Here is a 227,809-nt window from a genome sequence, read left to right as displayed (position 1 = left end):
GCGGCGGTGTCGGTGGGGTTAGCGGGGGCCGAATTGGCGGTCACCGGCGTCGCCTAGGCCGGGGACGATGTAGGCGTCGGAGTTGAGGCCCGAGTCGACGACTGCGGTGATCAGGCGCACGGGGAGTCCCGAATCACCAAGGGCGGCAATGCCTTCGGGTGCCGCTACCACACAGACCGCGGTGATGTCGGTGGCGCCGCGAGCGGCGAGCAGTTGCAGGGTGTGGCGCATCGAACCGCCCGTGGCCAGCATCGGGTCGAGCACGAAGACCGGCATCTCGGACAAGTCGGCGGGCAGCGATTCCATGTACGGCACTGGCTGATGGGTGGTTTCGTCGCGGGCGATACCGACGAAGCCGACCCTGGCGTCCGGAATGAGTTCGGCGGCCGCTTCGACCATGCCGAGCCCGGCGCGCAGCACCGGAACCAACAGCGGCGGCTGCGCCAATCGCGTTCCCTCGGTGTCGGATACCGGTGTGGTGAGCGGGAAGTGGACCACCGGCGCGTCGCGCAGCGCCTCGTAGATCAGGATTCCGGTGAGATCGCGCAATGCCGCGCGGAAGGCCGGATTGGCCGTTCCCACATCGCGCATCGTGGTCAGCAGGGCGGCGGCGAGCGGATGGTCCACGGTGTGCGTGCGCATGAGGGAACGATAAGGTCGAAAACGAGTTCGGCGGCGAACCTCCACCCGAATTTTTTTCGAACGGCTGGAACCGATCGGCAAGGCAGCGCGTCGAACTAGGTGGATGACGTACTCTGCCTGGGAACGAACAGATGGGGGAAGCACTATGCGAAAGATGTCGGCCGACACCGAGGGCATCACCGCCTACGGCGCGACCGCCGCGGCCATGTCCGGCGATCTCGCCACCGCGGGAGTGAGCGCCGCGGCCGCCGATCCCACTCTCCTCGGCCCGATCATGGGCTTGATCGGCGGCGATTTCATGGCCGCCTACGCCGCGGCACATGCCGGGCACGTTGCTTCGATCGGTCAGTTGTCGGCAGTGCTCGCGAGTATGGGCGGTACGGCAACATCTTCGGCCGTCGTCCTCGAGGAGACCGACCTGAACAATGCCGCCGGGCTGAATGCCACCGGCCTGGACGGATGACGCCGTGATCGATGTCAGCGCCCTGGTTCAGCCACTGCTCGATCTGCTCTCCAGCTTCGGCACCGGCGTCCTGCCCACCGGCGGACCCGCCGACGCACTGACCTCTACCTCGACCGCCGTCGACCAGGTGCACGCGGTCGGCCGCAACAGCATCAACCAGGTGAATAACGCATGGGACGGTGCGGCGGCTGATGCCGTCACCGCGAAGGCGCTGCGGGTGCAGACCTCGGCCGCCACCATTTCCGACCGCGGCAACGATATGGCCACTGTCGTGAATCAGGCTGCCGCCCAGGTCGAAACGGGCCAGAAGGAACTGAACGGGATCGTCCAGTCCTTCGTGAGCCAGGCCACCAGTCTCGGTCCTGCGCTGGCCACACCGGAGGGGCTGACGGTGCTCGTCGGCTCCGCGATCGACCACATCGGTCAGGGGCTGAATGTGGTCGGCCGGGTACGCAACGAACTCGATACCCAGACCGCGTCGATGAACGAGCTGACTCCCGCGCCGTCGACGCCGTCGCTGTCCAATGTCGCCAGCACGGTCGGCACCGCCACCCAGGGCGCCTCGCAATTGTCATCGACCGTGAGCAGTGTCGCGAGCGGCGCGGGCGGCATGCTCAGTAGCCTGATGAGCACCGCGAGCAAAGCCAGCACCACGACTGCGAGCACGGCGTCGAGTTCCAAACCGAGTACGAGCACCGCGACCGGGACCGGGCAGTCGTCGGCCTCCGGCAAAGGCGTAAAGATCACCCTGCCCGACGGCAGTGTCGTGGAAGCCCCGAACGAGAAGGCGGCCACGGCGGTCAAGGCGGCCATCGGCGCGGTCGGCACGCCCTATGTGTGGGGTGGCAATACACCCGGCTCCGGACTGGACTGCAGCGGTCTCACCAAGTACGCCTACGGCGAGGCCGGTGTCGATCTGCCCCGACTGGCCCAGGAACAGGGCAATGGCCATATGCAGGTGTCGCCGGGCGATCTGATGCCGGGCGATCTGGCAGTGTGGGATGGCCACGTCGCGATGGTGATCGGCAACGGGCAGTTCGTCGAGGCCGGTAATCCGGTCCAGATCAGCTCGGTTCGAACCGACAACATGGGCATGAACTTTCATGGCTTCTACCGGCCGACCTCATAAATGAGCGGAGCGAACGAATAATGTCCCAGCCCCAGACCCCACCGATACCCAACGTCACGGTGGCGGCGAGCACCAACCGATCGGGCACCATCTCGGTCCGTGCCACCGATCAGGGCATGCCGATCGAGATCAAGTTCGAGCGCAGCGAATACCGTTACGGCGCACAGACTCTGGCCGACGAGATCCTGCGACTGACCAAACGTTCCACCGTTGCCGCCCGAGCCCGCCGCCGCGAACTGCTCGCCGAGGCGGGTATGCCCGCCGACATCCTGGACAAGCTCGGCCTGCCGACACGCCAGGCCGCGGTGGACGAACTGGACCGGATCGATGACGCGGACACGGGACCGACGAGCTGGATGAGGCAGGTTTGAGCGAGCGAATCATGGACACAGCTGCCACAGCAGTCATGCCGGAGGCGAGCGCCAGCGAGGCGCAGGCCATGAGTGAGCGAAGCGAGCGAATCATGGACACAGCTGCCACAGCAGTCATGCCGGAGGCGAGCGCCAGCGAGGCGCAGGCATGAGTGCTGAGATGGACGCGTTGGTTGCCAACGCGACGGCGAAACTGGAAGCCCTCGAGGCCGCACTGTACGGCCTCAAGCAGGTGCATGGCCGGTTCCGGACCGAGGACGGGACGGTCAGCGTCGAGGTGAACAGCGACGGCGCGCTGGTCGCCCTGAGCCTGTCGGAGTCGGTCACTTCGCTGCCGCCCGCCGAGGTCGGTCAGCTGATCGTATGGGCCTGTCGGCAGGCCGCTGAGGACGCCGGCACGCAGCGATCGAAGGTCGTTGCGACACTGAACGAGTCGTTCGCGGTCGCGCCGGAGGGTGATTCGGGAAGAGTTGGGGGCGGGCCGGATAGTCACTGACTCGGAAGGTCGATAGGCTTCCGCACATGGCTTCTGGAGACATCGTCCCGATCGAGCTCGGCCTGACCGACGGCGATCTCGTCACCCTGTGGGCACCGCGCTGGCGCGACGGTGATGACGAGTGGGAGGCGTTCCTCGGACATGAGGACTCCCTCTACGGTTTCGAGACCGTCGCGGAGCTGGCCGCGTTCATCCGGACCAACTCCGATAACGATCTCGTGGACCATCCGGCGTGGAAGGTCGTGGCCGGGCTGTCGGCGGCCGAACTGGAGCCGGAGGAGAACTTCACCTTCGATCTGGTCGGGGTGCCGGAGCTGGTCGCGGGCGATCCCGACGTGGACACCATCGCCGAGCTCGACGACACGCTCAGCATGGTGCGCAATATCGGTGAGGTGTGCGAGCTGGAGACGGTGACCAAGTTCTTCGGCTCCCATCCGGTGGTCGGCGCGCTGGCCAGCGGCGTGAGCGCCTTCGTCGGGCGCGACGGCGAGGAGCTGTGGGATCAGATCGGCGCTGCCATCGCCAAGGGCTGGGACGACGTCCTCGACGCCATCGACTCTGTGGTGCAGACCCCCGAGGTCGATGCCGAGGCGGTCGCGGTCGCGGAGGCCGAGTTGCTCGCCGCGGAGGAGAACGTCGTCGACGCCGATGACGCGGCCGACAGCGAGGAGGACGAGGAGTTCGAATCCGTCGACCTCGATGCGGAGGACGAGGAGGAGGACGAAGAGGGGGAGGACGAGGAAGACGAGTCGTTCTGGCATGAGGTCGGCATCGACCCGGTCAAGATCGTCACCTCCGACGGCACCTACTTCACGCTGCGCTGCTACCTCGACGACGAGCCGATCTTCCTCGGCAAGGACGGCTCCATCACCGTTTTCGGCTCCGAGCGCGCGCTGGCCCGCTACCTGGCCGATGACCATGAGCACGAGCTGGCGCGGGTGAGCACCTACACCGATGTGCAGACCGCCGCCGTCGACGGTTCGCTCGAGGTCGAGGTGACCGACGAGAACGTCTACGTGCTGCCCGGCCTCGCCGACGACCTGGCCGAGGGCCCGGAGGCGGTCGATATCGAACAGCTCGATCTTGCGGTCGAATTGTTCACCGACGCAGCCGATTACGCCGACGACGACACGGTGGAGCAGGCGCTGGCGCAGTCCACCCCGCTCGGTTGGTATGTCTCCTACCTGCTGAACCCGGACCCGACCCGCCTGGCCCCCAACCCGCCGTTCGCCGCGGAGGCCCAGAGCTGGCGGGACCTGGAGCGCAACTTCGAGTCCCGGCTCACGCAGGAGAAGTAACTAGCCGAGCAGTACGGCATAACCCGGTTTGATGATGTCGTCGATGATGCGCAGGCGTTCGGGGAACGGGATGAACGCGGACTTCATCGCGTTGATGGTGAAGCGTTCGAGGTCGCTCCAGCCATAGCCGAAGGTGTCGACCAGCTTGAGCATCTCCTGGCTCATGCTGGTGTCGCTCATCAGGCGGTTGTCGGTATTGACGGTGACGCGGAAGCGCAGCCGCGCCAGCAGATCGAACGGATGCTTGTCGAGTGAGGGAACCGCGCCGGTCTGCACATTCGAGGATGGACAGAGCTCGAGCGGAATTCGCGCATCCCGCACATAGTTCGCGACCAGGCCGAGCTGCGCGTCTTCGATCGCGCCGGAAACGGTGATGTCATCGGTGATCCGCACACCGTGGCCGAGCCGGTCACATCCACAGAATGCCAGCGCCTCGTGGATGGACGGCAGCCCGAACGCTTCACCCGCGTGAATGGTGAAGTGCGCGCTATTGGCACGCATGTATTCGAAGGCGTCCAGGTGGCGGCTGGGCGGGAAGCCCGCTTCCGCGCCCGCGATATCGAAACCGCCGACGCCACGATCGCGCCACCGCACCGCGAGTTCGGCGATCTCGCGGGAACGTGCCGCATGCCGCATGGCGGTGAGCAGGCAGATCACCACGATCGGGTGACCGTCTCGGGCCGCGGCTGCCGCGCCCTCGCGGAATCCGGCGAGAGTGTGCTGGACCACCTCGTCCAGGGTGAGGCCGTCCTCGAGATGCTGTTCGGGAGCGAAGCGCACTTCGGCATAGACCACACCGTCGGCGGCGAGGTCTTCCGCACATTCCCGAGCCACGCGGCGCAGGCCCTCGGGGGTCTGCATTACCGCGACGGTATGCGCGAAGGTCTCCAGATAAAGTTCGAGCGAGCCGCTGTCGGCCGCATCGCGGAACCACGCCGCCAGCTCGGTCTCATTGTCGGCGGGTAGGTCGTCATAACCGCAATCGGCGGCGAGCTCCAAAACCGTCGCGGGCCGCAGACCACCGTCGAGATGATCATGCAACAACGCCTTGGGAGCTTGGCGGATCGAGGCAAGGGTCAAAGGCATCGGTCCTGTCATGACCACACGTTAGCCGCACCAACCCATTCATGCGGCTGTGATTGCGCTCTCCGCCATCCCCACTCGAGACATAATCGGCAACTTCCCTGCTCGAGTAGCCGATTGCCACACCTCGAGTACCGGAAAGCCCCTTTGACCAGCCAAGAATTAACGTAGCGGTCGGTTTCCTGCCTGCTTGCCGCAAACCTTTGCCCACCACCTCGGTGCGTTCGAACCCCCCGGGCAAGTCCGTCCGCAGCAGCCGAGTCCGAGTCCGCCGAGCAAAAGTTCGTGTGTGCCGGACGGGTTCACGCGCGCCGGGGATTCGGGCGTGCCATGCGAATTCGCGCGCCGACGAAATTGCGCGCCGAGCGAACTCGGGTGCGGTGGTGTCAGGGGGCGATGCGGTCCAAGATCAAGGGGGCTTGCGGTGGGGGCGCGGTCCCGATGGTGAAGGAGTTCTCGAGGGCGGCGAGGGCGCCGGGGAAGGCTTGCGTGGTGTCGGTGTGCAGGGTGAGAAGGCGTTGGCCTGTGGTCACGAAATCGCCTGGCTTGGCGTGCATTTCGATGCCTGCGCCGAATTGGACGGGATCGCCCTGGCGGGCTCGGCCCGCGCCGAGTCGCCAGGCGGCCATGCCGACGGCCATCGCATCGAGGCGGGTGAGCACACCGTCGTGTGCGGCCCACACGGTCTCGGTGTGCTTCGCACGCGGCAGGGGCGCGTCCGGATCGCCGCCTTGGGCTTGAACCATGGCGCGCCAATGGTCCATTGCGCGACCATCGGCGAGGGCGTCGGCCGGGTCGATATCGAGTCCGGCCTGAGCGACCATCTCGCGGGCGAGGGTGAGTGTCAGCTCGACGATATCGGCGGGGCCACCGCCGGCGAGCACCTCCACCGATTCGGCGACCTCTAGTGCATTGCCCGCGGTGCGTCCGAGCGGAGTGTCCATCGCGGTCAGCAATGCCACCGTCCGCACCCCGGCATCGGTGCCGAGTTCGACCATGGCCGTTGCCAATTCGCGCGCACCGTCCAGGGTTTTCAGGAAAGCGCCGGAGCCGACCTTCACATCGAGTACGAGCGCGGCGGTCCCTTCGGCGATCTTCTTGCTCATGATCGAGCTGGCGATCAGCGGTATGGATTCGACGGTCCCGGTGACATCGCGCAACGCGTACAGCCGCTTATCGGCGGGGGCGAGATCGGCACCCGCCGCGCACACCACCGCGCCGATGCCGGGATCGGACAGGATCTCCCGCATCCGCGCCACCGGCACATCGGCCCGCCACCCCGGGATCGCCTCCAACTTGTCCAATGTCCCGCCGGTATGTCCCAACCCGCGCCCGGAAAGCTGCGGCACGGCAGCCCCACACGCCGCGACCAAGGGCGCCAGCGGCAACGTGATCTTGTCGCCCACCCCACCGGTCGAATGCTTGTCCACCGTCGGCCGCGGCAGATCCGTGAAGTCCATCCGCCGCCCCGACGCGATCATCGCATTCGTCCACCGCGCTGTCTCTCGACGCGTCATCCCCCGCCACACGATCGCCATCGCCAACGCCGCCATCTGCTCGTCGGCCACCACCCCCTTGGTGAATCCATCCACCACCCAATCGATCTGCGCTTCCGACAGCTCTCCGCCGTCCCGCTTGGCCGTAATGATCGAAACCGCGTCCACTGCCGTCACACCGGCAAGTCTGGCACGTGGCACGCTCGCCGCCTGGAACTTGTCGGTGCTCTCCGATAGCCTCTGCGCATCATCGAGTCGACGTTTGGGGGAGCGACGTTTGGGGGAGCAATGACGCATGCACACCTGAACCGCCGCGCGACGGATCTCGAGGCCCGCATCCGCCATGCCGACGAGCGCTTCGGCGAATCCCAGTTGAAGCTGACGCGACGAGTCACAGGACTGGATGGGGCTACCACCGACTCAGCTCGCGGACGTCGAGATGTCGACGGAAGCCGAAATCGTCGAAGAGAATTGCCGAGGACAACCTAGGTCTGTCCGGCATCCAGATCGTCAGGTCCGAAGGCGTCGGGGAGCAGGGTTCGAAGCGGAACCGGTCCGGTCTTGTGGTCCACCAGAAGATCGGCCCCGCCGTGTTCGTAGAGCAACTGTCGGCAACGCCCACAGGGCATCAGGATTTCGCCCCGGGAATCGGTGACCGAGAGCGCGAGCAACCGGCCACCGCCGCCCGCGAACAGGTTCCCGATCAGTACGCATTCGGCGCACAGCCCTAATCCATAGGAGACATTTTCCACATTGCACCCGACGACCACTCGCCCGTCGACCAGCCCGGCCGCCCCGACCGGGAATCGAGAATACGGCGCGTACGCCCGCTGCATGACCTCATATGCGCTGGTCCGCAATAGTTTCCAGTCGATATCCACGTGTTCGCTACCTTCCATGGTCTTGGGGCGGTTTCGGTATGGCGGGCGACTCGGCTGGTCGAATTCTCCCGGCCATGCTCGATGTCGCCCGGTTCGCCCCACACCTGATCGTCGGCCTGACCAGATCTCGATGCGCGGCAACAGATTTCGGATATCATCGAATTCCCTTCGGCCCCTCCGGAAGGTGGCATCGGTGTCCAGCCCGATCAGCGACGGCCTGTGGAATTCGCACGTCACGCCAGAAAGCTATGCGGGCCGGTACCAGGACGCGGTGCTCGAACAGTACAAGCTGTATGTCGAGATGGCCGACCGGATCAGCGCCCGCCGCAGCCTGACCAACAGCTTCTTCCTCACTCTCAACACCAGCGCCTTCACGATCATCGGCGTGATGCTGCAACTCCATCCGAGCCGCGCGGTGTGGACGCTGGTGTGCCCGACAGTGGCGCTGGTCGTGCAGTGCGGGGCCTGGTACTACCTGCTGCGGTCCTACCGTCAGCTCAATGCGGCCAAATATCAGGTCGTCGGCGCGCTGGAGGAGCGATTGCCCGCGTCACCGTATTGGCGGGCGGAGTGGACCGCACTCGGTCAGGGCCGAAACCGGCGTCTCTACCGGCCGCTCACCCACCTCGAGCAGTGGGTGCCGGTGATATTCGCGCTCACCTACGTGATCACCTACGTCGTCGCCGTCCTGAAGTGATGCCGGCATGACCGCGGAGGACCTTCGACAACGTGTGCGCGCGACGGAATCGAAGGCACTGTGGTCCGGGCTCGGCAACACCGCACTTGCGCTGCCGTGGGCGGCGGCACTCATCGGACTGATCTTCTTCGCACCGGATTTTCTGTACAGCGGTATGCCGCAGGTGCCCTTGTCGGGATGGCGTCAGTTCGTGCTGTTTCTGGCGCCCCTGTGTGGGTTCGGGTTGTGGGAGCGCGGCTCCGAAGGGGCGCGCAACTGGCATGCCTGGTACAGCGCGCATCGGGTGCGCCGGAAGGTCGAACGTCATCCCGATCGCGCCGCACTTTTGGTGCCGCCGCTCGAGGCGCATTTGAACGAGTTGCGGGTAATCCGGGGGCACCGTCAGGTGGCGCTGCGGCGGGTGCGGTGGGTCGTGATTCCGATCGGGCTGATCATTGCGGTGCTGCTGTTCGGCGTGCAGACCGAGGACCCCGATGGCACGCTGCGCGATGCTCCGGAGGCGGTGGTGCCGATGGTCGCGATACTCGCGGCCATATCGGTGGTCATCATCGCGTTCGCACTACCACGCTGGCGACGCTGGTACGCGGCGTATATCGCCGAAAAGTGGTCCGGTGACCCGGCATACGCCGCGGCGCTAAGTCACCTCGGGCCCGATCCCCGCTACGTTCGCGCCTCCGAGATCCCCCCGTTGCGAGTGCAGTTCGTCAAACCGAAGTCGGTCGACTACCGGTTGACGGTGGTGTCGGCCGCGCGCAACGTGTTCAAATCACCGCCGCTGGAGATCGCCTATCTGCGACTGTTCGAGAATCAGGCCAGAGTTCGCAATTTCCTGCACGGCGCGTGGCGTGAATTCGGCTACGTCTACATTCTGCGTAGCTCGGGTTCGGTCAGCCCGGCGGAGGTTGCCCGAGCGCGGGCCGACAACGCGATACGCACCATGTTCGCCGCATCGCCGCGCACCTTCCGCACCGCGCTGGCCGGATTCGGATCCGAGCCGCTGCCGCCGGGTAAGCACCGGCTGACCGGGATCACCAATATGCCCGAACGCGTGCACGATCCGGCCGGTAGCTACCCCGTCCGCGCGCTGCTGTGCCACGGCAGTTTCTGGAAGAGCGCGGTCGACCTGCTGTTGGCCAGAGTCGACCTGGTGGCGGTCGATCTGTCGGGATATGTCCCGGCCAACACCGGAACACAGTTCGAACTGCAGCGGGTGATCGACCGCTTTCCGATCAATCGCGCGGTGCTGCTCTGCGATGCGGGCAGCGACCACACTTTCATCGAGGCTCAGGTGCGCTACCACTGGTCGCAGATGGCTTCGGGTTCACCCAACGCCGGGGCCGCCGAACGCTCGATCCTGGTCGCCGTCACGGGCGCGGGGCGTCCCGCGGACCGCGAACTCATGACGCGGTTGCTGGAACGACGCCGATGGATGTCGTCGTAGCGAATTTCGGCTGTCGCCGATCGGAATCTGCGATAGTTTTCTGTTACCGATGAGTAGGTTATCGTTCGTCGAATGAGACATTTTCCACATTGCCGACGCTCACAATTCGGCCCGTCGAACTGAGAGCCCCGGCGCCGACCGGAAACCGCGAGTTCGACACATAGGCATTGCACATAACTTGAATTGCCTTGTCGCACAAGATTTTTCGGTCTCAGTCTGATATCGGCGGCCCCTCGGGGACCGAGCCGCACTTGCCCGCGCAGGGGCCACGGCACAACCCATTACGCATCAAGAAAGGTAAACCTAACTCGCTCGACTGTAGCGCAACGCACGGCCTGCCGAATTAGTTCCGCGATTGCGAGGGGATTAGAGTCCAGATCAGATCGGTTCAGGTTCCCGGCGGCGGGCCCCGCGCGAGCTATTTGGAGCAGCAAAGCGCAGCCACCTGGGCATTTACATCCACGTCGCCTGCCTCGGACTTGCAACCGGGTCCATCAACGACGTTGGAGGCACCGCACTCTATGACCACGACAGAAGCTCCGGCACAGCCGAAGCGGAAGACGCTGTACCGAGGCGACCCCGGAATGTGGTCCTGGGCGCTACACCGGATCACCGGTGTCACCATCTTCTTCTTCCTCTTCGCGCACGTCTTGGACACCGCACTGGTACGGGTCAGCCCCGACACCTACGACCACGCCATCGAGACCTACAAGAACCCCATCGTCGCCCTGATGGAGATGGGTCTCGTCGTCTGCGTGCTGTTCCACGCGCTCAACGGCGTACGCGTGATTCTGGTCGACTTCTGGGGCAAGGGCCCGAAGTACCAGAAGACGATGCTCTGGGTGATTCTGGCCGTCTGGTTCCTGCTGGTGGTTCCGGCCGTCGGCCGCCAGTTCTTCTACCTGTTCACGGAGCACTGATCCCATGAGTGAGCGAAGCGAACGAATCATGAACACAGCCGCCAGTGCGGTCATGCCGGAGCCGAGCGCCAGCGAGGTGCAGGCATGAGCGCACCTATTCTCGGTAAGTCCTACGACCGGCCCGCGAGCCTGGATCTGCCCCGCTCGCCGCGTGCCCGCTCCAACAACAACTTCGAGAAGTACGCGTGGCTGTTCATGCGCTTGTCCGGCCTGCTGCTGATCGTGCTGGTCCTGGGCCACATGACGATCATGCTGCTGCTCGACGGCGGCGTGAAGCGCCTGAACTTCGCCTTCGTGGCGGGCCGCTGGTCCAGCCCGTTCTGGCAGTTCTGGGATCTGACCATGCTCTGGCTCGCCCAACTGCATGGCGGCAACGGTTTGCGCACCGTCATCGCGGACTACTCGCGCAAGGACTCGACCCGGTTCTGGCTGAACACCCTGCTGGCCATCTCGATGATCCTGATCGTGGGCGTTGGCACCTACGTCATCTTCACCTTCGACCCCAACATCAGTTAGGAACAGGCGAACTCCGATGAGTGAGCGCAGCGAACGAATCATCGACACAGCGTGTTTCACACATGCCGGAGCCGAGCGCAGCGAGGTGCAGGCATGAGTGAATCCCGGATTCAGGAGCACCGCTACGACGTCGTCATCGTCGGTGCCGGTGGCGCCGGTATGCGCGCGGCGATCGAGGCCGGTCCCCGAGCCCGCACCGCCGTCCTGACCAAGCTCTACCCGACCCGCAGTCACACCGGCGCGGCCCAGGGCGGCATGTGCGCCGCACTGGCCAATGTCGAAGAAGACAACTGGGAATGGCACACCTTCGACACCGTCAAGGGTGGTGACTACCTGGTCGACCAGGACGCCGCGGAGATCATGGCCAAGGAGGCCATCGACGCGGTGATGGACCTGGAGAAGATGGGTCTGCCGTTCAACCGCACGCCCGAGGGCAAGATCGACCAGCGCCGCTTCGGTGGTCACACCCGCGATCACGGTAAGGCCCCGGTTCGCCGCGCGTGCTACGCCGCCGACCGCACCGGCCACATGATCCTGCAGACGCTCTACCAGAACTGCGTCAAGCACGACGTGGAGTTCTTCAACGAGTTCTATGTGCTCGACCTGGTCATGTCCGAGACCGATCGGGGTCCGGTCGCGACCGGTGTGGTCGCCTACGAGCTGGCCACCGGCGAACTGCACGTGTTCCACGCGAAGTCGATCATCTTCGCCACCGGCGGTTCCGGCCGGATGTACAAGACCACCTCGAACGCGCACACGCTGACCGGTGACGGTATGGCGATCGTGTTCCGCAAGGGTCTGCCGCTGGAGGACATGGAGTTCCACCAGTTCCACCCGACAGGCCTTGCCGGTCTGGGCATTCTGATCTCCGAGGCCGTCCGCGGTGAGGGCGGCATCCTGCGCAACGCCAGCGGTGAGCGCTTCATGGAGCGCTACGCCCCCACCATCAAGGACCTCGCGCCGCGCGATATCGTCGCCCGCTCCATGGTGCTCGAGGTGCTCGAGGGTCGCGGCGCCGGACCGAACAAGGACTACGTCTACATCGACGTGACCCACCTCGGCGAGGACGTGCTCGAGGAAAAGCTGCCCGACATCACCGAATTCGCGCGCACCTACCTGGGTGTGGACCCGGTGAAGGAACTGGTGCCGGTCATGCCGACCTGTCACTACGTGATGGGTGGCATCCCGACCCGGATCCGCGGCGAGGTGCTGCGCAACAACACCGATGTGGTGCCCGGCCTGTACGCCGCCGGTGAGTGCGCGTGCGTCTCGGTGCACGGCTCCAACCGCCTCGGCACCAACTCGCTGCTCGACATCAATGTCTTCGGCCGCCGCTCCGGCATCGCCGCCGCCGAGTACGCCCAGCGTACCGAGTTCGTCGAGATGCCGGAGAGCCCGGCGCAGATGGTGCAGGACTGGCTGGCCATGCTGCTGTCGGATCACGGCAACGAGCGGGTCGCGGATATCCGCACCGAACTGCAGTACACGATGGATATGAACGCCGCGGTGTTCCGCACCGAGGACACCCTCAAGCAGGCGCTCACCGATATCCACGCGCTCAAGGACCGCTACACCCGAATCACGGTGCAGGACAAGGGCAAGCGTTACAACAGCGACCTGCTCGAGGCCGTCGAGCTGGGCTTCCTGCTGGAGTTGGCCGAGGTCACCGTGGTGGGCGCGCTCAACCGCAAGGAATCGCGCGGCGGCCACGCCCGCGAGGACTACCCGGACCGCGACGACGTCAACTTCATGCGGCACACGATGGCCTACAAGGAGGGTGCGGAGCTCATCTCCGATATCCGCCTCGACTTCAAGCCGGTGGTGCAGACCCGCTACGAGCCGATGGAGCGTAAGTACTGATGACTGCCGTACTCGAAACACCCCCGCAGAAGGCCGCACCGGTGCCCGAGGGCTCGGTCATGGTCGACGTCAAGGTCGCCCGGTTCAACCCGGAGGACGACAAGGGCGCGCACTGGGAGACCTTCCAGGTGCCGGTACTGCCGACCGACCGCTTCCTGAACGTGCTCATCTACATCAAGTCCTACCTGGATGGCACGCTCACCTTCCGGCGCTCGTGCGCGCACGGTGTCTGTGGTTCGGATGCCATGCGGATCAACGGCGTGAACCGGCTGGCCTGCAAGGTGCTGATGAAGGACATGCTGCCCAAGAGCGGCAAGTCCCTCACCATCACCGTCGAGCCGATCCGCGGCCTGCCCGTGGAGAAGGACCTCGTGGTCAATATGGAGCCGTTCTTCGACGCGTTCCGTGCCGTGAAGCCTTACCTGATCACCTCGGGTAACGAGCCCACCCGCGAGCGCATCCAGAGTCAGGCCGACCGCGCCCGGTTCGACGACACCACCAAGTGCATCCTGTGCGCCTGCTGCACCACCTCCTGCCCCGTGTACTGGAGCGACGGCAGCTACTTCGGCCCGGCCGCGATCGTGAACGCACACCGCTTCATCTTCGACAGCCGTGACGAAGGCGCCCGCGAACGCCTCGACATCCTCAACGACGTCGAAGGCGTCTGGCGCTGCCGCACCACCTTCAACTGCACCGATGCCTGCCCCCGCGGCATCGAGGTCACCAAGGCCATCCAGGAAGTCAAACGCGCACTGCTGTTCGCACGCTGACCCGAGGCACCCGAAGGCCGCCCGCATCGAAAGACGCGGGCGGCCTTCGTCGTCTGCGCAATAAACGGCGGTACGGATGCGTTCCACGGGGCATGAGCGAGCGAACAGTAAACAGAGCCGAACCGAAAGTAGAGGTAGTCGGCGTTCCGGCGCGCAATGCGTACGAGATCCGACTCGATGGCGCGACCGTCGGCGAGGAGTTGTATTTCGATGCCGGTGTGCACCGTGTCTTCTATGCGACCGAGGTCGATCCGGCGTTCGGCGGCCGGGGATTGGGCAGCGTTCTGATCCACGACGCGCTGGCGGACACCGTGGCGAGCGGCCGCCGGATCGTGCCGGTGTGCCCGTTCGTGGTGCGGTGGGTCACCAGGCACGACGACTTCGCGGCGAGTGTCGACGAGCCGACGCCCGCACTGCTGCAACGCATTCCGGTACTGCCCCGCTGACCGCAACACACCGGATCAGCAGGCTGCAGCTGTTCTCACATAGGATGCATGCGGTCTTATGCCATTCCTATTGCGCCGCAGCATCATTGCGTTGACCGGTGCAGCGGTGCGGCGCTGGCCCACCTCTCCCCCGCGATCACCACGTGGTCCAGGAAGCGCAGGCCGACGGTATGGGCGGATTCGATGAGCAGGCTGGTCGCTCGACGGTCGTCGAAGCTGGGGACCGGATCGCCGGAGGGGTGATTGTGCACGACCGCGAAGGCGCGACCGTCGTGGCGCAGCACGGTATTCAGGATTTCGCGGACCGGGACGGCGACCTGATCGATCGCACCCTCGGCGACGAATACCTTGTGCCGCAATCGATTCTGCGCATCGCACACCAGCACCAGCAGCCGTTCGACGCGGGCACCGGCGAACAGCGGCAGCGCCACCCGGACGATATCGGCGGCGCCATCCAGACGCGGGGCGGTTTCCGGACTGTTGCGGGCCCTGGTGGCGAGGTGGAAGGCGGCGATGATGGCCGCGGCCTTGGCCTCCCCGACGCCCGCGCGCCGCGATAATTCCTCTGGCCGCGCGGCAGCCAAACCGGCGATGCCGCCGTGCTCGGCGATCATTTCGGCGGCCATATCCAGTGCGCTTTCGCCCTTGCGTCCCTGGCGCAGCAGCACGGCGAGCAATTCGCTGTCGCTGAGCGCGTGCGGGCCGAGCGTGAGCAGCCGTTCCCGTGGACGTTGGCCGGATGGCAGTTTGGTGATGGGTACCGACATCATTCCCCCTCGAATGCGGTGCGATCTTGCGCATCATGCCAGCCTCCACCGACAGGTCGAACGCGGTGGCGACCATGGTCTGCGCACCTGTGACGAGGCAGCTGATTTGTCACCGGGCACGTGGTCGGCGACTGAGAGGAGGAGGTGTTGCGGCCGCACGCTGTTCGCGGTCCACGCGCTCGAGCTTCGTCCACCCGGTCCAGCCTCGCTTCGTCAGTAGCTCGATCAGTCGACGCGCCGGCGGCGCGGTATCGAGTGCCAGTGTGTCCAGCAGCATGGCGAGCGGCGGCTCGATGTCGACATCGCCGATGTGTTCCTCGCCCTGCTTGTCGGCCAGCTGCGTGAGGTAGGCGGCCGTATTGTCGGCCAGCTCGATCAACCGTGGGTCGTGGTCGGACCAGTCGAGTGCCTGGCCCAGGGTGAGATAGAAGTCGATGAGCTGCGGGGCGGCGAGCTGCTCCCGCTTGCGTGCCACCCATTCCGGGACTCGCTCGGGTGAGTGCGCGGCCAGCGGAATCCACCCGTCCCGTTCGACCCGGACGATCCGCTCGTCGACCCCGAGCGCCCGCAGCCGGTCGAGAAACTCGACTACCTCCCGCGGCAGCACCAGGTTGTCCCCGGCGGCGAGGCGAGCGATCCGCTCGCGGTGCTGCTGCCGCTCCCGGATCTCCGCCCGTAGCCGCTTGTCGATGTCAGCGACGGCCGCGACGAACTCCTCCTGGTCGGCCTGCAGCAGTTCACGCACGCGTGCCAGCGGAACCCCCGCCTCGGCGAGGGTTCGGACCTTGATCAACTCGACCAAGTCGCCAGCGCCGTACCTCCGATAGCCGGAGTGGTCCCGCTCCGGCTCCGGCAACAGCCCCTTGGCGTGATAGTGCCGCACCGCCCGCACCGTCACTCCGGCGTACGACGCCAGCTCGCCGATGGTCAGCATCGAGCCCGTCTCCTGAACCTGGGAGCTATTCACGAAGTCGCCTGACCGGCTGAGCCTGCGTATTCCCGATAATCTGGGCGATCTGCGGGGCGTGAGTGATGACCAGCCCGTGACCGGCGTCGAGCCAGGATGTGCAGATGTGCGGCCGCTCGCGGACGAGCCGCTCGACGCCGGCACGCCAGTTCTGGTTGCGCCACAATGTCCGCCCGTCACTACTGTCGCCCGCCATCGAGGTCGACATGACCATGCTGATCGGACACTCGATCTTTCGATACTGGTCAAGGATTCCGGACCGAATCACATCCAGCTCGAGATTGAGGTCAAGAATGTCCTGCGCGGTGAGCGAGACCTGACGTGAGGAGCCCTTGGTGGCCTCCTGGCGCGTTGCAAAGTCCTCCCACATTGCACGGAACTCCGGTAGGTCGGCCTCGCTGATGAACGGTTCGGGCACCGGGTTCGCTCCGTCTATGAGAACGAGCTCGGCCACGGCGCTGGGATACGCGCAGGCGTAGCGCACGATCAGGTCCGCGCCCAGCGAGTGGCCAACGAGCACGGGCGGCGAGGGTAGGTCGAGGCGCTGCAGCTTCGCCATGACGGCGACGAAATCACTCAGGAACGAATCGAAGGTGTACCGGTCGGCGGCCGAAGTGAGGCCATGGCCCCGCAGATCGAAGGTCACTACGTCGTGGTCGCGTCGCAACAGCTCGGTCAACTCATGCAGATCGGCCTGTGCCGTGAGCAGCCCGGGCAACAGGATCAGCGGTCGTCCCCCGCCGCCGCGACACACCGGGATTACGACCCCGTCGTGGTGAACCGCGAAATGCTGCATCGCAGTGGTTTTCGTAATCATGCCGACCATACTGAGGGGTTTCCCCTGCGTCAGGGTCAATCGCCGGGACGACAGAGTTCCGCTCAGCCGTCGGCAACCGCGATCTCGGGACCGGGCAGGGCACACAGCACACCGGCAGCCAATCGCTCCAGATGGTGAAGTTGCCGCTCGTGCACAACGATTCGGCGCAGCGCCTCGTTGATGGTGGCGCTGCTCGTCGACGTGCCCATGATGGCGGCCGCGGCGGCGAGCAGTTTCTGGTCGAGATCGATCCGCACGGATTTCATGCGCCCTCCTTCGTACATTCGCCATATTGCTTTATCCGGCTCGCCCACGTCTGGCAAATCGGGCACAACAGCCGGAATCCGTGTTGACTAATTACCCTACCGGGGTATAGTTCCCGACATGGAGCACGAGCACGGAACGCCCATCGGACACCACGAACATGCTGGGCATGCAGCACATTCCGCGCATGCGGCAGCCGCCGAGCACACTCGGCACGCAAACCCCGAGCAGCACGCTCCAGCGTCCTGGCAAGTGGCCGCTCAGGCCACGCTGCACTGCCTCACCGGTTGCGCGATCGGTGAAATCCTCGGCATGGTGATCGGCACCGCGCTCGGCTGGAACAACACCGCGACAATGGTGCTGGCGATCGCGCTGGCCTTCTTCTTCGGCTATGCACTGACCATGCGCGGCGTCCTGAAAGCGGGTCTGCCGCTGGCTGCCGCGATCACCACCGCGCTGGCCGCGGATACGGTCTCGATCACGGTCATGGAAATCGTCGACAATGCCATCATCCTGGCTGTGCCCGGTGCGATGGATGCGCACCTGGATACGGTCATGTTCTGGGCGACACTCGCCTTGTCCCTGGCGGTCGCCTTCATCCTCACCACACCGGTCAACAAGTGGATGATCGGCCGCGGCAAGGGCCATGCGGTGGTGCACGAAATGCACGGCCACCACTGATCAGCTCGCCGCAGCCCCAGCCGGTCTACTGCCGGTAATAACGCGAATAAGTCCGCCCAGCTAGGCAGTTTGTCCAGCTGGACGGGCTTTTGTTGTCGCAACCGACCGGCGGTGCTTGCATCGAGGTATGTTCACCGAAGCTCAGCTGTACTCGCCGGTAACCCGATCCGGCGACGGCGATGTCATGGTGCACCTGAGCGACGAGCACCCAGGCGTGCACGATCCGGATTACCGCGCCCGCCGCAATGCGATCGCCGCGCTGGCGCTGGATTACGCACCGGATAAAGCGTTGCCGCATATCGACTACACCGATGAGGAACAACAGGTGTGGCGCATCGTGTCGGCCGAACTCGCACGCAAACACCAGAAGTACGCCGCCACCGAAGTGCTCGCGGCCGCGGCCCGGCTCGATTTGCCGAGCGACCACATTCCGCAGCTCGACGAGGTTTCCGCGGCACTGACCCCGCTGACCGGATTCCGGTATGTGCCTGCCGCCGGCCTGGTGCCGCTGCGCGAGTTCTTCGGTTCCTTCGCCGATCGAACCTTCCACTCCACCCAGTACATCCGGCACCATTCGGCCCCGCTGTACACCCCGGAACCCGATGCCATCCACGAGATCATCGGACACGCCAATCAGATCGCCAGCCCGCGCTTCGCCGCTATCTACGAGGCGGTCGGCGCGGCCGTCGCCCGGCTGACCACCGAGACTGCGCTGAAGTTCCTCGCCGATGTCTTCTGGTTCTCCATGGAGTTCGGTGTGGTCCGCGAGCACGGCGAAATCCGTTGCTACGGAGCCGGATTGTTGTCCTCCTACGGCGAGATCGAGGAGTTCCAGCACGCCGAGCTGCGACCGCTGGACGTGGCGACGATGGGCACCGCCGTCTACGACATCACCCACTACCAACCGATTCTGTATTGCGCACAGTCGATTTCGGAGATCGAGGATGTGATCGGCGGCTTCTTCGCCACCATGGACGACGATTCGCCGCACCGCGCACTGCACACATCCGGTAGAATGTGACACATCATCATTTAAAACTCGAAAGTTGCTGGGAGACATTAGAGTTCGGCAAATTCCCGTCCTCGACACTCCTGCCGCGACAACAGACCAACCGGCTGTTAGCCTGCCTCGCGTCCGATCTCTTCGAAGGGGCGAGAGCCGAGATGACAGTTGATACACCGGATTCCACAACCGAGACGCCGCTGTGGCTGCAGGGCCGGGACGCGGTGGTCGCCGCGACGCGGGCCGAGGATTGGCGCAACGGCGCGCCCGACTACCACCTGACCAACGAAACCGTGCCGCGCGAGCGCACCACCGACCACGCGGCGGGCTCGCTCGAGGCCATCGTCGAGGATCTGGTGCGGGTCTTCGAGATGGAGGTCTCACACAAGAAGGACCCTGCGACCTGGGTGTCGCTGGTGGCCGAGCACTACCGGGGCCGGGTCAACGGCGGACCATGGCAGGACGCCGAGGAATTCGCCCGGATCGGCAGCTACAACATCCTGATCGGCGATAACCCGTACTACGAGGTCGAGCGGGAGACCTTCGAGTCCTCGCACGCGACCTTCCACACCGCCTTCCCGAACGGCTTCTTCTGGGAGGTGCTCGAGGTGCTGGCCGGACCACCCGCTGTCACCTTCCGCTGGCGGCACTGGGGTCGCTACGACGGCGAATACAAGGGCCACCAGCCCACCGGCGCATTGATCGAGATGTTCGGCGTGACGATCGCCAGGGTCAGCGACGACCTGCGTATTCTCGAACTCGAGCATTTCTACGACAACAACAAGCTGCTCGGCCCATTGGCACATGGGTGCCCGGTTACCAAGTCCGCCTAGGATTTTCGGCCGCTCGGCAGCACTATTACTTGCCGAGCGGTAACCCCGCCTCTAGGAAATCCAGTGCGCGATTGAGGTTCTCGGCATTCAACGGGTTGAACCTCGCGATGCCGAGCGCGACCCCCGCGATAGCACCGGCGGTCACGCGAATCTCGAAATCGTCCGCATCCCGACCCATCTGCTCGGCGAGGAGGCCCGCCATCAGGTCGATGCCGCGTTGGAGTTCCAGTCCGATGGCGGCGCGCAGCTCGGGCACGTGATACAGCAGCGCCTGACGCTCCTGTTCGAATGCCAGCTCGGCCACGGGCAGATTCGCGAATACCTCCCCGACCGCATTGCGGAACGCCGTCATCGGCGGGATGTCGTGCGGTTGGGCTCGTATCGCGTCGATCATCAGCGGATCGAGATCGTCGGCGAGCACCAGCTGTTCCTTGGTCGGAAAATAGCGGAAGAAAGTGCTGGGTGATACCTCGGCCGCCGCGGCAATCTGCTCGATGGTGGTCTCGGTGTAGCCCTGCTCACGGAACAGCCGGAACGCTTCTTCGCGAATCGTCCGGCGGGTCCGTTCCTTCTTCCGCTCGCGCAGGCTCTGCGCGGCCGTCCCGTCCGCGGGCAGCTCAACCGACATATGTCGATTCTGGCCCATCAACCGGCACCAGCGCGTCCGGTATCGCCTCCGGGCTTTGCGGCGCGGCCGTCGACCGCCGTGGCAACACCCGCAGCGCGAGCGGCACCGCCACCGCACAGATCGCCGCACACACCCACAGCATCGCGCTCATCCCGCCGACGAACGCCGACTGCACCTGCTCCAGCATGGCGGCATTGCCGGTCGACTTCGCGACTGCCACACCGGAATTCACGCTGTCGCGGATCGGATCGACATTCAGCACCCCGAGATCGTCGCGGTACACGGTAGCCAGCACGGTGCCGAGCAGCGCCACCGCGATGGTGCCCGCCGCCTGACGCAGCGCCTGCACCAGCGCCGAGCCGACGCCCGCGCGGGCCACCTCGAGATTGTCCAACGCGACCGCCATACCGACCGGCAGTCCGAGGCCCATGCCCGCGCCGGTCAACCCGACCCACAGGGCCACGAACCAGTACGAGGTCCCCAGCTCGGTCAGCCCGCCCAAGCCCATGCCGACTGCCAGCACCGTCAGGCCGAGCGCCACCATGAGCGCCGGTCCCAGTTTCGGCAGCAACCGATCACCCAGCCGTGATCCGACCAGCAGTCCGGCGATCATCGGCAGCAGCCGCACTCCGCTGCCGAGCGCGTCGACGCCGAGGACCGCCTGGAAGTACTGCGGCACGGTGAAGAACAGGCCGAACAGGCCGAAGGTAATGATCACGGTGAACGCCGCGCCCCAGCGGAAACCGGGGCTGCCGAACAGGCCCAGATCGACCAGCGGGAAGCTCGCACGCCGCTGCCACGCGATGAACGCCGCGACGATCACGACACCGCCGAGCAGCGCACCCCAACCGAGGCCGTTGCCCCACCCCTTATCACCGAGCCGGATGAATCCGTAAGTGACGCCGACCATGCCGAGGATCGACAGCACAATGCCCGGCAAATCCATCGGCCGCTGATCCGGGTTCCGCGATTCCGGCACCAGGGCCGCGACGGCCGCCGCGCCGAGCACCACCATCGGGACGTTGATCAGGAATACCGAACCCCACCAGAAGTTATCGATCAGCCAGCCGCCGAGGATCGGACCGAGCGGCAGTCCCAGTGCGGTCGAGGTGACCCAAATGTTCATGGCCTTGGCCCGCTGCGCCGAATCCGGGAACAGCACCGGCAGCACCGCCATCGATAGCGGCATCATGACCGCCGCCGCGACGCCGAGTACCACGCGGGCCGCGATGAGTTGACCGGCGGTGGTGGCGAAGGCACAGGCCAGCGAGGCCGCACCGAACAGCACCAGCGCGCCGAGCAGCAGCTTCTTGCGGCCGTAGCGGTCGCCGAGCGCGCCCGCGGGCAGCATCACGGCCGCGAGCGCCAATGTGTATGCGGAACTGAACCACTGCAGCGCGCCGGTATTCGCATTCAGGTCGACGGCGAGCGTGGGCAGCGCGACGGTCAGCACGGTCATATCCAGGCCGATGGTCAGCATTGCCAAGGCCAGCGCCCCCAGCGCCAACCAGCGGCGAGTCGAGTCTGTCTTCATAACCCCTCCATAAAATGATAGTTACAACTTTTTGATAGTAACTCTCATTTAGTAGTTCCTGTCAATACTGGATCCATCCGTGCCTCTTCCCCGCCCACAACGCGGCCGGTCAGTAGGCTCGCAGCCGATGAGCACCCGGGACCTTCGCCTCCTCGTCGCACTCTGCCTCGGTTCTGCACTGGCCGTAACAGCCGTGACCTGGGGCCCTGCCGCGACCGTTTCGCAGGCAACGCCGACTACCGCGACGACGACGCCGTTCAGCACCCCGAATACCGACAGCTGCCCGCAGAAAACGAAGCCGCCCAATCCGATCGACGAATCCGAGGTCCCCGAACCCGGACAGCCGACGCCGACCGCGCTGGCCGTACCGATTCCGCCGGTCGGCGGCTCACGGCTGGGTGAATGCGGCGTCGTCATCCCGCGCGGCGCACCACCAGTGCCGCAGGACATTTCGGCCACGGCCTGGCAGGTATCGGATCTCGATACCGGTGAGGTGCTCGCCGCCAAGGACCCGCACGGGCGCTACCGGCCCGCCAGCACGATCAAGGTACTGCTCGCGACCGTCGCACTGCGCAACCTCGACCTGAACAAGACCGTCACCGGGACACAAGAGGACGCGAACGCCGATGGCACCCGTGTCGGCATCGGTCCCGGTGGCCGCTACACCAACCGACAGCTCATGCAGGCGCTGATCATGGCGTCGGGCAACGATGCCGCGCATGCCATCGCCGCCCAACTCGGCGGCGACGCCGGTGCCGCGCAGAAGATGAACGAGCTGGCAAAGTCGTTGTACGCCTTGGATACTCGCACCGCCAGCCCGTCCGGTCTGGACGGTCCCGGCATGAGCACCTCGGCCTACGACCTGTCGGTGTTGTTCCGCGAGGCCATGACGATTCCCTTGTTCGCCGAACTCATCCACACCGAACAAGTCGACTTTCCCGGCTACCCCAAGGACCCGAAAAACCCTGACGACAAAGACCATCCGGGTTTCCCCGTCGCAAACGACAACCACCTGCTCTACGACTACGACGGTGCGCTCGGCGGCAAGACCGGCTACACCGACGATGCCAGACAGACCTTCGTCGCCGCGGCCCAGCGCGATGGCCGCCGACTCGTCGTGACGCTGTTGAAGGCCGATGTGCTGCCGCTGCGTCCGTGGGAACAGGCCGCGCGCCTGCTCGACTACGGTTTCGCCCTGCCGAAGAGCGCCACCGTCGGCAAGCTCCCCGAAACCAAGTCCGCATCCACGAAAGTCGCTGCGGGACTCGCCTCCCCACCACCGAAAGACACCGACCACGAGGCACAGCCCGCCGATGAACCCGACAACCACACGGGTACCCGCACGCTACTTTTGGCGGGTGGCGCCATCCTGGCCCTCGCACTGCTGCTCTGCGCCCGCCGCCAGCGACAACAGCGCTGAGGCCGGACGCCCTCGTCCTGCACATCGCCACGCGAGGTGCAGCGCCCGGACGTGCGCGAGCGCACCGGCCACGTTGTCAGCCGCGACAGTACCGATGGAGAAGTCAGGGTCACTTATGCGAGACATGATCCGCCAGTCGAGACGGAGTATTCGAGAGAAACGCTAGGAGCGGTTGCGGTCCCTGAGTCCGTCGAGGACGATCTGCAGGTTGCGGCGCCACTGACCGCTGTCGGCCTGAAGCCCGATGGTGTGTGAGTCGGTCGAGACTCCCGCGAGCAGAAAAGCTACGTCCTGCCAGGCGATATCCCGTCGCATCTCGCCCGTGCTCTGCGCGGCTTCGACCAAACGCCTGATCCGTGCACGTATTTCGGCCAGCAATCGATCCAAACCCGGGAAACCGGCGCCGCCCAGCGCCTCGTTGGCGCCGCAGCTTTCGGTGCGCAGTTGCACATACACGGAGGCGAAGTCGGTGAACCCGCGCCATGGATCAGGGTCGGCGATCGCGCGATCGGCGCTGAAGATCATCTCGTCCAGCACTTCCTCCAGGACGACCTGCAGCAGCGTCTCCCGCGAGGGAATCCGCCGATAGAAGGTGCCCTTGCCGACTCCGGCACGCTGAGCGATCTCCTGAGCGGTGACCTCAACCCCGATCTCGGCCAGTGCCGACCGCGCCGCTGCGACCAAGCGCTCGAGGTTGCGCCGAGCATCCGCACGGGGTGCCTGGCCAGACTCGTCGGCGAGTAGTCGGTCCACGGCACTGATCACGTCCACCAGCTTAACAACTGGACTCAGCGAGTCCGGTTAGCTATAAACGGACTCGACAGGTCCGCTTATCTCAGGAGTGATCATGGACCCTATTCGGGTGGGTATCGTCGGCGCCAGTCCCGACCGCGGCTGGGCCGTGCGCGCACATGTTCCCGCACTTCAGGCGCTCGAGGACTTCCGTATCACCGCTGTCGGCACGAGCCGTGCGGAGAGTGCGCAGCGGGCGTTGCGGATATTCGGCGCGAGGCACGCCTTCACCGATCCACGCCAACTTGCGGAGGATCCCGAGGTCGACCTGGTGGCGATCACGGTGAAGGTGCCCGCGCATGCGGAGCTGATCCGCATGGCGCTGGCGGCGGGCAAACATGTCTATTGCGAGTGGCCGCTCGCACTGAACACCGCTGAGGCCGAATCGTTGGCCGAGCTCGCCTCGGACGCGGGCATCCACCACGTGGTCGGCCTGCAGACCCGATACTCGCCGGCGATCGCCCGTGCCCGCCAGTTGCTCGCGGAAGGTTATGTGGGCAACGTTGTTTCGGCAACCGTGTACTCCGCACGTCACCTGGGTGCGGGCACGCAGGTACCGGCTTGGGCGGCCTACACTCTCGACCAGCGCAATGGTGCGGGAATCGTGGAGATTGTCGGCGGCCACACGCTCGACGCGGTCGAGTACCTGATCGGCGATTTCACCGACCTGTCGGCACGGCTCGCCATCCGCCACCCGCATGCCCTGATCCAGGAAACCGGCACGGCAATCGCTGTCACCACGCCGAACCATCTGCTGTTCGACGCCGTCACCGCAGACGGAGTCGTGGTGTCGGCTCACATCCACGATTCCAAGGTGACCAACGGTCACACTCGGATAGAGATCTCGGGCACCGCAGGGGATCTGGCGATCGTCTCCGGCGCCAACGGGGCGGGCGGCATTTCGTTAAGCGAACTGCGCCTGCAAGGTTCCCGCGGTGCGGGCTCCTGGCAGCCGCTGCAGGGCGAGGACCCGCTGGCGGGAATGACGCTCGGCACCGAAGTCGGCAATGTCGCGAGACTGTATGCGGCATTGGCACAGGACATCCGAACCGGCGCTACTACGGTCCCGACATTCGATGACGGGGTCCACATGCACCGGCTACTCGACGCCATTCGTAGTTCGGCAGACATCGCGACACGGGTGCCAACTGCCTGAGAAACCCGAGCCACATCTGTGGCCGGAACGCTGGACCCGCGATTCGGAAGACACCGCCTAGGCACCTGGGGGTGCACTCGACACCGTCCGTGTGGATGCTGCCGGATCCAAAACTCTGTGATGTGAGCCCCTTTCGAACACGTCATCGCCAGCACCTTCCGCGTCACACTCCACTGTTCCCGCGCACCCATTCACGCGCCGCGCACGTTTTCGCCCGCGAATTCATGCGCGCCGCGAGAATCCGTGCGCGCCGCGAGAAGGTCACCGCCGAGCGCGAGACTTCGCAGCACTGGATATGTCGAGATCGTCGATATGGGGATCGTCGGCCGAGGGTCGCAGTGGGTCGACGACCATCTGGATTGCCCGCCCTGCATCCGACCATCCGGCAGTCGAAACGCGGGGCTCCTCGAGCGGCGGATCAGGGGATCGGCTGCGCCATGCGGGTGATTTCGCGGCGGATCGTGGACTGGTCGTAGGGGGCGATGTGGAATTCGTTGTACTGGTGGCGGTAGCGGTAGCGGCCGTCCCCGTCGATGTCGAACCAGTTCAGGTATTCGGGTGGGGCGGGATGTGAGTCGCGGAGGCCGCGAAGGATTTCCACGGTTCCGGAACCGGAGCGTGGGGCGCGTAGCAGGCGGTATATCTGGTCGGACGGCGTCTCTTTCAGGCCGGTCCAGGACTCGAGATTATCGACCAGGCATTGGACATCCTCGACGACGGCCGGATTGCGTCCGGGCGGCACATCGCCGAGCACCGCCGTGAACACGGCGGGCACGATCGCGGCGGTGCCGACCTCGAGCACGACGTTGCCGCCGAATTCGGGGGTTGGGCCCGGCCGTTGCACCAGGGTGACGCCGACATCGGCGTCGATCGCGCCGAACGCACGAAGCGGGCGGCGCCGAGTTCCGATGAGCGTCAATGCGATTCGCGGATCGGCTGCCACTCGCAAGGCGGCGGAAAGATCCGGGTTGGCATGCAGCGGCAGGCGGCGGTCCAATTCGCGGGTGAGCTGCTCGAATTCGTCCTCCCAACGCACTGAGGCGATCAGCCGCAAGGGAAAGGGGTAGCGATCCGACCGCGTCTCGCGCCAGATGTGCATGAACTCATCGGGCGTGAACTCGAACTTCACCCGCGCCCGTCCCCCCTGCTCGGGTGGGCCGGTTGCGCCGAGGGCGCATCGGCGCCGATCGACGGAGGCGCCGCGGGATCGTCCGGGCCGATCAGTTCTTCGTACTGGCCGATCAGGTAGTGGGGGACCTTGCGGCTCGACTCGTCTTCACCCGATTTGCGCCCCGCGCCGGGTGACGACATGCCCGACATGCCGTTGCGTCCGGTGCTTGTCGCGCTTTTCGCGGCAGTGGAAACCGTTGCCGCGCTGGCATTTCCGGTCGTCGGCATGCCGGCGACGCTGCGGCCTGGGCTAGGTGTGGTGCTGCTGCCGAGTCCGGATGCGCCGCCCGGCCCAGAGGTGCCGAAATGGCCGGACTGTCCCGGTGTCACCGCTTGGGTGCCAGGGATGCCGGTAGTCGCTGCGGGCGAGGTGGCGGTGGTGCTCGCGGCCGTCGTCGGGGACTGCGTCTGTTGTCCGGTAGTGGAATTCGAGTCGAGGCCCGTGGGGCTCACCGTGCCCTGATCGCTCCCCGATTTCCCCGATCCGTTCGACTCGCCGTTGCTACCGCCGGTGTTTCCGGTGCCCGATCCGGTGGTGGCGCCATTGCCGCCGCTACTTCCGCCCGGCCCGCTAACGCCCTCGTTGCCCCCACCCGGCGACGTGACCGGCACGAATGTCGGAACTCCGGACCCGGCAGGACCATAGGACGGTTTGTAGTTGTTGTTCATGGTGTCGATCGCCGTGCGATACAGCGCCTCGGTACCACGCTGATAAGCGACTTCCTGGCTGTCACCGTCTCCGACCAGGCCCGCGCCGACCGCGGAAATAATGACCTGCGCGGGGTCCAGCGAGGTCGCCGAACCCCTACTCCCCTGCGCCGCGGACGGTGGCGGCACCGTCATCTTCACCACTTCGGCGGCCGACGCCACACCCTTTACCCGATGCCCGCAGGCATTGATCACCTGCTCGACATCACTGGCCTGCCGATAAAACGTCTGCGCCGCAGCAAGCGCCGCATCGGCCATGGCGCCCTCGATACCCGACGCCAACGCCTTCTGAATCGCAAGATTCGCGCCGAACAGTCCACCGCTCAGCGCGGTGGCGATACTGATCCAGGTATCGGCCTGATGATGCATGATGCCCGGACTCATCTGCTGCGCATGGGTATAGATCTCCTCATGCGTGATGCCCTCGAACTGCTCCATCCGAGTGATGTACGCCGGATCCTGGCCATCAGCGGAAAGTTTCGTACCGTACTGCTCCGCACCCTGCTGCTGACCGCGCGCAAGCGTGCTCGGCTGAGTGGTGTCGGGCTTGCGGCTCGAATCGAATGCACCGAGGGCTGAGGGGACACTGTTGATGTCGAGGCCGGTCATCGTCAGTTGTCCTTACCGATTTCCGGTTCGATGGTGGAGGCGATGTCGGTGATGCCGTCGCAGGGGTTGAGGGTTTGGGGGGCGCGGTCGGTCAGATGTACCGCCATTTGAACGAATCCCACCTTGGTTCGAACGTCGATCTGGCAACCGCGATGCACTTGTGGGTCACGAACTAACAGGGCTTCGCGGCCGCTCACGGTGATCGGCTCGCTGTACGAACCGACCTTCGCGAGGTCTTCCGCCCAAGTTGCGTTTCCGGAGAGCAAGCTCAGGTCACGCAATTGAGAAGAGAAGTGGCAGATGAAGAAGCTGTACTCGGCGACGAGGTCCTTGCCACGCTCGCGTGAAGCGCCATCGAATCCTGCTTTTTGGATGGTCTCCTCACTGATCCATGTACACGGGTCGAAGACGATCTTGGGGCGTCCCGTGCTGGCAGCGTATTTGTTGTCCTGCGAAGGCGGCTGAAGCTTGGGGTTGGTCAGCGTCGACCGGGCCGATTGCGTGGCACTGGGCGAAGTGCTGGCCTGATCGGAGTTGACAGCAGGTTGTGCCGGGTCGTTGTTCGTCGAACAACTCGCCGCGATCGAGGTAATCGCTGCAGCCAGCAGGGCTATCAACGCCTTACGCATGCCTGTCATGTCTCCTGTACCTCCGAGGTGGCCGTGTTCATGGCTCGGGCGTTCATTGCGTCGGCTTCGTCGACCAATTGACCAGCTTGCAGATAGGCCGCCGCCATTCTCAGTGCCGCCTCTTTCATCCCGTTGAGGGCTTCCGTCATCTTCACCGCCTTGCCGGAAAACCCGCTTTGAAGCTCCCGAGCAGACTCGAATCCGCCGAAGCCTTCCAGGCTGTGCAAATCCCAGGACGCCTTGATCTGTGGTTCCAGTGTGGTTTCGACGAACCTTGTATAGACCTCAGCGCACCGCCGTGCGGCGTCGGCCTCCATCCGGAATGTTCCCCCAGTGGCTTGCTGATACAGCGCATTTGCGGCCGATTGCCCCACTTCCATCGGCTGGCCCTCCCTCGCTTTTCGTCCGCTTACTGTACTGGACGCGTGAAACGGTCGATCGGTTCCATTGGGACGCAAAGACATTCTCGATTGGTTTCGATCCTGCGGTTTCAGACCACTCCGGCCCGACCCGGCATGGACACTCATACCGAGCAGCGTGCGATGCCGCGCACGTGCGGGTCGCATCGACCCGCTGAACAGGAGTAGGCCGCCGCTGATCTGATTCGCGAAAGCGCCACCAGATGCAATCCTTCCTGGGGTTATACCCCGATTGCATGATCATTCGCGATGCGGCCTCCGCATGGGATGGCGGTGTGCTCTGCTGTTGCGAACAGTGAAACCTGATGGGAGGCGGGCATGTCGGAGGACGGATCGACGCTGGCACGGCGGCAGCTGGGGAAGTATCTGCGGGATGGACGGGAGGGGTGTGGACTCACGCTCCAGCAGGCAGCCCGGCTGATCGACCGCAGCGGCAGCACGCTACAGCGGATCGAGAAGGGGACGGTGGCGCATCTGCGCGATGTGGATCTCGAGGCGCTGTGCAAGATCTACGAGTTCGATCCTGACCACACTGCCGCGATGAAAGGGCTTGCGGTACAAGGCAATGAGCTGAGCTGGTGGCTCGAATACGGCGACGTGATGCCAGCGAACTTCGACTTCTTCGTGGGGTTGGAGGCATCGGCGCAGCGGCTTACGACCTATCAGCCCGAACTCGTGCCGGGGTTGTTACAGACACCGGCATACGCCAGCGTGCTCCTGCGGTCGGGCTATCCCGACGACGGCGCTGAGGAACACGCGCGTCGGGTGCAGTTGCGGATGCGGCGGCAAACGAGAATCACCCGCAAGCACCATCCGGCGACACTCGACGTCATGCTGCGAGAGCCGGTCCTGCGAGGGGTGGTTGGTGGGCCGAAAGTGATGGCGACCCAGCTGAGACACCTCGCCGACATGAGCACCCGCTCCAACGTACGGTTGCAGATCCTCCCGTTCAGCGCGGGATTCCCCCTGGGGGACGCGACTGGTCCATTCGTCATCCTGGAGTTCGGCACAGATAAGCAGGGGCAGGCGATCGAGCCGCCCGTGGTCTTCGCTGAGAATTTCACAGGGGGCTTGTATCTTGCGAAACCAGCCACTGTTCGGCGATATCATGAGGCGTACGAGGGCCTCCGGCGAAGTGCGATGGATCCCATCGACAGCCGTGCTCTACTCATGCGAATGGCGAAGGAGTACGCGTGAACATTGATCTGACCGGTGCTGGCTGGTTCAAGAGCAGCCACAGCGGTGCCAGCTCAGACTGCGTCGAAGTCGCCTTCCTCCCGAACCCCCTTGTCGGCGTTCGCGATTCGAAGAACCCATCCGGCCCCGCACTGATGTTCACCCCAGCCGAATGGTCGGCCTTCACCGCCGCGACGACTCGCGGAGAGTTCGACCGCTGATCTCGGAGGGGCACCCTATGGCGAACCTCTCGGACGCGACGCGGTTCAAGAGAGCCGCAGCCGTGCCCACTCGAACTGCATCGAAGTCGCCTTCCTCCCGAACAGCCATGTGGGCGTACGTGATTCGAAGGCCCGTCCGGCCCCGCACTCGTGTTCACCCCAGCCGAATGGTCGGCCTTCACCACCGCGACAACCCGCGGAGAGTTCGACCGCTGACCTCAGAGGGGCAGCACATGGCGAACCACTCGGACACGCAGTAGTTCAAGAGCAGCCGCAGCGGTGCCCACTCGAACTGCATCGAAATCGCCTTCCTCCCGAACAACCATGTCGGCGTTCGTGATTCGAAGGACACATCCAGCACCCAACTTCGACGGGAAATACCTGGTGCGCTGATCGGATCCGAAGCTGTTGGCCGAGGACATCGCCGTGGCTACAAAGCAGCTACTCGAGGTCGAACTCGGCTGGCGGGTCATGAACTGGATCTTGGGCCTGCGACCGTCTACCACCGGCCCGAGAACGCATCCGCGCCCACATCCTGCTCTGCGGGCTCGCCTTGATGCTGATCCGCATCCGCGAAACCGTGCCCGCGCAATCTCGACCATGATCCGCCGCGAATTCGCCAGCCTGCACGTCGGCACCTTTACCGGCCCAGCTGGCACCTTCCGCCGCGCCACCGAACTCACCAAGCCGCAACGCGACCTGCTCACCGCTATCCCCCCGGAACCCGCCCGGATCATCGAACTCACCCCCGCTCACTGACCAGTACCACGCCTAGAGACACGGCCTCCCGACGCGCTCACCTATGTCCACTCAGGTCAGGACCCAAGGCGCAGCACCAGGCGCCTCGAACTCCGCCGAACCCCAGGCGCGGGATCTGTGCGCGAGATGCGACCCCAGGCAAAGGCTTTCGGCTAGTGTCTCTGTCGAGCAGTAGCGGTTGACAAACCGAATGACGCCGGAAAGAGTAGTCGCGTCCGCCCCATTGGGGCGGTTAACGACAGTGGGGGGTTGATGTCGATTCCAGAGATGAACACGTTGTCCGCAGCGCCGGCCAGCAGTTACCGCGAGGTGTAGCGATGGCTGGCGGGTTCTACAACCACTATGACGACCCCGATGAGTTCTGGGACGAGGCGCCTCTCGAGCCGAACCCCAAGGCTTCTTCTGCGCCGTCGGCTTCTTCGCACCCTCACCCCACAGGTCGGTCTTCTTCGTACAGTCCACCCCCTCCGGCAACTTCCCCGCCTCCCGTCACACACCCTCTCTCGTTCAGTCAGCCTTCTCCTCCCTCTCGTAATACTGCACCCACGCCGAGCTCGTCGGCCAGTCCAATGACCAGGCTCGGCCTCACTCCGCCCGAGAAATCGTCCTTGGTTTCCGTGGAGGTAGGTTCCGATCGTCTGCCCATAGGTATCAGGCTGGGTCATAGCTGGAAAAATTCATTCGATCCGTCGCAATACGGTCGGTCGATTATGGACGCCTATCGCTATGGGCTCTATGCGATGGCTGCTCGTATGGTCGAGTCCGGAGCGCTGCCTCCATCTACAGTTCCGTCGCTGCGTGATGCTGCTCCGTTGCTCTTGAGAACCCGTACCATCGACGAGTTTCGGGAACTGTACGATCATCTATTTCTCGAAAATCCAATTACGGTCCATGGGCCGGGACGTAACGCGTTCGGTCAGCCAGCGCTGACAGTCACCGCAACAGAGTCCAAGCTTATCTCGGTCGACATCGATCCTGGGTGGGCGGAGGGAACCGATGCGAATTTCATCGCCCAAGACATTATCGAATGCTGTCAGCAAATTCGAGCGAAGAAACCTCAGCCGGTGAATGACGCATACCTGGATCAAGAATCGGATAGCGAGTTGGCCTCGCGAGTCGTGGAGCATGAGAATTATCTATTGCAATATGGATAGGGGTGGCCATGTTATGCGACAGGATGGCCGACGCTCAAGCATCGATCGGATGAAGTGTATCCGATAGAACTGCAGAATTGATCGCGAGGCGACCCCTACGTCGCATCGGCAATTTGAGCACTTGGGCGCACGATCTCATACGCCTCGGGATGGGGGTCATTTTAGTGAATAAGCAAATCAAAGTTACGATGAGAATGGACGTTGGATTCTTGTGACCGAAATGACGGAAGCGAGCCTAGCGCAGCTCAGGAACACCTTCTCGCAAAAGGTGGAGGAAGTCAAGAAGACACCAGACAAAATCAATAACGCAGTCGACGATTTGAAGTATATCGCCCCCCTGGTGTACTTGAAGGTGAGCGAAGTCAGGGATGATATACAAGAAACCCTCGCTGAGCTGTTCGAGAAGCTCAAAGAGGCCGTTGAGGGGATGTTTGCACCCTGGTTATTCCTAAATTACGCAGCTAAGTGGCAAGCCATAGGTTCCCAGGTCCGCTCATGTAACGGCATGCAAGGTAGACGTGAATTGAACATGGAGGGGCGATGGGATGGGAGCGCGTACAAGTCTTTCAAGACAACAAAGGAAAGTCAGCAGGCGGCTATGACTTCCATCGAGAATATGTGCAACACTATTCATGACAAACTTATTACGGTGGCGGAAGAGGGCCAGAATCTTTACCTGAACATAGTCACCAAACTGTCGACGATAATTGCTCAGGTTGCGACGTTCGCCGAGGAGACGGCGGGCACACTCGGCGCCGCTTCGATCTGGACCATCAACAATTTGAATTCGGCTATTGTTGCGGCCGTTGAACTCATCGTCCAGGCACTCACCGACTTCGTAAAGACCGAGGGCAAAGTGTACGTCGCCAGTCAGGATCTCAAGAACCTTGTCCGCGCCCCGAGTGGGTTCGATGTTGCCAAATCGGGCAAAGTGACTTGGCCCAGCAGTGTAAGCGATCTGTTCGATAACAAAGAGGACGATTGGAAACAGGACGGAGCGGCGTAGTGCGCGGACAGCAGTCGCGGGCAAGCAATGATCTCTCTGTGGTGTATGCCCGAGCCACGAAAGGCTTTGATCATCTCTATTCAGCTCCGAAAATGATAGCAGCGGTGGCGGGTGCATTATTTTTGACATCGTGTGGTACAGGAGAATTAGCTACGCCAACTGCGGAGTCGAGTTCGCCAGCAGTAGCGACAGCGAGCACAGTAGCATGCACTAGCACAATGTTCACTGACTCGCGGAAATCAGATGAGAAATACTTGACCGCAGAAATTGCGAAAATACATTTTCCTGCGGGAACCTGCTTGTTCATGGTGAACACCGGTAACGCACTCGAAAAACCGGACACGAGACACATTACTGTCCACCTCGACGTTGCGGCCTCGACGAGTCCGGACGATCTACGTCCGGTCGCTACTGATATCGCACACGTTCTCAAGAAAACTGAAATCGGGCAGCATACCTCGGTCGTGGACATCAACAACTGGGGCACCGCGAAGCCGAAGTACCGAACACTTCTAACCGATGAAAATTTCCAAGAACACCCGTGGAACGGCGTGCCATCCAAGGATGCCGAGATGGCGATCTGGAAGATTGTGGATCCAGAATGATGGGGACGACGATCGGGCTTATCTTTGAATATTTTCGAGAAACGAATAGCTGCGGGGTAATTGTCTATGGCTAGAGATTTGAACGTAGACCTCAATCTTCTCGAGGATGTTTCCAAGGCTTGGCTCAATGAAGTGGCGCCAGAATTGGGGAAGACAGCCGCAAATATCGACGAGTTAAAATACACCGTCGTGCAGTTCGGGCCCCTGTTCGCCGGTATGTGGTTCGAATACGCCCAAGCGGCTGATTTCATTCAAAACCGCCTCAACGAGGCCAAGCCCGTGGCTGAGCAGATTGGAAATGCGCTGCATACAGCCGCCACCAGCTTCGGGCAGCAGCAGGAACAGCAAGCGTTTGAGATAGAGAAACTCAAGGAAGCGGTCGACAATCCAGTCAATTAGTTCAGCCGAGTCTCCGATTTCGGACGGCTTCGCAAGGAATTCTTCGCCCAGATATCAGGGTCTGAGGATCGATAGCGAAGGTGGGGAGTTTCGATGTTTCGGCGGCTGGCGCTGATCGCGGCGCTCGTGGTAGTCCTGGCGGCCTGTCAGAATGGCGGGCCGGACCAGTCGGTGGCGGCGGAAGCGACCGGGCCGCAGTACGAGAAGTTGGCGCGGTAACGCAATACGGACGTGTGCGCGCTGCTACCGCGTGCTGCAATAGTCACACCTCGAGAGTTCAAGGCGATATCCTCGACGCCATGTCACATATGTCATCCAAAAGGATGTCCAGCCATCGTGACGAGCTGATCGAAGCTTTCGAAAGTAGGAATTCACCAACCGATTTGTACACGTTTCCCGGATCAAGATTCATCAAAATAGAACGCATTTCATTCTGTGCATGGTCGGTGCCGTGCGAAATACCATGCCGTATCGTAAGCAAATCAGAAATTCTCGCCTGACTGACTCTATATTCAACTGATACCGGATTCACTGGCACCCAGTAATCCGCCACCGCAATCACCATGGATGGGTCATGAAGAAGTATGTAATTACTTGGATACCTAGCCAATCGAATCGAATTCGCTGCTCGGTCAAACTTCGTGCGCAGTAAGTCTCTGCGAGCAGCCACGCGCGTAGAGTATGTCGGAGTCGAGACTGATTGAATTTGCTTAACATGGCCAGTGGGAAGGCCACACATCAGATCTATTAGGATCTCAACGATAAACCATTCCCAGTTTCTCATCACATCCTGGTACACCGACTCCGCGCCAAGTCGACAGCCCAAGCAGGTCGATTTCGGCGCCTGGTTTCCATGACAGGATCCTAGCGAGCTGTACGACAGTGACACTCTTGGAATGAAATCACTGAACGCCGATGTGGCTTTCATGCCTGAGAAAGCCTAGCAAGCTCCCACAAGGAACGAAATCTAAGAAATCGAGGATGGAGGTTATCAGTTTGCCCGGCCGAACCTTTGGCGAACGATCCCAATAATCCTGGCGCCTGAGCAATCGAGTCTTCATCGTGACCAGATGAATCTATGTCCGAGCCAGCCTCCGCTGCGGACGAACTATCTTCAAGGAAGTCCGAGAGATTCTGCATCGCCAACCGGAGCCGTTCAGATGACGCCTCGCCAAGTGAAGACTTTGGCGTGGACGGCAGTTGGGAACCAACATTCGGACCCAGCGGCATACCGAACATTCGATGGTATATTACACAGAACAGAGTATAAAACAGTGGAACCCTCTTAAATTTCCCACTCTTTACCGTTTCGCCAAATTCTCCGCGTATGACATCCATGACAGCCCGAAACTCCGCCTCACAACGCTCCCTATCAGGCCACTCGTCTTCATACGCAGCGTACATTTCATCTAGCGATGACTTTTTATCCTGCATACCTCCGATCTGCATCGTCAAAATCTCCGAAACGAATTGCGCATCCATCATTCGGGCAAATCCCTGAGGCGTAAACAGAGAGAGATGACTCCAAACCGGCTTGTGCTCATCCGCAAGTCGGTATACCGATTGTTTGAATTCGCCAAAGAATCGTCCGTTGCGCAATTCTTGATCACTCAACGGTATGCTGTAAGTATTAATACGAGCAAATATCTCGTAGACAATTTTGTCGGAAATTCCACCTTTGTAAACCTCGACCCTGAATGAATAGTCGAGAATGCGCTGCTGAAGTTCAGGATCGAGTTGTCCGAATCGCAAACCTGCCCAAGGCGGTAGATCTCCCGACGGGTTTCTCGGCTTGCTCAAGGCAAACTCGTCACTCAGGTAGTCGATAACCGCGGTGAGTCGCTGCTGACCATCAATCACTTCCCTCAGCATCACGCCGCTACCCTTCCGCGTAAACCTAATGTGAAGCGGCGGAATGGGGAATCCTCGAAGAATCGTATCGATCAGAAAAGCCTTCGCAGGCGTACGCCACACCTGACCTCGCTGGAAACTTGGGCTAAGTTCCAGGCGTCCGCTACTTTCCCATTCGCGAAATTCTTCAATGGTATAGCTGGTCTTCTCGATGTCAAGAACTTGAAGTTCCCATTCGGTCATCCCAGAACAGTAGCGTCTACGAGAAGGCTTGGGAAAGATATTCCTCGGCTATATACAAATGGCCTTCGACCGTGCAGTGCCCCTGACCGACTACATCCGGTCGGTTGCAGACTCGCCATCCGCGCCGATTCGCACGGTCTGGGTGAGCGCAAGTCCCGAACGGATCCGCGGCCGGATGATCCGCCGTGATGCCGACCGCGACCCCCCAAAGCTCTCGAACTGGTACTCCTACCGCGAGTGAGTCCTCGACTCCGCCGTCGCAGGAAGCGGTCCTGCCGTGACCGACTTCGTGGTGCTGAACTGACTCTCGTCCGCATGTGCAAATAGCTCGCTGCTCGGTCAGGGCAACATGCCCGAGTGACGGAGTCGTCGCCGTTCGCGGCGTCGAATGCTGGCCTGGCCGTATGTGATCTGCAACAGGATCCTGAGTCGAGCGGCGTTCCATCGAGCCGTGACACTGTCCGGTCGAGGCCACAACCGCAGAACCTTCGTGTCGTTGTCCATGCCATCGTTCGACGAGGTGCCTACGGCTTGGGTCCCCTACCGCGACCTGGTTATTCGGGTGGTGTGCGGCGACCACTCCTGATTCATGCGCACATCGTCATGTGAATCCGGTAGACCATGAACCTGCATCGTCTGCACCCCGGTCCCTTTGTCATCGAATCTTCCGCCCACATAAGGGATACTGGTCGTCGGGTATCGAGCCCTCGGCCACAATCAACCAATGCTCAAGTGGGTGGGTAAGCGCAACAAGGCGATTGGTCGCCACACGGGGCGGATTCGATTGTTCCCCGCGGTCGGGCTCGCGCTCGTCGCCGGACTGACGGTGGCCTTCGCCGCGTACAGCTTCCTACGCTGGATTACCCCGACCAGTGAGGCGAAGGCCGCGCCGATCGACATCACCCGCGTCGCTCTGACCGTCGTCGCCGGTGTCGGCGGCGTCGTCGCACTCGTGATCGCCTACCGGCGCCAGCGTGATGTTGAGCAGAGCCGATTCGTGGAACGCTTCGGTGCCGCAGCTGCACAGCTCGGCGCGACCGATGTCGCGGTTCGTATCGCTGGGGTGTACGCGATGGCTGGCGTCGCCGACGAATCCGACGGGCTACGCCGCCAGCAGTGCATCGACGTACTGTGCGGCTACATCCGGCTGCCCTACACGCCAGAGCTCGGTGGTAATCACCAAACCAAGGACATCCGCAAACACCCGGCGCCGGAACCATCCGGCCCAGAGACCGAACAGCATTTCGAGTACCGGCAGAACGACCGTGAGGTCCGAAAAACGATCATCCGTGTGATCGCCGACCACCTACGATCGGACGCCGAATACGACTGGTCGACAAACGATTTCGACTTTCGTACAGCCCACCTCGAAGATGTCGACTTCAGCCGCGCCGCATTCTCCGGCTCCGCGCGGTTCGACGGGGCAACCTTCACCGGTGACGCCTCGTTCGGCGGAGCGGCATTCGGGAACGGCGCCGCGTTCCACGGAGCGACGTTCACCGGTGACGCCGCGTTTGACGGTGCGGCATTCGGGGACAGCGCCGCGTTCAGCGAGGTGGCGTTCGGCGGCGCCGCTCGGTTCGACAGGGCTACGTTCAGCGGCGACGCCAGATTCAGCGGGGCAACGGTCACCGGTGACGCAGAGTTCAGCAAGGTGACGTTCAGCGCCAACGCCCGATGCCGAGAAGCTGTGTTCAGCAGTATGGCCAGATTCCGCGAGACGACGTTCGCCAGCGTCGCCGAGTTCAGCGAGACGAGGTTCAGCGACCGCGCCTGGTTCGGCGATGTGAGATTCAGCGGCCCCGCCTTATTCAGCGGTGCGGAGTTCGGCAACCTCGTCTCGTTCGACGATGTGGCGTTCAGCGGTGCCGCTGAGTTCAGTCAGGCAACGTTCAGCGGCGACGCCTGGTTCGACAAGACAACGTTCAGCGGCACCGCAGTGTTCGGCGAGGCCGTGTTCAACAGCCACGCCCGTTTCGGCAAGTCGATGTTCACCTCTGGCGTTGCGTTCGTAAAGACGACATTCGATGGCTCCGCCTGGTTCGACAACGTGTCGTTCGATGGCATCGCCTGGTTTGGCGAGGCGATGTTCAACGGCAGTGCCGCGTTCAGCAAATCCATATTTAGCGGCGAGGCCAGCTTTGACGAAGCGACATTCAACCGCGCGGCTGGGTTCGACGGCGTGACATTCAACGGCGACGCTGGGTTCGACGGCGTGACATTCAACAGCGACGCCGAGTTCGACGAGGCAACATTTAACGGCCTCGCCGCAGGGTTCGGCGAGGTGACGTTCGGTGGACTCACCAGGTTCATCCGGGCAACGTTCAACGGAATCACCGCTGGATTCAGCAGAGCAACATTCCGCGGCGACACACGATTCGACCACGTGGTGTTCACCGGCACCGCAGGCTTCTTCGGGGCGACGTTCGGCGGCACGGCAGGGTTTGCTGAGGCGACATTCAGCGACTACGCCCGGTTCGACTGCGTGAAGTTCAACGGTCTCGCCCTCTTCGACAAGGTGACTTTCAGCGGCCCTGCTGTCGGATTCAGCGAGGCCATATTCAGGAGCGGCGCCGGGTTCAGCAAAGCGGCATTTGCCAGCCAGACCAGTTTCCTGGCCACCGATTTCGGCTCCGAACAGATCGTTTTCACCGAGCCGCGGCAGTGGGGTCCGCCTTCTCCTGGGTTCGATTGGAGCGACGGAGGAGAAGGGAGACCCGCGAATGTCGAACCAGCGGATTGGCCGCCTGCTGTGGCGACATCATGATTGCCACCCTTGATCACCGGTCCCAGGTTGCCTGGTAGACCATGGACTGGCCCCGTCTGGCCCTGCTGCCTCTGGGATGCCTGCTCCTCGGCGCACCTTTCGATCCGTTGAATGTTCCTCGATCAGTACATGAGTTTGTCGGTGTCCACGCCGATGATGTGCAGGTGCGCACCACTTTTGAGCAAACGAAGGCAGATGCTGGCCGCCTTGAGCAATGGCTGGAGCCGTTGCAGCTGGATGGCGAGCCATCGTTGAAAGTTACGGACACTCTGACGCGCCACGTCGCGGAGTGGGGGCGAGATCAGGGGTGGGTGCCACGGTTCGAGGCGCCAAGTGCGACGACACGAACGAGTAGGCGTGGGAAGGTCTGGCGCGGGCGCATTGATGTAGTCTTCGATCGCCCGGGCCACCCAGAGCTTGCGATCGAAATTGACAGCCGGAACAACACAAGGTCGTTGGCGAAGCTGGTCGACGAATTCGAGGCCCGATCGTGTGCTGGCATATGGTTGCGATGGGGACCGAAAACCGCAGCGTCGCATAGCTTTACGGGGGCGAGCGGCTTCGATCCGGAGCTGGTTGTTCCTCCACCAATCGTGATGGTGTTTCTGGACATCATGTGTCACAAGAAGCTGTACTACCGCCCGGCGATCGAGGTTGCTGTGAAACCTCCGGCAACACCTGACGAGATCAACGCCGCTCGCACGCCGCGCGGAGGATGGACTCGTGACCAGCTCGCGGAGTGGGGTGTGCCGTGGCCGCCGCCGCGCGGTTGGCAGGAAAAGTTACTGCGTCAAGCCGGGCGCTCCGAACAGAGATAGGTTCCCGCGCGTTCGTTCAGACGGGACGATGGCTCGCAACCCTGCCCTCCGGGTGGCGCTGGCCCGCCGCCGAGGCGGATTCCACGCGGCCGTCAGGCCGCGGATTCCGGTCCATAGCGCGCGGGCTGGTTTTGTGGACGAAGGCGGCGATCTCGTACCCGCCGGTTGACATCGCCAATTTCGCGATGAGCACCCACTTCACCGCAGATTGACCTTCTGCGCCAACTCTTCAGCAGATGCGTTCGAGTTCGCTGAGCCGATCTTTCGCCGCTGTTCATTGTTGTACAGATCCATAGGCTCGTGATGCCGCAGGTTCCCATCGACCTTTTCGTGGCTCGTCGTCTAGGTCTGGGTCAAATCCTCGCCGAACTTTTGCGTAGTCAACGGATTCGCCTCTTGATGGCGCTGCGCGAAAGTGGTGGCTAAGTCTCCAGCCGAGTTCACTGCATGTTTTCGAGGTGCGGGTGGTCGAAGGACGTGGGGCAGATGTAGATCTGCATGTTGTAGCCGCGGCCGATCGTCACCATCGGTGGATCCGACGGCTTGCGCAGCCCGATGGGGCCCGAAGGGGCCTCGCGGTCTTCGAGAGGGATCCAGCTACCACTTCCTCCGTCCCATTCTCCAGAACTGATGGTGAGCAGCGGCTGGTACTTGGCGTTGCAGATTTCGCAGTTCATTGGCCACGGGTCACAGAAGCTCCACGGTCCCCAACCGCCGACCTTCCACCCCGGAGCGACGGCGTGCTCGTACTGGTAGTAGGCGGAGCCGGGGTTCAACTCCTCCGGATCCTCCTCGGGCCATTGCCTGTGCCCCCAGTCGTACAGGCGCTGCGCGAGTTCCTTCGGCAACTCGTGCGGTGCTGGGTACTCGCACACGACCTCGGGATGCAGGATGCACGGCTCGGGAACGTAGTTTCCGTAGTGCTCGACATCGGCGGGCTCTGGCGGGTCGGTGAGCAGCTGGTTGACCGTGCTGGAGTCTCGCCAGACGAGGTGGGCCGCGGGAAGTCCCTCTTCGTGATCGATGGGGCACCACAGCACTTGCAGGAGGTCCGTTCCTTCGGGGCCGGCTAGCCCAGGTATGTCGCGAAGGTAGAGCTGAGCGACTGGGAGCAGCGCATTCGGCTCGGTGTGAGCAGGATGGCCTGCTTCGAGTTCGGCGAGGTATGCCGACTCTTCGGAATCGAGGAACGCCTCGCCGGGCGCGCAAGGACGAAGCCACGCCGCTTCCAGTAGTGCCCGGTATCGGCGGACATCAGCAAGGGAGACGGGAAGCTCCCCGTGGTCATGTTCTTTCGCACAGACCGGCCATTGCTCGTCGGCAGGCCACAGGAGCGGACCACCGATGGAACTCCCGTGAACAGTCGGCTGGCCAGGACGGGGGTGCAAGCGGACTGCCTGCCGCGCCAACGGAACCAGCTCTGGGAACACCGACGCGATATCAACCGGCCGAGGCGGGGTGGTTCTCGCCATCGGAACTCCTCCAAACGGTCACCAACGAGTTTCGGGCGGCACTCTATACGTATGGCCTGACAGCCTTTCAGCGAGCAACTAGATTGCTCGGTGATCGTTGATGCGGCCGTTGCTGTTAGGTGTTCGGACGCATGTCCTATCTCTGTGGGTGGTAGGAGCTGATACGAATGTCGTTGCGGCCGAAGGATTTACCCGCGACCCCCGCGCAAGACGGCGGCGTTAGCACGCGCGGCGTTCCCGATGAATACGCTGGCGATGCGGCTGCGGGATCGTCTCGTGAGGTGTTCGCCGACGAGCCATTCACCTGGTGCTCCCGCGCACGGTTTCTCACGCCGCGCACGAAATCGCGGGGCAAAACCATGCGCGGCGCGCGAATTGGTGCGCGGGAACCGAGAGGGGTTCAGCGGCGGCGCAAACCCGAAAGCACCAGCGCCGCAAGGGCACCCACGCCGAAGTAGGCCGCGCCGGTGCCCATGGAGAGAGCGGCCGGGCTCATGCGGGGCTTGATTACGGCGGGGGCGGGTGGGGGGATTTCGGCTTCGATCTCGTTTTCCGATGCCGTTGCGGCCCAGGCGGTTGCGAACAGGATGATGCGATAGGTCGTGTAGCTGAACACCATCAGGCCGATGATCGATCCGAATACCGCGCCCGCGGGGCTGTGCAGCACCATCTGCAGGTAGAACGATGCGACGTATTTGAAGATTTCGAAGACCACTGCGGCGATCGCCGCGGCTCGGGCGGCACTTCGCAGGGTGACCGGCTCGCGGGGCAGGCGTGCGATCACCCAGACGAACACCGCCCACGAAGCGAGGAAGCCGAGCAGTATCGAAATGAGGACCAGGATCAGCCGCGCACCGGGCAACTCCGACAGGCGGAACGTCTTCAGCAGTCGCGCGCCGAGGGTGCTCGACGCCAGCGTGGACAGGCCGATCGAGACCACGAAGGCCAGACCGAGACCGATCAGCGCGCCGAGGTCGGAGAGCTTGCTGAGGAACCAATTGCCTTCCGGGGTCTTCTGTTCCCATTGTTCGGTCAGTGCTGCCCGCAGATTCGCCATCCAGCCGAGTCCGGTGTAGACACCGACGAGCAGACCGAGCGTACCGACCGTGCCGCGCGATCGGACGGCCTGATCGATCAGATCATTGAGTTGGCCGCCGAGTGATCCCGGAATGTTCTCGATGATCTTGTTCCGCACTTCGGTGAGCATTTCCGGGTCGCCCGACAGCACGGAGCCCGCGATCGCGAAGGCGACCATCAACATCGGAAACAGCGACAGCACCGTGAAATACGTGATCCCGGCCGCGTAGTAATCACCGCGTTGCCGTTGATAATTTCCGCCCGCGCGAATCAGATGATCCAGCCATGGCCGCGACTGGATCCGCCGTTCGAGCGCCGCCTTGATGTTGTCGATCACCTGCATCTGTCACGCCCCTTCAACAGAGACCGCGCGCGGTGCTGGTCGACGAGCGGTCGCTAGCGGTATTCCCCAGCTAGCGAGCCAAAAACCCCACCCGGTCGTAAACCTGCGCCAGAGTGTTGCCGGCAATCTCGCGCGCTCGCTCGGCACCTGCGTCGAGGATGCGGTCGAGTTCACCCTGATCTGATAAATACTCTTCCACTTTCGCCCGCAGCGGGGTGACAAATTCGACCAGCGCGTCGGCGACATCGGATTTCAGATCGCCGTAGCCCTTACCGGCATAGTCGCGTTCCAGCGTGACGATCGGTGTGCCGCTGAGCGAACTCAGGATCACCAGCAGGTTGCTGACGCCCGCCTTGGTTTCCGGTTCGTAGCGGATTTCGCGCTCGGTATCGGTGACGGCGGAGCGAATCTTCTTGGCGGTGATCTTCGGATCGTCGAGCAGGCTGATCAGACCGGCGTCGGTGGAGGCCGATTTGCTCATCTTCGAGGTCGGATCCTGCAGGTCGTAGATCTTCGCGGTGCCCTTGACGATATGCGCCTCCGGCACCACGAAGGTCTTCTTGAACCGAGTGTTGAAGCGCTGGGCCAGATTTCGGGTCAGCTCCAGATGCTGGCGCTGATCCTCGCCGACCGGCACCTGATGCGCACGGTAGAGCAGGATGTCCGCGGCCATCAGGACCGGATAGGTGAACAGTCCGACGCTGGCGTTCTCCGCGCCCTGTTTGACCGACTTGTCCTTGAACTGGGTCATCCGGCTGGCCTCGCCGAACCCGGTGATGCAGCTGAGCACCCAGGTCAGCTCGGCATGCTCGGGCACCTGGCTCTGCACGAACAGGGTGGAGCGCTTGGGGTCGATGCCGAGCGCGAGCAGCTGCGCGGCCGCGGCCTTGGTGCGCCGGCGCAGTTCCTTCGGATCCTGCGACACGGTGATCGCGTGCATATCCGGGATGAAGTAGAGCGCGTCGTAGTCGTCCTGCATGGTCACCCAGTACTGCAGCGCCCCAAGGTAGTTGCCGAGATGGAAGGACGCGCTGGTGGGCTGGATCCCGGACAGCACCCGCTGTTTACGTTCAGCGGCCGGGTTCGTCTGAGCAGGACTGGACATATCCCGATCTTCGCATGCGGTGTTCGCTCAGCGGCGTGCGCGGGTCCCTCCGTGGCTACGCTCCGCTACCACCTCCAGGCCCGTCGCTCACGCCGCAGTGTTCGACCAGCGACCTGTGCGGGTCCCTCCATGGCCACACTCCGCTACCACCTCCAGGCCCGCCACTCACGCCGCAGTGTTCGACCAGCGACCTGCACGAGTCCCTCCATGGCCACACTCCGCTACCACCTCCAGGCCCGCCACTCACGCCGCAGTGTTCGACCAGCGACCTGCACGGGCCCCTCCATGGCCACACTCCGCTACCACCTCCAGGCCCGCCACTCACGCCGCTGTATTCGACCAGCGACCTGCGCGGATCCCTCCATGGCCACACTCCGCTACCACCCCCAGGCCCGCCACTCACGCCGCGGTCACGCGGAATGTCGCGCCGCCCAGTTGCGTGGGTCGACACCGGGCATGCTCGGGCGGCCGGTGCTGTGCAGTTCGCGTTCCCGCTTGGACAACAGTCTGTAGACCGGCGCGCTCGGACCGGCCAGCGTCCCGCGCAGCACCGGCGGCAGCAGCGGCGGTGCGATATGCGCGGTGCGCACGCCCTGGGCGAGCGCTCGGAAGGCGAGTTGCTCGGGAAGCCCCCAGCGCATCCCGTACATATCGCGGATGCGCGGCGGCAGACTGCCCTGCACCAGCAGGTAGAACGCGTCGACGACCTGGCGGATCGGCCCGCGCTGCCGATAGGGCATGCGCTGACCGGCCAGATACGAACCGACCAACCGTGCCTCATCGGTGAGGAACAACTCGTCCGAGGCGAGGTAGTCGTCGAAGGATTTCCGGAACAGCGGGTAGCTGCCGGGCGCGGCCTCGCGCGGCATGCCGAACAGCTCGCCCCAGCGGACGTAGTCCTGGTAAAGACCCTCACGTTCGCCGTCGGTGAGCGGGCGGACCAGCAGATCGTGCATTACTTCGGCCGAGTCGAAGGCGAAGGCCATGGTCATGTACATCAGATGCGGGTCGAATGCGGAGTAGCCGGTGCCCGCCGGATGGTGCGGGCCCGCGTCCTCGGGCAGTTCGCCGACGACCTTCACATGCTTCTTGGTGGTGAAGGCGAGCGCGCGATCCGCCTCATCCTTACTGCCGAGGAAGACGGCCTCGAAGAGCTTGCCGGTTAACGCGAGTCGCGTGTACGGGGTCATCCGATGCTCGGTGTTCTCGGCGGTTCCGACGTAGAGCAGCGGATTGACCGCGCCGATCACCAGGGCACGCTGACCGTAGGTGAGGCCAACCGCGCGTTTGCTCATGACGCGTCGGGCCATCGAATGTTCGGCGAAGTAGCCGGGCTCGGACATCGCTGCCTCCTCGTTGAGCGCGTGCCGTGGGGCGCGTTTGCCCCGCCATCCCTGGCATCGGGATGCACAGCATCTGACAACAGAATCCACCAGATTTCATAATCTGGCAATATCCCATGCCAGATTGCTGTCGTGCTCGGCTACCACGATCCGGTCGACCGGAACCACAGCCATGCCAGAATCGCGGTATGAGTGCATCGCGAAGCGATTCCGTGGGGGCGGTGGTCACCCAATCAACCGGACTGCATCGCGGAACGATTCCGTCAGGGGGCGTGGTCGGGCAACCGGCGGACCTGCATCGCGCAGTGAATCCGGTCGGGCGACGAGCGAGCAAGCATCATGAAACGACTCCGGTGTGGCGATGAGCGGCCCGACGAAACGTGCCTACGGCGGCGTCTCCGCCGATGAACGCCGCGCCCAGCGACGCACGACACTGCTCGATGCCGCACTGGAGATCATCGGCACCCAGGGCATCGCCAAGCTCACCGTCTCCGGGCTGTGCGCACAGGCTGGACTCAATGAGCGCTACTACTACGAAAGCTTCGACAGCCGCGATGCGGTGCTGGCCGCACTCATCGATCGGATCGCGGAGGAACTGGCCGGGGCGATCATCGGTGCGTTGCAGACCGCACTGTCCGATACCCGAGCCAAGGCGCATGCCGCGATCTCGGCAGGCATTCATCTGCTCACCGACGATCCGCGCAAGGCGCACGTCGCACTGGTCGCGGGCATGGCGACGCCGGAACTGCGCGCCCGCACGAACCAGACGGTGCGGGTATTCGCCCGCATCGTCGCCGCCGAGGGCATCGACTTCTACGGCATTACCGACCCGAATCCCGATCCCACCATCGACTTTCGCGCCACCTACCTGGTCGGCGGCCTGGTCCAGACCCTCACCGCCTGGCTACAGAACGACCTCCCGCTCACCCGCCAAGAACTGATCGATCACACCACCGACGTCTTCGTACTCCTCGCCGATGACCTCGCCAGCCGCCTCACCTGAGCCAGACCGGCATGAATGGTTGTTCCCCGCGAGACCGACAGCCAGCATTCGACTGTGCTCGGCGCTACGGGCTCAGGCGGACGATTTCCGGGTCGGATGGTTCGCCTTGGAGCACGACCCGGAAGGCCAGGCCCTTGGTGGACCAGTATTCGGCGGCCTCGCGCATGGCTTCGATGAACCATGCGCGTTCTTCCAGTTCATCGATCAGTAGCTCGGCCGAATCGCGGATCACGGCAACATACCCGGCGGCGGGGCCGACGAAATCGTCGAGATCGCGCAGACATTCGTCGAAGGCGTCCTTATTCGCGCCGAAGTAGTACGGGAATTGAAAGGCGGGCGCGAATTCGTCGAAAACGCCTGCGGTGGTGCGCATTTTGGGCCCCCGCAGTTCGCGTACCGCGTAGTCGACGGGTGCGTCGTAGCGCACGCCGCTGAGCGTCGGCGCGTCGACGGGAAGGGCACCCACCACCGAGGACGGCGCCGAAGCCGCGGCGTCGGTGGACCGCCGGGCCTCGGGGCGGGCAAGGAACTGCGATAACGGAACTGTCATCAGCGCATCCTCGTGAAGGTTTCGTAGTGGTCACCGGTGTACCAGGCCGAACCATCGCTGCCGGTGACGATGCGTTCGGCATCGCGGGAACGGTTGGGCTGCTTCGGGTTCACATCCCATTCCTGGTAGGTGACGGCTTTACCCGCCGAATCCTTGGCGGGCAGCGTGCCGCCGCGGTTCATCCAACGGTCACCGCCCTTGGTTCCGGACGCGTTCGCCGAATCCGGCCAGCGGCCCGCGTCGATTTCGGCCAGGGTCGCATAGGCGCGATCCGGCACGCCGGGGGCTCGCACTGTGGATGTGGTGGTGACATCCGGGCCGCGCGCCGGAACAGCCACGCTGACGCTGCGCGTGGTCGAGGTGACCGATGCCCCGTTCGGCTTGCTGTCCCCGCCACCACGCGAAGCGAGCAGTGCGATCACCAAGGCCAGCAGGGCCACACCCAGCGCGGCGAAGGCGCGAACCCGCTTCGAGGAAATATTCATGCGATCCCGATCTCCAGCGCTGCCATATCGCGAACCTTATCGGTATTGCACCGTGACGGGCGCGTGGTCGGACCAGCGCTCGGCATAGGTGGCGGCGCGCTCGACCACGGCCTGCTTCGCCCGTCCAGCCACCTCGCCACGTGCCAGGTGGTAGTCGATGCGCCAGCCCGCGTCGTTGTCATAGGCGCGGCCGCGATAGGACCACCAGCTGTACGGGCCCGCGACGCCGAGATGCAGGTTGCGCACCACGTCCACGTATCCGGCGGCGAGCATGCCGTCGATCCAGGCCCGCTCCTGCGGCAGGAAGCCGGAGTTCTTCAGGTTGCCCTTCCAGTTCTTGATATCGAGTTCGGTATGCGCGACATTCCAGTCGCCGCAGATCACGAAATCGCTGGTCTGGGCACGCATATGGGCGCCGATCTCGTCGAGGAAGCGGTACTTTTCGTCCTGCATCGGCGTATCGGCCTCGCCGGTATGCACGTACACGCTGGCCACGGTCAATTCATCGAATTCGGCCTCGACATAGCGTCCGGTACCGGCGAATTCGGCGCTGGGATGCCAGGTTCGGTCCTGCCAGCACCCGAGTCCGATGCGCACGGCACGCGGTTCGCGACGAGACAGGATGCCGACTCCGGCGCGTCCCTTCGCTCCCGGTTCCGCATGCGTCAGATACCAGCCCGCATCCAGTGCGGGCGCGAGCGCGGCGCGGGTCTGCTCATCGGTTGCCCGGGTTTCCTGCAGGCAGATGATGTCGGCTTCGGTGACCGCCAGCCACTCGAGCATCCCCTTGCCCGTTTTGCCCGTCGCCGCACGGACCCCGTTCACATTGATCGACGAGATGATATAAGGCACCAGACGACCGTACAATGCTGGTCAGACGAACTCCCCCGGGACATCGCAGTCCAGGAAGGGGTGAATGACGATGAAGTCAGGCACCACCAACTCTCCCGCCCCCATCAAAGCGCTGCATATCGGCTCCGGTGATCCGGTTCTGCTGCTGCACGGGTTCATGCTTTCGCCGCACTGTTGGGAACAGGTTGCGCTGCGGCTTTCCGCGCATTGCGAGGTATTCGCCCCCGCCTTCGCCGGCCACTGGGGTGGTGAATCGATCGACGGCTGGTCGACCGATGTCCATGCCCTCGCCGACCGGATCGAGGATCAACTCGACGAACTCGGTTGGCGTACCTGCCATATCGCGGGCAATTCGCTCGGCGCCTGGGTCGGCTTCGAACTGGCCCGACGCGGCCGGGCCCGCACCCTGACCGCGATCGCACCGGCGGGCGGCTGGCAGTCGCCCTCGCTCATCCAGTTCCGCGTCGGGGCGAAGTTCCTGTCGCTGGTGCCGATCGTCCAGGTGGGTAAGCGGCTCGGCGGGCTCGCGATCAACAATCCGATCGCGCAACGCTTCGCACTTCTGCTGCTCAGCAAGAACGCCGCCGCCGTCTCGCGCCGCGATATCGCAGCCGTGATCACCGCCGCTCTGCATTGCGACGTCATGATCCCGTTGATCCTCGGCACCGTGCGCGCTCCCGCCCTGGAAGACCTGTCCAACCTTCCGACCCCGGTGCGCCTGCTGATGGCCGAATACGACCGAATCATCCCCAACCGCGTATACGCCCGCCGCTTCCTGCAGGAACTGCCCGACTCCGCCGACCGCATCCTGGTCAACGGTGTCGGGCACGTCCCCATGCTAGAAGCTCCGGACCGCATCGCGACCCTGATAGCCGAACATATCTACGCCAGCCGCACACACTTGCGCGCGGTCTGAACACGTGCCGTTCGGCATGTGCTGTGCCGACGGCAAAGTTCGCGCTACTGGGCGAGCAGACCCTTGGCTATGTGGGTGACCTGGATTTCATTGCTGCCCGCGTAGATCATCAGGGACTTCGCATCACGGGCGAGTTGTTCCACTCGATATTCGGTCATGTAACCGTTACCGCCGAAGAGTTGGACCGCGTCCATGGCTACCTCGGTGGCGGCCTCGGACGCGTAGAGCTTCATGGCCGAGGCCTCGGCGAGGTTCGGCGGTTTACCGGCCTTGCCGCGCTCGAGGGTGTTGAAGACCATGTTCTGCACATTGATTCGGGCGATCTCCATCTTGGCCAGCTTGAGCTGCACCAGCTGGAAGCGGCCGATCTCCTGGCCCCACAGCTTGCGGCTCTTGGCGTAGTCCAGGCACAGCCGGTGACATTCGTTGATGATGCCCAGCGCCATGAAACCGACACCGATGCGTTCGGCGGTAAAGCTGGAGCGGGCACTCTCCCGGCCGTCGCCGCCCTTGTGCTCCTCGGTCTCACCGAGCAGCCGGTCACGACCCAAGCGCACATTGTCGAAGAACAGTTCACCGGTCGGCGAAGCGTGCAGGCCCATCTTCTTGAACGGCTTGCCCTGGGTGAGGCCGTCCATACCCTTGTCGAGCACGAAGGTGAGCACCTTACGCTCGCGCTTGTCGCCGCCATCGCCCTCGTCGAGCTTCGCGTAGACGATCATCACATCGGCGAACGGACCATTCGTGATGAAGGTCTTCTGACCGTTGAGGATGTAGTCCTCGCCGTCGCGCCTGACGTAGGTCTTCATGCCGCCGAACGCATCCGAACCCGAGTCCGGCTCGGTAATCGCCCATGCCGCAACCTTTTTCATGGTCACGATGTCGGCGAGCCAGCGCTCCTTCTGGGCCAGGGTGCCCCGCGACATGATGGTGGTCGCACCGAGGCCGATGGACACGCCCATCGCGGTCACCAAACCCATGCAGACGCCCGACAATTCGGCGATCAGCACGGCCATCAGCGACTCCTGGCCGCTGAACGGGCCACCGCCGGAAACCTTTTCCTTCTTCTCCGGCTTCGGCTCCCCGGCCGCGATGGCCGCCGCACGAGCCTTCTGCTTGGCGAGCAACTTCTCGATCGCCTCACCACCCATGGCGTCGATTCCGAACTCGCTGAACAGCTTCCGGATGATCGGGTACGGCGTCATCTCACCGCTGTCGAGCGCGTCGAGGTGCGGACGTATCTCCTTGTCGATGAAGGTCCGCACAGCGTCGCGGATCATCACATCGGTTTCGGACCATTCGAACATCGTTGCTCTCCTAACCAGGGGGTGGCAGTCGGCGAAGCCGACGGGGTGCGTCAGCTCAGGGCAGCCGAGCGGCGATGTCGTCGATGAGCCAGGGGCCCTCGGCCTCGATCGTCTTCACGTCGTGCCAACCGGCGAGTTCGGAAATGGCACCGCCCTGTACCGCGAACACCTTGCCGGTGATCGCACACTTATCGGAAGCCAAGTATGCGACCAACGGGGAGATATTGGCCGGACTGAAGGCGTCGAAACCGCCCTCTTCCTCGGCCGCCTCGGCCTCGGCGGCCATCATCGCGCCCATGCCTGGAGTGGCCAGGGTGAGGCGGGTACGCGCGATCGGCGCGATGGCATTGACCCGCACGCCGTAGCGCGCCAGTTCCTCGGCCGCGACCAGGGTCAGCGCCGCGATCCCCGCCTTGGCGGCGCCGTAGTTGCTCTGACCGGCATTCGGCACCGTGATACCTGATGCCGATGCGGTGTTGACGACCGCCGCATTTGGCTGGTTGCCAGCCTTGCTCTGGTCCTTCCAGAACGCCGCGGCGTGATGCAGCACGGCCGCGTGGCCTTTCAGGTGTACGGCAACGACCGCGTCCCACTGTGCCTCGTCCATGCCCGCGATGAAGGCGTCGCGCAGAATGCCCGCGTTGTTGATCACGATATCCAGGCCGCCGAACTCCGAAACCGCCTGATCGACGAGCTTCTTCGCGCCGTCCCAGGTCGCGATGTTCTCGGTGTTCGCGACGGCCTTGCCGCCGGCCGCGACGATCTCATCGGCGACCTCCTGCGCGGGACCGACATCGGTACCCTCGCCGGAGTTGCTGCCGCCCAGGTCATTGACCACGATATTGGCGCCCTCGCGAGCGAACAGCAGCGCGTGCTCGCGGCCGATACCACGGCCCGCGCCTGTAATAACGGCGACTTTTCCTTCCAGTGCACCCATGTGCGTCGACTCCTGTCCTCTGCCCCGGTATCCCGTGGCGAAATGAATGTCGCGGCTCTCGCCGGGGACATGTGGCTAATCGGCGATCTCCGCGAGGCCGTCGCTCAGTACGACGTCCTCGCCACGGACCGTTTCGAAGGCGTAGATGGTGACGCCGTCGGCCGAGCCGACCTTCCAGATCCGGGTCTCCAGGTCGTCACCGGGGAAGACCATCTTGGCGAATCGAACGGCAAATCGCTTCAGCCGGTGGACATCCGAGCCCGCGACCTCGGTCAGCACGGCCCACGATGCGAAGGCCATGGTGCACAGTCCGTGCGCGATGATCCCGGGCAGACCCGCATCCTTCGCGACCTGCTCATCCAGATGCAGCGGCACCGGATCACCGGAAGCGGGCGAATAGCGGTAGGTCTGATCGAGATCGACATGCTGCGGCACCACCGCGACCGGATCATGTGCCCGCAGTTTCTCGTCGAATTTGTGCGCCGGTGCGGCGACACCGACCGTCTTGCCCGCCTCGATATTGCGGAAGAAGGCCGTCAGGTACTGCTCGTTCACCAATTCCCCTGCCTCGGTGCAGCATTCGATGAGAATGGTGATGGTGCTGCCATTCGAACGGCTGGCGTAGCCGATCGCCTTCGCCCGCGAGACCAGCCGGTCCCCCGGCAGGATCGCGCGGTAGAAGTGGAAATCCTGCTCCCCGTGCATGACTCGGCCGAAGATGTCCATCGGCGCGACATCGATCACCGGCATCATCATGGCCTCGAACACCGGGACGATGCCGAAGATCGGCGAGGCCACCTTGCCCGCCAGATGCGCCTCGATCGGATCATTGGTTGCGGCGGCGTATTCGGCGATCCGTTCCTTCGTGACCTCGAAATGTTCATCGTCACACCAGGTTTCGAGCCCGCTGTCGTCGAATTCCACTGGCCGGGCCACAGCGGCCTCCGTTTTCATTGCCGGCTCCTTCTCAGGCCGAGGCAAGAGCGTCGAGCTGTTCGAGCGACCGGTCCAGCTGCTTGAGACCGTCCTTCTCGACCGCCTTCCCGAGTGCGCCCTTGATCAGCGCGCCCTCGAAGTCCCCCGAGACCAGGACGGTGCTGCCGCCATCGCCCTTGGGCTGGATATCGAAGGTGAATTCGGTCTTCACTCCGGCCATTCCGGTGCCGCCGAGGGTGAGCTTGTTCGGCTGCTCGACCGCGACAACGGTCCATTCCAGCTTGTTCGCCATGCCGAGCATGACGATCTTCGCGACCAGCTTGGCCCCCTCGGCCAAGGTGGCGGGCGGCTCCTCCATGAAGCGCTCGTGGATGGTGAACCACTTGTCCCAGGTCTGCGGATCGGAGACGACCGCCCAGAGCGCGTCGGGGGTGGCGTTGACGTCCTTGGTGGCTTCGATATGGCCCATGAGTTACTCCTTGTCGAATGAATATCGTTGCTGCATCGAGGCTTTCGCGAAGCAGAGCGGTCAGCGATCGGCCCGCTGGTAGGCCGTGACGACAGCGGCGCCGCCGAGGCCGATATTGTGCTGCAACGCGGCGGTGACGTTGTCGACCTGGCGCTTGTCCGCGGTCCCGCGCAGCTGCCAGGTGAGTTCGGAGCATTGCGCCAAACCTGTTGCACCCAAGGGATGCCCCTTGGAGATCAGTCCGCCGGAGGGGTTCACCACCCACTTGCCGCCGTAGGTGGTCTGGTTGTCGTCGATGAGCTTTCCGGCCTCGCCTTCGCCACAGAGCCCGAGGGCCTCATAGAGCAGCAGTTCGTTGGCGGAGAAGCAGTCGTGCAGCTCGATGACCTGAAAGTCCTCCGGACCGAGGCCGGCCTGCTGGTACACCTGTTGCGCGGCTTGGACATTCATGTCGTAGCCGATGAGGTTCTTAGCGGTGTTGTCGAAGGTGGAGGCGAAGTCGGTGGTCATCGCCTGGCCGACGATCTCCACCGCCTGCGCCGCGAGGTCGTGCGAATTCACGAATTCCTCGCTGGCCAGCACGACCGCACCCGAACCATCCGAGGTCGGCGAACATTGCAGCTTGGTGAGCGGGTCGTAGATCATCCGCGAGGCCAGGATGTCATCGAGCGAATACGCGTCCTGGAACTGCGAATACGGGTTGTTCACCGAATGCTTGTGATTCTTGTAGCCGATCTTCGCGAAATGCTCCGCGGTGGTGCCGTATTGCTTCATATGCTCGCGCCCGGCCGCGCCGAACATCCACGGCGCCACCGGGAAAAGCACCTCGGAGATCTCCGCGAGCGCCATGACGTGCTTGGCCATCGGCTGTTCGCGATCGTCCCAGGTTGAACCGAGCGAGCCCGGCTGCATCTTCTCGAAACCCAATGCCAGCGTGCAATCGGCCAGACCGCCCCGAATCGCCTGTGCCGCAAGATAAAGTGCCGTGGATCCGGTCGAGCAGTTGTTATTGACGTTGACCACCGGAATGCCGGTCATCCCCAGTTCGTAGACCGCGCGCTGCCCGGAGGTGGATTCGCCGTAGACATAACCGACGTAAGCCTGCTCGACTTCGCGATAGTCGATCCCGGCATCGGCGAGCGCCTTGGTCCCCGATTCCCGCGCCATATCCGGGTAGTCCCACGCGCTGCCGTCCTCGTTCTTACGGCGGCCCGGCTTTTCGAACTTCGTCATGCCGACGCCAACGACGTAGACCTTGTTCGCCATCGAACTCCTCACGTAGTACCTGACCCGGGGTGACCATGCGCCGTAGACGACAGCCCACATTGATCGATAGCGTCCGGATCGAACAGAAACAAACATACAGAGCTGTATGTAAATCTGCAAGGGCACAAGGAATTCCATACCGCGAAATACGAGAACTACCAGCTCAGGGCGATCGGGAGCGCCATGCCGCGGGTAGCGCGCATCGCGCCATCCACCAAGGGCAACGGCAAGCCTTCCGGCGTGCTGGGGCATGAAGCGCAGATAGTTGACGCGCTCGGCGATCTACGCCATAGGTGACGGGCGGACGCCGCAGCCAGCAGCGCGCCGGACATTCGGACGCCGGAACCAAGCAGATGATCAACGCCGGATGCCGCTCGCCCGCCCCTACTGCGCGCACCCTTCGGTGCGATCACGCACGAAATGGAGTTCGAGCGGCCGGACATGATCGCCTCGGCGGCGCCCGGACCCGGAGGGCCGGAACCAGGTACATCACTGAGGCTCTCAACCAACAAGCAGGGGCGCACGTATTGCCGCCAACACTGAGATGTCGGCAGGCAGCCGGGTCGAAAAGCCCGATGGCCGTTAGCTATTCGGCGGCACCCAGCATCGGACGCGCGGCCAGTGCGGCGCTCGCGATCTCTCGCAGATGCACCGACGCCCGCCGCCAACGCCGGTGTGCCCGTTCCGAATCCGGATCGATAAAGTTGGAGACCAAAATTCCGCGCAGCGCATCCATTGCGGTGTAGACGAAATCGCGAGCTTCCTTGCGCCGCATCTCATCCGGGACGAATCGAGCGACCGCCATCAGCACGGCATTATTGACGAACGGCTCGACCTTCTCCATGGCCGAGGCGAGAACCGGATCAGTCCGACCCGCCACCCACAGCTCAGCGGTGGCGATGAACAGTGGCCCCTGATGTAGCTCCCAGAGGAAGTCCAAGGCCGCCCCGACCGGATCGCCGCCGCCCTGAACCTTGGACATCTCCCGCATCGCGGTCTCCGCACGCAACTGCGCCAGATGACTGATCGCAGCGACCACCAGATCGGTCTTGGACCCGAAATGGTGCACCTGGGCCCCACGGGTGACCCCGGCCAGCTCGGCGACCCGCGGCGTCGTCGTCCCCGCATACCCGTATTCGACCAGGCAGTCGATGGTGGCATCGAGCAATCGCGTGCGCATCTCACTACTGCGCTGCTCCTGCGTGCGGCGCTTGGGCGCTTCGGACCTGGTCATTCCGGCGATTCTACACTTACATACAGATCTGTATGTTCATCGCCAGACTTCGAACGCTAACCTTAGCAGCGCGTTCTGTCGAAAAATGGTCTGATTGGCTGGCGTAACCAATCAGGAGCACCACGATGGAACTGAGAGATATCGAAATCTTTCTGGCGCTGGCCGAGGAGTTGCACTTCGGGCGGACCGCGGAACGGATGTATCTTTCCCAAGCTCGGATCAGCCAGTCGATCAAGAATCAGGAACGACGTATCGGTGGACGTCTCATCGACCGCGGCAACCCGCGCAATATCCAGCTCACCGCACTGGGCAAGCAGTTGCTCAGCGACTTGCGCCCGGCATACCACGAGCTGACGCAAGCGATCCAGAACGCACGCTCGACCGCACAGGGGGCGGCCCGGATTCTTCGCATCGCCATGATCGGCTTCAATTCGTATGACTACCGGCCATTTTGGGAGCTTTTCCGTACTCGGCACCCGCAGTGGGAACTACAGATCCGCAATATCGAGTTCATCGAACAATTCGACCCGTTGCGACGTGGCGAGGCCGACGTGGTCATCGCATGGTTACCGGTCGAGGAACCCGATCTGACTGTCGGGCCGATCATCTCCACCGAACCCATGGTGGCGATGATGGGCGACGACCACGAGCTTGCCGACGAAAAGCATTTATCCCTGGAGGTTTTCGGCGATCGCGGGGTACTCGCTCCGAGCAAGCCGATGCCCGACTACTGGGAGGACGCCATCAGCCCCTTCTATACACCCCGGGGCCGTCCCATCGAACGCGTTTGCACCGTCTCGACGGTGGAAGACATCCTGACGGTCGCCAGCACCCGCAGCGCCTTCACCATGGGCATGAGCCATGTCGCCCGTTACTACAACCGCCCTGGTATTCGCTACGTGCCGATCAGCGATTCACATCTGGTCCGGTGGGCGCTGGTCTGGCGCAGCGGCGGTGAAACCCAGCAGATTCGCGCGCTGGCGAGCGTTGTTCGTGAGCTGGGGCCACTGGAGCAGAACTGACGCCGCGGTCGGACGCGTCCGAGCTGATGGCGGCGCGCCGAAGACAGTCGGTGACGCGACGAAGGCAGACGGCATGGCAAAGGCCCGCCGCAACGATGCCACGGGCCACGGGCCACGGGCCTCAGGCTCGGCCAACGTAGGCGAGCAGCCGACGGTGCGCGGGAGCATCGCAGGGCGCCTCAACCTCCGGACCGAACATCCCTGGTACGCGGAAGTTTTCGATGCCCATCTCATGCATGATCGCCAGCATCTCCGCACACAGCTGCTCGTCGACCAAGTCGTCCTGTCCGGTGGCGACCGCCAGATCGACACCATGCACGACGAGTTCGGTCAGGTGGATCACCGCCGCCATCGGGCCGGGCACCTCGCCGAAGCCGAGACGCACCTTCTGCTCGAGTGCGTCGGGGCGATGCCAGGCCGCGCGGTCGAGCACGGCCGCCTCGGCGTAGGCGCCCTGCGGGTCGGTGTCGAGCCAGTCGTCGTGGTGGTCGCGAACCGGGGTCAGGCCCTGTAGTTGAGCGGCAAAGATATTCATGCCGCCCACCAAGTGATTGAGCAGTTCGCGCAGATCCCATTCCCGACACGGCGTGGATACGTTCATCTGTTGCGCGGCAATGCCTTTGACGATGTCACCGGTCATATCGATGGCGCGGTCGATGCGGTTGATCATGTTGATCTCCTGAAAGTCTCGAGCAGTTGGGGAAGGGTTACGCCCGGTCGAAGGTGTCGTCGAGCCAGTCGTAAATGCGAGCGAATGCGAAACGCTGCGCGCCGGACTGGCAGTGGGCGTCGGCACCCTCTTCGACGGTGAATTCGAGCAGCGTCTTCGGGCAGGTCAGATGCCGTCGACGGCGATCAGGGCGGCCACCCGCTGATCGAAGGCGGCGGCGCGCGGCGCGAGGACACCGCCCATGCTGACCCCGAACAGGGCGATCCGGTCGGCATCCACCTCGGGCCGGGCAGCGACATAGTCGAGCACGGGCCCGACCACGTTCTCCCAGTCCGGACGGAAGGCCAGACCCTGGTGGTGCCTGGTGCCCGGCTGGCCCGGACCATCGAAGCTGAGCACGTGGTAGCCGCGCTCGACGGCCGCGACCGCGCCGAAGCGGTGCATTTCCTCGACCGTGCCGTCGAATCCGTTGTGCATCACCACCGTTGGACGCGGCTCACCCGAGTCGTCGGCGTGATAGAAGTACCCGGGCAGCGCGGTGTCCTCGTAGGGAATCAGCACGGGCTCGATCACCTGGTCCGCGAGTTCGGCTGCGGTGCGGAAGCATTCGACCGAGGCGTCGTAGGCGTGCCGGATACGCGGGTCGGCGGCATTGCCGTGCAGGAAGAATTCCGCGGCGCGGTAGTAGTTCGACGCACGCAGGAAGCCGTCGCGGGCGCTCACCCGATGTGCCGTGCGCGCCGCACCCGCCACCCGATCGGCGGTGGCCAGCCACTCGTCGTACCAACTGTCGTAATCGTCGGGGACGATCCGCTGGGCGGTGACCGCGACTTCGCCGAAATCGGCTCCGCCATAAGCGATGTGACCGAAGATGCGCAGGGTCTCGTACCAGAACGAGTGGTTATCGGGAAAGAAGATCGGTTCCATTGCCAGCTCCTAAACGCAGTTCGTTGCGGCGTTAAGCACACGATAGCGGCCGCCCGCACACAAACGCAAGTCTCGACTGCTTTAAGATGGGGGCATGGATGAACAAGCCCGCGCCCGCCGTCCCGGAGGCCGCAGCGCCCGCGTGCGCGCGGCGGTACACCAGGCGGTCACCGAACTGGTCGCCGAACGCGGCTACGGCAACTTCACCGTCGCCGATGTCGCGGCGCGCGCCGGCGTCGCCGATACCAGCATCTACCGGCGCTGGGGCAATCTCGAGGCGCTGGCCATGGAGGTGACCGTCGATCGGCTCGGCACCGAGTCGGCGATACCGAATACCGGTTCGCTCGAGGGCGATCTGCGCGCCTACGCCGCCAAGGCAGCGCGCGATGTCAGCGGACCCGACGGATTGGCGCTGCTGCGCACGATTCTCGCGCTGCTCGACACCGGCACGGCGGGCGAACAGACGCGCGACCGCTTCCTCAGCGAACGCGCGAACCAGGTCCAGGCCATGCTGGATCGAGCCACCGCCCGCGGCGAACAGACACCCGATGTGCTGGAGGTGGTCGACATCATCCTGGCCCCGCTCTACACCCGCACCCTGTTCGGCACCGGCCCGCTCACCGACGATTACGTCGATACGCTGGTCGACCGGCTATTGCGCGCGGCGGCCGATAAGCGAAAGTAATCGAATGACAGTCGGATTCGGCGTTGTTCCGGCCGTCCGACTCTCGCAGGCTGAGTCGGTGTCCGAGATCAAGCCCTTCCGAATCGCGATCCCGCAGGCCGACCTGGACGACCTGGCATACCGCCTGACGCACACCCGGTACGTCGCGGAACTGCCCGCTCGGGAGATCGCGGGCCGGGTGTACCCGGGCGTGCCGGTGCGGCCCGGCTGGGAGTACGGCGTTCCGCTGTCATTCGTCCGCCCGCTGCACGAATATTGGCGCGACAGTTTCGACTGGCGCGCACAAGAGCGGCGGCTCAATGCATTTCCGCAATACACGACCGAAATCGACGGGCAAACTATTCATTTCGTGCACGTCACTTCGCCGGAGCCCGACGCGATGCCGCTGCTACTCGCGCACGGTTGGCCGAGTTCGTTCACCGAATTCCTCGGCCTGGTAGGCGAATTGACCGATCCACGTGCACACGGCGGCGATCCGAGCGACGCCTTCCACGTGGTGATCCCGTCCTACCCCGGCTTCGCCTTCTCGGGACCGACCCACACCGCCGGTTGGCGCCCGACACGCATGGCGGCGGCATTCGACGAGCTGATGAACCGCCTCGGCTACGACCTCTACGGTGTGCACGGCAACGACTGCGGCGCCATCGTGGCACCCGAGCTGGGCCGACTCGCCCCGGACCGAGTCGTCGGCGTGCACGTGACCCAGCTCTATTCCTTTCCCAGGCGCGAGCCCGGCGAGCTGGACGGACTCAGCGAATACGAGCTCATCCTGGTGTACTTCGGGCAGAAATTCCGCGCGCACGCCGTCCACAATGCCGCCCAGCAAGCGCAGCCGCAGACCCTCGGCCACGCACTATCGGATTCCCCGGTCGGCCAACTCGCCTGGAGCGGCCAGGCGCTGGTGAACGCGATGAGCACCGACGAATTGCTCACCAATGTGGCGATCTACTGGTTCACCAATACCTCGGCGCCCGCGGCCCGGTTCTACTTCGAACACCATCGCTCGACCGAGGCGACGAAGCCCACCAGCGTGCCGATCGGGCTGGCCTCCTTCGGTTTCGACTTCAAACCGCCACGCAAATTCGCCGAACGCGACCATCGCAACCTCGTGCAATGGCACGAATACGACCGCGGCGGACACTGGGCCGCACACGAAACCCCCGACCTGTTACTCGCCGACCTGCGCGGATTCTTCAAAAAGGTGATCTGAGCGGACCATCCATCGGCGACGATTACCTCGACCCGATCTCTCGATCCGAGGAGTGCAGATGGCCAACGATTGGAACCAGAACATCATCGCGGAGTTCCGTGCGAATGCGGGCAAGGTCGGCGGCCCGTTCGAGGGCAAAGATCTGCTGCTGCTCACTACGACCGGCGCGAAGACCGGACTGCCGCGCACGAATCCCGCGGCCTACATCCGCGACGGCGACCGTCTGGTGATCATCGCGTCCAAAGCGGGCGCACCCGATAACCCGGACTGGTATCACAATCTGCGGGCGAATCCGAAGGTCACGCTGGAGATCGGCACCGAGACCGTCGAGGCGACGGCCACCCCGATCACCGAAGGCCCGGAACGCGATCGGCTCTACGCGGCCATGGTGGAGGTTATGCCGGGCTTCGCCGAATACGAGACCAAGACGGATCGGGTGATTCCGGTCGTCGCGCTGGAACCCAGCACCTAAGCCACTGAGCGGCGAGCGGTCCATACGGTCACCGTGAACAGCAGAACGCCGAGCACGGCCAGACCCGCGCCGAGGGCAGCGGGCGCGGTGTAGCCGAGATCTGCCGCGATGACGAGCCCGCCCAGCCACGCGCCCGCCGCGTTGGCGATATTGAGGGCCGCGTGATTGAGCGCCGCGGCGAGGGTCTGGGCGTCGGCGGCGACATCCATCAGCCGGGTCTGCAGACCGGGCGCGAGCGCCGCACCCGATGCGCCGATCAAGAAGGCGCCGATGGCGGCCGTGTACGGATTGTGCGCGGCGGCAACGAATACCGCCAGGATGACGACCATGGCGATCATCGAAGCGTAGATCGCCCGGTCGACGCCGCGATCGGCCAGAATGCCGCCGACGATATTTCCCGCGACCATCCCGAGCCCGAAGAGCATGAGCACGAACGGCACCAGACCGAGCCGCAGACCGGCCACGTCGGTCAGCGTGGTGGTGATATAGGTGTAGACGGCGAACATGCCGCCGAAGCCGATCGCGCCGACCAGCAGGGTCAGCAGCACCTGCGGGCGACGCAGTGCGCCGAGTTCGGTCATCGGGTTGGTGATCCGGATACCGTGCAGTTCCGGCACGAATCGGATCAGGGCCGCGACGGTGGCGACACCGATCACCGCAACCACCACGAAGGCATCGCGCCAGCCGAGATGCTGGCCCAGCCAGGTCGCGCCGGGAACGCCGACAACGTTGGCGGCGCTCAATCCCAGCATAACCGCGGCAATCGCCTTGGCGCGCTGCCCCACTGGCGCCAACGTGGCAGCGGCCAGCGAGGCGACACCGAAGTAAGCGCCGTGCGGCAGGCCCGAAACGAACCGTGCGATGACCAGAGTTTCGAATGTGGGCGCGATAACCGTCGCAGCATTTCCGATGGTGAACGCCACCATCAGGGCGACCAGCAGACGTTTGCGCGGCACCCGCGCGGCCAGTGCGGCGATCAGCGGAGCGCCGACGACAACGCCGAGCGCATAGGCCGATACCGCATGACCTGCCGTCGGCTCGGATACGCGCATGGCACTCGCGATATCGGGCAGCAAACCCATGGTGACGAATTCGGTTGTGCCGATTCCGAATCCACCGAGGGCCAGCGCCAGCATCGCCGGAATATGCCAGTCCGTGCGCTCGGCATCGGCGGGTACTGGGGTCTGCGTGGCAACGGTACCGGTCACGTATTCATGTAACCGCCCGGCGATACCTTCTGCTTCCCGGGCAGGCGTGAGTTCCCCCACGTCAGCGTCAGGAAATCGACTGCGCCGCCCGCATACCGCCCATTCCGGGCACCGCCCGAGCAAACGCGCGTCGATTCCCGCTCCAGCTATCGCGATCCGACCACTTCGCATGGATGCCCGGACCTGCGCAACGCCGACGACGGGTACGACAGTCACACATGGGTCGCGAAACAGTGCGGGCACCCGTACCACCGGTGTGGTGCGGGTGCCCGTATGTCGCGCCCGGCGCTGGCTTTCGTACCCAGCGCCGGGTATTCGGTCAACCTGTCAGCGCAGGGCGCGGGCCAGGTTGGCGTCGAGCGCACCGAGGAACTCCTCGGTGGTCAGATAGCCCTGATCGCCGCCGACGAGCAGCGCCAGGTCCTTGGTCATCTGGCCGCCCTCGACGGTCTTGATGACGACATCCTCGAGTGTCTGCGCGAAGCCGATCACCTCGGGGGTGTTGTCCAGCTTGCCGCGGTGCTCGAGGCCTCGGGTCCAGGCGAAGATCGACGCGATCGGGTTGGTCGAAGTCGGCTTGCCCTGCTGGTGCTGGCGGTAGTGCCGGGTGACGGTGCCGTGCGCGGCCTCGGCCTCACAGGTCCGGCCGTCCGGGGTGAGCAGCACCGAGGTCATCAGGCCGAGCGAGCCGAAGCCCTGGGCCACGGTGTCGGACTGCACGTCGCCGTCGTAGTTCTTGCACGCCCAGACGTAGCCGCCCTCCCACTTCATGGAGGAGGCGACCATATCGTCGATCAGGCGGTGCTCGTAGGTGAGGCCCGCCGCGTCGAACTGGGTCTTGAACTCGGCTTCGAACACCTCCTGGAAGGTGTCCTTGAACATGCCGTCGTAGGCCTTGAGGATGGTGTTCTTGGTCGACATGTAGACCGGGTAGTTCTGCTGCAGGCCGTAGTTGAACGAAGCCCGCGCGAAGTCCTCGATGGACTTCTTGAAGTTGTACATACCCATCACGACGCCGCCGTCCTCGGGCATCTTCACGACCTCGTGCACGATCGGCTCGCTGCCGTCGTCGGGGGTGAAGGTGAGGGTGACGGTGCCGCCCTGGAACACCTTGAAGTCGGTGGCGCGGTACTGATCGCCGAACGCGTGACGGCCGATGATGATGGGCTTGGTCCAGCCGGGGACCAGACGCGGCACATTCGAGATGATGATCGGCGCGCGGAAGATTGTTCCGCCGAGGATGTTGCGGATGGTGCCGTTGGGCGAGCGCCACATCTTCTTCAGGCCGAATTCCTCGACCCTGGCCTCATCCGGGGTGATCGTGGCGCACTTGACGCCGACACCGTGCTCTTTGATCGCATTCGCGGCGTCGATCGTGACCTGGTCGTCTGTCTTGTCCCGATATTCGATGCCGAGGTCGTAATACTCGAGGTTCAGATCGAGATACGGGTGGATCAGCTTGTCCTTGATGAACTGCCAGATGATCCGGGTCATCTCGTCGCCGTCCAGTTCGACGACGGTGCCTTCAACCTTGATCTTGGACATGGATCTTCGTGTCCTCCTAGGATGGTGCCCTTATTGCACGGCCAGGCGAACACGCTTGTGAGCGGACCCCAGCTGTTCCAACAGACAACGTATATGTCCCGCGTTGTCGGCGAGACATGTGGTGCAAACAAGACAAGCGTACTGCTGCCATTGACCTCACCGCGCGGGCAGCCCCCTATGTGAAGCCGCCCGAAATAGTTACCGACAAGTAGGTCGGCGGTGCCGACACTCTGCCGAAATAGCGATGTCCGGGCATCCCCACGGATACCCGGACATCGCTATTTCAGGATCAGACCGCGACCGGAATCTGTACGTCTTCCTCGGATCCCTCGATCAGATTTTCCGGCTTGTCCCGAATCATCAACGCGATCACCGGAATTGCCGCGAGGAAGAATCCGGCGCCGACATAGAACGCCACGTCGTAGCTGTGGATCGACGCGCGGGCCATCAGGTTGTCGACCGTCGGATTGTTCTGCGCGAAGGTCTTGGCCGTCTGCACCGAGATGGTGGTGAGCAGTGCGGTGCCCACCGCGCCGCCGACCTGCTGTGCCGCATTCAACAGCGCGCTGGCCACACCGGAGTCCTCCTGCTCGACCTGATGCAGCGCGACGGTCTGCATCCCGACGAACAGCGGGCCCATACCGAGCGCGATCAGCACCTGCGCCGGCAGCACGCTGGCCGCGTAGCTGTCGCCGTAGCTCAGCTGCGCCAGCCACACCAGACCGAGCACGCCGAGCACAGCGCCGGCCACCATCAGCGGGCGCGGCCCCAGCTTCGGCAGCAGCGCGCTGGTGACACCGGCCGAGATCGCGATGCCAGCCGGGAACGGCAGGAAGGCGAAACCGGCCTTCAGCGACGAGTAACCGAGCGTGATCTGGAAGTAGTAGCTCAGGAACAGGAACATCGCGAACATCGCGATCGGGATCAGCAGCGCGGCCAGGAAGGCGCCACCGCGGTTGATCTCACCCGGAATATGCAACGGCAGCAGCGGATTCGACGAGCGACGCTCGATGGCGACGAAGGCGATCAGCAGGGCGACGCCGATGACCAGCAGCCCGAGGGTGCTGCCGGCCAGCCAGCCGTCCTCGGCGGCGCGGCTGAATCCGTACACGATGGCGATCAGGCCGAGCGTCACGGTGACCGCGCCGGGCACGTCATAGCCGCCGGTGCGCGGAGTCGGCACATCCTTCACCACGAATGCCAGCGCACCGAGCAGCGCGAGCAGGGCGATCGGGGTGTTCACCAGCAGGCACCAGCGCCACGAGGCGTATTCGGTCAGCGCGCCTCCGGCGATCAGGCCGAGTGCGGCACCACCCGCGGAAATACCGGCGAAGACGCCGAACGCGGTCGCGCGCTCCTTGGCCTCGGTGAAGGTCACCGAGAGCAGTGACAGCGCCGCGGGCGCGAGCAGCGCCGCGAACGCACCCTGCAGTGCTCGTCCGGCGAACAGCTCCGCGCCGTTCTGCGCCAGACCCGCCACCGCGGATGCCCCGGCGAAGCCGACCAGGCCGACGATGAAGATCCGACGCCGCCCCAGGTAGTCGGCCATCCGCCCGCCGAGTAGCAACAGGCCGCCGAAGATCAGCGTGTAGGCGGTCAGCATCCACTGCCGATTGCCGTCGCTGATGTCGAGATCCTGCTGGGCGAAGGGCAGCGAAATGGTCACGATGGTGGCGTCGAGAACCACCATGAGCTGGGCCAATGCGATCACCCCCAGGGCCCACCAGCGCGCCGAACTCGTTGGTTTCTCCAGAACTTCTACCGCTGTCGCAGTCTCGCTCACCTTGGTCTCCTAGTCCGAAGTTCGTGCAGCCATCCTGTCATCGACAGACATTTGTCGTCAAGAGAAAAATGTCGCACTACGACATTTGGCCGTTAAGGACACGAACCGGCCCGATTGCGCTAACATGAGGCCATGCTCGAGTCATCGACGCCGATCGGCGCGAGCGCCACAGCCGAGGACGCTGTGCGCGCCCCAGCGAACCCAGGGCCCAGTGCGCCCGGCGGTCTGGGGTTGCGCGAGCGCAAGAAGCAGCAGACCCGGTTGCGCATCATCGAGGTGGCGCTCGACCTGTGCGACGCCCAGGGATTCGACGCGACGACGGTCGAACAGATCGCGGACCGCGCGGATGTGTCCCCGCGCACGATCAACCGGTATTTCGACAGCAAAGAGGCCATCATCCTCGGGCCGGTCAAGGACTTCGGACTCGCGATCGCCGAGTGCCTGCGCGGACTCCCGGTCACCGGCAATGAGCTGCAATCGCTGCGCGAGGCCTTCCTGCTGGTCGTCGACCAGGCCGCGGTGAATACCGAGGGACCGCTGTCGTTCCGGCGCTTCCAGCAGATGCAGCGGATTCTGCGCAGCAGTCCGACGGTCAGTGCGCAGAGCATGGAACTGGCCGACGATAAGAACGCCGCGATCGCCGACGTGATCGCCGAGCGACTCGGCACCCAGCCCGATGCGCTGCCGGTGCGGCTGGTCGTCGGCGCCTGGCAGCTGATCGGCCACCTCAGCATGGAATGCCAGAACTCGATCCTCGACGAGGAGGACACCGCTGCGGCCGCCGCGGACGCCCGCACCGGATTCACCACATCGTTCGATGAGTTCATACGCGTGTGCACCGGGCAGCCTGCGACCGAACCGGCGGAAACCCGGTAAGGGATTTCAGTCGCCGACCGCCCGCCGGTTACCATGTCCGTCAGGTCATGAGTGCCAGCGCGAAGCCCCGGCTTGCTGGACGGCAACCCTCCAGCAGCGGTGGGGTGCTCCGGGTGATGACCGGGCTCTCGATGGTCGAGGGCAAGCGCGCACTTCAGGAGGTTTTTCCGATGAGTTGTTGTCCGTCACCCGCACTCCGATAAGACCTGCCGGCGAACAACCCTTTGGAGCACGACATGAGTGACCCCATCGCGTCCGCGGCCGATCGGTTCGTCGCGAGCGCGCAGAGCACCGGCGCACGCACCCAGCCGATCTACCGGACCGCGGCCCGGTTGAGCCGGGTAGTTAACATCGGGGACGTGCGTTCTCTCGTGATTCACCCAGCGTCGGCGACGCGCAGTTTCACGGGGACGACGTCATGAGCGAACGAATCGGCGATACCGCGATCGCGACGGAGCCGGACGTCGGCGAGGCGGACGTGAGCGAGCGAACCGTCGATGCAGCACCCTCGGTCGCGACGGAGCCGAGCGCTGGCGAGGCGGAGTCGTGACCGTGACAGATCCCAGTACCACGCGTTCGTCCGTGGTGGCCCTGCCGCCGCCGGACGGAAGCCTCGGCATCATTGCCATCGGGGATGTGCGTCTCGAAAGCGGCGCGGTCATCCCGGACGTTCATCTGGCCGTGCAGCGCTGGGGCGAGCTCTCTCCCGCATTGGACAATGTGGTGCTCGTCGAGCACGCGCTGACCGGCGATTCGCATGTGGTCGGGGTACCCGACGATATCCATCCGCTGCCCGGCTGGTGGGACGGCATGGTCGGGCCAGGCGCCCCGGTGGATACCGACGAATGGTGCGTCATCGCGACGAACGTGCTCGGCGGCTGCATGGGCAGCACCGGTCCCTCGACGCTGGCGCCGGACGGAAAGCCTTGGGGTTCAAGGTTTCCGGAGATCTCGATCCGTGATCAGGTGACCGCGGAAGCGGCACTGCTCGATCTGCTCGGCATCGAACGCCTGGCCGCCGTCGTAGGCGGTTCGATGGGCGGTATGCGGGTGCTGGAGTGGATGGCCGGCGCGCCGGAGCGGGTCGTTTCCGCACTGGTACTCGCCGTCGGCGCACGCGCCACCGCCGACCAGATCGGTACGCAGACAACGCAAATCGCCGCCATCAAGGCCGATCCCGACTGGCAGGGCGGCGATTACCACGACACCGATCGCGCCCCGGTGACCGGCATGGGCATCGCCCGACGCATCGCACACCTGACCTACCGCACCGAGGGCGAACTCGATCACCGCTTCGAGAACAACGCGCAGGACGACGAGGATCCACGCGACGGCGGACGCTACGCGGTGCAGAGCTACCTGGACCACCAGGCCGAAAAGCTTTGCAGCCGTTTCGATCCCGCCACCTACGTGCTACTGACCGAGGCGATGAACCGACACGATATCGGCCGCGGGCGCGGCGGTATCGCGGCCGCCCTCGCCGCCACCCCGGTACCGTGCGTGGTCGGCGGTGTCGACTCGGATCGCCTGTACCCGTTGCGAACTCAACAGGAATTGGCCGACGGCTTGCCGGGCTGCGAGGGTCTGGAGATCGTGCACTCCCGCGACGGTCACGACGGCTTCCTCACCGAAGCCGCGGCGGTATCGAAATTGCTGACCGAAACAATGCGATTGGCACGAGTGGGTCGCACCAGCTGAAAGTCCGCTGCCTACCAGGCCACCTGTGTCGCAGACGATCACTCGGCTTGTTCAGCGCGCTCCTCGCGGAGCAACTCTTCCGACTTGCCCGCGAGATCGGGCTCGGCGTGCATCATGCCCGCAAACGAGAGGTGCCGACGCCGCTCGGCCCTTGGGCTCGGTGATCGGGTCTCGCCGAGGGTGTCGGGTGACAACCAATTGCAACGCGACGGCCTGCAGCGCCTGCGCTTGGTCCGGCGTAAGCCGATCGATCGGGCGATGTAGGTCTTCGTAGGCGTGCGCTGCGGTCATGGCGTCGATGGCAGTGGTCCTCCGGTCACGAGTTTCAACTCATCCAAGGCCGCGCGAATGTGTTGCGACAGAGTGCGCTTGCCGCTGCCCTCGACCCAGCTCTCGAAGGCGATCTTGAATACGGCGACCCCGGCTTCGGCGGCCAAACTCGCGGCCGGATCGGTTACGCCGCGCTCGCGTAGCGCCTCGGCCAGCGCGGCAGCCAGTGTTGCCAGCTTGATCAGCTCGCGCTCCTGAAGTTCGGCATTGGCCGCAATAACGGCTTGCCGTTGCCAGGCGAACTCGCGGCGCTGCTCGAAAAACGTATCGGCGACCTCGGTGAGCGCCGTGGCGATCGCCTCGATCGGCGGCATGGCAGCGGGCGCGTCGCGCACCCCGCGCACGAGGGCCGCTTGGAGCGCGCTCGCCCCCGCGAACAGGACTTCGCGCTTATCGGCGAAATGCCGGAAGAACGTTCGCTCGGTGAGCCCCGCACGCTTGGTGATCTCCGCGACGGTCGTGCTCTCGAACCCGTTCTCGCGGTACAGCTCCAGAGCCGATTTTTCGAGGCGACCGCGCGCATCAGGCTCCCATCGACTCATGTGCAGATCCTATCTGATGACAGTGGCTGTCATCACGTGTACGTTGATGTCAGTCACTGACATCACTGCCTTCGCGCTGGCGAGGACATCAAGAGACTTGGAGTACTTCCGTGCGGATTTTCATTACCGGAGCATCGGGACATATCGGCTCTGCGGTCATCCCCGAACTTCTCGCCGCCGGACATGAGGTCGTCGGCCTGGCCCGGTCGAATGAAGCCGCCGCCACGGTGGCAGCAGCCGGTGCCGACGTGCACCGAGGAGATCTCGACGATCTCGACAACCTGCGCGCAGCCGCCGCAGCAGCCGACGGCGTCATCCACCTGGCCTTCAAACACGACGCCATGCAGACCGGCGACTTCGCCGGAGCGATCGCGGCCGATCTGCGTGCCATCGAGACGATCGGCGATGCGCTCGCGGGCAGCGGCAAACCCTTCGTGAGCACATCGGGCACGCTCATGCTCGCGTTCGCCGGGCTGGGCAGGGTGGGAACCGAAGCCGACGCGCTCGATGCGGGACCGCGGGTCGACGCCGAGAAAACGGTAGTCGCGCTCGCGGACCGCGGTGTCCGATCGTCGGTCATCCGGCTCCCACCGACCGTGCACAGCTCACTCGACCATCACGGCTTCGTGCCGACCTTGATAGCCACCGCCCGCGAAAAGGGCCTCGCCGCCTACGTCGGCGACGGAAACAACCGCTGGCCCGCCGGACACACCCTCGATGCCGCGCACCTGTACCGATTGGCGCTGGAGACGGCCCCTGCTGGGGCGCGGTTACATGCGGTCGATGACGAAGGCGTGCCCTTCCGTGAGATCGCCGAAGCAATCGGTCGCCATCTGGATCTGCCGGTGATCAGCATCCCGCAGGAGCGTGCGGATGCGCACTTCGGTTACCTCGGTCCCTTTGTCGCGCTGGACAATCCGACCTCGAGCGCGCGCACCCGGGAACTTCTCACCTGGAAGCCGACACATCCCGGCCTCATCGAGGATCTCGGCCAAGGCCACTACTTCAACGCTCTTTAGCGACCAGCTCCGGGATGGCGCACGCCATGCCCTCCGCCATCCCGGTTGGGCGCACGCCGAGCCCCTGGTTATGGCGGGCACGCTGGTTTTCCCAGGCGATGGTGGCCGTTAGTTCGGCGAACTGCCCTTTGGACAGGTGGTTCAGCAATTCAGTGCGCAGATCCGCGAGTTCGACGGCCGGTGTGGCGGTCATGGCCTCAGCGAAGGAGATGACAAGTTTTTCCAGGTCGCTGTAGACGTCGCTGGTGCGATAGCGCGGCAGGTCGCGCAGTTGTTGCTCGGTGAGTCCGCTCGAGTGCGCCAGTGCCGAGCCGATATCCAGGCAGAACTCGCAGTTCACAAGTCCGGCCGTCTTCAGTTCGGCCAGCTCCTTGAGCTTGGGATCCAGTCTGTTGCTGAACAGCAGCGCTGTTTCGTACCCGAGCGTGCCGAAAAGGAGCTGTGGTCGGCGGGCGAGCCAGCCGAACAGGTCGGATCGGTTCCGCTTCGCCTGCCGCATCGCTTGCACGTAGTGCCGAATCCGGGAAAGCGCTCGCATTGTCCGTGCCCCCTTGTGCCGGATGGATCTCTTCTCGCTGAAACTACGCCTGGTAGTAGTCGGAGGCAATGCCTGATCGAGTGTCGCGAAACCTGTTGCGGAGCAGTAGCCCTGCCTCGAGGCCCGGCAATCGGGTGCGCGGCTGCGTCGCACTGGTGTGAGCGGCCGCATGCCGTCTGCAAGAATCGGGGCGTGACCGACGTTGACTCGTCTGCCGCTGAACGGCAGTCCGACCGGACCAGCCCGGGTGCGCAGTTCCTGCGCTGCCACCTGCCCATGCTGGTCGTGACGGCGGTCATCCTGCTCGCGGTCGTCTTCGTGGCCTGGGACCGCTGGCGTCGCGGCGCGCTGTTCTTCGGCGGTGCGGCCCTGCTCGCGGCCACCTTCCGGCTCTGCCTGCCGACGGCTCGGGTCGGACTGCTCGCGGTGCGCAGCAAGCCGTTCGACGTCGCCGCGCTGAGCCTGCTCGGCACTGCCATCGTGTTCATTGCCGCCACGATCAACACCCTCGGCGTCGGCTGATACCGCGACGATTACCCCACGACACGACACGAGACAAACCCCGCCCGACCGCACACGAAAGCGGTCCCGGCAACCGACGTTACCGGGACCGCTTTCACCTGCCACTTGACAGAACAGGCCTACATATCAGTTGTGGCAGGTGTCCCGGTCGTTGTAGAGCATCAGCTGGGTGACCCTGGCATCGGCGGGCATATCCCGGTAGATGCCGAGGAACCCGTAGCGCGCGGGTTGATCGGGGACCGCGGCCGAACTCCAGTTGTAACCGATCTCGAGCGTGGGATAGGCGGCGCGCACTTCGTCGACCGTGGAGCCGACCGCAATGCCCTCGGGCGTACGGACGGGAAGTTTGCCGGGCATGATCGCGACTATTTCGCCCTTGTTGGTGAAACCCTGCCAACCGGCTCGTGCGGTATAGCGGCCGCAGCCGGGCGGATCGTTGGTGTCATCGAAGGCCGCGATTTCGCTGGTGGCCTCGGCCTCGCTTCGGCTCATCCCGAGCCGTAGCTTGCCGAAGCCGAGCGGGCCGAGCACGGTCGGTGCCGATGGCACCGTGGTCGTCGACGCCGCTTCCCGAGTGGTCTCGGTCGGCTCATCAGAGCACGCCGTTGCGCCGGTGAACACCGCACTGAGCAGCGCGAATGCCAGTACGGCACGGTGAATACGCATGGTCTTACCCCCGATGTCGTCCATGAACCGGAATGCCCGCCGAACCGAGACGGGTGCGATGTCGGCCCAGTCTGCACAGCGGCGACTGCCCGAGTCAAGGCGGCATCCATCGGCCGAGGTACACCTTATGCGTCACCACTTCGGCCGCGATGCCCGCTGAGGCGCAACAACTTTCGGTGCGGCGGCTTCCGATCGAGCGTGGCGGAATGGCGACTCCCATGATCTTGCGGATCCGCCGTTTCGCCGGCGCCGTAGCGCGATGTCAGCTCGACGGGTATCGCTCGGTGAAGACTGCGCGCTCGCGGGGACGGCGACCCGGATGCGGCGGAGCGCTGTCGCCGTAGCCGATCGCGACCATGACCGCGATGGCGAGGTCGGGGCGGTCATCGATGCCGATGGCCTTCTTGACCAGGTCCGGGTCCCAGCCGTTCATCGGAGCCGAGGACAGACCGAAGCTGGTGGCGGCGAGCATGACATAGGTCGCGGCGATCATCGCATTCTTCACGGCGTTTTCGCGAGTGAGTCCGCGCTGCCGCAATAAGTGGAATTCGTTGCGCGAGTTGAACATTGCGGTGAACTCCGCATTCCACGCGCCGTTGCGTCCGGCCAGTTCGACGATATCGGCATTTTCGGCCTGCCATGCCGCCGTTTCGGCGACGAAGACCAGCACGACGGGGGCCTCCAGCGGTTGTGGCTGACCGAAGGCGGCGATCGACAGGTCGCGACGCCCGGCCGCACTGGTCATTACCACGATCGACCGGTCCTGCATATTCCATGCGCTGGGCGCCTCGACGGCCAGATCCAGCAGTTCGTCGAGCAGTTCGCGCGGTACTGGATCCGGACGGTAGTGGCGAGTGGTGCGTCGGGCGCGAATCGCGTCGGGAACCGAAAGTATCTGTGCGTTCATGATTCTTACTATCGGAGAGTGACGAACTAATGGGAAGACAGCACTTAATGGTGCGCTACACTCCGAAAGGTGCGTACGGTGATCGAGGCCAGCGGGCTGCCTGCCGATGTCTACTCGGCGAAATGCCCCACCCGACAGGTACTCGACCACGTCGCGGGCAAATGGACCGTGCTGATCGTGGACGCACTCGCCGAGGGCACGATGCGCTATACCGATCTACACCGCCGCATCGAGGGCATCTCACAGAAAATGCTCACGCAAACCCTGCGGCAGCTGGAAACCAACGGATTCATCACGCGCACAGTGCATCCCACCGTGCCGCCGCGCGTGGACTACGATCTCACCGACCTCGGCCACAGCTTGCGCGGCCCGATCGCGGCACTGCGCGACTGGATCGAGGTCAATATCAACCGCATCGAAGCGGCACGTCGCGCCGCCCGCTAGCCGACCTCGGCTGCGGTGCGCCGCCCACAGGCGCTGTACAACTGCCGCGCCCGACTCGGCGTAATCGTCTCCAGTCGCATCGGCGGCTCGCCCTTCAGATGCTGCTCCAGAATTCGACCCGCCATCGGGGCGATGAACGGCGCGGCGACGATTCCATCGTCCAACTGCTGCTCGGCGCCCCCGCCGCACCGTCAGTCGAATGATGTCCGCGCGCCGTGCCGCCGTGGATCAGGCGGGATGCAAGTCTCCAGCGCGAACATGACAAGCTGATGCGTTGTGTTCCGTTTGATGTTTCACGAGCCCGCGATTCCCGGAAATACCGGCAATGCGATTCGACTTGTCGCGGGGACCGGGTGTGAGTTGCATCTGGTCGAGCCATTGGGGTTCGACCTTTCGGAGGCGAAGTTGCGGCGGGCCGGATTGGACTACCACGATCTGGCCTCGGTGACGGTGCACAAGAATCTCGCGGCGGCATGGGAGGCGGTACGGCCCGAGCGGGTGTTCGCGTTCACGACCCAGGCGAGCACGCGGTATACCGATGTGGCGTACCGCGAGGGCGATGTGCTGCTGTTCGGCACCGAACCGACGGGATTGCCGGCAGAGGTGCTCGACGATCCGCACATCACCGATCGACTGCGCATTCCGATGCTGCCCGGCCGCCGCTCGATGAACCTCTCCAATGCCGCCGCCGTCACCGTCTACGAGGCTTGGCGCCAGTTCGGATTTCCCGGCGCTGTGTGACCGTGTCGCTCAACCCAATTCGGCGATGGCGATCTCGTGGTCGGTGATGAACCTCCCGTGCGGGAGCTCAGAGGTCCAGCTCGAACCGTTTGAAGCGGGAGGTGGCGCCCGCGATGAGGCGGACGGCGGATTTGGGGACGCCGTAGTGGTCGGCGAGCAGTTCGATGGCAGCCTTGTTGGCCTTGCCTTCCACGGCGGGGGCGCGGACGTACAGCTGCAGGGTGCCGTCGTCGAGGATTTCGACGAGTGGGCCCTTACGGCTGTTCGGTTTGATCGTCGCCCTTACGACCGTCGGCACCTGTATCTCCTGTCGTCCCAGTGCCTTTCGCCGCCCCAGTGCCTTTCCCGGTCTCAGTGCCTGCGCCTGTTCCAGAGCCAGCACCAGTTCCCGCGCCTGCACTCTGTCCAGCGCCCGCCGTCTTTCCAGCGCCCGCACCAGTCTCAGCACCAGCACCGGTCCCAGCGCCCGCACGAGTCCCACCGCCCGCACGAGTCCCAGCGCCCGCATCGGTCCCAGCGCCCGCACCGCTCCCAGCCACCGCACCGCTCCCAGCCACCGCACCGGCACCGGTCTCAGCGCCCGCACTCGATCCTGCACCCGCACCTTCAGCCGCTGTCGTGTCCGCACCGGTCGAGGCACCGACCGCAACCGGAACGGCCTTGCCCTCCTCGGATTCTCCCGTCTCCGACGAACTCCGCTTCCGACTCCGCGCCATCCGCACCACACCCCACACCACCGCGGCAATCACTACGACGAACCCGAGCCACGGAATCGCCTTGCCGGTGAACACCACCGCATCCTTCAGCCAATCCACCAGCGAATGCCAACCGGAGACGATGCCGTCCCAGAAATTGGTCGGCCCCTCGTCGGAATCCTTGTCCTCGGTGGTGATGTCGATGGTGAGCGTGGACAGCGCGACCTGATCGTCGAGGTGCCGCTTCTGCGCGGTGAGGCTGTCGAGCTCGCCCTGCCGGCTCGATAGCGCCTGTTCGGCGGCAATGAGATCCGCGGTGTTGGTCGCCCCGGCGATGAGCGTGCGCAACCGGTCGACCGAGGCCTGCAGCGCCTTGATCCTGGCGTCGAGGTCCTCCCACTGCATGGTGACGTCGTCGCGGTTGGTGCTCATCCGGGTTACCCGGCCGACGCCGCCGAGGCCGTCGATGAACTTGTCGGTCTTATCCGCCGGTACCCGCACGGTGAGCGTTGCCTGCGGATCGTTGTCATCGGTCCCCGGCTGCTCAGTACGGCTGTCGACCCGGCCGCCGACCTCGCGCACCTGATCGGTGACCTGACCGCCCGCCTTGATCGGATCGTCCGCGGTGATGTCGACGCTGCCGGTGATGACCTCCTTGCGCGCCTGGACCGTGGTTCCGCCGGTATCCCCCTTCGCCGGGGCGCCCTCGCGCAGGCTCGGCGGCGGCGCCATCGGCGCGACGGTCGCCATGCTCGACCGGCCCGGACCGGCATGGTCGTCGTTGTCATCATCACAGCCGACCAGCAACGTCAAACCCAACAGGCCGATCACCAGCACAGCAAGCTTCCGCATGGACGCAGGTTAGCCGCTGCGGCGAATTCGGTCACGAAGTCCGATGCGGACCATTCCCGAATGCCGAAGCGACGCCAACCAGTTTCACGAGAAATCGTTCGATCTGCTCGGCGAGCGGCGGCCAGGTCTGGCCGGGTTCGTTGAGCCGCATCGACACCGCGCCGTGCACCGCTGCGCGCAGGTCCAGCATGACCGAGACCGGGTCGTCGACGGGCACGAGACCGGCGTCCATACAGCGCCGGATCGAGGCGGCGGTACGTTCGGTCAGCTCCCGCTTGAACGGCATGTCCACACGCTGATTGATGGTGCTCTCGTGTAGCACCTTGTACATGCCCGGGTGTCGATAGGCCCAGTCGCCGAGGACGCGGATGCGAGCGCGCAGTTTGTCGACAGGATCATCGACCCCGGTCTCCGCGTCATCGATCGCGCGCACCAGATCGCCGTGATAGCGCTCCAGTGCGGCCGACACCAGCGCGTCTCGATCGGCGAAATGCAGGTAGACCGACGTTGCGGCACTGCCGATTTCGCGTGCGACCGCACGCATGGACAGGGCCTGATCATCACCGAGTTCATCCAGGAGTCGGATCGCGGCGTCGACGATCTCCGCACGCAGTCGGCCACCGTGGCCGCGCGGATTGCGACCGCGTCGGGGCGTCGGATCGGAGGTCATGCGGGGATTGTAGCCGGACCTGCGTAGCGCTACAGTTGTAGCGCTACAGTTGTACTGTTTCCGCTAGCGACTGCTCGCAGGTCGCCCGACAAGGAGAAAACGCTGATGACCAGCACTTCCGTCGACCCGAAGCTCGAATCGAATAAGCAGACCATCCTCGCGTTCTACGAAGCCGCGTTCAATGCCAAGGATTTCGAGGCCACCGCCGAGTTCTTCGGCGCGCGCTATATCCAGCACAATCCGGAAATCGCCGATGGTTTCGACGGACTACTCGCCCGACTCACCGGCCTGAAGGAAGGCGCGCCGAAACTCCGCGTCGAAGTGAAACACATTGTGGCAGAGGGTGATTATGTTGTCGCCCACGTGCACGGTGTGCGCGAGCCCGGCGATCGCGGGCTGGCGATCATGGATATCTTCCGCCTCGACGACGGAAAGCTGGTCGAACACTGGGATGTCATTCAGCCGGTTCCGGAGCAGGCCGCCAATGCGAACGGAATGTTCTGATTCTCAACGGAAGTCGCGAGAGCTCGAGTCGACGCGCAGGTCCATGCGCTGCAGGTATTCAGCGACGACGCTGACCGCGCCCTCGGCATTCTGGACGCGGCCGCGAACAAGCAGGGCGGGGGCGCTCTGGGCCAGGCGGCGATAGCGGGTCCACAGGCCCACTGAGCAGACGATGTTCACCATGCCGGTTTCGTCCTCGAGATTGAGGAAGGTGACACCGGCGGCGGTGGCGGGGCGTTGGCGATGTGTGACGGCGCCGCCGACCAGAACGCGGGAGCCGTCGGGCACGTCGAGCAAGCCGGCGGCAGGGATGACGCCCAGCGCATCCAATTGCGGGCGTAGGAATTCGGCGGGATAGCTGCCTGGAGAAATACCGGTGGCCCAAACGTCGGCGGCGGCAAGTTCGAGTTCGCTCATACCGGGTAGGGCGGGGGCGGTAGTGGCGGCACCGGTGCCGGGGAGGCGGTCGGGGCGTTCACCCGCTGCGGCGCCCGCCGCCCACAATGCTTCCCGTCGGGTAATGCCGAGACAACCCAAAGCGCCTGCGGTGGCGAGGGATTCGGCTTGGGCGACAGAAAGTTCCACACGACCGGTCAGGTCGAGGAAGGAGGTGTACGGACCGGTCGAGCGGGCGGCGACAATGCGTTCGGCGAGGTCGGTGCCGATGTGGCGGATGGTCGCAAGCCCGAGTCGCACCTCGTCACCATGATTTTCGAGGGTGGGATCGGCGCGGCTGGCATTGATATCGGGCCCGCGCACCGGAACGCCGTGCCTGCGGGCGTCGGCGACCAGCGACTGCGGGGAATAGAAACCCATCGGCTGGGCGCGCAGCAATCCGGCACAGAAGGCCGCCGGATAGTGCAGTTTGAACCAGGCCGAGTAGTACACGATCGAGGCGAAACTCTGCGAATGGCTCTCCGGGAAGCCGAAATTCGCGAAGGCGTACAGCTTCTCGTAGATGCGATCGGCGACTTCGCCGGTAATGCCGTGCAGATCGCGCATGCCCTGATACAGCCTCTCCTCGAGGCGTTCCATGCGTTCCGGTGAGCGTTTGGAGCCCATGGCGCGGCGCAGCTGATCGGCCTCTGCGGCGGTGAAACCGGCCACGTCGATGGCCATCTGCATGAGCTGTTCCTGGAACAGTGGCACACCGAGGGTGCGTTTCAGCGAATTCTTCAGCGCGTCATGGTCATAGGTCACTTCCTCGTCCTCGTTGCGGCGACGGATATAGGGATGCACCGAACCACCCTGGATCGGGCCGGGGCGAATCAGCGCCACCTCTACCACCAGGTCGTAGAATTCCCGCGGCTTCAGCCGGGGCAGCGTGGCCATCTGCGCCCGCGACTCCACCTGAAAAACCCCCACCGAATCGGCCCGCGAAAGCATCTCGTAGACAGCGGTTTCCTTCAGGTCGAGTTTGTGCAGTTCGACCGTTTCGCCCTTGTGCTCGCGCACCATATCGATCATGTAGTGCAGTGCGGAGAGCATGCCGAGACCGAGCATGTCGAACTTCACCAGATTTATCGCGGCGCAATCGTCTTTGTCCCACTGCAGTACGCTGCGCCCGGGCATTCGCGCCCATTCGACCGGGCAGACATCGGCGATGGGCCGGTCGCAGATCACCATCCCGCCGGAATGAATACCGAGATGCCTTGGCAGACCCTCGATTTCGGCGGCCAGCTCCAGTACTTCCGCGGGAATATCCGTGCCGGTTTCGGCGGCCACGCCGGTCCAGCGGCTCACCTGTTTACTCCAGGCATCCTGCTGTCCGGGCGAAAAGCCAAGTGCGCGTGCGGCATCACGGACCGCGGACTTACCGCGATAGGTGATCACATTCGCCACCTGAGCGGCGTATTCGCGACCATATTTGGCATAGACGTGCTGAATCGCTTCCTCCCGGCGATCGGATTCGATATCGATATCGATATCGGGCGGACCGTCGCGCTCCGGAGCGAGGAAGCGTTCGAACAGCAACTCGGCGGCGACCGGGTCGACATTGGTGATGCCGATCGCGTAGCAGACGGCCGAATTCGCCGCCGAACCCCGACCCTGGCAGAGGATGTCGTTTTCCTTGCAGAAGCTGACGATATCGTGCACCACCAGGAAGTAGCCGGGAAACTTCATCTCGTCGATGATCGCGAGTTCGTGCTCGACCTGCCGATACGCCTCGGGATTTTCCGACGGCGGACCGTAACGCCGAGCCGCGCCCTCGAGGGTGAGCTCACGCAGCCAGGAAGCCTCGTCGTGGCCGTCGGGCACGTCGAACGGCGGCAGGCTCGGCGCGATCAATTTCAGATCGAAGGCGCATTCACGGGCGAGCGTCACCGCATTCGCCACCGCCTGCGGACAAGCGGCGAACAACTGCGCCATCTCCGCACCGGAACGCAGATGCGCGCCACCGGTCGGCGCCAACCAGCCCGCGATATCGTCCAGGCTCCGGCGCGCCCGGATCGCCGCGAGCGCCATGGCGCGGCGACGCTGGGCGGGCGCGGCGAAATGCGCACCGGTGGTGGCCACCACGGGCAGACCGAGACGATCGGCCAGGGCAATGAGGTGGGCGTTGCGTTCGTCGTCCTCCGGAATGCCGTGATGGGTGAGTTCCACACTCACCCGGTCGGCGCCGAAACGCTCCGTCAGGTCGCGCAGGGCGGCCTCGGCTCGCCCGAGACGGGTGTCTCCGGCCCGCAGATCGCGCTCGAGGGCTTGTCGCACATGGCCTTTACGGCATCCGGTCAGAATGTGCCAGTGCCCGTCCGCCGCCGCGGTGAGCGCGTCCAGGTCGTAGCGGAGGATGCCCTTCTCCCCCGCGGCCATATGCGCTGCCGCGATCTGGCTGGAGAGTCGGCGATAGCCCTCCTGACCGCGGGCGAGCACCAGCAGATGCGGCCCAGCCGGGTCCGGCGAACCGGTGCGCGGCGCCGAATCGGGTGCGCCGACATGGCCGAGCGAATTCCCCAGTCGCGGTGCGTCTTGCGCGGTGCCGAGCGACAATTCGGCCCCGTAGACCGTCGGCATACCCAATTCCCTGGCCGCCTCGAAGAAGCGCACGGTTCCATAGAAGCCGTCGTGATCGGTGAGCGCGATCGCTTCCAGCCCGAGCCGCACCGCCTCCTCCACCAACTCCTCCGGCTGACTCGCACCATCGAGGAAGCTATAGGCCGAATGCGTGTGCAACTCCGCATACGGCACCACCGGACCGCCGCTAGCGACTGCTTGCAGGTCGCTCGAAACAGCACTGCCCGGTTCGACCGGTTCGGGTCGGTAATCCCCGCGCTTGCGCGACCACGCCGGACTGTCGCCGCCGTCGCCCGGATACATCGCGTCCGGATTCGTCGGCCCGGGGCGACCGGACAGCACCCGCTCCAGCTCCGCCCAGGTAGGCGGGCCGTTGCTCCAACCCATGACATATCACCTCCGCTATAGTCGAACATACATTCGAACCATGAAGGAGGTGTGGACACCCGTCGAATCAGGCGGCCGGGAGCGGTTCCACCGACTTCTCACCCAGTGCCGCCTCGACCTTGTCCAGGCTGGAGCGAATCACGGCGCCATAGGCGTCGTTGGCGAGGACATCGAGGTGGCCGCGCGCGATGGTCAGCTGCATGTAGGCCACATCGAAGTCGCCGACGCGGCGGTGACTGTCGGCGAGATTGAGGTACAGCGAGGGCAGGAATCCGCGTAGCCCCTCATCCAGCGGAACACCCGGGCCGAAGACCGCGGCCAGCGCGCGTTGGTCCCAGCGCAGCGCATCTTCGGCCGTGTCCTGAAGATCGGCGAGATGGTGCGCAATTACACAGCGCTGCAACGGATCTCCACCGTCACCGAGCTCGCCCCACAGTTCCGCCAGCATCCGCCGCGCCGCCTCCGGATCACCGCCGGAGAGCCGCACCGCGGCAAAGATTTCCGCCATCCGATCGTCCGCCATGCGCAGAGTATCGCACATATGTTCGATAGATTCGAGGACGGTTCGAACACCTCGGCGTGGTCGGATTCGAACGCTCGACGTGACACGGCGGCGTGGACGAAGGGCCGGAGGCGGTAGCTTGCGTAACCTCCCGCCAGGGCCCGCGAATGTCGCCATCGAACAGAGCACACTTGGCAGGTAAACTTACTTCAGAGTAAGTTCATGCCAACTCGACCTGCAAAGGAGCAGCGATGACCCGAGCTTCCGCTGACGAGGCCGACCTGCGCGGGCAGGTACGGCGCGATCGCCGCAACCGCGACCTGACAGGGCGGCATGTGCTCATCACCGGCGCGTCCTCCGGCATCGGCCGGGCCGCCGCGCTGGCCGTCGCGGATAAGGGCGCCATCGTCTTCCTGCTCGCCCGGCGCGCCGACGAACTCACGGCCGTGGTCGAGGAGATCCGGGCCGAGGGCGGCAGCGCCTACGGATATCAGTGCGACGTAACCGATTCCGACTCCGTCGACCACGCCGTCAAAACCATCCTGGACGAGCACGGCCACGTCGACATGTTGGTGAACAATGCGGGCCGCTCGATCCGTCGCGCCATCCACCGCTCCACCGACCGGCTGCACGATTTCGAACGCACCATGGCGGTCAACTACTTCGGCGCCGTGCGATTGACGCTGGCGCTGCTGCCGCAGATGCGCGAGCGCAAGTTCGGCCACATCGTCAACATCAGCAGCGCGGGCGTGCAGGTGGCCACGCCGCGCTTCGCCGCCTACCTCGCGAGCAAGGCGGCGCTGGATAAGTTCGCCGAGGTCGCGGCGGTCGAAACCATGGCCGACGGCGTCAGCTTCACCACCATCCACATGCCGCTGGTGCGCACCCCGATGATCACCCCGAGCGGCGATCAGGGTCCGTCGGAGTCCCCCGAATGGGCGGCCGCCACCATCGTGCGCGCGCTGAGCGAGCGGCCCAAGCGCATCGATGTCCCGCTCGGCACCTTCGCCGAATACGGCGCATTGCTCACCCCGAAGCTGCGCGACCGCATCCTGCACCGCTACTACCGGGCGCTGCCCGACTCCCCCGCCGCCAAGGGCGAGCAGGCGGATACCGAGGAACCAGCGGAATCCACAGTGCCGCAACGTGATCCGCGTCATCAGTCGACGGCCCGCCGAGTCACCGGCACCGCCCTGCGCCGCGCCGCCCGCTGGGTGCCGGGCACCCACTGGTAAGCCCGCGACCTTCATCCCGCAGGGGGCGATAAAGGTCGCCGCGAACGGGACATGGTTGCGGTGGATTCCGCCGCAACCATGTCCCGTTCGGCGTTCTCGGCCGAGCACGAGGCAACGGCCAGCGCACCACCCTCCACATTGAACGCGCACGGTGTCGCGCACCGTCGACCGCAAATCGGGGCCGGGCACATCCGGCAGACGGGTCAGGCGTCCCCAGCGCGATCCAGCCGTTGGACCACGATCAGCCCGTGATCAAGCGCTGTATCCGATCGGCCACGACCGCGGTGACCGGTTTCGGTACGGCACCGCAACTGGCCTGGCGCGGTGGAAGTTCGACCGTGCGAGTTGTCACCTGCCAGCGGCGGCCGTCGCGATGGGTAACCACGGCCAGAGCGGAATCGGTTGCGGTGGAATCGGTTTCGAGACGGACGGTGAGATCATCGAGTCTTGCCGAAACTTGGTCGCGCACCGCGATTTCCGCGACCTGCTCGACCGGATGGTGACCACTGCGACCTCGCAATCCAGCCAAGGAAACCGCACCGCGTTCCACGGCTTCGACCGCCGCGATGGCGGCCGCGGTATCGACACGGCCGTAGGTCAGGCCGGAGGGCAACAACACCATGGCAGGCGCGAAGCGATGGCCGCCGGTGTGCGAGCACTCCCAGACCCGGTCCGGATAGTCGGCGGCCAGATTCGCCGCGATCGGACGGCCGAACAGCGCACAGCACTGATCGCGTTTTCCGTGCGCGCACACCAGGACCAGCGAATCACGCACGGGTGCGCCGATTCCCGGCGGCGGGCCGTTCAGCAGGTCGAGGTCCAGGTCCAGCAGCTGCTTCAGGTCGGTGATCTCGAAACGTTCGCACCAAAAACCCTGCGGGCGCGAGCTGGCGATCAAAACCGTTCGAACACCGGCGAATTCATTGCGGCCCGGTCGCCGGATCAGCGTCGGACGAACCCTGGCGGCAACGGTACGGGCGGCGAGCTCGGCAGTGATCTCCTGGCCGAGCACTTCGTCACCGATCACATCCCGGCCCCACGCCCCCGGCTGCTCGACGCACAACCACCCCGACACCCGAGTCGCCGTACCGGGCAATGGCACATCGACCGCGGCCGCCGCCGAGCACAGCATCCCTTCGAATCCGGTCATCAATCCAACGTCTGTCCGTCGGCGAACGCCACGTCCCAGCGGCCGTCGGCCTTGGCCCGATCGATCTCGGCCTGTCCGGCCGGGTGCATCAGCCCCTGCTCGATCAGCTCGGCGACCAGGCCGATATTGCGCAGCGACCATGGGCTGCGCTTGCGCCGCGGAGTGAAGCCGACCTGCCAGAACTCCGCATCCTCACCGCGCGCCTGCCCATCGATCCAGCCGAAGCACAGTGCCTGCCGCAGCGCGCCGGCATGATTCAGCGACGCGCGTCCGGAGCCCTTTTTGGTGAAGCGCAGCCAGACCCCGTCCACCGTGGCGTGGTTGGCCAGGAGCCAGTCGCGGAACGACTGCTCGTCAGGGAAGAACAGAACCGGACGGTCTTGCGCGGACACCGCTTCACTCTAGATAGCGGCGGGTGGGAGCGTCGCGAGGAACGGCAGCACGGTCGCCTCGAATTTCCGGTAACGGTCGCGGTGGATGCTGTGGCCGCAGGTGAAAGCGGTCACCGCGCATTCCGGGATGGTGTCGCGCAGAATGGCCAGCTTCTCCGGATCGACCATGCCGCCGGGGCCGCCGCGCAGCACCAGTGTGGGCGCGGCGATATCGGCGAGCCGATCCCACCACTCCGGATGCGGCTTGCGGAACTGTTCGAGCGCGGTCCGCGTCATCGAGCGATCGAAGGCGAGCACCGCGCGCGGATGCCGGATCAGGCTGGTGGTGGCATGCCAGAGTTCGGGAATGGTCGGGAAGCGACGGGTCAGCTTCACCTCTTCATCGCCGGAACGCAGCGGCATCGGACACTCCTCGATGACCAGTCGCCGCACCAGTTCGGGCCGTTCCTGCGCGACACAGGAAACCGCGAAACCGCCCAGCGAATGTCCGACCAGATCCACCGAAGCCAGCTCGAGCCGGTCACACAGGTTCAGCACGTCGGCGCCGAATTCGGCGAAGAGATAGGACTCGGTGTGCGCGCTACGGCCGTGCCCGCGCAGATCGGGAATGATGACCCGCCGCCCGGCCCGCACCAAGGTATGCGCGAACCGATCCCAGGTATGCCCGTCCCCGCCCATACCGTGCACCAGCACCACCGGCGCGCCATCGCCCACCACGGAGTCCCGATAGGCGATCTGCACGCCGTCGAGCACAGCCCTGGTCAACGCCAAATCCACGATTTCCGAGGTTACCGGTATTGTCATGCGCCCACCCCGACTTGTCACACGCATCACTCCCCATCGGCCCCACTAGCCCCAGACATCCCCCGCCGCCACAACCACATGCGGCGGCTCGACGAAGTCGTTCTCGGGTACCGAAATTGGCTGGCAAATGCCGGGGTGTCGCGACAATACTGCGGCCATGCCCTCCTTCGCCGACTTCGATCGCCGCAACTATCACACCGTCGACGTCGCCGCCGGATACGACGGATGGGCGCCGACGTATGAGCAGACCGTCATGGACGAGATGGATCTCGCCTTGCTGAATCGGCTGCGGCAACCGGATTGGGTTGGGGTACAACGCGCCGCGGATCTCGGCTGCGGGACCGGGCGGACCGGAGCTTGGTTGCGGGAGAAGGGAATTCGCCATATCGATGGCGTCGACGTGAGCGCCGGAATGCTGACGCGCGCACGGGAGCGCGGGGTGCACACCACCCTTGCCCAGGCGGACGTGCGTGACACCGGATTGACAAGTGGCGCATACGATTTGGTGATCTCCTCGCTGATCGACGAGCACCTGGACGATCTGACGCCCTTCTACGCCGAAGCCTGGCGGCTGGCCGCACCCGGCGGCATTTGTGTCACGGTCAGCTATCACCCGCAGTTCATGATGGTGACCGGCATGCCGACGCACTACACACCCGCGTCCGGTGAGCCGGTCGCGATCAGCACACATCTGCATTTGATCAGCGAGCAGGTGTCTGCGGCATCGGCGGCGGGCTGGGTGCTCACCGAGATGGTCGAGGCGCTGGTGGATGACGCGTGGATCGCGGCCAAACCGAAATGGGCGCAGCTGCGCGGACATCCGTTCACGCTGGCGCTGGTGTGGTCGCGCACGTAGTCAGTCGTAAAGCCCCTCGGCGCGCCAGGTCTGATCGTTGTAGATGAGCAGCAGCACACGGACATCGGCTGGTTCCCCGGCGAGTTGCACTTGAATGCGGGCGGCGATGCCGGCGCAGAGGGTGGCGGATTCCGGGGTCCACCAATGTTCGTCCACCGGCCATGGACCAGCCCAGCCCGCAAGAGGCCACTGCTTGCTGCCCCAGCGCAGCAGGGCTGGGTCGGTGGTGAAAAGGCCGCGGTCGGTGACCTGCACGGGCGTCCCGTCGGCGGCCTCCAGACACACCACCGGCCGGTTCACCAGGATCACCGCTGGTGCGGGGCGGGGCAGGCGACCGGGCCACGGCAGGGCCGGGTCGGCGGCCGGAATCGGCTCGTCACCGAGGGCGACCATGGTGATGCGTTCGGCGGGTCCACGACCGCCGCTGAGCACGCCGACCTGGACCGCCTCGCCGCCGAGCAGACCCTGCACCCGGATCAGGGCGCGGCGGGCCCGCTCGTCCTGCTCGCCGACGCCGCCCCATAGACCGAGCTGAAGTGCGCTCGCCGCAACGACTTCGACGGGTTCCAGGCGCAGCAGTGTGATCGGTGCGGTCGGCCGGTCGCGGCGGGTGAGCCAGCCGTCCAGTTGCCAGCGCACCCGATCTGCGGTGCCCTCCGGGGTCAGCGGTTCGGCGCACCGCCAGATGCGCGACAGTTGTTCGCCCGCCTCGGTTTCCGCGAACACCGACAACCGGGTGCAGGCCATCGAGGCTTTGGACAGCGCCTCGTGCAACTGGGCGGCGAGCATGCGTCCCGCGAAGGCAGCGGAATCGACCCGATCGATCGGCGGATCGCAGCGGTACTGCACCGTCAGATCCTTCGGCGGCCGACGCGCGGACGGCGGACGCTCCGGCACGGCCCTTGCGCAGCGATGTGCCAGCACGGCATCGGCGCCGAAGCGCGAGGTGACCTCGCTCGGGGTCAGCGCGGCGAAATCACCGATCCGCCGTAATCCCAAGCGGTGCAACAGATCAACCAGATCGGTGCGCTCCGGTGCGGACAGACTCGGTTCCAGTGCGAGTTCGCGCACCGGCAGCGGCGCCAGAAAACGCGCACCCCCGCCGGGCGGCACGATCGCGGTGAAACGCGCCGCGATCACCGCCGTGGACAACTCGTCGGCAATGCCGATCTGCGCCTCCACCCCCACCGCCGCGGCCGCGTCGAGGAGCCGTTCGGCCGCCGCCTCCTCGGACCCGAAAAACCGTGCCGCACCCCGCGCACCGAGCACCAACAGCCCCGGACGCAGCACCTCCACCCCCGGCACCGTCGCATCGATGGCCGCCACCACCGGCTCGAACAATCGCGCATCGCGATCCGGATCCACCTGCGCGACATACACATTCGGACACCGCGCCTGTGCCTCGCGCTTGGTCAGCCCACGCCGCACCCCCTCGGCCCTGGCAATGGCCGAACACTCCACCACCTTATTGGCGAACAGCACCGCGACCGGCCGCGTAGCGGGCACCCGCGCCACCGCCGCCGTCACCGCCGACCAGTCCGGACACCACAGGGCCAGCACCCGCGCCCCACCCACCCGACTCGGCCGGATCACCACCCCACCCCTCCGGGCACCCCGCACAACAACTGGGCACCCCGTGACGGACCATCGGCCCCAGTGCTGCCGCACCGTCCGAATCCGGGACCGATGCGACAGTCGGCCGTTGTTCGCCAACGACCGTTGCTTGTGGCAGCGAGTGTCACTGCGTCCGAATCACGCCAGCGCACCGAACGTCACCTCACTCGCGGGCGGCACTGCGCTCGCCTTGGCTCGCCGCCGCGTCGAACTCCGAATCGACGGGGAAGGCCGCTTCGCGCAGCAGAACTCATGACGCGCAGTCGCCGAGGACCGACTCATGACGCCGCACCGTGCGCCTCGACGGTCGCTTCATCGGCCGCGGCGACCGTTTCCAGTGCCACCCATTCCACTCTGCTCGAACCGGAACGCAGTTCGATTCGGCCGTGGCAGGGTGGGCCGGCCTTGCCGCGGACCGCGACCTCCAGGCGGAGCGAGCGGAGGCGGCCCCGGCCCGCGCCGAGTCCGCCGTACCCGGCGATGCGGGTATCCACGCGCAGGGACGGATTGGGCCAGCGGCCGTCGGTAACTACCAGAGTGGCCCCTTTGCTGCGCGCACGTGCGGCGATGACGCGGGTGCGGGACGGAGCGACGGCGGCGCCGGCGAGGCCGAGCACCACCAGATCGAGGCCGTCGAGCAACACCGCGGCCACCTCTACCGGATCCGGCCCGGGATCGGCGACGACGGCGAGACGCTGCAACTGCGCCCCCATCTCGACCGCGGCGAGCAGCCCGAGCCGCGGCATTCCGACCACCGCGGCATGCCCACCGCCCTCGGTCACCGCGGCGAGCAGGCCAGCCAGCAGCGAACTCGCACCCGAATAGGCCACCACCGACCCCTTGACCAGGCCGCCGTCAGGCAACAGCTCGGCAAGGGCGGGCGGCACCGCGAGCGCTTCCCTGCGCAATTCGGCGGCGCGCGGAATCCGCTCGGCCGCCGCTTCCCCGCGCCCGGGGATCGCCGCCATCCGTCGGCGCAGCTCATCCAGTGTCGGTTTATCCCTCGGCGGCGTCCTGTCCCGCCGTCTCCCCGCCCCTGAATCCTCATCCGAACCCATCACAACCACCTACTTCCAACGATGGACCCGAGGCGAAGGCGCGGCCCGAACCTCCACGAACAAGAGTTCAGCACCGATCCAGCTATCGATCGCTATCGAATATACGTTCGATACTCGCTCAGTAGAAACCCACCCCCGACTTCCGTCAAGTACGCGCGTGGGCCTCGATCACTTCGCAATGCTGCTGTTGTTTTTGAGTTGAACTCAACTTAAGATCGGATCATGAACGAGCGAGACACAACCGACATGTCGGCCATGACGGAGGCGAGCGCCAGCGAGGCGCAGTCATGACCGACCAGGAATGGACCGGACGCGGCGCGACAGCACGCAGACGGCTGCTGGAGGCGGCGCACGCGGAGCTGAGCGAGACCGGCGAACTCGAGGTTGCCGCCGTCGCCCGCCGCGCCGGGGTCAGCGTCGGGCTGCCCTACCGATACTTCGGCTCGCGCAGCGGCCTGCTCACCGCCGTCATCACCGACTTCTACGACCGACTCGGCGAAAACGTCACCTATGCGGAATTCGCCGGAAAGGATTGGCGCGAACGCGAACACGCGCGCGTGGTTGCCTGGGTGAACTTCCTCTACGACGATCCGCTCGCCCCCGTCGCACTCGGACGATTCGGTGACGCCGAGGCGGCGGGCGTGGAACGGCAACGGCTGCAGCAGGCGATCGAGGTCGGCATCCGAAATATGGCGCAAGGCCAGCGCCAGGGCATGGTGCCCGCGGACCGCGATCCGGAATTGCTCGTCGCGGCCGTCCTCGGTGGTGTGCATATGGCCGTTGCGGTGGCGCTCACCCGCAGTCCGCGCCCGGACCGTGCCGTCGTCGCCGATCAGGTATGGGAATTCGTGGCCGGGGCAACCGGCGCAGGGAAGGAAGAACAATGAGCTATACACAACCGGAGGTCGAACGACTCGAGGACCTCGCGGGCAACCTGTCTCGAACCCATCGCGCGATCCACGAAGCACGCGATGTCCCCGCCGCGCAGATGGACGCCGATCTCACCGCGCTCGATCGCGACGGCTACGTGATCCTCGAGGGCCTGCTCGACTCGGCGCAGTGTGCGGCACTGCGCGCAGAACTCCTGCCCCTGCTCGGCCCGAACGGGCGAAATGCGTTCGAGGGCCACCGGACTCAGCGGCTCTACAGCGTGCTCGGCAAGACGCGCATGGTCGATCAGCTGGTCGACCATCCCCGCGTGCTCGCCCTCTTGGATCGACTTCTGCTGCCCGGATATCTGCTGTCGCAGTTGCAAATCATCAATATCGCCCCCGGCGAAAACGCCCAGCTCCTGCATCCCGACGACGGCTTCTATCCCGTGCCGCGACCACGAAAGGCATTGTCGGCGGCCACCATCTGGGCGCTCGACGAATTCACCGCCGAAAACGGCGCGACGATGCTCATCCCGGGCAGTCATCGCTGGCCGGACGGTCGGACGCCACAGGAGGACGATGTGCGCGTACCCGGCGTCATGCCCGCCGGATCGTGCGTATTCTTCCTCGGCACCCTCTGGCACGGCGGCGGCGCGAACCGCTCGGCTAGCACGCGATTGGCCGCCACCGCGCAGTACTGCGAGCCGTGGTTGCGCACCCAGGAGGCCTTTACTCTCTCGACCGATCGCGATACGGTGCGCGCGGTATCACCCGAAATCCGGCGCATGCTCGGCTACAGCATTCATCCGCCCTTCATCGGCATGGTGGACGGTATGCACCCGGATCGTCTGCTGACGCAATAACCGGCACGGCGCGAATCAGGCCAGCTGGCCACGTTTTCCGCTAACCTGCACCCGTGACCGAACGCGCTCGTCCTATTGTCGGCCCCGATTATCTGGTTGCCGGCCGCTACCGTCTGCAGTCGAAGCTGGGCGGCGGCGGTATGGGTGCGGTATGGCTCGCACACGATCGCCTGCTCAACCGGGACGTCGCGATCAAACAGGTGCTTTCCACCGCCGGACTCCCGGAGGCGCAGGCCAATGAGATCCGCAACCAGATCATGCACGAGGGCCGGGTCGCGGCCAAGCTCTCGCATGAGCACGCCATCGCCGTCTACGACGTGGTGCTGGAGGCCGGCGAACCTTGGCTGGTGATGGAGCATCTGCCATCACGCAGTGTCGCAAGGGCATTGGCGCTGGTGAACGCGCTGCCGCCGATCGAGGTGGCGCAGATCGGGGCGCAGGTCGCCGATGCGTTGGCGGCCGCGCACGCCGCGGGCATCGTGCACCGCGATATCAAACCGGGCAATATTCTCGTCGCCGACCGCGGACCCGTCGTCGGGATGGCCAAGCTCAGCGACTTCGGCATCTCGCGTGGTGCGACCGAAAACCCCGACGAACCGGACGGCGTGATCACCGGCACCCCTGCCTATCTCCCCCCTGAGGTGGCGCGCGGCGCGCAGCCGACCACGGCCAGCGATGTGTTCTCCCTCGGCGCCACGCTCTACACCGCGATCGAAGGACAACCGCCGTTCGGTATGGACGACGACACCGATGCCGTGGTCTATCGCGCGGCCATGGCCCAGATCATCCCGCCCAGCCGCAGCGGCATGCTCACCAACGCGCTGCTGCACATGATGGAACCCGCCCCGCAGCGCAGGCCGACCATGGCTGAGGCGCGCGACGAAATCCTCACCGCCGCATTCGGTCCCGGCACCGGACCGTATATCCTCGGCGCTCCGGTGCGCACCGAGGACGGCACCATTCCGGCATGGGCCGCCCGCAATTCGGCATCAGGCCTGCGCAGTCCGCACTCGACTCCGCTGCCGCGCCCACACCGCAGCAACACCTCCGGCCCCGCGGCCGCGGCACCCCAGCGCCCGAAGGCGAAGTCGAAGGAAGCGAGCAACGCCCCGCTCGCCATCGCCATCGGCCTGCTGATCGGCCTGGTCCTTATCATCGCCATCATCATCGCGATGATGTAATCCGCTGCGCCGCAGCCTTTCAGCTGCCGCATGACTGCGCAGCAGGCACGCTTCGAGTACGCAACCTTGCACTACGTACGAAATGGCACCACGCCACAAATTGCACCGCGCCGCGAACGAAATGGCGTGGCGTGCATGCACCAACTCTGGCACCGAGCGGACGAGCTGGGCTCGCCGCGCACAAACCGGCCCGCCGCAGACCGGCCCGGCACGCACGAACCGCCCGTCGTGCACAAACTGACCCGCACGCACAAATTCGCCCGGCACGCACAAACGGCCCGCCGCCCACAAACCGACCCGGCACGCACGAACTTGTCCGCAGCGCACCAACTTGCCGGGCGAAACCGTGCGCGGCGAGCGAATACGTACGCGGCGCGCCAGAATGCGCGAAGTCAGTCGATGCGGCGCCGGTGGGCCCAACGGGTGAGCGCGTTGCGGTTGGACTGCTGGGTCTTGCGAAGCACGTTGGAGGCGTGTGTCTCAACGGTTTTCACCGAGATAAAGAGCTTCTCCGCGATTTCCCGATAGGTGTAGCCGCGGGCGAGCAGCCGCAGCACCTCCAGTTCGCGCGGGGTGAGCGAATCCAGTTCGGGATCCAGCGGCGGCTCCGGCACCGGCGATTTGCCGGTGAACGAGTCGAGTACGAAACCGGCCAACCGCGGGCTGAACACTGCATCGCCACCGGCGACCCGTCGAATACCATCGGCCAGTTCGGATCCCGAAATCGTCTTGGTCACATAGCCGCGCGCACCCGCACGGATCACCGCGATCACATCCTCGGCGGCGTCGGAGACGCTCAATGCCAGGCATACCGGACCGTCATCGATGCCCGACAGCACCGCGACCCCGCCACCGTCGGGCATGTGCACATCGAGCAGTACGACATCCGGACGCGCGGCATTGATTCCGGCGACCGCCTCGGCCACGCCCCCGGCCTCCCCGACGACCTCCATATCGGTCTCCCGGCTCAATTCGGCCCGCACGCCCGATCGGAACACGGCGTGATCATCGACGAGAAAGACCCGCACGGCCACCTACTTCTCCTCACCCTCGGTGGAGCGACCCACCCTGACGCACGGACCGCCCGCAGGCCGTCCGCACTTCATCGGTACCACAACTGCCACCGCATCTGTCGTCATCCAAAGTCACCAACCGTGCCGCGTCATCGGAGCGACCGATGCGACGCCTCGAATGCGCTTCCCACCAACCGGACCGCTCGCGCGAACGGCCCGATCCGAACGCCTTCGACAGCGTCCCGAGTTCCGGCGATGCGACATCATCGGCCCACGGCAGATCATGTAACCCGTCTCACGGCCGAACGCCGTCAGCACGGAGCCCGTCGCACGACGGGCACGATCATTGACGATTGCGAACCGACTGTCGCACCTCATCACACTGTTCGTCCCCCACCGACGCCTCGTCGGCCCGATCCTGATCACCGGAATCGGTTCGCGGCATAATGATCCGCACCTCGGTGCCCCGACCGGGCGTGGACAGTATCTCCACTTGACCGCCGCGCCGCTCGATCCTGGCCCGAATAGATTTCGCGACACCCCGCCGATCCTGTGGCACCGCCGCGATATCGAATCCGGCTCCGCGATCGCGCACGAAGATGCTCACCTGATGCGGTTCCGCCTCGGCGAACAGATCGATCTCCGGGACGCCCGCATGTTTGGCGGCATTCACCAGCGCCTCCCGGCTCGCGCCGAGCAATGCGGTGAAATGCTCCTTCGGCAGGCCGGATCCGCTGTCGGCGCCGTCCATCGTCACATCGCCGACGGTGACCGGAGTCACCTTCACTCCGTGCTGATCCTCGACCTCGCCCGCGATCGTGCGCAGCGCCACGGCCAGGCTCGACTGTGCCGGCCCGGAATCCTCGAAGAGCCAGCGGCGCAGTTCCCGCTCCTGACTGCGCGCCAGCCGGGCAACCTCTTGCGGATCGTCGGCTTGACGCTGGATGAGCGCCAAGGTCTGCAGCACCGAATCATGCAGGTGGGACGCGATTTCCTCGCGTTCCTCATTGCGAATGCGGGCCGCGCGCTCGGCATTCAGCGCGCGCATCATGCGCAGCCACAGCGGCACCGTCAGCAGACCGGCACCGATCAGCGTGACCGCCACCGCGATCAGCGCCGAGCCGAGCGAGCTCAGATCGATCCTGGCCAGCACCACCACACCGAGTCCGAGCACGATCATGGTGATCCCGGCGACGATGCGCGCCCAAGTCACCACCGAGGGACGCGCTGGCAGGCCGAGCAGCGACCGCGGGCCGTCGGTGTCATATTCGCGCCACACCAGCGCCGCACCCACCGCCACCACGACGATCGGCACGATCACCTTCGCCGCGGTACCGCTGAACAGCCACGACACCCCGACCGCGAGCCCGAGTCCGAGCAGGGCCAACCCGATCGCCTGCCGACGCTCCTTACCGGTCGGCTTCACCGCATCGTGGCCGCCCGGAGTGAAGATCCACAGCATCCCGTAGGCGACGATCCCCGCCCCCGCGAGCGCGGACAGCAATACGAATGCCATCCGCACCTTGAATACATCGAGCCCGAGATGATCGGCGACACCGCCGGCCACACCCCCCACGATCCGGCCACCCGAACGCCGCACCATCCGCGGATACGGCGGTGTGGGCGCGAGCGCCGGCGCGGCACCGAAGCGGCCAGGACCGGGCGTGAACCCGGGCGCGGCGCCGAACCCCCGTGGATCGGCCCCCCGAGCAGCATCGAACGCGGGCACGGACGGGTACATGCCTTCGATACTGGCACGGCCCACCGACAACCGACCATCAGGAATCACCCTGATCTTCGCCGGTGACAGGGCCCCGTAGCGGTCGATCAGGCGGAGTAGTCGATAGCGGGCCCGAAGGTGCCGTCGCCGTTGCCGTAGCGCAGGGTGATGTTCCCCGAGCCGGTGTTGCCGATGACCGTGTCGATCTTTCCGTCGCCGTTGAAGTCGGCGAGAATCGGGGTGGACAGGGGGAAGAGCCCGCCGGAGGGGTAGGTGTGCGGCGGACCGAAGGTGCCGTTGCCGGTACCGAGCAGCACGCTGAGGCTGGAGGTGCCGCCATTGGCAACCACCATGTCGAGCATGCCGTCGCCGTTGAGGTCGGCGAGGTCGAAGCACTGCGGGAGCAGACCACCGGTTTGATATGCCGCGAGCGCGCCGAAGGTGCCGTCACCATTGTTGAACAGCGTGGATACGCTGCCTGCGACAAGGTTGGAGAAGAGGATGTCGGGCTTGCCGTCGGCGTTGATGTCGCGCGCCATGCCGTACCAGGCGGTCAGGGCACCGTCGCCGAACGTGGTCGGGGCGGCGAAGGTGCCGTCACCGCGACCGCGGTAGATCTGGATGGTGCTGTTGACGTAATTGCCGCGTAGCAGGTCGAGGTTGCCATCCCCATCGAAGTCTGCGATGTCGGCGGACCCGGAGCCGACACCCAGGTTGCTGGAGACGGTGTATGCCGAAAAGAAAGTGCCATCGCCCTTGCCCCGGAGCACCGACCATGACGGGGCCTGATTGGAGGTGGCCAAATCAGGGTTGCCGTCGTGGTCGAAGTCGCCGACGACCACAGCCCCGGGGGCCAGGTCCGTCGCGTAGTCGACGGCCTCGGCGAAGGTGCCGTCGCCGTTGCCCATCAGTATGGAGACGTCGCTCGTGGTGAAGTTGGTGACGGCCATATCGAGTTTGCCGTCGTGGTCGAAGTCCGCGATGGCGACATAGTCCGCCTGACCGCCGGTGGCGTAGCGGACGGCGGGCTGGAAGCCTCCGCCGGGCCTTCCCAAGAAAACCGACACTCCGAATCCGAGCACGAAATCACTGAATACGACGTCGGTGTAGCCGTCGCCGTTGAGATCGGCGATCGCGGGAACCGCTGGGCCCGTCAGATTGGGGAGCAAATCCGCCGATGCTGGAGTGCCGGGGAAGGCGGTACCCGCCAATGCCGCAGCGACGCAAGCGCTGACGACGAATCTGGTGCGTGACACTTGTTTCCCCCGTAGGACCGATATCAGCAGAACGCTACGGCGTTCTCAGACGTGGTGATCTTGCACAGGCCGCCGATTCCTGTCCGGTCCGGACAAGAAAGCCACGCTGAACTGCCGTTCTTCTCTCGAGCTAGACAGCTTGCGACGTCAGCAGCGGACAACCGACGGATCCGCCGCCGACCCGGGCACCGCCGGACCGGATAACTGCCGCAAGGCATGTCTACCAGTGCTTTTCAGATCGAATACCGATCAATGGCTTAGGCAGCTCACAGTCCCACGCCATACGTTTCTTCCGGGTCGGAAACGTCCCACTGAACACCGGGACTCGCGCCGCAGGGGGCCGAGCACAGGTTCGGGGAGGAATCATGAACATCAAGTCGGTACTGCTCACCGCCGCCACCTTGGTCGGAATCGCCGTGGCGGGTGCGCCATTCGCCGCCGCCCAGGGGATGGCGCCGCACGAGAAGAACTACACGGGCCCAGGGGGGTTCGAGCTCACCGTGGGCCATATGGACGAGCAGTTTCGCCCCGTCCCCCCGCTCAACGGAATGCCGACCAACCGAGAGGTGTTCCTGGACAACACCTTCTACGGCACCATCCCCGCTAATGCGAGGGGCACCATGAAGGCGGGCTACCTCGTCGCCTGTGCGGTCGATCTCGATCTCACGGTCGATATCCAGGCCGGGATCGGCTTCGACGCCGGGTTCAGCATCGGTGTCAGCGGCAGTGACGATTCGACGTCACCGAACTTCGATGCCAGCATCGGCCCGAAGATCTACGCCGGAGTCAGTCTCGACATGTCGATCAGTCCCGGCGAGATCAAGCCGATCGAAGTGGGCACCAAGGACCTGGCTCTCGGCGGCACCGGCTATCTGGTCAGTCACGACTACCACCTGCTGGTCAAGAATTGCGGCGGAGGGCTCACCATCCAGTCCTATGTGACCCTCACGGCCGACACACCCGATGTCACCGCCGCCGACGCGGTGACAGGAGACCGGATCTTCCTGTAATTCGACAGCACCACAGCGGCCGTGTGATCGACGATCACACGGCCGCTCGACCGGTCATGCACCTCGAACCGGCTAAGTTGTCCCTATGTCTGTGTCGCCCAAAAAGATCGGGCGCACGTGGTGACCGAGGACACCACCGCCGAGGCTCGGGGGGAAATCCGATCACCGCGTGCGATTTTCGCGCACCGATTCGCCGATCTCTATGCTGCCGCGGGCAATCCGACGCTGCGACGGGTCGCTATGGCGGCTGAAACGCGGATGCGGGCCGCGCAAGGTAAGCGGGCCGCCCCGAGTGCTTCGGTGCAGCGGATCAGCGATTGGAAGGCGGGGCGCAATGTTCCGGCTCGCTTCGAATCGATGCTTCCGGTCGTACTCACCCTGATCGACCTGGCCAAGAAGGCCGAGTCGCAGGCCAGTCGGCAGTTGCTGGAAGTGCGTGAGTGGCAACGGCTCTGGCAGGCCGCCATCACCTGGACACCGAATGACGAGGACGACGCGGCCTGTCCCTACCTGGGACTCACCTCCTATCGCGAGCAGCACCGGGACATCTTCTTCGGCAGAACCCGATCCACTGCCGAACTCGTCGATTTGCTCCAGGACGCCGCCGCTGACGCGGATGGAGTCGTCGTGCTGATCGGCGCATCGGGTGCGGGCAAGTCCTCGCTGTTGGCCGCGGGACTCATACCCGCGGTCACCGACAACTGGTCGACCACCGCGATGACACCCGGGGCGAGGCCACTGCTCGCACTGGCCAAGGCTTTTCACGCGGACAAGGCGATAGCGAAGCCATCCGCCGCCGAGGTGTGCGCGGCTCTCGACCAGTGGAGCGCCGATCAACGTCGGCTGCTGATCGTGGACCAGTTCGAGGAGTTGTTCACCGCCTGCTCGGATGAACGCGAGCGCGAAGCTTTCCTGAATGTCTTGGACCGCTGCGCGACTCGAGCCGACGATGCCCTCACCGTCGTCATCGCCCTGCGCGCCGATTTCTATGCCCAGTGCCTCGACTACCCGATCCTGCAGCACGCTCTCGAACACCGCGGCTATCTGCTCGGCCCCATGCGGCTGGACGAACTGGCCCAGGCACTCATCGGGCCGGCCAACCACGCCGGGCTCGAACTGGAGTCCGGCCTGGCAGAACTGGTGATCACCGAACTCTGCGGAGTCGGCGATCACGAGAACCGCCAGAGCTACGATCCGGGTGCACTCCCGCTGCTCTCGCACGTCATGGCCGCCACCTGGCAGCACCGCGAAGGCCGCAAACTGACCGTCGCCGGATATCGCAAGGCGGGCGGTGTCATCGGCTCCATCGCCGCCACCGCCGAACAGGCATGGAGCGAACTATCCGACACCCAGCAGTCCTGCGCGAAGGATGTGCTGCTCGGACTCGTTGCCGTCGCCAATGATTCGCGCGATACCCGGCGCATCGCTGTCCGTCCGAACCTGCTGCAACGCACCACCGACCCGGTATCCGCCACGGCCGCACTGGAGCTGCTGGCCCGCACCCGCCTGATCACCCTCGACTCCGACTCGGTGTATCTGACCCACGAGATCGTGCTGGACGCGTGGCCGCGACTGCATACCTGGATCGATGAGGACCGCGTCGGCTACCTGGTCCGGCAGCGGTTGGAAGCCGATGCCGCGGAATGGGATTCGACCGGACAGGATCCCTCACTGCTTTATCGGGGCACCCGGCTCGAGACCGCTCTCGGTCATGTCGATCCGCCCATGGTCGGCGGCCAGATCCGCAGCTTCCTCGAGCGTTCCCGAGCCGCGCGAACGCATACCCGCAGAAGGTCGTCGGTGACCCGGGTAGTCCTCGCCATGCTCGGCGTCGGCCTACTCGTACTCGGAACATTCGCCTACGCGCAGGTCGAGCTCACCAAACAGCAACGCAACGACAAGAACTTCGGATCCGTACTAGCAGAGGCCGATCGACTACAACAAATCGATCCATCGCTGTCCGCGCAGCTATATCTCGTTGCCGGACAACTCAGGCCGGGCGATCCGGAAGTGCGGGCGCGGTTGCTCGCGACCCAGAACGTCGCCCTCGCAACACCATTCGTCGCCCACGACGAGGGGATCAGGACCATCGCGTATCGACCCGACGGCCGGGTGCTGGCTTCCGCGAGCAACGACAACACCATCCGCCTCTGGGACGTCGCCGATCCACGACATCCCCACCCGCTCGGCGAGCCGTTACGCCAATCCCCTTCCGGGGCGGCGTCCATGGCATTCAACGCTGCTGGCACGGTGCTCGCCACCACCGGCACTTCGGCGCGACCGCAGCTGTGGGATGTCCGTGATCCGGCGCATCCCCGGCTGTTCGGATCACCCCCGACGACCACCAGCGATACGAGTTATCTGGTGTCCTTCAGCCCGAACGGACGGACCCTGGCAGTCGGGTCCACGCGTGACAAAGGCATCACCCTATGGGATGTCGACAACCCGGACGAACCGATCCAGGGTCGGTTCGTCCCCGCGCCGCACAATCGGGACCTGTCCGCGTTCGCGTTCAGCGGCAATGGAGGACTACTGGCGGTCGCGACCAGTGACTGGGACCACAGTATCGCGACGGTCGAATTGTGGTCCGTTCCGGACGCGGGGGAAATCACCCGCGCTGGAACACCATTCGAGGTGACCCACGATGTCGAAGCAATCCGGTTCAGTCCTGATAACACCACCTTCGCCCTGGCCGGTCCACGCCTGACCATACGACACACCTACGTCAGCGTGACCCAGTTATGGGCCGTCGAAAATCCCGCCCATCCGCGCCCGCTCGGAAATCCGTTGGTCGATAACGTGGTTCAGCAGCCCGTCCCCCTGCTCGCCTTCAGCCCGGACGGCCACACATTGGCGACCGGTGGTGCCACCGGCGCGAAACTATGGAATATCGCCGACCCCGCGCAGCCGACCCCGCTGGGCGCCCAGCTGTCGGCGATTCCGGCTCGCTGCCTCAACGACGCGAGAATTCCCACCCGCTGTACCGGTGAACCGACGGGACTGGCATTCAGCTCGGACGGCAAGATATTGGCCGTGGGCGGCACGGAGGGCGTCGTGCGGCTGTGGTCCCTGGCTCCGGCGGTTCTCACTGGACACACCGATTGGGGCAGGAGTCCGATATTCGATGGCACCGGCACCCGAATGGTGAGCGATTCCAGCGACGGCACATTCGCCATATGGGATACCGGTAATCCCCGGGAACCGGTCCGGATAGGGGAATTCAGGGCGAAACCGGGATCATCGATCCGGGCCCTGAGCCCTGATGGGAGGTCCCTGATAGCTCGGGACGGTCCGACGGGCCCGATGGTCCTTGTCGACATCTCCGACCCGAAGCGCATTCGGATATCGGGTGACTGGCAGGCATCGTCGCAATGGTCGCGCCTGGGCTTCAACCGCGACTGGACCCTGGCGGCGCAAACTCTGGCTCCCGAGGTAGACACCTTCCAACTCGCGAACATTACGGATCGCTCCCGCCCAGTGCTATTGGGGACACCGACATCCGTGGCACCCGCGCAGGTCCAAGCCATCGGATTCAATCCGACCGGCCCCACCCTCGCGATCATCGAATCGACCCTGTCCGAACCGAGTTCGCCGGCGATGGCCCTGCGAACCAGGCTGGCCCTGTGGGATATCTCGAACCCGGACCACCCTGTCCGGGTGGGTACATCCCCGCCGGAGCACTCGCCGCTGATGCTCGATGTGATCATGCACCCCGACGGCCGCACCGCCGTCACCGTGGCGAACGAAACCTTCCAGGTCTGGGACATCAGCAACCCGGCATCGCCCGAACCGATCGGTGACCGGGTCACCGCACATAATCTGGCGATCATCTCGACCTCGTTCAGTCCCGACGGCAAGACCATGGCCACCAGCGGAAATGATGGTTCGGTGCGGTTGTGGGACTTCACCGATCGCCGTCATCCCCGCCTTATATCCAGCTCCATCGCGCCACCCGGCCCCAATGTCTGGTTCATCCAGTTCCATCCACACGGCGACTATCTGTCCGCGTCGAGTAGCGGTGGCGAGCGTCGACTGTGGGATCTGGACGAGCAGCACGCGATCGCACGCATCTGTCATGCCACTGCCACCCTCATGACTCCCGAACTCTGGCAGCGCTACCTGCCCCAACTCCCCTACCATCCGCCATGCGACTAAGTAACCAAGAGACCGATTGGTCCAAAAGGATCAGCAATAGTTTCAGGGTTCCCCCCGATGTGCCGAAGCGCTGGTCACGCCCAGTATGGAAACCATGACGAAAACGAGCTTCGGCGATCAGATTCACCAGATGTGGCAGTCGCGGCCCGTCCGGTTGCCGCGGCAAGGTCCGATCGCGGGCGTCGCGGCCGGATTCGGGCAGCGATACGGGATCGATCCAGTGCTCGTGCGGGTCGCGCTCGTGGTGTCGACGATCTTCGGCGGAGCGGGCATTGTGCTGTACCTGCTCGCCTGGCTGCTGTTCAGCGAGGCGGGGGATCAGTCCTCGGCGGCCGAGTCGCTGTTCGGCAAGGGGCACAGCTCGCAGTCGCAGACCAAGACCATCGTTCTGCTCGTGGCACTGGCCATCGCGGTCAGCACCATCGGACCGGTCGGCGTCGGACTGGCCGGCTCCGGCATGATCAGCATGGCGCTGATGCTGGCCGGTTGGTGGATGCTGCATATGCGAAACCCACAGCCGCCACCCGGCACGAGTTCACTCGGCGGCTTCGACGGCGGTCTCACCGCGACCGGCTACCCCGGGGCCGTATTCCCGCAGCGCACGATGCCCGGCGACTTCTACGCGCCGGAGACCAGCATGTACACGCCGTACACGAAGTTGCCGGACGCATATGTTCCGGACGCTCCGGCCCAAGCGGCACCTAATACCCCTGCGCAGCAGCCAGGTTCGGACACAGTTCGCTTGCCGGACGCCGAAAATGGCGACGCCGAAACCGAACTGATCGAAAATGACGGCACGCCAATCGACGCGGGCGCTACGCCAGCCGATCCAGACACCGTCCTGCTGGGTAAGGAAGATGCCGACACCGTCCTGCTCGACAAGGGCAACGCGGAAACCACGGCACCACCCACCGAGACCACAACGTCCGACAACGGAACAACGCCGGGAATTACCGCCTCCGCCTCGCCGCACACGACCGGCGGACCGTCCGGCGCGAGCGCAACGTCCAACACGAGCGCAACGTCCAACACGAGCGCGACCTCCGGCGCAAGCACAACCTCCGACGCAAGAACGACGGCCGACGAGAGCACGGCGTCCGGCGCAACAGGTCGCGACACCGCACAACCTGCCGCAACGTCCGGCGCGAGCGACACCGACTCGGAAAGCGGCGGTAGCTCATCGCGAACCGAATCCACTTCGCGCACAAGCACTCCCCCATCCCGTACAACGGCCGCGACACCTGCGCACCCCGCCGGACTCACCCCACCCTCCTGGGACCCCCTCGGCGTAGCCCCACTCGCCTGGGATCTCCCCGAACCCACCCCGACCCGCACCATCGTCGCGCCCCCGCCGAAGCGCCCCCGCTCCCGGCTCACTCCCGTGGTCCTCGGCCTGGCCATCCTGGCCGCCGCCGGCGCGGGTGCGCTGGCCGCCTCCGGCGTCGAATGGATGACTCCCGGACGCATCGCCGCAGTGGCGCTGGCGGTGATCGGGTTGGGTCTGGTCATCGGCGCATTCCTGCGCCGCGGCTTCGGCCTGCTCGTACTGACCGCACCACTGGCCGGATTCGTGGTGCTGGCCTCGATGCTCGGCCCGATCGAATTCGACAGCGCGACTATCGGCGATCGCACCTGGGCGCCGACCTCGATGACCGACCTTTCCTCGAAGTACGAGTTGACCATGGGAACAGGCACATTGGATCTGCGGTCGCTGAAACTGACCGAGAACCGGGCCGTCGAGGTCGCGGTCGGGCTCGGCGATGCCGAGATCCTGCTGCCCGAGGGTATGGCGGTACGCACCGATTGCACCGTCAACCTCGGAGATGTCAACTGCCCCACCGGTATTACCGGTCCGCATGCCGACGGCGCACCGGTGCTCGACCTGAAAGTCCATGTCCGGACCGGCAATGCGGAGGTGCACCGTGGCTGACCCCACCGATGACAATGTCACCAAGCGAGGGCCGTCCGTCTCCCTGCTGATCGTCGGACTGCTCGCCCTCGGCGTGAGCATCTGGGCCTTCATCGGCCCGGCCACCATGACCGCCACCGGTGTGGCCTCACTCGGCTGGGTCGTCGTGATCTCCGCCATCGTGGTCGGCATCCTGCTGGTCATTTCCCCGCGCAGCCCCCGCTGATCACACGAATGGCCCGTCCCCGGACGGGCCATTTCTTTCTGGAGGAGCAGAACACCAATGCCCAAGGAACAGTTCGACATCGACGACGACCCGACCGACCATACGGGAATCCCGATCGGCCGCTTCATGCCACTGACACCGAGCCGCAGTTACCTCGGCGGCGGCTTATTACTCGGGCAACTCATCCTCGGCCGCACACCGTCCGCCCACAACGAATCCCGAGACCACTACTCCATATAAGCCGGGCAGCCCAAATGCTCACTGATCCGGTCGAGTAGCCGCTGCATACTCACCCGCTGCTTGCCTTCGACACCCCGTGCGATCATCGGCACTATCCACCGCGCACTGGTCGCGACGTTGAACATCTGCTGGATCACCCGAGCACCCTTCGGATGCGGCAACACTCGACATTCGGCGCGAAACCATCGCTGCCCCTCGACGGCGAGCATCGCCTGCGCCCGATCCACCTGGACCCGAATCCCATTGGGATCGCCGGCGATCGCGGCCCGGAATTCACTCGGGCCGCCGCGCAACCGCATCCCGGGATCGGGCCCGTCGGCGAGGAAGAAGGCGTTGTCCGGACCGACCGGGCCGGCGCTCACCGCGGTGAGCAGCGCGGCCACCACCCCACACGGTGCCTCGACGACCGCGTTTACGGTGCAGAGCGGCTTCTTCGCTGCCATCCGGACCCCCTGGGGAACTGGTCTACCCGGCTGACGGTACTCCCGGAATCCGGCAAATCAGGCCCGATTGCGGGGTCACTCCCATTCGATGGTGCCCGGCGGCTTGCTCGTCACATCGAGGACAACCCGATTGACCTCGGCCACCTCGTTGGTGATGCGGGTGGAAATGCGCTCGAGTACGTCATAGGGAAGCCTGGTCCAATCCGCGGTCATCGCGTCCTCGCTGGAGACCGGACGCAGCACGATCGGATGACCGTAGGTGCGGCCGTCGCCCTGTACACCGACACTGCGCACATCCGCGAGCAGCACCACCGGGCACTGCCAGATCTGGCGGTCCAGTCCGGCGGCGGTCAGCTCCTCGCGTGCGATGGCGTCGGCCTGCCGCAGCGTCTCCAGACGGTCCGCGGTGACCTCGCCGACAATGCGGATAGCCAGGCCGGGCCCCGGGAAGGGCTGGCGGGCAACGATTTCCTCGGGCAGCCCGAGTTCGCGGCCGACCGCGCGTACCTCGTCCTTGAACAGCAACCGCAGCGGTTCGACGAGGTCGAACTCCAGATCGTCGGGCAGACCGCCGACATTGTGATGGCTCTTGATATTCGCGGTGCCGCTGCCGCCACCGGATTCGACGACGTCCGGGTAGAGCGTGCCCTGCACCAGGAACTCGACCTCGGGCTTGGCGCCGCCGCTCTGTTCGACGACGACCTCGGAGACCGCATCCTCGAACGACCGGATGAACTCCCGGCCGATGATCTTGCGCTTCTCCTCCGGATCGGTGACGCCCTTCAGCTCACCGAGGAACTTGTCCACCGCGTCGACGGTCACCAATTTGGCACCGGTCGCGGCGACGAAGTCCTGCTGCACCTGCTCGCGCTCCCCCGCCCGCAACAGGCCGTGGTCGACGAATACGCAGGTCAGCCGGTCGCCGATGGCGCGCTGCACCAGTGCGGCGGCGACCGCGCTGTCCACACCGCCGGAAAGCCCGCAGATCGCGTGGCCGTCGCCGATCTGCTCGCGCACCGAAGCGATCAGCGATTCGGCGATATTGGCCGGGGTCCAGGTGGGAGGGATTCCGGCGAGTTCGTGCAGGAAACGGCTGAGCACCTGCTGACCGTGCGGCGAGTGCAGCACCTCCGGGTGGTACTGCACACCGGCCAGCTTGCGGGCCCGATTCTCGAATGCGGCGACCGGAGCACCCGCGCTGGTGCCGGTGACCTCGAAGCCCTCGGGCGCGTCGGTAACCGCATCGCCGTGGCTCATCCACACCGGCTGTTTGGTCGGCAGGCCACCGTGCAGCAGGCCGCCGTCAGCACTGAGCTCGGTGCGGCCGTATTCGCGGGTGCCGGTATGCGCGACGGTGCCGCCGAGCGCCTGGGCCATGGCCTGGAAGCCGTAGCAGATGCCGAAGACCGGAATGCCGAGATCGAACAGCCGCGCGTCCAGCTGCGGCGCGCCATCGGCGTACACGCTGGATGGTCCGCCGGACAGAATCACCGCGAGCGGCTGCTTCTCGGCGATCTCATCCACGGTGGCGGTATGCGGGATCACCTCCGAATACACACTCGATTCACGGACCCGCCGGGCGATCAGCTGGGCGTACTGTGCGCCGAAGTCGACGACGAGGACCGGTCTCTGAGTTTCTGCCACTCGAACAGTTTAGTGAGGGGCTGAAATCGTCCCGCGCGGCCCCGCACCGCTGGTTATCCTCATGCCGTGCCCTTCGCCCGCGCGATAGACGCCGACATCCACTACGAGGACAGTGGCGGCGACGGTCCGGTGGTCTTACTAGCACACGAATTCTTCATGGACCGAACGATGTTCGCATCCCAGATGGCCGCGCTCGCACCGGAATTCCGGATCGTGTCGTGGGATGCGCGCGGACACGGCCGCACCAGGGACGAGGGGCTACCGTTCACCTACTGGACCGCCGCGCGCGACGCCCTTACCGTGCTCGATCATCTCGGCGCCGAACGCGCCGTGTTCGGCGGCACCGCGCAAGGGGGCTTCACCGCGCTGCGCACCGCGCTCATCGCACCCGAGCGGGTTTCCGCACTGATCCTGATCAGCACCGAAGCGCACGGCCCGACGCCCGAACAGTCCACTGCGACCCAGAAATTCCTGGACGAGTGGTACGACGACGGCTCCCGGCAGGAGGCCGTCGAACAGCTCGCGTACTGGCTGATCGGCGATGACGAGTGGTACCGGGCGATCTGGACCAAGCGCTGGCTGGCCCGCGACCGCAGCGGCATCGAGGTCGCCGCGGGCTGTCTACTCGGCCGCGATTCGGTATCGGACCGCTTATCCGAAATCACCTGTCCCGCCTTGGTGATTCACGCCACCGACAGCGGTATCGCCCGCGACCGCGCCCAGCAGCTGGCCACCGGTCTCCCCGCAGCGCAGTTCGTCGAGATCGCCGGCGCACGACTCGCGGTCACCATGACCCACCCCGAACCGGTCAACCACGCCATCCGACAGTTCCTCCGCGAGCAGTCCGTCCCCACCCACGCCCGCTGACCCCGCCGGCTCGGAGAGCCACCGTTCGACTACTGTCGGCGAATGGTCAGGCGTGGACGCTCAGGCCGACCCGCTGGAATTCCTTGAGGTCGGAGTAGCCTGCCTTGGCCATCGAGCGACGCAGGCCGCCAACGAGATTCAGTGAGCCGAACGGGTCGTCGGAGGGGCCGTACAGCACCCGCTCCAGGCTCGGACGCACCGTCTCGCCGGTATCACCGGACAGCTCGCCGCCCAGATCCCACGGATCCTCCACGTGCAGCAGCGAACCGCGCGGCACCGACGGATGCGCGGCCGAGGACGGCCAGTACCAGCCGCGGCCCGGCGCCTCTGCGGCCAGGGCCAGCGGCACACCGAGCATGGCGGCATCGGCGCCACAGGCGATGGCCTTGGCCAGCTGACCCGAGGTGGCGATATCACCGTCGGCGATCACGTGCACATAGCGTCCGCCGGTCTCGTCCAGGTAGTCGCGACGCGCGGCGGCGGCATCGGCGATGGCCGTCGCCATCGGCACCCCGATGCCGAGCACCTCGCCGGTGGTCGTCGCGCCCGGATAGGAGCCGTAGCCCACGATGACGCCCGCGGCGCCGGTGCGCATCAGATGCAGCGCGGTCTTGTGATCGCTCACGCCACCGGCCACCACCGGCACATCCAGTTCGGCGATAAAGGTCTTGAGGTTCAACGGCTCACCGTCGCCGACGTGTTCGGCGGAGATGATGGTGCCGTGCACCACGAGTAGGTCGATCCCGGCCTGCAGCAGCGCGGGGGTCAGCGCGCGTGCGTTCTGCGGGCTCACCCGCACCGCCACCGTCACACCGGCGGCCCGCACCTGCGCGACCGCGGCGGCCAGCAGATCCGGCTGCATCGGCGCGGCATGCAATTCCTGCAGCAGCCCGATGGCACGTTCGTAACCACCCTTGCCGACAAGTTCGATCAGCTGGTCGATCTTCGCGGCGACATCGGCGTGCCGGGCCCACAGTCCCTCGCCGTTGATGACGCCGAGTCCACCGAGCCTGCCGAGTTCGATGGCGAACTCCGGCGAGACCAGCGCATCGGTGGGGTGTGTCAGGAACGGGATCTCGAATCGGTAGGCGTCCAACTGCCACGCCAGAGATACCTGCTTCGACGAACGAGTCCGCCGCGACGGGACGATATCGACATCGTCCAGTTCATAGGTACGCCGGGCGGTCCGACCCATACCGATCTCGACCATGTCGCGCACGCGTGCTCCTTAGTTTCGGCCGCGCGCGGCGCGGCGTGTTCACGACTCTGTTGGATTAGCAGCACCCGCAGCACTGCGTGTTCGCTCGCCCGTGGTCCCGCTGACCCGGTCGAGCGACCTGCGTGCAGTCGCCGCGTCCGAGCCGTCGAGACTCGCGACTGCGTCGCATGGGCTTCGACGATCCGGCTGCCACGCCGCGAGGGTCGCTCGCAAGGACCCGCTCCGTCGTGGTCGCATATCGAGCCGTCGATCGCGAACAGGCGACTACGTCCGGGGGCGCGGGCCGGGACTCGTGGTCCCGTCCCTACGCCGCGCGAGGCCGTGGGTTATGCACCTCGATGACCGCGAACACGGTCAATCATGCACGGACCATCCCGTCCAGTACACAACCCGTCAAGCAGGCTAGCCGCGACCAGTGTAGTTGGGCGCCTCGACGGTCATCGTGATGTCGTGCGGGTGGCTCTCCTTGAGCCCCGCCGCGGTGATCTGCACGAACTGTGCCTCCTGCAGATCCGCGATGGACTGCGACCCGGTGTAGCCCATGGCCGCGCGCAGCCCGCCGACGAGCTGATGAATCACCTGGTTGACCGGTCCACGGAAGGGCACCCGCCCCTCGATGCCCTCGGGCACCAGCTTGTCTTCGGCGAGCACGTCGTCCTGGAAGTAGCGGTCCTTGGAGTAGGACTTGGCCTGCCCGCGGCCCTGCATGGCACCCAGCGATCCCATGCCGCGGTAGCTCTTGAACTGCTTGCCGCCCACCAGGATCAGCTCACCCGGCGACTCGGCGGTACCGGCCAGCAGCGAGCCGAGCATCACGGTGGACGCGCCCGCCGCGATGGCCTTGGCGATATCACCGGAGAACTGGATGCCGCCGTCGGCGATCACCGGAACGCCGTACGGCTTGCACGCGGCAACGGCCTCGAGAATCGCGGTGATCTGCGGGGCGCCGACACCGGCGACCACGCGGGTGGTGCAGATGGAGCCGGGACCGACACCGACCTTCACCGCATCCGCACCCGCCTCGACCAGCGCGGCCGCACCGGCCCTGGTGGCCACATTGCCGCCGACGATCTGGATGCGATCGCCGACCTCGGCCTTGACCTTGGTCACCATCTGCAGCACACCGGCCTGATGACCGTGCGCGGTATCGACGATGAGTACGTCGACCCCGGCATCGGCCAAAGTCATAGCGCGCGACCAGGAGTCCTCGCCGACACCGATCGCGGCGCCGACGAGCAGGCGGCCGTCACGGTCCTTGGTGGCGTTCGGGTACTGATCGGTCTTGACGAAGTCCTTGACCGTGATGAGTCCGCGCAGGCGGCCGTTACCGTCGACGATCGGCAGCTTCTCGATCTTGTGGCGACGCAGCAGACCGAGCGCGGCCGCGGCGGTGACGCCCTCCTGCGCGGTGATCAACGGCGCCTTGGTCATCACATCGGCGACCCGACGGTTCTGATCGACCTCGAAGCGCATATCGCGGTTGGTGATAATGCCCACAAGCGCGCCGGTCTCATCCACCACCGGCAGGCCGGAAATGCGGAAGCGGGCGCACATCGCGTCGACCTCGGCGAGAGTGTCGGTGGGGCGACAGGTCACCGGGTCGGTAACCATGCCTGCCTCGGACCGCTTGACGGTCTCGACCTGCGCGGCCTGATCGGCGGCGGCCAGATTGCGGTGCAACACACCCATGCCGCCTGCGCGCGCCATTGAGATGGCCATCCGCGCCTCGGTCACGGTGTCCATGGCGGAACTGCAGAGCGGGGTGCGCAACCGGATCTCGCGGGTCAACTGGCTGGAGGTTTCCACCGAGCTCGGGATGAGATCCGAAGCGGCCGGCAACAACAGCACATCGTCGAACGTGAGGCCGAGCATGGCGATCTTGTTCGGATCGTCACCACCCGTAGGAGGGCGGACCGCGATTCGTTCGCCCGATACGGGATTACTCATTCGGATCGACTCCTCCTGGACGTCGAAAGCAACGAACGCCGGGGTGGCCGGCGTCGTGGAAGCTGATGGGATGGACGGTGGCGGCTCCGGCAGCGCTGTCGGATACTGGCCGGGGCCTGTCACCATGGTATCTGTCCCGCAAACACGCCGATGAACTGAGCCCACCACCGAAACTGGCGCGCCACATAGCTGGCGAAGACCACCCTGTTCTGCGTACCGTGGGGGTGTGCGTGACCATCTACCACCTGGCTTGCCGCCGGATCCGTTCGCCGGAGACCCCTCCGACCCGTCCGCCGCGCTCGATGCCATCGAGCCCGGTGAACCGCTGGATCCCCACGAGCGCCTTGCGGTCGAGGAGGATCTCGCCGACCTTGCGGTGTATGAGGCACTACTAGCGCACCGCGGCATCCGAGGACTCGTGGTCAGCTGCGAAGACTGCAGACAAGATCACTACCACGACTGGGATATGCTGCGCGCCAATCTGCTTCAGCTGCTGGTCGACGGCACGGTGCGCCCGCACGAACCCGCCTACGACCCGATGCCGGAAGCGTATGTCACCTGGGATTACTGCCGGGGATACGCGGATGCCTCGATGAATGAGGCCTTCCACGGCGACGGATTCGACGGGTTCGACAGCTGACATCGCGCGCGCCCACACAGTGTGCTGACGCGCGCGCGATGTGAAATAGCTGACATACAAGAAGCCGACCGCCGGTCGGCGATCGGTTCATGCACGATTATTCGGATGCCCGCGCACCCACGCACGCGCGGAAGTGGCGGATATACATCCGCCACAGCGCTTCTACTGGATCGAGCGCTTTTCACGAACCGAAGCGCTGTTGGAGTGTCGACTCCGATTAAGTGGCCGGCCCCGATCCGGGCAAACCCGGCAAAGTCGGCAAACCGGTGGGGACCACGAAGGGCGGCGGCTGCTGATGAGTCGGGGGTTGCACGGGCGGGCCACTGTCCACGCTCGGCACGACCCCCGTGGGCTGGGTCCCCACCGCGGTGCTCGGCGGAGCCTGGCTCGTGTGACTGGGCTGTGTCGGCGGTTCCGGAGTAGTCACCGGCGGCTGGGTTGTCGGCACTGTCGACTTACCCGGTGTATTCGGTTCCGTCGTCGGCGCCTTCGTATCGACCGGCGGTGCCACCGCGGAGGTCGAACCAGTACCGTCCGAAGGCTTGATGGTCGACGAGTTGGTGCCATCGGTTGTTGCCGGATTGGGCGTCGTCGTCGATGTCGTGCTCGCCGCGAACGACTTCCCGATCTCCGGAGCGATCTTGTTCAACTCCGCGAGCAAGGCGTTGAATTCGTTGATTCGCTTGTCCCGCTTCACCGGATCGTCGATCAGCTCGGCATTCGCCTTGGCGCCCTCCAGCCTTGCCCTCGCCTGCTCCGGATTGTCCTGAGCGAGCATCACTTTCGCATTGGCCAGATCGCTGTCGGCGCGCTGCACCACGGTCGACTGCGCCTGTTCACTGAAAACGACTTCCTTGACCCGCCAGAGCGGATCGCCGGGAGCGGCGCCATAGGAGAACGCCGACAGACCACCGATGACCAGAGCCAGCGCGGCAGCCGTCCCGAGAATCGGACGGATAAGCCGTAGTCGCCCACCGGACTGCGCACCGATACGGACCTGCCGGGCACCGATCTCCTGGTTGACCGCCGCAACGATCTCATCGAGGTTCGGCCCGCCGGGCAGCGGCGGAGAAATCAGCTCCGCTCGCCAGTCCGCAAGCAGCGAGGCGAGCTGAAACTCCTCCGCGCTGTCGGTCTGTACCTGCCCGTTGCTAGCAATGGCATCGATCAGCGCATCGTCTCTGCGCACCGCAGCGATGTCCACCGGACCGGTGTCACCACTCCCGGCGTAGGGACCGCTATTTCGCGATCCACGTCGCGCCTTCCAGTCGCCCCGACCGCGCTCGCCATCCCTAGCCATACATTTCACCTGCCCTCGCCACTTGTGACTTCAGTTTCGCGAGCGCCCGGTGTTGGGCGACGCGTATCGCACCCGCCGTACTGCCCACGGCGACTGCGGTTTCTTCTGCTGACAAACCCATGACCAAACGCAGGATCAGAATCTCTCGATGCTTCTCCGGAAGCGTCGCGAGCAGGGTGTTCATCTGCCTGCTCGTTTCGGACTCGAGAGCTCGCTGTTCCGGCCCCTGGTCGGTGGATATGACATCTGGTACTTCGGCCATTGCCTCCGCCTTGTTACGGGCGGCGTTGCGATGAGCGTCGGCAACCTTGTGCGAAGCGATTCCGTATACGAAGGCCATGAAGGGCCTGCCCTGGTCCTGATACCGGGGCAGAGCTGTCATCACGGCCAGACATACCTCCTGCGCAACGTCGTCCGCGGAGAGCTGTCCACGCTCCGCGGCGCCGATCCGCGCGCGGCAATAGCGCACCACCAACGGGCGGACCAATTCGAGTACCTGGGCTAAAGCGGATCTGTCGCCCTGCGCAGCGGCAGCGACGGCGAGGTCCAACTCTTCGCCCGTGTTCGTCATCGTCAGAGAATTTCCTGGCGTTACAAGTGGCACCGGCGGTGATGACCAGTGCTTCCGCCGAAGGGGCGGAACGGGTCTAACAATAGCGATACAACCCGTGGATCCGGGCAACACGGTGGTGTCTTGATCAGACGCGGGAATCACTCATGGGACGAAAGCGCCCGCCACGACGGCCGATGGTCTGCGCGCACCCCTGCGCCTCGGCCGCGGCCGCGCTTGCGTGAGCCCCCGTGCACACCCCGGAGCGCAACATCGAACTGGCCCAACGCAATGGGAGCAACCCGTGCTCGCGGCACTGCTCGGCTACCGCATCGGCGAGCGTGCGCGCGCGTTCGGTATCGCCGGATGCCGCGGCGGTCGCGGCTACCAAGAGCCGGGACTTGACCCGGTGTCGGACCGACGGTGCGTCCTCGGCCAGCGCGAGGGCCGTCGCGGCGTGGGGTGCGGCGGCGCCGGCGGCGCCGGAAGCGAGTGCGGTCTCCGCGCAGACCCAATGCCAGCGGATCAGGGTCCGCCAGCCGTGCGGCGACTGCACCACGGTCATCGCGTCATGGCTGCGCCGGAGCAGGCGGGTGGCGAGCGCCAGGCGGCCGGTGCCCAGCGCGTCGGCCGCGAGACCGGTCAGCGCGTCACAGATCGCGTCCACGCGAGCGGGCCCGAACGCATCGCCCGTAGGCAGGATCAACGCTGCCGCGCGACCGTCGTGGACGGCGGCGCGAGCATGCCAGCCGAGCTGACGCAGAAACGAGCCTTCGGTACTCGCGGCCAGCGCCAGCAACACCGGATCGGTGGTGCGCTCGCGCAACGTCCGCAACTCTGCGCGTGCCGCGGCATACCAGCCCTGACCACCGAAAATCACCGCCCGGTACCAGCAATCGAGCGGGTTCGTGGCGGCTGGCAACTCGGTAGCGGCACGGCCGGGGTGGGTACCGAAAGCCGCGTCGGCAAGCATGGCGGACTCGATATATATAGGGGAAGCAGGCACGAGCACGGCCGAACTCTAACCCGAGCGCCGCATGTGACCCCGCACGAGAAACCGTCCGTCAGGTACTTCCGGCTAATATTGAGCATTTCATCGCCGTAGCCATGTTTCCACCAAGTAAAAGTACTTCCGGCAATCACTTAGCTTGTGTGACCGGAATTCACATGCGTTTCGCGCAATTAACCTGAGCGCCCCGTTTCTGCCATCTCCGATCGACCGGACATCGCAACGGCCCGCCGACGGTGTGATAGGACCCACGTTCGCGCCAACTCGCTACCAACCGGGGATGCAACCGCCTACCCGTTCCCACCTGCGGGAATGCGGAATACTGACGCCATGCGAAGACACCCCAGCCTCTGGTCAACCGATCAGTATTACCGGACGGTCCCAAAAAGTAAACAGCTTCGAGGTTAAATTTCGCAGCTTAAGATTTAGAAAACTGCTGCATCGAACTATTGACGGAATTTCGCGGCTGGACCTAACGTAGCTCATCGCCACGGTCGGCGCCGCGCGAAATTGCAGCGACCGCAATAGGCGAGCCCATGGCACGCCGCCGACCCAGCGCCGTGGCCACAACTGTTGCAGAACAACTGCTCGACAACGCTGACGAGCTCGCACCACGAGGAGTTCACCATGCCCATGCCGACTCACCTCCCCGGACCGAACGCGGACGTCTGGGACTGGCAGATGCGGGGATCCTGCCGAGGCCAGGATTCCGCGGTGTTTTTCCACCCCGACGGTGAACGCGGCCGCGCGCGTACCGCACGCGAGATGCGCGCCAAGGAGATCTGCCGGGCCTGCCCAGTGCTCATGCAGTGCCGCAGCCACGCGCTCAAAGTCAGCGAGCCCTATGGCATCTGGGGCGGTATGTCCGAAACCGAGCGCGAGATGCACGCCCGGCGCAACCGTCGTCGCATGGCCGTTTGAGACCAACTTCTTCCCATCCATGTGGCGCGGCGCGCCGAATGCCTAGCAAACACCCGGCGCTGGCCACAAGCCGAAGTCGGTTGTACATACGGTGTTTCGCGAAAACCATCGGCGTGTCACGGCGTGTTCCCGCCAGAAACGTCTGGCGCGTCGAGGTTTACAGGGAAGTTGCTGGCCCGCATACGGTCCGCTGATACCCCACCGCACGGGGTTCGATAGCGGCCCGCTACGGTAGTGACCGATGACACAGAATGGAGCGTTGTGACAACGCGGCCGCCGGCCGCAGAGGGCGACTCGTTCCGAAGAGAAGCCATCCCACCCACCGTTGCTTTCAACGGAGTGGAATCTGCGGTAACGGCACGCGCCGCCGAAAGTATCGAGCTCGCCGCACTTCTCGAACGTTGCGGCCGGTCCGACCAGCAGGCATTCGCCGAGCTCTACGACCGAACGTGCGCTCGCGTGTTCGGCCTGGTGCTACGCGTCCTGCACGATCCCGGCTACGCGGAGGAGACCACCCAGGAGGTGTATCTCCAGATCTGGCGGACCGCGTCCAGTTTCGACGCGAACAAAGGATCCGCGGTGACGTGGTTGATGACCCTCGCACATCGACGGGCCGTCGACCGTGTCCGCGCCGAACAGGCCCATACCCTGCGCGAAGTCGCGTATGGCATAAGGGTTCTCGGTAACGAGTTCGATGAGGTCACCGAAGAAGTGGAGCGGAGGCTCGAGCAGCAGGCCGTCCAGGCGGGTCTAGGGACATTGACACAGACTCAGCGGGAAGCCATTTCGCTCGCCTACTACGGCGGGCGAACCTACGCGGAAGTCGCCGACTTCCTCGGCGTAGGGTTACCGACCGTTAAGTCCCGTATACGGGACGGATTGACACGACTGAAGAAAAGTTTGGGGGTGACGTGAGATGAACGAAGCTCGGATCGATCTCGCGCACGCCGTCGCGCTCGGATCGATCGACGACGAAGACCACAATGCGGTACAGGAAGTGCTCGACGGCGAGGACCCCGCACTACGTGCGGAATTCGTGACCGAAGTCCAGCAAACGGCCGAAGTCCTCGCCGCTCTCGCGCAGGCGTCGGCGGCCACGCCGCCCGCCGCCCTACGCGCCAGATTGCTCGCCGCCATCGCCGCTGAGCAGCCACCCGTCGCCTCTTGATCCGCTCTTCCCGTCATCCCCCACGGGATAATTGATTTCGCTGGCACATGGGTAACTCGTCGGGTATGCCCAGAAGTCGGCTCGAGACCAACCGTCGGCCAGCGACGAAACTCTCGACGCCACCCAACTCGTCGGGAACAGGCCCGGGGGTGCGGGGAGCCGCGATTGATATTTTTCGACTTGTTGCGCGGTATTGCGTTCATATTGTTCACAAAACGAAGGCCCCCGGGACGTACGGTCCCGGGGGCCTTTTGCCGTCGGCCTGCGCTCAGTGCGCGTGACCGTGGTGGCTGTGGTCGTGCTCCTCTTCGGCGGGCTTCTCGACCACGGCGCTCTCAGTGGTGAGGATCATCCGGGCCACCGACGCCGCGTTCACGACAGCGGAACGGGTCACCTTGACCGGGTCGACGACACCGTCGGTGAGCAGATCACCATAGGTGAGGGTGGCGGCATTGAAGCCCTCCTTGCCCTCGGCGACCTTGCTGACTACCACGGAACCGTCCACGCCAGCGTTGGTGGCGATCCAGTACAGCGGCGCCCGCAGTGCGGTACGCACCGCCTCGACGCCGATGGCCTCGTCACCGGAGAGCGAGTCGCGCAGTTCGACGAGCTTGGCGGCGGCGTGCACCAGGGCGGTGCCACCACCGGGCACGATGCCCTCGTCGACGGCGGCCTTGGCCGCGCTCACCGCGTCCTCGACCCGGTACTTGCGCTCCTTGAGCGCGGTCTCGGTGGCCGCGCCGACCTTGATCACCGCGACGCCGCCGGCCAGCTTGGCCAGGCGCTCCTCGAGCTTCTCCCGATCCCAATCCGAATCGGTGGCCTCGATCTCGCGCCGCAGCTGCGCGCCGCGGGCCGCGATGTCCTCGGCGGTGCCGGCACCATCGATGATCGTGGTGTCATCCTTGGTGACGACCACGCGACGCGCCTTGCCGAGCACCTCGATGCCCGCCTCGCGCAGCGAGATCCCCAGATCCGGGTTGACCACGGTGCCCGCGGTGACGACGGCGAGGTCGTCGAGGAAGGCCTTGCGCCGGTCACCGAAGAACGGCGCCTTCACCGCAACGGCCTTGAGGGTCTTGCGGATCGAGTTGACCACCAGGGTGGACAACGCCTCGCCGTCGACGTCCTCGGCGATGATCAGCACCGGCTTGCCGGATTCGGCGATCTTCTCCAGCAGCGGGAGCAGATCGGGCAGCGAGCTGATCTTCTCCCGGTTCAGCAGGATGTAGGCGTCCTCGAGGACGGCCTGCTGGCTGTCGGCATCGGTAATGAAGTAGGGCGAGAGGTAGCCCTTGTCGAACTGTACGCCCTCGGTGACAACGAGTTCGGTCTGCAGCGTCGAGGACTCCTCGACGGTGACGACGCCGTCCTTGCCGACGGTGGTCAGCGCCTTGCCGACCATTTCGCCGATCTCCTCATCGCGCGAGGAGACGGTGGCGACCTGTGCGATGGCCTGCGCACCGGAGACCGGGGTGGCCAGCGCGAGCAGCGCCTCGGAGACCGCGTCGGCGGCCTTGGCGATACCCGAACCGACCGCGATCGGATTCGCGCCCGCGGCAACGTTCTTCAGACCCGCGCGCACCAGCGCCTGGGCCAGCACGGTGGCGGTGGTCGTGCCGTCACCTGCGACATCGTTGGTCTTGGTGGCGACGCTCTTGACCAGCTGCGCGCCGAGGTTCTCGAAAGGGTCCTCGAGGTCGATATCGCGCGCGATGGTGACACCGTCGTTGGTCACGGTCGGGCCGCCGAAGGCTTTGGCGAGCACGACGTGGCGACCACGCGGCCCGAGGGTGACCTTCACCGCGTCGGCGAGCTTGTCGACGCCGCGCTCGAGAGCACGACGAGCCTTCTCGTCGAACTCGATCTGCTTTGCCATGTGTTTGTCAGCTCCTGTGTGTTCTGGGCCGAACGCACTCCGCCCCGGGTCGCGAAAGACACCGGGGCGGAACGCATGTGCCTATCGGCTACTTGGTGACGACGGCCAGGATGTCGCGCGCCGACAGGATGAGGTATTCCTCGCCCTGGTACTTGATCTCGGTGCCGCCGTACTTGCTGTAGATGACGACGTCGCCTTCCTTGACGTCGACCGGGATGCGGTCACCCTTGTCGGTGACGCGTCCTTCGCCGACGGCGATGACGGTGCCCTCCTGCGGCTTCTCCTTCGCCGTGTCGGGGATGACCAGGCCGGAGGCCGTCGTCGTCTCGGCCTCGTTGGCCTGGACGAGGATCTTGTCCTCGAGCGGCTTGATGTTCACGCTCGCCACGTTGAGCCCTCCACTTTCAGGGGATTTACGGTCGTCCGGAACTGTTGTCCCGGACCATCGGTATCGGTGTTGTATCGAGCGCCCCGCATACAGTCGCCGGTCACTCGAACTCGACCCTGCGCATCAGCCCCGTCGTCGCGGGTGCCGGGACCCCTGCTCAGTAGTCGAACTGGCACGCACATCACACAGTGCCGACTAGCACTCTATACATGAGAGTGCCAGCGCTCAAGGTTGGACTGTGCCAAAATCGTTGGTCCCCGCCCAAGCGTGTCGTTTTCCGACACGTGTGCGCCACGCCACGCCCAGATGTCTGAGGGCTTCCCAAGACTTCGGCAAATCTGTAACGTTCGGATAACGGATTGTGACAGTATTGACGACGGCCGTGTTCCGCTCGCCGTGTTCGTCACGAGCCGGCGCCATGGGGGAGCGCAAAGCGTCACGAAACACCCAGTGCCACAGAGCAATACCCGCTCCGCAAGAGCAAGATCAGCGTCAGTACCGAGTTCCAACAGCGTCACAACACCAGCGTTTTTCCACAAGAAGCTTCACCAGAGGGCAAGACCACACGTGATCCATGGCCGTCCCAGCGACCCATCCGGACAACGGGTCGGCCCGGTCCCGCGTCCGGATCGCTCGCCATCCACGCGAGCTGTCCGGCTGTCCATTCGAGATGGTCGGCGACACCATGACCATCCGCTCGAAGGGAGGTGACATGCGAACATCCCTCGGCATATCGGCCGGTAACGAGGTCGTGTGCTCGGCGCTGGTCGCTACCGCGTCCAACGGCGCACAGAGTTTCGACTACCGAGTGGTTTCCGCGGACGCGGCCCACTCCGATCTCGGCGATCTCGTGGCGTCCTCGATCGAGCTGATGACCACCCAGCTTCCGACCACGCAACTCTCCTATGACGTGGCGTTTCCGGCGCATCCGGTCGGTGCGCGCTTCGCCGGTGCGAAATCGATCGGTGTCGATTCCGCCGCCGGTCGCCCGCCCACCAGCGTCGCGGTCGCCTACCGCAGCAAAGAGCAGGCGCAGGTGATCCGGTCGGCCACCGGCAAACAGCGCGACCTGCGGCTGGTGCCGGAAGGTACTGCGGCACTTACGTATTTGCGGCACACCGGACTCGTGGACCGCTACGATACGGTCGCCATCGTCGATCTCGGCGCGACCGGTCTCAGCATCACAGTGGCCGACCGGGCCGACTCCACCATCCTGCGCACCGAACGCACCCCGGCGGTCAGCGGCAACGCCATCGATGAGCTGATCTATCACCATCTCGTCGATCTGCACTACGCCCGGCGCGGCACCCGACCCAACCGGGGCATGCTGACCAATCGCGGCCGCGCCGCCAAGGAACATCTATCGATCGCGCCCGCCGTGACCATCGACCATGTCGCCGGGCAGCCGCTCAAGCTGACCAGGGCCGACTTCGAGGAACTGATCTCGGATCTGCTACGCGAGACCGCCGTCTTCGCCGCTGCGGCATTCGCGCGGGCCCCGAAATTGCCACAGGCCGTAATCGTGATCGGCGGCGGGGCCAATATTCCCGCCGTCCTGTCCACCCTCGAACACGCGTTGGACATTCCGGTGCACACCATCGACGATCCGGAGGCGGTGATCGCGAAAGGCGCCGCGCTGGTGGCGGATTCGGCACAACCGTCGGTATTCCCGGTGGTCGGCGCCGCCGACGCGCCGGTCGGTACCTTCACCAAGGTCGTCGGCACGCTGGCGGGTGCGATCGTGGTGGTCGGGCTGGTCATCGGCTACGGGGTGAAAACCTTCGCGCCGACCGGGGACGACGAGATCTCCCCCGCGGGCACCACGAGCAGCGCCCAACTACCCACGGCGCCGGTGACGGTGGTGCCACCGACCGGTGCGGGCACTTCGACCACCGGCCCGAACCGGGAGAGCACCAACCGGCCCTCCGGCGCCAATATCCCCTCACTCACCCCGGACCGTAGCCAACCGGCCACCTCGACCGCCTCGTCGCCCGTCGGGACCACCCCCGCCGCGCCGACGCTGCGCCCGGATCCGAACCTGCCGCCGATCCCGTTCCCCGAGTTACTCGGACCGCTGTTCGGAAATCCGAACTCGCCGGGTGCAGGGTCGTCGGGGCAGGACCGCGGTCCGGCGTCAGCGCCGCAATCGGGGCCGACACAAACACCTGCGCAGTCACGAATCCCATTCCCGCCCAAGGCGAATTCGGGGTCGAGTGCGGGGCAGTCGGGGCACCAGATCGGGCCCGACGACTGAGGTCGCGCTCCGTAGGACCAGGGCAGCGACCGAGCGGGCACTAAGGACCGGGTGCAGTTGCTCCGTGGCCGCGTAGGGCGCGACCGTCCCTGCCAACGGGCACCCCCCAGGGCGCACGGCTGGACAGATGATCACGTGGAAACCCTAGCGGCAAACCGCGACCGCCCTCAGTGCCATCTGATCTTGATTGTGTCAGCGCTCCCTAGCGCAGGGGTCAGCCGACTTGGCTGACGGAGACCGGGAGGCCGGGGTCGGTGGCGACGGTCAGGGCGGATGGGAGTGCGCCGCCGGCGATTACGTGGGCGCCGAGCGCGGCGATCATTACGCCGTTGTCGGTGCACAGGCGGGGTTTGGGGACGCGCAGGCGCAATCCGGCTGCAGCACAGCGATCTTCGGCCATCGAACGGATCCGGGAGTTGGCGGTGGCGCCGCCGCCCAGGACCAGGGTGTCGACGCCGACGTCCTGGGCCGCGCGCACTGCCTTCATGGTGAGTACGTCGGCGACCGATTCCTGGAACGATGCCGCGATGTCCGGGATCGGCAGTTCATCGGCGGTGAAACCGTTGCGCTGAGCCGCCTCGACGTAGCGGGCGACAGCGGTTTTCAGGCCGGAGAAGGAGAAGTCGTAGCGGGGATCGCGCGGGCCGGTCATGCCGCGCGGGAAGGCGATGGCCTTCGGATCGCCATGTGCCGCAGCGGCATCCAGCGCCGGTCCGCCCGGGAAGCCGAGGCCGAGTAGCCGGGCGACCTTGTCGAAGGCTTCGCCCGCCGCGTCGTCGACAGTGCTGCCGAGTTCGACGATCGGCTCGGCCAGATTCGTGACGTGCAGCAGATGCGTGTGCCCACCGGAGACCAGCAGCGCGACGCACGGCGGCATCGGGCCGTGCTCGAGGGTGTCCACCGCGACGTGTCCGCCGAGATGATTCAGCGCGTAGAACGGTACATCCCACGCCGCCGCATAGGCTTTCGCGGCCGCGACGCCGACCAGCAGCGCACCGGCCAGTCCGGGTCCGATGGTCACTGCGAGCGCATCGGGCTTGCTGATGCCCGCGGCGGCGAGTGCTCGGCGCATCGCGGGCACGATGGCCTCGAGGTGTGCGCGAGAGGCGATCTCCGGGACCACACCGCCGAAGCGGGCGTGCTGTTCGACGCTGGAGGCGACCTCGTCGGCGAGCAGTTCGCAGGTGCCGTCGGGGTGTCGACGCACAATGCCGACTCCCGTTTCGTCGCAGGAACTTTCGATGCCCATGACGATCACGACAGCACCTCGTTCGGTTGTGCCGATTCGGCAGGCCGCGGGCGCCAGGCCGGGTTCGCCGCTAGTTCCGGTCTGCGCATGGTGTAGGCATCGGCGCCGCTGGGGTGGTAGTAGTTCTTGCGCAGGCCGATGATGTGGAAGCCGTGCTTGGCGTAGAGCGCGATGGCGGGGGCGTTGTCGGTGCGCACCTCGAGGAAGACCGGCCCGCCGCGCTTACCGGCCTCGGCGAGCAGCGCCTCGAGCAGCATCGTGCCGATACCGCCGCGATGGCAGCCGGGATCGACACCGATGGTGTGCACCTCGGCCTCGGGATGTTCGGCATCACCGAGTAGCGCGATACCCGCATAGCCGACCATCCGCCCGGCCTCGTCGCGCGCGACGATATAGCGGTTGTGCGGCCCGGCCAGTTCCGAGCGGAAGGACACCGCCTGCCACGGATCGTCCTCCGGGAACAACAATTGCTCGAGTTCGACACAGCGCTCGATATCCACAACGTCCATGGGCTCGATGCGCATCACGGATCTGCTCGGCTGCACGGCCGTCACGCTCCCGTCCGGTCGAGCGTGCGGTAGCTGCGTTCGACCGCATCCGGTCTGCGCAAGTACAACGGGATCAACGGTTCCGGCACGGTGCGCGCCAGCAGTTCGGCAGCCGCGACTCGCACCAGACCGGCCGGCGACGGCGTCTCGGCCGGAAGCACGGGCAGGTCGAACAGGTCGACGTGCGAGGCGGATCCGGCGATCATGGTGGCCTGTACGGGATCCAGGTCACCTGGCTTGCTCACCTCTGGGCCGTCGATGCGATATCCGTCACGGTAGCGAGCCCAATACACTTCGCGGCGGCGCGCGTCGGTGACCACGAGCAGTTCGCTCTCGGGTGTGATGTCCGGCAGCAGGGAGGGTTCGAGCACCGCGTCAGCGGCGATCGCATCGAGGCTGCATACGCCGTAGACCGGGACGCCGAGCGCGTCACCGAAGGCGGCGGCGGTCGCCATGCCGACCCGCAGTCCGGTGAACGGACCCGGCCCGATGCCGACCACGACGGCCTCGATATCGGCCCTGGAACGATCTGCCTCCGAGAGGCATTCGAGGATTTGCGGGGTGAGCACCTCGGCGTGGGCGCGGGCGTCGACTCGGACGCGAGCGGCGAGGGTGCGCACCCGCGCCGGGGCGACGGTGCCGGATGCGGCCTGCTCCAGTTCCACCAATCCCGCTGTTACGGCGGGTGTCGCGGTGTCGACGGCTAATACAAGCATGATTGACCCAACGATACCGGGTGGTACCTGCGCGCGGTGCGGAGCTACTCGGTCGTTATGGCGCAAGGAACATCCACCATTTCGCGAGCTAGCCGACCCATTCCCAGATCGCGGTGCGGACTTCGGAATTCGGTTCGCGCGAGAGCAGCACGTACAGGTGTCGCTCGGCGAGGTGTTCCACGACACCCTTGCCCCACTCCACCACCACGACTGCCTGATGCAGATCGGTGTCGAGATCGAGGGCGTCCAGTTCGTCCAGATCGCCGGCGAGTCGGTAGGCGTCCACATGCACCAGCGGCACCGGCGCGGCGCCCTGGCGCTGTCCGGCCCGATGCTGGCGGGCGATGATGAAGGTCGGCGAGCTGACCCGGCCCTGCACACCGAGGCCCTCGGCGATGCCGCGAGTCAGGGCGGTTTTGCCCGCGCCGAGCGGCCCGTCGAGTACCACCAGATCACCCGCATCCAATCCGGCGGCGAGTTCGCGACCGAAGGCCTCGGTGTCGGCGACCGTGGGCAGAATCCGTTGCTGCCGTTCAGCCACCGGCGACCTCCGCGGTTGATGGGGTGTCCTCGATCACGCCGGCGCGCATGAGCAGCCGGTCGAGTGCGGCGTTGACGATATCCGGGAATTGCATATGCGCCATATGCGCGGCGTCATCAAGGCGGACGAGTTCGCAATCGGGCAATTCGCGTGCCAGCGCGCGCGCATTTCGGAACGGGATGACGACATCGTGCGCGCCGCCCATCACCAGCACCGGCAGGCCCGCGAGCGTCGGCAGTGCGGCCGATTCGTCGTGCAGTTCGATTGCCTTCAGGAATCTCACGATCGTTTCGACGGGTGTGCGGTCGATCATGAGCGTGGTGAAGCGCGAGAGGGTGGGACCTACGTCCCCGTGAAACGAGCTGACGTGCAGTATCGGCGTGATCACATGCCCGACGGTGCTGCGCCCGGCCTGCACCAATGCGGGGGCGGTGTGCACGGCCAAGCGGAAACCGTCGACGGCCGGATTGCGCAGCAACTGCGTGATGCCCGCCGAGGTGACCTCGGCGGCGGCGGTCGAGAGCAGTCCGACTCCGATCACTCGCGCCGCGAACAACTCCGGGAACTGCGCCGCCGCGGCCAGCACCGCCATGCCGCCGAGCGAATGACCGACCAGTGCGACCGGACCGGTCGGGGCGGTCGCCTCGATAACGGACGCCAGATCGCGACCGAGTTGGGCGACGGTGCAACTGTCGGTAGTCGGGGTGCCGGAGCGGCCGTGGCCGCGCAGATCGAAGAAGACCAGGCGAACGCTTGCGCCCCAACGCTTTTCCAGATCACGGCGCTGGAAGTGGTAGGACTCCATGGTGTTGCAGAAGCCGTGCACGAAGATCACGGTGACCGGAGCATCGGGCGGACCGCATTCCCGGGTGGCCAGGCGCACACCGTCTTCGGTGAGCACCGCACCGGAACGGTCCTCGTCGAGCAGGGCGAAGTTCTCGTCGCGATATTCATCGACGCGAGCGGGCCAGAGCACGCGGGCACCGGCGCGACGCAAAGCGTGGGCACCGGCCAGCGCGGCGACCACACCGGCGGTTGCCAGTCCGCCCCGGACGACTGATCTCATCGGATTCCCCCTATATGGCGCCGCACCACCCGGCCGTGCGGCGCGCACACGATCTCGTAATGGATGGTGCCGAGCAGATCGGCCCAGTCTTGGGCGCGGGGTTGGTCCGCGCCGAACAAGATCGCGGTGTCGCCCTCGGTGACGCCTGCGGCATTGTCGCCCAGATCGACGACGAACTGGTCCATGCAGATGCGCCCCACATTGGGGCGCAACGCGCCGCCGAGCCACACCGTGAAGCGGTTGCTCAACGGGCGGAACACACCGTCAGCGTATCCGGCGGGGATAAGGGCCACGGTGGTGTCGTGCGGTGCGATCCACTCGTGGCCGTAGGAAACGCCCTCACCAGCAGCGACCTGTTTGACCAAGGCGACTCGCGCTTGCAAAGTCATCGCCGGGCGCAGACCGAACTCACCGAGTTCGGGTATCGGGGTCAGTCCGTACATCGCGATACCGGGCCGGACCATATCGAAGGCCAGATCCGGGCGGGTCACCGTTGCGGCCGAGTTCGCGAGGTGCACCAGTTCTGGTTCGAGGCCGTGCTCCTTGGCGGCGGCGATGGCCTCGACGAAGCGGTCGCGCTGGACGTCGAGGAAGGGGTGTTCCGGCTCGTCGGCGTGTGCGAGGTGGGAGAAGATCGCGCGGAATCGCACCACCTGTTCGTCCACCAGCGTGCGCAAGGCCACCAGCACCGCCGGGTATTCGGACGGTGCAATGCCGTTGCGGTTGAGGCCGGTGTCGACCTTGAGCGAGACGACCGCGGTCCGGCCGGTTGCGCGCGCCGCGACCTCGATCGCACGCAGGTGCTCCAGGGAGGAGACGCCGATCTCGATATCCTGCTCGATCGCGGCGCCGAAGTCGGCATCGGAATTATTGAGCCAGCACAGGATCGGGGCGGCAATCCCGGCGGTGCGCAACTGCACCGCCTCGGCGACCGTGGTGACCCCGAGTTCCGCCGCTCCTGCCGCCAGCGCGGCCCGCCCGACCTCGACGGCGCCATGGTTGTAGCCGTCGGCCTTGACCACCGCCATCACCGCCGCATCCCCCGCATATTCACGCAGGACCCGCACGTTGTGGGCAATGGCATCCAGATCGATAACCGTCTCCACTTGCGCCTCCACGCTTAGTGATCCTGCCATTCGGCGACTGGCTCGCGCGAGGGCGTCGGTTCATGTCCAAGGGGGGAGGGCGCGCACGACGCGTGATGACGAGGCGGCAGCGGCAGTTGGCGGCGAGCGCAGGTAGAACGCGAACGGCCGCGCGGTTACCGAGACCAGCGCGTCTGGTGGGTCGTCGAAGTGGCGTCCAGGCCAGCACACGTCACTTCGTGTCGAGCGTGGGTGAGGTGCGGATTGCCGCACGAAGGTGGTCGAGTGAGAGCAGACGCGAAGGTGGGTGTTCTCATGGGCGGCGATGGCATAGAGGGCGCCGGTTGCGGTTGCCGAGACCAGTGCATCTCGCCGGGGTCGCCGATGCGGCAATGAAGGCGCGGGCCGGGCCGGCGCGCGTCACTTCCCCGCAACCGTGCGCAAGGTGCGGATTGCCGCACGCAGGTGGTCGAGGAGAGGGGATGCGGAGGTGGGGGCGGCAGATGGGTGGTTTTCATGGGCGGCGAGGTTGGCGGCGAGGGCGTGGACGCGGGCGGCAGCGGCGGCGGACCAGGCGGGGTCGTAGCCCGCGGCGAGGAGGGCGCCGATGATGCCGGACAGGACATCACCCGCACCGGCGGTGGCGGCCCAGGAACCACCTGCTTCGTTGACGAGTACGGGGCGACCGGGGCTGGCGATGAGGGTGGCTCGGCCTTTGAGCAGGACGGTCAGTTGCCAGGATTCGGCGAGGTCGCGGACGGCGGCTACCCGGTCCTGGCCGAGCTCTTGTCCGGTCAGGCGGGCGAATTCGCCTGCGTGCGGGGTCAATACAGTGGGGGCGGTGCGGCTGCGGACCAGGTCGGGGTCGCTGGCGAGCAAAGTCAGGCCGTCGGCGTCGACGACGACAGGAAGGTCGGTTGCGAGGATTTCGGCAAGTCGTTTGTGGGCGTCGGTATCGGTACCGGCGCCAGGGCCGAATACCCAGGACTGCACTCGGCCGGTGGACGCGATGGTCTGGGCGGCAATTACTTCGGGAAAATGGCCGAGGACCTCGGCCGAGCCGGTTCCGGCGTAGCGAACCATGCCGGAGGTGGCCGCGACGGCGGCGCCGGTGCACAGTACAGCGGCGCCGGGATACGTCGCGCTGCCCGCGCAGATACCGGTGACGCCCTGGGTGTACTTGTCGTCGGTTGGTCCCGGAATCGGCCACCGCGCACCGATCTCCGCTGGCTCCAGCGCCGCGAGATTCGGTTCGGGTAGTCGTAAACCGATGGGTACCAATTCGATTCGGCCGCAGTAGGGCGCGGCCATGGCATGCACCGGCTTATAAGCGCCGAATGCGACCGTGACCTCAGCGCGGACAGCAGGGCCGGTGACCGCGCCGGTGTCCGGATCGACTCCGCTCGGGAGATCGGCGGCGATGATCGGAACATCCAGAGCGGCAACGAGTTCCGCGGCGCTTGGACGGAGGGGGCCACGGCCGGAGATGCCGACGATGCCGTCGATCACGAGGTCGGGTGCAGCCGAATTGATTTCGTAGTTCGCGCCATCGGCACGCAGAACATCCGATGCAGTTCGGACCCGACCGCCTGCCTTGCGCAGGGCAGCAAGGCCTTTCGCGTGCGCGCGTTCCGGATTCAGCAGCACGGCAGTGACAGCGGCGCCGCGGCGGCGGAGCATCGATCCAGCCCAGAGCACGTCCCCGCCGTTATCGCCGGAACCGACAAGCAGCAATACCGACCTGCCCGTGATACCACCGGTCCGCGCCCGCAACTCGCTCGCGACCACCGTCGCCAATCCGTAGGCCGCCCGATGCATCGGCATACCCTCGGGGACGCGGGTGAACAGCTCGGCCTCTGCCGCGCGCACTTCATCTGCGGTGAAATAGCCCCGCTGGCTGGACATGAACGCTCGCCTCCACTGCGTCGATCGGGCACTGCGGTTCCGCTGGTACGGGATACGCCGAAGCGGCAACGCCATGGCGCTGCGCGGACCCGCACCGTCAGCAGACTACGCTTGGCGGTCATGCCGATGGTGCGCCGCGCGATGTCCACCCGGATCGCAACCGGATCCGTCCTGGCTGCGATGCTATTGCTGACAGGCTGCGGCTCCGGCGATACGAACTCGACCGCCACATCGACCACCGCGAAGTCCGGCCACACGACGACCCCCACCAAGTCCGGCGATTCGAAACCCGCCGCCGTCACTGTCGGCGTCACGGATATGAAGTTCTCCCCCGCCGATGTCACCGTCAAGGTCGGCGAGACCGTGACCTGGAAATTCAAGGACTCCGTCCCCCACACCGTCCAGGGCATCGGCGATAAGGCCATGGGCCTCAACAGCCCGATCTTCGACAAGGGCGAATGGAGCTACACCTTCTTCGCCCCCGGCACCTACCGCTATCTGTGCTCCCTGCATCCTCAGATGCGCGGCACCGTCACCGTCGAATAGCCGAGCCGCCTTCTCCGGCTCTCCGAAAGCGCAGATGCAGGGGTAATCGCGCTCGGATGGATCGAGCACGAAGGCATTTCCGCACACCAGCGTCGAGCCAGCCTTCCACAGCGGGATGATGGGAAGTTGAACAGATGATGCCCGCAAGCACAGCCCCAGCAGAATGCCTCTTTGCCACGATCACGGCCCAACCACCGCAGGGGCATCATCTGCCGCCCGATATACATTCCGGCGTGAGCGCAGACGACCTATCCTGAGCCGCACCATCACCATCGAAGTAGCCGGGCCAGATCCCCCAGACGTCTCCGCCACGGTCACACCCTCGCTGGCACCTGCCAAGACACTCGATGCACGATCCGAGCCGAGCGCGGGGGTCGGATCATCACGACGTTCAACCCGCGAACCATGTTGAGCCGGTTCGGACCACTCGTCCCCATGGCAGCAGGCACATGCGACCAGCGGGAGGGGCAGTGTGCCCGTCACTGGCGCGCCGACGAAAGGTTACGCCTGCGGGATCCGGGCAGCGTTGGTGTTCATCGCTTCCACGGCGGCGACCAGCGGGGCAAGTTCGGGGTCGGCGGCGGCTTGGCCCAGAGCGCTGGACAGGGCGGTGTCGTGGGTGGGGCGGGCGCGGGTCAGTAGTTCCAGGCCCGCGGCGGTGACGTCGGTGTAGATGCCGCGGCGATCGTCGGGGCAAAGGTAGCGCTGTAGCAGGCCGCGGTCTTCGAGGCGGGTGACCAGGCGGGTCGTCGCACTCTGGCTGAGCACCACGGCTTCGGCGACTTGATTCATACGCAGGTGACCGCCGGGTCCGTCGTGCTGGCGGCTGAGCACGACGAGCAGCGAAAACTCGCGCACGCTCAGCTCATGACCGGATTGCAGGGCGCGTTCGATATGCGCCTCGATCCGATCGTGCAGCAGCGACAGTGCGTACCAACCATCGGCCAGGCCGGTCAGGGCGGCATCCGCGGTCATGACGTTCCTTCGCATCGGGGCTCGTACGTCCAGGATAGATGACGTACGCAATAGCCCGCGTTTGCAATTAACACGCGTCTGCAATTATTGTTGACGCTTATAAAGCTCAGGCGCAACATCACGTGGAGGCTCGCGCTCATGCCGCTCGCACTACTCGCTCTGACACTCGGGGCCTTCGGAATCGGCACCACCGAATTCGTTGTCGTCGGACTGCTGCCCGACATCGCAGACACCTACACGGTGTCGATCCCCACGGCAGGTCTGCTGGTCACCGGGTATGCGCTCGGCGTGCTGGTCGGTGCGCCGATCATGACCGGGCTCGGCACCCGGGTATCCCGCAAGCGCATGCTGCTCGTCAGCCTGTTGCTGCTGATCGCGGGCAATGTATTGTCCGCGCTCGCACCGACTTTCGGTCTCATGCTGACCGGACGCATCGTTGCCTCGCTCGCACACGGCGCCTTCTTCGGCATCGGATCGGTGGTCGCCGGAAATTTGGTCGGCCCGGATCGCAAGGCCGGTGCGATCGCCATGATGTTCACCGGACTGACCGTCGCGACCATCGTCGGTGTGCCGCTGGGCACCCTGCTCGGCCAGCAGTTCGGTTGGCGACTCACCTTCCTCCTCGTCGCACTGGTCGGCTTGGCAGGTCTGATCGGTGTCACCGCGCTGGTGCCGGAACAGCCCGCGCCTCATGACGCGCGCCTACGTCACGAACTCGCCGTACTCACCAACCCGCAGGTGCTGCTCTCGATGGCCATGACCGTGCTCGGCTTCGGCGGCGTCTTCGCCGCGATCACCTACCTCGCACCGATGATGACCGAGGTCACCGGCTATGCGGAGAGTTCGGTCACCTGGCTGCTTGTCCTGTTCGGCATCGGCTTCTTCCTCGGCAATCTGATCGGCGGCAAATTCGCCGACCGCCATTTGATGCCGATGCTCTACACCACCCTCGGCGGCCTCGCGCTGGTGCTCGCACTGTTCACGCTCACCGCACACAACACGGTCGCGGCAGCCATCACCGTCGTCCTGATCGGCGCCCTCGGCTTCGCGACCGTCCCGCCGCTACAGAAGCGCGTCCTCGACCAGGCAGGCAATGCGCCGACCCTGGCCTCGGCCCTCAATATCGGCGCCTTCAACCTCGGCAACGCGATCTCCGCCTGGCTCGGCGGCGTTGTCATCGCCGCGGGATACGGGTACACCTCACCCAACTGGGTTGGAGTCATCCTGGTCGTGAGCGCGCTGGGTCTGGCGGTCGTGTCGGGCAATCTCGAACGTCGCGGTGCCGAAACGCCAAGCGAGACAACCGAAACCCTCGTCGCGGCTAACCGGTCCTGAAGACCTCGTAACCGGCGGCGCTGATCGGCCGTCGCCGGTCACGACTGTCCACGCCGAACTACATCCAGGTCGCAACGGCGCAGCACAGGCTTCCGGTCTCGCCGCGGTGTCCTCGCCCTTGGCGAAGGTTTCACCGCCGTCCTGTCGAGCAAGCCACCGCAACTCCCCCGCCGACAGCACATATACGAGCCTTCTCGCTATTCGACGGTGACGGACTTCGCCAGATTGCGCGGCTTATCGATGTCGTACCCACGAGCCTGAGCCACTTCGGCGGCGAATATCTGCAGCGGAACGGTCGACAGTAGCGGCTGGAAAAGCGTTGGTGCCGAAGGGATTTCGATGAGGTCGTCGGCGAACGGACGCACCGTGTCATCGCCCTCCTCGGCGATCACGATGGTACGGGCGCCGCGGGCCTGGATCTCACGGATATTGCTGAGCAGCTTCGAGTGCAGTACCGCGCGCCCCTTGGGTGAGGGCATGACGACGATCACCGGCAGCCCCTCCTCGATCAGTGCGATCGGGCCGTGCTTGAGCTCACCCGCCGCGAATCCCTCGGCGTGCATGTACGCGAGTTCCTTGAGCTTGAGCGCACCCTCCAGCGCCACCGGATAGCCGACGTGGCGGCCGAGGAACAGCACGGTCGGCACGTGCGCCAGTTCCCTGGCGATCGCGCGCACCTGCGGAGCGGTATCCAATACCCGCTGCACCAGGTGCGGCATCGCCTCGAGTTCGGCGAACTCGCGCGCCACCTCATCCGGATACTTGGTGCCGCGTGCCTGCGCCAAGGCCAGCCCGACCAGGTAGTTCGCGGCCACCTGCGCCAGGAATGCCTTGGTGGACGCGACACCGATCTCCGGTCCGGTCCTGGTGTAGAGCACCGCGTCGGACTCACGCGGAATCTGTGCGCCATTGGTATTGCAGATGGCGAGCACGCGCGCCTTCTGCTCCTTCGCGTGCCGCACCGCCTCGAGAGTGTCGGCGGTCTCGCCCGACTGTGAGATCGCCACTACCAGTGTGGACCGGTCCAGAACCGGGTCGCGGTAACGGAATTCGCTGGCCAACTCGACCTCGACAGGCAGCCGGGTCCAGTGCTCGATCGCGTACTTGGCCAATAGTCCGGCGTGATAGGAGCTGCCACAGGCGACGACGAATACCTTGTCGAAGTCGCGCAGTTCCTGATCGGCGAGGCGCTGCTCGTCCAGCACGATCCGGCCACCGGCCTCGTCGTGAGTGAAGTGGCCGATGAGCGTATCGGCGACACCGGCGGGCTGCTCTTCGATCTCCTTCAGCATGAAGAAGTCGTGCCCGCCTTTCTCGGCGGCGGCCAGATCCCAGTCGATGGTGAACGGTCGGGTCCGCGCCGAGCCGTCGTTGCCGGCGAAGTCGGTGACCGTGTAGGTGTCGGCGGTAATCACGACGGCCTGGTCCTGGCCGAGCTCGACGGCCTCGCGGGTGTGCTCGATGAAGGCGGTGACATCGGAGGCGATGAACATCTCACCCTTGCCGACACCGACCACCAGCGGCGTCGAGCGGCGGGCGGCAACAATGACGTCCGGGTGGTCGGCATGGGTGAAGACCAGCGTGAACGCACCCTCCAGCCGACGCAGCACGGCCAGCGCGCTAGCCGCGAAATCACCCGCGGTCGGGCCCTCGGCATATGCGCGCGCGACCAAGTGCACGGCGACCTCGGTGTCGGTATCACTGCTCAGTTCGACACCGGCGTCCTCAAGCTCCCGACGCAGCGGCGCGAAGTTCTCGATGATGCCGTTGTGCACCACGGCCACCTTGTTGGTGGTATCGCGGTGCGGATGGGCGTTGCGGTCGGTCGGCGCGCCGTGGGTGGCCCAGCGGGTGTGCCCCATGCCGGTGGTCCCGGCGAAGTGGTCGGTCCCGATTTCGGCGAGTTCGGCCTCGAGATTGGCCAGTTTGCCCGCCTTGCGCTCCACCGCCAACACGCCCACGCCATCCAGGATCGCGACGCCTGCCGAGTCGTATCCTCGATATTCCATGCGGCGCAACGCGTCAACGACAACGCCGAGGGCATCCCGGTATCCGACGTATCCCACGATTCCGCACATGGCTCATCAGAGTACTTATCGGATAACGTTCACGTCGTGTCGGCGTCTGTGAAATCACTCGTGAGCACCCTGACCAGCCGGGGGCCCCACCGCGTACTGCGCGGCAATCTCGCCATCGCCGGTCAGCCCGGCGTGGTGTTCACCCCGGAGTCCGGACTGAATCTACCCGCGATCGCCTTCGGCCATGGCTGGCTGACCGGTGCCGCCAACTATCGCGCCACGCTCGAACACCTGGCGTCCTGGGGTTTTGTGGCCGCCGCCCCAGATACCGAGCGGGGGCCGATTCCGTCACACCTCGGATTGGCCACCGATCTGCTGACCACGCTCGATATCTGCACCAGCGTGCGGCTCGGCGACGGCACGATCAGCGTGCATCCGGACCGGCTGGCGCTGGCCGGACACGGCATGGGCGCGGGCGCCGCGGTGATCGCCGCCGGACAGCGTCGGGTCGCCGCCGTTGCCGCCCTCTACCCCGCTCCGACCGCGCCGTCCGCCGAGACCATCGCACCCGATATCGACACGCCCGCGTTGGTGTTGGCGGGGGCGACCGATATCGAATCGGTCAGCTCGAATGCGATCCCGCTGACCGCAGCGTGGGCCGGACCGGTGGTGTTGCGGGCAGTCGACGGGGCGTCACATAACGGCATTGTCGAAGGGCGGCGTGCGCTGGCCGCGTTGGGTGCGGGCAAGCATGAGTCCAAGACGGCGCGGACCACGCGGGCCCTGCTCACCGGATACCTGCTGCACAAACTATTGCGCGACAAGACGTATGCCGCGTTTTCCGATCCGGAAGCGGTTATCCCGCACACCACTGTTATCGATCCGGAAGCGCCGCACGAGGAGGAGAAGCCGAAGCTCTCGGTCCTGCAGCTCGCACAGCTGTTGCGCAAGTGATCATGGCCGGAGGCCGTCGAGCGCGAGCTCGATGAACCGCCGCCAGTCGCCGAATCCGTCGCGACTGATCGTGGCGACCGCGCCGACGATCATATAAAGGTCGGCGACGGTCGCATCCGCGCGAATGCTGCCATCGGCTCGCCCCCTGGCCAGCAGTTCCGCGCCGAGTTCCGCCAGGTCGTCACGGACCGTACCGCGCGGTTCGGTATCGCCCAGTACCGATTCGATGGTGCCGGACAGCGCACGCCCCTGCTCATGCACTTCGGCGACATGGCCGAGGAAACCGGCCAGCGCCTGCCGCGTATCCGGATTCGGGAGGCAGGTACGTCGCACATGCTCGAGAATTCCGGCGAAACGCTGTTCCGCGGCCGCCTCGATCAGGGCCCGGCGGGTCGGGAAATGCCGGTAGATGGTGCCGACCCCGACCCCCGCGGCACGTGCCACATCGGCCATCTGCACCTCGTCACCGTGTGCGGCGAACAGTGCCGTCGCGGTGGCGAGGACCTGGTCGCGATTGCGGGCGGCGTCGGTGCGGAGTTTGCGGTCGGTCATCGATCTCCCTGTCTGCTGGCCGTAGGTTAGCCTCGGGTCCGTGCGCGGGTGCGCTCGACAACGATCGCTAGCGTCAAGGCAATCAGCATTACCAAGGCGATGAATAGTTGCGGGTCCATACCGATGACCCTGGTGGCGTCGGCCGCGTGCTCGGGGTCCTGAGCTGCGGTGCCGGGGAACAGCAGCGCGCCGAACATGGCCAGCCAGGTGACCGATCCGAGTGCGGCCGCCAGCAAGAACTGGGCGCGGAGGTTTCCCGATCGCTGCCACAGGACCACCAGTCCGATCGCACCGATGAGTGCGCCCATGCCGATGTATTGGGCGTCGTGGAATTTGGCGTGCGGAGGCCATGCGGGGTTGTGCAGGTGGAGGTCGGCGACGTCGGGGATGACCAGGTCGGCGAGGAGCGGGCCGATGAGGGTGTTGAGGAGGACGGCGCCGACAAGGATTCGCGGGAGGGTCCAGTGGGTGGTCATTGGGAGTCCTATCGGTCAATCAATGAACCGGAATCCGATTCCGATTCCGATTAGACGGTAGCGCTGTGCGATGCGGACTGTCAACGGGCCGTTGGCATTCCGGGTGTTCGACCAGGTTGCGGACCCTTGACCAGCAGCGAGAACCCAGGGCGAGATCGCGCGCACGTCCCCGGCGGCGCAATCGGCAAAAGATCCGGACCCACCGTCCCCACCAGTCCGCACCTGGCCACCGCACAACCACCCGCTCCGGCCAGCCGCACGACGCATTCGCAGGCCTGAATCGTCGGCGCGGCCGGAGCGAGCCGCGGCGAAACCGAAACTTGTGGGCTGAAACGCCACGGACGCGCCGCACTCGGTCACGAACCACCTGCACGATCGATTGGAATCTCCAGATGGCTGAATGCCCCAGGGAGCCAGATGATTTCGCCCGCACCGTGGTTCAGCCCAGCGAACGGCCGCTTCCCCAATCCACTCCGCTACACCTGCCGTTTCGCCTACCGCGACGACTTCGACACCCACCGAGTCACCATGCGCGAGCGCTACTCCCCCGACGAACTCGAAGAGATCCAACTCGCCGTGCACACCCTCACGAGCTCGACGATCCGCGCCCAAATCTTCGGCGGCACAACCCAACACAAGAACCCGGCGATCAACCAACCAACCCAACGCCTCCGCGAAGCCGAAGAAGACCGCTGGTAGCCCCGGCAATCCTCAGATCAACCAGCTCTGACGGCGGTAATACTCGGACTCCTCGTCGCCCTCCTCGTCGATGGGGGTCACAACATCGTGTGCTTTGCGAGCCGCAATCGACCGCGCAATCGCCTCACGCTGCTCGCGGGCATCCGCCTCCAGGCGCTCTCGCTCGGTCTGCGCCTCGACCTCGAGCCGCTCCTTCTCTTCCGCCTCAGCCTTTGCCTTCGCTAGCTCTTCGGCATGGTCTTCCCAAAACCGACTCATTTCTATGGCGGACTGTTCGGCGAGTTCACGGTCCTTGTCGGCGGTCCGCCTATTGATCTCCTCGAACTCGTCCAGCAGCATCGTTGACCGTCGACGGATCTCCTCGACGATTTGTTCCATTTCGTCCGAATAGTTCACGATGACACCCCTCCTCGACGGTTACCGATCACGTTGGCGCGGACCGACTTCACAGCGGCCCCGCCTCCGCCAGTTCGGCACCGCTGTCGGCAGGCTCTTCCGGTTGCGGATCTGCTTCCGGCACCAGTTGAGGTTTATGCTCGCCGTCCTCTTCCTGCTTGCCAGCCGAGGGGGCGCCCGGCACGGTACCTGGACTGCCGCCGTTGTTGTCGTCGGTAGCCGGAGTTCCCGTATCGGGCTTGTCAGTGGAGGTCGATTTGTCGTCGTTCCCGTTCGATCCGTCGGTGGAGATGACTGGATTGCCATTGTCATCCAGCGTCACGCCGTACTCATGCGATTTGCCGTCACTGTCGGTCATCACGAGCTTTGGCTGACCATCCGCACCTATCTCGACCTTCACATGCTTTCCACCCAGGTCGAACTCGGCTGCGGTCTTGTTCGTGTCCCCGTCCGGCTTGCCGTCGCCGTCCTTGTCCTCGGTTTCCGTTGTCTCGAAGGCCTTCGTCAGCTGCTCTATCGCATTGTCGACGCTGTCCTTGATCGAGGTACCCAATGAGGTGAGACCTTGACTCACAGACTCGCCGAGCGATGTCAATTGCGAAGCTGCCGACGTCAACGATGACAACCCCGACAGGAGGCTGCTCGCCGTAGTGGTGTTCGTCGAAGTCGGATTCGTTGTGCCCGGCGTACCGGGAGTGCCCGGCGTACCGGGAGTGCCCGGCGTACCGGGAGTGCCCGGCGTACCGGGAGTGCCGGGTGACCCTGGAGTCCCAGGGGTGCCTGGCGTACCGGGAGTACCTGGAGTGCCCGGAGCCTCGGTCGGCACTCCTGCCGGGCGGTCGTACCGGGCATCCGAGACCTTGTCCAGATCCTGGATAATTTTGTCGTATACCTGCTTGACACCGCGGTCTGCCGAGTCGCACGAATCAGTGAAGATCTTGATCTTGGCCGCATAATCAGGTTTGAAGACATTGTCGAGCCAGTGCCTGCAGCGCGATTGAATGTGCTGCTGGTAATCGGATCCCGGCAGAATTCCGAGAACGTTATCCGCCGTCCAAGCATCGAATCCCCCCTGTAGATCAGGAAAGATTCTGCGCAGCTTGCTCAGCAAGCTATTACTTTGCCAACCGTTACTTACCGCAATACTCGTGCCGGAGATAATGTCATCAATATCCTCTGGCGTCTTCTCCGCGATACGAATACCGTCGCCGTTCTCGAGGATATAACGGACGGCCTCGGCTTTGATTTTCGCGGCCGCACGCAGGCCTTCGAAAGCGCCTGCGATGGACTTCCATGCATCCCCCGCTGCTTTCCAATTCGCGTCCGCTTGACCTATCTGTTTGTTCAGCATGTCAAGCGCCGCAGTTCCAGCCTCCCCTGACCAGAGCGTCGGCATTGTCTTCGCGTATCCACGCTGAGCATCCAACTGCGTTCCGCACTCCTGGAGCACCACCTGCAGCTTTGTCGAGGTGTTCAGGAGCTTGTCTTCGTTCAACCCGTTCTGCTCGTAATAGCGCTTATGGAGTTGCGAATAGTCTGGAAAATCGGCTGGCAAATTACCTCCAAAAGCGCGTTTATAGCGCGGCTGGAAGTACTCGAAGTACAGCAGAGCTCGGGAGCCGATGTCGAGATATTGTTCGACCGATCCGTTCGCAGGTACCTCAAATGCCATACTAACGACCCCCTCGGGCTACTTCTCGACTGCTCGAACGCAGCTACGATTTTTTGTCATTGCCGATCTTTGCGATATCGCGAGAGTTTTCGTCGTCAGTACTCGAGTACTTGACAACCGACGCCCCGATAACGTCCGACGTCGCCAATGTTGCCTCGGACCAATTACCCAACCATGTGTAGATCTTCTCCAGTCCGTCCTGGATCTTCTTCCCACGGTCGTGGTAGTTTTCACCAGCATCGGCAGGCCCGAACAAATAGTCGGCCACATCCTTGGCGCGATTTCGCACCGCTTGGCCCGAACCTCCGAGGTCATTTGCGAATCGCCCGAGTTCCCCAGTCTTGACGCCGAGCATGCTTGAATCGCCCACTATCCAGTCCCCTCCTTCTCCGGTTGCCGACCAGACCGACTTCAGCTCGCGACACTGATGCCGCCATACTTCCTTCGACGCACGCGGCTGACGTTCGGTTCCATCGGATCCGTCGGCTGATTCTGTCAGCAGAATCTACTGGTTGGGCGAACCAGCTACAACGGACAATGGGCCATCGAGGAGAGCATCACCACAGCCGTGGCGGTCAGCGGGTGCAGGGTTCCGCAGGTTCCAATGATCCGCACATGAACCGCACGGGTCATCGCAGCCTACGGCCGGGTGGGCCCACGAAGATCTGGGATGTGGAGGCCGTTGTCCGACAGTGTAATTGGGGTCAGCCGGACAGCGAAGGCGTCGAGGCAGTCCGACAGTTACGGCTAGATGTCACCGAGTCGATTCGGGACGGCCTCACCCGGCGAACGAGGCTGCGCCAAAAATCGATACCGCTCAGCGACTAGTGTCCGATCTTCCCCTGATCGGTCCGCACCCACTCCGAGGTTCCATCCGGATGCCGATGGAACTCCCATGCGGAGTAATCGCCGTCCTTCTCGACCACGGTGACCTGGTCGGCGAAGCCGTCGTGGTCCCAGTCGGTCCAGACCTGCATGGCCTCGGGGCCGGTGGTGGTGATGGTGTCGAGGGTGCCGTCGCCGTCGATGTCCTGGGTCGGATGGTGCAGTTCGACTTCACCGAGGCCGTCCAGGGAAGAGGATGCGTCGATGCCGGGTAGATCCATGCCCGGGAATTCACCTGAGGTGATCATGACTCCTCCTGGTCGGGACTCGTGTGGGTGACACGGCGGTCGATCGGTGGGTACCGGTCCATAGTGTCATCCGCGAGTCCCGGACGCAGCTCCCAGCCCCTATTTATCGGGGATCATTTTTTCGGAATGATCAGCCACAGAACCAGATACACGACGAACTGCGGACCCGGGAGCAGGCAGGACAGCACGAAGAGCAACCGGACGACGTTGGCGTTCCAGCCGAAGTATTCGGCGATGCCGCCGCAGACGCCGGCGATCCACTTGTCGTTGTGGGAGCGGTTGAGTCGGCGGGTGGGCGCGGGGGCGGTCATTGTGTTCCCTCTCTGGTGATGTGCGGTACGACATCAACTCTGCCGGGGTAAATCGCGCCTGACATCGGTCGCATGACCTATCCCGACCCTGATTTCCGCAGGCTATGGACTCAGGGTGTAACCCCGAGCACGGACCCGCGGTGCTGACGTGCGGCACCGACACGGCAGACTCATGCTGGTGAGCACCACTCTGCACGCGCGCGGACTGTCCGCGGGCCACGGCGAACGCACCCTGTTCGACGACCTCGATTTCACCCTCGCGCCGGGTGATGTGATCGGTTTGGTCGGCATGAACGGTGCCGGCAAGTCGACGCTGCTGCGCATGCTCGCGAACCGATCGACACCCACCGGCAGTATCACGTTGTCCCCGCCCGACGCCACCGTCGGGTATTTGGCGCAGGAGCCCGAGCGGATTGCCGGGGAGACGGTGCTCGAATTCCTCGGCCGCCGAACAGGTGTCGCCGAAGCACAACGCGAAATGGATGCTGCGGCCGAACGTTTGGCTGACGGTGGCGAGGACGAATATTCACCGGCCCTGGAGCGCTGGCTCGCGCTCGGTGGTGCCGATCTGGATCAGCGCGCAGAGGAGGTCGCGGCGGATCTCGGACTCGCGGAAAGCCTGCCGAACGGCCTCGACACCTCGATGACCGGACTTTCCGGCGGCCAGGCGGCCCGAGCGGGACTCGCATCGGTCCTGTTGTCTCGCTTCGACATTCTGCTGCTCGACGAGCCGACCAACGATCTCGATCTTGATGGTCTCGCCCGGCTGGAACAGTTCGTGACCGGCGTGCGGGTACCGCTGATGGTCATCAGTCACGACCGAGAGTTCTTGTCGCGCACCGTGAATCGGATCGTCGAACTCGATCTCGCGCAGCAGCGGGTCGGGATCTACGACGGCGGCTACGAGGCGTATCTGATGGAGCGCGAGATCGCCCGCCAGCACGCGCGCGAGGCCTACGAGGAGTATGCCGACACCAAGGCCGGTCTCGAGTCCCGCGCCCAAATGCAGCGCAATTGGCTCGAGCACGGCGTTCGCAATGCGCGCCGAAAAGCCCGCGACCCCAAGAAGGTCGACTCCGACAAGGCGGGCCGCAAGATGCGCGCTGAATCCACCGAGAAGCAGGCCGCCAAGGCCCGCCAGACCCAACGGCGCATCGAGCGCTTGGATGTGGTCGAGGAGCCGCGCAAGGAGTGGGAGCTGCACATGTCCATTGCCGCGGCCCCACGCAGCGGCTCGGTGGTCGCCACTTTGTCGAATGCGACCCTCACCCGAGGGGATTTCGAGCTCGGCCCGATCACCACCCAGGTCGACTGGGCCGACCGCATCGTGCTGACCGGCGCCAATGGTTCGGGTAAGTCCACACTCCTGGCCCTGCTGCTCGGAAAAACCCAGCCGGACAACGGAACGGCCGCGCTGGGTTCCGGCGTGGAAATCGGCGAGGTCGACCAGGCACGCGGGCTCTTCAGCGGAAGTACCGCCCTCGCAGAAACTTTCAGCGCTGAAATGCCCGAGTGGCCCGACGCCGAGGTCCGCACCCTGCTGGCCAAATTCGGCCTCCGTGGCCCACATGTCCTGCGCCCCTGCGAAACCCTTTCCCCCGGCGAGCGCACCCGTGCCGCCCTCGCCCTGCTCCAAGCCCGCGGCGTCAACCTGCTGGTCCTGGACGAACCAACCAACCACCTCGACCTCCCCGCCATCGAACAACTCGAGCAGGCCATCGAATCCTTCGAAGGCACCATGCTTCTGGTGACCCATGACCGCCGCATGCTCGACTCGATCACCGCGACCCGCCGCTGGCACATGAGCAACGGCCACCTCACCGAAAGCTAAGAGCATGCCGGTGCCCATGATTTCCAGCCACGGGGCTCAGTCGCGCCGATCGGGAGCGTGTCGAGTCGGAGATGGAATGCCGGTTTTCCGGAGCGGATCAGTGAATCGCAGCGAGCTCAGTCCGGTACTGGTGCATTCCAGGCGGGTGGAGAGGGGGCATTTGGGCTCGGGGGCGGTCAGGGTGATCAGTTCAGCGGCTTGGGTGTAGCCGCGGCGTCTGTGGTGGCGTTGGAGTTCGGTGGCGAGTGCTGCGCGGGAGATGCCCAGGCACAGTGCGGATTCCAGGGTGGCCAAGGCTTCGCGGCGGTGGGCGGTGCGGGCTAGGTCGATCGCGGTGCGGGTGGGGTTTGTGGCCACTATGCCGTGGATCAGTTCTAGTTCGGCTTTGTCGACGTGGTCGCGATGCACGAGAAGGCGGCAGGAGCGCGAATCCCGAATGCCCAGTACGTGGGTGGATTGGCTATGCGGTATTGCGAGACCGTGCAGTTCGGCGGCGGTGTGATAGGCGGCGACAAGGGTTGGTACCCCCATGGATAGTCGGGCTGCCTCGACGCGGAGTTGCGCGGAGGGTTGGGTGGTTGCCTCGCGGAAGACGCCGCGGAAGACCCGGACCCATTCGCCTCGGTCGAGCAAGGTTCGCATCTCCGCGCGGGTGTACTCGCACAGCACCTGCCATGCGGTGAATACCCCGAATTGCTTATCCCGTACTTCTTCCAGGCCTGGTCGCATACGCCAACTATCGGCGAAACCAAACGCCGCCCTCAGCACCTGACCAGTGCAAACCAGAAAGTCTGTGGATAAGCGATTCGCTGTGGACAACTCGCCGCGCGCGAGCACGCAGCAGCCACTCGAGCCCAGCGGCCATGCGGCTGTCATGCCGAGCGCGCAGCTTTGATGCGGTGTGCGACGCCGGGACGCGCGGCCGATCGTGCCGCTGACCCAACTACACTGCGGCGACGCGCTTAGCCAGATCCTCGGCCAATTGCTGGGCTTGAACCGGGTCGGTGGCCTCGACCATCACCCGGACCAGCTGCTCGGTTCCACTGGGGCGCAACAGGATCCGCCCGGAGTCACCGAGGGCCCGTTCGGCTTCCGCTACCGCCTCACGGATTTCGGGGGCCGCAGCGACCGTGGCCTTGTCGGTAACCGGAACGTTCACCAGCACCTGTGGCACGGTCTGCAGCACCGAAGCCAAATCGGCCAGCGTGCGGCGAGTCTGCGCCATACGAGCCATCAGTTTCAATCCGGTGAGGATGCCGTCGCCGGTGGTGCCGTAATCGGGGAACACCACGTGGCCGGACTGTTCGCCGCCCAGGTTGTAACCGCCGCGACGCAACTCCTCGAGGACGTACCGGTCGCCAACGGCGGTGGTACGCAAGGTGATTCCAGCTTCGCGCATCGCGATGTGCAGACCGAGGTTGCTCATGACGGTGGCGACCAAGGTGTTCTGGACGAGCGAGCCGGTCTCGTGCATGGCCAGCGCGAGAACGGCCAGGATCGCGTCACCGTCGACAATCGCACCGTTGGCGTCGACGGCCAGGGTGCGGTCGGCATCGCCGTCGTGTGCGATGCCGAGGTCCGCGCCGTACTCACACACCGCGCGCTGGATCTGGTCGAGATGCGTCGAGCCGCAACCGTCGTTGATATTCAGGCCGTCCGGCTCGGCGTTGATCGCGACCACCGTGGCTCCGGCGGCGCGGTACGCGGCAGGACCGACCTCGGCAGCCGCGCCGTGCGCGCAGTCGACCACGACGGTCAGCCCGGACAGATCCTGCCCGGTCGCCTCGACCAGATGCTCGACGTAGCGCTCATGCGTTCCGGCCACGCTGTACTGATCAGGGATGACCTGTCCGTGGTCCCTGGCGCCTGATGCATTCAATACCCGACCGATCCCCGCGCCGACCGGACGCAGTGGCGCGCCCTGGGCGATCAGCGCCTCGATCCGGTCTTCGATCGCGTCATCGAGCTTGTGCCCGCCCGCCGCGAAGATCTTGATCCCATTGTCCGGCATGGGATTATGTGAAGCCGAGATCATGACGCCGAGGCAGGCGTCGTACAGACCGGTCAGATATGCCACGGCGGGTGTCGGAAGTACCCCGACCGAAAGCACATTCACGCCTGCGGCGGTCAGGCCTGCGGTCACCGCGGCCTCGAGCATCTCGCCGCTGGCGCGTGGATCGCGACCGACCACAGCGAGCGGGCGCTCCTTGCCGCGGCTCAGGATCTGCGCCGCCGCCCCGGAAACCTGTAGCGCCAGTTCCGGACTCAGTGATCCATTGGCAAGCCCGCGGACTCCGTCGGTGCCGAACAAACGTCCCATTCCCTCGCCCATCATCGGTGGATCCGCGCGGCGCGCCCGAAGGCGGCGGCCGGTGCGACCGGGAAGTGCCCCGCGAATGCCTCGAGTTCATACAGCACGAGAGCAGGCGCCCAGCTGTCTGGAAGCCTGCTCTCGCACAGGTGCCCCGCCGACCGTACCGTCTCCGACACCTCGAGGGTGCCGGATGACGGCGGCCGACGTAGCCAAAATCAGCGCTTCGAGTACTGCGGCGCCTTGCGGGCCTTCTTGAGGCCGTACTTCTTACGCTCGGTGGCACGCGGGTCACGTGTCAGGAAGCCGGCCCGCTTCAGGGCGGGACGGTCATCCGGGGTGACCTCGATGAGCGCACGGGCGATGGCCAGACGCAGCGCACCGGCCTGGCCCGAGGGGCCACCGCCGACGAGACGCGCGTGGATGTCGAAGGACTCGGTCCGCTCGACGGTCACCAGCGGCGACTTGACCAGCTGCTGGTGCACCTTGTTCGGGAAGTAGTCCTCGATGGTGCGGCCGTTCAGCACGAAGTTGCCGGAACCCGGCAGCAGGCGCACGCGAACGACGGCTTCCTTACGACGACCGACGGTCTGCACCGGGCGGTCGATCACGACCGGGGCGTAGCTGGCGGGCTCGGCCTCGTAGCCGTAGTCCTCCTCGACGACCTCGACGTTGGCGTCCTCGGTGTAGTCCTCGTTGAATTCCTCAGGAGCGGTCACTGGGCCACCTGCTTGATCTCGAACGGAATGGGCTGCTGGGCGGCGTGCGGATGCGTCGGGCCCGCGTAGACCTTCAGCTTGCCCGCGATGGCGTTGCCGAGCTTGTTCTTCGGGATCATGCCCTTGACGGCCTTCTCCACGAGACGATCGGGGCGCGACTCCAACACCTGACCGACAGTGCGCGACTTGAGGCCGCCCGGGTGTCCGCTGTGGTGGTGGATCAGCTTGTCCGCCTTCTTGTTGCCGGAGATGGCAACCTTGTCGGCGTTGATGATGATGACGAAGTCGCCACCATCGAAGTTCGGCGCGTAGGTCGGCTTGGTCTTGCCGCGCAGCAGATTCGCTGCCTGGACGGCGAGACGGCCGAGCACTACGTCAGTGGCGTCGATGACGTACCACTTACGGGTCACGTCACCCGCCTTGGGGCTGTACGTAGGCACAGTGGTTCCCTGTCTGTAGTCGGTGTTGCCAGCCACGGCGTGCAGTCGAGTGAGTTCCCGGCGGCCGGTGGAGACCCGGGGCTCGACGCAGTTCCACACGCCAACGGGCAACGATACCAGCCATGCCCCAGCGGTATGAAACCGGTCAGATCTCGATCGGCGGCCCATGGTCGATGGCGCCGGGCGGGCCAGGGACCACGTAGCGGGGGACGTCGATGCTCGGCTGCGCGCACTCCGCGCCCGCGGCGTCGAATCCGGAGTCGCCCTGTTCCGTCACCAGACCCGGGTCGTACCCGCGAGCCGCGGCAATGCCCTCACGCTGCTCATTGGTGACGTATGGAGTCAATGGGCAGGAGACCGGCGCCCCGGCGAGCGAAGCGGCCAGTTCGACGCGGTCACCACCGGACGGCATGGCCATCGCGGCCAATGCGGCGGCGCCGGCCACCGCGGGCGCGCCGAACAACTTGCCCCAGCGCTTGCCCTTACGCGGTTTGTCATCGTCGTCCGATTCGCGGGGGCGCCATTCCGAACCGCTCTGTGGCGGTTGGTCTTGCGGCGGTTGGTAGGGAGCTCGCGGCCCCGGCGGTGGCACCGACCCTTGCGACGGCGGCCCCGGGGGCGTGGGCGGGCGACCGATAACGGTGGGCCGCTGTTCTTCGTGATACTGCCCGGGCGGGCGGGTGAATCGGCTACCCAACTCGGCGAGGTTCGGTGGTAAAGACTCCCGGCTGACCCGAGTGGTCGGCTCTTCCCCAGTCGGCTCGGTCGCCGGCCGCACCGTCGGATATCCGGGCCCGTACTGCACGACTGGCGGATGTGTCCGACCGGTGTCATGAGGCCCCTGCCCCCGGTCAGGCCGGACTTGCCCCTGATCGGGAGGGCCCTGCCCTTGCTCCGGACGCACCTGCCCCTGATCAGAATGGACCGGCCCTTGGTCGGGACGCCCCTGTTCCGGCCTGCCCTGCTCCGAACGAGACGACACATCCCGCCCCTGCAACGCCTCCGCCTGCCGCTGCGCCGACAATGCCTGCGCGGCCTCCACCTGCCACTGCGTCAAGGCCTGCTGCTGTGCCGATTCGGCCTGATACTGCGCCGACTCCACCTGCCGCGCCCGCGGCGGCGGTGCCGGCTCGGCATGCCGCCCCGCCGACTCCGGCTCACCGTTCTCGTTATCGGTCACCAGCAGGTGCGAGGCGCCGAGCACCAGCGCGTGCATCGGGTGATCGGCCACGTGCAGCCGGTGCCCGAGATGGTTCTGGAAGGCCAACCGCAGCGCGTCGTTGAAACAGACATTGCCGGACAGCAGCAACGTCGAGGTGTCGGCACCGATCGAGCGGGCCGCGGCCATCACCTCGATCACCACATTGTCGGCCGAACGCGCATCGCGCATGGCCTCCGCGGTGACCGGCACGTCGACCGATTCGGTCGGCTGCTCGTCGTCGCCGTGCACCGCGACGACCAGCATGGTCCGCCCGTCGGAGTACACACCGGTCGCGCCGATGCCCTGCGGATTGCGATCGTCCGGGGACCGCACCAGCCCGAGCGCACGCACATATCCGGACAGCGCGACGCTTTCCGGCAGCGGTTCGACCGTGACATCCAGCCGCTCGACCAGGTCGACGTACACATCGACCTTCGCGTCCGGCCAGCCGTCCGGGAACGGCAGCGCGACCAGATCCGGTTTACCGCGCAGATATTTGCCGACGGCCGCGAGTGGGTTGTACATGCGGGCACGAAAGACCAGCTCTGCGGGCCAGGTCGCACCGGCCACCACGATCTGCGGATGGCCGAGGATGTCGCGCACATCGGCGATCGCCATCCCCAGATCCGGCCGCTGCCGCTCCACTCCGGCGGTATGCAGCCGACCCGAAGAATCCGCAAGCAGATATGCCGGCGGCGTGTATGTCCCTTCTACCTGCACGGGGCGGATCGGTGTCCCACCGCCGCCCGCGGCAACAGACACCACATCCCACCCGAGATGTACTGCCCCAACTCGCACCGTCACAGGCATAAGTGTGCCTGTTGCGCGAGCGACATGCTCACCACATCCGGTGAGAACCCGCCTGAGCAGCCCGTCACGCGTTCGACTTCCGCAACCGCAACCGGCGCCAGGTGATAATCGCCAACACCGCGGTTATCCCGACGAGCAGGCCGATATCGAGATACCAGATATTCGGCTCGTGCTTCCACAACGCATCGGGTTGCGCATTGGCGAACAGTGTCCGAATATCCACCGTCGACGCCCCGGCCGCATATCCCCACCGTGCCGGGAACAGCCACGAGATCTGCTCGAGCACCACCCGGTTGGTCACCGGAATCAGACCGCCCGCCATCACCAGCTGGACCATGATCATCACCACGAGCATCGGCATGACCTGCTCGTTGGACCTCGCCAGACTGGACAGCAGCAAGCCGAAGACCACACAGCACACCGCGGTCAACGCGATATCGAGATAGAGCTCGGCGGGCCCGTTCGGGATCACCGAACCCTCCAGCGGCGGCTTCTTACCGACCAGCGTGATGCCGACCAGCACCGCCGCCTGCAGGAATGCCGTAACGCTGAATATCGCGATCTTGGCGAGAAGGTATGCCGAAGGCAGCAGCCCGACCGCGCGCTCGCGATAGAAGATGGTGCGCTCGCCGACCAGATCGCGCACGGTCAGCGTCGATCCCATGAAGCAGGCGCCCAGAATCAATACGACGAGCAACTGCTGCGTCTCGCTGCCCCCGGACGGGACGAAGAACACATCGTTGCCGCTCTGCACCTGCTCCAGCGGACCGCTCTGGAAACCGTTGCTGCCCGGCACCACCAGCGACAGCGCACCGAGGATGAAGGGCAGGATCACCAGGAACGCCAAATAACCGCGGTCGGCGAAGATCAACCGCACCTGCCGTCGCGCCAAGGTGGAGAACTGCTTGGCGCGCCCGGATTGCGGCGGACTGCCCGCCGACCCCTGCCGCGGCGGTGCGGGCGGTGGTGGCGGTGGCGCGAAGGCCAGCCTGGACCGATACGCGGCGAATGCCTGATCCGGATTCGCGGCCACCCGCCCGAAGATCTCGGCCCAGTCGCTGGTGCCCATGGCCGCGCCGACGCTGGCCGGATGACCGCAGAAGGCGGTCTTGCCACCGGGCGCGAGCAACAGCACCTGATCACACATGTCCAGACAGGCCACCGAGTGGGTGACCACGATGACGGTGCGTCCGGCATCGGCCAGTTCGCGCAGCATCGTCATCACCTGACGATCCAGCGCCGGATCCAGACCCGAGGTCGGTTCGTCCAGAATCAGCAGCGACGGACCGGTGAGCAGTTCCAGCGCCACCGACGCGCGCTTGCGCTGACCACCGGAGAGCCGGTCGACCCTGGTGTCGGCATGTTCGGTGAGCGAAAGTTCTTGCAGTACACCGTCGATCACCTGCTGGCGGTCGGCCTTCGAGTTGTCCGGCGGCAGTCGAAGCTCCGCCGCGTAGCCGAGGGCCTGACGCACCGTGAGCTGACGGTGCAGCACATCGTCCTGCGGCACCATGCCGATGCGGGAACGCAGCGCCTCGTATTCGGCGTGCAGGTTGCGGCCTTCGAAGGTGACCACACCGCCGGAGGGGTGGGTGCTGCCCGCGATCAATTTCGACAGCGTCGATTTGCCCGCGCCGGAGGGTCCGATCAGTGCGGTGAGGGTGCCCCGCCCCGCCTGCATGTTCACATCGACGAGCAACTGCTTATTGCCCTCGACGGTGAAGCCGACGCCGTGCACGTGCAGACCCTGCTCGGCGACCGGCTTCTGCCGATGTACCAGTGCGCCCTGCTGGACGACGAAGTCGATATTGCCGATGGTGATGATGTCGCGCTCACGCAGCACCGTGCGCTGCTCGCGATGGCCGTTGACGAAGGTGCCGTTGGCCGAGCCGAGGTCCTCGATGGTCAGGCCCTCGGATGCCGCGACCAGGCGGGCGTGCTTGCGCGAGGCCAGCGGATCGTTGACGACGATCTGATTGTCAGAGGTACGACCGATATCGAGTCCGCCGGGGGGGAGGCGATCGGCCCTGGCAATCGGCGCTGTGGATGGTCGCGTGCGGACCGGGGGCAGCATCGAGGTGTCGGCCTTGAAGGTCATATTGACATTCGGCTGCTGCGGTTGGGAGGGCGGTGGCTGCTGGGGTTGCGGCTGCGACGGTGGCTGTGGGGGGTGCTCTGGGCGTTGCTGCTGCGGGGGTTGCTGCTCTGGACGTTGCTGTTGCGGACGCTGCTGGGAGGGGGCCGGTGCCTGCGGTGTCCGTCGCGGATGTTGATAACCCGGCGGCACCGACGACTGCGGTTGCGACGGTGGCGGTTGCGCCGCCGGCGGCCGCTGCTGCCGGGCCGGCGTCGCGGGCAGCAGATGCAGTAACGGACCACTTATCGCATCACCGAGGCGCACCTGCGTCGGCCGATTGATCGGCACCGGCTGACTCAACCGACGCGCATCCACGAAAACGCCGTTGGTGCTGCCGTTGTCGGTGAGTACCCAGTTGTTGCCTTGCCAGGCGAGCGTCGCATGCACCCGCGAGACCAGCGGACTGTCCACGAAGAGCGTCACTTCCGGTGCGCGACCCATCGTGACCTGTTGATTCGAATCGAAGACCCGTTCGGTTCCATCATGGCGCACGGTGATGGTCTGCGCCCCCGGTAAAGACATGCAGCGGATACTATTCCATCACCCGGACTTCGGCGGTGCCCCCGATGCGCCTTTTGCCCCGATCCGGAGACCGTTATGAACGTGCGACCGGCCGACTAGGGGGAGCCTTGCCGAAACTCCGAGCGACCGCAGTCGTTGCCGTAGTGCTATGTGTAATCGCAATGTTGGCGGGCTGTACTCGCGCGGTGCACGGTCGAGCGGTTTCGGTCTACGACGATCCGTTCAAGGTCGCCGGACTGCCCACCACGAGCGGTCCCAGCGGGCCACGCGAAGGCATTCCCGATAGCTCGCTCACGGCAGTCAACGGCGACAGCGGCGAGGTGGATGCCCTGGCGCTCAACGCGATCGACGATATTCAGACATATTGGCGCGCCGAGTACAGCAAGGATTTCGAAGGGGAATTCAAGCCGGTCGACAAGCTGATCTCCTGGAGCGCCAAGGCGCCGCGCAGCCAGGCACTCGAATTCTGCAAGGAATCCACCTATCATCTGGTGAACGCCGCCTACTGCCGACTGGACAACTCGATCGGCTGGGACCGCTCGGTGCTGTTGCCCACGATCGAGGACACCTTCGGCAAGATGGCCGTGATCATGGTGCTCGCCCATGAATACGGACACGCCATCCAGACCCTGGCGAAAATCGTGCAGACCAAGGATCCGGTGATCGTCAAAGAGCAGCAGGCCGACTGCTTCTCGGGTGCGTTCATTCGCCATGTGGCCGAAGGCAAATCCAAGCACTTCACCATCAATACCTCCGATGGCCTGAACTCGGTGCTGGCCGCGACCGTCGCCATTCGAGACTCCAATCCGGATGATCCGGAGAGCGTGCACGGGTCGGCATTCGAGCGGGTCACGGCAGTGCAGATCGGCTTCACCGATGGTCCGAAGGCGTGCAAGGCCATTGATATGCACGAGATCGAGCGCCGCCGCGGCAATTTGCCGCAGAGCTTCAAGGACGATCCCGGCCACGGCGAGAATCCGATCGACAAGGACAGTCTGATCGAGCTCAGCAAGGCACTCGCGGTGATCCTGCCGCTGAAGCAGGCGCCGACCTTCGACTACTCCGGCGCGAAGATCGACTGCAAGAACGGCGTTGCCACACCGCCGGTTTCGTATTGTCCGGCCAAGAACACCATCGTTACCGATGTGCCCGCGCTCGCGCAGCGCGGCACCTCCGATGCCGATGACAATGATCCGTTGCCGCTCAAGGTGACCGGCGATTACAACGGCTACGTCGTCTTCATCTCGCGCTACACCCTCGCCGTGCAGCAGGCCGACGGTCAGCAGCTCGTCGGCGCCAAAACCGGATTACGCGCGGCCTGTTTGTCGGGGGTGGTCACCGGCAAGCTCGCGCAGCCGGGGCGAACCCAGGCAGAAGGCGATATCGTCTTGGCCGCAGGCGATCTCGACGAGGCGGTCTCCGGACTGCTCGCCGACGGGCTCGCGGCCAGCGATATCGAGGGCAAGACCGTGCCGAGTGGGTTCTCCAGGGTCGACGCGTTCCGCGCCGGAGTGCTCAACGGCGAGCACACCTGCACGTCACGGTATTCCTGAGCTCCCCCTTTTTTTGCCGGACGTTGAGTGCCACGCAAGCCGCGTGCTCGGGTCGGCGTTCTGGCTGCGAGTTACTCAATCCGCACGAAATCAGTTGTTGGGTCGGGCAGATTCCCCAGGACGGCCGAGCATGTCAGCCGAATGGTGGCGGAGCGGCGGGTTCGAATCGCAGCACCCGGTTGCCGATCATGATTTCGGTGCCGGGTATCAGGCCCATCGGCTGGTTGGGTGGTAAGCGGATCCAGTCGCGGTAACCGGGTAGGCGGGTGCGGGTGCCATTGGTTGAACCCCGATCCACCAGGGACACATCCCAATTCAGCAGCAGCACCTCCGCGTGCGCGCGAGACATGCCGCCCGAGGAATCCTCGACCTTCAACGGCACCATGCCGCGGCCGGCCTGTTCGGAATGTTCCGGATCGCGGCCGAGGACCGCGTCCGCGGCCAGCATGTAGGTCATGCCGTCGTCGAGGACCAGCATGCCCAGCGGCGGGCGGACCACCTCGATCAGCTGCTGCGTCTGATCAACCGGCATCCCGCAGACCGTGCAGAACGCCGAGCGCGGATCGCTGGGATGCGCACGCGCGCACTTGAATCCCATCACCTTGACGGTGAGGGCGGTGGCCTTCGCGGTGGCCTCCAGCCTGCGCTGTAGATCCGGATCCGGGCGCGGGGCCGGATTGGTGCCACCCATTTGGGTCGGCGCGTGATGCGGGTCGACCGGTTGCTGCTCCTGGACCGAATCGAGCATCGCGGTCGAGGCGCGGGTTTCGGTCGGCTCGGGCTCGGGCTGGGGTTCGGGCACGGGACGCTGGGTCGGTCCCGAGTCGATGCGCGCGGTCGGTGGCCTCTCGGTCGGTGGCCTCTCGGTCGGTGGCCTCTCGGTCGGTGGCCTCTCGGACCGCAACGGTTCGGATCGAGCACGCACCGCATCGGACCAGACGATCGCGCCGCCTGCCTGTGCGATCCCCTCGACCAACCAGCCGATCCCCCGCTCGGCGGGCAGTTCCGGAATGCGGCCCTTGGGGTCGTCGACGAAGAGCGCGACCGCTCGCGCGGGCAACGATGCGACCCGGTCCACTGTGAAGGCGGCGTCGCTACCCCGATAGCGCTCGAGCGTTCCGTCACCGGCGAGTACCGCGGTGACCGCACCGTGCAGGAAGATCGCCATCCCGCCGGTCTCGGCGGCGGACAGGATGCCGAAATCGATCGGCGCACCGGGACTGATCCGCTCGGCATGCGTCATCAGCCAGCGTGTCGCGGCGCGCGCGACCAGTGCCCCCGGTCCCTGCGGATGCTGTTCGGCGGCGTCGCGCACGAGTTCGGCCAGCGATTCCAGCGCGATGACGGCAGGTGCGTCCGGAGTCGGGCGCCCATGCCCACGATGTGCGACGACCACTACCGCACCCGCGACCCGGGCGACGGCGTGACCTCCGACAACGACCTCAACCTGCCGATCCTTCAACGGTATCGGCCTTCCAGAGGTGCGCATCGCGGGGTCGTCGCCACATCGACAAGGGTATTGCAAACCAAGCCCTAAGGGGTCCCCGTCCACGGCGTCCGTCCGGTAACTTCAAATGCACATCGGGAGGAACGAGGGGCCGTCATGGTTAGGACTTCGCGCATCGCGCTCGCCGTGGCTTGTATCGCGGTGACCGGGGTGTTGACCGGCTGCAGCGGGGTGCAGGGTGCGCCGTTGGCGGCCGAGCAAGACGTGCGCAAGCTCGAGGTCGGCACCTATCCGGTCGATCGACACAAATACGACCAGGACGCCGGCTCGAACGGGGCGCTGCTCGAGGGCATGCGGATGTCGGAGGCCGTGGTCGCCAGTTCGAAGATCGACCCGTCGCTCACCTACGGACGCGAAGGCAAGGTGCTCAGCAGCATCGACGATGCAGTCGAACACGTGGCGTCCGCATCGAAACCGGTACTGGTGAACCGCAACTACCTCACCGGATACGCCACCAGCGGTTCGGATAAGCCCGATCCGCCCGGTCAGACCCGGCCGTCGGCCGACACCACCGCGATCACCAATGTCGTATTCCGGTTCCCGGACGAGGCCACCGCGAAGATCGCAGCGCGCGAACTCGAGGACGCCGATATCAATATCTCCCCCGAGAACCGCAAACTGACGTCGACCAAATATCCGGACGCCTATATCCATTGGCGCCCAGGCGTTCCCAACGTCGGAACCTTCATGGCGCACAAGGAGTTCGTCATCTCGCTGTTCGTCGGGCGGCCCCGCGCGGACAGTTCGGACTTGCTGAGCTGGGTCGAGAAAACGCTCGATACCCAGACCCGCGCGTTGGACAAGTTCCAGGCAACCCCGCAGGACAAATTCAGCAGCCTGAAGGTCGATCCGGAGGGCATGCTGGCGCGCGTGGTGGTCGCGGATCGTCGTGGGCACACCCCGAATGCCGATAACTTCGCTGTCTACGGGCCGAGTTACTTCGTACAGTCGGCCGAGGACGAGAGCAAGACCCAGAAGCTGGTGGACGAGGCCGGGGTCGACCGGTTCGCCGTCGTCGACAACGGTTCGGTCACCCGTGTCCGGGACTATCCGGCCGGGCAGAAATTCATCGACGGACTGATCGAAGAGGTGCGCGACACCTTCGACCCGATCGACGCACCCAAGGATGTTCCGGGCGCGAAGTGCTTGCAGCTCAACAGCAAAGGCGATCCGGAGCGGCAGTACAAGTACCGCTGCTACGTCCCGTACAAGCGGTATGTCGGTGTGGTCACCAGCGATAAGGAACCGGATGTGCGACAGAAGGTGACCGCGCAGTACGCACTTTTGGCCAACAGCTTCTGACAGCGCTCCGACCTCCGTGGGGAACCCGGACGGTGAAGTAGGATCCGCGCGGAGATACGCGAACGATCGGGTGGGACGTGAGATTCGACGCGAAATCGAAACTTCGAACAGCAGCGGTCGCCACCACGGTGGCGGTTCTCGTCGTCGGCGTTGTCGCGGGATGTGCCGCCGACGTTCCCGGTCACGCCGGCCCCGGCATGACCGCGGTGGATCCGAACAGCCTCAACATCGGGCCCTATCCGTCCGCGCCACAGGATTACTCGTTGGACGGCCTCGACAAGGACGATGTCTTCCGCATCGAATCCCGGCGCATGCTGGGCTATTTGGTCCTGCCCTACGACGTCGACAGCGATATCAGCCACCTCGTCGATACCCGTCTTGTGGAGGCGACCTCGACGAATTTCGACGACGGTTTGCTCGGCGTGCTGCCCGGGCAATACCTACCGGTCGTCGAGCGCAACAACTTCATCGCCGGGGTGTACACCCAGCGGTCCAACGACAGTCTGCGCAGCATCAAGAACCTGGCCATCGCGTTACTTCGCTTCCCGTCGGACGCTGCGGCACGCTCCGCAGCGGCGGAACTCGACCGGGCAACCGATGAGTTCAAGCCGGGGCGGCACCCGGTCGCGATCGACGGCTATCCGGATATCCGAGCCTCATCGGATAACGATAAGAAGGGCTATGTCTTCGTCGCGCGTGGTCCGTTCGTTCTGCTGAGCATGATCACCATGCCGGGGCCCGACCCGAAAGCCCTTGCAACGCAATTCAAGAAGATGCTCGATCTGCAGCTTCCCAAGCTGGACAGCTTGGTCCCGACACCAGTGGATGACATCCTCGACCTGCCGCTCAACCCCGACGGGATCATGCGGCGCACGCTGCCAGCCGGGAAAGAGACGCGGGACTACTCGCGGGACAAATACATCGGCATCTATGACGGACTCGGTCAGTTGCACTTCGAGCGCAACGGTCTCGATCTGAAACGGACACTGCAGGAAGCCGGTACCGATCTCGTCGCACAGAACCAGTCGACCCTCTTTCGCACTCGCGACCTCGCGGCATCGTTCCGGCTCCAGAACGCATTGGCGCAGTTGGGCAAGGACGACGAAGCCTTGAGCAGCCCACCGGGTCTCGCCGACGCACGCTGCCTGAAGATGGACGAGACGGAACCGATCTTCAACAACAAATTTCTGTGCATCCTCGTGCACGACCGCTATGTCGCGGTGCTCGGTTCCCAGGGACAAGGTCTCGGGAAATTCGACCCCGCGCTGTACCAGGCGACCGCCGCACAATATTCGATCCTGGCCAAGACCCAGTGAGCGCACCGATGAACCTTCGATACCGAAACGGCTTGCTCTGTCTCGCGATAGCGGCCATACTCGCGATGACCGCCTGCGGCGGGTCCGACGACCCCGCCCCCGCGGTGGATGTGTCGAAGCTCGAGGCCGGAAACTATCCGACGACACCGCGCGACATCGACAAACAGCGCACCGCCGAAACCGGTGCGGTGCAGGAGTCCATCCGACTCGCCGAGTTCGTGCCGCTGATAATGGATCTGGACGGTCGCCTGATCTACAACCAGCGCCCGTTCTACTTGCATCCGTTCACCCCACAGAATCCGCCGCGAAACGGCTCGCTCGGCGGATCCGTCGAGAACTTCGCCGAGGCAGCCCCCGGTCTCGTCGCGGGCTGGACCACCTCTGGGCACCGCAGGAAAGACCGCTCGCTCGGGCTGAACATCGACCTCACTCTGCTGCGATTCTCGAACAACGCGCAGGCAAAGACCGCCATGGACGTGTTCTCCGATGAGAAGAACGAAAAATACCCTCGAAAGGGGCCGTTGGCGATTCCCGGCTACCCGAATGCCAAATCCGCACTGACCCAATATGATGCCGTCGAAACCTGGATCGCGCGCGACGACTACTTGCTCTACACCTACCTCGGCAACAGCCTCGCGACCCCACCGGATCCGGCCCCGCTGATCGACTTCACCAAGCAGCTGTTCGACAAACAATTCGAACTGCTGAAGGGCTACACCCCGACCCCATCCGACAAGGTCGCGCAGGAACCCGCCGACATCGACGGCCTGGTCGCCCGAACCCTGCCGAACCAGCCTTCCGCGGGTTATGCCGACATCACCGGGGCCTACACCTCGCACGCGGCCCTGCACCTCGAGGAACGCCCCGACATCACCAAGCGCGCTTTCGACGACGCCGAGGTCGACCTGATCGCGCATAGCGACTCCTCGATCTACCGCACCGCCGACTCCGCCGCCGCCGCCCGACTCACCGCAAGCCTGCTCGACCAACTCACCGGGCTCTTCCAAACCACCGACAGCCCACCCGGTCTCCCGGCCGCGAAATGCTCGAAGAAGCTCGACAACGACGCGACCAAATCCCGCAACCTCGTCGAATTCATCTGCTACCTACCGTATAACCGCTACGTAGCCGCCATCACCGCCAACCAGCGCCAAGACCTCGACCAAAAACTTGCGGCGCAGTACAAACTGCTGGCCTTCGGCAAGTAGCTGCCGATCCGGACAGGCTGACACCGGCAAACTGGCCCCCGGTGCTGGTGGCTTGCGTCGAGTAGGATCCCGCGGGAAGTATGCGAACGGGGAGATGGAACGGGGGAAGTATGAGGTTCATAGGCGGATTCGTCGCGTTGCTCGCCGTGGTGAGCGCGGGTTGCGCGGCGAGCGTGACGGGGCATCCGGGGCCGGGGTTGGCACCGGTGGACGTGGCGACGTTGAAGACGGGGGCGTACGCCCTGGAGCCGACCACCTATGACCCCCGCATCAGCAGCATTCCCGACATGCGGCTGATCGAAGCGCGCCGGATGCTCAACTACCTGGTGCATCCCTATGAGATCGACAGCGAAATCAGCGACACGTCGAATCAGAAGTTCATGTCCGACGCCGAGTCGATGATCGGCGAGAAATACTTTCCAGAGAAGTACCGACCCGTCGCAACGGACAACAACCTGCTTGCCGGGGTTTATGTCGTGGGCGGCAACGACAATCTCCGCAACCACAAGAAGTTGATCATCTCGGTTCTGCGCTTTCCTACCGACGCGGCCGGTCGTGCCGCTGCCGACCAGTTCGATCAGGTCGCGAACAGTGATCCTGGCCGGCATCCGGTGCCCATCCCGGGGCATACGGATGCTCGGGCATCGTCCGCGGACGACCGAACGATCATCTCGTTCACCGCGCACGGCCCCTATGTGGTCGTGGTGAATCACGCACTGCCCCAACCGAACCAGGCGGCAATCGCGGACAATATCGAAAAGACGATCGACCTCCAGTTCACCCGATTGGACCAGCAGAAGCCCATACCGCTGGACGATCTCCTCGACCTGCCCACTGATCCGGACAGCATCATGCGGCGAGCCCTGCCAGAGGCCCCGGACTACAGCGACCCGTTCATCGGCAAGGCGGACTTCGGCTACTTCGACCCCTCGGGTGAACTGCACTTCGAGCGCAACCCGATCGATATTCGCAAGGCATTCGAGGAGAGCGGGGTCGATCTGGTCGGCCGCCGCGGCGCGATCATCTACCGTGCTCGTGACCTCCCCGGCGCCTTCCACCTACAGTCCGCGCTGGCCAAGACTGGTAAGAACGACGAAGTACTTGCACCGCCACCGGGTCTCCCCGACGTCCGGTGCGTCAAGCTCGATACCGCCACTGCTAACAGGAATTTCGACCAGTTCTGCGCTGTGGTCTACGGGCGATACGTAGCCGTCGTCGTCGCAAGAGGATTCGCAGGGGCGGTAGACCCGGTGCTGTACCAACGTGCCGCCGCTCAGTACGCGATTCTGGCGAAGAGTGAATGAGTCCGACCATGCGATTGCGACACAGTCTGTACGCCATCATCGCCGTGGCGCTCGCGGCGACCACTGCCTGCGGTGACAGCCAGGGCACGACCACGCCGACCATCGACGTTGCCAAACTGGATTCCGGCAACTATCCGACAACACCGCGCGATATGGAAACCACGCGCAATGCCGACTCGGGGGGCTATCTAGAGTCGGTACGGCTCGGAAACTCGGTACCACTACCTTTCGATATAGATGGAAAATTCGCTTTCCAACGCCTGGCAACGATCGATGGGCGGACCACCCTGAAATCCCCGGCAACCATCTCATCGATCGATAACAAGGAATTCCCTGATCTCGCACAAGGACTCGTCGCCGGGTGGGAGACGACGGGTGAGCGCCGGAGCCCGTTCTGGCTCGGCAGTTCGGTGATCATGGATACGCTCCGGTTCTCGGACCAGGGCAAGGCCGAGACCGCGGCTCGTCGCCTCGCGGACCGTCAGACCGAAGTGCTGCCCGGCGAGACCGTGACGATCCCTGGGCATCCGACTGCTCGTGCGAAATGGTCGCCAAGCAAACGGACCCTGGACTCGTTCCTCGTACACGACGCCATGCTGCTATACGTGCATATCGACGATCCGGTTAGTGAACCTGTCGACACCGCACCGCTGATCGCTTTCACCCAGGCGGCCTTCACTGAACAGATCGAGATGCTGAAGGACTACTCGCCGACTCCGGTCGATCAAATCGCATCCCTCCCTATGGATGTGGACGGATTACTCGGACGGACGCTACCGCTCGAAGAGCGGCAGAAGAGCGTATCCGGAATCGACCGCACGGTGCTGATGCCCGGACACGTCGCGCTGCATTCGGAGAACTTCCCCGCACTCGCCAAGGCGGCTTACGACGATGCGGGCGTCGATCTGGTCGCGTACGCCGGTGAGAAGGTATATCGCACCCGGGATTCGAGCAGCACAGTCCGTCTCATCGCCGCCATGATCGATCAGAAGGCCGATAAATACCGTCCGGTCGACGCACCCCCGAATATGCCCGACGCCAAGTGTTTCGATGTCAAGGATAAAAAGAGCCCTTCGCTTACATATCCGCCCGTGTGCTATCTCGCATACGACAGATACGTCGCGCGAGTCGTGGGAACCAACGTGCAGGAGGCATATCAAAAGGCCGCCGCGCAATACAAGTTACTTGCTTACGGGCGTTAGGGGAGGCATGAAGCTCGCGACGAAGCCGACGGCCGTTCGATGGGTGGCGGCACTGTGCACGGCCGCGGCGTTGACGACCGCGTTGTCAGGGTGTGGTGCCCAGGTGACCGGCGAGCCGGTCCGCGTGCAACCCGATGTATCGAAGCTCGATGTAGGCAACTATCAGACCAAGCCGCGCCAAGTGGGTAATGCGAAGAGCGACAAACAAGCTCGGGCGCGGGAGGCACAACGACTGGCCGACTATGTGGCGCTGCCGTACGAAGCCGACCCCGTTTACGTTGAGGACGCCTGGGGCATCGCGACACATATTGTCCTCAACCGCAAGACCCTCGGCAGCCTCGTCATCAACGACACCTTCGATGATGTCGCGAAGGACTTGGTCGCGGGCTGGGTCAACGCATGGCGAAGCGGGGGCGCGCAGGAGGACAAGCGGCGAACGCTGAATGTCGCGGTGCTGATGTTCCCGGATGCGCAAACCGCGTCGGCAGTCGGACCGACCCTCGAACACGACGACTTCACCTACAACGCCGACAATCAGCCTGTTCCGATCGCGCAGCCGAATACGTACGCACATTGGCGACCGGATATCTCCTCGGTCGGCTCGTGGACGGTGCACGACCGATATGTCGTCTACATCAAAGTGGTGGACGATACCTCGGCACCCGATCTGCCCGCGTTGACATCGCAGGTCGAGAAGATGCTCGGAGTGCAACTCCCGCTGCTCGACAAGTTCCAGCCGACTCCGGCCGGCGAGCTCTCACGTATCCCGCTCGATCCACAGGGTTTGCTCGGCCGAACCATACCCAGCAATCCGGAAAGACCCATTCGCGCAGAGCCCGACGGTGTTTTCAGCGGCCGCGGGACGGTGTCGTTGATGAATGCCGGTCAGGCAACACTGCCGGAACTGGAGAAGCACGGCGTCGATCTGGTGTCGTTCGGTGATGCCGTCGTCTTCCGAACCAAATCCCTGAAGGACGCCGACGACCTCTGGACGAAGTGGCAGCCATTGAAACCGGATCAGAAGATGGTCGGCGCCCCGGCCGGACTCGGCGAACATGTCCAATGTTTCGCGGATGGAGTAACCGATAAGAATCCGACCGGCTCGATGAATCTGTGTATGTTCCAGGTCGATCGGTACGTCGTGCAGGCGTTCGGCAAGCAGCTGCAGGATCTGCACCAGAAGGTCTCCGCGCAGTATGTCCTGCTGCAGAGCCGTTGAGGACGGTTCGGATGCGACTCGAATACCCACCGACGACTTGCTAGATTTCTGACGGAGGCTCGCGTGTCCGGGCGTTCGACATCATCGAGGAGGACCGAATGGCGTTGCGGCCCGGCGCAATCGTAGGTGGCTACCGGGTACTTCAAGTTCTCGGCAGCGGCGGTATGGGCACGGTGTACCTGGCCCAGAACCCGATCCTCCCCCGTCGTGACGCATTGAAGGTTCTCAGCGCCGACCTGTCCACCGATGACGAATTCCGCGCCCGCTTCGAGCGCGAAGCGAATCTGGCCGCCGGACTCGATCATCCGAATATCGTCGCGGTGTACAACCGCGGCGAGGAGAACGGCCAGCTGTGGATCGCCATGCAGTACGTCGACGGTGTCGATGCCTCGGACGAGGCCAAGAAGGGGCCCTCCGTGATGACCCCGCAGCGAGCCCTGCGGATCGTGTCCGAGGTGGGCAAAGGGCTCGACTACGCGCACCGACGCGGGCTGCTGCACCGAGATGTGAAACCGGCGAACTTCTTGCTCTCCGCCGCCGAAGCGGGTGATGAGGAACGAGTACTGCTCACCGACTTCGGTGTCGCGAAGTCGTCCGAGGACGGCCAAGACCTCACCGCGACCGGCAATTTCATGGCCACCGTCGCCTATGCCCCACCCGAGCAATTGGTCGGAACCAGCCTGGACAATCGCGCCGATATCTACAGCCTGGGCTGCTCGTTCTTCAAGCTGCTGACCGGGCAGAACCCGTATCCGTCGACCATGCCGGCCGTCGTCATGATGGGCCATCTGCACGAGCCGCCGCCGAAATTGAGTGCGGTTCGACCGGGCCTGCCGCCCGCCTTGGATGCGGTGATCGAGAAGGTGATGGCCAAGGATCCGACACAGCGCTACGCGACGTGTCGGGAGTTCACCCAAGCCGCAGAGGCCGCCTTATACGGCACTCAATTCCGCGCTCCGGAGGCCGGATATTCGACCGATAACCGCATGCCTGTCGCGGGATATTCGACCAACCCGACCATGCCGGTCACCGGGGGTCCCCACGCCCCCGGCTACCACACCCAACCCCGAACTCCTGCTACCGGATTCGCGCCGCAGGAGAATACGGACCAAAGCTTGATCGCGACGCAGCGAAATCACTCCCCACGGTCGGCCATCCGTCGAATCCTGGTACCAGCGGCTCTCGCGGTTGTCGTCATCGCCGCCGTCGCGGCTGGAACCTTTTTCCTCACCAACGGTAAATCCGACTCCGGCGGCGGTGGCGACAAGGTGGCCGAAGCGCGGAACGCCAATCCGCAATTCTCGGGAAAGACTGTCACCGCGTTCAATTTCGGCAACTCGACCCTCTCGGTGGTGCTCAACCCCAGCGACCAATCCAAGTTCCTGCAGAACCTCGGCTTTGCCTACAGCACCAAATACAAGGCCGTCGGCGACGAGAAGTCACCACGCGCACTTTCGGCCGCGAGTTATTCGGCAGATGTCGATTCCGAGGTCGTGATCGTGCTGCGGACCGATAGCCAGGCCGGGAACGGCGGACTGCGTGGCTTGCCGGGGAGCATTCTGTCAAGCAACGCGAAGATCGTTGTGGTCGATGATCCGTCGACAGTGCAGGCGTTCCAGGTGTGGACCGCACAGTCCCAGGACACACTGGCGGACAAGATGGTTCCGACGATCGCCAAGGTCGTCAAGTAGCGCAACGCCAGGGTTATCCACAGCTCTTATCGAACTGGGATCTGTCTTGTAGACGCGAGAGCGCGCTGTTCGGTAGGGTGTTCGCAGCCAGCCCACTCGCCAGTTCAAGTGGCCGCGAACAGGGGGAAGGAGGGGATCGGTGTGCTGGTGGCGACCGAGACGACGACATTGCGGTCCGAGACATCCGGGGGGATCTCTGAGGCCCTCCGACCGTGATGTAGCCGGTCGACAACGCTACAGCGCCCGTGCGACGCGGTGGATCTATCAGATTCTTTCGAACTGGATGGAACCGAACGGGCCGAGGACGCGTCCAACCGTATGAACGAGGTCAACTCGCACTTGGATTGACCACAACCAGAACCAGGAGCAGAAGCGATGACTTCACCAGGGAATTTCGCTGCGGATACCGAGGGTATCAATGCGAAGGCGAAGGAATTCCAGGAGCAGCACAACAGCCTGATGATGGCCATCCGGCAGTTGAAGACCGATGAAGACAACGTGACGAACGGCGCCAACTGGCAGGGTGCGGCCCGCGACGCGTTCAACGCCTTCATGGAGCGCTACTACTTCCAGGCCGACAAGATGAACGACCAGCTGATGGAGACCTCCGAGAAGCTGCTCAAGATGAGCAACTCGTTCTCTGATCAGACCGACGACTTCGCCTCCAAGGTGCAGGCGCAGGTTTCCAGCCTCGACCTGCCTGCGGTCTAAACTCCAAAACCACGCAGCATAGGAGCCTGAACAATGAGCAGTGGCAAGCCCATCTCCGCTAATTTCGACGGTGTTGCAGACGGCGCGCGTCAGATCATCAACCGCGCCGAGACCATCCGCAACGAGCTCGAGGCCTTCGAGAAGAAGGTGAAGGCCTTCTTCGACACCCAGGGTGGTGCGGCGAAGGAAGCGTTCGACCAGTACCAGACGACCTGGAACCAGCATGTCGTTCAGCTGAACACGACCCTGCACGGCGCCGCTCAGCTCGTCGACAAGGGCAACTCCGAGCTTCAGGGCACGGACACCGCGCTCGCTGGCCTCTTCTGAGATTCGACTCGGAACCATTCGTGCCCCCGGCAGTTTGCCGGGGGCACGAATTATTTGGGCGGAACAGCGATTACGGCGTCGTCTGAATGGATGCCGCGAACTGCGCACAGGTCTGCGCGATCGAGTCCCAGCTACCGAAGTACTGGCACCCGGTGCTGATCTGAAGTCCCTGCTCCACCAATACATGCCAGTTCACAGTTGAGCCATCACCGGGCTGTTCGGTGTAGGCCAGGCCCGATTTACCGCCGAATACTATGTCGCGCTTCAGCTCGCCGACCGTACCACTCGGCCGCTGCTTCATCTGGGCCTCGAGATTCGCCGCGACCTGCTCGTATCCGGCGCCCGTTGCGACCGGGGTCTGGATCACGGTGATGCGCATCCGAGTTCCGTCCGACGGGACGAGATCGACCCGAGACTTGTTCGGGTCAGGCGCCTGTGCGAATCGCCATCCAGCCGGTATCTGGAAGCGTACGCGCCCAACGGTTTCCGATGCTCGGGCCGTCGTCGATGGCTGCGCGCTGGTCGACGGCGGCGTGGGACGCACGGAGACAGCTGTGCTCGCCGGTGCGGCGGTTGGGTGGTCATCCGAGCCGCCGAACGCGAACACTGCCCCGACGGCCGCAGCGGCCACCACCGCAACCGCAGCCACGGCACTCACCACGTACACCTTCGTATTGCGCCCAGGCGGCTGCATCGCCGCTGCCCGCTGCCGCAGCGGCTGCATCCACTCCGTGGTCGGCAATGGCGCGATCTCGGGCTGGTACTCCGGTTCCAGCCGCGACCCACGCACCAGATCAGCGCCCGCGACCGGCCGGACTTCGACCTCCGGTCCGCAGAACCGCTGTGCCACCGACCTGATCACATCAAGCTTCGCCGAATCCGAAACACCCACCGCCTGAACGACATCGGCGGGTTGCCCGCCGAGCAGACGATCGAAAAGAGTGGCCAGCTGTTCGTCCCCCGCCGCATCCGGCGCGATGTCGGCAACCGCGAGATTCGGTTCATGCTCACACGATTCGATGTGAGTGCCCTGATGGCTGCGCACGACAGCGGTCGCTGTGGTCGAGAGCGGGCCGAACTCCAACACAACGGTGCGCCTGCTGCGCGCGGTACCCGCATCGGTGACAACGGCGCGTATTGCCATGTCCTCGAACACGATATCGGTGGCGAAGCGCCGAACAGCATCGTCGATGACCGCACGTCGCCGCCTGCCCCATTCGGTCGGGCACACCACGGTCACCTGTTCGCACGGAATCGCCGCACCGAGGTTCCGCAGGACTGTTCCGACCACCGCCGTCATCGCTTCGGCGACGGCCGGAACACGCGGCAGCAGGGCTATGCGGTCCCCGCCCACATACTGGACCGCGGAGCTCACCTGTGTCGGCGGTGTAAGCGGCTCTCCGACAACGAGATCCCCGTCGCTACCGAGCACCACCGAAGGCGGCGTATCCCAATGGGTGGCCGGACCGCGCGCCCATACGCGGGTGTCCGTCACCACTAGATCGACGCTCGGCATCACTCCGCCGGAGGCATCCAGGCCAACTGGATCAGACCTTCGCTGTTACGCGTGACGTAGGTACCACGCCCGGGGGGTTTGATACCCGGACGCGTGTTACCGAACAAAACGCCCTCATCCTTATTGCAGCTCATGACCAGAGCGGCCGATCCGAGGTCCTTCATGCGCGCGACCGTCGCTTCGTACAGTGCGCGACTCGCGCCACCGGAGCGCCGCGCGATGATCACGTGGAAACCCAGATCTCGGGCATGCGGAAGGTGTTCCAACAGCGCCGATACCGGGTTGCCGCTGGATGAGGCGACCAAGTCGTAGTCGTCGACGATGATGTACAGTTCCGGACCCCGCCACCAAGAGCGATCACGCAGTTGCTGCGGCGTGACGTCGGAGCCGGGGGTCCGCTGGGCCACATAGGCGGCGAGATCGGCCATGTTCTGGGTGAATTGCGGTGCGGTGGAACCGTATCCGGCGAGGTATCCGTTGGGCACGAGTCCCAGCATCGACCGTCGGTAGTCACCGAGGATGAAACGCGCCTGATCCGGTGTGTTCGAGGCCGCGATGCTCTCGATAATCGACCGGAGCAGTGTCGTCTTACCGCTTTCGGTATCACCGATGACGATGAAGTGCGGGCTCTCGTTGAAGTCGAGGTAGACGGGCGCAAGCTCGGATTCGTTGATGCCGAGTGGAATTCGCATGCACTTGGCTTCCGGGTCGACCTGGGAGGGCCAGTTGCCCGCGAACTGCAGCAATTGCTCGCGCGGCAACATTTCCGGAAGCATTCTGGCGGCCGGAGCGGGCCTGCCAGGAGTCAGACGGGCAATGGTCGCCACCGCGTCCGCCACTGCCTGGCCGAGGTTTTCCTGGGCGGCACTGCCATCGATGCGCGGCAGACCGGTCAACATGTGCAGGCATTCGGGGGTCATGCCGCGACCCGGGCGCCCCTGGGGTACCAGGGCGGCGAACTTGCGGCCGAGGTCGGAATCCATGGGGTCACCGAGACGGAGTTCGATGCGGGTGCCGATCTGGTCTTTCAGGGCGGGACGCGCTTCGGCCCAGCGGGCGAGGGCGATGACCACGTGGACGCCGTAGGACAGGCCCTGGACCGCGAGGTTCATGATGGGCTGTTCGAGAGGGTCGAAGTCCTGGCGGATGGAACCGAAGCCGTCGATGACCAGGAAGACGTCACCGAACGGATCCTCGTGCGCCCCAGCCGCACCGGGACTGCTGGCCGGGTCCATGGCGCGCAGACGGCGGAATTCGGTCATCGACTCGATGCCCAGTTGGCGGAACCGCGCTTCGCGCTGACGGACGATGGTCGTCATTTCGGCGATGGTGCGCCGGACCTTGTCCTCATCGAGACGGCTGGCCACCGAACCCACATGCGGCAGGCCTTCGAGGCTGGCCAGGGTACCGCCACCGAAGTCGAGGCAGTAGAACTGCACCTGTTCGGCGGTGTGGGTGAGGGACAAGGCCATGATCATCGTGCGCAGGGCCGTGGATTTGCCCGACTGGGGGCCGCCGACGACTGCGACATTGCCTCGTGAACCCGACAAGTCCACGACGAAGGGGTCGCGGCGCTGGTCGTAGGGGCGGTCGACGATGCCCATGGGGGCGCGCAGGGTGGCGACGGCGGAGTATTCGCCGGTGAGCACGCTGCGCGGGATGAGTTGGTCGAGGGTCGGGGCCTCGTCCAGGGGCGGGAGCCAGATCTCGTGGGCCGGGCGGCCGTGGCCGCGGATGCGGGAGGCCAGCATATTGAGGTTGGAGATCTGTTCGCCGTCTTCGGACTGCGGTTCGGGATCGTGTGTCGGCTCGGACGGCAGTGGGATGCGGTCGATGGCGCGGAAGTCGACGTGGGTGGCGGTGAACGGCCTTGCCTTGATATCGATTTCGCCGCCCGCGACGCCGGCTTGGGTGACCTCGCGTTGGGAGCCGCCGCCGACGTAGGGGCCGGAGACGTAGGAGGCCTGGAAGCGCTGGATCTCGCCGGAGTCGGACTTGAGGTAACCACCGCCGGGGATGCCGGGCAGGTTGTAGGCGTCCGGGACGCCGAGGACCTGGCGGGATTCGTTGGCGGAGAATGTCTTCAGACCGATGCGGTAGGAGAGGTGGCTCTCCAGACCCTTCAGCTTGCCCTCTTCGAGGCGCTGCGAGGCCAACAGCAGGTGCACGTGCAGCGAGCGGCCGAGGCGGCCGATCATCACGAACAGTTCGGCGAAATCCGGGTGCTGGGTGAGCAATTCGGAGAACTCGTCGAGCACGACGAACAGTGCCGGCAGCGGGTCCAGATCGGCGCCCGCGGCGCGCGCCTTTTCGTATTCGGAGACGTTGGCGAAGTTGCCCGCCTGACGCAGTACCTCTTGGCGGCGGTTCATTTCACCGGCCAGGGCGTCGCGCATACGGTCGACGAGGTCGGCTTCCTCTTCGAGGTTGGTGATGACGGCAGCGACGTGCGGGACACCGTCCAGGCCGAGGAAGGTCGCACCACCCTTGAAGTCGACGAGCACCAGGTTCAGCTGGTCCGGCGAATGCGTGGCCAACAGGCTGAGCACCAGGGTGCGCAGGAATTCCGATTTACCGGAACCGGTTGCGCCGATGCACAATCCGTGCGGACCCATACCGCTTTCGGCGGCTTCCTTGATATCGAGTTCGATGGGCGCGCCGTCCGCGCCGACACCGAAGGGCACGCGCAGCCGCTCGCGGCCGTAGCGGGGACGCCAGGCGTGCTCGGGATTGAATGTGCCGATGTCGCCGAGCTTCATCAGCTGGGTCCAGGTCGAGATCACTTCGGCGTCATCGTGTTCGGCATCGCTGCTGCGCTGGGTCGCGGCGCGATACGGCGCGAGGCGGCGTGCGACCTGCTGGGCCTGCTGCGGACTGATTCGGTCGATGAGCGCGAAACGCTCCTGGTTTCCGGTGGCGCCGCGACCGACGCATTCACCGTTCTCGACAACCATCTTGATGCCGCGCGAAACGGCCAAACGCGGTGCGTAGCCGCACAAGTCGATGATGGTCACGCCTTCGTAACCGGATTCGCGAAGTTGGTCTTCTTCGGCCTCGAGCAGGCCGCCGTCGACGACAATGACGATATGCACCAGGTTGGCATTGGCGGGCTGGTTGCGCGAATAGCGAACGCGGTTGGCCAGCAACGGATGCAGCCCCGCGGTGGCCTCCCGGATCGAGCCGTAGAACATTCGCTCGGTGCCGATGCCGTCCTGCGCGTCCGGATGTTGAGTGTGCGGCAGCCACTTGGTCCATTCCCATTCGCGGGCGGTGTCCGGGCCACAGACGACGGCGATGAGCACCTGGTCCGGTGCCTGGAACATGCACAGCTGCAACAGCATTGCGCGGGTCATATCGCGAGCTTCGGCGCGGTCGCCGTCGAGTGCGATGGTCGCGAAGCCCTTGACCGCGATCGCCGTCGGCAGATCCGGAACCGTGGAGTGCGCGCGCACGAAGCGGCGCAGCGAGACCGCCGCGATCGGCTCCAATTCCTCGACCGGGCCGGTCTCCGGCGCGACCAGACGGGTGGCCAGACGCTGTCCGCCGATGCCGATGCGGGCGTGGCAGAAGTCCTTGTCCCCGGCGCGACGTTCCCACATGCGGCTGGTGCCCGCCAGCATCCAGATGAGACCCGGCTCGGGATGGCTCCATTCGACCGAGGCACGCTGCTGGGTGGCGGTCTGGTCGACATCCTTGCGAACCTGGTCGAGGTAGCGCAGATAGTCCTTGCGGTCCTCGTTCGCCTCGGCTGCCTTCTGTCCCTTGCCGCCCCCCTGACCGGCGAACATGCCGACCATGGAGACGACCATCATCATCGGGAACATCATGCTCATCGGGTTCGACGCGATGCTGCCACCCTGGGTGAACAGCAGCGCCATCATGCCGACCATGCCGACGACCATCACGACCGGCATCAGCTTCGATACCAGGCTGCCCGGTGTCACCCTTGGGATTTCGGGCGGCGGCTGCAGCGTGACCTCGCCACCTGGCGTGCGCGGCATCTCGCGACGCGCACGCCGCTGGAACCGGACAGTACTCATCGGACGAGATCCCCCTCTTCGCAAGCTGCACTTTTTCGGCCTCAGTGTAGAGGGCACAGCTGACATGTCGTACAGTTCGACCAGCATTCTGCTGCCCGAACGGTGGGTTCGCAAGCTCGGCCCCCTCGCTCACGGGACGCGGAAATACGAGGTAGAGACCGAGTTGGGGGAAGCTTGACGCACGCGCGACTTGACCACATCGACGAAGAATCCTCGCGCGGCATCGTCCGTGCGCCCGATCTTGCCCGGGTCACGATTCTCGCGAAGCACACTCAGGTTGATATGGCGATTCCGGTCGATGTGCCGGTCGCGCTGGTGATTCCGAGTGTCGTCGATATGGTCGCTCAACACAGCCGCACCAACGATTTCGACAATGAGGGCGAGCGTTTCGAGCCCGCCGAATGGGTGCTGGCCCGAATCGGCCATCCCCCGTTCTCCAATTCGCTGAGCCTCGGCGAGCACGGCGTGCGCGACGGCGAACTGCTCATGTTGGAGAGCGCCTCGCATACCGCACCGACGCCGCTGTTCGACGACATCATGTACAACGTCGCGATCGCCGACGCCGATCACTATCGCAGCTGGACACCGAAGGTCGCGCGGATCACCGGGTCGGTGCTGGCCGCGCTCACCATGATCGTCGGTTGCCTCGGTCTGCTGCTGTCCAAAGGCGCACTGCCAGGCTGGGTTAGCGGTTCGCTCGCGTTGACCGTGGCGATTCTGCTCGTGGTCGCCGGCATGGTGCTCAGCAGGATGTACGGCGATACCTCGACCGCGCTGGTACTCGGGGGCTGCGCGCTGCCCGCCGCGTTCACCGCCGGAATGCTTTATGTGCCAGACGATTACGGCTGGGCGCATCTGCTGCTCGGATCGGTATTGGCCGGCGCGACAGCGGTTCTCGCGTGGCGCGTCACGGGCGTCGGCCTCGCGCTGTTCATCGGCGCGGCCACGCTCGCCGTGTACGCGGTACCGGCCGCGCTGGTCGGCGTGCTGACCGACCAGCCGGAGAAGGCCATCGGCGCCGTCGTCGCCGCGCTCGGGCTCGCGGGTCTTTCGCTCGCGCCGCGGGTTTCGATGCTGCTGGCCAAACTGCCGCTGCCGCCGGTGCCCTCCCCCGGCACCCCGATCGACCCGACCGAGGACGATCCGGACGATCACCGCGCGCTGCCGACCATGGACGCGCTCCGGGTGAAGTCCGAACGGGCCCGGATGTACCTGGCCGGACTCGTCGCGGCAACCACGCTGCTCTCGGTGGGGGGAGCGTTGGCGGGCACCGATCCCAGCGCCGGGGATCCGTACTGGCCGGGTATCGCGCTGGCGCTGGTGACCGCCGTGGTGCTGATGTTCCGCAGCCGGACCTACGCGGGCGCGGAACAGGCCGTGGTGCTGATCGCCGGCGGCGCGGCAATCGTGCTGATCATGATGGTCGGCGTCGCCATCGGCATGGAGCAGCCGCTGGCCGTCTTCGGGGCGGCGATGGTAGTGCTGGTCGCCGCGTTGATTCTCGGAATCATCATTCCGAACCAGTCCGCGACACCGCCGATGCGCCGTGGCGTCGAATTGCTCGAGTACGCGTTCGTGGCCGCCGTGCTGCCGCTGGTGTTTTGGGTGGCCTCGCTCTATTCGCTCGTTCGCGGGCTGTGAAGCCGCAACTGCGCGTCGCGGCGGCGGTCGTGGCGTTGGGCCTGAGCGCGTCGTTGGGGCTGGGGGCCGGTGCGGCTGCCGCGGATCACCCGCCCGCGGTGAATCCTGGTCTGCTGCCCGCGGGCGATCCGGCCGCGCCGCCCGAAAAGACCGAGCGGCCAGCGAATTCCGATTGCTCGAATACGGTCTCCGGTGGTGAGGGCGCGACGATTCCGACCGCTCAGCGCTCCCTCGATCTGGAAAGTGCGTGGCGGTTCTCCAAGGGTGAGGGCCAGACTGTCGCGGTCATCGATACCGGTGTCGCGCGGCATCCTCGCCTGCCCGGATTGATCGCCGGTGGCGACTTCGTAGCGAACTCGGGCGACGGCACCGAGGACTGCGACGGGCACGGCACCTTCGTCGCGGGATTGATCGCCGCTTCGAAGATCGATAGTCAGGGGTTCTCCGGTGTCGCGCCGGAAGCGCGCATCATGACCATCCGCCAGACCAGCAAGATGTATCAGAGGGAAGGCCGGGCCAGGGAGCGCAATCCCGACGACCTGCCCGAGGGCTACGGCAATCTGGCCACCATGGCCTCGGCGATCCGGCGTGCGGCCGATGCGAACGTGAGCGTCATCAATATCTCCGAGGTGTGGTGCGGCTCGTCCAATGACGTCGACGGATCCATCGGCGCGGCAGTGCGATACGCGACGCTGGAGAAGGACGTGGTCGTGGTCGTGGCCGCCGGAAACCAGGACGGCTCCTGCAAGACCGAACAGCAGATCATCGATCCACTCAATCCGTCCGCCGATCCGTGGAGCAACGTCAAGGTCAATGTGAGCCCCGCCCGCTGGGACGACTATGTGCTCTCGGTGGGTTCGATCGATTCGAACGGCGCGCCGTCGAAGTTCACCGTGCCCGGCCCCTGGGTGAGTGTGGCCGCGCCGGGCGAGAATATGGTTTCGCTCGACCCGCGCGGGACCGGGACCGCCACCGGCACCGTGAATCAGCAAGGGCAGCAACAGGCGATGAGCGGGACGAGCTTCGCGACGCCGCTGGTCTCCGGGGTGGTCGCGCTGGTACGTGCCCGTTTTCCGGAGCTGAGTGCGCTGGAAGTGGTCAAGCGGATGCAGGCCACCGCGCATGCGCCCGCCGAGGGGTGGAGTCCGTATATCGGCTACGGCGCGATCGATCCGGTCGCGGCGCTGACCGATGAGGTGGGCAGCACGCCGCTGCCGCCCAAGCGGCCGAGCCCGGCCAAGAACGCCCAGCTCGCGGTGCCGAAACCGGCTCCGCCGCCGGACAATCGGGCTCGCAATGTCGCGCTGATCGGCACCGGGATCATCGGGGGCGCCTTGGTGCTCGGCTACCTCGCCTCGTTCCCTATCCGCCGCCGGTTCGGGGTCAACTCCGACGATATGTAGCGTCGTCGTGGCAAACGGCGGTACATAGGGTGTCGCGCCCGATCGAAACAGGTAGTTCCCATGCACCCAGCACACAGCCACCCGAGCCGTAGACAAAACTGGGAACGCGCGACCGGTGTTCCGATGCTGGTGCTTGCCGTGCTCTTCATCAGCGTCTACGCCTGGCATGTGCTGGATACCGGAGCGTCACCGCAGCTCGATGCCTGGCTCGAACGGATCGACATCATGATCTGGGCGGCATTCGCCGCGGACTTCGGCATCCGGACCTGGTTGTCCAGCGATCGTTGGCGGTTCGTGCGCACACATCCGCTGGAGCTGTTGATCGTGCTGTTGCCGCCGTTCCGGCCGGTGCGGTTATTGCGGGCGGCGCTACTGGTGCTCGACCAGCTCAACCGCAATCGGGTGACGCGCGCCCGGCTCGCGATATTCGTCGGCACCAGTTCGGCGCTCACGCTGGTGCTGTGCAGTCTGGCGTTCTTCGATGCCGAATACGGCGCACCCGATAGCAAGATCCACAACTTCGGTGATGCCCTGTGGTGGTCCATGGTGTCGGTGACCACGGTCGGCTACGGCGATGTGTATCCGGTGACCGTGCACGGCCGCCTGATCGCGCTGATCCTGATGACGCTCGGCATCGGCCTGATCAGTTTCGCCATCGGCACCACGACCAGCTGGGTAATGGATCAGCTGAAGGCCGTCGAGGTGAGCGCCGACCGCACCGAAGGGGAGATCACGGTGCTGATCGACGAAATCCGCGCGCTACGCAGCGAAGTCGCCGAGTTGCGCGCGGCCTCGATGTCCGAGGACTGACTCAATTCGCCGAGGCGACAGGCGATTTCGAGGGCGAGGGATCCGCGGAGACGCCGTCGTGGGCGACCATGGCATCCGCGCGGGCCAGGCTCGGACCGGCCGCGAGCAGGCCGACGATCGGCCACGGCGCTGGTTCGGCCTTGGTGCCCGAATCCGAATCCATGCCGAGCGCCTTTTCAGCGTCGGAGTCCTTGATGCCGTAGCGGACACCGGTGTCGGCGATGTAGAACTTGCTGTCTTTACGGCGACTGTCGGGTTCGATACCGGTGGTCTGGACGAAGGCGCCGGTGCCCGGCGGGATGTAGACCGAGTCGGCATTGGGGCCGGTACCGTCTGCCTGGGCCAGCTGCACGAGTTTGGCGTTATCCGGAATCGGCAGGGCCACACCGGTGAGCACCGTCAGTTCGGCGCGATTGCCACCGTCCTTGTTGTCCGCGGCGGCGGCCAGCGGCTTCCAGGACAGGCAGCTGACCGGCTGGTCCTTGTAGTCGACGATGGACGGCACGGCCTGTGGGTACGTTCCGACCTGCAGTGTGCTCGACACCGGCGCATAGGTCTTGTCGATCTGATCGACGACGTCGTTGCCCGACGTCGAGCGGACTCGGTTGCGGATGATCTCGGCGGTCACCGGCGAGATCGGCTGCAGACCGTCTTGCAGCACAACGTATTCCGTATTGGGCTGCGCGGGAACGTGGACGACGTCGCCGATGCGGTGGCTGCCGACCGAGTAGGTCACCGGGCCGCCCGGATTATCGATGTGGGGCGGAATGATCGGCAGCACTTCGGGAATCGTATTGAGCAGGCCCTCGCTGATCGGCCGGGCGGTCGCGCCGGTGATCTTCAATGCGTCGGTGACAGCGCGGTCCTTGAGGTCGACGCGAGCGCGCTTGCCCTCGTACACCAGATACGCCGAATCCTTGCCCTGCACCAGCAGCGCCCGGTCCCTACCCATCACCGACGCCTTCTCGCCGAGCGAGAGACTTCCGGCGAGCACCGAGGTGGTGAGGTCCCTGCTGCCGTCCACCTTCAACTGGTCGCAGACGGTCCAGATCCGGCCCTTGCCGTCCTTGTCGAAATGCAGTGAGGTAGGTGCGCCCGGAATGCCGATCAGCTGGCCGCGCGCCTTCTTGCCGATCTCGGATTCCTTGACGATGACGGCCTTTTCCGGCGATCCTGCGGCCAACCGGGCCGAGGCGAGGTTCAGCGTCGGATGCGCCACATCGTTGATCATCACGTAGACGGCGCCGGATTCCTTGCCGATCAGGATCTTGCTACTGCCTACCTTGTCCTGTGGACGCAGCAGTGCGAGCACGCCACAACCGGCCAGCACCACGATCGCCATGATCAATCCGGCCGCGTAGGCACGGGACTGGGAGCGCATCGGATCGTGCAGCATGCGCACGTCCCGGCGCACCAGCGCGTGTTCCATCCGCCGGACCAGGAAGCGGTAACCGCTCACCTGCCAGCGTGTAGTGGGTTTTGAAGGCATGTTTCCCTCCCCGAACAATGCTCGCGTTCGCGGAACACAGTACAGTTCCCGAGGACTATTGTTCAGCTCGGCCGCTGCGATACGGCCGATACCGGGTACTTGGGGGACGACGATGGCCGAACAAGCCGGCGCGGGACCACGCCCGCTGCTCGGGCGCATCTCACTGCCGAATCTGCTGATAGCGCAGGTGATCGGGCTCGTTGCCGGACTGCTCGCCTTATTGGTCGGGGTTGCCGCCTGGCCCGCGTTGGGCGTCGCGGTGGTCGTCGGACTGCTGCCGCTGATCCCGGTCGCCAAGCGCACCATCCTGGATTGGATCGGGACCTGGTGGCGCTATCTGACCCGCGGCGATTACCAGCTCGGGGATACCGTCGACTTCCGCGGCTCCGACGGTCGCTCGCTCGGGTTGTATTGGGACGGAACGAGAGTCGTCGCGGTCGTCGAGGTGCTGGCCCCCAAGGGCGGGCTTACCCGGATCGCTCGCACTACCGTGCACGCCTCGCATCTGCTGCCGCTGCCGGAATTGGCGAAATGCCTGAACCAGCACGACATTCTGCTCAGCGGTATCGACATCATCAGCCATGGCCACCGCAGCCGTTCGGGTACGCCCGCGGGCAAGATCTACGAATCGCTACTGGGTCCGCTGCCCGCGACCGCGCACCGGAATGTGTGGCTCGCCATCAGCTTCGACGCGATCGCGTGCCCGGAGGCAGCGGCCCGGCGCGGTGGCGGTAGTGAGGGTGCGTCGCGGGCGGTAACCATTGCGACGCAACGCATTATGCGCACGCTGGAGGACGCCGACTGCAGCGCTCGCATCCTCACCGCACCCGAGATCCGCAAGGCGGTTCTGCAGGTCACGCAGGGCTTCGATCCGCGCACGCTGACCCACCGCTGGCGGTACGCCGAAATCGGCAACAGTGTGAATATCGGTAGCGCGGTCGACCCCAAGCGGCTCGGCTCGGATCTGCTCTCGCAGCTGTGGGTTGCGCCCTCGCGCGGAACGACCGTCGCGGTGCGGCTGCGTCCGGGTAGTTCGGCCGAAGCGGTGAGCGTCGGTGCAGCCTGGCGGCTGACCACGCGGGAGCTGCCGGAGCGCACGAAACTCAAGGGTCTGATCTCGATGAACGGGCGACAGCGTGATGGTCTGCTCGCGCATCTGCCGCTGGGCATTCCGGATCTCGACGATGCGGTTCCGGTGACCGAGTACCCGATCGATGTGATCAGTGCGCTGCATCTGCCGTCGTCGGGGTGCGGTCAGCTGATCGGGTCGGATGACGAGGGTCAGGGTGTCGCGGTCCGGATTGTCGGTACCGGTATCTCAACGGTGTATGTGGCCGGTGAGCTGTATTTGGCCCAGCAGTTGGTGTTCCGTGCGTTGGCGGTCGGCGAGCGCATCCTGATCCGTACCGATCGGACGCACGCTTGGGAAAATTTGGTGACGACCATCGGGAATCCGGAGCGCCTGCAGCTCGCGGTGGAGACCCATCAATCCGATGCCGGATTCACCGCGACGGTGGTAGACGGTGTGCTGGCGCCCGCGCCGCACGCCGGTGTCACGACTATCTATGTCACCGGAGATCCGATGGGCTGGCCCGCGACTCGGCCGGACCTGTCGATTCACCAGCCGGGGGCCATCGGGAACCATGTGGTGCTGCGAACCGGAACCGCCCAGGTCGACCTGACCCTGGTCTCCATCCCCCGCGAGGCAACATACATCGGCCACCCCCGCGGCCGCCGCGCGATGGCAGACAGCGCGCAGTAGTCCCGTTGCCATGATGCTCGCGACAGATTGTGTCGGGAGAGGTGTGGGTTCAGCCGGGGTAGGGGTTGGTGGTGCGTGCTTCTCGCAAAACGCGTGCCCACCAGGTCAACTGGCGGATCAGGCGGTCGGCGGCGTCGATGGCGGCGCCGTCTTGGGTGTTGCCTGATTTGTCGAATTGCTTTTTGGCCTGGTGGAAGCTGACGGTTTCGCGGATGGAGACCATGTGGATTTCGGCGACCACCTGACGGAGTTGTTCGACGGCCCGCAGGCCGCCGGACAGACCACCGTAGGAGACGAAGCCGATGGGTTTGGCGCGCCATTCGTGTTTCGCGGTGTCGAAGGCGGTCTTCAGGGACGCGGGGTAGCCATGGTTGTACTCGGAAGTAATGGCGACGAAGGCGTCGGCGGCGGCCAGGCGCTGGCGGTAGGCCTCGACCTCGGCGGTGACGGTCAGGTCCGTCGGCAGCGGGGTGGTGAGGAGATCGATGACGCCGGTGTCGAATTCGGGGGTCGCCCGGAGCGTGCGCAGGAACCAGTCCGCGACCACCGGAGCGAATCGCTCCGGGCGCGTGCTGGCCACGATGACCTCTAGCCGTAGCGGAGTATCCACTGCGCGAGCCTAACTCGGTGTGCCGACGGTACGGTCGAGGCGGATGCGGCGATCTCGATTTCATTCGCGGGGATCGGTCGATGATTCCGAATGATGGACGGGGCAACCCGGTGCGACTCTGGAGGAGACGGCATGATCCTGGTGACCGGCGCGACCGGCAATATCGGCACGGAACTGGTTGCGGCACTGAGTGACTCCGGCGCAGACGTGCGCGCGCTGGTCCGCGATCCGGCACGGGCGCAGCTGCGCGCCGGTGTCGAAGCGGTGACGGGTGATCTGAATCGGCCGGAAAGCCTGACCGAAGCCCTGGACGGGGTCACCGGAATGTTCCTGCTGCCGGGCTATGCCGACGCCCCCGACCTGCTCGCCCGCGCGAAAAAGGCGGGCGTCCAGCGCATCGTCCTGCTTTCGGGTGGTTCGGCGGCACTCGAGGATATGAACAATGCGGTCTCCGCGTATATGACGCAGGCCGAGCGGGACGTGCGCGAATCCGGCCTGGCGTGGACCTTTCTGCGCCCGCGCTCGTTCATGTCGAATGCGCTGCGCTGGCTGCCGCAACTCGAACAGGGCGATGTGATCCGCGCCCAATTCCCCGACGTACCCGTCGCCGCAATCGATCCCGCCGATATCGCGGCCGTCGCGGCGGTTGCCCTGACCAGCGACGGGCTGGCCGGGCGTATTCTCGAGCTGACCGGCCCGCGAGCGCTCGTGCCCGCCGATCAGATCGCTGTGCTCGCCGAAGTGCTCAACCGGCCGCTGGTCTGCCAAGGCTTGACGAATGCGCAGACGCGGGCCGAACTCGAGGCCTCAATGCCGCAGCACTACGTCGACGCATTCTGGAGCTTCTTCGTCGACGGCACCCTCGACGAATCCCAGGTCTACCCCACCGTCCACGAGGTGACCGGCCGAGAACCGCGCACCTTCGACCAGTGGGCCCGCGCACACGCCGACGCCTTCGCCGAGGCGTGATCGATCGCAGTATTCGACCTGAATACAGTCCGTCCCGAACGACGCGTACCAAATGGGCCGCTCCGGAACCGATGACGTCGTAGCGCCGGGCAGATGCGCGACGCCCAGCGAGTCCGCCCAAGGCAATGCCCGCTTGCTGGACAGTCCAACGCGTCAGTCGCGAACACGGCGCTGAGGCGCAACCGCAATCACATCGGCGAGCCCGCTCCGGCCTCCGGTTTCGCCAACTCAGGCTGGGACGGCGGCGCCGCCACGTCCCGCCCGGCACCCTCTACCGCTGGCTCCGGTCCGGGGGCGGTCGTCTTCGCGCTCGGCACCAGAGCATCCGGGCGGGCTTCGGGTCGCACGATCGGCGCGGCGGGCCGAGGTTCCGGATGAACCCGATGCTCGGGTGTGGTCGGAGGATTCGGAGCGGCGCGCACGTGTAGTGGGGCGGATTCCCGTTGGGGTGTGGTGGACTCGACTGCGGGAGCGGCGAGTTCGGCCAGGCCTTGGGTGGGTGAGATCCGGGCGGTGAAACCCAATGTGCGCCTGGCTCGTTCGGGGTCTGCGGCCAGGTGGCGGGCGTCGCCGAGGTGGTAGCGGCCGGTTACTACGGGGGCGGGGCCGCCGCGGGCTTTGGCCATGATCGAGGCGACCTCCCACATGGTGACGGGGTGGCCGGAGGCGATATTCAGGGGGACGAAGCCGGGTGGGCGGCGGTCGACGGCGGCTACGGTGGCGGCCACGATGTCGTCGACGTGCACGACGTCCCTGACCTGCCCGCCGTCCTCGCCTACCAAGGGCGGGCGGCCCTGGTCCAGTGCGGTGAGGAAGTTTCCGATGAAGCCGGTGCGCGCGCCCTCGCCGTAACCGTTGTGGTAGCGCAATGCCGTGACGGCCGCGCCCGTGGCCAAACCCCAAGCCAGCGCATAGTTTTCCTGCGCCAACTTGCTGGCACCGTAGAAGCCGCGCGGACGCAGCGGCGCGTCCTCGGTGACCGGCTCCCAGGTGAGCAACTCGCCGGTGCGCGGCGCCAAGTGGTCGAACATGCCGCGGTCCAGATCGGCCCGCCGCCGAAGTCCCGGATAGAACGGCCCGCTGTTCATCCCGCGATAGCGCCCCTCGCCGTACACCACGACGGACGAGGCGAGCACCAGATGACGTATCTTCGCCCGCCCCATCACATCGAGCAGCACCGCCGTCCCGAGATCATTGTTCGCGGCGAACACCGCCGATTCGGGTCCGGATGTGACGGCGGCAAGGTGACAGACCGTATCGATGCCATGCAGCAACGGCTCGAGCGCATCGGCATCGCGCACGTCCACCCGCGAAACGCCCTCCGGCACTTCCACATCCGCCCCGAGTAGATCGACCCCGACCACCTCGTGCCCGGCGGCGGCCAGCGCCCGCCGCAACCGCGCCCCGACGAACCCGGCTGCCCCGGTGACCAGCACTCTCATCGCATCAGCACCCCGCGTTTCGGCTCCGAACCAACTTGATTCACGGTAGTTCGAACGGTAGTGATACTCCCGCATGGACACGGCAACGTTCGCAGGTATCGGTTCCGGTGACCGCCGAAACCGAGCGCCTGATCAGCTCCTTGAACGGTCCCAGGTTCTTCTTGAACTCGGCGAAGACCTCGACCGCGTGCACACCGCCACCCTCCTCCAGTCCGGCATCCAAATCGGTCACCAAAGCGACTGCGGCATAGCACATTTCGAGTTCACGGGCGAGCACGGCCTCGGGATGTCCGGTCATATTCACCAGCTCCCAGCCCTGTGCGGCGAACCACCGGCTCTCGGCCCGGGTGGAGAAGCGCGGGCCCTGTACCACGACCATGGTGCCCGAAGACTTCATCGGCAGCGCATCCGTGGCGGATTTCGTTGCCGCGGAGCGCAGTTCGTCGCAGTACGGGTCAGCGAAGGAGACGTGCACGCCACCGCCGTCGAAGTAGGTCTGCGAACGGCCGGAGGTCCGGTCGACCAGCTGATCCGGCACCGCCACGGTCCCCGGCCCCCAGTCCGCGCGCAAACTGCCGACCGCGCACGGCGCGAAGATCCGCCGCACCCCGATCGAGCGCAGCGCCCACATATTGGCCAGGTAGGGCAGTGTATGCGGCGCGAATTCGTGCTGTTTGCCGTGTCGGGGCAAGAAGGCCACCGGGCGACCCTCCACTTCGCCGACCGCGATCGGCGCGCTGGGCTTGCCGTAGGGTGTCTCGACCTCGACGGTGGTCGCCTCGCTATCGAAGAAATCGTAGAAGCCACTACCGCCGATCACGGCGAGCGCGGGCCGAACATCCAAACTCATGCACCGATTCTCTCGCTCGCCCCGGATTCCCGACCAGACGGGTCCACATCTCACCCACTGAACCTTCGTTCATCATGACCGATCCGAGCGGATTGCGCGGCAGCCCGCGCCACCTGCGCACCGTCGGCGGGGTCGGTGTGATCCCGGTCGCCTGGGGTGCGGGCCGGCTTCTTGCTTTCGCCGCCCTACCCGCAGGTCGGCGTGACCCTGATGATCCAATTCATGGCCCCGATCGCGATGATCGCATGGAACTGGGCAGTGCGTGGACGACGACCCGACGTGGCGCATAGCGCGGTAACCTGACAACACCCTCGCGACACTGTACCCTAGGGGGGTATTATCGAGGCCGGTCCAGCCGGTGAGCAGCGAGGAGCAGTCGGTGACATCCATCCCGTCGCACAATGACACCGCGCCCGCGCCGGGCAGTGACTCGGCGGGCACCCACGACCACGCCGCGCACGGCCACGGCTACATCACTGCCAAGGACGATTACCTCAAGCGCCTACGCCGGATCGAAGGCCAGGCCCGCGGCCTGCAACGCATGGTCGAGGAAGAGAAGTACTGCATCGATATCCTCACCCAGGTCTCCGCGATGACGAAGGCACTGCAGGCCGTGGCGATGGGCCTGCTGGAGGACCACATCAGCCACTGCGTGGTGGACGCGGCGGTCGCCGGTGGTCCCGAGGCGGACGCCAAGATCAAAGAGGCCACCGACGCCATCGCACGCCTCGTGCGTTCCTGACACTCAACCGTGTCGCCGTCGGTACACCGCCGCCGCACCCGGATGCAAAGGGACGGAATCGGTTCCGATGAGTGAGCGGCTATCCAGGAATTGGGTGCCAGCCGCCTCGGCGGGCACCAGCCGGTCCGCACGCGAAACCAGTAGCTCGACGATCGCCCCGGCCGCCGCGTCGGACATGGTCGGGGCGGCGAGCAGCAGATTCGCGACGCCGACCGTGCGGACCGAACGACCGCTGTCGTAGGCGTCGGCCGGAATCTCGACCAAATCGTAGAGGTGTCCGAAGCGTTCGCGCATCGGCGCGGCCAACTCACCGAGTTCCACCAACCGCAGCCGCTGCGGCACATCGAGAGCGTCGGTGGGCACGCCGCCTGCCCATAGCAGCGCGTCCAGCTCACCGGATTCCACACCCGCCACCGCATCTCGCAGCGGTCGATGCGAAATATCCACATCCGAAACGGGATTCACGCCCGCCGCCCACAGCAGTCGCTCCCCGGTCACCGCCGCGCCGGATCCCGCAGCCCCCAGATTGACTCGGGTCCCGCGCAAATCGGTGACCTGTTGAATCGGCGCATCCGAGCGCACGGCCAACTGCAGATAGTTCTCGTACACCCGACCGAGCGCGACCAACGGAGCCCGTTCACTCTGCACCGAATCTGCAAGCGCCAGTGCGGCATCCACCTGCCCGTTCGCCAACATCCCCAGATTTTCCTGCGATCCGGTTGTCGTCACCGGTTCGATCCGCACCGTGCCCGCCTCCTGGGCCACCGCCGCGAGCAGTTCCGCGAATGCGTGATAGAAGCCGCCGACCTCACCCGAGGCCAGCCGCACCAGCTCAGGCCCCTCACCGCATCCGACAGCACCGGCCGCGACACCGAGGACGGTGAGCGCCAGGAACTTCCGCCGCCGCATCACGACCGCACCACCTGCGGCAGCCGGATTTGGATCGCGAGACCGTGCGGCTCGACGGGCAGCACGGATAAGGTGCCGCCGCGCGCTTGGGCCAATGCCATTGCGATCGGCAGACCGAGACCCGAGCCGCCGGCGGACGCACCGGAGCCGCGGAAGAACCGGGTGGTCAGCTTGTCGATCTCGGCAGGTTCGACGCCAACGCCATTGTCACGCACGGTCACGGTTACCCAGCCCGGCTCGGCGTCGACCACGATGATGGTCTGCGTGCCGGACCCTGCATAGCCGCACGAATTACTCAGTGGCACATCGAGAATCTGAGCGAGAACATCAGCGGACACAGCTATATCGGCCTCGGCAACCTGCGGTTGCGCCCGCAATTCCTGTCCGGCGTTCTCATAGGCGGAGTACCAGGCGTCGACCCGATCAGCAGCCACTTGTACCGCGTCGCAATGGTTTTCGGTATCGGAGGGAGTACGCGCTGCCTCGAAGGCAGCTGGGGTCTCGGCGACCGCCAAACTCAGCAGACCATCGAGCAGCGCGGTCAGCCGCTCGACTTCCGCACCCGCGCTACGGAAGGTGGCCACTGCGGTTTGCGGAATGGCAGCCTCCAAGGAGTCGAGACGGATGGTCAAGGCGGCGAGCGGATTTCGCATCGCATGCGCCGTATCCGCAACGAGCTGACGTTGCGCATCCGCCGAATCGGCGACCGCCAATGCCATAGCATCGAAAGATTCCGCCACCGCCCGCATCTCCGGCGGTCCGCCGTGGTGGCGGGCGATCGAGACGTGCGCGGCGGCCTCCGCGCGCGGCTTCGGCAGGGTCGCGGTCAATTCGGCGACCGCCTGCGATAGCGCCGCCAGTGGGCGCAGCACCCAGCGCGCCAAGCTCAGCGCCAACATGGTGAACACCACCATGGCCAGCACCGCTCCGACCGCGATCACCGCCCACGCGCGGGCGATATCGCGCCGGGCACGCGCGGTGGATGCCTCGATCACTACCGCGCCGTTGACCTGCACCCCGGTGCCGACCGGGCGGGCAATCAACACCGTCGACCCACTCCACGGGGTGAGCCGATAGACCGGCTGGGGACGCTGATTGCGGCGAGCTGCGGCAACGGCGGCCTCGACGGGCGCGGCGGCCGCATCGACGCCCGCATTCACCGTCCGCGCGCCCCGCGCATCGACCACGAGCACATTTTCGCCGTACAGATCGTGGTATCGCCCGGCCTCATCGGCCAGTGCCCGACTGTCCCCCTCGGCCACCGCGGCATCGGCGAGGCTGGCGAACCGGTCGGCATCGCCGGACCGATCGGCCACGAACTCCTGGGTGCGGCTGGTCGCGAACGTCAGCGACAGCGGTACCGCGAAGGCGAAGACGGCGATCGCCGCGAATACCGTCAGCGCGACGAGTAGTCGTCTGCGCATGCCGGGCTCCGCTCCTAGGTCCGTCGGGCCGGCACGATCACTGGCCCCAGCGGTAACCGTAGCCGCGAATAGTCGTTATCAGCCCAGGTCGGTCCAATTTCGCCCGCAGTCCGGTCATATGCACATCCAGTGACCGGGATACCGCGACGAACGCGTCACCCCAGATCCGATCCATCAGCTGTTGGCGGCTGACCGCGGCACCGGGCCGCTCCACCAATGCCTCGACCAACTCGAATTCCTTCTGGGTCAATGGGATCGGCCGCCCGGCAACCTCGACCACCCGGGCCGCCAGATCGACCCGCACATCCCCGGTGACCACCTCGGCCCGCTCCGGCTGCGATCCGGCGGCCGCGCGGCGCACCACATTCTCCAGCCGGGCCATCAATTCCGCGATCCGCGGCGGCTTCACCAGATAGTCGTCGGCGCCGCCGCGCAACCCGCGCACAATCGAGCGTTCGTCACTGCGCGCGGTCAGGATCAACACCGGCACCGAGCTCACCTCGCGCAACTGACGCAGCACGTGCAGGCCATCGCCGTCGGGCAGTCCGAGATCCAGGATGACCGCGTCGTAGCCGCGGTGGGCGGTGAGCAGATCCGCGCCGCGGCGTTTGCGCTCGGCCTGATAGCCGCGGGCGTTGAGCGCCTCTACCAGCGCGTCGCCTACGCCGTCATCGTCCTCGACCACCGCCAGCCGCACACGCCGATCCTCCCATAGCGGCGCTGCGGCGTGTGCGGTCGGGCCGTCAGGGTCGAGCCGCCGCGAGGTCACGGTCCGGCTCGGTGGGTGAGGTATCCGCCTTGGTGAGCGAAATACCGTCCGTGGCAGCGGCATCGGCGTCGATGGCCGATCCGCTCGAGGTCTCCCGCATGAACCAGTAGGTCAGCAGCGAGATTCCGATGCATCCGGCGACGTACCAGAAGTACAGCGATTCGTGGTTCGCCTGCTTCAACGACAGTGCGATGGTTTCGGCCGTGCCGCCGAAGATCGCGACGGTCAGTGCGTACGGCAGGCCGACGCCGAGCGCGCGAATCTTGGTCGGGAACAGCTCGGCCTTCACGATGGCATTGATCGAGGTATAGCCGGTGATGATGACCAGTGCGCCCATCATCAGCGCCCAGGCGGCGATCGGGTTCTTGGTGTGCGCGAGCACGGTCATGATCGGCACGGTCAGCAGGGTGCCCGAGACGCCGAAGAAGATCAGCAGCTTGCGTCGTCCGACGCGGTCGGACAGTGCGCCGGCCAGCGGCTGTAGCACCACGAAGACCAGCAGTGCGATGAAGTTGATCCACGAGACCGTCGACTTGGAGATGCCAGAGGTGTTGATCATGAACTTCTGCATGTACGTGGTGTAGGTGTAGAACGCGACGGTTCCGCCGAGCGTCAATCCCATCACCAGCAGGCATTCCCGCGGATACTGCAGCAGCATCCGCAGCGAACCGCGCGCGGGCTGCTTCGCACCGGCGCTGCTCGCAGCGGGATCACGCTCGGCCTCGACCTCTGCCTCGACCTCTGCCTCGAAGTGCTCGGATTCGTCCATGCTGCGTCGTAGCCACATTACGATCAGCGCGGCCGCCGCACCGATCACGAACGGAATGCGCCAGCCCCAGTTGTTCATCTGCGCGTTGTTCAGGAACTGCTGCAGGATGATCTGCACACCGAGCGCCACCAACTGTCCGGCGACCAGCGTGACGTACTGGAAGCTCGAATAGAATCCGCGCTTACCTGTCGAGGCCACCTCCGACAAATACGTTGCACTGGTTGCGTATTCGCCCCCAACCGAGAGGCCCTGCAGCAAGCGGGCCAGCAAAAGCATTATCGGGGCGGCGATTCCGATCGTCTGGTATCCGGGCGTCAGCGCGATCAGCAGCGAACCCGCCGCCATCACCGTCACCGATAGCGTCAGCGCCGAGCGACGTCCGAACTTGTCGGCATAGCGCCCCAGCGCCCAACCGCCGAGCGGCCGCATGAGGAAGCCGACCGCGAAAACCGCTGCGGTGGAAAGCAATTGCGCGGTCGAATCGCCCTTGGGAAAGAACGACTTCGCGAAATACACGCTGAATGCGGCATAGACATACCAGTCGTACCACTCGACGAGATTGCCGATGGAACCACGCAATACATTCGCGACCACCCGGCGCTCGCCGACAGGCTGTGTCGTAGTCACAAGATCTCCTTCTTCGACGCGGCCTTGCGTCGGTCGGAGACCAGTGTGTGCGCAGTCACAGCGCCGATGGAAGCGCGGGGCGCCCTTTCTAACGCAGTCTTAGGACGATTGCCGTCGGTCGGCGATCGCAGGGCTGCGATCTACCGACGAATCGGGGGAACCGATGTTCATCCCGTGCCGAACCGACTACGCCCGAGGAAAGCGGCGGCGTCCGCTCGAGTTGTTCGACCCGCTTCAACAGACCCTTACGGCGATCGGCCGGTAACGCGGGCCGATCGCCAGCGCAGGACTAGTTCGCGAGCAGCGGGGCGAGGGTGCGCAGAGTGGCGGCTTCGTCGGCGAGGACTTGGAGTACGACGTGGTCGGCGCCCGCGGTCAGGTGGGTCGAGAGGCGATCGACGATCGAATCCGCGTCGCCGTGGGCTACCAGGGCGTCTATGAGGCGGTCGCTACCGGGTTTGGCCAGGTCGTCGTCGGTGAAACCGAGGCGACGGAGGTTGGCGACGTAGTTCTGCAGGTCGAGGTAGAACTCGACGCGCGGGCGGGCAGTGGTGCGGGCCCGGACCGGGTCGTCGTCGAGGACCACCTTGTGTTCGGTGGCCAGTAGGACACCCTCGCCGAGCAGCGCGCGGGCGCGGGCGGTGTGTTCGGGGGTGACGTTGTAGGGCAGCGCGCCCGCGGACCGTTCCGCCGCCAGCCCCAGCACGCGCGGGCCGAGCGCGGCGAGAGCGCGACGCTGCTCGGGTACGCCCGCGGCATCCAATTCGTCGAAGTATTCGACCAGCGCGTCGTAGGGCTTGCGATACTCGCCTTGGTGTTCGGGATGGCCCGCACCCAAGCCGAGCAGGAACCGGCCCGGAAAGCGCGCATCGATCCGGTGGAACGACTCAGCGACCTGCTTCGCGGGTGCCGTCCATATATTCACGATGCTGGTGGCGACGGTGATCGACTCGGTTGCCTCCAGCAGCGATTCGATCACGGGCAATTCGGCGGGCGGGGACCCGCCGAGCCACAGCGTGCCGTAACCGAGTCCTTCCAAGTCCTGCGCGTCCTGCGGGGTGAACCCCCCGTAGTAGCGCCATACGCCGAACTTTCCGAGGTCTCCGATAGCCATGTCCGGAATGAACGAGGCCGCCGCCGTCCATATTCCGTCCGGGGCCGCACTCCGATCCGAGGCGGTCGCCAAATTTCGAGCCGACCGTTAGCACTCTCATAACGCGAGTGCTAACTTGGATAGTGCACAGCTTCCGGCGCCCGCCGCCGTGGCAGGCGTCACCGCTAGTGAAATGGAGGTGATTGCTGTGCTTCGGTTCGATCCATTCCATGACATCGACACCGTTGCCCGCCAGCTGCTCGGCGAATCCATGGGGACATCGCGCGCACCACGATTCATGCCGATGGATCTGTTCAAGGCAGGCGATCATTACGTACTCAATGCCGACCTGCCCGGTGTGGACCCCGGCTCGGTGGATGTGAGTGTCGACAACGGCACCCTCACCCTGCGCGCGCAGCGCAGCCTGCCGAGTGACGAAGGCGTCCAATGGATCGCGTCCGAGCGCTTCGCCGGCACCTATATGCGCCAGCTCAGCCTCGGCGACAATGTCGATGCCGACAAGATCAGCGCGACCTATAACAACGGCGTGCTTTCAGTGACGATTCCGATCGCCGAACGGGCCAAGCCGCGCCGTATCGAAATCTCCGGTTCCAACCAGCCGCGGACGATCGAGGCGGGTTCGTCCAGCAAATAGCTGGTCATGCTCCCGCACCGCACCGCGCCCGCCGAATCGCGGTGCGGGAGCCCCGCCTTCACACGGGGGCACATAGGTTGTGGTCGCCGCGCTCAGGTTAGACCTTCTGTGCGATGTCAAGATGTGATGCGCCGAGCTCAGCTGCCACAGCAGCCTTCATCAACAGTTGGGACCGTACGCATTTCGCGGGTTTCGGCATTGCGCGCGGCGAGGTCGGCAACGTCCGGATAGTCGACGGCGATGAGACTCAGGCCGTGCGCGGGCGCCACGGTGACCGAGCTGGAGCGCTCGGTTTCGTTCAGTAATGCGGCGACCCAGTCGGGCGTGCGACGCCCCTCCCCGACCGCGAGCACCGCGCCGACGAGGCTGCGGACCATGGACCAGCAGAACGCATCCGCGCTCACATAGGCGGTCAGCAGGTCACCGTCACGCTCCCAGTCGAAGCGCTGGAGTTCGCGGACGGTGGTCGCACCATCACGACGGCGGCAGAATGCGGCAAAGTTGTGCAGGCCCAACAGCTTTCGCGAGGCCGCGCGCATGGCCTCGAGATCGACGTCGTGACGACAGGCGACAACGCTGCGGGCCCGCAGCGGCTCGGCCCCATAGGGCGCGGTGGTCAGCCGGTACGCATAGTGGCGGCGGATCGCCGAGAAGCGGGCGTCGAATTCGGGCGCGACGACGCGAATATCCTTGATCCGCACGTCTTTCGGCAGGAACCGTGCCATGCGATGGATGAGCTTGGCCGCCTCCGGTTCGGTGCGGGTATCGAAGTGCGCGACCTGCCCCTCGGCGTGCACACCGGCATCGGTGCGCCCCGCGACCGTCAATTGGATCGGCTCGCGGAACACTTTGCTCAGCGACTCTTCGAGCACACCCTGCACCGTGCGCAGTCCGGGCTGTCGCGCCCAACCGATGAAATCGGTGCCGTCATAACTGATATCGAGCCGAATTCGAACCGAGTCGACAGCGGACTCCGGCCGAGCATCGGCTTCGGCGGTTCGCACGACTCCCGTCGAAGCCACCGGCGCAGGCTCGTTCGACGCCGTCGAATGCCGGGTCGAATCCACCGAATCCTCGGTCGCAGCTCCGTCCTCGCCGACGCTCGGCTCCGCGGCGACCGGCGGTGTCGTGCCTTCGGTTCCCTCGCTGCGCTCGGTCACAGACGATCTCCTAGTCGATACGAACGCCGGCAACCCTCCGGCCGGCACCACTCACCACGCGAAACCCGATACCAACGCGGCGATCTCGGATACGAATGAGCCCGCCGACCCACAAGGGGCGGCGGGCTCGTTCGAGAACTCCAACGCGAGCGTCAGGCGTCCTTCTTGTCCTCAGCGGCCTCGTCGGCAGCGGGGGCCTCGGCCTCGACGGTCTCGGCGACTGCCTCTTCGGCCTTCTCCTCGACCACGGTCTCGGCGGCGGGCGCCTCGGCCTTCTTGGACGCGGCAACGCGACGGGCGCGGTCGGCCTCATTGGTCACGGTCTTCTCCCGGACCAGCTCGATAACCGCCATCGGCGCGTTGTCACCCTTGCGGGGCAGCGTCTTGGTGATGCGGGTGTAACCACCCTCGCGGCCCTCGAACGACGGACCGATCGAGGCGAAGAGCTCGTGGACGACATCCTTGTTGCGGATGACCTTGAGCACCTCGCGCCGGTCGGCCAGGGTGCCGGCCTTCGCCTTGGTGACCAGCTTCTCGGCGTAGGGGCGCAGCGCCTTGGCCTTGGACTCGGTGGTCGTGATACGACCGTGCTCGAAGAGCGCCGTGGCCAGATTGGCGAAGATCGCCTTCTGATGCGACGCCGACCCGCCGAAGCGGGCACCCTTCTTGGGCTTGGGCATTGTTTGTTCTCCTGTGTCTTATTGCGGCGCTCCCGGCGCCCTGCGTGTTTACGCTCCGCTACCGCCTCCGGGCGCGTCGCTCACGCCGCGGGTGCGAGGCCGGGCCGGGGTGCCTACCCCGACGACCTAGAGCTGTTCGGTCTCGGCGTAGTCCTGCTCGCCGCCATCGGTGTCACTGAACGTGCCGCTATCGCTCCACGTTCCGGTGCTCGCGTCGTAACCCACCACGGACGAAGGATCGAACGAGGCCGGGCTGTCCTTCAGCGAGAGGCCCAGCGCATGCAGCTTGACCTTGACCTCGTCGATGGACTTCTGGCCGAAGTTGCGGATGTCCAGCAGATCCGATTCGGTGCGGGCGACGAGTTCGCCGACCGTGTGCACGCCCTCGCGCTTGAGGCAGTTGTAGGACCGGACGGTGAGGTCCAGGTCCTCGATCGGCAGACCGAACGAGGCGATGTGATCCGCCTCGGCCGGCGAAGGGCCGATCTCGATGCCTTCGGCTTCGACATTGAGCTCACGGGCCAGGCCGAACAGCTCGACCAGGGTCTTGCCCGCCGAAGCGAGCGCGTCCCGGGCGGTGATGGAGTTCTTGGTCTCCACGTCCAGGATCAGACGGTCGAAGTCGGTGCGCTGCTCGACACGGGTGGCCTCCACCTTGTAGGTCACCTTGAGCACCGGCGAGTAGATCGAATCCACCGGGATCCGGCCGATTTCCGCGCCGGACGCCTTGTTCTGCACCGCCGGGACGTAACCGCGACCGCGCTCGACGACGAGCTCGATCTCCAGCTTGCCCTTGTCGTTCAGGGTGGCGATGTGCATATCCGGGTTGTGCACGACAACACCGGCAGGCGGCACGATGTCACCGGCGGTGACGGTGCCCGGGCCCTGCTTGCGCACGTACATCGTGACCGGCTCGTCCTCCTCCGAGGACACGACCAGACCCTTGAGGTTCAGGATGATGTCGGTGACATCCTCCTTCACGCCGGGAACGGTGGTGAACTCGTGCAGGACGCCGTCGATGCGGATGCTGGTGACCGCGGCCCCCGGAATCGAGGACAGCAGGGTACGCCGCAGCGAGTTGCCGAGGGTGTAACCGAAGCCCGGCTCGAGCGGTTCGATGGTGAACTTCGAGCGGTTCTCGGCGACGACCTCTTCGGTCAGCGTCGGACGCTGTGAAATCAGCATTTTGGATCATCCTCCTGTACGGGCGCCCACTATTTGACGCCCACGTCTTGGGGGTTGTGCGTGGTCGCGGGCAATGCCGACGACCACGCACCAGCAGCGGTGAGCTGTTACTTCGAGTAGTACTCGACGATCAGCTGTTCCGACAGCGGCACATCGATCTGAGCGCGCTCGGGCACCTGGTGCACCAGGATCCGCAGCCGGCCCGGGATCACCTGCAGCCAGCCCGGAACCGGGCGGTCGCCGACGGTCTCACGCGCGACCTGGAACGGCAGCGTGCCGAGCGACTTCTCCTTGACATCGATGATGTCGTACTGGGTCACCTGGAAGCTGGGGACGTTCACGGCCCGGTTGTTCACCAGGAAGTGACCGTGGCTGACCAGCTGGCGAGCCTGCCGACGGGTGCGCGCCAGACCGGCGCGGTACACGACGTTGTCCAAGCGGCACTCGAGCAGACGGAGCAGGTTGTCACCGGTCTTGCCCTTGAGGCGGTTGGCCTCTTCGTAGTACCGGCGGAACTGCTTCTCCATGACGCCGTAGGAGAAGCGCGCCTTCTGCTTCTCCTGCAGCTGGAGCAGGTACTCGCTCTCCTTGATCCGCGCGCGGCCGTGCTGGCCGGGCGGGTACGGACGACGCTCGAACGCCTGGTCGCCTCCGACGAGGTCGACCCGCAGACGACGCGACTTGCGGGTGATAGGGCCTGTGTAACGAGCCATTTTTCGTTATTCCTTTCCCGCTAGACGCGACGCCGCTTGGGCGGACGGCAGCCGTTGTGCGGCTGCGGGGTGACATCGGAGATCGTGCCGACTTCCAGGCCTGCGGCCTGCAGCGAACGGATCGCGGTCTCGCGGCCCGAACCCGGGCCCTTGACGAACACGTCGACCTTCTTGACGCCGTTCTCCTGCGCCTTGCGGGCAGCGTTCTCGGCGGCGAGCTGCGCGGCGAACGGGGTCGACTTGCGCGAACCCTTGAAGCCGACGTGGCCCGAGGACGCCCACGAGATGACGTTGCCGGACGGGTCGGTAATCGACACGATGGTGTTGTTGAACGTGCTCTTGATGTGCGCGTGGCCGTGCGGGACGTTCTTCTTTTCCCGGCGACGCGACTTCTGGGTCTTCTTGGGGCCGGAGGCCCGACTCTTCGGAGGCATCCTTATATCCCCTACTTCTTCTTGCCTGCGACGGTGCGCTTCGGGCCCTTGCGGGTGCGCGCGTTGGTCTTGGTGCGCTGGCCACGCACGGGCAGGCCACGACGGTGGCGCAGACCCTGGTAGCAGCCGATCTCGATCTTGCGTCGAATGTCGGCCTGCACCTCGCGGCGCAGGTCACCCTCGACCTTGAGGGCCGAGCCCTCGATGTAGTCACGCAGCTGCGTGACCTGCTCGTCGCTGAGATCCTTCGAGCGCAGGTCGGGGCTGACGCCCGTTGCCTCGAGGATCTCCTTGGAGCGGGTACGGCCGATGCCGTAGATGTAGGTCAGCGCGATCTCCATGCGCTTTTCGCGCGGGAGATCAACGCCCATGAGACGTGCCATGTGGCAGGTTCCTTAATCGTTGCGGAGGTCTGCTCCCTGTCCGTCCCCTCGTCTGGTGGGGCACCGGCCTCCGTACCGGTGGTTGGCTCGCACACCTTCCGACCTTGCGATTCCGAGGAACCGCGCGATCCGAATATCCGCAGTGTGCGGCTGGAGCTGGGAGTTCTTCTTTAGTTGGCCAAGCCGATCAGTGATCGGTGCCCGGCTGGTGCCGCGAAAATCAGCCCTGGCGCTGCTTGTGGCGCAGGTTCTCGCAGATCACCATGACCCGACCGTGACGGCGGATCACCTTGCACTTCTCGCAGATCTTCTTGACGCTCGGCTGAACCTTCACGTCCGTCCAATCTTGTTCGGTTCACACGGGTGTGAACACAGTTTTTCCCCAGCCGGGAGACTGGGGAAGCCTTTGCCGCCGCACTGGGCGCCGTGCTCGATGGGCAAAGCCCAGGCCCTGATGGGGGTCCGGGGCGAAGCCCACTCGATTCACTTGTAGCGGTAAACGATGCGGCCGCGTGAGAGGTCGTAGGGCGAAAGCTCGACGACCACACGGTCCTCAGGAAGGATGCGAATGTAGTGCTGCCGCATCTTTCCGCTGATGTGCGCGAGAACCTTGTGCCCGTTCTCGAGCTCGATCCGGAACATCGCATTGGGCAGCGGCTCGACAACTCGACCCTCGACCTCGATGGCCCCGTCTTTCTTCGCCATGTCCTCCGCGATCCCGGTTTACGCTCAAACCTGGTTTGATTGCCTTGTATCTGATTCCATGTAACTCATCGGTCGAACCGATCAGTGGCATGCAAACAGTCGGCGCGTAGGTGCACCGCCGACCAAGCTTACCGGTTTAATTGCTGGCAGGCCAATTCGCCCTGGTCACACGGAGCGGGGGCTCCTACCGTTTCGCCTCTGGTGCGCGTGTGGCGGTGCGTCGACCCGCAGTTGCCAGCGTAGTCATGCTGCCCGCAGCTGCGTCAGAGCCGTGATCCTCGCACAGCAGCCACTGTCGGTGACGGGACCGGAAGTCGGTTCTGCTCTGATTGTCGTGGAGTCGAGTCCAGCGGCTTCTCCGGCGCGGGCATCTCATCTGACACGGTTCCCCATCTTCCTCGGCATGCTTACTCGGCATGGGCAAGGCAACGGCATCCAGTTTCGTCGCCATTCCAGCGCGGCCGAGCGGGAGGATGGCAAGTACTTCGTGAATAGGTCGCACCGGAAGCGGCGGGCGCACTCGCGGAGGCGACCACCGGTGCCGCTGATGCGATCGAGGGGGTTCGCCACTCCGGCAGGTGCGAGGGGAGCGTTGCGGGAAGACGTTGCTTGCCGGGATGCATGAAGCCATTGCCGGATATAAGAGGCCGTCGGAGGCCGGGTCCGAGGCGGGACGCCGGTGGCGAAGCAGACGCGCGGCAATCGACCGCGCAGTCAGCCCGTACACCCAACGCGGGCCATTTTCGGCCTATCTCATCGAGTGGTGCATGGGGCCCAACAGATCCCGCGAGGGAAGTGCTCGAAAACCCGGCCGTTCGGGCCACTCCCCAACCGTGATGAGGCAGACTCGTCGCGTAAACTGACCACAGCCCAAAAATAAAGGTCGAGCAGATCAAGGGGGACATGTGAGCCGTAATAACGACGGCCTCCCCATGCTGCCCCCGTGGCTATCCGAGAGCGATGTCACCGGCGGCTACGAAGCGCCCGTACAGAACCTGCCACACGACGACCTCATCGATGAAGCGCCTTCGCGGCGTGGACGTTCCAAGCGCGCGCCGGAGACCGAACGTCCCGAAGCCGCGCGCCGGGACAAGCGCCGATTCGGCCGACGCAAAGGTAAGGACGAGCAGCCCGAGGAGCAGAGCCCGCGCCCGGGTTCACCGGGGCGCGAATTGTCCGGGCCCGGTTTCGAACTACACAGCGGACCGGGTGGCTTCCAGGGCCCGAACGCCTTTCGTGGACCCGAGCCCCAACGCGGCCCCGAGCAAGGGGACCCGCGCCAGGGGCCACCGCAGCACGACTCCGGCCCACACGCGCGCCCGGCTGGACCAGCTCAGGGTTCGCCGCATCCGGAAAACGGCTGGCAAGGCAGCAATCCGCTGCCGACCCGCAACCCGCGGCAGCCCTCCGCCGCCTTCGACCCGCTCGGCAGCAGGCCGCCGACGCCACCGTCGCAACCGCTGGTGCCGCCACACCCTTCCGGCCCGCAACAGCCCGCTGCCGACTACCAGCAGCCGGGCGCTACCCGAACGTCTCCCGCCCAGCAGTTGGGCGCAGGCCAACCGCCTGCTTTCCAGCAGCCGCCCGGTTTCCAGCAGCCAGGTACGGGGCAACCGACTGCCACAGAGCCGCCCGCGTCCGTCGAGGAAACGGTGCGCTACCAGACGTCGCGCCCCGACCTGCCGACCCCGCCGAACCAGGCCGCGGCACAACCGTATTCGCCTACCGCACCGAAGCCGCCGACGAGCGAGCACCCGGGCATGCCGCCGACCGGCGACTTCGACGCTTCGACGCCATGGCTCGATACGCCACGCCCCGAACAGGGCCGACCGACCCCCGAACCCGCCGGTATAGGCCCACACACACCCGCAGACTCGGCACCCGCGCAATCCGGCCATCCGTCGACGCCCGAAAACCGCTCGGACAATGGCCAACTCACGCCGCCCCCGCCGGTCGGCGCACCACACGCATCGACCTCGCATGGCACCGACGGGCTCGACGAACCGCACGCGCGCGGAATCGACGACCCGTCCGCGCAGCTCACCCCACCGCACTCACGCGGGACCGATGACCCACCTTCGCGACTCGATGAACCGCGCCCACCGGGCGCTCATGGTGTCGACGGACCGCCGACCCGGCACGACGAACCACGGCCGCACGATCCGCGCGGAATCGACAGTCCACCTTCGCGACTCGACGAGTCGCGGCCGGGCTCTCGTACCGACAGCTCAGGCCCGGGACTCGACGAGTCGCACCTTGGCTCGGACGGCGGCCAAGGCTCGGCGCGGCAGATGGACGAGACTGTTCAGCCGGGCGCACAAGGTGACGATGGTCCGCCGCCCTGGCTTACGCCGCAGCAGTCGACTGAGGATCAGACCGCTGATGCACAGGCGGCCGCCCGTAGCGGCCAGCGGCCTGAATTGCCGCCGCCACCAGCGGAATTCGATGCGCCGTCGGCTGTGGATTCCAGCGTACCTTCCGACGCCGGCGTCGCAGGTGGTTCCGGCTCGGCAGCCGGGGCAGCGACGGATGAACCAGGGGCAGCAAGCCGTACGGACCAGGACGACTCGGCGCGAGCGCCGGGTGCCGAGCAGGCCGCGAACGACGCAGTCGGTTCCGTCGAAGACACGGGCGATCGCGCGGAATCCCAGGGTGCGACACCGATATTCGATTCCGCCACGGTCGATCCGACGAGGCGACCGGGCAGCTCCCCACGGGTTACCAACACCGGCCACCCCACCGCGAGCGGATCACCTTCGGGCACAACATCGTCCGCGAGCGGCAATGCACCGCACGACTACGGCCAATACGGTCAGGCGCCGCGAACGGCCAACGACGATCCAGCCTCCGCGCAGGCACCCAGCTCGGGGGCAGCACCAAAGACGCCGGGCCAGTTCCATCGCCCCGCGTCCGCACTACAGGCACCCGGCAACGACTTCCAACGACCCCCATCGGCACCACACGCACCCGGTGGCGAGTTCGACGCCCCCGCGGCCGCAGCACAAGCTCCGGGCGGCGACTTCCACCGACCGGCATCGACACCGCAGGCACCGGGCGGCGAGTTCCGCCAGCCGCCGTCAGCTCACGGAGCTGATTTCCAAGGGGCTACCGGCACCGGAGAGTCGGAATCCGATCGGCCGCAAGGTGATAGCGGCTCGGCGGCGCCCGAATGGGTCACCGGCTCCGATCCCGCCGGTTCTGAGCTCCAAGGACCGGCGGCGACACCGCAGGCATCGGACGAGGAGCGCGGACGTCCAGGCTCGGGACCGCAGGGAACGGTAGCCGAATCCCAGCTGCCGATCGGGACCGCCGCGCAGTCGGGATCCGCTGCGGCGCAACGGGAACGTGGCTTGGCCGCGCCTGCCTGGACCGCGCACCCCGTGCCCGGAACGACAGACGCACCGACGCCCATCGGTGGACGACACCGGTTGCCATCGGAAATCGACGCGGCCGCCGCGGCAAGTGAGTTCAGCGGTGATCCCGCAGGGGCGACCGACACCGCTGGCGATCAGCAAGTTCCGACCAGTGAGCGGTCGGCACCGCATGGGCCGCACGACCAAGGAAACGCGGCCGGAACGGAACAACCCGACGTAGCCGAAGGGCGGATCAGCGACCGCGATGCGCCTGGGTACGCGCAGCCCCCAGCGGGACCGCAAGCACCGGGTGCCGACCAGCCGAATGGTCAGTGGCACAACGGTCCTGGGTATGCGCAACCGCCCACCGGCCAGGCACCGGTCGACGATCAGGCAGGCCCACCTCGGCAGAGCGGAGCCGGACCCTCGGGCCGAGCACCCGGCAGCGACCAAGCGCCATGGCAGAACGCACCCAGCCCCACGGCGCAAACGCCCAGCAGCGATCCGGCGGGGCCGTGGCAGAACGGACCCGGGTACGCGCAATCGTCTATCGGGCAGGCACCCGACGGCGATCGCGCACCTTGGCAAGGCGGACCGGCGCCCACGGGGCAAGTCCCCGGCAGCGACCATGCGCCATTGCAGGGCGGACATGGAGCAGCGGGGAACGCATCTGGCGACCAGGCACTGCGGCAGGGCGGTCCGGTGCCCACGGGGCAGGCTCCCGGCGGCGACCAGGCACAGTCCCAGAGCGGCCCCATCGGACGTACACCCGCCGGCAACCAAGACCCCCCGCCGAGCGGCCTCGGCCCTGCGGGGCAAGCCGCTGGCAGTAATCAAGCCGCGCAGTGGCAGAGCGGGCCCGCGTACACGCAACCGCCCATCGGGCAGGCGCCGGTCGGTGATCAGGCTGGCCCACCATGGCAGAGCGGCCCCGTAGGGCAAGCCCCCGGCGACGATCACGCACCATGGCAAGCCGGACCCGCGCCTACGGGCCAAGCACCCGGCGGCGACCAAGCACCGCAGCACGGCGAACTCGGACCGACAGGTCAGCCCCCCGGCGGCGAGGCACCGTGGCACGGCGGCCCCGGGCACACTGGCCAAGCGCCTGACGGCGATTACGCAGCGCGGCAAGGTGCGCCTGGGTATGGGCAGCCGCAGATCAGGCGCGCACCCGAGGGTGAGCAGTGGCAGAATCCGGCGGCGCGGGCATTGGGGCCGCAGTCGCCGACGGGTGAGCCTGCTGACCAATGGCAGCATGGGCCGGGGCCGATGGGACAGCAAGCGCCCGTTGGGGATCCGCAGGGGTACGGCCAACCGCCAGCTGGGCCGCAAGGGCCGGGGTATGGGCAGGGGATGCCGCCCGGGTATCAGCAGGGTGGGCAGTATCAGCCGCAGCATCCGCATGGGCCGCAGCCTTCGCTGGATGACGTGCCGTTGCGGCGGGCGAAGAAGTCGCCGAGCAGTGGGTGGCGCAAGGCCGTGCACCATGTTTCCGGTGGCGCGATCAACCCCGGGTTGTCCGCGGAGGAGCTGCGGCTGCAGGAGTTGGTGGCGCGGATCCGGCAGCCGGTGCGTGGTGATTATCGGATCGCGGTGCTCTCGCTCAAGGGTGGCGTCGGAAAGACGACCACGACAATGGGTCTCGGGTCGATCTTCGCCTCCATCCGTGGTGACCGGGTGATCGCGGTCGATGCCAATCCGGACTTCGGCACGCTGTCGCAGCGGGTGCCGTTGCAGACCCGCTCGACGGTGCGTGATCTCCTGCTCGATCCCGCGATCCAGCGCTATTCGGATGTGCGCAGGCATACCTCGCAGGGCACCAGCCGATTGGAAGTACTTGCCAGCGAACGGGATCCGGCGGCGTCGGAGGCGTTCAACGACGAGGAGTACCGCGCGGTCGCGCGCATCCTGCAGCGGTTCTACAACATCATCCTGACCGACTGCGGTACCGGACTGATGCATTCGGCCATGGGCGGCGTACTCGACCTCGCGCATTCGCTTGTGCTGATCTCTTCGGCCGCGATCGATGGCGCGCGGAGTGCGGCGGCGACGCTCGACTGGTTGTCCCTGCACGGCCACGACCATCTGGTTCGCAATGCGGTCGTGGTGATCAACCTGCCGCGTGAGGGTTCCCCGAATGTCGGCATCCAGCAACTGCGCGAATACTTCCTGTCGCGCTGCCGCGCGGTGCACATCATTCCGTACGACTCACACCTGTCCGAGGGCGCCGAGATCGATCTGCACCGCCTGCACAAAACCACCAAGCGCGCCTACGTCGAACTCGCCGCGACCGTCGCCGACGAATTCGGAATCGACCACCGCCGCTATAGCGTCTGATACGCCGCGCCCGCCGCGCGGCGTATTTCCGGCCCCTGGTGTCTCGCGTCCGACCCGGTCGAGCGACCGCAAGCGTTCGCTAGCGGCTCTTTTCGAGTGACCGCAAGCAGTCCCAGCGGCCCCCTTTCGAGCGACCGCAAGCAGTCCCAGCGGCCCCCCTCTCGAGCGACCGCAAGCAGTCCCAGCGGCCCCCCTCTCGAGCAACCGCAAGCAGTCCCAGCGGCCCCCTTTCGACCCGCAAGCAGTCCTAGCGGCACAGCCGAGACTCGCACCTGCGGCGATGCGCTTCGGCCACTCGGCTGAGTTCGATGGCCGCGCCTTCGCGCGAACGCGAGACGGGCCGCGAACTTCTCCCTGGTAAGACTCGCTCCGTCGTGGTCACCGACGCCGTGATCACGCCTCTCACCAGGATAATCGGGACGCGCGTACCTCCGCGATGGACCGACCGCGACGACGGCGGAACAGTCCGCGCAGTGTGCCCCCGTTCATGTAGCCGACCTTGTCCGCTATCGCGTCGATGGTAAGGGTCGTGGTGCGCAGCAGTTGGGTGGCGCGTTCCAGCCGGACCTCGTGCACGAAATCCCGGGGCGACATCCCGATTTCGGCTTGGGTGGCGCGCTGCAGGGTGCGTTCGGTGACGCCGAGCAGGTGCGCCGCGTCGGCGATGCGGAACTGCTGGGCGATATGGTCGCGCACCCAGCGCTCGAATGCGGCGACCAGGGAGTCGTTGCGGGCGATCACCTCCGGTATCGCGGAATCGATCTGCGTGCGGCGATCGCCGACCACCAAATACCGGGCAGTCAACTCGGCCAGGGTCGGACTCTGCGCGGCGATCAGCGCCAGCGCGAGGTCGATATGCGATAGCGAGGCCGCGGCGGTGGTGAGCCGATCCGCCCGGCACAGGATTCGGCTCTCGTCCAGGTCGATGCGCGGGTACCGGCGTCGAAAGGCCGGGCCGAGCCACCAACTCGTCGTCGCAACCACGCCGTCCAGCACGCCGGCCTCGGCCAGGTAGAAAGTACCGGTGCAGGCCGCGGCGAGGTGCGCGCCGGATTCATAGGCCCGCGTCATCAGTTGCAGCACCGGCCGATTCGCGGGTGCGGCGACCACGCCGATCAGCCCATCCGCATCCAGGACGCGCGTTGCGGGGACGACGATCAGACCGACATCGTCCGGCAGTTCGGTCATCGGCGTCGTTTGCGCGCGGAAACCGTGCGCCGTACGCACTTGTTCACCATCGGCGACGATGTGCACCCGCCATGGTTCGGGTGCCGTCTCCAGTTCCTCGCGCAGTCCATTGGCGGTCGCGAAGGTCTCCAGTACCGCGGTGAGGCCGAGGTCGGCGACGCCGTCCTGCACGAAGACCGCAACATCCATGTCGCAAACAGTACTGAATATGTCGTTTCCGACACTCGGAACTGCGGAATAAGCGGCTTAGGGTTCGTACTACCTATCCGGCCTGCCCCGCGGAGTTCAAATGACGCTCGTCGAAACCACCGGTATCCACCACATCCGCCTGACCGTGACCGATATCGACCGCTCCAAGGCGTTCTACCGCGACGTGCTCGGTTTCGAGATCGCGGTCGAATCACCGGGTCGACCCGAGGATCCGCAGGTGCGCACCGATCCGGCCCAATTCTACGGCGGCGTCGTATTCCAAACGAACGGAATGCTGTTCGGACTACGCCCGGTGGCCGAACCAACCGATAAATTCGATTCCGAACGCGTCGGTCTGGACCATCTCAGCTTCACCGTGCCCTCGGTCGACGATCTGGCCCGCACCGCCGCCCGGCTGGCCGAGGCCGGAATCGAACACGGCGAGGTCACGCCGCTGGACGGACTCGGCATCGCGATCCTGTCCTTCAGCGATCCCGACGGTATCCACCTCGAGCTCACTGCACCGCTGTGAACGCGCCAGCGCACTGTAGTAACCCGACGTTCCGTCGGCCTCCGATGCTGGTGCGGACGAATGCCGGCTCGGCACTGCCGAGCACCAGCGAACTACTGTACGCGCTGAGCGGAAAACAGGTCCGCGGCCATGTCTGCCGATGGTCGCGCGATCTGGTCCGGTTGCACCGCATAAGACGCGAGCATCCCCAGCGTGCGGCCGTAATCGACTGCCTCCGAGTGGAATTGGTTGCCAATATCAATACCTGGGCAACCGAGCACCTGACGCTGCGCACCGACGACCATCGCGACGCCGCACTCGGTGACATCATCGATCGCATCGCAGCCACCGCCGACCACGCCTTCCACCTGCTGATGACCGACGATCTGACCGGCGAACGTATGCACGTGACATGGACGCGACTAGCCGAATTGTCCAATGCATACAGCGATCTGGTCCGCGAAGCCGAGCACGGCCGCTGGTGCCTGTCCCCCAACACCAGACGCCGGTAGCCTGATCCGCACGCCGACGGTAGCCGAATGGCGGCCCGCTATCCGATGGGCGCCGCCATTGGACTGCGCTCGACGACTCGCGAAACGGCAAGGGGCCGTGGCTAGCCGGTAGGGAAGCCACGGCCTCTCGTCACCCGGGTCGTCACCACTCCGGGAGTCGGCGTCGGCCCGCGAGGATATCGCGCACCAAATCGTCGTAGGCATCGGCCAATTCGGCCAGATGATGCCATGCGCCGTGTAGTTGTTCGTCGTGCGCGTCCAGCGTCATCAACGCGTGGTGCGCGCGGACCGAGGACTCCGCGATCCGGTCGATAACCGAACCGACGGTTTCGGTGTGTAGTGTCGCGCCGAGCCGATGCTGCGGCACACTGCGCGCCACCCAATCGTCGATCGCCATGACCAATTCGATTCTGCGACGCTCGATTTCGAGGATCGTCGCTGGATCGGTGGATACCGATCCGCCACGACCGACGAGCCGTCTTTCGTGCAGAATCGCTAGGTCACGGGCGAACCAGAGCAGCGGACCACCGACAACTCGGTGACCGCGACACGCCCGTACAAGTAGATCCGACGTGGGAAGTAGTCCATGGGTCAGGGACTGCACCGTCGAATCGACACACTTCGGTGTGCCTGGAAGAGCCATCACAACCGTTGATGAATCCGAACCTGCCACGTTGCCTCGCCGTCATCGCCGCACAACACCTGGATCAGGACGTTCATTACAATAAACCTCTGAAGGCACCTGTCAAGCGTTACCGGGCCGTAGGGAGTCACGAAGAGTACACTTCGTTACCTGCATGACTGACCGAGGAGCAAGATGGCGGACGGTCCGACGTATCTCCGGATCGCAGACCTCCTCCGCGAGGAGATCCGCGCAGGCAAGTGGAATCCGGGCGATCGGTTGCCCAGCCATACCGAGCTGGCCGATCAAATGCAGGTTTCGATCACTACCGCGCGCAACGCCATTCACGTGCTCGTTGCCGAAAATCTGGTCTACACAGCTACTTCCCGTGGCACCATCGTACGAAACCAAGAAGTTCTGGAATCGGTTGTCACCGACCATATTCGTCCGGATCGTCCGCAATCCGCCCACGATATTTTCGAAGAGATCGCGCGCGCCGCACATCGCGAGCCGACCAAGGAGTTCAGCGCGAAGATGGAACCGGCGGATCCGCAGGTGGCGCATTGGCTGGGCGTGTCGGAGAATTCCTGGGTGCTGGCCAGGACGGTCGTCCAGTTCCTGGACAACGAACCATGGTCGTGGGAGGTCAGTTTCTATCCACGGGATTTGGCGGAGGCGACCGGCATCGACTCGCCGCACGATATTCCCGAGGGCACGACACGCCGGCTGGCCGACCGCGGCCACGCCGAGACCGCGCACCGCGACACGCTCGTCGCCCGCCCGGCCAGTGCCGAGGAGGCGATCGTGCTCGGTGTGGCGACCGGCACCATACTGCTGGACCATCTACGCATCGGCGCCAACCATGAGCGCATCACCAGGGCCACCCGGCATCGGTCGATCGCCACCCGCAACCGGCTGGCCTACGAACTCGGCGACGACGCGGGCAGCAACGTCATCCGACATACGCTCGGCATTTCCTACGGGCCGGGTATCTCATTGCCATGAAAAACGTTCCGCCATGAATACGGTGCAGTCATGAATAGCATCCGCCGGGCAACCCTGAGTGATCTCGGCACGATCTGCCGGCTTCGGATCCAGCGCACGGCCTGGCTCACGGCGCGCGGCTCCGATCAGTGGACCGTCGCGGCCCGCGGCCTACCGATCGAGATCTTCGCGCGGGCCGTCGGCGAATCGCTGGACGCGGGCGAAACCTGGATCGCCGAGGTGGCCGGGGAACCGGCCGGGACGATCACCGTCAACGACCGGTCGGACCCGGGGTTGTGGTCGCCTTGGGAACTGACCGACGCGGTGATCGCACATTTCATGATCGTCGATCTCCGCTTCGCCGGCCAGCGCGTCGGCCATCGCCTATTGGCCCACGCCGCATCGCTTGCGCGCCAACGACAACGCCATTGGGTCCGACTGGACGCCTGGACAACCAATACCGATCTGCATGCCTATTACCACAAGGAAGGCTTCCATCTGGCCAGGATCGCGGGCCCGGCCGCCTCGGGACCGTCCCGTGCGCTGTTCCAACGCCGTTCCGACAGCTGGACCTTCGAGCCGAGGACGTCGACGCTGACCAATGTGCCGCAGCCGACGCCAGAGTCGGCGCCCGAGGCTCACAGCGGCGGCAGATAGGCGATCTGCACCATCTCCTGACCGCGGTTGCGCGACACCAGGATGCCGCGCCCGGGCGGCAGCTTCATCGGACGGACATCACCGATCAGCTTGCCCTCATCCTTGGGGCCACTCATGATCAGCGCGTCGACGGAGAGGTTCTTCATACCGCCGAGCACGTTGTCGTAGAGGGCGCGCGAGACGCCGCCGGTGCGGCGGGTGACAACCACGTGCAGACCGATATCGCGAGCCTGCGGCAGGTATTCCAGCAGTGGCAGCAGTGGGTTGATGCCCGCCGTGATCATGTCGTAATCGTCGATCAGCAGGTAGATTTCGGGTCCGGTCCACCAGCTGCGCTCGCGCAACTGCTGCGGGGTGATGTCGGAGCCCGGGATGCGCTTGGACATGTAGCGGGCGAGTTCGTTGACCATCGGTCCGCAGGTCTGCGATGAGGTGGAATAGCCGCCGAGATGGGCCTCGTCGACCACGCCGAGCAGGCTGCGGCGGTAGTCGATCAGGATGATCTTGGCCTGTTCCGGTGTCGCGTTCTCGGTAATGCCCATGGCGATATTGCGCAGCAGCGTCGTCTTGCCGCATTCGACGTCGGCGAAGGCCATGAAATGCGGCTCTTGACCGAAGTCCAAGACGAACGGGTCCAATTCGTTCTCGCCGAGCCCGACGAGGACCTTGGTCGGGCCGAGTTCGACCGCGTGCTTGCGCGCGATCGCCACGACCTCGTCGCGACTCATCTGCAACGGCAGCATCCGCACCTCGGGGGCGCGGCGGCCCGGATAGAGCTGCTGCATTTGATCTCTGGCCTGGGCGGCGCCCTCCGCCAGCGTCTGCGGATCGGAATCGGAATCAAGTCGGGGCAGTGCGATGAGCATATGCAGTTCATCGGGTGTGAGACCACGACCGGGGCGACCAACCGGCACCAGAGCCGCTGTGCGCCTGCCCATTTCGGAATCGGTCGGGTCGCCGAGGCGCAGCTCTACCCGGGTACCGATCTGATCTTTCACATTGGGCCGGATCTCACCCCAGCGCGCGGCGCCGATGATCAGGTGGATGCCGTACGAAAGACCCTGTGCCGCAATGGCGGTGATCTGCGGTTCGATGGTGTCGAACTCCTCGCGCATGGCCGCCCAGCCGTCGATGACCAGGAAAACATCGCCGAACTGGTCCGCGGCGAGCGGATCATTGGGATCGGCCTCGGTCCCGTTGATCAGCCGGGCCTCCATCTGGGAGTACTTGCGGCGCCGGAAATCCACCATGGATTCAATGCCGAGTTCGGCGAAGCGCTCCTCGCGCTGGCGCATCAGCGTGGTCAACTCGGCGACGGTACGGCGCACCCGATCGCCGTCCAGGCGGCCCGCGACCGAACCTACATGCGGCAGACCGGACAGACCGGCGAGGCTGCCGCCACCGAAATCGAGGCAGTAGAACTGGACCTGTTCGGGGCTGTGGGTCGCCGCGGCGGCCATGATGATCGTGCGGATGGTGGTCGACTTGCCAGACTGCGGACCGCCGACGACCGCGACATTGCCTTGGGCACCGGCCAATTGGATGGTCAGGACATCACGGCGCTGTTCGTAGGGTTTGTCGATGATGCCGATCGGCATCCACAGCTGGCCGTGCCGGTTTACCGGGGAACGCCAATCCGGATCGGGCAGCAACATATCCACCGTCGGCGATTCGTCCAGCGGCGGCAACCAGACCTCGTGTGCCGGGCGGCCGTGTCCGGTAAGGCGTTTCACGACGACCTCGAGCAGCGTCTCCGGCACGCCGCCCAGCGACTCCCCTTCCGGCTGCGCACCCGGTGGCGGCGGCAGGTCGGGCAGCTCCATCCGCACCGGCCCCGGTCGCTGCGCCGCCTCGACCGGTCCGGCGGTGAACACCGTCGGCGACTGACCGCCGACCACCCGGCCATCCACCTGTCGGCTGCCGCTCGGTGAGACATACGGCCCGGACACATAGGTTGCGTTGAATCGCAACGGATCGTCGGCATCGCTCTTGAGATAACCCGAGCCCGGAATGCCGGGCAGGTGGTAGGCGTCGGTAATGCCGAGTACGGCGCGGGACTCGTTGGCGGAGAAGGTGCGCAGACCGATCCGGTAGGACAGATGCGAGTCCAGGCCGCGCAGCTTGTTCTCCTCGAGTCGCTGCGAGGCCAGCAGCAGATGGACGTGCAGTGAGCGACCGAGGCGGCCGATCATCACGAACAGATCCGCGAAATCCGGCTTCTGCGAGAGCAATTCGGAAAACTCGTCGACGATGACGAATAGTGCGGGCAGTGGGTCGAGCGCGACGCCCGCCGCGCGCGCCTTCTCGTAGTCGGTGACATTGGCGAAATTGCCTGCGGCGCGGAGCAATTCCTGGCGGCGGTTCATCTCACCGGCCAGCGCATCCTTCATGCGGTCCACCATCGAGAGTTCTTCCTCGAGGTTGGTGATGACCGCGGCGACATGTGGCAGCGAGTCGAGGCCGAGGAAGGTCGCGCCGCCCTTGAAGTCGACGAGCACCAGGTTCAGGGCATCTGGCGAGTGCGTCGTAACCATGGAAAGCACCAGCGTGCGAAGGAATTCGGACTTACCCGAACCTGTTGCGCCGATACACAATCCGTGCGGTCCCATACCGCTCTCGGCGGATTCCTTGATATCGATTTCGACCGGGGTGCCGTCCGGGGTGACGCCGATCGGCACCCGCAGCCGCTCACGAGCCGTGCGCGGACGCCAGACTTTCGATGGTTCGATCTGCGCGGCATCCGGAATCTTCAGCAGCGCCATAAGTCCCGGATCGGTCCGGGTGTCGTCGCCGAGACTGACGATCTGTGCGGCCGTCGCGATACGGAACCGGGCCAGGCTGCGGGCGAAGGATGCGGATTCGGCCGTGCTCACCTCATCGGCGGCGGCGAATTTCTCTATTCCCGCAGCGCTTTTCGCGCTTACCGCACCGTCACCGACCACCAATTGCAGGCCGCGCCGCGCGGCAAGGCCGTTCTCGGGTGCAGTCAGATCGAGCACGGTGACCGAGTCCAGACCGGATTCGCTGACCAGGCGCTCGGTGCCGTTGACGTAGCCGTCATCGATAATGACCACCAGATGCAAACGGCCCTGTGTCGGTTGCGGATTGCGCATGAAGCGGCCGCGCTCGAGCAGTTCGGAGGCCAGTGCGGTTTCGAGTTCGGCCAGCGAGCCGTACACCATTCTGGCCGAGCCCATGCCGTCGCGGACGGTCGGATGTTGCAGGTGCGGCAGCCATTTCGCCCATTCCCAGGCGGATCCGTCCGGATCAGCGCAGACTATGGCGACCGCGACGTGGTCGGGCCCGTGAAATGCGGTGAGCTCCATCAGCATCGCGCGCGCCAGCATTCTGGCTTCCTCAGTGTCGCCGCCGATATTGATGGCCGGGAAGGCCCGCAGCGATACCGCGGTCGGCAGCTGGTGCACCACCGAATGGGTTCGTACGAAACGACGCAATGCCACGGTGGAGACCGGCTCCAGATCTTCCAGCGGACCGGTTTCCGGACGTGCCAACTTGGTCGCCAACCGATGGCTGCCCACCCCGACCCGCACATGTCCGAAGTCCGGATCGTTGGGCCTACGCTCCCACATCCGGCGGGTGCCGACCACCGACGGCAGATCGATCGGTTCCGGATGACTCCAGATCAGCGATTCCAGCTGCTTGTTGCCGGTGCGGCGGACGTCCTTGCGCATCTGGTCCAGATAGCGGAAGTAGTCCTTGCGCTCCTCGTTGAGTTCGCCAGCCCCCTTGGGGCCGTTGCCCCGCATGCCGAGCATCATGCCGCCCATCGACATGAGCATCATCATCGGGAACATCATCATGAACGGGTTGGCGAGCAGGTTGCGACCCATCATCACCATCATCGCGATCATGCCGACGACGGCGACCACCATAATCACCGGCATCAACTTCATGATCAGTGGTCCGGGCATGGCCCGCTGGATCTCCGGCGGCGAATTCAACGCCACCTCACCGCCCGGCGCGCGCGGCGGGGCGATGCGGGGGCGGCGCACGAAACCTTCGGTAGCCATGGGTCCCTCTACTGCTTAAGTTACTTCGGACTCGAGGTCGGCGGAACCGCGAGCGCGTCGGAACGGAATCGACAGTGCCGCACCGAGTCCCAGCACGACCAGACAGGTGACCGAGCCGATGATCGCGACACGGCGCGGCAGCGGATCGGGTCGCGCCGGATGTACCGGGGCCGCCATGACACGTGGAATGTCGGCACCGACGCTCACCGGTTTGTCCGGGAGTTGGGCGGTGAGCGCGGCCAGCGGATCGATCAGGCCGTGGCCGACACGGTCGTCGCGACCCTGGCCAGGCGCTTGGGCGGTGCGGGTGATTCGGTCTATGACCTGTCCCGCAGTGAGTTCCGGGAACCGGGACCGGACCAGTGCGGCGAGTCCGGCGACATAGGGTGCGGCGAAACTCGTGCCCTGTATGGTTCCGGTGCCCTCCTGGGTGACCGCGCCATTGACCAGTCCGGTGCCGCCCGGCTTATTGTCGAGCGAGACGATATTGCGCCCGATGGCGGCGGCGCCGACCCACGGCCCGTGCAGCGACAGCGCCGAGGGTGAGCCGTTCGGATCGATGGAGGCCACGGTCAGGACGTAGGGCTGAAACCAGGCCGGACTCGCGATGGTCTGCACGCTGTCCCAGCCCGCACCTTCGTTCTGTTTCTCGCATGCGCCGCCGTTGTCCACATTGCCCGCCGCGGCGACCACCACCACATTGTGGTCGTAGGCGTACTTCACCGCGGCACCGAGCGGGACATCGGCTGTATCGGTTCCGACTGCGCTGCAAGAGACTTCGGAAATATTGATGACCGTGGCACCCATATCGACGGCGCGGACCACCGAGGCGGCGAGGGCGAGCACACTGCCGTAACCGGAGCGCACCATGGCATCCGGCGGCTGGTCGCCCGCGCGATCCTTGCGCTCATAATGTGTGCTCAATTGGCGGATGGTGAGGATCTCGGCATCGGGCGCGACACCGACGAAGGCATCATCCGGGCTGGGGCGCGCGGCGATAATGCCCGCGACCAGGGTGCCGTGGCCGTCGCAGTCGACGGTGCCATCGGAGTCCGAGACGTAGTCACCACCGGCTTGCAGCGCGGACAGTCGCGGATGCCGATTCACGCCGGTATCGATGACCGCAACCTTCTGTCCCGCACCGCGACTGAATTGCCAAGCCGCGGGCAGGTCGAGCACACGCTGCGGCAGCGGCGGTTCCGCGGGCGGGCCACCGATGAGCGACAGTTCGGCGCAGACCACCTTCTGTTCGGTCGGCTCCAATGGCGCGGGCCGACCACTGAGCGCCTGCGCGGGCCCGAGTGCACCCGGGTCGACGGTCGGCGGTGGGACCGCACCGGCCGGAGCGGCCCAACCGAGCACCGACCCGCCGAGAACCACTGCGGCGCAGACGATTGCGGTCCTGCGCCGCCCGCCGGGCTGGCTCGCCCGAGCAATCATAGGTTCCTGGCCATCGAATACACTCCCATGATCCACAGCACCAGCGGGATCACCGCGACGATCAGCAGATATTCGGTGATTTCCATGGCCCGGCGGGTCACCGGCGTCACCTCGAGGTGCGGACCGATCACGCCGAAAACCACAATCCCCGCGGCGAAGGCGAGCAGCAGCACACCCGCGAGCAGCAGCAGATCCGAATCGCCCAGGGCCAGTCCGGTAACCAGGCCGACGACTATGACGCAGCCGCCCGCGATCAGCACACCGGCCTGCACAAGATCGGCGAAGGAACGGCCGCGCAAACTGACGATCACCGCTGCGATCACGGCAAGCGTAATCCCTTGCCAGGGTGCGGATCCCAACGGATCCGCGGCACCCAGCGCACCGACCGCCGCGGCAATGGCGCAGGCGACGAGCATGCCGGTCTGGTACTGGTTTGCGGCCCTGGCGCGTTCACCGAGTCCGGCGGCCGAGGGCAGTGCCGTCGCGCCGATCGCGCCGATGCCCTCGATGGTGGGGCGCGGCTCGTGATCGGCCGGATCGATCGCGCCGCCCGCGGTGGGTACCGGCGGGATCGGCAGCCGCGCAGCCACTGCCGCCAGCCGCGGCACCGCGGAGATCAGCGTGATGGCCACCACCAGAATTGCGGCGGAGATCTTGGGCAGATCGAAATCCCAGATCATCCGAACCAATGCGGCGATTCCGCCGAACAGCGCGACGGTCACGATGGCGGCGGCGAGCGCGGCACCGGTCGCGGTGGCGCGATAGATCACAGCCGCGGCCACCAGCGTGACCGAACAGCCGAGCAGCAGATGCGGACTGCCGAGATCGCCCGGCACGAACAGTGCTGCGCCGCCGAAGAACAACAGCAGCGCACACAGTGACAGCCAGGTTGCCGTCAATTGGTCCGCGTACTTACGCGCCGCGATGGCCGCGGCGACGGCGGTGATGATGGCGACGCTGGTCGCGAGGAACGGCGCGGCGAGACCACCTCCGTGCGAACGTCCCGCAGCCAGCAGCAGCAATGCGAGCAGCACCGCCGACACGGCGGCGACCAGAGCGGTCCAGCGCGCCGCAGCGGGCGACCAGCCATGGAAATCGACACTGGTGAGCCGGGATACCGCATCGATGACATCGTCGAAGAGCGCGGGCGATTCCTTCGCGGTGACCGAACGCAGCACCAGCAGTTCGCCGTCGAAGACCTCGGCGTCGGTGAGACTGCGGCTCGGTGCGATGGCGTCACGGCCCAACCGAGCCAGTGTCCAGTGTTCGGTGTGCAGCGGGGCGCCGCCATCGTCGCTTTCCACCACATCGGGATTGCGCGATTCGATCAGGGCGACGAGATCACCGATAAATGTGGCGATCGGCACGGTCGCCGGAAGTCCGACATCGAGCTGGGTATTTCCGCCTATGACGGACACTCGGCACAGTTCGGGTTCGGCGGCGCGGGTGCCGCTGCTCAATGGTTCGGTCAATTGTGCACCGGCCCCAGCTCTTTACGGAACGATCCAAACACTTGCGCCCGGTTTCCTACCTGTCGAACCAACTCTACGACTCGGATCCACTCTCGCACGAACGTTCCCCCCGTCGCATGTGGTTGTCGCACACTTTGCAACCTATCGGTAGCAAAACATAATGTAACGGACGAGCCGATCCGACGCGATCGCTAAGCTGGTCGGAAGACGTACGCGGACAATCGCGCAGCAAAAAAAGATAGCTCAATCCAACACTTCGGGGTTTGACAGCAATGACCGGCAACCGCCAAGCACAACGGGCCTTCGACGCCGGAATCCTGTCGCTGGGCCTGACGATCGACGGACAGGAATCGGCTCGCGATCTCGAGTACGCGAAACTGGCGTTCCAGCGTGCCACCGAGTGGGATCCGACGATGTGCGATGCCTGGCTGGGCCGGGCCGCCGCCGGTGAGGTCACCACCGAGGTGCTTTACAACCTGTACAAGAACAGTGGGACAACACTTTTCCGCGAGCAACGCCGGTTGGGGCTGGCGCCGCGGGCCTTGGCCGGACGCTTCCTGGCCGGGCTGTACATCGACTACCCGCTGGCCAGCTATACCGAAATCTGGCTGGCCCAAGCGGCACAGCTGATTTCCGAAAAGGAGTACGACGAGGCGGAACGGGTGCTCGACGAACTCGCCATCCACCGCGCCTCGATGCTCTCCGATACAGATCGCGAGATCGACGACCGGATCTGCGCGTATATCCGTGGCGTACTGCACTTCAACACCCAGCGCTGGCCCGATGTGATGTCCGTACTCGCCGGATCCGCCGAATGGGACGACCCGTATCTGGCGGCGGGCGCGCATGTGATGGTCGGTTCGGCCTGTGCCCAGCTCGGCCTGTTCGGCGAGGCCATCCGGCGCATGGAACAGGCCGAGGCGGGTCCGATCCCGGCGGCCCGAACCACCGCCATGTTCTGCCGCGGCCTGTGCCTGCGCGAGACCGGTAAAGAGGCCGAGGCGCAGGCCCTTTTCGAGAAGGTGTATTCGCAGGCACCGGATTTCGCCGCCAATACCGCAGCCATGCGCGATCGCAGCTACCGGCTCACGGTGACGACCAAGGAGTCGATCGACGCGCGCATCGACCGCTGGGATCCGGCCTCGGCGCCTTCGGTGGAGGCGATGCGGCATGCCGACGCCGAGGACCGCGCCAAGAAGATCCTCGCCGACGCGCGCGCCGAGTTGGATAAGCAGATCGGCCTCGAATCGGTGAAAACGCAGGTCGCGAAGTTGCAGGCGACCGCGCAGCTGGCCAAGATCCGGGCCGAGAAGGGTATGGCCAGCATGGCCCGCGGCAACCACCTGGCCTTCACCGGTCCGCCCGGCACCGGTAAGACCACCATCGCCCGGGTGGTTGCCAAAATCTATTGCGGCGTGGGACTTCTCAAGACCGATAAGGTCGTCGAGGCCAAGCGCGTGGACTTCGTCAGCCAGAACCTCGGCGGCACCGCGATCAAGACCGACAAGCTGATCGATACCGCGATGGACGGTGTGCTGTTCATCGACGAGGCATACACGCTGATCCAAACCGGTCTGCAGGGCGGTGACGCCTTCGGCCGCGAGGCGGTGGATACGCTGCTGGCCAGGATGGAAAACGACCGCGACCGCCTGGTGGTCATCATCGCGGGCTACGACGGCGAGATCGACCGGCTGCTCGCCGCGAACGACGGTCTGGCTTCACGTTTCGCCAAACGCCTGCAGTTCCCGTCCTACACCCCGACCGAACTCGGCCAGATCGGTAGCCTGATCGCCCGCTCACGCGATTCCGAGTTGTCCGAGGGGGCAATGGAACTGCTGATCGAGGCGTGCGGACGGCTGTACGAGACCGAGCGGGTCGATCAGAGCGGACAGCCGCGCCGGGGCATCGATCTCGCGGGCAATGGTCGATTCGTGCGCAACATCATCGAATCCGCCGAGGAGGAACGCGAATTCCGCCTGGCCAATGACGAGTCGCTGGATCTGAGCGCGGTGGACGAGACGGTGCTCATGCGCATCGAAGCGCCGGATATGCAGGCCGCGCTCGGCAGTGTGCTGGCTTCGCTCGGAGTCTGAAGACTTCAGTTTCCGACAGGCAAGATATCGTGCTCGACCAGCGCATCGTTCTTCGACAGTGTCGGTCCGGGCACCAGCTGACCGATGATCGACCAGGGGGCCAGGCGCGGTTCGCCGCCGAGTCCGAGCACCTGGGCGGTGGCAATATCCGGGATGCCGTAGCGGATTCCGTTGTCCGCCACATAGAACAGGCCACCGCGGCGCAAACTGCCCGGCTCCGTTCCGGTCACCTGCACGAACTCCCCCGAAGCCGGTGGGATATAGGCGGAATCGACCCGATCGCCGGTGCCGTCGGAGGTGGCAAGGCTCACCGGCTCAGCCGAGCTGGGCAGTGGCACACGGTTGCCCGCGAGCAGGGCGATCGCGGCGCGGTCGGTGGGGCTTTCGGCCGCATCGTCGCCGGATTCGGGCCCCTTTGCCCAGCTCAGACAGGTGACCGGGGCGTCCTCGGCGGAAACTATCTTCGGGGTGTTGACCGGGAAGTGGTCGAGCGCAAGCTGGTGTAGTACCGGCATATTGGTCAGCACATCCGGCGGTTCGGCCTTGATCTCGCGCATGCCCTGGGAATTCGCGGTGCGGATGACCTGCGCGGCGAAATCGGTGACCGGCTGCACACCGTCGGCGAGCACCACATACAGCTGGGACTGATCGGTGCGACCGGTGCCGCCGACCGCGATGACTCCGCCGATCGGCACATCGGAAAGCTTTGCCGGACCGGGCTGTCCGGCCTTCGGCATATCCGGCACGGCCAGCGGCGGAACCGCGACGGCGGCATCCAGCAGGCCGGTGCCGACCGGTCGTGGCTTGTGCGCGGCCAGGTTCAGCGCACGTGCCAGTACCGAGTTGCCGAGGTCGACCTCCGCGCGCTTACCGTCATAGATCAGATAGGTCTTATCGGCGCGTCGCACAAGCAGCGCATCCGACGGACCCAGAGTCCGAATGCGTTCGTCGAGTTGGGGTTTACCCGCGAAGACCGCGGTTTCCACACCGGTCGCCGCGGCCGCGCTGCCCGTGATCGAAAGCTGCACCGTTTCGCACAGCGACCAGTCCGAGCGGCCGCCCTGCGTCGAACCCGGCAGTGCCGCGGGCGCACCCGGGATTCCGAGCATCGGACCGCGCGGCATCGACGAAAGCTTGGCATCCTTCACCGATTTGGGCGATTCGTTGCTGCCGCTGATCAGCCGGGCCGAGGCCAGGTTGAGCACCGGATGCAGGCGTTTGTCGTCCTTCTTGTCCTCGGATTCGGCCACCACCACATATAGCGCGCCGCTGTCCTTGCCGATCACGATATTCGCGTCGCCGATCGCGCCCTGCGGACGCAGGAAGGCCAGGATGGCCGCGCCGGCCACCATGAGCAGGCCGAGGGTGGCACCGACGAGCATCGAACGCAGCTGAGATCGCATGGGGTCGTGCAGCATCCGCACATCGCGGCGGACCAGTGCGTGATCGAGTCGGCGCAGCAGAAAGCGGTAGCCGTTGACCTGGGCCTTGGTGGTCAGCTGAGCCGGCACATGGTCTCCATCGAACTACGGGGGGAACAGGGTAATTACAGTATCGTTCGGTGCCGCGGTGTCAATTCAGCGACAATCGAGCAAACCAACTCCATCCGTAGCGACTGCTTGCAGGTCGCGCGAAAAGGCCACGGCGCGCACGCGTGTTGCGCGGTACTGTTATCGCAATACTGGTCTGATTATCGGGGACGGGGCTGTGAACAAACGCGATACCGACTCCGGAGCGAACGCGCGTGAATTAACCGGAAACGAAAACTCCGTGAACGCTACGCACACAACGTTACGTGATCCGGAATTCTGGCTGCTGCGTCAAATGCCTTTGCGACTCACGATTCCGCTCGCGCTGATTGCCGCGATCGCGGCCTGGATCGCGACGGCGCTGCATGCGCCGACGGTCGCCGTGATCGCGGTCGCCGCGGCCGTTCTCATTGCCGGCGCGGTACCGGTGCGTCGGCGCGAGCCACGCAATATCGTCGGCATTCTCTCGCGCGCGATCGCCTTTCGCTGGCGGCGGACCCGGCCCGGCCCCGCCGATACCGGCCAAGCCGCCTTCGATGTGCCGCTGCCGGAGGGCGGCAGTTACGGCGTGCGCTGGGACGGCAATCTGTTGCTGACCATGTTGCGCATCGATCCGCCACCGGATGCGCTGACATTGCTGCGTCGCGGTTCGCTGTCCACCGACCAGGTGCTTCCGCTCACCGAAATCGGCCGCTGCCTCAGCCAATTCGATATCAACCTGACCTCGATCGATGTGATCAGCACCGGCGCGCGGACCGCGGGCGGCGGTCCGGTCGCACAGCTCTACGACCGCATCCTCGGCCCGCTGCCCGCCATCGCGCATCGCACGGTCTGGTTGGTGCTGCGACTGGATCCGCTCGCGAACGCCGAGGCCGTCGACAACCGCGGCGGTGGCGGCGCGGGTGCGCTGCGGACCGCGATCATCGCGACCCGAAGGGTGGCCAATCGACTCGCCGCCCGTGACATCTCGGTATCGGTGCTGACCGCGGGCGAGATGAACAGCGCGGTGCGCCAACTCACCCGCGGCATACCACTGGACGGATTCGTCGAAACCCCGAAATCGCTGGTACACCATGGCTTGTACCTGACCAGCTATGAGATCGGCCCGGAACTGGTCGGCTCGCCCGGTTTCGCCGATATCTGGGCCACGCCCAGCCTGACCACCACAGTCACCGTGCGCCTGCGGCCCGGTGCGCAGCGGCCCGGCGATGGGCGCGAAACCGATTCCCCGCCGATCAGGTTGGGCGCGCTGGTCCGCTTCGATACCGCGTCCGAACCGATCGAGCCGCCGGTGCCCGGTTTGCGCACGCTGCCGGGTGAGCAGTTCCGCGCGCTGCTGGACTGTCTGCCCGCCCGCACCGCTCGTCGCGATGGCGACCACGCGGGTGATTACCGCGGCCCGCTCGCCGCGCTGGACGGAATCGTCGTGCCCACCGCCGGTTGCGGCCAGCTGATCGGTGCCGACAATGCCGGTCAGGGCATCGCGGTACCACTGATCGGTGACGGCACCAGACATCTCGAGGTGATCGGTCGATTGGATCTGGCCCAGCAGGTCATCCTGCGGGCCATCGCCCTCGGTGCGCACACCATCGTGCACACCGACCGGCCCGAGGCCTGGCAGTCCATGGTCGCCAATGTCGATGCGCCGCATTCGCTCTCGCTGGCTCCGCGGTTCGCCGGTGCTGGGCATCACCTCGCACCACCGCAACCCGGCGGGCCCATTCCCACCGCGACCGTGGTGGTCTTCGACGGCATCGCACCCACCGCGCTGACCGGTGGCGCGACCATCGTGCACGTCCGCGCGCCCGAGCAGCCCGATGCGCAGTTCGATGCCGATATCGTTCTGGTGCAGGATATTTCGGCTCCCAACCTGATCACGGTGCGGACCTCGACGGCCAGCGCGACGGTCAATATGGTCACCACCCCGGACGAGATGTGGTACATCGGCGAATCCCTCGCCGCAGCAAGGTAATCGAACGAACACGGCCGGTCCGGAAACGTAACGCTACCGACCGGCCGTGCTGCGCCTTTTCGAGCGACCCGCAAGCGATCGCTACGGTGAGGTTCAGGCCCCGAAGCCGTCACCGATCTTGCTGTCGGTGCCGAGCGCGCGGTGCAGCGAGTTCTCCACCGCCGCGGCGACATTGTCGAGTGAGGTGAGCGTGTCACCGTACTCGGAGTGCCAGGCGTCGTAGACCTGCTTGAAGCTGGCGTGGGCCACGTTGCCCTCCCACGCCACCTTGAGCACGCCGCCCGCGTCCTCCATATCGCTGCCGTATTTGATCAGGTCGCCGTGCAGGGTGACCAGATCGTTGAACAGAGCCATCATCGGGCCCTTGGCGTATGCCATAGTCATGGTGATTACCTCCGAATCGAAGACTGAATAGTGTGTCGGCCCAGGCGATTACAGGCTGATGTGCTCGAAACCCTCGCGGTTCGCCTGCTCCATCTGGATGTACTGCTGGGTGCCGTGACCGACCTGCTCGGTAATGGCGTTGAGCTTCTTGTGCAACTCCTGGGAGTGCTGGGCCCAGTTGGTCGAGGCGGCGACGAACGCCGCCTTCGCATCGCCTTCCCAGTGGGTCGCCGCGGCGACCTCGTCATCGATCTTCTTCAGCGTGCGCTGCATGTTGTCGACCGCGGCGGCCATGAACTCCTCGGCCTTCTTCGCGGTTGCCTCGTCTACGTGTACACCTTCACCACTCATCGTGGACACCCTCTCGTGTTGTGATTCCAATGCCCGGAAACGATGTCGGGTGACATCGCCGGAAGGTTTACTGCGGAAGCCACCTTCCCCCGGGCAATGATTCGATCAATGCCGAAATCGCCTGCGCGATACGGTGATCGGTGCCCGGTGTCACCGTGGACCAGACCTGCTGATCCGCAGCAATCCCGGGCGCGGCCACAATGCGACCGCGTCCGGTGTCATAGACCGCGACCGCACCGGGCGGCCGGGTGGTCGTACCGTCGAGATGGGCGTAGGCCACGATCTCGGCGAAGGCGTGGCAGGAGGCGAAGGCCAGCCCGTATGCGGTGGCATCGCGATCGGCGACACCCAGGGCATATACGGCGTCCGCGTAGTCCTCGGAGGTTCGCGCCGCATTGTTGTTTCGAGCGACCTGCAAGCAGTCGCTAGCGGTGAGCCGCTGGCTCAATTCGGTCGACAGCGCGCTGAAATTGACCACCTCCGCGGGCGTTGCGGGTCCGAGCGCATCGAGCAGCGGACGCACCAGCGCCTCGCCCGATCCGTCCGCCCAGACGGTCCGCACGTCGAAGCTGTCGCCGGTGCGCACCGCGATGGCATGCTTTTCGCCCCGACGGGCCAGGCAGATTCGGGTCACCGCGGGTGTCCCGTCGGGCGCGGTCGCATAGATCCGTGCGACCAGCTCGCGATCAGGTTGGGCCAGCGTGAACATGGCGTCGGCCAGTTCGGAGTCGACATCGCCATCGGCGTCGAGCACGCCCGCGCCGACCAGCTCGGTCACCGCGCGCTGCTGGGAATCGACCCATGCATCGTATGAATCCTGTTGCGGACCAACCGAAAGCACCAGCGGCAAGGTCTGGACGCCGAGCCGCTCGGCGACCGCGAGCAGACCATCGTTGGTCATGGTCGTCATTCGGCACCTCCCGATGCCGTCCGACTGGTGGCCGTGGGCGCTTCCGGAGCACCCAGTACCACCGGAGCACCCAGTACCGCCGGAGCGGCGGCGATGCCGAGATCGGCGCCGATGGCATCGCCGGTCACGGCGGCCGCGCGCGGGGCGTATTCCTCTTCCTCGGCACCGGCTCCTGCCGTCATCGCGCCGGGAACCATCGGCAGCGCACCGGAACTCGCGGAGGATGTCGGAACCGGTTGTGGTGTAGTCACTTCCACCGGCGTGGGCGCTTCGGTGAAGACCGGCGCCCGATACGGCTGCAACTTCGCGGACGTCGGCGCCGCACCGATTCCGCCCCGCATGAACATGCCCGGCGTGATCGCGGGCAGGGCAGACAGGGCTGATGTCGCTGCCGTCACCGGGGCGCTCGTCTTCTCGGCCGCCAGCGCCGCCGGCGAGGCGATCGCCGGTGGCTCCTGCTGAATCCACGGTGTCGCGAGCGGTTCGGTCGCGGCCTCATAAGTCTGCATCACCCGCGCGGCCGCCGCCTTCGCCATATCCGCGTCGGTATCGGCCTGGGCAGCCACTGCCTTGATCGGTGCGCCGAGCGCGCCGCCGATCGATTCGAGCATCCGCTGCACTGTCTGGATGGCCTGGATCTCGGTGGTATGCGGCATTGTCATCCGTGCCAATTCGTAAGCGGTGGCTTGCGTTTCGGCGCGTACCGCGTTGTTGCCCGCGGCCGTCGCGGCATCGGCGAGCCAATCGCGCAGCCGCGAAATCCGGTCCAGCACCGGGCCGCTCGTGTTGGATTGCCACGCACCGCGCATCGAGGTGACGATCAGTTCGTATTCGGCGACCGCCGCACCGAATCCGGCGGCCAGCCGGGTCCACGCGGCACCGGCCTCGGCCATCGGTATCGCGCCGGGACCGGTGGACAGTTCACGCGCCAGCCGATCCGGCTCGCGCGCGCCCCAGACCACACCGGTGAAACCGGGCTGCGGTGGTTCGATCATGTTGACTCCGTGTCGTATTCGCTGTGGGCTCAGGCGGCGCCGGGGACGCCGAAGTCGGCGACATTGTCGTTTTCGGCGCGACCGAACTGCGCTGCCTGCGCGCGCAAGGTCGCTGCCAGTTTGCGCAATTCCACGATTCCGGCGGTCGCGCTCTGCCCGTAGGAGGCTGCGACATCGTTCATCGTCTGCGCCGCTCGCCCCGAAACCTCGTCGGCAGCGGCCGGCGGCACCGTCAATGCGGGCGAGCCCTCGCGCAGTTCCGCTTCCAGTCGGGCAGCGAGTCCGTCGAGCCGGGCGGCCGCATCCCGGGCCGCCGCCGGATCGAACATGACTCCATCGAAATCTGCACCGCCGCTTGCCATCGCAACCTCCTGAATGACGAAACCCTTATAGGGTGAGTTCCTTATCCGGTGGTGGCTCCGAGATCTGTTCGGCCGCGCCGACCACCGGCAGCGAGACCCCCTCGATCGGTCCGACGACCGCTTCACCGTGTTCGGCATTGACCAGGAAGCTGGGCATATCGCCGCCCGCATCCCCCGCCCCGCGCGCACCTGCCGCGCCCGCCGCACCGTAGGGCATCACGCCCGGGTTGCCCGGCGCGCCGGTGGCGCCACGCACCGCGGCCGCGGGTTCGGCTGCCGCGGAACCGGTCCCGCCGGCATTGAAGCCCGGCATACCGGTGAGTCCGGCGGTGCGCGGTCCGCTCCACGGGCTCAATGGTGTCGATATCGGAGCCGCGCCGATGCCGCCGATAGCGGGATCACCGCCGCCTGCGCCACCACCCGTGGCGTCGTGCTCGGCCTTCTGCGTGGCCTCGCGGTCCTGCTGTTCCTCAGCGATGGCGTCGGCCTGACGTTTCTGAGCCTGCGTCGCGTTCTGCGTCGCGACCTGGGTGAGCGTCTGCGCGCCGGTCTGCGCCATGGTCATCAGCGGGTTGAGCAGCTGCATCACCTGCTGCATCGAATCGACGCCCTTGGGCGCGTTGGTGACCTTGACCTTCTTGCCCACCGCGGTCATATTCGCCGAATGCGCCGTCATTTCGACCCGCGTCTTGGTCACCACCGCGATGCCCTCGGTGATCGCCTCCACCGTCGCCGCCGCGATAAATGCTTGTCCACCACCGGTTGCCAGCCACGGCGTCGCCGCGGCCACGGTGGCCATGTACTTGGCGATGACCGAGGCCATCAGCGCGCCGCCAGTCGCCACCGAGGTCGCGCCGCCGGCGAGCGACGCCTTCTCCTGCGCGCTCTGCGTGGCCAGCTCGGCGCCGTTTTCCGCAGCTTGTCCGGACTTGTTCGCCGCCTGCATCGCGGCCAAGCCCTGCCACAGCGACATCACGGTCTGCAGCGCTTGCGTCCCGAGTTGAATCGCGGTCTGCGCGGCCTGCGCGGTATCGGAGAGCACCTTGGTCGGATCGGGACCGCCGCCCGCGGGCGCGCCGAGATTTCCGGTGCCGAAGCCGCTCGCCATATCGGTGAGCGGCCTGGCCAGTGCGGCCAGATCGATGACCGGCAGCGGCGGCAGTTCGGGCAGCGGTGGCAGCCCGGAGATTTCAGGAAGTGGGCCGAGGCCCATATCGTTCAGGATGTCGTTGACCGGTCGATCGATCAGCGGCGCAAGCGCACTGCCGCGCAGCAGATCCACGATCGACGGGTCGAGCGGCGCAGTCATTGCTAAACGCCGGCGGCGCCGAATTCGGTGCCGGATGCCGCCTCCGCTGCCTCGTAGGCGGCGGCCCCCTGGTGCGCGGTCAGCGCGGTACCCGCGTGCACACCGGCCAATTCGAACATCGAACTCACGTGATTGGACTGCGCGTAGGCGAAGGCCATCAGAAAGTCCTGGCCGATCAAGCCGAATACCGGCGCGGCCGCCGCCACCGTTGCCACCTGGTCGAACGCACCTGCCGTCGCGACACCGGTCGCCATGGCCACTGCAGCGTCCCCATACGCCCGAATCGCATCAGGCGTTGCTATGAGTTCGCTCATCGTGATCCCCCATCCCGTAATGGAATTGACCGACTCTTCATAGAACCTGTCAATCGAACTGCAAAACCCGAAAGCAAATTTGCACAAACTCAAGGTTCTTGACAAAAGTTCTACGGGGACAGCGTGAACGTCGGGTGTCTACTCGGCAACTTCCTCATTGAAGGCAGTGACCAATTCGCTACGTCGCTCGAATGCCTGCCGCACCGCGGCGGCCGCGGTCGCCACCAGGGTCGACTCGAATTCCGTTGGCGACATCCGCGAAACTGCTTGGGAGAACCGCAGATCCAGCAACGTACCGTTGCCGTCGACCTCCACCGTGACCGAACCGTCCTGCGCGGTCTCGCGGCCGCGCACCCCGGCCATATCGTCGGTCAGATCCCGGATCCGATACAGCCGCCGCTGCACGCTGGCCATCAGTTCGTCCATGGTCTCGTACACGATGAAAACTCCTCTCGGACAACGGGACTACACCTGGCGCAACCAACTGTCCGGCTCGGTCTCGTACTCCTGCTCCTCGGCTAATTCCTGGCGCGCAACATCTTCGGCAGTCGGCAACCCGGTCAGCGCCAACATCTCCGCCGGCACGCCCGCCGCCGCCAACTCCGCCCGACGCGCCATTCCGGCCCGATTGGCCGCCTGCCTGCACAATCGCAACACCTCGGCCGCCAATGCTTGCGGATCGCCCTTCAACTCGGCGGGCTCGACCGAAATACCTAGTGGCAGACCCTGTTCCGTGGTGCGCACCGCGATCGCGCCGCTGCGCGAGGTCGCGGTCCATTCGGGAATTCCCGGTTGTGTTTCGTCCATGGCGGCCACCTTTCAGACTCGCTCGTCCTTGATCGCACGGACCACCTCGGCGACTCGCGAATTGATCATCGCGGTGAGGTGTTTCGCATCGATGGCACGCGCCACCGGAGGATTCCGATCGTCGATCGCATAGCGACCGTCGTCGCGAATGTCGCGCCACTGCAGCCGATGTCGAGTGATCCCGCGTGGGCCGAAACGCGACATCCCCTGGATCACATCGATCGTCCCGGAACAGGATGTCGGTAGTGCCAAGAATTCCGCGGAGCGATCGGCGATCGAATCGTCGAAGGAATCGTGCACGACCGATCGGCCGAGCGAGTAATCCAGGCCGTCGCCCGCGTCCTGGGTAGACAGCACCGCGGTGGCGCGGCGTCCCGACTCGACCTCCGGCAGCGCTCGCACGATCGCACCGGCGAGATCGACCGCATCGCATTCGGCAACCGTGAAACCACCGGAATGCCAGTATGTTTCGCCGGGCAGCTCGGAGAAGACATAGCCGCGGTCCCCCCGGCGAACACCGTGCAGCCGAACCGGCACGTCCGGCTTCCACGGCTCCGCCGGGTCGTAGCCTTCCGCGACGATGCGCAGGTCAGGGAAGGCCAGCACATCCAGCACATCGTCGAACGACCGATCTCCGGAGTGCCGCAGCCGCACCAGCGCATCCTGTTGTTCCCGGACATAATCCTCGTTCACCCAGGTGCGACAGGTGTACACGAATGGTTCCGGCAGGTAGTCCTGCTTCAACGCCTCCCACTGGACGATGAATTCCAGGTCGGTGAACTTCCAGGTGCGATTCATTGCTCGACAATGGGTTTGACGACGACCGGCGCGTCGCCGAGCGCCTCTTCGATGTGCTCGACCGAATCCAGATACGCGGCCCGCTTATGTTCCTTGTTCTGACCACCGGCACCGTGGCCCGCGGGTCCCATACCACCGGGCGAACCCGGCTGGCCGGTGCTCGCGATGCCCGCGCGGCTCGCCGTCGCGGCCCCGGCCATCTCGGCAGCCGCCGCCCGCGGAAAAAGCTTCGAATTCTGCAGGCTATTGGGTGAAAGATTCGCTCCCGCGCCGCTACCCGCACCGCCTGCGCCACTACCCTTGCCTGCGCCGCTACCGCCGCCTGCCTTGAGCGCGTCCTTACCCAACGCCGAGAGCGCGGAAGGCAGGCCGGCGAGGCCTGCCGACTGCATATCCTTGGCCGCCGCGGCCTGCGCTTGTTGGGCCGCCGCCTGTGCGGCCTGGTCCATTGCCTGCTTCACGCCATCCATGCCCTGCTGCGCGGACTGACTGGCTTGTTGGGCCGCTTGCTGCGCGGCTTGTTGGGCCGCCTGTTGCTGTGCGGCCTCGCGCTGCGCGGCCTCGCGCTCGGCCTGCTGACGCTGCTGCTCGGCCTGCTGACGCTGCTGTTCGGCCTGCTGGCGTTGCTCGGCCGCGGTCTTTTGGGCCTGCTGGGTCGCCCTGCGCTGATCGGCGAGCGCCTGCTGAGCTTCCTTTGATTGGGCGGCCGAGGTCCCACCTTTTCCGCTGCCGGTCCCGCCGGTGCCACCACCGGGTCCGGTCTGCTGGGTCTGGTTGGGCGACGGCGTCGGCGCGGTCGGCTGCACCACCGGGCTCACCGGCTGAACCATGAGCGGAATCGCATTGCTCGATGCCGCGAGTCCGGGTACGTACCAGTCGTTGAAGATCCGCTTGGCCTTGTCGACTTCATCACGCGCGTACTGGGTGCCGACCGTGTCCGGCGGGATATTGGGGGTATTCGCCTGCACCGCCCACAGCCAGCCCGAGGTGTTCAGCAGGTTGCTGGCGACCGTGCGCATGCCCTCGACCATGTTCTGCACACCGGACACATAAGCCTGGACTGCGCCACCCGCCTTCACGGCGGCGTCACTGTTCCAATCATCCGAGGTCTGCATCGCAGTCATCTGGTTGCCCAGATTCGCGGCCGGTCCCGTCACATGCTCGGCCATATCGCTCCAGACGCCGGAGGCGTCGGAGGTGTGCCCCATCCCGTTGATCAACGATTGATGCCATGAGTAGGCGGTCGGGTAGTCCAGGACACTCGCCGGCTCCGGACGAACCGGTTCGGTATCGCGGCCGTCCTTCTCGTTGGCGTATTGCTTCAGGTCGGCCGGTGGTCCGCCGTATTTATCGGTTCGGCCGGTCTTCCCGCCCCAATCCGGGATCTTGGTGGTGCCGTCGGCGGGCAGACTCCAACTTCCGTGGCGTTCGGCGGAGCGGGCATTCCTGAGCCGATCGAATCCGGAGGTATTGGCCTCCTCGGCGGCGGTGTACAGCTTGCCCGCGGTAATGAACTGCTGTGCCAGGTCTTTGAGAATGGTCTTGTGGCTCTTGACCCTGTCGTTCAGATCGCGGCCCGCGCGCTGGAACTTTCCCTGCAGCGCGATGCCGGAGGGGAGATTCCCGAATCCATCGACCTTCTCGGCGAAGTGGGTCCAACCCTCGATGGTGTCGAAGACGTCATACAGATCGATCGCGTACTTGGCCAGGGTTTGCAGACTCTTCTGCTTGACCGTCAGATTCTGTGAATCCTTGCCGATATCGTCCCCGGAGAGCTGCCACGGATTGGGCTTGTCATCTGTCGGCGCCATTGGTCAACTCCTGTCCTGCTCGGCGCTGCGTCGACGCGCGGTGTGCGCCCCCTCGCGTCGCCCCTCATCCGCGCACATATGACACCGATCATCCCATGAGCTGCGTGAACGCTCGGTGACCTCGTCGTGAATCATGCTGGTGCTCATGAGCTCTCCGGTTGTCCTGGGACGCCGTAGTCGGTGGAACCGTCACCGACGGGGCCTGTCGGATCCGGCTTGTGGGTTTCACCGAGTTCGGGTTCCGTGGCGGGTTCGTCCGGTGGTTTCTCGACTTCGAACCAGACGCACTTGCCGTCCCGTCGCACATCGACGCCCCGGACGGTAGCCGTCTCCTCCAGCAGCCCGAGGCCGCGTCTGTGGGTGCCGACCTCCAGCGGATCGGCTCGCGTCTCGAACCAGCTCCCATGTCGTTCACGCAGGTCCGTTGCGATGAGGTCGGCCAACGCCTCGATCGGGACCGTCCGCTCCTGCTGCCCGGTCCGTTCCAGTTCGCGCAATCCGGTCCGAAAATCCTGATCCCACAGCGGGTAGACGGTGAGTTCGACTCTTTCGTCGCCGAATCGGCATTCGACGAATTCACCTACGACATTGGTTCGGAAGCCATGCAGTCGGCCGCGGTTGATCCGGGCGCGATGGCGCAGGCCGTGGTCGATATTGTCCTGTGCCACCTCCGGGGGCGAATTCAGGTGGTCGAACGCGGCCAGTGCCCGGCGGGTTGCGGGATCTTGCGCGACTCGACCACGATCGCTACCTCACCCGGAACATGTACGCGCACACGGCGTATCGGCTCGATTGCGTCAGCGAGCCAAGTCGGCATGCGGTTCGATTCGGTCAGCGTGAAGCTCGAATCACCGACGGTCGCGTGCAGCTCGCGATCGCCCGGAATCCCGTTCTCTGCCAGCACAATCCGGACTTCACCCGCCGGGCTTTCCAACTCCCGCTCGACCAGGTCGGCGAGTTCGAGTCCCGCATCGTCGATCTTGTCGGCGGGCCAGTCGGGCAGTTGCTCGCCGAGCCAGTTCGGTATAGGTCAAATCCGTTACGTCATCGGCGAATCGGGTCTGAATGACCACATTTTTGGCGTTGACGACCACCGCGACGCGTTTGCCCGCCGAATATCCGGTGGCCGTGAGCAGAGCCTGTTTCTCCTGCGCGCGCAATGGATTCGACCCCCGCCCACATCATCTCCATGAGATCGGTGAATTGTCCGATCGAAATGTCGTCCGCCATCGAATCCCTCCTAGCTCACCCCGGTACCCCTACAACCAGCTCGGACTTCGACGTCGGTGGCGTCAGATGCTCTCGAAATCGTCGCGACCCGCTTGATCGGTGCCGGTGAGCGCCACCCCTGCGTCGGTGACGCCTTGCGAATAGCTCTGCAGCGTCTCGATTTGCACGTTCAATATGCTGAGCAGGTTGTCATGCGATGCCTGGTAACCATTTTCGCCACCGGCGAATTCGGGTCCGCGACCGTTGGTCCCCCAACTGCCCCATTCCGGGCGTTCTCCGCATTCAGCCGGGAGACGATCGCCTGGATTTTGCCGCCGACCTCGGCCAGGTCCGCCGACGGTTTGTGCAACCCGGACGGTGTCGCCCGGAAGCCCTCACTCATCTCGAACCCTCCTCTGACCTCGGGCTATAGCGCAACTCGAGCATCGCATGGACGCCTGTCGTCCAAAAGGTGAAATTCCGGCATACTTCCGGTAACCGGCTCGGGTTGCGAAATTCCGGTATGGACTCGATTCGGTTGCGGCGCAAACAATCCGGCTGCGGACAGCTGACGAATCGCGGCTTCGAGATCGGCATCGCGACCGAAGGTGTCCACCAATAGCTCTCGAGTGACCACACCGCACTCTGCGGCAGACAGCAAGTGCGCCACCGCGGTTCGTGTTCGGGTGCCCGGATCCCCCGACACTAACCGGGCCACCGTCTCGATCACGGTGTGCGACTCCCAGATTTCCGGCATCGCCACACCGCACTGCTGCACCGAAGGCGACTCCCCGCAGTACCACCGCTGGCCGTCCCACCAGAAGCAGAACGAGAGCAAGCCGACGGCCGCGCGCGGACTCAGCACCGCATTGGTCACCCAATCCGGGGCTGCCGCATAAAGATTCGGCAGACCGACGCCGCCGTTATAGGCCGCGTTCAAAGCCGGTGCGTCCCAAACTCCGCCCGAAAGCACGGCTCGGCCGCCCGGCAGGGCGTACAGCGTGGAGCCGCTGCTGCCGTTCCCGCCGCTCTCGAACCAGCCGTTCGACGGCACGACGCGCGGTCCGCGGTCGGACGAGACGGCAACGTGCGCCGCCGAAATCATCGCCCATCGGGCCCACAACTGGGGGAACGACGGCAGTTCCGGATCCACCGGGCGCGCGGTCACCCCGTGCGCCCGGTCGACGAGCGCGGCGGCCACGGCACGGCGCGGGCGGCGAGACTGTCGGTCGCGATGACTCATGTAGGCCGCCAACCACACCGGCAGTCGCGGCCGCGGATACGCCGCCACATCGGCGCGATACGCCTCCGGGCGGAAGAGTTGGTCGGCCGGGAACGGCTCGTCGCCGTAGTCGTAGTCGACTTCGATGTCACCATATGCGTTGGCCTGCAACAACAGTCGCCACCATGGCTCGGTACCGGCCGCTGCGACCTCGCCGCGATACTGCCGCACCAATGCGAGCACCGGTTCCGGGACTTCCAGGCGTACCGGCCGATACTCGCCGGTGAATTCGACTCGCGCCGACTCGACGCTCACCGTCAGCGCGAATACCGCGTTCAGACGCTGCCAACCGCGTGGTCCGAGTTCCCCCAACTCGCTCGCGATGCGCGAAACCAGCGTGTCGGCGTACTGGGCGTGGTCGGCGACGGTCCCCGTGCCGCCGATCTGTCCGTCGCGCCCACCCGTCGCCCGACCGCCACCCCGCACGGAATCGCTACGCGATGCTCGAGTCATTGCTCTCGTTCCTGTTCCAACACAATCGATTCACCGGTCAGGTGCTGTTGTTTCGTGTGCGCACCATCGGTGTCTTTTCCGATAGTTGCACGCGGATCGGCCCCGGTATCCCCTTACCGATGGTGACTAGCTAAAGGGATTGTTAAGAATTCGAACCCGCCTCCGACCAGGGCATCTGCGACTGTGACCGCCGAATTATCGAGCACAGAATTCGGCTCCGACTTTTTCCTAAGGGACCGTTAGAACATCGGCGGACCCCTGGCAATGTGCTGTGACTGGGCTCACAGTCGCCTTTGCGGCGGTAGGTGCGGTGCCAGAAGGAGATTCACAATGACTACGACACAACACACGGGCGAGCGTAGGGTCATCGCCAACGTGCTGCGTGGCTCGCTCGGCAATCTCGCCGAGTGGTACGACTGGTATGTCTACGCGGCATTCAGCGTGTACTTCGCGCACAGCTTCTTCCCCAAGGGCGATTCCACCGCACAGCTACTCAATTCGGCCGCCGTCTTCGCGGTGGGCTTCCTGATGCGCCCGATCGGCGGTTGGATGCTCGGCCGCTACGCCGACCGCTTCGGGCGCCGCGCCGCGCTGACCCTCTCGGTGACCGTGATGGCCGCGGGTTCGCTGCTGATCGCGGCCACGCCCGGATACCAGACGATCGGCCTGGCCGCACCGGTGCTGCTGGTGCTTGCGCGCCTGCTGCAGGGACTCTCGCTCGGCGGCGAATACGCTACCAGCGCAACGTATTTGTCCGAGGTGGCCTCGCCGGGTAAGCGCGGGTTCTACTCCAGCTTCCAGTACGTCACACTGGTTGCCGGTCAGCTGGTCGCGCTCGGTGTGCAGATCGTGCTGCAGAACATTCTCAGCGACGCGCAGATGCACAACTGGGGCTGGCGCATTCCGTTCCTGATCGGCGCGGGCGGTGCGCTACTGATCATGTGGTTGCGGCGCAGCATGGACGAATCCGAACAATTCCAGGCCGAATCCGATCGTCCGGCGCGCGGATCGCTGCGAGTATTGCTGCAATATCCGCGCGAATGTCTGATCGTTTGCGGCCTCACCCTCGGCGGCACTGTCGCCTTCTATACGTACACGACGTACATGCAGAAGTTCATGATCAATACCGCGCATATCTCCAAGCCGACCGCGGCCTGGATCAATTTCATCGCGCTGCTGGCTTTCGTGGTGCTGCAGCCGCTGGCCGGGGCACTGTCCGACCGCATCGGCCGACGCACACTGCTCATCTTCTTCGGCATTGCCGGTACCTTGCTGACCGTGCCGATCATGACCGTGCTCGCACATACCCGCAATCCGATCGGCGCATTCGGGCTGATGATGCTGGCTCTGGTGATCATCACCGGCTACACCTCGATCAATGCCATCGTGAAGGCTGAACTCTTCCCGACCCGGATTCGGGCGCTCGGTGTCGGCCTGCCGTACGCGCTGACCGTCGCCATCTTCGGCGGCACCGCGGAGACCATCGCGCTGGCGCTCAAGAAGGCGAATCACGAATCGCTGTACTTCTGGTACGTCGCGATCTGTATCGCGATCTCGTTGACGATCTACTACTTCATGCGCGAGACCTCCAAGAACTCCGCGATCGAGGCGGAGGCGACGGCCGACGCCGAGATGGCCGACCGCTGGCGACTGCTTGCAGGTCGCTCGAAAGGGCCAGCTGAGCATGGCTATCCGCAAACTCCTGCGCGTCGAACCTTCGCTTTGCGAGGATCGGCGCGTGCGGCTTGTGCTGGTGGAAGACGATGACGGAGTCGGTGAAGCGCTGCAGGCCGCGCTCACCGCTCGGGGCTACCTCGTCGACCGCAAGCGGCACGGTGCGGACCTACTACGCACGCACCGCGACTACGACGCGGTGATCCTCGATCTCGGACTACCCGACATGGACGGGCTGGAGGTATTGCGGCGGCTGCGTGAGGTCAGTTCGGTACCCGTGCTGGTCCTCACCGCCCGGGCCGGTGAGCGCACCGTCGTGCTCGCGCTGCGTTCCGGCGCGGACGACTATCTGGTGAAACCGCCGCGCATCGCGGAGCTTGTCGCACGGCTGGAGACGGTCACCCGTCGCGCTGTTATCCATACCTCGCCCGTGGAAGCGGTTGTCTCCCAAGATGTTCTAGTGGACCTGATGGCTCGCCGGGTCGAGGTTGCCGGGGTGCCGATCATGCTCACCCACAAGGAATTCCAGCTGGTTCGGATCCTGGCGGAGCGACCCGATACCGCCGTCAGCAGGCAGGAGCTGATGGACCGCATCTGGGGCGACTCGTCGGCCTCGGTATCGCGCGCGCTCGATGTGCATATGGCCGGATTGCGCGCGAAACTCGACCGGCCCGGTTTGATCACCACCATCCGCGGTTTCGGCTATCGGTGGCGCACCGACGGATCTTAGCTCTGCACCGAACCGTGCCGCTGCTGGAAGCGCTGCTCGAACTCCGCGGCATAGACCGACGGCGCCACCGATGACGAAGATTCTTCCAGCACACCGTCATCCGCGACATAGAAGATCGCGCGGCCGATCGAGATCTCGCCGGGTTCGGTCGGCACGTACACCATCCAGCCGACGCTGATCCGGTCCGCGCGCAGGTTTTCCAGCGGATAGCCGGTGGTATCCATATTCTGATCCAGAATGAACTGGCGGACCTGGGCGATCGCGGCTTCCCGCGAGATCGGCTCCGGCAAGGTGATCGTCACACCGGCGAGCGTGAGTTGGTAGAGGGCACTGTCGATATCGAAGGTGCCGTCGTCGCCGAAGACCTCGACGAGCGTATCCCGTGTTACCACACCGATTTCCGCGGCCGACACCAGATTCGCCACCGCCGCGCGCTGCCCATCGGTCGGCTGCTCCGCGACCAGGCCCGCGATTACACCGGCCACCGTATCGAAGGTCCAGATGCCGGGCACCGCTTCGCTGAGCCGGTCCGCGGTCGGCGACTCCCCGCGATACCACCGACCGCCGTCCCACCAATAGCAGAACGACAACAACCCACTGGCCGCGCGCGGATTCAACACCGGATTAGCGACCCACTCCGGGGCACCGGCATACAGTGCGGGCATCGACGTCCCGCCGTTGTAGACGGCATCGAGTTCAGGCGCGTTCCACACACCACCGGACAGCACTGCGCGACCACCCGGCAAGGCATACAGGGTCGACCCGCTGCGTTTCGAACCTTCGAACCAGCCGAGCGCGGGCAAAACCCTTGGTCCCCATTGTGATCCGGCGGCGACGAAGGCGGCCGCGATAACCGCCCAGCGGGCTGACATCACCGGAAAGGCCGGAAAGTCCCGCTCGGACGGCACCGGACGCACACCGGTTTCCCGGTCCACCCTGGCCTGTGTGGCCGCGGCGGCGGCCGGACGCGACTGCCGGTCACCGTGGCCGATATAGGCCGCGAGCCAAACCGGCAGGCGCGCACGCGGATACGCCTGCAAATCCACGAGATAGACCTCGGGAAGGAATAGGTGATCGTCCGGGAAGGGCTCGTCACCGTAGTCGTAGTCGACCTCGATCTCGCCGGTACTCGCCAAGTCGATCAACAGCCGCCACCAGGGACCGTCGCTCAATTGAGCCGACAGATGCCGCTGTTCGCGAACCAGTTCGAGCACATCATCGCCCGGCTGGACCCGCGCCTCCCGCTGCTGGTCATCGGCGAAGGTCACCAACCCGACTTCGGTGCTCGTGGTCATCGCGAACACGGCCTCCAGGCGACGCCAGCCCGATGGGCCACCAGCCGCCAACGTGCGGGCGATCCGGTGCATGAGCTGTTTGGCCTGCTCGGCGCCGTCTACCGGTTCGTCGAGGGTGAAGCCGATATCGGGTGCATCCTCTTGCTCGGTGGGGTTGTCGTCGGTGGGGTTGTCGTCGGCTGCCTCGAACGCCTTCATGAACTCGGCCATGAACTCCGTATCGCCGTCCAGTGCCGCCGCGCGCTGCTCGTGATCCGGGATCGACTCTTCATTCGACTTGTCGCCGGGTGCTTGGCCATCAGGTGTGGTCACGTCGCCGCAATCTCCCTCATCCGCGCACCGCGCATCGGAACGCACGCACAGTGCCCGAGCTATTTACCGCCCCTATCCTGGCACAGCGCCGCGACACGCGATTCACGAAAGTCCACGGCTTAACCATCCCTGAGGGAATAGCTGCGCAAACAGCTTCAGCAGTCGCTATGGGCGTTGGACGGGTGCCGATTGCATTCCGCGGCAGGCAGTAATCCGGTGCCGTGATTTCCCGAGGTTCGGCGAGTACGTTGGCGATCATGCGCACCGAGGGAGATAGCTGGGACATCAATACCAGCGTCGGTTCGACTGCGATCTTCGTCGCCGCGGCCCGGGCCCTGGCCGGACGGCGGCCCGGCGCGCTGGCTGTCGACCCGCTCGCAGAGGTCTTCGTGCGCGCCGCCGGCGAAGAGTGGGCGGCGTTGCTGGACGGCGAACTGCCGGACCATCCGCTGTCACAACCCGGATTCGGCCAGGATTTCCAGCAGCATCAGCTCGCCAGGACCAAGTATTTCGACGACTATTTCCGGGCCGCCACGACCGCCGGAGTTCGGCAGGTGGTGATCCTGGCCGCAGGCCTGGATGCCCGCGCGTACCGGCTGTCCTGGCCCGAGGGCACCGTGCTGTTCGAACTCGACCGTCCGCAGGTGCTGGAGTTCAAGCGCGAAGCACTATCAGCCCACGGCGACCAGCCGCACGCCGACCGCCGCGAAGTGCCGGTGGACCTGCGCGCGAACTGGCCGGTGCCCCTGCGCGAGCACGGCTTCGATCCACTGACGCCGACGGCCTGGCTGGCCGAGGGCCTGCTGATCTACCTGCCCGCGGAAGCCCAGAATCGGCTGTTCGAGACCATCGACTCGCTCAGCGCCCCGGGCAGCTGGGTGGCCGTCGAGCAGATGGACCCGCTGCCGGCCGAGGCCGTGGCGGCGATGGCAGCGCACTCCGACGACAACGACCGCGAACGCGCCGAGTGGTTCAGCCTGATCTACAACGATCCACGCACCGACACCGCCGAATGGTTCACCGACCACGACTGGACCGCCGACCGCATCGGACTGCGCGACTACCTGCGTACCCAAGGGCAGCCTGAGCTGAGCACGGACCCGAACGAGGGTCCGTCCGGTCTGATCAGCCTGGTCACCGCCGTTCGCCCCTAGCGGGCCGGCGCGCTGACCATCACTTTCCGTCGGGATGACCGACGGTGGACAGCGCGGTGGTCCAGTCGGCGACGATGGCGTCCTGGGCATCGGTCAGCGCCACCTTGCCCGAGCAGATCAGCGAATGCAGCTGGTTCTCGACGGTGTCCTTCGGGTTGTTGGGTCCGGCACCGGGCTTGTGGCCGGGGGAGGGCGGCTCCACCCACAGGTTGTGCGGATCATTGGGGTCGCCGCCGAGTTCCAGCGAGACCAGGTGGTCGTATTCGGCGTCGTGCAGCGGGCCGGTGTAGCCGTAGGACTTCGCGTTGGCGTCCTTCTCCCGGTTGGTGATGTTGGCCGGCGGGCGGATCGAGGAGGTGTAGCCGCCCGCGCAGATGGTGCTGCCCAACGTATCCGCGGTGACCTTGGGGTTGGTCGCGCCCGGAGTGCACGCCGGATCCGGAAGCGGCTGCCCGCTGGCGGACTTGCCGAAATGGCAGCTGCCCTCGGCCGGTTGGGGCTGCACCGTATAGGTCCCCGACGGGCCCGGACCGGCCGGCACCCGCGCGGCATCGTGCGCGGCGGGCGGATGCGGCACGGCCTGCGAGATCGACTTCGAATTCTGGTGTGAGCAACCGGCTGTCAACAGCGGCACGGACACCAATGACACCAGCAAGAGCTTGCGCGTATTCATGACTTCCTTCGGCAGACCTTCATCTGTACCCAATTGTGCGGTACCGCAGGCGGATTAGCTGGCCCACCTGCGCGAATACACCCCGGACCCAAATATTGGCTGCCACCATCGAATGCGCGTTTGTCAACGGGTGAAGATTTGGGTGCGGCGGGTGGGGGTGGCGCAGACGTCGTGGATCAGGCGGCCCAGGTCGAGTTCGGGTGGGAGGGAGCGGTACAGGAGTTGGCAGACCATGGTGCCGGAAGCTGTGACGGCGAAGCGGGTTCGGCGGTTCTCGACGGGTTCCCATTCGGTGGCGACGACGGGGCTGTCGAGGTCGATGGTGTGGTCGCCGATACGTAAGGCGAGGCCGGAGGAGTCGCGATAGAAGACGACCGGCGTGTCACCGAGATCGCCATATACGCCGAGTTGTGGG

At 65.3% G+C, this 227,809-nt stretch carries 218 protein-coding genes, 4 pseudogenes and 1 riboswitch (1 of these 223 only partly in view); of the genes and pseudogenes, 92 read left to right on the top strand and 130 right to left on the bottom strand.

The features are described 5' to 3' along the window. Window positions 1-18: 18 nt before the first annotated feature. Window positions 19-642, bottom strand: a complete 624-nt coding sequence (gene upp / locus ACIBJI_RS19090; protein WP_364346523.1) for a uracil phosphoribosyltransferase — start codon at window positions 640-642, stop codon at window positions 19-21. A gap of 154 nt (window positions 643-796) precedes the next feature. Here upp and ACIBJI_RS19085 point away from each other — a divergent pair, with 154 nt between their 5' ends. The 5 genes from ACIBJI_RS19085 (at window position 797) to ACIBJI_RS19065 (ending at window position 4,399) form a co-directional block, all read left to right on the top strand. Next, on the top strand, window positions 797-1,105 hold the full coding sequence (locus tag ACIBJI_RS19085) for a hypothetical protein (RefSeq protein WP_364346521.1): 309 nt from the start codon (window positions 797-799) through the stop codon (window positions 1,103-1,105). Between the two features lie 4 nt (window positions 1,106-1,109). Continuing rightward, a complete protein-coding gene (locus tag ACIBJI_RS19080) occupies window positions 1,110-2,234 on the top strand; it encodes a C40 family peptidase (protein WP_396957532.1) in 1,125 nt (374 codons plus the stop codon). A gap of 20 nt (window positions 2,235-2,254) precedes the next feature. After that, a complete protein-coding gene (locus ACIBJI_RS19075) occupies window positions 2,255-2,605 on the top strand; it encodes a hypothetical protein (RefSeq protein WP_364346517.1) in 351 nt (116 codons plus the stop codon). A gap of 148 nt (window positions 2,606-2,753) precedes the next feature. After that, window positions 2,754-3,101 (top strand): YbaB/EbfC family nucleoid-associated protein, encoded by a 348-nt coding sequence (locus ACIBJI_RS19070; RefSeq protein ID WP_364346513.1) that lies wholly within the window; start codon window positions 2,754-2,756, stop codon window positions 3,099-3,101. A gap of 26 nt (window positions 3,102-3,127) precedes the next feature. Further along, the gene (locus ACIBJI_RS19065) at window positions 3,128-4,399 is read left to right on the top strand and encodes a primosomal protein (RefSeq protein WP_364346511.1); all 1,272 of its coding nucleotides are present in this window, start codon (window positions 3,128-3,130) and stop codon (window positions 4,397-4,399) included. On the opposite strand, the gene ACIBJI_RS19060 is transcribed toward ACIBJI_RS19065, so the two are convergent. The 3 genes from ACIBJI_RS19060 to ACIBJI_RS19050 all read right to left on the bottom strand — a co-directional run bounded on the left by ACIBJI_RS19060 (window position 4,400) and on the right by ACIBJI_RS19050 (window position 7,877). Further along, on the bottom strand, window positions 4,400-5,497 hold the full coding sequence (locus tag ACIBJI_RS19060) for an adenosine deaminase (protein ID WP_364346509.1): 1,098 nt from the start codon (window positions 5,495-5,497) through the stop codon (window positions 4,400-4,402). A 371-nt stretch (window positions 5,498-5,868) separates the two neighbouring features. Next, the gene (locus ACIBJI_RS19055; protein WP_397085068.1) at window positions 5,869-7,155 is read right to left on the bottom strand and encodes a thymidine phosphorylase; all 1,287 of its coding nucleotides are present in this window, start codon (window positions 7,153-7,155) and stop codon (window positions 5,869-5,871) included. A 308-nt stretch (window positions 7,156-7,463) separates the two neighbouring features. Next, on the bottom strand, window positions 7,464-7,877 hold the full coding sequence (locus ACIBJI_RS19050; protein ID WP_364346505.1) for a cytidine deaminase: 414 nt from the start codon (window positions 7,875-7,877) through the stop codon (window positions 7,464-7,466). A 175-nt stretch (window positions 7,878-8,052) separates the two neighbouring features. Between ACIBJI_RS19050 and ACIBJI_RS19045 the strand changes: the two genes are divergently transcribed. The 7 genes from ACIBJI_RS19045 to ACIBJI_RS19015 all read left to right on the top strand — a co-directional run bounded on the left by ACIBJI_RS19045 (window position 8,053) and on the right by ACIBJI_RS19015 (window position 14,509). After that, the gene (locus ACIBJI_RS19045; RefSeq protein WP_364346503.1) at window positions 8,053-8,556 is read left to right on the top strand and encodes a hypothetical protein; all 504 of its coding nucleotides are present in this window, start codon (window positions 8,053-8,055) and stop codon (window positions 8,554-8,556) included. A 7-nt stretch (window positions 8,557-8,563) separates the two neighbouring features. Continuing rightward, complete coding sequence (locus ACIBJI_RS19040; protein ID WP_364346501.1) at window positions 8,564-9,997, top strand: hypothetical protein; 1,434 nt, start codon at window positions 8,564-8,566, stop codon at window positions 9,995-9,997. A 521-nt stretch (window positions 9,998-10,518) separates the two neighbouring features. Beyond that, entirely contained in the window at window positions 10,519-10,917 is a 399-nt protein-coding gene (sdhC, locus tag ACIBJI_RS19035) for a succinate dehydrogenase, cytochrome b556 subunit (protein ID WP_364346499.1), read from the top strand. A gap of 84 nt (window positions 10,918-11,001) precedes the next feature. Beyond that, window positions 11,002-11,433, top strand: a complete 432-nt coding sequence (locus ACIBJI_RS19030; protein ID WP_396957526.1) for a succinate dehydrogenase hydrophobic membrane anchor subunit — start codon at window positions 11,002-11,004, stop codon at window positions 11,431-11,433. 93 nt (window positions 11,434-11,526) lie between these two features. Continuing rightward, the gene (gene sdhA / locus ACIBJI_RS19025) at window positions 11,527-13,293 is read left to right on the top strand and encodes a succinate dehydrogenase flavoprotein subunit (RefSeq protein WP_396957525.1); all 1,767 of its coding nucleotides are present in this window, start codon (window positions 11,527-11,529) and stop codon (window positions 13,291-13,293) included. Continuing rightward, window positions 13,293-14,063 carry a succinate dehydrogenase iron-sulfur subunit gene (locus ACIBJI_RS19020; protein ID WP_364346493.1) on the top strand — a complete coding sequence of 257 codons (771 nt, stop codon included), beginning with the start codon at window positions 13,293-13,295 and terminating at the stop codon, window positions 14,061-14,063. Before sdhA ends, ACIBJI_RS19020 begins: the two co-directional genes overlap by 1 nt. Before the next feature lie 92 nt (window positions 14,064-14,155). Then, complete coding sequence (locus ACIBJI_RS19015) at window positions 14,156-14,509, top strand: GNAT family N-acetyltransferase (RefSeq protein WP_364346491.1); 354 nt, start codon at window positions 14,156-14,158, stop codon at window positions 14,507-14,509. 83 nt (window positions 14,510-14,592) lie between these two features. On the opposite strand, the gene ACIBJI_RS19010 is transcribed toward ACIBJI_RS19015, so the two are convergent. The 4 genes from ACIBJI_RS19010 to ACIBJI_RS18995 form a co-directional block, all read right to left on the bottom strand. After that, window positions 14,593-15,276, bottom strand: coding sequence for a RadC family protein (locus ACIBJI_RS19010; RefSeq protein WP_396957522.1), 684 nt, complete (start codon window positions 15,274-15,276; stop codon window positions 14,593-14,595). Between the two features lie 109 nt (window positions 15,277-15,385). After that, window positions 15,386-16,243: a MerR family transcriptional regulator gene (locus tag ACIBJI_RS19005; RefSeq protein ID WP_397085064.1), complete on the bottom strand. Its 858-nt coding sequence runs from the start codon at window positions 16,241-16,243 to the stop codon at window positions 15,386-15,388. Then, window positions 16,236-17,099 (bottom strand): alpha/beta fold hydrolase, encoded by an 864-nt coding sequence (locus ACIBJI_RS19000; RefSeq protein ID WP_397085063.1) that lies wholly within the window; start codon window positions 17,097-17,099, stop codon window positions 16,236-16,238. The genes ACIBJI_RS19005 and ACIBJI_RS19000 overlap by 8 nt, the downstream gene beginning before the upstream one ends. Window positions 17,100-17,122: 23 nt before the next feature. After that, window positions 17,123-17,326: a type II toxin-antitoxin system VapB family antitoxin gene (locus tag ACIBJI_RS18995; protein WP_364346483.1), complete on the bottom strand. Its 204-nt coding sequence runs from the start codon at window positions 17,324-17,326 to the stop codon at window positions 17,123-17,125. A gap of 118 nt (window positions 17,327-17,444) precedes the next feature. Between ACIBJI_RS18995 and ACIBJI_RS18990 the strand changes: the two genes are divergently transcribed. The 3 genes from ACIBJI_RS18990 to ACIBJI_RS18980 all read left to right on the top strand — a co-directional run bounded on the left by ACIBJI_RS18990 (window position 17,445) and on the right by ACIBJI_RS18980 (window position 19,841). Next, the gene (locus tag ACIBJI_RS18990) at window positions 17,445-18,005 is read left to right on the top strand and encodes a DUF4396 domain-containing protein (RefSeq protein ID WP_397085061.1); all 561 of its coding nucleotides are present in this window, start codon (window positions 17,445-17,447) and stop codon (window positions 18,003-18,005) included. Window positions 18,006-18,132: 127 nt separating this feature from the next. Then, a complete protein-coding gene (locus tag ACIBJI_RS18985) occupies window positions 18,133-19,026 on the top strand; it encodes a phenylalanine 4-monooxygenase (protein ID WP_364346479.1) in 894 nt (297 codons plus the stop codon). 143 nt (window positions 19,027-19,169) lie between these two features. Continuing rightward, window positions 19,170-19,841, top strand: coding sequence for an ester cyclase (locus ACIBJI_RS18980; RefSeq protein ID WP_364346477.1), 672 nt, complete (start codon window positions 19,170-19,172; stop codon window positions 19,839-19,841). A 25-nt stretch (window positions 19,842-19,866) separates the two neighbouring features. Here the strand turns inward: ACIBJI_RS18980 and ACIBJI_RS18975 are convergent, their stop codons facing one another. Together ACIBJI_RS18975 and ACIBJI_RS18970 are read right to left on the bottom strand one after the other, a co-directional pair. Next, window positions 19,867-20,469 (bottom strand): TetR family transcriptional regulator, encoded by a 603-nt coding sequence (locus tag ACIBJI_RS18975; RefSeq protein WP_397085059.1) that lies wholly within the window; start codon window positions 20,467-20,469, stop codon window positions 19,867-19,869. Then, window positions 20,459-22,003, bottom strand: coding sequence for an MFS transporter (locus ACIBJI_RS18970; RefSeq protein WP_364346473.1), 1,545 nt, complete (start codon window positions 22,001-22,003; stop codon window positions 20,459-20,461). The genes ACIBJI_RS18975 and ACIBJI_RS18970 overlap by 11 nt, the downstream gene beginning before the upstream one ends. A gap of 127 nt (window positions 22,004-22,130) precedes the next feature. Here ACIBJI_RS18970 and ACIBJI_RS18965 point away from each other — a divergent pair, with 127 nt between their 5' ends. After that, complete coding sequence (locus tag ACIBJI_RS18965; RefSeq protein WP_397085057.1) at window positions 22,131-23,423, top strand: D-alanyl-D-alanine carboxypeptidase family protein; 1,293 nt, start codon at window positions 22,131-22,133, stop codon at window positions 23,421-23,423. Window positions 23,424-23,585: 162 nt separating this feature from the next. Here ACIBJI_RS18965 and ACIBJI_RS18960 read toward each other — a convergent pair whose 3' ends face one another. Next, on the bottom strand, window positions 23,586-24,188 hold the full coding sequence (locus ACIBJI_RS18960) for a TetR/AcrR family transcriptional regulator (protein WP_364346469.1): 603 nt from the start codon (window positions 24,186-24,188) through the stop codon (window positions 23,586-23,588). 82 nt (window positions 24,189-24,270) lie between these two features. On the opposite strand from ACIBJI_RS18960, the gene ACIBJI_RS18955 reads away from it, so the two are divergent. Further along, entirely contained in the window at window positions 24,271-25,371 is a 1,101-nt protein-coding gene (locus ACIBJI_RS18955; RefSeq protein WP_396957515.1) for a Gfo/Idh/MocA family protein, read from the top strand. A 418-nt stretch (window positions 25,372-25,789) separates the two neighbouring features. Here ACIBJI_RS18955 and ACIBJI_RS18950 read toward each other — a convergent pair whose 3' ends face one another. The 4 genes from ACIBJI_RS18950 to ACIBJI_RS18935 are packed head-to-tail and all read right to left on the bottom strand — an operon-like array spanning window position 25,790 to window position 28,867. After that, window positions 25,790-26,500, bottom strand: a complete 711-nt coding sequence (locus tag ACIBJI_RS18950; protein WP_397085055.1) for an ESX secretion-associated protein EspG — start codon at window positions 26,498-26,500, stop codon at window positions 25,790-25,792. Beyond that, window positions 26,497-27,858 (bottom strand): hypothetical protein, encoded by a 1,362-nt coding sequence (locus tag ACIBJI_RS18945; protein ID WP_397085053.1) that lies wholly within the window; start codon window positions 27,856-27,858, stop codon window positions 26,497-26,499. Before ACIBJI_RS18945 ends, ACIBJI_RS18950 begins: the two co-directional genes overlap by 4 nt. A gap of 2 nt (window positions 27,859-27,860) precedes the next feature. Beyond that, entirely contained in the window at window positions 27,861-28,487 is a 627-nt protein-coding gene (locus tag ACIBJI_RS18940) for a DUF3558 domain-containing protein (protein WP_397085051.1), read from the bottom strand. 5 nt (window positions 28,488-28,492) lie between these two features. Beyond that, window positions 28,493-28,867: a hypothetical protein gene (locus tag ACIBJI_RS18935; protein ID WP_397085049.1), complete on the bottom strand. Its 375-nt coding sequence runs from the start codon at window positions 28,865-28,867 to the stop codon at window positions 28,493-28,495. A 357-nt stretch (window positions 28,868-29,224) separates the two neighbouring features. Between ACIBJI_RS18935 and ACIBJI_RS18930 the strand changes: the two genes are divergently transcribed. From ACIBJI_RS18930 to ACIBJI_RS18900, 7 genes and pseudogenes are all read left to right on the top strand, one after another. Further along, complete coding sequence (locus ACIBJI_RS18930) at window positions 29,225-30,103, top strand: helix-turn-helix domain-containing protein (RefSeq protein ID WP_397085047.1); 879 nt, start codon at window positions 29,225-29,227, stop codon at window positions 30,101-30,103. Further along, window positions 30,100-30,303 (top strand): DUF397 domain-containing protein, encoded by a 204-nt coding sequence (locus tag ACIBJI_RS18925; protein WP_397085045.1) that lies wholly within the window; start codon window positions 30,100-30,102, stop codon window positions 30,301-30,303. The genes ACIBJI_RS18930 and ACIBJI_RS18925 overlap by 4 nt, the downstream gene beginning before the upstream one ends. 64 nt (window positions 30,304-30,367) lie before the next feature. Further along, window positions 30,368-30,519: pseudogene (locus ACIBJI_RS18920) on the top strand (DUF397 domain-containing protein); the annotation flags it as partial. Between the two features lie 56 nt (window positions 30,520-30,575). Next, window positions 30,576-30,659, top strand: a pseudogene (locus tag ACIBJI_RS18915) (DUF397 domain-containing protein); the annotation flags it as partial. Window positions 30,660-30,729: 70 nt separating this feature from the next. After that, window positions 30,730-31,062, top strand: a complete 333-nt coding sequence (locus ACIBJI_RS18910; protein ID WP_397085043.1) for a hypothetical protein — start codon at window positions 30,730-30,732, stop codon at window positions 31,060-31,062. A gap of 710 nt (window positions 31,063-31,772) precedes the next feature. Further along, entirely contained in the window at window positions 31,773-32,216 is a 444-nt protein-coding gene (locus ACIBJI_RS18905) for a hypothetical protein (RefSeq protein ID WP_397085041.1), read from the top strand. Between the two features lie 211 nt (window positions 32,217-32,427). Beyond that, on the top strand, window positions 32,428-33,222 hold the full coding sequence (locus ACIBJI_RS18900) for a hypothetical protein (protein ID WP_397085039.1): 795 nt from the start codon (window positions 32,428-32,430) through the stop codon (window positions 33,220-33,222). A gap of 76 nt (window positions 33,223-33,298) precedes the next feature. Here the strand turns inward: ACIBJI_RS18900 and ACIBJI_RS18895 are convergent, their stop codons facing one another. After that, the gene (locus ACIBJI_RS18895) at window positions 33,299-33,529 is read right to left on the bottom strand and encodes a hypothetical protein (protein WP_397085037.1); all 231 of its coding nucleotides are present in this window, start codon (window positions 33,527-33,529) and stop codon (window positions 33,299-33,301) included. Here ACIBJI_RS18895 and ACIBJI_RS18890 point away from each other — a divergent pair. The 3 genes from ACIBJI_RS18890 to ACIBJI_RS18880 all read left to right on the top strand — a co-directional run bounded on the left by ACIBJI_RS18890 (window position 33,528) and on the right by ACIBJI_RS18880 (window position 34,445). Further along, window positions 33,528-33,827: a hypothetical protein gene (locus ACIBJI_RS18890; protein ID WP_397085035.1), complete on the top strand. Its 300-nt coding sequence runs from the start codon at window positions 33,528-33,530 to the stop codon at window positions 33,825-33,827. The genes ACIBJI_RS18895 and ACIBJI_RS18890 overlap by 2 nt on opposite strands. A 78-nt stretch (window positions 33,828-33,905) precedes the next feature. Continuing rightward, complete coding sequence (locus ACIBJI_RS18885; RefSeq protein WP_397085033.1) at window positions 33,906-34,226, top strand: hypothetical protein; 321 nt, start codon at window positions 33,906-33,908, stop codon at window positions 34,224-34,226. 93 nt (window positions 34,227-34,319) lie between these two features. Then, window positions 34,320-34,445 carry a hypothetical protein gene (locus tag ACIBJI_RS18880; RefSeq protein WP_397085031.1) on the top strand — a complete coding sequence of 42 codons (126 nt, stop codon included), beginning with the start codon at window positions 34,320-34,322 and terminating at the stop codon, window positions 34,443-34,445. Window positions 34,446-35,150: 705 nt separating this feature from the next. Here the strand turns inward: ACIBJI_RS18880 and ACIBJI_RS18875 are convergent. After that, window positions 35,151-36,320: a DUF262 domain-containing protein gene (locus ACIBJI_RS18875; protein ID WP_397085029.1), complete on the bottom strand. Its 1,170-nt coding sequence runs from the start codon at window positions 36,318-36,320 to the stop codon at window positions 35,151-35,153. An 826-nt stretch (window positions 36,321-37,146) separates the two neighbouring features. On the opposite strand from ACIBJI_RS18875, the gene ACIBJI_RS18870 reads away from it, so the two are divergent. Together ACIBJI_RS18870 and ACIBJI_RS18865 are read left to right on the top strand one after the other, a co-directional pair. Beyond that, window positions 37,147-39,087, top strand: coding sequence for a pentapeptide repeat-containing protein (locus ACIBJI_RS18870; RefSeq protein WP_397085027.1), 1,941 nt, complete (start codon window positions 37,147-37,149; stop codon window positions 39,085-39,087). A gap of 41 nt (window positions 39,088-39,128) precedes the next feature. After that, the gene (locus ACIBJI_RS18865) at window positions 39,129-39,905 is read left to right on the top strand and encodes a hypothetical protein (RefSeq protein WP_397085025.1); all 777 of its coding nucleotides are present in this window, start codon (window positions 39,129-39,131) and stop codon (window positions 39,903-39,905) included. Window positions 39,906-40,103: 198 nt separating this feature from the next. On the opposite strand, the pseudogene ACIBJI_RS18860 reads toward ACIBJI_RS18865, so the two are convergent. The 5 genes and pseudogenes from ACIBJI_RS18860 to ACIBJI_RS18840 form a co-directional block, all read right to left on the bottom strand. Further along, window positions 40,104-40,235 (bottom strand): annotated as a pseudogene (locus ACIBJI_RS18860) (hypothetical protein); the annotation flags it as partial. Between the two features lie 110 nt (window positions 40,236-40,345). After that, a complete protein-coding gene (locus ACIBJI_RS18855) occupies window positions 40,346-41,377 on the bottom strand; it encodes a hypothetical protein (protein ID WP_397085023.1) in 1,032 nt (343 codons plus the stop codon). Window positions 41,378-41,777: 400 nt separating this feature from the next. Next, window positions 41,778-42,797: an inner membrane protein YhjD gene (gene yhjD / locus ACIBJI_RS18850; protein WP_397085021.1), complete on the bottom strand. Its 1,020-nt coding sequence runs from the start codon at window positions 42,795-42,797 to the stop codon at window positions 41,778-41,780. Window positions 42,798-42,867: 70 nt separating this feature from the next. Beyond that, the gene (gene trpS, locus ACIBJI_RS18845; RefSeq protein ID WP_396957502.1) at window positions 42,868-43,902 is read right to left on the bottom strand and encodes a tryptophan--tRNA ligase; all 1,035 of its coding nucleotides are present in this window, start codon (window positions 43,900-43,902) and stop codon (window positions 42,868-42,870) included. Window positions 43,903-44,312: 410 nt separating this feature from the next. Next, complete coding sequence (locus ACIBJI_RS18840) at window positions 44,313-45,245, bottom strand: oxygenase MpaB family protein (RefSeq protein ID WP_396957501.1); 933 nt, start codon at window positions 45,243-45,245, stop codon at window positions 44,313-44,315. Window positions 45,246-45,606: 361 nt separating this feature from the next. Between ACIBJI_RS18840 and ACIBJI_RS18835 the strand changes: the two genes are divergently transcribed. After that, a complete protein-coding gene (locus tag ACIBJI_RS18835; protein ID WP_397085019.1) occupies window positions 45,607-46,248 on the top strand; it encodes a TetR/AcrR family transcriptional regulator in 642 nt (213 codons plus the stop codon). Between the two features lie 64 nt (window positions 46,249-46,312). On the opposite strand, the gene ACIBJI_RS18830 is transcribed toward ACIBJI_RS18835, so the two are convergent. Genes ACIBJI_RS18830 through ACIBJI_RS18820 form a run of 3 tightly spaced genes read right to left on the bottom strand, consistent with a single transcriptional unit; the run spans window position 46,313 to window position 48,135 of the window. Further along, window positions 46,313-46,798: a barstar family protein gene (locus ACIBJI_RS18830; protein WP_364346418.1), complete on the bottom strand. Its 486-nt coding sequence runs from the start codon at window positions 46,796-46,798 to the stop codon at window positions 46,313-46,315. Continuing rightward, on the bottom strand, window positions 46,798-47,283 hold the full coding sequence (locus tag ACIBJI_RS18825) for a ribonuclease domain-containing protein (protein ID WP_364346416.1): 486 nt from the start codon (window positions 47,281-47,283) through the stop codon (window positions 46,798-46,800). The genes ACIBJI_RS18830 and ACIBJI_RS18825 overlap by 1 nt, the downstream gene beginning before the upstream one ends. Before the next feature lie 36 nt (window positions 47,284-47,319). Then, entirely contained in the window at window positions 47,320-48,135 is an 816-nt protein-coding gene (locus ACIBJI_RS18820; RefSeq protein ID WP_364346413.1) for an exodeoxyribonuclease III, read from the bottom strand. A 64-nt stretch (window positions 48,136-48,199) separates the two neighbouring features. Here ACIBJI_RS18820 and ACIBJI_RS18815 point away from each other — a divergent pair, with 64 nt between their 5' ends. Further along, window positions 48,200-49,051 (top strand): alpha/beta hydrolase, encoded by an 852-nt coding sequence (locus tag ACIBJI_RS18815; RefSeq protein ID WP_364346411.1) that lies wholly within the window; start codon window positions 48,200-48,202, stop codon window positions 49,049-49,051. Window positions 49,052-49,095: 44 nt separating this feature from the next. On the opposite strand, the gene ACIBJI_RS18810 is transcribed toward ACIBJI_RS18815, so the two are convergent. The 6 genes from ACIBJI_RS18810 to ACIBJI_RS18785 form a co-directional block, all read right to left on the bottom strand. Further along, entirely contained in the window at window positions 49,096-50,358 is a 1,263-nt protein-coding gene (locus ACIBJI_RS18810) for an acyl-CoA dehydrogenase family protein (RefSeq protein ID WP_364346409.1), read from the bottom strand. Between the two features lie 55 nt (window positions 50,359-50,413). Continuing rightward, window positions 50,414-51,295: an SDR family oxidoreductase gene (locus ACIBJI_RS18805; RefSeq protein WP_364346407.1), complete on the bottom strand. Its 882-nt coding sequence runs from the start codon at window positions 51,293-51,295 to the stop codon at window positions 50,414-50,416. A gap of 75 nt (window positions 51,296-51,370) precedes the next feature. Beyond that, entirely contained in the window at window positions 51,371-52,249 is an 879-nt protein-coding gene (locus ACIBJI_RS18800; RefSeq protein ID WP_396957500.1) for a MaoC/PaaZ C-terminal domain-containing protein, read from the bottom strand. A 13-nt stretch (window positions 52,250-52,262) separates the two neighbouring features. Beyond that, window positions 52,263-52,700, bottom strand: a complete 438-nt coding sequence (locus tag ACIBJI_RS18795) for an SRPBCC family protein (protein ID WP_364346403.1) — start codon at window positions 52,698-52,700, stop codon at window positions 52,263-52,265. A 60-nt stretch (window positions 52,701-52,760) separates the two neighbouring features. Further along, entirely contained in the window at window positions 52,761-53,966 is a 1,206-nt protein-coding gene (locus ACIBJI_RS18790; RefSeq protein WP_397085018.1) for a lipid-transfer protein, read from the bottom strand. Window positions 53,967-54,552: 586 nt separating this feature from the next. Then, entirely contained in the window at window positions 54,553-55,200 is a 648-nt protein-coding gene (locus tag ACIBJI_RS18785) for a helix-turn-helix domain-containing protein (protein ID WP_364346397.1), read from the bottom strand. A 125-nt stretch (window positions 55,201-55,325) separates the two neighbouring features. Here ACIBJI_RS18785 and ACIBJI_RS18780 point away from each other — a divergent pair, with 125 nt between their 5' ends. Next, the gene (locus ACIBJI_RS18780) at window positions 55,326-56,222 is read left to right on the top strand and encodes a LysR family transcriptional regulator (protein WP_396957498.1); all 897 of its coding nucleotides are present in this window, start codon (window positions 55,326-55,328) and stop codon (window positions 56,220-56,222) included. A gap of 121 nt (window positions 56,223-56,343) precedes the next feature. Here the strand turns inward: ACIBJI_RS18780 and ACIBJI_RS18775 are convergent, their stop codons facing one another. Beyond that, window positions 56,344-56,892: a TIGR03086 family metal-binding protein gene (locus ACIBJI_RS18775; RefSeq protein ID WP_397085016.1), complete on the bottom strand. Its 549-nt coding sequence runs from the start codon at window positions 56,890-56,892 to the stop codon at window positions 56,344-56,346. 165 nt (window positions 56,893-57,057) lie between these two features. Beyond that, window positions 57,058-57,819 (bottom strand): alpha/beta fold hydrolase, encoded by a 762-nt coding sequence (locus tag ACIBJI_RS18770; protein WP_397085014.1) that lies wholly within the window; start codon window positions 57,817-57,819, stop codon window positions 57,058-57,060. Between the two features lie 94 nt (window positions 57,820-57,913). On the opposite strand from ACIBJI_RS18770, the gene ACIBJI_RS18765 reads away from it, so the two are divergent. Genes ACIBJI_RS18765 through ACIBJI_RS18755 form a run of 3 tightly spaced genes read left to right on the top strand, consistent with a single transcriptional unit; the run spans window position 57,914 to window position 60,186 of the window. Beyond that, window positions 57,914-58,504, top strand: a complete 591-nt coding sequence (locus ACIBJI_RS18765) for a TetR/AcrR family transcriptional regulator (RefSeq protein WP_364346387.1) — start codon at window positions 57,914-57,916, stop codon at window positions 58,502-58,504. Window positions 58,505-58,562: 58 nt separating this feature from the next. Next, window positions 58,563-59,714, top strand: a complete 1,152-nt coding sequence (locus ACIBJI_RS18760; RefSeq protein ID WP_397085012.1) for an epoxide hydrolase family protein — start codon at window positions 58,563-58,565, stop codon at window positions 59,712-59,714. A gap of 58 nt (window positions 59,715-59,772) precedes the next feature. After that, window positions 59,773-60,186, top strand: coding sequence for a nitroreductase family deazaflavin-dependent oxidoreductase (locus ACIBJI_RS18755; RefSeq protein WP_364346383.1), 414 nt, complete (start codon window positions 59,773-59,775; stop codon window positions 60,184-60,186). Here ACIBJI_RS18755 and ACIBJI_RS18750 read toward each other — a convergent pair. The 3 genes from ACIBJI_RS18750 to ACIBJI_RS18740 form a co-directional block, all read right to left on the bottom strand. Continuing rightward, on the bottom strand, window positions 60,183-61,322 hold the full coding sequence (locus ACIBJI_RS18750) for an MFS transporter (RefSeq protein WP_396957618.1): 1,140 nt from the start codon (window positions 61,320-61,322) through the stop codon (window positions 60,183-60,185). The genes ACIBJI_RS18755 and ACIBJI_RS18750 overlap by 4 nt on opposite strands. Before the next feature lie 399 nt (window positions 61,323-61,721). Next, window positions 61,722-62,939 (bottom strand): NADP-dependent isocitrate dehydrogenase, encoded by a 1,218-nt coding sequence (locus ACIBJI_RS18745; RefSeq protein WP_364346381.1) that lies wholly within the window; start codon window positions 62,937-62,939, stop codon window positions 61,722-61,724. Window positions 62,940-63,228: 289 nt separating this feature from the next. Then, on the bottom strand, window positions 63,229-64,722 hold the full coding sequence (locus ACIBJI_RS18740; protein ID WP_397085010.1) for an MFS transporter: 1,494 nt from the start codon (window positions 64,720-64,722) through the stop codon (window positions 63,229-63,231). 132 nt (window positions 64,723-64,854) lie between these two features. Between ACIBJI_RS18740 and ACIBJI_RS18735 the strand changes: the two genes are divergently transcribed. The 3 genes from ACIBJI_RS18735 (at window position 64,855) to ACIBJI_RS18725 (ending at window position 67,296) form a co-directional block, all read left to right on the top strand. After that, a complete protein-coding gene (locus ACIBJI_RS18735; protein ID WP_364346377.1) occupies window positions 64,855-65,598 on the top strand; it encodes a TetR family transcriptional regulator in 744 nt (247 codons plus the stop codon). A gap of 43 nt (window positions 65,599-65,641) precedes the next feature. Further along, a riboswitch (SAM riboswitch) is annotated at window positions 65,642-65,752 on the top strand. A gap of 264 nt (window positions 65,753-66,016) precedes the next feature. Beyond that, the gene (locus ACIBJI_RS18730) at window positions 66,017-66,148 is read left to right on the top strand and encodes a hypothetical protein (protein ID WP_364346375.1); all 132 of its coding nucleotides are present in this window, start codon (window positions 66,017-66,019) and stop codon (window positions 66,146-66,148) included. Next, on the top strand, window positions 66,145-67,296 hold the full coding sequence (locus tag ACIBJI_RS18725; RefSeq protein WP_364346373.1) for a homoserine O-acetyltransferase: 1,152 nt from the start codon (window positions 66,145-66,147) through the stop codon (window positions 67,294-67,296). Before ACIBJI_RS18730 ends, ACIBJI_RS18725 begins: the two co-directional genes overlap by 4 nt. 287 nt (window positions 67,297-67,583) lie before the next feature. On the opposite strand, the gene ACIBJI_RS18720 is transcribed toward ACIBJI_RS18725, so the two are convergent. Further along, window positions 67,584-68,168, bottom strand: coding sequence for a helix-turn-helix domain-containing protein (locus ACIBJI_RS18720; RefSeq protein WP_364346371.1), 585 nt, complete (start codon window positions 68,166-68,168; stop codon window positions 67,584-67,586). A gap of 110 nt (window positions 68,169-68,278) precedes the next feature. Here ACIBJI_RS18720 and ACIBJI_RS18715 point away from each other — a divergent pair, with 110 nt between their 5' ends. Beyond that, window positions 68,279-69,187: an SDR family oxidoreductase gene (locus ACIBJI_RS18715; protein ID WP_364346369.1), complete on the top strand. Its 909-nt coding sequence runs from the start codon at window positions 68,279-68,281 to the stop codon at window positions 69,185-69,187. Here ACIBJI_RS18715 and ACIBJI_RS18710 read toward each other — a convergent pair. Continuing rightward, window positions 69,174-69,725, bottom strand: coding sequence for a carboxymuconolactone decarboxylase family protein (locus ACIBJI_RS18710; protein WP_364346367.1), 552 nt, complete (start codon window positions 69,723-69,725; stop codon window positions 69,174-69,176). The two genes, ACIBJI_RS18715 and ACIBJI_RS18710, sit on opposite strands and share 14 nt — an antisense overlap. 276 nt (window positions 69,726-70,001) lie before the next feature. On the opposite strand from ACIBJI_RS18710, the gene ACIBJI_RS18705 reads away from it, so the two are divergent. Beyond that, on the top strand, window positions 70,002-70,247 hold the full coding sequence (locus ACIBJI_RS18705; protein WP_084508289.1) for a DUF3017 domain-containing protein: 246 nt from the start codon (window positions 70,002-70,004) through the stop codon (window positions 70,245-70,247). A gap of 126 nt (window positions 70,248-70,373) precedes the next feature. On the opposite strand, the gene ACIBJI_RS18700 is transcribed toward ACIBJI_RS18705, so the two are convergent. After that, window positions 70,374-70,937, bottom strand: a complete 564-nt coding sequence (locus ACIBJI_RS18700) for a hypothetical protein (protein ID WP_364346365.1) — start codon at window positions 70,935-70,937, stop codon at window positions 70,374-70,376. A 238-nt stretch (window positions 70,938-71,175) separates the two neighbouring features. Further along, window positions 71,176-71,820, bottom strand: coding sequence for a nitroreductase family protein (locus ACIBJI_RS18695; protein WP_396957488.1), 645 nt, complete (start codon window positions 71,818-71,820; stop codon window positions 71,176-71,178). A 69-nt stretch (window positions 71,821-71,889) separates the two neighbouring features. On the opposite strand from ACIBJI_RS18695, the gene ACIBJI_RS18690 reads away from it, so the two are divergent. Next, window positions 71,890-72,264: a helix-turn-helix domain-containing protein gene (locus ACIBJI_RS18690; protein ID WP_364346361.1), complete on the top strand. Its 375-nt coding sequence runs from the start codon at window positions 71,890-71,892 to the stop codon at window positions 72,262-72,264. On the opposite strand, the gene ACIBJI_RS18685 is transcribed toward ACIBJI_RS18690, so the two are convergent. Beyond that, the gene (locus ACIBJI_RS18685) at window positions 72,261-72,428 is read right to left on the bottom strand and encodes a hypothetical protein (RefSeq protein WP_364346359.1); all 168 of its coding nucleotides are present in this window, start codon (window positions 72,426-72,428) and stop codon (window positions 72,261-72,263) included. The genes ACIBJI_RS18690 and ACIBJI_RS18685 overlap by 4 nt on opposite strands. A gap of 112 nt (window positions 72,429-72,540) precedes the next feature. Between ACIBJI_RS18685 and ACIBJI_RS18680 the strand changes: the two genes are divergently transcribed. Then, window positions 72,541-73,005 carry a tRNA (cytidine(34)-2'-O)-methyltransferase gene (locus ACIBJI_RS18680; protein ID WP_364346357.1) on the top strand — a complete coding sequence of 155 codons (465 nt, stop codon included), beginning with the start codon at window positions 72,541-72,543 and terminating at the stop codon, window positions 73,003-73,005. A 67-nt stretch (window positions 73,006-73,072) separates the two neighbouring features. On the opposite strand, the gene ACIBJI_RS18675 is transcribed toward ACIBJI_RS18680, so the two are convergent. Genes ACIBJI_RS18675 through ACIBJI_RS18665 form a run of 3 tightly spaced genes read right to left on the bottom strand, consistent with a single transcriptional unit; the run spans window position 73,073 to window position 75,222 of the window. Then, complete coding sequence (locus ACIBJI_RS18675) at window positions 73,073-73,303, bottom strand: DUF167 domain-containing protein (RefSeq protein WP_364346355.1); 231 nt, start codon at window positions 73,301-73,303, stop codon at window positions 73,073-73,075. Beyond that, window positions 73,260-74,552: a DUF4349 domain-containing protein gene (locus tag ACIBJI_RS18670; RefSeq protein WP_397085007.1), complete on the bottom strand. Its 1,293-nt coding sequence runs from the start codon at window positions 74,550-74,552 to the stop codon at window positions 73,260-73,262. Before ACIBJI_RS18670 ends, ACIBJI_RS18675 begins: the two co-directional genes overlap by 44 nt. 31 nt (window positions 74,553-74,583) lie before the next feature. Continuing rightward, the gene (locus ACIBJI_RS18665; RefSeq protein ID WP_364346351.1) at window positions 74,584-75,222 is read right to left on the bottom strand and encodes a TetR/AcrR family transcriptional regulator; all 639 of its coding nucleotides are present in this window, start codon (window positions 75,220-75,222) and stop codon (window positions 74,584-74,586) included. 105 nt (window positions 75,223-75,327) lie between these two features. Here ACIBJI_RS18665 and ACIBJI_RS18660 point away from each other — a divergent pair, with 105 nt between their 5' ends. Beyond that, entirely contained in the window at window positions 75,328-75,726 is a 399-nt protein-coding gene (locus ACIBJI_RS18660) for a nuclear transport factor 2 family protein (protein ID WP_364346349.1), read from the top strand. A gap of 3 nt (window positions 75,727-75,729) precedes the next feature. On the opposite strand, the gene ACIBJI_RS18655 is transcribed toward ACIBJI_RS18660, so the two are convergent. Beyond that, window positions 75,730-79,128: an error-prone DNA polymerase gene (locus ACIBJI_RS18655; RefSeq protein ID WP_397085005.1), complete on the bottom strand. Its 3,399-nt coding sequence runs from the start codon at window positions 79,126-79,128 to the stop codon at window positions 75,730-75,732. Window positions 79,129-79,195: 67 nt separating this feature from the next. Beyond that, window positions 79,196-79,651, bottom strand: coding sequence for a hypothetical protein (locus ACIBJI_RS18650; RefSeq protein WP_364346345.1), 456 nt, complete (start codon window positions 79,649-79,651; stop codon window positions 79,196-79,198). Between the two features lie 230 nt (window positions 79,652-79,881). Here ACIBJI_RS18650 and ACIBJI_RS18645 point away from each other — a divergent pair, with 230 nt between their 5' ends. Next, a complete protein-coding gene (locus ACIBJI_RS18645) occupies window positions 79,882-80,865 on the top strand; it encodes an SDR family NAD(P)-dependent oxidoreductase (protein WP_364346343.1) in 984 nt (327 codons plus the stop codon). Between the two features lie 241 nt (window positions 80,866-81,106). Here ACIBJI_RS18645 and ACIBJI_RS18640 read toward each other — a convergent pair whose 3' ends face one another. From ACIBJI_RS18640 to ACIBJI_RS18630, 3 genes are read right to left on the bottom strand one after another with little or no spacing between them, the layout of a single operon-like run. Next, window positions 81,107-82,015 (bottom strand): sucrase ferredoxin, encoded by a 909-nt coding sequence (locus ACIBJI_RS18640; RefSeq protein WP_364346341.1) that lies wholly within the window; start codon window positions 82,013-82,015, stop codon window positions 81,107-81,109. Continuing rightward, a complete protein-coding gene (locus tag ACIBJI_RS18635; protein WP_364346339.1) occupies window positions 82,015-82,407 on the bottom strand; it encodes a hypothetical protein in 393 nt (130 codons plus the stop codon). The genes ACIBJI_RS18640 and ACIBJI_RS18635 overlap by 1 nt, the downstream gene beginning before the upstream one ends. 9 nt (window positions 82,408-82,416) lie before the next feature. Continuing rightward, window positions 82,417-83,211, bottom strand: a complete 795-nt coding sequence (locus tag ACIBJI_RS18630; RefSeq protein WP_364346337.1) for an alpha/beta hydrolase — start codon at window positions 83,209-83,211, stop codon at window positions 82,417-82,419. Window positions 83,212-83,368: 157 nt separating this feature from the next. Here ACIBJI_RS18630 and ACIBJI_RS18625 point away from each other — a divergent pair, with 157 nt between their 5' ends. Further along, on the top strand, window positions 83,369-84,067 hold the full coding sequence (locus ACIBJI_RS18625; RefSeq protein WP_364346335.1) for a class I SAM-dependent methyltransferase: 699 nt from the start codon (window positions 83,369-83,371) through the stop codon (window positions 84,065-84,067). Here ACIBJI_RS18625 and ACIBJI_RS18620 read toward each other — a convergent pair whose 3' ends face one another. Together ACIBJI_RS18620 and ACIBJI_RS18615 are read right to left on the bottom strand one after the other, a co-directional pair. Further along, the gene (locus ACIBJI_RS18620; RefSeq protein WP_364346333.1) at window positions 84,068-85,660 is read right to left on the bottom strand and encodes a DNA polymerase Y family protein; all 1,593 of its coding nucleotides are present in this window, start codon (window positions 85,658-85,660) and stop codon (window positions 84,068-84,070) included. Window positions 85,661-85,959: 299 nt separating this feature from the next. Beyond that, the gene (locus ACIBJI_RS18615) at window positions 85,960-86,739 is read right to left on the bottom strand and encodes a hypothetical protein (RefSeq protein ID WP_397085001.1); all 780 of its coding nucleotides are present in this window, start codon (window positions 86,737-86,739) and stop codon (window positions 85,960-85,962) included. A 287-nt stretch (window positions 86,740-87,026) separates the two neighbouring features. Here ACIBJI_RS18615 and ACIBJI_RS18610 point away from each other — a divergent pair, with 287 nt between their 5' ends. Genes ACIBJI_RS18610 through ACIBJI_RS18600 form a run of 3 tightly spaced genes read left to right on the top strand, consistent with a single transcriptional unit; the run spans window position 87,027 to window position 89,655 of the window. After that, window positions 87,027-87,626: a TetR/AcrR family transcriptional regulator gene (locus ACIBJI_RS18610; protein ID WP_364346329.1), complete on the top strand. Its 600-nt coding sequence runs from the start codon at window positions 87,027-87,029 to the stop codon at window positions 87,624-87,626. Next, on the top strand, window positions 87,623-88,474 hold the full coding sequence (locus ACIBJI_RS18605) for a phytanoyl-CoA dioxygenase family protein (protein WP_364346327.1): 852 nt from the start codon (window positions 87,623-87,625) through the stop codon (window positions 88,472-88,474). The genes ACIBJI_RS18610 and ACIBJI_RS18605 overlap by 4 nt, the downstream gene beginning before the upstream one ends. Before the next feature lie 53 nt (window positions 88,475-88,527). Further along, entirely contained in the window at window positions 88,528-89,655 is a 1,128-nt protein-coding gene (locus ACIBJI_RS18600) for a serine/threonine-protein kinase (RefSeq protein WP_364346325.1), read from the top strand. A 392-nt stretch (window positions 89,656-90,047) separates the two neighbouring features. Here ACIBJI_RS18600 and ACIBJI_RS18595 read toward each other — a convergent pair whose 3' ends face one another. The 3 genes from ACIBJI_RS18595 to ACIBJI_RS18585 form a co-directional block, all read right to left on the bottom strand. Then, window positions 90,048-90,683 (bottom strand): response regulator transcription factor, encoded by a 636-nt coding sequence (locus tag ACIBJI_RS18595; protein ID WP_062983336.1) that lies wholly within the window; start codon window positions 90,681-90,683, stop codon window positions 90,048-90,050. Window positions 90,684-91,011: 328 nt separating this feature from the next. Beyond that, window positions 91,012-92,409: a PspC domain-containing protein gene (locus tag ACIBJI_RS18590; protein ID WP_396957479.1), complete on the bottom strand. Its 1,398-nt coding sequence runs from the start codon at window positions 92,407-92,409 to the stop codon at window positions 91,012-91,014. An 86-nt stretch (window positions 92,410-92,495) separates the two neighbouring features. Next, entirely contained in the window at window positions 92,496-93,644 is a 1,149-nt protein-coding gene (locus tag ACIBJI_RS18585) for an FG-GAP repeat domain-containing protein (RefSeq protein WP_397084999.1), read from the bottom strand. Window positions 93,645-94,009: 365 nt separating this feature from the next. Between ACIBJI_RS18585 and ACIBJI_RS18580 the strand changes: the two genes are divergently transcribed. From ACIBJI_RS18580 to ACIBJI_RS18560, 5 genes are all read left to right on the top strand, one after another. Continuing rightward, window positions 94,010-94,654: an MspA family porin gene (locus ACIBJI_RS18580; RefSeq protein WP_397084997.1), complete on the top strand. Its 645-nt coding sequence runs from the start codon at window positions 94,010-94,012 to the stop codon at window positions 94,652-94,654. A gap of 120 nt (window positions 94,655-94,774) precedes the next feature. Continuing rightward, complete coding sequence (locus tag ACIBJI_RS18575; protein ID WP_397084995.1) at window positions 94,775-98,809, top strand: AAA family ATPase; 4,035 nt, start codon at window positions 94,775-94,777, stop codon at window positions 98,807-98,809. Between the two features lie 85 nt (window positions 98,810-98,894). Further along, on the top strand, window positions 98,895-100,739 hold the full coding sequence (locus ACIBJI_RS18570; RefSeq protein ID WP_364346317.1) for a PspC domain-containing protein: 1,845 nt from the start codon (window positions 98,895-98,897) through the stop codon (window positions 100,737-100,739). Then, window positions 100,732-100,944 carry a hypothetical protein gene (locus ACIBJI_RS18565; RefSeq protein WP_364346315.1) on the top strand — a complete coding sequence of 71 codons (213 nt, stop codon included), beginning with the start codon at window positions 100,732-100,734 and terminating at the stop codon, window positions 100,942-100,944. The genes ACIBJI_RS18570 and ACIBJI_RS18565 overlap by 8 nt, the downstream gene beginning before the upstream one ends. 57 nt (window positions 100,945-101,001) lie before the next feature. Further along, a complete protein-coding gene (locus ACIBJI_RS18560) occupies window positions 101,002-101,184 on the top strand; it encodes a hypothetical protein (RefSeq protein ID WP_397084993.1) in 183 nt (60 codons plus the stop codon). On the opposite strand, the gene ACIBJI_RS18555 is transcribed toward ACIBJI_RS18560, so the two are convergent. Together ACIBJI_RS18555 and guaA are read right to left on the bottom strand one after the other, a co-directional pair. Next, window positions 101,172-101,627, bottom strand: a complete 456-nt coding sequence (locus ACIBJI_RS18555; RefSeq protein WP_364346311.1) for a hypothetical protein — start codon at window positions 101,625-101,627, stop codon at window positions 101,172-101,174. The two genes, ACIBJI_RS18560 and ACIBJI_RS18555, sit on opposite strands and share 13 nt — an antisense overlap. Before the next feature lie 75 nt (window positions 101,628-101,702). Then, a complete protein-coding gene (gene guaA, locus ACIBJI_RS18550) occupies window positions 101,703-103,271 on the bottom strand; it encodes a glutamine-hydrolyzing GMP synthase (protein WP_364346309.1) in 1,569 nt (522 codons plus the stop codon). Between the two features lie 66 nt (window positions 103,272-103,337). On the opposite strand from guaA, the gene ACIBJI_RS18545 reads away from it, so the two are divergent. After that, window positions 103,338-104,138: an alpha/beta fold hydrolase gene (locus tag ACIBJI_RS18545; RefSeq protein ID WP_396957473.1), complete on the top strand. Its 801-nt coding sequence runs from the start codon at window positions 103,338-103,340 to the stop codon at window positions 104,136-104,138. Between the two features lie 46 nt (window positions 104,139-104,184). Here the strand turns inward: ACIBJI_RS18545 and ACIBJI_RS18540 are convergent, their stop codons facing one another. After that, window positions 104,185-105,357 (bottom strand): GuaB3 family IMP dehydrogenase-related protein, encoded by a 1,173-nt coding sequence (locus ACIBJI_RS18540; RefSeq protein WP_364346305.1) that lies wholly within the window; start codon window positions 105,355-105,357, stop codon window positions 104,185-104,187. A gap of 402 nt (window positions 105,358-105,759) precedes the next feature. Further along, window positions 105,760-107,304, bottom strand: coding sequence for an IMP dehydrogenase (gene guaB / locus ACIBJI_RS18535; RefSeq protein ID WP_364346303.1), 1,545 nt, complete (start codon window positions 107,302-107,304; stop codon window positions 105,760-105,762). 226 nt (window positions 107,305-107,530) lie between these two features. On the opposite strand from guaB, the gene ACIBJI_RS18530 reads away from it, so the two are divergent. Then, window positions 107,531-107,944, top strand: coding sequence for a DUF5319 domain-containing protein (locus ACIBJI_RS18530; RefSeq protein WP_040686729.1), 414 nt, complete (start codon window positions 107,531-107,533; stop codon window positions 107,942-107,944). Window positions 107,945-108,161: 217 nt separating this feature from the next. Here the strand turns inward: ACIBJI_RS18530 and ACIBJI_RS18525 are convergent, their stop codons facing one another. The 3 genes from ACIBJI_RS18525 to ACIBJI_RS18515 all read right to left on the bottom strand — a co-directional run bounded on the left by ACIBJI_RS18525 (window position 108,162) and on the right by ACIBJI_RS18515 (window position 110,806). Continuing rightward, complete coding sequence (locus ACIBJI_RS18525; RefSeq protein ID WP_364346300.1) at window positions 108,162-109,244, bottom strand: anti-sigma-D factor RsdA; 1,083 nt, start codon at window positions 109,242-109,244, stop codon at window positions 108,162-108,164. Beyond that, a complete protein-coding gene (locus ACIBJI_RS18520) occupies window positions 109,237-109,815 on the bottom strand; it encodes a sigma-70 family RNA polymerase sigma factor (protein ID WP_364346298.1) in 579 nt (192 codons plus the stop codon). Before ACIBJI_RS18520 ends, ACIBJI_RS18525 begins: the two co-directional genes overlap by 8 nt. A gap of 127 nt (window positions 109,816-109,942) precedes the next feature. Next, window positions 109,943-110,806, bottom strand: a complete 864-nt coding sequence (locus tag ACIBJI_RS18515; protein ID WP_364346296.1) for a hypothetical protein — start codon at window positions 110,804-110,806, stop codon at window positions 109,943-109,945. Between the two features lie 624 nt (window positions 110,807-111,430). On the opposite strand from ACIBJI_RS18515, the gene ACIBJI_RS18510 reads away from it, so the two are divergent. The 3 genes from ACIBJI_RS18510 to ACIBJI_RS18500 all read left to right on the top strand — a co-directional run bounded on the left by ACIBJI_RS18510 (window position 111,431) and on the right by ACIBJI_RS18500 (window position 112,892). Continuing rightward, entirely contained in the window at window positions 111,431-111,724 is a 294-nt protein-coding gene (locus ACIBJI_RS18510) for a WhiB family transcriptional regulator (RefSeq protein WP_014981828.1), read from the top strand. A gap of 339 nt (window positions 111,725-112,063) precedes the next feature. Continuing rightward, window positions 112,064-112,639, top strand: coding sequence for a sigma-70 family RNA polymerase sigma factor (locus ACIBJI_RS18505; RefSeq protein ID WP_364346538.1), 576 nt, complete (start codon window positions 112,064-112,066; stop codon window positions 112,637-112,639). A 1-nt stretch (window position 112,640) separates the two neighbouring features. After that, window positions 112,641-112,892, top strand: coding sequence for a hypothetical protein (locus tag ACIBJI_RS18500; RefSeq protein ID WP_364346293.1), 252 nt, complete (start codon window positions 112,641-112,643; stop codon window positions 112,890-112,892). A gap of 268 nt (window positions 112,893-113,160) precedes the next feature. Here the strand turns inward: ACIBJI_RS18500 and groL are convergent, their stop codons facing one another. Both groL and groES read right to left on the bottom strand, forming a co-directional pair. After that, window positions 113,161-114,771, bottom strand: a complete 1,611-nt coding sequence (groL, locus tag ACIBJI_RS18495) for a chaperonin GroEL (RefSeq protein WP_364346291.1) — start codon at window positions 114,769-114,771, stop codon at window positions 113,161-113,163. Between the two features lie 88 nt (window positions 114,772-114,859). After that, entirely contained in the window at window positions 114,860-115,159 is a 300-nt protein-coding gene (gene groES, locus ACIBJI_RS18490; RefSeq protein ID WP_040686722.1) for a co-chaperone GroES, read from the bottom strand. 712 nt (window positions 115,160-115,871) lie between these two features. Between groES and ACIBJI_RS18485 the strand changes: the two genes are divergently transcribed. Then, window positions 115,872-117,413: an Hsp70 family protein gene (locus ACIBJI_RS18485; protein WP_397084990.1), complete on the top strand. Its 1,542-nt coding sequence runs from the start codon at window positions 115,872-115,874 to the stop codon at window positions 117,411-117,413. A gap of 214 nt (window positions 117,414-117,627) precedes the next feature. Here the strand turns inward: ACIBJI_RS18485 and tsaD are convergent, their stop codons facing one another. The 7 genes from tsaD to ACIBJI_RS18450 all read right to left on the bottom strand — a co-directional run bounded on the left by tsaD (window position 117,628) and on the right by ACIBJI_RS18450 (window position 124,523). Next, entirely contained in the window at window positions 117,628-118,671 is a 1,044-nt protein-coding gene (gene tsaD / locus ACIBJI_RS18480; RefSeq protein WP_364346286.1) for a tRNA (adenosine(37)-N6)-threonylcarbamoyltransferase complex transferase subunit TsaD, read from the bottom strand. After that, window positions 118,668-119,186 (bottom strand): ribosomal protein S18-alanine N-acetyltransferase, encoded by a 519-nt coding sequence (gene rimI, locus ACIBJI_RS18475; protein ID WP_364346284.1) that lies wholly within the window; start codon window positions 119,184-119,186, stop codon window positions 118,668-118,670. Before rimI ends, tsaD begins: the two co-directional genes overlap by 4 nt. Before the next feature lie 26 nt (window positions 119,187-119,212). After that, entirely contained in the window at window positions 119,213-119,926 is a 714-nt protein-coding gene (gene tsaB / locus ACIBJI_RS18470; protein ID WP_397084988.1) for a tRNA (adenosine(37)-N6)-threonylcarbamoyltransferase complex dimerization subunit type 1 TsaB, read from the bottom strand. Between the two features lie 88 nt (window positions 119,927-120,014). Continuing rightward, window positions 120,015-120,467, bottom strand: a complete 453-nt coding sequence (gene tsaE / locus ACIBJI_RS18465) for a tRNA (adenosine(37)-N6)-threonylcarbamoyltransferase complex ATPase subunit type 1 TsaE (RefSeq protein ID WP_364346280.1) — start codon at window positions 120,465-120,467, stop codon at window positions 120,015-120,017. Beyond that, a complete protein-coding gene (locus ACIBJI_RS18460) occupies window positions 120,460-121,533 on the bottom strand; it encodes an alpha/beta fold hydrolase (protein WP_396957469.1) in 1,074 nt (357 codons plus the stop codon). Before ACIBJI_RS18460 ends, tsaE begins: the two co-directional genes overlap by 8 nt. Then, the gene (gene alr, locus ACIBJI_RS18455) at window positions 121,530-122,669 is read right to left on the bottom strand and encodes an alanine racemase (protein ID WP_364346276.1); all 1,140 of its coding nucleotides are present in this window, start codon (window positions 122,667-122,669) and stop codon (window positions 121,530-121,532) included. Before alr ends, ACIBJI_RS18460 begins: the two co-directional genes overlap by 4 nt. 369 nt (window positions 122,670-123,038) lie before the next feature. Beyond that, on the bottom strand, window positions 123,039-124,523 hold the full coding sequence (locus tag ACIBJI_RS18450) for an NAD(P)H-hydrate dehydratase (protein ID WP_364346274.1): 1,485 nt from the start codon (window positions 124,521-124,523) through the stop codon (window positions 123,039-123,041). A 120-nt stretch (window positions 124,524-124,643) separates the two neighbouring features. On the opposite strand from ACIBJI_RS18450, the gene ACIBJI_RS18445 reads away from it, so the two are divergent. Next, the gene (locus ACIBJI_RS18445; protein ID WP_364346272.1) at window positions 124,644-125,069 is read left to right on the top strand and encodes a cupredoxin family copper-binding protein; all 426 of its coding nucleotides are present in this window, start codon (window positions 124,644-124,646) and stop codon (window positions 125,067-125,069) included. Window positions 125,070-125,570: 501 nt separating this feature from the next. Here ACIBJI_RS18445 and ACIBJI_RS18440 read toward each other — a convergent pair. After that, complete coding sequence (locus ACIBJI_RS18440; RefSeq protein ID WP_364346270.1) at window positions 125,571-126,044, bottom strand: MarR family transcriptional regulator; 474 nt, start codon at window positions 126,042-126,044, stop codon at window positions 125,571-125,573. 138 nt (window positions 126,045-126,182) lie between these two features. Between ACIBJI_RS18440 and ACIBJI_RS18435 the strand changes: the two genes are divergently transcribed. Continuing rightward, a complete protein-coding gene (locus ACIBJI_RS18435) occupies window positions 126,183-127,379 on the top strand; it encodes an MFS transporter (protein ID WP_397084986.1) in 1,197 nt (398 codons plus the stop codon). A gap of 197 nt (window positions 127,380-127,576) precedes the next feature. Here the strand turns inward: ACIBJI_RS18435 and glmS are convergent, their stop codons facing one another. Next, complete coding sequence (gene glmS / locus ACIBJI_RS18430) at window positions 127,577-129,457, bottom strand: glutamine--fructose-6-phosphate transaminase (isomerizing) (protein ID WP_364346266.1); 1,881 nt, start codon at window positions 129,455-129,457, stop codon at window positions 127,577-127,579. A 36-nt stretch (window positions 129,458-129,493) separates the two neighbouring features. Here glmS and ACIBJI_RS18425 point away from each other — a divergent pair, with 36 nt between their 5' ends. Continuing rightward, entirely contained in the window at window positions 129,494-130,351 is an 858-nt protein-coding gene (locus ACIBJI_RS18425) for a dienelactone hydrolase family protein (protein ID WP_397084984.1), read from the top strand. Here the strand turns inward: ACIBJI_RS18425 and ACIBJI_RS18420 are convergent, their stop codons facing one another. Next, complete coding sequence (locus ACIBJI_RS18420; RefSeq protein ID WP_397084982.1) at window positions 130,352-130,903, bottom strand: TetR/AcrR family transcriptional regulator; 552 nt, start codon at window positions 130,901-130,903, stop codon at window positions 130,352-130,354. Between the two features lie 26 nt (window positions 130,904-130,929). Further along, window positions 130,930-131,379 carry a DUF6640 family protein gene (locus ACIBJI_RS18415; protein WP_397084980.1) on the bottom strand — a complete coding sequence of 150 codons (450 nt, stop codon included), beginning with the start codon at window positions 131,377-131,379 and terminating at the stop codon, window positions 130,930-130,932. Window positions 131,380-131,796: 417 nt separating this feature from the next. Between ACIBJI_RS18415 and ACIBJI_RS18410 the strand changes: the two genes are divergently transcribed. Further along, window positions 131,797-132,078, top strand: coding sequence for a hypothetical protein (locus tag ACIBJI_RS18410; protein ID WP_364346258.1), 282 nt, complete (start codon window positions 131,797-131,799; stop codon window positions 132,076-132,078). Between the two features lie 12 nt (window positions 132,079-132,090). On the opposite strand, the gene ACIBJI_RS18405 is transcribed toward ACIBJI_RS18410, so the two are convergent. From ACIBJI_RS18405 to ACIBJI_RS18385, 5 genes are all read right to left on the bottom strand, one after another. Next, entirely contained in the window at window positions 132,091-132,474 is a 384-nt protein-coding gene (locus ACIBJI_RS18405; RefSeq protein ID WP_397084977.1) for a hypothetical protein, read from the bottom strand. 49 nt (window positions 132,475-132,523) lie between these two features. Next, a complete protein-coding gene (locus tag ACIBJI_RS18400) occupies window positions 132,524-134,146 on the bottom strand; it encodes a hypothetical protein (RefSeq protein WP_397084975.1) in 1,623 nt (540 codons plus the stop codon). 43 nt (window positions 134,147-134,189) lie between these two features. Further along, window positions 134,190-134,516: a hypothetical protein gene (locus ACIBJI_RS18395; protein ID WP_364346252.1), complete on the bottom strand. Its 327-nt coding sequence runs from the start codon at window positions 134,514-134,516 to the stop codon at window positions 134,190-134,192. A 454-nt stretch (window positions 134,517-134,970) separates the two neighbouring features. Next, on the bottom strand, window positions 134,971-135,279 hold the full coding sequence (locus tag ACIBJI_RS18390; protein WP_364346250.1) for a DUF6802 family protein: 309 nt from the start codon (window positions 135,277-135,279) through the stop codon (window positions 134,971-134,973). A gap of 113 nt (window positions 135,280-135,392) precedes the next feature. Beyond that, window positions 135,393-135,590: a PspC domain-containing protein gene (locus ACIBJI_RS18385; RefSeq protein WP_364346248.1), complete on the bottom strand. Its 198-nt coding sequence runs from the start codon at window positions 135,588-135,590 to the stop codon at window positions 135,393-135,395. 172 nt (window positions 135,591-135,762) lie between these two features. On the opposite strand from ACIBJI_RS18385, the gene ACIBJI_RS18380 reads away from it, so the two are divergent. Then, window positions 135,763-137,421, top strand: a complete 1,659-nt coding sequence (locus ACIBJI_RS18380; RefSeq protein ID WP_396957464.1) for an ABC-F family ATP-binding cassette domain-containing protein — start codon at window positions 135,763-135,765, stop codon at window positions 137,419-137,421. Between the two features lie 36 nt (window positions 137,422-137,457). Here ACIBJI_RS18380 and ACIBJI_RS18375 read toward each other — a convergent pair whose 3' ends face one another. The 6 genes from ACIBJI_RS18375 to ACIBJI_RS18350 form a co-directional block, all read right to left on the bottom strand. Further along, the gene (locus ACIBJI_RS18375; RefSeq protein ID WP_364346244.1) at window positions 137,458-138,150 is read right to left on the bottom strand and encodes a hypothetical protein; all 693 of its coding nucleotides are present in this window, start codon (window positions 138,148-138,150) and stop codon (window positions 137,458-137,460) included. Window positions 138,151-138,364: 214 nt separating this feature from the next. Then, on the bottom strand, window positions 138,365-139,741 hold the full coding sequence (gene glmM, locus ACIBJI_RS18370; RefSeq protein ID WP_364346536.1) for a phosphoglucosamine mutase: 1,377 nt from the start codon (window positions 139,739-139,741) through the stop codon (window positions 138,365-138,367). 209 nt (window positions 139,742-139,950) lie between these two features. After that, on the bottom strand, window positions 139,951-140,451 hold the full coding sequence (gene rpsI, locus ACIBJI_RS18365) for a 30S ribosomal protein S9 (protein WP_364346242.1): 501 nt from the start codon (window positions 140,449-140,451) through the stop codon (window positions 139,951-139,953). After that, window positions 140,448-140,891 carry a 50S ribosomal protein L13 gene (gene rplM / locus ACIBJI_RS18360; RefSeq protein WP_040686710.1) on the bottom strand — a complete coding sequence of 148 codons (444 nt, stop codon included), beginning with the start codon at window positions 140,889-140,891 and terminating at the stop codon, window positions 140,448-140,450. Before rplM ends, rpsI begins: the two co-directional genes overlap by 4 nt. 145 nt (window positions 140,892-141,036) lie before the next feature. After that, complete coding sequence (locus ACIBJI_RS18355) at window positions 141,037-142,896, bottom strand: hypothetical protein (protein ID WP_364346239.1); 1,860 nt, start codon at window positions 142,894-142,896, stop codon at window positions 141,037-141,039. A 70-nt stretch (window positions 142,897-142,966) separates the two neighbouring features. Beyond that, window positions 142,967-145,561, bottom strand: coding sequence for an FHA domain-containing protein (locus tag ACIBJI_RS18350; protein ID WP_364346237.1), 2,595 nt, complete (start codon window positions 145,559-145,561; stop codon window positions 142,967-142,969). A 161-nt stretch (window positions 145,562-145,722) separates the two neighbouring features. On the opposite strand from ACIBJI_RS18350, the gene ACIBJI_RS18345 reads away from it, so the two are divergent. Beyond that, entirely contained in the window at window positions 145,723-147,114 is a 1,392-nt protein-coding gene (locus tag ACIBJI_RS18345) for a metallopeptidase (protein WP_364346235.1), read from the top strand. Window positions 147,115-147,247: 133 nt separating this feature from the next. On the opposite strand, the gene ACIBJI_RS18340 is transcribed toward ACIBJI_RS18345, so the two are convergent. Next, window positions 147,248-148,576 carry an FHA domain-containing protein gene (locus ACIBJI_RS18340; RefSeq protein ID WP_397084972.1) on the bottom strand — a complete coding sequence of 443 codons (1,329 nt, stop codon included), beginning with the start codon at window positions 148,574-148,576 and terminating at the stop codon, window positions 147,248-147,250. Between the two features lie 141 nt (window positions 148,577-148,717). Between ACIBJI_RS18340 and ACIBJI_RS18335 the strand changes: the two genes are divergently transcribed. From ACIBJI_RS18335 to ACIBJI_RS18295, 9 genes are all read left to right on the top strand, one after another. Beyond that, complete coding sequence (locus tag ACIBJI_RS18335; protein ID WP_364346231.1) at window positions 148,718-149,923, top strand: hypothetical protein; 1,206 nt, start codon at window positions 148,718-148,720, stop codon at window positions 149,921-149,923. 77 nt (window positions 149,924-150,000) lie between these two features. Beyond that, complete coding sequence (locus ACIBJI_RS18330; RefSeq protein ID WP_364346229.1) at window positions 150,001-151,239, top strand: hypothetical protein; 1,239 nt, start codon at window positions 150,001-150,003, stop codon at window positions 151,237-151,239. A gap of 8 nt (window positions 151,240-151,247) precedes the next feature. Beyond that, the gene (locus ACIBJI_RS18325) at window positions 151,248-152,447 is read left to right on the top strand and encodes a hypothetical protein (RefSeq protein ID WP_397084970.1); all 1,200 of its coding nucleotides are present in this window, start codon (window positions 151,248-151,250) and stop codon (window positions 152,445-152,447) included. A 110-nt stretch (window positions 152,448-152,557) separates the two neighbouring features. Further along, window positions 152,558-153,751 (top strand): hypothetical protein, encoded by a 1,194-nt coding sequence (locus tag ACIBJI_RS18320; protein ID WP_364346226.1) that lies wholly within the window; start codon window positions 152,558-152,560, stop codon window positions 153,749-153,751. A gap of 8 nt (window positions 153,752-153,759) precedes the next feature. Next, window positions 153,760-154,953, top strand: a complete 1,194-nt coding sequence (locus ACIBJI_RS18315) for a hypothetical protein (protein ID WP_364346224.1) — start codon at window positions 153,760-153,762, stop codon at window positions 154,951-154,953. A gap of 7 nt (window positions 154,954-154,960) precedes the next feature. After that, window positions 154,961-156,172, top strand: a complete 1,212-nt coding sequence (locus tag ACIBJI_RS18310; RefSeq protein ID WP_397084968.1) for a hypothetical protein — start codon at window positions 154,961-154,963, stop codon at window positions 156,170-156,172. A gap of 98 nt (window positions 156,173-156,270) precedes the next feature. Further along, window positions 156,271-157,863: a serine/threonine-protein kinase gene (locus tag ACIBJI_RS18305; protein WP_364346220.1), complete on the top strand. Its 1,593-nt coding sequence runs from the start codon at window positions 156,271-156,273 to the stop codon at window positions 157,861-157,863. 375 nt (window positions 157,864-158,238) lie between these two features. After that, the gene (locus ACIBJI_RS18300; RefSeq protein ID WP_364346218.1) at window positions 158,239-158,574 is read left to right on the top strand and encodes a WXG100 family type VII secretion target; all 336 of its coding nucleotides are present in this window, start codon (window positions 158,239-158,241) and stop codon (window positions 158,572-158,574) included. A gap of 33 nt (window positions 158,575-158,607) precedes the next feature. Next, window positions 158,608-158,901 carry a WXG100 family type VII secretion target gene (locus ACIBJI_RS18295; protein WP_364346216.1) on the top strand — a complete coding sequence of 98 codons (294 nt, stop codon included), beginning with the start codon at window positions 158,608-158,610 and terminating at the stop codon, window positions 158,899-158,901. Between the two features lie 70 nt (window positions 158,902-158,971). On the opposite strand, the gene ACIBJI_RS18290 is transcribed toward ACIBJI_RS18295, so the two are convergent. Continuing rightward, window positions 158,972-160,396: a type VII secretion-associated protein gene (locus ACIBJI_RS18290; RefSeq protein ID WP_397084965.1), complete on the bottom strand. Its 1,425-nt coding sequence runs from the start codon at window positions 160,394-160,396 to the stop codon at window positions 158,972-158,974. A 20-nt stretch (window positions 160,397-160,416) separates the two neighbouring features. After that, window positions 160,417-164,457 carry a type VII secretion protein EccCa gene (gene eccCa / locus ACIBJI_RS18285; protein WP_397084963.1) on the bottom strand — a complete coding sequence of 1,347 codons (4,041 nt, stop codon included), beginning with the start codon at window positions 164,455-164,457 and terminating at the stop codon, window positions 160,417-160,419. A gap of 174 nt (window positions 164,458-164,631) precedes the next feature. Here eccCa (ACIBJI_RS18285) and eccD (ACIBJI_RS18280) point away from each other — a divergent pair, with 174 nt between their 5' ends. From eccD (ACIBJI_RS18280) to ACIBJI_RS18270, 3 genes are read left to right on the top strand one after another with little or no spacing between them, the layout of a single operon-like run. Next, entirely contained in the window at window positions 164,632-166,098 is a 1,467-nt protein-coding gene (gene eccD / locus ACIBJI_RS18280) for a type VII secretion integral membrane protein EccD (protein WP_396957453.1), read from the top strand. Then, window positions 166,095-167,501 (top strand): type VII secretion-associated serine protease mycosin, encoded by a 1,407-nt coding sequence (mycP, locus tag ACIBJI_RS18275; RefSeq protein ID WP_364346208.1) that lies wholly within the window; start codon window positions 166,095-166,097, stop codon window positions 167,499-167,501. The genes eccD (ACIBJI_RS18280) and mycP (ACIBJI_RS18275) overlap by 4 nt, the downstream gene beginning before the upstream one ends. Window positions 167,502-167,561: 60 nt before the next feature. Further along, complete coding sequence (locus tag ACIBJI_RS18270) at window positions 167,562-168,311, top strand: potassium channel family protein (protein ID WP_364346206.1); 750 nt, start codon at window positions 167,562-167,564, stop codon at window positions 168,309-168,311. Window position 168,312: 1 nt separating this feature from the next. Here ACIBJI_RS18270 and eccB (ACIBJI_RS18265) read toward each other — a convergent pair whose 3' ends face one another. After that, the gene (eccB, locus tag ACIBJI_RS18265; RefSeq protein WP_364346204.1) at window positions 168,313-169,800 is read right to left on the bottom strand and encodes a type VII secretion protein EccB; all 1,488 of its coding nucleotides are present in this window, start codon (window positions 169,798-169,800) and stop codon (window positions 168,313-168,315) included. Window positions 169,801-169,912: 112 nt separating this feature from the next. Between eccB (ACIBJI_RS18265) and eccE (ACIBJI_RS18260) the strand changes: the two genes are divergently transcribed. Further along, the gene (gene eccE / locus ACIBJI_RS18260) at window positions 169,913-171,562 is read left to right on the top strand and encodes a type VII secretion protein EccE (RefSeq protein WP_364346202.1); all 1,650 of its coding nucleotides are present in this window, start codon (window positions 169,913-169,915) and stop codon (window positions 171,560-171,562) included. Window positions 171,563-171,611: 49 nt separating this feature from the next. On the opposite strand, the gene ACIBJI_RS18255 is transcribed toward eccE (ACIBJI_RS18260), so the two are convergent. Further along, window positions 171,612-172,172, bottom strand: a complete 561-nt coding sequence (locus ACIBJI_RS18255; protein ID WP_364346200.1) for an NAD(P)H-dependent oxidoreductase — start codon at window positions 172,170-172,172, stop codon at window positions 171,612-171,614. Between the two features lie 132 nt (window positions 172,173-172,304). Here ACIBJI_RS18255 and ACIBJI_RS18250 point away from each other — a divergent pair, with 132 nt between their 5' ends. Beyond that, complete coding sequence (locus tag ACIBJI_RS18250; protein WP_397084960.1) at window positions 172,305-173,141, top strand: NAD(P)H-binding protein; 837 nt, start codon at window positions 172,305-172,307, stop codon at window positions 173,139-173,141. A 473-nt stretch (window positions 173,142-173,614) separates the two neighbouring features. Here ACIBJI_RS18250 and ACIBJI_RS18245 read toward each other — a convergent pair. Further along, window positions 173,615-174,583, bottom strand: a pseudogene (locus tag ACIBJI_RS18245) (NAD-dependent epimerase/dehydratase family protein); the annotation flags it as partial. Window positions 174,584-174,623: 40 nt separating this feature from the next. Next, window positions 174,624-175,433 carry an S-methyl-5'-thioadenosine phosphorylase gene (locus ACIBJI_RS18240; RefSeq protein WP_364346196.1) on the bottom strand — a complete coding sequence of 270 codons (810 nt, stop codon included), beginning with the start codon at window positions 175,431-175,433 and terminating at the stop codon, window positions 174,624-174,626. 74 nt (window positions 175,434-175,507) lie between these two features. Between ACIBJI_RS18240 and ACIBJI_RS18235 the strand changes: the two genes are divergently transcribed. Both ACIBJI_RS18235 and ACIBJI_RS18230 read left to right on the top strand, forming a co-directional pair. Next, the gene (locus ACIBJI_RS18235; protein WP_364346194.1) at window positions 175,508-175,723 is read left to right on the top strand and encodes a hypothetical protein; all 216 of its coding nucleotides are present in this window, start codon (window positions 175,508-175,510) and stop codon (window positions 175,721-175,723) included. Window positions 175,724-175,821: 98 nt separating this feature from the next. After that, complete coding sequence (locus ACIBJI_RS18230; RefSeq protein WP_396957615.1) at window positions 175,822-176,175, top strand: metal-sensitive transcriptional regulator; 354 nt, start codon at window positions 175,822-175,824, stop codon at window positions 176,173-176,175. A 3-nt stretch (window positions 176,176-176,178) separates the two neighbouring features. Here the strand turns inward: ACIBJI_RS18230 and ACIBJI_RS18225 are convergent, their stop codons facing one another. The 5 genes from ACIBJI_RS18225 to ACIBJI_RS18205 form a co-directional block, all read right to left on the bottom strand. Further along, entirely contained in the window at window positions 176,179-177,084 is a 906-nt protein-coding gene (locus ACIBJI_RS18225) for a TAXI family TRAP transporter solute-binding subunit (protein ID WP_397084957.1), read from the bottom strand. Next, window positions 177,084-178,508: a HAMP domain-containing sensor histidine kinase gene (locus tag ACIBJI_RS18220; protein ID WP_364346192.1), complete on the bottom strand. Its 1,425-nt coding sequence runs from the start codon at window positions 178,506-178,508 to the stop codon at window positions 177,084-177,086. The genes ACIBJI_RS18225 and ACIBJI_RS18220 overlap by 1 nt, the downstream gene beginning before the upstream one ends. 37 nt (window positions 178,509-178,545) lie before the next feature. Then, complete coding sequence (locus tag ACIBJI_RS18215; RefSeq protein ID WP_062983355.1) at window positions 178,546-179,205, bottom strand: response regulator transcription factor; 660 nt, start codon at window positions 179,203-179,205, stop codon at window positions 178,546-178,548. Between the two features lie 46 nt (window positions 179,206-179,251). Further along, on the bottom strand, window positions 179,252-180,673 hold the full coding sequence (locus tag ACIBJI_RS18210; protein ID WP_397084955.1) for an MFS transporter: 1,422 nt from the start codon (window positions 180,671-180,673) through the stop codon (window positions 179,252-179,254). 289 nt (window positions 180,674-180,962) lie between these two features. Beyond that, window positions 180,963-181,787 carry an LLM class F420-dependent oxidoreductase gene (locus ACIBJI_RS18205; protein WP_364346188.1) on the bottom strand — a complete coding sequence of 275 codons (825 nt, stop codon included), beginning with the start codon at window positions 181,785-181,787 and terminating at the stop codon, window positions 180,963-180,965. Window positions 181,788-181,974: 187 nt separating this feature from the next. On the opposite strand from ACIBJI_RS18205, the gene ACIBJI_RS18200 reads away from it, so the two are divergent. After that, window positions 181,975-182,421, top strand: coding sequence for an Hsp20/alpha crystallin family protein (locus ACIBJI_RS18200; protein WP_364346186.1), 447 nt, complete (start codon window positions 181,975-181,977; stop codon window positions 182,419-182,421). Between the two features lie 137 nt (window positions 182,422-182,558). Here ACIBJI_RS18200 and truA read toward each other — a convergent pair whose 3' ends face one another. The 8 genes from truA to infA form a co-directional block, all read right to left on the bottom strand. Continuing rightward, window positions 182,559-183,425 (bottom strand): tRNA pseudouridine(38-40) synthase TruA, encoded by an 867-nt coding sequence (truA, locus tag ACIBJI_RS18195; RefSeq protein WP_364346531.1) that lies wholly within the window; start codon window positions 183,423-183,425, stop codon window positions 182,559-182,561. 308 nt (window positions 183,426-183,733) lie between these two features. Next, window positions 183,734-184,261, bottom strand: a complete 528-nt coding sequence (gene rplQ / locus ACIBJI_RS18190) for a 50S ribosomal protein L17 (RefSeq protein ID WP_364346184.1) — start codon at window positions 184,259-184,261, stop codon at window positions 183,734-183,736. 126 nt (window positions 184,262-184,387) lie between these two features. Next, window positions 184,388-185,446, bottom strand: coding sequence for a DNA-directed RNA polymerase subunit alpha (locus ACIBJI_RS18185; RefSeq protein ID WP_040686662.1), 1,059 nt, complete (start codon window positions 185,444-185,446; stop codon window positions 184,388-184,390). Between the two features lie 107 nt (window positions 185,447-185,553). Next, window positions 185,554-186,159, bottom strand: a complete 606-nt coding sequence (gene rpsD, locus ACIBJI_RS18180) for a 30S ribosomal protein S4 (RefSeq protein ID WP_327095488.1) — start codon at window positions 186,157-186,159, stop codon at window positions 185,554-185,556. A gap of 20 nt (window positions 186,160-186,179) precedes the next feature. After that, entirely contained in the window at window positions 186,180-186,593 is a 414-nt protein-coding gene (gene rpsK, locus ACIBJI_RS18175; RefSeq protein WP_014349147.1) for a 30S ribosomal protein S11, read from the bottom strand. Window positions 186,594-186,604: 11 nt separating this feature from the next. Then, complete coding sequence (gene rpsM / locus ACIBJI_RS18170; RefSeq protein WP_040686660.1) at window positions 186,605-186,976, bottom strand: 30S ribosomal protein S13; 372 nt, start codon at window positions 186,974-186,976, stop codon at window positions 186,605-186,607. A gap of 220 nt (window positions 186,977-187,196) precedes the next feature. After that, a complete protein-coding gene (gene rpmJ, locus ACIBJI_RS18165) occupies window positions 187,197-187,310 on the bottom strand; it encodes a 50S ribosomal protein L36 (protein ID WP_040686659.1) in 114 nt (37 codons plus the stop codon). A gap of 149 nt (window positions 187,311-187,459) precedes the next feature. Further along, window positions 187,460-187,681, bottom strand: coding sequence for a translation initiation factor IF-1 (gene infA, locus ACIBJI_RS18160; RefSeq protein ID WP_003418601.1), 222 nt, complete (start codon window positions 187,679-187,681; stop codon window positions 187,460-187,462). A gap of 905 nt (window positions 187,682-188,586) precedes the next feature. On the opposite strand from infA, the gene ACIBJI_RS18155 reads away from it, so the two are divergent. Next, a complete protein-coding gene (locus tag ACIBJI_RS18155) occupies window positions 188,587-193,371 on the top strand; it encodes an AAA family ATPase (protein WP_397084952.1) in 4,785 nt (1,594 codons plus the stop codon). Between the two features lie 402 nt (window positions 193,372-193,773). Here the strand turns inward: ACIBJI_RS18155 and ACIBJI_RS18150 are convergent, their stop codons facing one another. Further along, window positions 193,774-194,748 (bottom strand): helix-turn-helix domain-containing protein, encoded by a 975-nt coding sequence (locus tag ACIBJI_RS18150; protein WP_364346177.1) that lies wholly within the window; start codon window positions 194,746-194,748, stop codon window positions 193,774-193,776. 100 nt (window positions 194,749-194,848) lie between these two features. On the opposite strand from ACIBJI_RS18150, the gene ACIBJI_RS18145 reads away from it, so the two are divergent. Both ACIBJI_RS18145 and ACIBJI_RS18140 read left to right on the top strand, forming a co-directional pair. Beyond that, window positions 194,849-195,280, top strand: a complete 432-nt coding sequence (locus tag ACIBJI_RS18145) for a VOC family protein (protein WP_397084950.1) — start codon at window positions 194,849-194,851, stop codon at window positions 195,278-195,280. A 44-nt stretch (window positions 195,281-195,324) separates the two neighbouring features. Continuing rightward, the gene (locus ACIBJI_RS18140; RefSeq protein ID WP_397084948.1) at window positions 195,325-195,771 is read left to right on the top strand and encodes a DUF4254 domain-containing protein; all 447 of its coding nucleotides are present in this window, start codon (window positions 195,325-195,327) and stop codon (window positions 195,769-195,771) included. A 142-nt stretch (window positions 195,772-195,913) separates the two neighbouring features. Here ACIBJI_RS18140 and ACIBJI_RS18135 read toward each other — a convergent pair whose 3' ends face one another. Continuing rightward, a complete protein-coding gene (locus ACIBJI_RS18135; protein WP_364346171.1) occupies window positions 195,914-196,414 on the bottom strand; it encodes a DUF4254 domain-containing protein in 501 nt (166 codons plus the stop codon). 174 nt (window positions 196,415-196,588) lie between these two features. Between ACIBJI_RS18135 and ACIBJI_RS18130 the strand changes: the two genes are divergently transcribed. Together ACIBJI_RS18130 and ACIBJI_RS18125 are read left to right on the top strand one after the other, a co-directional pair. Continuing rightward, entirely contained in the window at window positions 196,589-197,398 is an 810-nt protein-coding gene (locus ACIBJI_RS18130; protein ID WP_364346169.1) for a GntR family transcriptional regulator, read from the top strand. A gap of 30 nt (window positions 197,399-197,428) precedes the next feature. Then, window positions 197,429-198,034 carry a GNAT family N-acetyltransferase gene (locus tag ACIBJI_RS18125; RefSeq protein WP_364346167.1) on the top strand — a complete coding sequence of 202 codons (606 nt, stop codon included), beginning with the start codon at window positions 197,429-197,431 and terminating at the stop codon, window positions 198,032-198,034. Here ACIBJI_RS18125 and eccCa (ACIBJI_RS18120) read toward each other — a convergent pair. From eccCa (ACIBJI_RS18120) to eccD (ACIBJI_RS18110), 3 genes are read right to left on the bottom strand one after another with little or no spacing between them, the layout of a single operon-like run. After that, complete coding sequence (gene eccCa / locus ACIBJI_RS18120) at window positions 198,016-202,065, bottom strand: type VII secretion protein EccCa (protein ID WP_364346165.1); 4,050 nt, start codon at window positions 202,063-202,065, stop codon at window positions 198,016-198,018. The genes ACIBJI_RS18125 and eccCa (ACIBJI_RS18120) overlap by 19 nt on opposite strands. A gap of 15 nt (window positions 202,066-202,080) precedes the next feature. After that, the gene (gene mycP, locus ACIBJI_RS18115) at window positions 202,081-203,505 is read right to left on the bottom strand and encodes a type VII secretion-associated serine protease mycosin (protein ID WP_364346163.1); all 1,425 of its coding nucleotides are present in this window, start codon (window positions 203,503-203,505) and stop codon (window positions 202,081-202,083) included. Beyond that, a complete protein-coding gene (gene eccD, locus ACIBJI_RS18110; RefSeq protein WP_397084945.1) occupies window positions 203,502-204,977 on the bottom strand; it encodes a type VII secretion integral membrane protein EccD in 1,476 nt (491 codons plus the stop codon). The genes mycP (ACIBJI_RS18115) and eccD (ACIBJI_RS18110) overlap by 4 nt, the downstream gene beginning before the upstream one ends. Window positions 204,978-205,249: 272 nt before the next feature. Between eccD (ACIBJI_RS18110) and eccA the strand changes: the two genes are divergently transcribed. After that, window positions 205,250-207,070 carry a type VII secretion AAA-ATPase EccA gene (gene eccA / locus ACIBJI_RS18105; protein WP_397085134.1) on the top strand — a complete coding sequence of 607 codons (1,821 nt, stop codon included), beginning with the start codon at window positions 205,250-205,252 and terminating at the stop codon, window positions 207,068-207,070. Between the two features lie 5 nt (window positions 207,071-207,075). Here the strand turns inward: eccA and eccB (ACIBJI_RS18100) are convergent, their stop codons facing one another. Further along, a complete protein-coding gene (eccB, locus tag ACIBJI_RS18100) occupies window positions 207,076-208,581 on the bottom strand; it encodes a type VII secretion protein EccB (protein WP_364346159.1) in 1,506 nt (501 codons plus the stop codon). A 259-nt stretch (window positions 208,582-208,840) separates the two neighbouring features. Between eccB (ACIBJI_RS18100) and eccE (ACIBJI_RS18095) the strand changes: the two genes are divergently transcribed. After that, the gene (eccE, locus tag ACIBJI_RS18095) at window positions 208,841-210,571 is read left to right on the top strand and encodes a type VII secretion protein EccE (protein ID WP_397084943.1); all 1,731 of its coding nucleotides are present in this window, start codon (window positions 208,841-208,843) and stop codon (window positions 210,569-210,571) included. Window positions 210,572-210,664: 93 nt separating this feature from the next. Here eccE (ACIBJI_RS18095) and ACIBJI_RS18090 read toward each other — a convergent pair whose 3' ends face one another. The 16 genes from ACIBJI_RS18090 to ACIBJI_RS18015 all read right to left on the bottom strand — a co-directional run bounded on the left by ACIBJI_RS18090 (window position 210,665) and on the right by ACIBJI_RS18015 (window position 221,556). Then, the gene (locus tag ACIBJI_RS18090; RefSeq protein ID WP_364346155.1) at window positions 210,665-210,955 is read right to left on the bottom strand and encodes a hypothetical protein; all 291 of its coding nucleotides are present in this window, start codon (window positions 210,953-210,955) and stop codon (window positions 210,665-210,667) included. A gap of 48 nt (window positions 210,956-211,003) precedes the next feature. After that, window positions 211,004-211,306 carry a WXG100 family type VII secretion target gene (locus ACIBJI_RS18085; RefSeq protein WP_364346153.1) on the bottom strand — a complete coding sequence of 101 codons (303 nt, stop codon included), beginning with the start codon at window positions 211,304-211,306 and terminating at the stop codon, window positions 211,004-211,006. 67 nt (window positions 211,307-211,373) lie between these two features. After that, on the bottom strand, window positions 211,374-212,216 hold the full coding sequence (locus ACIBJI_RS18080) for an ESX secretion-associated protein EspG (protein ID WP_364346152.1): 843 nt from the start codon (window positions 212,214-212,216) through the stop codon (window positions 211,374-211,376). Next, the gene (locus ACIBJI_RS18075) at window positions 212,213-213,211 is read right to left on the bottom strand and encodes a PPE domain-containing protein (protein ID WP_364346151.1); all 999 of its coding nucleotides are present in this window, start codon (window positions 213,209-213,211) and stop codon (window positions 212,213-212,215) included. The genes ACIBJI_RS18080 and ACIBJI_RS18075 overlap by 4 nt, the downstream gene beginning before the upstream one ends. A gap of 29 nt (window positions 213,212-213,240) precedes the next feature. After that, window positions 213,241-213,573, bottom strand: a complete 333-nt coding sequence (locus tag ACIBJI_RS18070; protein WP_396957433.1) for a PE family protein — start codon at window positions 213,571-213,573, stop codon at window positions 213,241-213,243. Window positions 213,574-213,598: 25 nt separating this feature from the next. After that, the gene (locus ACIBJI_RS18065) at window positions 213,599-214,882 is read right to left on the bottom strand and encodes a hypothetical protein (RefSeq protein ID WP_364346149.1); all 1,284 of its coding nucleotides are present in this window, start codon (window positions 214,880-214,882) and stop codon (window positions 213,599-213,601) included. A gap of 2 nt (window positions 214,883-214,884) precedes the next feature. Further along, window positions 214,885-215,196 carry a type VII secretion target gene (locus ACIBJI_RS18060; RefSeq protein WP_396957431.1) on the bottom strand — a complete coding sequence of 104 codons (312 nt, stop codon included), beginning with the start codon at window positions 215,194-215,196 and terminating at the stop codon, window positions 214,885-214,887. Window positions 215,197-215,334: 138 nt separating this feature from the next. Continuing rightward, window positions 215,335-215,634, bottom strand: a complete 300-nt coding sequence (locus ACIBJI_RS18055) for a YbaB/EbfC family nucleoid-associated protein (protein ID WP_397084940.1) — start codon at window positions 215,632-215,634, stop codon at window positions 215,335-215,337. A 27-nt stretch (window positions 215,635-215,661) separates the two neighbouring features. Further along, on the bottom strand, window positions 215,662-216,003 hold the full coding sequence (locus ACIBJI_RS18050; protein ID WP_397084938.1) for a hypothetical protein: 342 nt from the start codon (window positions 216,001-216,003) through the stop codon (window positions 215,662-215,664). Between the two features lie 12 nt (window positions 216,004-216,015). Continuing rightward, a complete protein-coding gene (locus ACIBJI_RS18045; protein WP_364346142.1) occupies window positions 216,016-216,801 on the bottom strand; it encodes an ESX secretion-associated protein EspG in 786 nt (261 codons plus the stop codon). Next, window positions 216,798-218,612 carry a hypothetical protein gene (locus ACIBJI_RS18040; protein ID WP_397084936.1) on the bottom strand — a complete coding sequence of 605 codons (1,815 nt, stop codon included), beginning with the start codon at window positions 218,610-218,612 and terminating at the stop codon, window positions 216,798-216,800. The genes ACIBJI_RS18045 and ACIBJI_RS18040 overlap by 4 nt, the downstream gene beginning before the upstream one ends. Window positions 218,613-218,755: 143 nt before the next feature. After that, window positions 218,756-219,280: a hypothetical protein gene (locus ACIBJI_RS18035; RefSeq protein WP_364346138.1), complete on the bottom strand. Its 525-nt coding sequence runs from the start codon at window positions 219,278-219,280 to the stop codon at window positions 218,756-218,758. A gap of 14 nt (window positions 219,281-219,294) precedes the next feature. Further along, on the bottom strand, window positions 219,295-219,516 hold the full coding sequence (locus ACIBJI_RS18030) for a hypothetical protein (protein WP_364346136.1): 222 nt from the start codon (window positions 219,514-219,516) through the stop codon (window positions 219,295-219,297). A 140-nt stretch (window positions 219,517-219,656) separates the two neighbouring features. Beyond that, window positions 219,657-219,842, bottom strand: a complete 186-nt coding sequence (locus ACIBJI_RS18025; RefSeq protein ID WP_364346134.1) for a hypothetical protein — start codon at window positions 219,840-219,842, stop codon at window positions 219,657-219,659. A 169-nt stretch (window positions 219,843-220,011) separates the two neighbouring features. After that, a complete protein-coding gene (locus ACIBJI_RS18020; protein WP_364346132.1) occupies window positions 220,012-220,224 on the bottom strand; it encodes a hypothetical protein in 213 nt (70 codons plus the stop codon). Between the two features lie 24 nt (window positions 220,225-220,248). Next, window positions 220,249-221,556 carry a hypothetical protein gene (locus tag ACIBJI_RS18015; protein WP_364346130.1) on the bottom strand — a complete coding sequence of 436 codons (1,308 nt, stop codon included), beginning with the start codon at window positions 221,554-221,556 and terminating at the stop codon, window positions 220,249-220,251. A gap of 330 nt (window positions 221,557-221,886) precedes the next feature. On the opposite strand from ACIBJI_RS18015, the gene ACIBJI_RS18010 reads away from it, so the two are divergent. Continuing rightward, window positions 221,887-223,323, top strand: a complete 1,437-nt coding sequence (locus ACIBJI_RS18010) for an MFS transporter (protein ID WP_364346128.1) — start codon at window positions 221,887-221,889, stop codon at window positions 223,321-223,323. Then, on the top strand, window positions 223,295-223,960 hold the full coding sequence (locus ACIBJI_RS18005) for a response regulator transcription factor (RefSeq protein WP_364346126.1): 666 nt from the start codon (window positions 223,295-223,297) through the stop codon (window positions 223,958-223,960). The genes ACIBJI_RS18010 and ACIBJI_RS18005 overlap by 29 nt, the downstream gene beginning before the upstream one ends. On the opposite strand, the gene ACIBJI_RS18000 is transcribed toward ACIBJI_RS18005, so the two are convergent. Further along, window positions 223,957-225,567 (bottom strand): hypothetical protein, encoded by a 1,611-nt coding sequence (locus ACIBJI_RS18000; protein ID WP_364346124.1) that lies wholly within the window; start codon window positions 225,565-225,567, stop codon window positions 223,957-223,959. The genes ACIBJI_RS18005 and ACIBJI_RS18000 overlap by 4 nt on opposite strands. A 257-nt stretch (window positions 225,568-225,824) precedes the next feature. Here ACIBJI_RS18000 and ACIBJI_RS17995 point away from each other — a divergent pair, with 257 nt between their 5' ends. Further along, window positions 225,825-226,721 (top strand): SAM-dependent methyltransferase, encoded by an 897-nt coding sequence (locus tag ACIBJI_RS17995; protein ID WP_364346122.1) that lies wholly within the window; start codon window positions 225,825-225,827, stop codon window positions 226,719-226,721. A gap of 19 nt (window positions 226,722-226,740) precedes the next feature. Here ACIBJI_RS17995 and ACIBJI_RS17990 read toward each other — a convergent pair whose 3' ends face one another. Together ACIBJI_RS17990 and ACIBJI_RS17985 are read right to left on the bottom strand one after the other, a co-directional pair. Next, window positions 226,741-227,394 carry a hypothetical protein gene (locus ACIBJI_RS17990; protein WP_364346120.1) on the bottom strand — a complete coding sequence of 218 codons (654 nt, stop codon included), beginning with the start codon at window positions 227,392-227,394 and terminating at the stop codon, window positions 226,741-226,743. Between the two features lie 123 nt (window positions 227,395-227,517). Further along, window positions 227,518-227,809: the final stretch of a hypothetical protein gene (locus ACIBJI_RS17985; RefSeq protein ID WP_397084931.1), read on the bottom strand. 22,166 nt of this gene lie beyond the right edge of the window; the window shows 292 of its 22,458 coding nt (coding positions 22,167-22,458); the start codon falls outside the window, past its right edge; it ends in the stop codon at window positions 227,518-227,520.

This window comes from Nocardia sp. NPDC050408 (assembly GCF_044458905.1).
In the GTDB taxonomy this organism is placed as follows: Bacteria; Actinomycetota; Actinomycetes; order Mycobacteriales; family Mycobacteriaceae; genus Nocardia.
This window is presented reverse-complemented; position numbering and strand designations above follow the sequence as displayed.

What these genes read in the sequence shown, in the direction of transcription:
- ACIBJI_RS18890 (WP_397085035.1), top strand. Translation starts at nt 33,528, where the DNA reads ATGGTGAACACCGGTAACGCACTCGAAAAACCGGACACGAGACACATT.
- ACIBJI_RS18805 (WP_364346407.1), bottom strand. Translation starts at nt 51,295, where the DNA reads ATGGGTGCACTGGAAGGAAAAGTCGCCGTTATTACAGGCGCGGGCCGT.
- ACIBJI_RS18220 (WP_364346192.1), bottom strand. Translation starts at nt 178,508, where the DNA reads ATGCGCAGACGACTACTCGTCGCGCTGACGGTATTCGCGGCGATCGCC.
- ACIBJI_RS18970 (WP_364346473.1), bottom strand. Translation starts at nt 22,003, where the DNA reads ATGAAGACAGACTCGACTCGCCGCTGGTTGGCGCTGGGGGCGCTGGCC.
- ACIBJI_RS18225 (WP_397084957.1), bottom strand. Translation starts at nt 177,084, where the DNA reads ATGCGGCGGCGGAAGTTCCTGGCGCTCACCGTCCTCGGTGTCGCGGCC.
- ACIBJI_RS19040 (WP_364346501.1), top strand. Translation starts at nt 8,564, where the DNA reads ATGACCGCGGAGGACCTTCGACAACGTGTGCGCGCGACGGAATCGAAG.
- ACIBJI_RS18060 (WP_396957431.1), bottom strand. Translation starts at nt 215,196, where the DNA reads ATGAGCGAACTCATAGCAACGCCTGATGCGATTCGGGCGTATGGGGAC.
- ACIBJI_RS18630 (WP_364346337.1), bottom strand. Translation starts at nt 83,211, where the DNA reads ATGACAATACCGGTAACCTCGGAAATCGTGGATTTGGCGTTGACCAGG.
- ACIBJI_RS18525 (WP_364346300.1), bottom strand. Translation starts at nt 109,244, where the DNA reads ATGGCTAGGGATGGCGAGCGCGGTCGGGGCGACTGGAAGGCGCGACGT.
- ACIBJI_RS18145 (WP_397084950.1), top strand. Translation starts at nt 194,849, where the DNA reads ATGACGCTCGTCGAAACCACCGGTATCCACCACATCCGCCTGACCGTG.
- ACIBJI_RS18615 (WP_397085001.1), bottom strand. Translation starts at nt 86,739, where the DNA reads ATGGGTTCGGATGAGGATTCAGGGGCGGGGAGACGGCGGGACAGGACG.
- ACIBJI_RS18235 (WP_364346194.1), top strand. Translation starts at nt 175,508, where the DNA reads ATGACCGATCCGAGCGGATTGCGCGGCAGCCCGCGCCACCTGCGCACC.
- ACIBJI_RS19075 (WP_364346517.1), top strand. Translation starts at nt 2,255, where the DNA reads ATGTCCCAGCCCCAGACCCCACCGATACCCAACGTCACGGTGGCGGCG.
- sdhA (WP_396957525.1), top strand. Translation starts at nt 11,527, where the DNA reads ATGAGTGAATCCCGGATTCAGGAGCACCGCTACGACGTCGTCATCGTC.
- ACIBJI_RS18240 (WP_364346196.1), bottom strand. Translation starts at nt 175,433, where the DNA reads ATGAGTTTGGATGTTCGGCCCGCGCTCGCCGTGATCGGCGGTAGTGGC.
- glmM (WP_364346536.1), bottom strand. Translation starts at nt 139,741, where the DNA reads ATGGGACGTTTGTTCGGCACCGACGGAGTCCGCGGGCTTGCCAATGGA.
- glmS (WP_364346266.1), bottom strand. Translation starts at nt 129,457, where the DNA reads ATGTGCGGAATCGTGGGATACGTCGGATACCGGGATGCCCTCGGCGTT.
- ACIBJI_RS18765 (WP_364346387.1), top strand. Translation starts at nt 57,914, where the DNA reads ATGGATGAACAAGCCCGCGCCCGCCGTCCCGGAGGCCGCAGCGCCCGC.
- ACIBJI_RS18295 (WP_364346216.1), top strand. Translation starts at nt 158,608, where the DNA reads ATGAGCAGTGGCAAGCCCATCTCCGCTAATTTCGACGGTGTTGCAGAC.
- ACIBJI_RS18345 (WP_364346235.1), top strand. Translation starts at nt 145,723, where the DNA reads ATGTTGGCGGGCTGTACTCGCGCGGTGCACGGTCGAGCGGTTTCGGTC.
- ACIBJI_RS18905 (WP_397085041.1), top strand. Translation starts at nt 31,773, where the DNA reads ATGGACGCCTATCGCTATGGGCTCTATGCGATGGCTGCTCGTATGGTC.
- ACIBJI_RS19010 (WP_396957522.1), bottom strand. Translation starts at nt 15,276, where the DNA reads ATGTCGGTACCCATCACCAAACTGCCATCCGGCCAACGTCCACGGGAA.
- ACIBJI_RS18945 (WP_397085053.1), bottom strand. Translation starts at nt 27,858, where the DNA reads ATGACCGGCCTCGACATCAACAGTGTCCCCTCAGCCCTCGGTGCATTC.
- mycP (WP_364346163.1), bottom strand. Translation starts at nt 203,505, where the DNA reads ATGATTGCTCGGGCGAGCCAGCCCGGCGGGCGGCGCAGGACCGCAATC.
- ACIBJI_RS18710 (WP_364346367.1), bottom strand. Translation starts at nt 69,725, where the DNA reads ATGCGAGCGCTTTCCCGGATTCGGCACTACGTGCAAGCGATGCGGCAG.
- ACIBJI_RS18045 (WP_364346142.1), bottom strand. Translation starts at nt 216,801, where the DNA reads ATGAATCGCACCTGGAAGTTCACCGACCTGGAATTCATCGTCCAGTGG.
- ACIBJI_RS18485 (WP_397084990.1), top strand. Translation starts at nt 115,872, where the DNA reads ATGCGAACATCCCTCGGCATATCGGCCGGTAACGAGGTCGTGTGCTCG.
- ACIBJI_RS18010 (WP_364346128.1), top strand. Translation starts at nt 221,887, where the DNA reads ATGACTACGACACAACACACGGGCGAGCGTAGGGTCATCGCCAACGTG.
- ACIBJI_RS18755 (WP_364346383.1), top strand. Translation starts at nt 59,773, where the DNA reads ATGGCCAACGATTGGAACCAGAACATCATCGCGGAGTTCCGTGCGAAT.
- ACIBJI_RS18310 (WP_397084968.1), top strand. Translation starts at nt 154,961, where the DNA reads ATGAAGCTCGCGACGAAGCCGACGGCCGTTCGATGGGTGGCGGCACTG.
- eccA (WP_397085134.1), top strand. Translation starts at nt 205,250, where the DNA reads ATGACCGGCAACCGCCAAGCACAACGGGCCTTCGACGCCGGAATCCTG.
- ACIBJI_RS18610 (WP_364346329.1), top strand. Translation starts at nt 87,027, where the DNA reads ATGACCGACCAGGAATGGACCGGACGCGGCGCGACAGCACGCAGACGG.
- ACIBJI_RS18020 (WP_364346132.1), bottom strand. Translation starts at nt 220,224, where the DNA reads ATGAGTGAGGGCTTCCGGGCGACACCGTCCGGGTTGCACAAACCGTCG.
- ACIBJI_RS18895 (WP_397085037.1), bottom strand. Translation starts at nt 33,529, where the DNA reads ATGAACAAGCAGGTTCCCGCAGGAAAATGTATTTTCGCAATTTCTGCG.
- ACIBJI_RS18985 (WP_364346479.1), top strand. Translation starts at nt 18,133, where the DNA reads ATGTTCACCGAAGCTCAGCTGTACTCGCCGGTAACCCGATCCGGCGAC.
- ACIBJI_RS18335 (WP_364346231.1), top strand. Translation starts at nt 148,718, where the DNA reads ATGGTTAGGACTTCGCGCATCGCGCTCGCCGTGGCTTGTATCGCGGTG.
- rpsM (WP_040686660.1), bottom strand. Translation starts at nt 186,976, where the DNA reads ATGGCACGTCTCATGGGCGTTGATCTCCCGCGCGAAAAGCGCATGGAG.
- ACIBJI_RS19015 (WP_364346491.1), top strand. Translation starts at nt 14,156, where the DNA reads ATGAGCGAGCGAACAGTAAACAGAGCCGAACCGAAAGTAGAGGTAGTC.
- ACIBJI_RS19030 (WP_396957526.1), top strand. Translation starts at nt 11,002, where the DNA reads ATGAGCGCACCTATTCTCGGTAAGTCCTACGACCGGCCCGCGAGCCTG.
- ACIBJI_RS18720 (WP_364346371.1), bottom strand. Translation starts at nt 68,168, where the DNA reads ATGAGTCGATGGGAGCCTGATGCGCGCGGTCGCCTCGAAAAATCGGCT.
- ACIBJI_RS18350 (WP_364346237.1), bottom strand. Translation starts at nt 145,561, where the DNA reads ATGTCTTTACCGGGGGCGCAGACCATCACCGTGCGCCATGATGGAACC.
- ACIBJI_RS18835 (WP_397085019.1), top strand. Translation starts at nt 45,607, where the DNA reads ATGAGCGGCCCGACGAAACGTGCCTACGGCGGCGTCTCCGCCGATGAA.
- ACIBJI_RS18780 (WP_396957498.1), top strand. Translation starts at nt 55,326, where the DNA reads ATGGAACTGAGAGATATCGAAATCTTTCTGGCGCTGGCCGAGGAGTTG.
- ACIBJI_RS18510 (WP_014981828.1), top strand. Translation starts at nt 111,431, where the DNA reads ATGCCCATGCCGACTCACCTCCCCGGACCGAACGCGGACGTCTGGGAC.
- ACIBJI_RS18150 (WP_364346177.1), bottom strand. Translation starts at nt 194,748, where the DNA reads ATGGATGTTGCGGTCTTCGTGCAGGACGGCGTCGCCGACCTCGGCCTC.
- ACIBJI_RS18640 (WP_364346341.1), bottom strand. Translation starts at nt 82,015, where the DNA reads ATGACCGGATTCGAAGGGATGCTGTGCTCGGCGGCGGCCGCGGTCGAT.
- ACIBJI_RS18935 (WP_397085049.1), bottom strand. Translation starts at nt 28,867, where the DNA reads ATGGAAGTGGGGCAATCGGCCGCAAATGCGCTGTATCAGCAAGCCACT.
- trpS (WP_396957502.1), bottom strand. Translation starts at nt 43,902, where the DNA reads ATGTCCAGTCCTGCTCAGACGAACCCGGCCGCTGAACGTAAACAGCGG.
- ACIBJI_RS19085 (WP_364346521.1), top strand. Translation starts at nt 797, where the DNA reads ATGTCGGCCGACACCGAGGGCATCACCGCCTACGGCGCGACCGCCGCG.
- ACIBJI_RS18965 (WP_397085057.1), top strand. Translation starts at nt 22,131, where the DNA reads ATGAGCACCCGGGACCTTCGCCTCCTCGTCGCACTCTGCCTCGGTTCT.
- rimI (WP_364346284.1), bottom strand. Translation starts at nt 119,186, where the DNA reads ATGCGCATCGAGCCCATGGACGTTGTGGATATCGAGCGCTGTGTCGAA.
- ACIBJI_RS18250 (WP_397084960.1), top strand. Translation starts at nt 172,305, where the DNA reads ATGATCCTGGTGACCGGCGCGACCGGCAATATCGGCACGGAACTGGTT.
- ACIBJI_RS18570 (WP_364346317.1), top strand. Translation starts at nt 98,895, where the DNA reads ATGGAAACCATGACGAAAACGAGCTTCGGCGATCAGATTCACCAGATG.
- ACIBJI_RS18825 (WP_364346416.1), bottom strand. Translation starts at nt 47,283, where the DNA reads ATGAATATTTCCTCGAAGCGGGTTCGCGCCTTCGCCGCGCTGGGTGTG.
- ACIBJI_RS18380 (WP_396957464.1), top strand. Translation starts at nt 135,763, where the DNA reads ATGCTGGTGAGCACCACTCTGCACGCGCGCGGACTGTCCGCGGGCCAC.
- ACIBJI_RS18930 (WP_397085047.1), top strand. Translation starts at nt 29,225, where the DNA reads ATGTCGGAGGACGGATCGACGCTGGCACGGCGGCAGCTGGGGAAGTAT.
- ACIBJI_RS18875 (WP_397085029.1), bottom strand. Translation starts at nt 36,320, where the DNA reads ATGACCGAATGGGAACTTCAAGTTCTTGACATCGAGAAGACCAGCTAT.
- ACIBJI_RS18325 (WP_397084970.1), top strand. Translation starts at nt 151,248, where the DNA reads ATGAACCTTCGATACCGAAACGGCTTGCTCTGTCTCGCGATAGCGGCC.
- eccCa (WP_397084963.1), bottom strand. Translation starts at nt 164,457, where the DNA reads ATGAGTACTGTCCGGTTCCAGCGGCGTGCGCGTCGCGAGATGCCGCGC.
- ACIBJI_RS18305 (WP_364346220.1), top strand. Translation starts at nt 156,271, where the DNA reads ATGGCGTTGCGGCCCGGCGCAATCGTAGGTGGCTACCGGGTACTTCAA.
- ACIBJI_RS18785 (WP_364346397.1), bottom strand. Translation starts at nt 55,200, where the DNA reads ATGACCAGGTCCGAAGCGCCCAAGCGCCGCACGCAGGAGCAGCGCAGT.
- ACIBJI_RS18605 (WP_364346327.1), top strand. Translation starts at nt 87,623, where the DNA reads ATGAGCTATACACAACCGGAGGTCGAACGACTCGAGGACCTCGCGGGC.
- ACIBJI_RS18650 (WP_364346345.1), bottom strand. Translation starts at nt 79,651, where the DNA reads ATGGCGGACGATCGGATGGCGGAAATCTTTGCCGCGGTGCGGCTCTCC.
- ACIBJI_RS18015 (WP_364346130.1), bottom strand. Translation starts at nt 221,556, where the DNA reads ATGACTCGAGCATCGCGTAGCGATTCCGTGCGGGGTGGCGGTCGGGCG.
- ACIBJI_RS18705 (WP_084508289.1), top strand. Translation starts at nt 70,002, where the DNA reads ATGCTGGTCGTGACGGCGGTCATCCTGCTCGCGGTCGTCTTCGTGGCC.
- ACIBJI_RS18445 (WP_364346272.1), top strand. Translation starts at nt 124,644, where the DNA reads ATGCCGATGGTGCGCCGCGCGATGTCCACCCGGATCGCAACCGGATCC.
- ACIBJI_RS17990 (WP_364346120.1), bottom strand. Translation starts at nt 227,394, where the DNA reads ATGAATACGCGCAAGCTCTTGCTGGTGTCATTGGTGTCCGTGCCGCTG.
- ACIBJI_RS18410 (WP_364346258.1), top strand. Translation starts at nt 131,797, where the DNA reads ATGATTTCGCCCGCACCGTGGTTCAGCCCAGCGAACGGCCGCTTCCCC.
- rpsD (WP_327095488.1), bottom strand. Translation starts at nt 186,159, where the DNA reads ATGGCTCGTTACACAGGCCCTATCACCCGCAAGTCGCGTCGTCTGCGG.
- ACIBJI_RS18085 (WP_364346153.1), bottom strand. Translation starts at nt 211,306, where the DNA reads ATGAGTGGTGAAGGTGTACACGTAGACGAGGCAACCGCGAAGAAGGCC.
- ACIBJI_RS18460 (WP_396957469.1), bottom strand. Translation starts at nt 121,533, where the DNA reads ATGAGATCAGTCGTCCGGGGCGGACTGGCAACCGCCGGTGTGGTCGCC.
- ACIBJI_RS18300 (WP_364346218.1), top strand. Translation starts at nt 158,239, where the DNA reads ATGACTTCACCAGGGAATTTCGCTGCGGATACCGAGGGTATCAATGCG.
- ACIBJI_RS18080 (WP_364346152.1), bottom strand. Translation starts at nt 212,216, where the DNA reads ATGACGACCATGACCAACGATGGTCTGCTCGCGGTCGCCGAGCGGCTC.
- ACIBJI_RS18700 (WP_364346365.1), bottom strand. Translation starts at nt 70,937, where the DNA reads ATGGACGACATCGGGGGTAAGACCATGCGTATTCACCGTGCCGTACTG.
- ACIBJI_RS18440 (WP_364346270.1), bottom strand. Translation starts at nt 126,044, where the DNA reads ATGACCGCGGATGCCGCCCTGACCGGCCTGGCCGATGGTTGGTACGCA.
- ACIBJI_RS18130 (WP_364346169.1), top strand. Translation starts at nt 196,589, where the DNA reads ATGGCGGACGGTCCGACGTATCTCCGGATCGCAGACCTCCTCCGCGAG.
- ACIBJI_RS18270 (WP_364346206.1), top strand. Translation starts at nt 167,562, where the DNA reads ATGCACCCAGCACACAGCCACCCGAGCCGTAGACAAAACTGGGAACGC.
- ACIBJI_RS18040 (WP_397084936.1), bottom strand. Translation starts at nt 218,612, where the DNA reads ATGGCGCCGACAGATGACAAGCCCAATCCGTGGCAGCTCTCCGGGGAC.
- ACIBJI_RS18065 (WP_364346149.1), bottom strand. Translation starts at nt 214,882, where the DNA reads ATGACTGCGCCGCTCGACCCGTCGATCGTGGATCTGCTGCGCGGCAGT.
- ACIBJI_RS18420 (WP_397084982.1), bottom strand. Translation starts at nt 130,903, where the DNA reads ATGACCGACCGCAAACTCCGCACCGACGCCGCCCGCAATCGCGACCAG.
- ACIBJI_RS18450 (WP_364346274.1), bottom strand. Translation starts at nt 124,523, where the DNA reads ATGTCCAGCCAGCGGGGCTATTTCACCGCAGATGAAGTGCGCGCGGCA.
- ACIBJI_RS18185 (WP_040686662.1), bottom strand. Translation starts at nt 185,446, where the DNA reads ATGCTGATTTCACAGCGTCCGACGCTGACCGAAGAGGTCGTCGCCGAG.
- ACIBJI_RS19060 (WP_364346509.1), bottom strand. Translation starts at nt 5,497, where the DNA reads ATGACAGGACCGATGCCTTTGACCCTTGCCTCGATCCGCCAAGCTCCC.
- ACIBJI_RS18940 (WP_397085051.1), bottom strand. Translation starts at nt 28,487, where the DNA reads ATGCGTAAGGCGTTGATAGCCCTGCTGGCTGCAGCGATTACCTCGATC.
- ACIBJI_RS18580 (WP_397084997.1), top strand. Translation starts at nt 94,010, where the DNA reads ATGAACATCAAGTCGGTACTGCTCACCGCCGCCACCTTGGTCGGAATC.
- guaB (WP_364346303.1), bottom strand. Translation starts at nt 107,304, where the DNA reads ATGAGTAATCCCGTATCGGGCGAACGAATCGCGGTCCGCCCTCCTACG.
- ACIBJI_RS18025 (WP_364346134.1), bottom strand. Translation starts at nt 219,842, where the DNA reads ATGGCGGACGACATTTCGATCGGACAATTCACCGATCTCATGGAGATG.
- alr (WP_364346276.1), bottom strand. Translation starts at nt 122,669, where the DNA reads ATGGCAGGATCACTAAGCGTGGAGGCGCAAGTGGAGACGGTTATCGAT.
- ACIBJI_RS18520 (WP_364346298.1), bottom strand. Translation starts at nt 109,815, where the DNA reads ATGACGAACACGGGCGAAGAGTTGGACCTCGCCGTCGCTGCCGCTGCG.
- ACIBJI_RS18830 (WP_364346418.1), bottom strand. Translation starts at nt 46,798, where the DNA reads ATGACAGTTCCGTTATCGCAGTTCCTTGCCCGCCCCGAGGCCCGGCGG.
- ACIBJI_RS18750 (WP_396957618.1), bottom strand. Translation starts at nt 61,322, where the DNA reads ATGCTGGCGCTGGCCCTCGGTGGATTCGGAATCGGCACAACCGAATTC.
- ACIBJI_RS18880 (WP_397085031.1), top strand. Translation starts at nt 34,320, where the DNA reads ATGTTTCGGCGGCTGGCGCTGATCGCGGCGCTCGTGGTAGTCCTGGCG.
- ACIBJI_RS18735 (WP_364346377.1), top strand. Translation starts at nt 64,855, where the DNA reads ATGCTCGAGTCATCGACGCCGATCGGCGCGAGCGCCACAGCCGAGGAC.
- ACIBJI_RS18800 (WP_396957500.1), bottom strand. Translation starts at nt 52,249, where the DNA reads ATGAAAACGGAGGCCGCTGTGGCCCGGCCAGTGGAATTCGACGACAGC.
- ACIBJI_RS18695 (WP_396957488.1), bottom strand. Translation starts at nt 71,820, where the DNA reads ATGAACGCACAGATACTTTCGGTTCCCGACGCGATTCGCGCCCGACGC.
- ACIBJI_RS18555 (WP_364346311.1), bottom strand. Translation starts at nt 101,627, where the DNA reads ATGGCAGCGAAGAAGCCGCTCTGCACCGTAAACGCGGTCGTCGAGGCA.
- rplQ (WP_364346184.1), bottom strand. Translation starts at nt 184,261, where the DNA reads ATGCCCAAGCCCAAGAAGGGTGCCCGCTTCGGCGGGTCGGCGTCGCAT.
- ACIBJI_RS18135 (WP_364346171.1), bottom strand. Translation starts at nt 196,414, where the DNA reads ATGGCTCTTCCAGGCACACCGAAGTGTGTCGATTCGACGGTGCAGTCC.
- ACIBJI_RS18050 (WP_397084938.1), bottom strand. Translation starts at nt 216,003, where the DNA reads ATGGACGAAACACAACCGGGAATTCCCGAATGGACCGCGACCTCGCGC.
- ACIBJI_RS18140 (WP_397084948.1), top strand. Translation starts at nt 195,325, where the DNA reads ATGCTGGTGCGGACGAATGCCGGCTCGGCACTGCCGAGCACCAGCGAA.
- ACIBJI_RS18865 (WP_397085025.1), top strand. Translation starts at nt 39,129, where the DNA reads ATGGACTGGCCCCGTCTGGCCCTGCTGCCTCTGGGATGCCTGCTCCTC.
- ACIBJI_RS18660 (WP_364346349.1), top strand. Translation starts at nt 75,328, where the DNA reads ATGACCAGCACTTCCGTCGACCCGAAGCTCGAATCGAATAAGCAGACC.
- rpsK (WP_014349147.1), bottom strand. Translation starts at nt 186,593, where the DNA reads ATGCCTCCGAAGAGTCGGGCCTCCGGCCCCAAGAAGACCCAGAAGTCG.
- ACIBJI_RS17995 (WP_364346122.1), top strand. Translation starts at nt 225,825, where the DNA reads ATGCGCACCGAGGGAGATAGCTGGGACATCAATACCAGCGTCGGTTCG.
- eccB (WP_364346204.1), bottom strand. Translation starts at nt 169,800, where the DNA reads ATGCCTTCAAAACCCACTACACGCTGGCAGGTGAGCGGTTACCGCTTC.
- ACIBJI_RS19050 (WP_364346505.1), bottom strand. Translation starts at nt 7,877, where the DNA reads ATGGAAGGTAGCGAACACGTGGATATCGACTGGAAACTATTGCGGACC.
- ACIBJI_RS18315 (WP_364346224.1), top strand. Translation starts at nt 153,760, where the DNA reads ATGCGATTGCGACACAGTCTGTACGCCATCATCGCCGTGGCGCTCGCG.
- ACIBJI_RS18415 (WP_397084980.1), bottom strand. Translation starts at nt 131,379, where the DNA reads ATGACCACCCACTGGACCCTCCCGCGAATCCTTGTCGGCGCCGTCCTC.
- yhjD (WP_397085021.1), bottom strand. Translation starts at nt 42,797, where the DNA reads ATGCAGGTGATCGACAACATCAAGGCGGCGCTCGAACGGCGGATCCAG.
- ACIBJI_RS18375 (WP_364346244.1), bottom strand. Translation starts at nt 138,150, where the DNA reads ATGCGACCAGGCCTGGAAGAAGTACGGGATAAGCAATTCGGGGTATTC.
- ACIBJI_RS18390 (WP_364346250.1), bottom strand. Translation starts at nt 135,279, where the DNA reads ATGATCACCTCAGGTGAATTCCCGGGCATGGATCTACCCGGCATCGAC.
- ACIBJI_RS18790 (WP_397085018.1), bottom strand. Translation starts at nt 53,966, where the DNA reads ATGGCGAACAAGGTCTACGTCGTTGGCGTCGGCATGACGAAGTTCGAA.
- ACIBJI_RS18070 (WP_396957433.1), bottom strand. Translation starts at nt 213,573, where the DNA reads ATGGCAAGCGGCGGTGCAGATTTCGATGGAGTCATGTTCGATCCGGCG.
- ACIBJI_RS18810 (WP_364346409.1), bottom strand. Translation starts at nt 50,358, where the DNA reads ATGTTCGAATGGTCCGAAACCGATGTGATGATCCGCGACGCTGTGCGG.
- ACIBJI_RS18385 (WP_364346248.1), bottom strand. Translation starts at nt 135,590, where the DNA reads ATGACCGCCCCCGCGCCCACCCGCCGACTCAACCGCTCCCACAACGAC.
- upp (WP_364346523.1), bottom strand. Translation starts at nt 642, where the DNA reads ATGCGCACGCACACCGTGGACCATCCGCTCGCCGCCGCCCTGCTGACC.
- ACIBJI_RS18205 (WP_364346188.1), bottom strand. Translation starts at nt 181,787, where the DNA reads ATGGCTATCGGAGACCTCGGAAAGTTCGGCGTATGGCGCTACTACGGG.
- ACIBJI_RS19070 (WP_364346513.1), top strand. Translation starts at nt 2,754, where the DNA reads ATGAGTGCTGAGATGGACGCGTTGGTTGCCAACGCGACGGCGAAACTG.
- sdhC (WP_364346499.1), top strand. Translation starts at nt 10,519, where the DNA reads ATGACCACGACAGAAGCTCCGGCACAGCCGAAGCGGAAGACGCTGTAC.
- ACIBJI_RS18840 (WP_396957501.1), bottom strand. Translation starts at nt 45,245, where the DNA reads ATGTCCGAGCCCGGCTACTTCGCCGAACATTCGATGGCCCGACGCGTC.
- ACIBJI_RS18955 (WP_396957515.1), top strand. Translation starts at nt 24,271, where the DNA reads ATGGACCCTATTCGGGTGGGTATCGTCGGCGCCAGTCCCGACCGCGGC.
- ACIBJI_RS18435 (WP_397084986.1), top strand. Translation starts at nt 126,183, where the DNA reads ATGCCGCTCGCACTACTCGCTCTGACACTCGGGGCCTTCGGAATCGGC.
- infA (WP_003418601.1), bottom strand. Translation starts at nt 187,681, where the DNA reads ATGGCGAAGAAAGACGGGGCCATCGAGGTCGAGGGTCGAGTTGTCGAG.
- eccCa (WP_364346165.1), bottom strand. Translation starts at nt 202,065, where the DNA reads ATGGCTACCGAAGGTTTCGTGCGCCGCCCCCGCATCGCCCCGCCGCGC.
- eccE (WP_364346202.1), top strand. Translation starts at nt 169,913, where the DNA reads ATGGCCGAACAAGCCGGCGCGGGACCACGCCCGCTGCTCGGGCGCATC.
- ACIBJI_RS18990 (WP_397085061.1), top strand. Translation starts at nt 17,445, where the DNA reads ATGGAGCACGAGCACGGAACGCCCATCGGACACCACGAACATGCTGGG.
- ACIBJI_RS18075 (WP_364346151.1), bottom strand. Translation starts at nt 213,211, where the DNA reads ATGATCGAACCACCGCAGCCCGGTTTCACCGGTGTGGTCTGGGGCGCG.
- ACIBJI_RS18665 (WP_364346351.1), bottom strand. Translation starts at nt 75,222, where the DNA reads ATGACCTCCGATCCGACGCCCCGACGCGGTCGCAATCCGCGCGGCCAC.
- ACIBJI_RS18670 (WP_397085007.1), bottom strand. Translation starts at nt 74,552, where the DNA reads ATGCGGAAGCTTGCTGTGCTGGTGATCGGCCTGTTGGGTTTGACGTTG.
- ACIBJI_RS18500 (WP_364346293.1), top strand. Translation starts at nt 112,641, where the DNA reads ATGAACGAAGCTCGGATCGATCTCGCGCACGCCGTCGCGCTCGGATCG.
- ACIBJI_RS18815 (WP_364346411.1), top strand. Translation starts at nt 48,200, where the DNA reads ATGACGATGAAGTCAGGCACCACCAACTCTCCCGCCCCCATCAAAGCG.
- ACIBJI_RS18795 (WP_364346403.1), bottom strand. Translation starts at nt 52,700, where the DNA reads ATGGGCCATATCGAAGCCACCAAGGACGTCAACGCCACCCCCGACGCG.
- ACIBJI_RS18995 (WP_364346483.1), bottom strand. Translation starts at nt 17,326, where the DNA reads ATGAAATCCGTGCGGATCGATCTCGACCAGAAACTGCTCGCCGCCGCG.
- ACIBJI_RS18655 (WP_397085005.1), bottom strand. Translation starts at nt 79,128, where the DNA reads ATGGGTTGGAGCAACGGCCCGCCTACCTGGGCGGAGCTGGAGCGGGTG.
- ACIBJI_RS18775 (WP_397085016.1), bottom strand. Translation starts at nt 56,892, where the DNA reads ATGATCAACCGCATCGACCGCGCCATCGATATGACCGGTGACATCGTC.
- ACIBJI_RS18730 (WP_364346375.1), top strand. Translation starts at nt 66,017, where the DNA reads ATGAGCGAACGAATCGGCGATACCGCGATCGCGACGGAGCCGGACGTC.
- ACIBJI_RS18590 (WP_396957479.1), bottom strand. Translation starts at nt 92,409, where the DNA reads ATGTACCCGTCCGTGCCCGCGTTCGATGCTGCTCGGGGGGCCGATCCA.
- ACIBJI_RS18400 (WP_397084975.1), bottom strand. Translation starts at nt 134,146, where the DNA reads ATGGCATTTGAGGTACCTGCGAACGGATCGGTCGAACAATATCTCGAC.
- ACIBJI_RS18645 (WP_364346343.1), top strand. Translation starts at nt 79,882, where the DNA reads ATGACCCGAGCTTCCGCTGACGAGGCCGACCTGCGCGGGCAGGTACGG.
- ACIBJI_RS18855 (WP_397085023.1), bottom strand. Translation starts at nt 41,377, where the DNA reads ATGGCGAGAACCACCCCGCCTCGGCCGGTTGATATCGCGTCGGTGTTC.
- ACIBJI_RS18980 (WP_364346477.1), top strand. Translation starts at nt 19,170, where the DNA reads ATGACAGTTGATACACCGGATTCCACAACCGAGACGCCGCTGTGGCTG.
- ACIBJI_RS19065 (WP_364346511.1), top strand. Translation starts at nt 3,128, where the DNA reads ATGGCTTCTGGAGACATCGTCCCGATCGAGCTCGGCCTGACCGACGGC.
- ACIBJI_RS18320 (WP_364346226.1), top strand. Translation starts at nt 152,558, where the DNA reads ATGAGGTTCATAGGCGGATTCGTCGCGTTGCTCGCCGTGGTGAGCGCG.
- ACIBJI_RS18090 (WP_364346155.1), bottom strand. Translation starts at nt 210,955, where the DNA reads ATGACTATGGCATACGCCAAGGGCCCGATGATGGCTCTGTTCAACGAT.
- ACIBJI_RS18560 (WP_397084993.1), top strand. Translation starts at nt 101,002, where the DNA reads ATGCCCAAGGAACAGTTCGACATCGACGACGACCCGACCGACCATACG.
- tsaB (WP_397084988.1), bottom strand. Translation starts at nt 119,926, where the DNA reads ATGCTTGTATTAGCCGTCGACACCGCGACACCCGCCGTAACAGCGGGA.
- ACIBJI_RS18745 (WP_364346381.1), bottom strand. Translation starts at nt 62,939, where the DNA reads ATGTCCAAGATCAAGGTTGAAGGCACCGTCGTCGAACTGGACGGCGAC.
- ACIBJI_RS18770 (WP_397085014.1), bottom strand. Translation starts at nt 57,819, where the DNA reads ATGGAACCGATCTTCTTTCCCGATAACCACTCGTTCTGGTACGAGACC.
- groL (WP_364346291.1), bottom strand. Translation starts at nt 114,771, where the DNA reads ATGGCAAAGCAGATCGAGTTCGACGAGAAGGCTCGTCGTGCTCTCGAG.
- ACIBJI_RS18975 (WP_397085059.1), bottom strand. Translation starts at nt 20,469, where the DNA reads ATGTCGGTTGAGCTGCCCGCGGACGGGACGGCCGCGCAGAGCCTGCGC.
- ACIBJI_RS18625 (WP_364346335.1), top strand. Translation starts at nt 83,369, where the DNA reads ATGCCCTCCTTCGCCGACTTCGATCGCCGCAACTATCACACCGTCGAC.
- ACIBJI_RS19020 (WP_364346493.1), top strand. Translation starts at nt 13,293, where the DNA reads ATGACTGCCGTACTCGAAACACCCCCGCAGAAGGCCGCACCGGTGCCC.
- ACIBJI_RS18125 (WP_364346167.1), top strand. Translation starts at nt 197,429, where the DNA reads ATGAATAGCATCCGCCGGGCAACCCTGAGTGATCTCGGCACGATCTGC.